This is a genomic window from Thermus brevis (genome assembly GCF_026427635.1).
Classification (GTDB): Bacteria; Deinococcota; Deinococci; order Deinococcales; family Thermaceae; genus Thermus; species Thermus antranikianii.
This window is the reverse complement of record NZ_CP102606.1, coordinates 1076086-1297173: the sequence shown is the minus strand read 5'-3', so window position 1 is coordinate 1297173 and position 221088 is coordinate 1076086. Positions and strand designations below refer to the sequence as shown.

Here is a 221088-nt window from a genome sequence, read left to right as displayed (position 1 = left end):
ACTGGGCTTTAAGACAAGGTTACCGGGATGCGGAGGAGATCTTAAAGGGCATGCCCCCACCCCCCGCCCCCACCCCAAAGGCCCGCAAGAACCCACCCCCTTTCCGTGCGGAAAAGGGGAGGTTTTGGATCGGGGAGAAGCCCTTCCAGGTGCGGGGGGTGAACCTGGGAGTAGCCCTGCCCGGCCGCTTTCCCGCAGGGTTTCCCGGGGAAGAAGCCCTCTACCGGGCCTGGCTGGAGCTCCTTTCCGCCATGGGGGCCAACGCGGTGCGCACCTATACCCTTTTGCCCCCAGCCTTCTACCGGGCCCTTTTGGGCCACAACCGGCTCCACTCAGACCGGCCCCTCTACCTGTTCCAGGGAATCTGGACCGAGCTTCCCGAAGAGGAAGGCTACGAGGATTGGGAAGGACCTTTCCTGGAGAAATTTCTTCTGGAAGGCCGGGAGGTCCTGGACGCCCTCCACGGAAACCTCAGCCGCTCCCCCCGCCCGGGCCACGCCCATGGGGACTACACCGCGGATGTTTCCCCCTGGGTCATGGGCCTTGTGGTGGGGCGGGAATTCGAGCCCTACTCGGTGGAAGCCTATAACCGGCGCCACCCGGGCCGCACCTACCGGGGCAGGTTCCTCGAGGCCTCCCCAAAGGCAAGCCCCTTCGAAGCCTACCTGGCCGAGGTCCTGGACCGCCTGGCCACCTACGAGCAGGAGGCCTACGACACCCTCCGGCCCATGGGCTTCGTCAACTGGCCCACCCTGGACCCCTTGCGCTGGGAAAGCGAGGCCTCCCACCCAGAGGAATACGTCATCCGCCGGGCCCGTGGGGAAAAGGTGGAACCTCCCCGCCCAGGGCCCCTCCACGAGGAGGATACCGTCACCCTGGACCCCACCCACTTAAGGCCCGCCCCCGGTAGCCCCGTAAGCCTTTTTGCCGCCTATCACGTCTACCCCTATTACCCAGATTTTCTGGTGAACGAACGGGACCTGGCCCCCAACCGCTACCGCAACTACCTGGCCCGCCTGAAAGCCCACCACGGGGAGATGCCCCTCCTCATCGCCGAGTTCGGCCTACCCAGCAGCCGGGGCATCGCCCACTTCCATCCTGAGGGCCTCCACCAGGGCGGGCATTCCGAATCCGAGCAGGCAGAAAAGGTTCTAGCCCTTTGGCAGGACATCGCCTCCTTGGACCTGGCAGGGGGAATGGTGTTTGCCCTCATGGACGAGTGGTTTAAGCGAAACTGGCTCTTCATGGAATGGGAAGTCCCGAGTCGCGACCCCTTCTGGCACAACATCCTGGACCCCGAGGAAAACTACGGCCTGCTGGCCGCCACCGCCAGGAGAGCCTTCCGACTGGATGGGAAAGCGGGGGAATGGGAGGGCATACCCTTTCTCCTCCAAGGGGATGGACGCTTCCTCAAAGCCCATGCGGACCCCGAGTACCTTTGGCTCCTCTACCGGGGGCCCCTACCCTTAAGGCTTTACCTGGACACCGTGCCCGGCGGGATGACGGTGACGGAGGGGTTTGGGGCGGAGTTCTTCCTGGAGGTGAACGCCGAGGGGGGAAGGCTCCTGGTGGAGAAGGGGTACTACCCCTTCCAAGAGCTGGACCACGGCCTGCCGGGGACGGAATACCTCCACTTTCGAGGGGCCACGCGACCCGGGTCCGGACCCTTTGTACCCTTCCTCCTCGAGCCCAACCGCCGGCGCACCGGCCGGGACGGCACCGACTACCCCCGCATCGTTTACGAGCTGGGCCAGCTAAAGCGGGGCTTGGACCCGGAAGGGGCCCGGGACCCCAGGGCGGATTTCGCCCTGGGAGAGGATGGGCTTTTGGAGATCCGGATCCCCTGGGGTATGCTCCTCATCGCCGACCCCAGCCAGCGCCTGGCCTGGTACGCCCCCGAGCCCCTTTCCATTGGGGGAATCAGCCTGTGGCTACCGGGTACCCCACCCCTCACCTTCACCTGGCCCACCTGGGAGGAACCGGCCTTCGCCCTCAGGCTTAAACCCCTTTATTTCCGCCTGCGGGAGTCCTGGCGACGAGGGCCCTAAGGGGCAGGCCAAGAAGCCAAGCGGCAAGCAGGAAAACCCCAAGCCCCAAACCCCCCCCAAGAAGGAGGGGCAACAGGGCTTCCCCCGCCTGGGCCACGGGGAAGACCCACCCCAGGACCCATCCGAGCAAGGCCACAGGAAGCCCTGCCAGTAAGGCTTTTAGAAGGAAGCCGGGTAGCTCTGGAATCCCCACTCCCTCCCGCTTAAGGAGATGAAGGTAAAGGAAAAGCCCCAAATACCCTGCCAGGGCGGTGGCCAGGTTCAGGGCGAAAAGCCCGGCATCCTTGAGAAGCCAATACCCCAGGGTGTTGGTGAGGAAGACCAAGGCGCTGGCGAAAACCGCCTCTCGTATCCGCCCCAGGGCATAGAGCCCCCTGAGAAGCAGGGTGTTCACCCCCCAGGGCAGAACGGCAAACCCCAAGGCGGCGAGGACCTGGGTACTGTACGCCCGGTTCTCCGGGGTAAGGGGGCCAAAGAGGCCGAAGAGCAAGACAACCACGAAGGGAGCCAGGGCCACCAGCATCCCCCCGAGAAGGGAAAGAAGGAGGGTAAGCCGCTTCAGGGGACCCATAAGGAAGCGGGCCAACTCCTCGCCCTTCAGAGCGCTCATCCGGGGAAAAAGGGCGATGGCGGGAGAGGTGGCGAAAAGCCCCAGGACCATCTGGAAGATCACCTCGGCGTTGTAGAACCCCGTGACCGCCGCCGGGGGGTAGCGGGTCAGGATGTGGGTGAGAACCAGGTTGAGAAACTGCCGCAAGGAGGTGGTGAAGGCAAAGGGCCCCATGCGCAGGAGGGCCGGAGCAATGGCCTGGTGCCAGCGCCACTCCAGGGCGTAGTTCCTCAGAAAGGGAAGCTGCACCAAGGCCTGGACCAGCCCCCCCAGGGCCACGGAAAGCCCCAAGAAGGTAGGGTCCCCCGGGAAAAGGGCCATGAGGCCGATGGCCACCAGGTTGAAGGCAATGGGTCCCAGGGCGTAGGGCAGGAAGCGCTCCTCCGCCTGAAGAAGAGCGGAGAAAAGAGCAGCCATGGAGATGCCCAGGAGAAAGGGCAAGAGGAGCCGGGTGAGGTAGACCACCTGCCCCAAGGCCTCCCCCTGCCGGAGGTGGCTTTCCTGGGCCACCAACAGGTTCACCACCCAGGGGGCCAAGAGATAACCCAGGCCCAGGACCAAGAAGTTCACCCCAAAGAGAAACGCCCCAAAGCGCCGGGCAAAGGACCGAGCCTCCTCCTCGGGCAGGTTCTTCAGGAGGGGGATGAGAGCGTTTTGCACCGCCCCCTCGGCCAAAAGCTCCCGGAGGAGGTTCGGCACCCGGTAGGCCACGTTGAAGGCATCCTTCAGGGCGTCGGGGTACAGGGCGTTGAAGACCGCCTGGCGCACCAGGCCCAAGACCCTCGAGGCCAGGGTGCCCCCCATGACCAGGAGGACCTTACGCAGCATTCCCCTCCAGCACCTCCTGGAAAATGTCCAAGAAATTCGCCTGGTTGACCACCGTGAGCCCATGGAGGGCGGAAAGCTCCTTGGCGCGGGCCTTGTCCATGCCTAAAAGCACCAGAAAGCTTTCCTTGGCGGAAAGCCCCAGGACCTTTTTCAGCCCCGCATACTTGGCGATATGGGCCTGGAAGTCCCCCGTCTTGGCCTCAAACCAGAAGAAGCGCTCCCCCACCCTGAGGAGCACGTCCAGCTCCATGGTGTCCCCGTTGGGCAGGGTAACCTGGTAGCCCACCGCCACCTCGTGGGCCAGGTTGCGGGAACGCAGGAACTTGCGAAGCCGCTCCGCCACGTACCGCTCCAGCCAACCCCCGGTGAGGAAGTTCTGCACCCACCCCTCCGTGCTGGCCTTGGCCCGGATGCGCCGCTCCTCGCTCTTGTAGTGGTAGGAGGTGAGGAGGGCATACTGCTTGAGCATGGTGCAGAACTGGGTAGAGTTGGCGATCTCCTCCTGGGTGGCCTCGGAAAGGGAAAGTTCGAACTGGCGCTTGGTGGAAAGGCTCTGCTTAAGGCGCTCGTAAAGCTTTTCCAGGCTGGGGTAGCGGTCCCCCAGGAACAGGGCCAGGCGGGTCAGGACCTTCTCCTTCTCCTCCTCTTCCTGGGGCTTCTTCACCACCTGGATGCCCAGGCCCTTCAACCATTCCTCCAGCGAAGGTGCCTTTTTCGCCCTCGAGGGTTCCTGTACCCGGCCGGGTGAGGCGGGAACCGCTCCCGCCTTCGCCCCCTCCACTTCCCCAGATTCCTTGAAAAGCCGCCAGATCTCCCGGGTCAGGGCCAGGAAACGGGTGCGCACGGGATCCTCCACCCCTTCCAGCCCCGGCGGGGTAAGGCCCGCACGCAGGGTATCCAAAAGCCAAGCCTCCAAAGCTTCCTGCAGGCTCTCCCGGGCGGCCTCGAGGTGAGGAGCTTCCACGCGCAGGCCCAGCTCGGGAAGCTCGGCCACAAAACGGCCAGGGCCCAGGAGGTCGTACCGGGCCTGGGCCATGGACTTTTCCAAATAGCGGGTGAGAACGCCCACGAACCTAAGCATATCAAGGCTGAAAGGTTAAGCCCCGGGAAACCCGGGGCCCCTCTGGTGCCGGGGACGGGACTCGAACCCGTACGGGGGTAACCCCCCAGCGGATTTTAAGTCCGCAGCGTCTACCGTTCCGCCACCCCGGCGGGCGCCTTCCATACTACAAAAAGGGAGCCTCGGCGCCAAGGCGCAGGGTGAGGTCGGCCCCTAAAACCGCCTCCCCGGAGATGCGGTAGGGCACCCCCAACGCCTCCCCCAAGGCCTCGGCCAGGAGACCAGGCCCGTTTTCCAACACCTCCGTGCGGGAAGGAGGCAGGTCCACCGGGTGGAGGATTACCCTCAGGCCCAGCTCCCTTAGCCTCGTGCGGGCTTTTTCCACCAGGGCCTCCTGCCCGGGTGCATAGACCAGGGCCACCAGCCGCCCCGTAAGCTCCCCCTTTTCCGCCGGCGCTTCCCCATCAAAGTAAACGGCCAAAAGCTGCCGCAGGGCCTCCTCGTCCACGTTCCAACCCCCTCCCCCGAAGTTCCCCGGCAAAAGGAGGCTTACCAGGTGGGGTTGCTTCATGGCGAAGCCCAGGATGGCTCCCTTTTCCTCGCGGGAAAGGTCGGTCTGGAAGTAGGGCTCCACCGCCGCCACCGCACGGGGCAGGCGGAGTAACCCGGAAGGGGAAAGCACCTGCTCCTTCAGGGCGTGAAAGAAGGCCTGCTGGCGCTGGATCCGCCCGATATCCCCCAGGGCATCCTTGCGGAAGCGCAAATACCCCTCCGCCTTCTTCCCATCCAGCACCTGGCAGCCCGGCTCGAGGTCGATCTCCAACCCCGCGGCGGTATCCCGGTAGCGCATGGGCTTCTCCACGCAGACCCTAACTCCCCCTAAGGCGTCCACCCCCCGGCGCAGGGCTTCCGTGCTCACCACCACGTACCGGTCCGCCTGCACCCCGGTGATGCGGGCCACGGCCTCCTTCATCAGGTCCGGTCCCCCCAGGGGGCTTGCGGCATTTACCTTATGCCAGCCGTAGCCGGGGAGGTTCACCCAAACATCCCGGGGAATGGAAAGGACCACCACCCGGTTGGCCCCAGGGTCCAGGCGCACCAGGAGGATGGTGTCCGCCAGGCCCCGGAAGCGCTCCGGGGCCCTTCGGTGGTAGCCGGAGTACTCGGGGCTGGAGCCGTAGACCAGCACCGTGAGGGGGGCCTTCAACCCTTCGGGGGCTGGCAGGGCCCCGTGCCGCACCACGGGGCCCAACAAGGGGTAGACCCATATCCCCACCGCCACCAACAAGGCCAAAAGCAGGAGGAGAAGCAACCGCCGCACGGGGGTTTAGCATACAACCTCTGAGGTGAGGCGGATTAGGGGAAGCAGTAAGTGGTGTCCGTCATCACCCGGTCCGCACGGACCAGGCCAAAACCGTATTCGTCGTCCCGACCTGAGGCACCAAGGTCCTCAGCCGTCCCAGTTAGGCATTGATAGACCTGATCCGGGGTGGGCCATGCCTTCCGCTCACTGGCGTACCCACTCATGTAAAGGGCCACCACCCCGGCCACTACCGGGCTGGAAAAGGAAGTTCCACTACCCAGGAGATAGTCCCCGCTTGGCCCAGCCACCAGTACGTTCACTCCAGGGGCCACAAGGTCAAGCTCGGGGCCATAGCTGGAAAAACTAGCCCGCTGCTTTGTGTTGTCCACTGCTCCCACCGCAATCACGCCTGCCAAGCTTGCCGGGAAGAATACCCCATAGGTTCCATCGTTTCCCGCAGCCGCCACCACCACAACACCACTAGCCCGGGCCTGAGAAATAGCACTCTCAAGAACAGGATCCGAGGTATTTTTCCCACCCAGAGAAAGATTAGCAACTCTGGCCCCAAGTATCCGCGCTAGGTCCATCCCCTTGGCAATATCTGCGGTGGTAGTTTCTGAGGCACCATCCTTAAATACCTTGATGGGAACCACGTATCTGCCCCAAGTCACCCCAGCCATTCCTCGACCGTTGTTGGTCTGAGCCCCAAGGATACTGGCTACCATAAGGCCGTGTCCGAAAGTATTCCCCGTCGTACGGTCGGTAGGGTCAGCATCATCGTCGGCTACATCTAGCTTCACCCCTTGGGGGAGATAAAAGCTAGCCTGCACATCGTCATGAGGAAGCATTCCAGTATCCAGAACTGCAACAAGGGGCGGGCAACCCCGGCCAGTGCTTATGTCCCAAGCAACCTCGAGGCCCACCAAACCGTTCAGATAAACCCTTTGATTGGGGAGATAAAGAGGATCGTTAGGCAACGTCAAAGGACGGTAAAGGTAGTTGGGTTGCACATACTGGGCACCAGCCCGAAGAAGGGCCTGGGCCCGGGCCTTTTCCTGACCAGGAGGCACCTTCACCCGCAGAAGCCCCCGGGGTAAGGCTCCTAAAGGCTCAACCCCTTCCGCCCTTAAAGCCTGGACGCTAAGGCCTGCCTTGGGCAAGACCAAAAGCTCCCCAGGCACATACTCTCCCTCAAACCTGCCAAGCCCCTGAAGGTTTAGAGGTTCCTCCGCCTGTACCGAAAGAGGCCCAACTGGGCACCCAGAAGGATTTACAGGCGGGGGCGGAGGAGGCGTTTGGGGGCACGCCGTGAGGAGAAGCGCCGTGGCCGCAAGGAGCGCCGGGAAAAGAACTCGCTTCATGGCCCCTACTCTACACGCTCCAAAGCCGGGTTTTCTTAACCTTGGCCTAAGGTTTCCGCCACCCGGTCCGCCAGCTTCTCCAGGAAGGCGAAGAACATGGGCCCGTAGTGGGCGAGCTCGTCCCCGTCCGTGGCCACCACGGGGAGGTCCCAGCCCCTTTCCCTGGCCAGGGTCCGGGCCTTCTCCAGGGGATTCCGGCCCCAGGGCTTGGGCTCGTAAAGGAAGAGGTCAGGCTTGCGGCGCTTTACCTCCTCGAGGTCCGGCGGGAAATACGCCTGGGGCACATCCAGGAAGATGGGCCTAAGCCCCAGGTGCAAAAGCGCCTGGGCGATATAGCTCCCCCGGCCCACGGTGATGGGCCCGCCCAGGTCCATCTCAAAGTAGACCTTCACGTCAAACCGCCCCCTGAGGCGGCCATACCGCTCGGCAAGCTGGTGGGCGAGCTCCGAAGCCCTCTCCTCCAGGTCCAGAAGATGCCCCAAGGTGGAGAGGTTTTCCAGGATGCCGTAGGGGCTCAAGGGCAGGGGAAGGGCGTAGACGGGAAAGCCCTCCTCCTTAAGCCGCAGGGCCTGATCCCGCTGCACCCCGGTGGAAAGGAGGACCACATCGGGTTTCAGGCTCCGGAGAAGCTCGGTGCGGGTCTTGGTGTAGGAGGCCAGGACCGGCAAGGAGAGGACCTCCGCCGGGCGGTGGCAGAAGGCGCTTCGGCCCAAAACCCTTTCCCCCACCCCCAGGGCGAAAAGGGCATCGGTCACATTGGGAGCCAGGCTGACGATGCGCTCCAACCGGTCGGGAAGCTCTACGGGGCCCAGGATCTCGTGAAAGAGCTTCATCGCCGCAGGTCCAGGGAACGGGCGTGGGCCTCGAGGCCCTCAGCCCGGGCAAGAAGCGCCCCCTTGTGGGCCAGGTCCTTCACCGCGTTCTCGCTTAGGCCCATCACGGGGATCACCTTCAAGAAGTCCCGCACCGCCAACCCCCCCTGGAAGCGGGCGGTGCCCGAGGTGGGCATCACGTGGCTGGGCCCGGCGATGTAGTCCCCCAGGGCCTCAGGGCTACCCTCCCCCAGGAAGACCCCCCCGGCGTTTTGCACCTTTCCCAGCCAGGGCAGGGGATCCGCCAGGGCCAGGCAAAGGTGCTCGGGGGCGTAGAGGTTGGCCAGCTCCAGGGCCTCCTCGAGGTCCTGGGTGTGCACCAGGCCTCCTCGCTCCAAAGCCCTCTTGGCGATCTCCGCCCGGGGCAGACCCTCCAGCTGGCGGGAAAGCTCCGCCTCCACCCTTTCCAGGAGGGCCCGGTCGGGAGAGAGGAGCCAGGGCTCGGAGTCGGGGCCATGCTCCGCCTGGGCCAAGAGGTCAGCGGCGAGAAGCCTAGGAGAGGCGGAACCGTCGGCGATGATAAGGGTTTCCGTGGGTCCCGCCAGACCATCCAACCCCACGGTGCCGAACACCTGCCGCTTGGCCGCCACCACGTAGGCGTTGCCCGGCCCCACGATCTTGTCCACCCGGGGAACCCGCTGGGTGCCGTAGGCCATGGCGGCGATGGCCTGGGCCCCACCCATGGCGAAAAGCCGGTCCGCCCCTGCCACCCAGGCGGCGGCCAGCACCCCGGGGTGGACCCTCGGGGGACTGGCCACGATCACCTCCGCCACCCCGGCCACCTTGGCAGGCACCACGCTCATGAGGAGGCTGGAAAGAAGGGGGGCGCTCCCCCCGGGGACGTACACCCCCACCCGGGAAAGGGGGCGGACCAGCTGGCCGAGAAGGCCGCTGGCATCCGCCTTCAAAAATCCTCCCTTGGCCTCTTCCCGATAGAAGGCCTCTATGCGCTCCTTGGCCGTCTCCAAGGCGTCCCTGAACTCCTCGTCCAGATCCTCGTAGGCCTGGCGCCAGGCCTTCTTGGGAATCTCCTCCACGGGGTGGCCGTCCAGATCCAGGCTAAAGCGGTCCAAGGCCGCATCCCCTTCCTCCCGTACCGCGGCCAGGATACCCCGCACGATTTCCTCCACCGTGGGGTCAAAGGAAAGGCCCCGACGGGCGAAGCGCTCCCTCACCTCCTCCGCGCGGTAGATCATGCCTCCACTATACCCAGCGGCGGCGCCTCTTCACCTCCTCCACCCCCTCGAGCACCGCCTCGAACACATGGTCCTGCACCTGCTGGGCCATCCTTGCGGGAAGCCCTTCCTCCAGCTCCACCAGGGTAAGCCCCGGGCGAAGGCGGTAATGCCAGCGCATGCGCCCATTCACCTCGAGGTCCGCAAGCCTTTCCACATACACCCGCCCCCCGGGCATGGGGAAGCGGGCCACCCCTCCCGGCTCCAGGGCCAGGCGGGGCAAGGCCAGGAGGAGGGAGAGGGGGTCGTGGTAGGGCGCCACGAAGGGCAGGGCCACGCTCTCCTTGCCCTGGGTGACCAGGACCACCCCTTCCTCCTCCAGCCTCTCCACGGTGAAGACCCGGCTCTCCCGCCCCTCCACCCGCTCGGCGAAGTACAGGGAGAAGCCCTCGGCGTCCGTTTCCGTCTGCCAGCGCTGGCGGGTCTTGGGCAGGGGCAGGTTCACCTCGGCGGTGAGGGTGGCCTTCACGCCCCCTTCCGGCTGAGGGCGAACCTCCAACCTTCCCTCCCCCGCCTCCTCCCCGGCGAAGAAGTAACGGTACACGTAAATGGCGGGGTGCTCGGTCATGGCCTTAGCGTACCTTGATGACCAAGGGCGGCCCCGGCACCTCCAGGAGGTAGTCCACGGGATCGCGGCCCGCCACCCGGATGCGCAAGCGGTATACCCCCTTCTGGTCAAACTCTGCCCGGCCTGGAGCGGTGAGGAGCAGCTGGCCGGGCGCCATCCTGGAACCCTCCGGCGCCTCGAGGAGAAACACCTCCGCCCGCTCCGTGGGAGGATCGGTGCGGAACTCCATCACGTAGCCCCCTCCGGAAGGGGAGGAGGGGCGAAGGAACAAAAGGGCCAGACCCAAAAGCACCACGGCGCCCAGAAGCCCCAAAAGCAAGGTCCGCCTTCTGGGCCGCGGAGGTTCCACCACGGTAAAGGAAGGCTCCTCGGGCTCCTCGATGCGGATGACCCGGGGCCGGCTTGGGGTCTTGCCCTCGGGGGGCGTGGTTTCCTTGGTCGGAGAAACCTCCTGGCCCTCCAGGGGTTCGGAAACAGGGTCCACGCTCAGCACCTTCCGCGAGGCGGAAGGGAGCCTGGGCTCCTCCTCGGGCTTGGAGGAGGCATCCTGGAGGGGCCGATCTTCCTGTCCAGGGGTCTCCAGGGTCAGGGCCTCGGCCTCCTGTGCACCATGGACGGGCTCGGAGAAAAGAACCTCCAGGGATTCCTCCTTGGCCTCGATCCTTTCCAAGGTTTCTCTTAACGGAAACTCGGGATAGCGCTCCCCGGCCAAGGCTCGAGCCAAAGCGGCGAGGGCCTTCTCCGGCTCCCCGGAAAGTTCCTTAAGCCCTGCCCCGGCCAGCCAAACCCGCTTGCCCTTCACCAGGCAAAGCTCGGGGATGGGGGCATGGGACACCCCCTGGGCCTTCAAGGACGCCAGAATACGGGCCATCTCCCTTACCCAATGCTCCAGGCGCTCCAGATCCGCCACCCCCAGGTACTGGCTTAAGGGAACCGCCCCGATGGGCCACTCCAGCACCCAGGCTTCCGGGGTCTCCTCCAAAAGGGGAAGTACCCCCTCCCCCAAAGCCGGTACCCCCTGAGCCCCCTTGAGCACCATCACCGGCATCCCGGTGTGGGTATCCTGGCCTTCGTAAACGACCACGGAAGCAATACGGGCAAGAATGCGCCGCAGCCAATAGTTACCCAAAACCTCCATCCCTACAAGTATAGCCACTTTAACCTACGCTGGCCCTCGAGGTCCCCAAGGAAGCACCAGGAATCCCCCGATAACCCGCCCGGCCCTGGGCCCTGACAAGGGTCGCCCTTTACCTGGCTTTGCCCTTCCTTCCGGCTATATAATCTCCCAAAGGTAGGGCCCTTAGGCCGGAAAGGAGCGGGGATGGAGTTCAAGATCACGCTGACCACGGAGGAGATCGTTCGGGGCTTGAAGCATTACCGCCGCATCGCCAAGCAGGACGTTCTCCGGGCGCCGGAAACACCGAATCCGGAGGTCTTCCGCCGCCATGCGGAAGCCCGGCGCGAGGTCTACGCCAAGCTGGCCGAGGTGGCGGAGGCTGAGGGGCCGGAGGCCGTGGTGCAGTACGCCCTGGAGCTCTACAAATCCCTGCCATTTGTCACCGGCACCCCGGAGGACCAGCACCCCGAGATCAAGGGCCAGGAAAACGCCCTGGAGAACTTCTTCCTCATGATCGGCCTGGACCCCAAGACCCGGCGGGAGGCCCGGAAGGCCCGGAAACCCCTGCAATGACCCTGGAACTGCTACAAGCCCAGGCCAAGGCCTGCACCGCCTGCCGCCTGGCGGAGGGCCGCACCCAGGTGGTCTTCGGGGAAGGGAACCCCGACGCCCAGCTGATGATCGTGGGGGAAGGGCCGGGCGAGGAAGAGGACCGGACGGGGCGCCCCTTCGTGGGGAAAGCGGGGCAGCTTCTCAACCGGATCCTCGAGGCCGCGGGCATCCCCCGGGAGGAGGTCTACATCACCAACATCGTCAAGTGCCGCCCCCCACAAAACCGCGCCCCCCTGCCCGACGAGGCCAAGATCTGCACGGACAAGTGGCTGGTGAAGCAGATTGAGCTTGTCGCCCCCCAGATCATCGTCCCCCTGGGGGCGGTGGCGGCCGAGTTCTTCCTGGGGGAGAAGGTCCCCATCACCAAGGTCCGGGGAAAGTGGCACGAGTGGCACGGCATCCGGGTCTTCCCCATGTTCCACCCCGCCTACCTCCTCAGAAACCCAAGCCGCGCCCCCGGAAGCCCCAAGCACCTCACCTGGCTGGACATCCAAGAGGTGAAGCGGGCCCTGGAAAGCCTCCCGCCCAAAGAAGGCCGCCCGGTGAAGGCGGTGAGCCAGGAGCCTCTTTTCTAAGCACCCCCAAAGCCCTCTCCTGGCCCCATTTCGGGTATCCTGTGTGGTGGTATTAGGCCCGTCCCCAGGGGGTGGCGAGGAGGGGAAGGGGGCTCACGAAGGGCTCGGCGTAGTCCACCCCCAGGTAGTTCCCAAAGTAGCGGCGCATGGCCTTGCGGGCCTCCACCCCCTTGGGCCCCACGGTCTCGCTCGCCGCTTCCCCCGTAAACTGGCTCCGGTAGGCCAGGACCGCGGCCTCCCACTGGTCTATGAAGGCGGAGATCTTCACCAGGAAACTCGGGGCGAAGGGGTGGTTCCCCGGGTAGAAGAAAAGCCTTTCCACCCGGAAGGGCTCCCCCTCCAGGGGCGCCTTCCTCAGGCCCGCCAGGTGGACCGCGGCCACGGCGAGGCGGCTTGCGGCGGTGTGGTCGGGGTGGCGGTCGGCCTCGAGGGGGGCGAGGACGATCCGGGGCCTAAGCCGCCTCAGGGCTCCCGCCAGAAGGAGCCTCTGCTCAGGGATGTCGGCAAGCCCCCCGTCGGGAAGCCCGAGGTTGCCCCTATAGTCCAGCCCCAGGATGCGGCTCGCCTCGGCCACCTCCTTCTCCCGCTCCTCCGGGGTGCCCTTGGTGCCCATCTCCCCCCGGGTGAGGTCCAGAATCCCCGTGGAAAGCCCCTCCGCCTTGGCCCGGGCGAGGGTTCCCCCACAGCCCAGCTCCCCGTCGTCGGGGTGGGGGGCGATGACCAAGAGGTCAAGCATCCCTCACCTCCACCCGCTCCCCCAAACGCCTTTCCGTCCCTTCCTGGAGGCGCTTGAGGTTCTCCCGGTGGGTCCAGAAGATGAGGAGGGCCATGAGGAGGACCGTGGCCACCTCCCACAGGGGCCTTCCCAGGGCCAGGGAGAGGACGAAGGCCGCCACCCCACCGGCCATGCTCCCCGCCGAGACGTAGCGGGTGAGGAGCATCACGCTTACCCCAATGGGAAAGGTCCAAAGGGCCAAGACGGGGTCCAGGAAGAGGAGGGTGCCGAAGCTGGTGGCCACCCCCTTCCCTCCTCTAAAGTGCAGGAAGAGGGAGTAGTTGTGGCCCAAAACCGCCATCAAAGCCACCCCGCCCAGCATCCAGTCGGAAAGCCCGAAGGCCCGGGCGATGAGGACGGCGATCCCGCCCTTGAAGACGTCAAAGAAGGCCACCACCAAAGCGGGCCCCCACCCGAGCGCCCGGAGGACGTTGGTGGCGCCGATGTTCCCCGAGCCCACCTGGCGCAGGTCCACCCCATACGTGCGGGCCACCAGGACCCCAGCGGGCACGGAGCCGAAGAGGTAGGCCAGGAGAAAAACCAGAAGTGCCGCCCACATGCCAGGCCATTCTACCCCCCCATTTGGGGGATGCGGGGAATGCTTGGTTAGGGGTACCCTCCCTATTAGGGAGGCGGGCATGCGCAAGGGGATGACCCTGATAGAGCTTTTGGTTGTGGTCGGGCTCCTCCTCGTTATCTTTGCCATAGCGGTCTTCAACAGTCGGAAGACCTTAAGAGGTCAGGAGCAAGCGGCTTTTCTCCGCTCCTTGCAGGGTTTTTTTTGGCAGGGGGCCACCGAGGCCGCTAGCCGGGGCGCACTTTTGGATGTGGTTTTTACGGGAAACCGACTGGAAATCAGGGATGGAGCCCGGACCTTGCGCATCCTAGAGGTACCGCAAGGAGTATCGCTGGACCTGCCGACAGGTGTAGTCGCACGGCTAACCCCCCCGGGCAAAGTGGTGGACGCAACCGGAAACAACCTCACCCAGCCCCTCCGCTTCAGGGTTAGCTCGGACTCCAGGAGCTACACATACGTGATCTCGCTTATCGGGGAAGTAAAGGTGGAGCCATGAGAACAAGATCCTTCTCAGCCAAAGGCCTTACCCTCGTGGAGGTTTTGGTAGCCCTCGCCATCCTGAGCCTGGTGCTGGTTGCACTCAACACCACGCTGATCACCAGTCTTCGGCAAACCTCCGTCTCCGGAGCCCGTACCCAGGCGGTGCAGATCCTCAACTACGTTGGGCGCAGAATTGTAGGCGGAGAAACAAGCCTACTTCCCCCTAGTTACCTCACCTATGACTACGGCACGTTAAGACAGGTTTTTCCAGACCTACCCAGGGAAGTCCATTTCGCTAACCCAGACCTTTATCGGGTAAGCATTGAAAACCTCGGCACCCCATCATGGGCAAGCAACCTCGGGGTTGCGGTAAACGAGTACCGCATCCAGGTGTGCTGGCGTCAAGCAGGCAAGGAGCACTGCACAGAGGCACTCACCTACGCTTCTTCGCCCCTTTCCGGGACCCCCAGCGCACCGCTTCTTCCCGGAATCAATTAAAGGAGGCTCGCATGCGCAAGGGTCGTGGTTTGACGCTTTTGGAGCTCCTGCTGGCCCTGGCTATCCTGAGCACGGTTTTGGCCTTGGCTTACGGGGGCGTGGTGCAGTTTATGCAGAGCCGATCGGACCTAGACGCTACCGTGAGCGCCCAGGCGAAGCTGAGGCGCATCGTGGAGGTCTTCAGTCAGGACCTTCGGAGCGCCGTTCTTGGCGGCATCGCCTCCACCCCCTACCCGAGCGGCAGGGGAAGCATCTCCTTCGCCCTCATTGAGGGCGGGGCAGGCTACCCGGTACTTCCCCACGACAGCGGGAGCAATAATAGCTTCAAGCAAGCCGCAGAGGCCAAGATCGTAGCCCTGACCCCCAACCTTACTCAACTTGGCATCGCCCGCGGGGACTTCGTCCTCATGGTCAACAACGCTGGTGATGGCGTGATTCTCCCGGTGACCGAGGTCAACCCTGTGGGGGGAGAGCCCAACCGCTGGCACGTGGTCCACGCCGGGTGCGGCAACACCATTGACTACACCCCGAACACCCTGCTTTTCCGGGTGCGCACCCTGGGCTTCCGCTACGATCCCCTAGGCCGACAACTGGTCTACAGGGAGGGGGGAGGTGGCGAGGTGCCCGTGGCTTTTGACCTTGACCGCTTTGAACTCCACTACGTTTACGAAGCGGCCTTCGGCGACACAGTGACAGACCCTTCTGGAGGCAATTACACCACGAGCTACGACTTCTCCAACCCCACCGGCGCTCCTCCTTACCAGGTGACCCAGGGCACCACGGGAAAGGTTTACAGCTTGAGGAGGCTTTCCATCGCCCTGGAAGCGAGCTTCCTCTCCCGCGGCCGGAGGTTCTCCCGCACCTACACGAGCCAGGTGGAGCTGAGCTCAAACGCCCAGTACCAAGCAAGGCGCATCCTGCCATGCCGCTAAGGATCAGGAGGAGGGATCATGAAGAGCAAGGGCATCGCCATCGTTCTCGCCTTGGCTACGCTTGTGGTAATCTCGGGCATCGGAACCCTGATCTTCCTGCGCGCCCTGGGGGAAATCCGCCACAGCGGCCAGGACCAGGCCATCGTCCAGACGCTCATGCTAGCCAGGGGCGCCGCCAACGTGGGGGGGAACTTCCTCAGCACCACGGGAAGGACGAAACTGGACGCCTTGGTGGAACAGACCGCAAGCTCTACCGACGCCTGGGCGTACGGGGGCAACACTCAGGGCCCCACACCAGACCCTGTACTGGTGGCTCAAGCCCTTTCGGGGCTTGCCCAGCAACTCCAAGGGCAGCTGGACCCACTTCTGTGCGGGGTCAACCTGGCTCCCACCAGCTCAACCGCCGTAGTGCGGCTCCGGGTCTACCTCACCCCCCAGGCCTGCGGCACTCCCCTGCCGGGTAACCTCCGCTTGCCCCCGGGCCGCTTCGTGGAGGGAAGCCCTAGAACGGGGGCGGGGACCGCCACCAGCCAAACCTACGCCCTGCCCTTCGTCATGGTGGCGGAGGCTTCCATGGGCCAGTACCGGCGCAACATCGTCCTACAGGGGGAGTACCGCTTCACCGTAGGCCGCTCCAGCTTCGCCCGCTTCGCCCTCTTCACCAACGTTCATACCCTGCCAAATGGCACCGATGTATGGTTCACCGACCGCACCCTCTTTGACGGGCCCGTGCACACCAACCAGCACTTCCGCTTTTACCGCAAGCCTTGGTTCGGGGGAGAGATGACCAGCGCAGGGTGCACCAACCCTGGCACAGCCTCTTGCCAGGGCCAGACCCGGCCGGGGGCCTACTTCTTTGGCCAAGGCTTCGTCCTCGCCGGGAACATGCAGCCCAACGCCAGCCAGCCCTCCTACACCAACCCCTACGGCACCCACGCCCCCGAGTTCACCGCCGGAGTAGACTGGAGCGCAAGCTTCATTCCCCTCCCCCAAAACAATCAGGACCAGGAGGCAGCCGCAAGGGCTAACGGCCTTTATTACCAGAATGACATCCAAAGTCTTCGACTCTCGCGTAGGTGCGTAAACGATACCACGGGGATGGAGGTACCCTGCACCCTTCCCCTACCTATTGGGGTCACCAAATACCAATACATAGAGGTAACCTACTGCAACAATCCCCAGTGCAATAGGACCTCCTCTGAAACCTACCGCTACGGGGAGGATGGCGTCCTTTACCAGAGAGGTTCCGGATCCTCTTGGCAACAAGTTCTAAGGAACGGCAACCCTGTGCGCTTCAACGGCGTCATTTTTACTGGAGGAAGGATCCAGAACCTACAGGGCCCCGACCGAGCCAACGCCACTGACCCCACTTCCGCCCCCCCGGCCTTGGCGGAGTTCGCCCAGATCACTGTGGCGGCCTCGGGCGATGTCAAGATCGGCAACGACCTCAAGTACGAATCCCCCCCCTGCTCCGGCGTGCCCACACGCAGACCCGATGGCACTGTGGCCCCGTCCACCTGCGACAACCTGAGTGTTCGGAACGTCCTTGGGGTCTACAGCCAAAATGGGAACATTTGGATCAGTCGCAATGCTCCCAGGGACCTTCACGTACACGCTACCCTTATGAGCGCCCGGGGAATCGTGGGCGTGGAGAACTACAATAGTATCCCCGAGAAAGGCTCCGTTTACCTCCTTGGGGGAATCATCCAGTACTACTACGGGGCCTTTGGAACCTTCAACGCTCAAACCGGGACCAATCAGACAGGCTACGGCCGCGCTTTTACCTACGATCGCCGCTTCCTCCGGGGTCTTGCCCCGCCCTTCTTTCCCACCACCGGGCAGGACCGGGTGATCAGCGTGAGTGTTTTCAGCTATGGGCAACGGGAGCAAGTCTACTAAGGGAGAAGCCAAATGCATTCTCCGGACCCAACCGACGCTAGGGTTCGCCTAAAAAGGGTTGTTCACCCAGAAGCGACCCAGGGAGTTCAGCTGCTCGCCGAGGTGTAGCTCCTAAGGGCCAGGCGGAAGAAGCCCCGGGCCAAGGCGAGGAGGAGGAAGGCGAGGAAGAGGGCGAAGAAGGAGGCTTCTCCCCTTCCTAAAGCCACCTCCGCGGGGACCGTGGTGAGGAAGGCCACGGGCACCACGAAGGTGAAGAAGACCCGGTAAAGGGCGGGGTAGCTCCCCACGGGAAACCGCCCCGCCTCGAGGAGCCCCCGCAGGACCTCGGTGACGTTGTAGATCTTCACGAACCAAATGCTGGTGGTGGCCAGAAGAAACCAGAGGCTGTAGAGCATGAGGCTTCCCAGGAGGAGGTAAAGGGCGAATAGGGCGTAGTCCAAGGCGCCTAAGCCCAGACGGGCCCCGGCGTAGAGGAGGAGGCCGAGGCCCAGGAGGAAGTCCCCCAGGCCCCAGGGGGAGAAAGCCCGCAAGGAGAGCCAAAACTGGGGGTCTATGGGCTTCAGGAGGACGAAGTCCAGGGTCCCCTGCTGCACGTGCTCCACGATCTTGTTGAGGTTGGGGGCGAGGAGGGTGCTGGCGAGGCCCTGAAGCAGGGTGAAGGCGGAGAGGACCAGAAGGGCCTCCTCCAGCCCCCATCCCCCCGGTCTATACCCTCCCTGGTAGAGGAGGAGAAGGCCGAAGAGGGCCCCGAGGAGGGTGAGGAAGGAGGAAAGGAGGCCCAGGTAGAAGTTCGCCCGGTACTCCATCTCCGCCGCCAAGGAGGTGAGGAGAAAGAGGCGCAAAACCCGAAGGTAGCGCACCCTCCCAGGGTAGACTTGGAGGCATGGCGGGCGCAAGCCCCATCGTGGTGGCGGAAGACCTCACCCGGCACTACCGGGTGGCCCGGAAGGAGGAGACCCTTCTCGGCACCCTGCGCCACTTCCTCTTGCGGCAGTACCAGGTGGTGCGGGCGGTGGAGGGGGTGTCCTTCAGGATCCATTCCGGGGAGGTGGTGGGGTTTTTGGGCCCCAACGGGGCGGGCAAGACCACCACCCTCAAGATGCTCACCGGCCTCGTCCACCCCACGAGGGGCAAGGCCCTGGTGGCGGGGCACGTGCCCTGGAGGAGGGGAAAGGCCTTCCTCAGGAAGATCACCCTGGTCATGGGCAACAAGCAGCAGCTCATCTGGGACCTCCCCGCCATGGACTCCCTCCGCCTAAACGCCGCCATCTACGAGATCCCCGAGCCCGAGTTCAAAAAGCGGGTCCTGGAGCTTGCCGAGATGCTTTCCCTCACGGAAAGGCTCCACCAGCCCGTGCGCAAGCTCTCCTTAGGGGAGAGGATGAAGGCGGAGCTCTTGGCCGCCCTCCTTCACCGCCCCCAAGTGCTCTTCCTGGACGAGCCCACCCTGGGCCTGGACGTGAACGCCCAGGTGGCGGTGCGGGAGTTCATCCGGGAGTACAACCGGCGCTACGGGGCCACGGTCCTCCTCACCAGCCATTACATGGCGGACATCGCCGCCCTGGCGGAACGGGTCTTGGTGATCCACCAGGGAAGGCTTCTCTACGATGGACCCCTGGCAGGGCTTCTGGAACGCTTCGCCCCCTACCGGGAGGTGGGGCTCACCCTGGCCTATCCCCTGCCCAGGGAAGCCTTCCTAGCCTTCGGGGAGGTCAGGGACCTCGAGGGCCTAAAGGCCCGGCTTCTGGTGCCCCGGGAGAGGCTTACGGAAAGGGTGGCGGAGATCCTTAAAAGCCTTCCCGTGGAGGACCTAGAGGTGCGGGAGCCCCCTTTGGAAGAGGTCATCGCCCGGGTGTACAAGATCGCCCCTTCGGGGCTGAGCGAAACCCCCGCCCTGGAGGAGGCATGAGGAAAGCCAAAACCCTCCTCGCCGTCTACCTGGCCTACATGCTGGAGTACCGGGCGGAGCTCTTCCTCTGGGCCCTGGCCGGGGCCTTGCCCCTGATCCTCCTCGGGGTCTGGACCGAGGCAGCCAGGGGCGGGGAGTTTGCCCTGTCCCCGGGGGAGTTTGCCCGTTACTTCCTCATGGTCTTCCTGGTGCGCCAGGCCACGGTGGTCTGGGTGGTGTGGGAGTTTGAGCGGGATGTGGTGGAAGGGCGGCTTTCCTTCCGGCTCTTAAGGCCCCTGGACCCCTTTTTTGACCACCTGGCGGCCCACGTGGCCGAGCGCCTGGCCCGGTTGCCCTTCGTGGTGCTCCTCACCCTCCTCTTCTTCTGGCTCTTCCCCGAGGCCCGCTTTGTGCCTGAACCTGGCCCCTTCCTCCTGGGGCTCCTTTTCACCCTTTTGGCCTTTTTGCTCCGCTACCTGATGCAGTACACCACCGCCATGCTCACCTTCTTCACGGAGCGGGCGGTTTCGGTGGAAGAGGTCTTCTTCCTCCTCTACCTCTTCCTCTCCGGCACCATCGCCCCCCTCGAGGTCTTCCCCGAGCCCCTAAGGACCCTAGCCCTCCTCACCCCCTTCCCCTACCTGGTCTACCTGCCCGCAGCCCTCCTGGCCGGGCAAAAGGTGGATCTGTTCCCGGGGGTTTGGGTGATGCTCTTCTGGGGCGTGGCCTTTCTTCTCCTCTGGCGGCTCTTGTGGCGCATGGGGCTAAGGCACTACTCGGGCCAAGGGGCATAATGGAGGCATGGCCACCCGCTACCGCTTCCGCGTGGAGGAATTTGAGCGGGCCTTCCGGGATGTCCCCCGGGTGGAGCTCCTAAGGGGAGAGGTCTACCAGATGAGCCCGATTGGACCCAAACATGCCTTTATGGTTGCTAGGCTGGACGATCTCTTGCACGAGGCCTTGCGGGGTAAGGCGGTGGTAATGGTACAGAACCCCTTGCGCCTTCCCCCGGACTCGGAGCCCGAGCCGGATCTCCTGGTCCTCAAGCCCCCGTTGGACCGGTACCAGGACCGGCATCCCGAACCTTCCGATGTCCTCCTCCTCGTAGAGGTGGCGGACACTTCCTTAGAGTTTGACCGGGAGATGAAGCTTCCCCTCTATGCGGAAGCGGGAATCCCCGAGGTATGGCTTGTGAACCTAAAGGAGAACCTCCTCGAGGTCTACCGGGAGCCCCGTGAGGGACGCTACCGGTCCATCCGCCTCCTCTCCCCTTCCGAGCCCGTAAGCCCCTTGGCCTTCCCCGAGATCAGCCTGCCTTGGGCACCGTCTCCTTGAGGCTCGGGTGAAGGAGGGCGTAGGCGTAGCCGTCGGTGAGGGCCTTCAAGGAGGCCTCGAGGATGTTCTCGCTGGCCCCCACGGTGGCGAAGCGCTCCTCCCCCCGCTTCATCTCGATCATCACCCGCACCCCGGAGTTGGTCCCCGACTCCTGGCCGGAGAGGATGCGCACCTTGTAGTCGGTAAGCTCCACATCGGAAAGCTCCGGGTAAAACTGCAACACCGCCTTGCGGAAAGCCCTGTCCAGGGCGGAAACCGGCCCCGAGGGGCTTTCCGCTGCGGTGTGCTGCAGGCTCTCCCCCACCTTGACCCGCACCGCGGCCTCGGCCCAGGCGGTGTCCAGGCCGCTCCCGTGGACGAAGACGGAAAATCCCTCCACGCTGAAGGGCAGGCTTCCCCCCTTCAGGCGGTGGGCCAGGAGGTAGAAGCTGGCCTCCGCCCCCTCGAAGGCGTAACCCTCGTACTCCAGGGCCTTGACCTCGTCCAGTAGGCGCTTGGCCTCCTCCTTGGAAAGATCCACCCCCAGCTCCTGCAGCTTGGCCAGGAGGTTGGAGCGCCCCGAGACATCGGACACCAGGAAGCGGCGGCTATTCCCCACCCACTCCGGAGGAATGTGCTCGTAGGTGCGGGGGTTCTTCAAGACGGCGGAGACGTGCACCCCCGCCTTGTGGGCAAAAGCCGACTCCCCCACGTAGGGAGCCCGGCGGTTGGGGGTCTGGTTGGCCCTCTCGTCCACGAAGTGGGAAAGCTCCTTAAGCCCCTTAAGCCTTTCCGGAGGAATGGCGGGGATGCCGTACTTGAAGACCAAGGTGGGGAGGAAGCTGGTCAGGTTCAGGTTGCCGCAGCGCTCCCCGTAGCCGTTGATGGTGCCCTGGGCGTGGGTGGCCCCTGCCCGCACCGCCGCCAGGGCGTTGGCCACCGCCAGCTCGGCGTCGTTGTGGGGGTGGATGCCGATCCGCAGGTGGGGAAAGCGCTCCACCACCGCCTTGGTGATGGCGTAGACCTCCTCGGGCAGGGTGCCCCCGTTGGTGTCGCAAAGGACCAGGGTGTCCGCTCCCCCTTCGGCCGCCGCCCCCAGGGTGGCCAGGGCGTAGCCGGGGTCCTCCTTGTACCCGTCAAAGAAGTGCTCAGCGTCGTAGACCACCCGCTTCCCCCGCCGGGCGAAGAAGGCCACGGTGTCCTGGATCATGCGGAGGTTTTCCTCCAAGGTGGTTTCCAGGGCCTCGAGGACATGCAGGGTCCAGCTCTTGCCGAAGAGGACCACCACCGGGGTTTCCGCCTCCAGCAGGGCCAGAACCGAGGGATCCTCCTCCGGCAAAAGCCCCTTCCTGCGGGTGGCCCCGAAGGCGGAAAGCTTGGCCTCCCCCAGGTCCACCCCCTTCATGCGCTGGAAAAACTCGGCGTCCTTGGGGTTGGACCCCGGCCAACCCCCCTCGATGAGGTGTACTCCAAAGGCCGCCAGGCGTTTGGCGATGGCCACCTTGTCGTCCACGGAAAGGCTGATGCCTTCCCCCTGTGTCCCGTCCCTGAGGGTGGTGTCTAGGATCTCCACCATCTCTTCATCCCCTTGGGCAGCCTTATGCCCTTCCTCGCTAAGCCGAACTCCCCTTCCTGGAACCCCCACCCTGGCTGCGCCAGGGTGGGGTGGGACTAGACTCCCCGCTGGACCTCCTCGATGGAGGGTGGATGGCGGGTGGCACGGCCGCTCGCCAGCTTGCCGGCGGCGTCCAGGAAGGCCAGGGCCGAGGCCTCAATGATGTCGGGGGATACCCCCACCCCCACCGCCTGGAGCTCCCCCAGGCGGAGCCTCACCGTCACCTGGCCCAGGGCCTCGGTGGAACCCGTGATGGCCTCCACCCGGTAGAGCTCCAGCTCGGGCCTGAGGCCAATGGCCTCCTGGATGGCCTTGTACACGGCATCCACCGGCCCATCCCCGGTGTGCGTGGCCACCCTTTCCCCATCCGGGGTCCTCACCTTCACCGTGGCCGTGGGCAGAAGTCCCGAGCCCGAGAAGAACTGCACGTGCTCCAGGGCGAAGAACTGGGAAGCGGGCTCCCGTTCGCTTTCCACCAGGGCCTGAAGTTCCTCGGCGGACAAAGGTCCCTTCTTCTCAGCGATCTCCTTGAAGCGGGAGAAGAGCACCTTAAGCTGCTCTTCCGTGAGGTCCTTATAGCCCAGGTCCTCGAGGGCCTTCTTGAAGGCCGCCCGCCCGGAGTGCTTGCCCAGCACGATCACGGCGGGGCGCCTGCCGATGAGCTCGGCGTCCATGATCTCGTAGGTGGAGCGGTGCTTCAGGACGCCATCCTGGTGGATCCCCGACTCGTGGGCGAAGGCGTTGTCCCCCACGATGGCCTTGTTGGGGGGCACGGGCATGCCGGTGTAGCGCTCCACCAGGCGGGAAACCCGGTAGATCTCCCGGGTGTTGATCTGGGTTTTGGCCTTGTACCAGTCCCGGCGCACGTAAAGGGCCATGACCACCTCCTCCAACGAGGTGTTGCCCGCCCGCTCCCCGATGCCATTGATGGTGCACTCCACCTGCCCCGCCCCGTTCTCGATGCCCGCCAGGGCGTTGGCGGTGGCCAGGCCCAGGTCGTCGTGGGTGTGGGTGGAGATGATCACATCCCTACCCCGCACCACCTCATCCCGGATGCGCCGGATCAAGGCCCCATACTCCCCGGGGGTGCCGTAGCCCGTGGTATCGGGGATGTTGATGGTGGTGGCCCCGGCCTCGATGGCCACCTCGTAGAGGCGCTTCACGAAGTCCCAGTCCGCCCGCATCACGTCCTGGGCGGAAAACTCCACGTCGTCCACGTACCTCCTGGCGTAGCGGACCATCCGGTCCGCCATCTCCAAGACCTCCTCCTCGGTTTTCTTCAGCATGTACTCGAGGTGGATCTTGGAAGCCGAGGTGAAGACGTGGATGCGGGGTTTTTTCGCCTTCTCCAGGGCCTTGGCCGCCTGGTCGATGTCCAGGGTGTGGGTGCGGGCCAAGGCGGCGATGATGGGGCCCCTTACCTCCTCAGCGATCCGCCTTACCGCCTCAAACTCCAAGGGCCCGGATACGGGGAAGCCCGCCTCGATGATGTCCACGTTGAGCCGGGCCAAGGCGTGGGCGATCTCCAGCTTCTGGTCCAGGGAAAGGGCCACCCCTGGGCTCTGCTCCCCATCCCTAAGCGTGGTGTCAAAGATACGGATGTGCCTTTCCATCTTCTCCCTCCCTAAAACGCACTAGGCCCCCCAGATTGGGGGGCCTTTGGTACCCACCTAACCTACCTCCTCCAATACCCTTGCCCGCAGGAAGGGCATCATGGCCCGAAGCCTCGCCCCCACCTCCTCGATGGGGTGCTCCTTCCAGCGCTTGCGGTTCGCCTCCAAGACCGGCTGGCCCACCTGGTTTTCCAGCATCCACTCCCGGGCAAACTCCCCGGACTGGATCTGCCGGAGGATCTCCCGCATGCGCTTCTTGGTTTCCTCCACCGGCACCGAGACCTCGCCCCGGGTGTAATCCCCGTACTCGGCGGTGTTGGAGATGGAGTAGCGCATCCCGGCGAAGCCCGCCTCGTAGATGAGGTCCACAATGAGCTTCACCTCGTGCACGGTTTCAAAGTAGGCCATCTCCGGAGGGTAGCCCGCCTCCACCAGGGTTTCAAACCCCGCCTGGATGAGCCGGGTAAGCCCCCCGCAAAGCACCGCCTGCTCCCCGAAGAGGTCGGTTTCCGTCTCGTCCTTGAAGGTGGTGGGGATGACCCCAGCCCGGGCCGCCCCTATGGCCTTGGCGTAGGCCAAGGCGGTGGGGAAGGCCGAACCCGAGGCATCCTGGTGCACGGCCACCAGAGCCGGCACCCCGCTTCCCTTCACGTACTCGCTCCGCACCAGGTGGCCAGGGCCCTTGGGGGCCACCATCCAGACGTCCAGGTCCCTCCTGGGCTTGATCTGACCGAAGTGGATGTTGAAGCCGTGGGCGAAGGCCAGGGCCGCCCCCTCCTTAAGGTTGGGCTCGATCTCCTCCCGGTAAACGCGGCCCTGGGTCTCATCGGGAAGGAGGACCATCACGATGTCCGTCTCCCGTACCGCCTCGGCCACGGAAAGAACCCTGAGGCCCATAGCCTCCGCCTTGGCGGCGCTTTTCGACCCCGGCCTAAGGCCCACCCGCACATCCACCCCCGAGTCCTTGAGGTTCAGAGCGTGGGCGTGCCCCTGGGAGCCGAAGCCCAGCACCGCCACCTTCTTGCCTTGGATGAAGCCTAGGTCCGCGTCGTGCTCGTAGTAGATCTTCATACCGCCTCCCGTTTTTCCCTGACCTTAAGGGTACGCTCCCCTCGGCTCATGGCCACCGCTCCGGTGCGCATGACCTCGAGGATCCCGTAAGGTCTCAGGGCCTCGATGAAGGAGTCTATCTTCTTGGAGTCCCCGGTGAGCTCCAGGATCAGGCTCTTCTGGGCCACATCCACCACCCGGGCCCGGAAGGCCTCCTGGATGTCCTTCACCGCCAATCTCTCCTCCACTCCGGCCACGTGGACCTTGACCAGGGCCAGCTCCCGCTCCACATGGGGCTCGGAGTGGTCCGTTACCTTCAAAACCTCGATCAGGCGGTTCAGCTGCTTTTCCACCTGCTCCAGGGTGTGGTCGTCCCCCGAAACCACCAGGCTGATGCGGGAAAGCCCCGGCACATGGGTGGTCCCCACCGCCAGGCTCTCCAGGTTGAAGCCCCGGCGGGCGAAAAGGCCCGTGATGCGGTTCAAGACCCGGGGGTGGTCCTGCACCAACACGGAGATTACATGCCTCACGCCTCCACCTCCTCCCGTTCCGCCGGGTGCTCGATAATCATGTCCTCCGCCGCACCCCCGGCGGGAATCATGGGGAAGACCCCTTCCTCGTGGTAGACCTTAAACTCGGCCACCACGGGCCCATCGGTGGAAAGCACGGCCTCCACCCCTTTCATCAGATCCTCCTTGCGCTCCACCCTGACCCCCTTGATGCCGTAGGCCTCCGCCAGGCGGGCGAAGTCGGGGTTGGAGTCCGCCAGGTACACCTCGGAGTAGCGCTTGGCGTGGAAGAGGTCCTGCCACTGCCGCACCATGCCCAAGTAGCCGTTGTTGAGGATCACCACCTTCACGTCCAGCTTGTACTTGACCACGGTGGCCAGCTCCTGGAGGGTCATCTGGAAGGAGCCATCCCCGTCGAAATCGATGACCAGTTCCTCCGGCCGGGCCACCTTGGCCCCGATGGCGAAGGGAAGGCCCACCCCCATGGTGCCCAGGCCCCCGGAGGTGATGAAGCTCCTCGGCCGGGTCACCGGGAAGAACTGGGCGGCGAACATCTGGTGCTGCCCCACCCCGGTGGTGACGATGGCGTGCCCCCCCGTGGCCTCGGCGAAGGCCTTGATGACCTCCTGGCTCTGCAGGTGGGGCCTGGGCCTCCAGCGCAACGGGTAGCGGGTGCGCCACTCCTCCAGTTGCCGCCACCAGGAGGCCAGCTTCAGGGGCTTAGCCCCTTTCAGCATCTCCCGAAGCACGGAGCGGGCATCCCCCACGATGGGAATGTGGGTGCGCACCAGCTTCCCGATCTCCGCCGGGTCGATGTCCACGTGGATGATGGTGTGAGCATGGGGGGCAAAGCGGGAAACCTTCCCCGTGACCCGGTCGTCAAAGCGGAGGCCGATGGCCAGGATGAGGTCCGCATGGTGGATGGCCCGGTTGGCGGCCACGGTGCCGTGCATTCCCGGCATCCCCAGCCAAAGGGGATGGTTCCCGGGGAAGGCCCCCAGGCCCATGAGGGTGGTGATCACGGGGATTCCCGTCCGCTCGGCAAAGGCCAGAAGCTCCCCGTGGGCGTGCTGGGCCCCACCCCCCACCATCAGGATCGGCCTCTCCGCCTTCTCCAGGGCATCCAGAGCCCGTTCGATCTGCTTGGGGTGGCCCTTGGTGGTGGGCTTGTACCCGGGAAGCTCCAGCTCCACGTCAAAGGTACCGGTGAATTCCGCCAGCTGCACATCCTTGGGCAGATCGATCAGCACCGGCCCCGGCCTCCCGCTGGAGGCGATGTGGAAGGCCTCCCTCACCACCCGGGGGATGTCGTTCACCTCCTGCACCAGGTAGTTGTGCTTGGTGATGGGCATGGTCACCCCGGTGACGTCCGCCTCCTGGAAGGCGTCGGTTCCGATGAGGGCCCGGGGGACGTTCCCGGTGATGGCCACCACCGGGGTGGAGTCCATGTAGGCATCCGCCAGGCCGGTCACCAGGTTCAAGGCCCCTGGACCGCTGGTGGCCATCACCACCCCCACCTTGCCCGAAGCCCGGGCGTAGGCGGTGGCGGCGTGGACTCCCCCTTGCTCGTGCCGCACCAGGATGTGGCGGATAGGGCTGTCATATAAGGCATCGTAGGTGGGCATGATGGCCCCACCCGGGTGGCCGAAGATGACCTCCACCCCTTCCCGCTCCAGCGCTTTCAAAAGTGCCTCCGCTCCCTTCATCTCCCCCTCCTAAACCAAAACCCCCCGGGTTCTCCGGGGGGTTTTGGATGCGCCCTAAAACGCTACACCCTACCCCCCGCTGGCCCTACGATTAGGACCAGGCCTAGGGATAGGACGAGGCCAAAGCGCATCTTGGGCTTTATCCTAGCCCCCTTTGTGAAGGGTGTCAAGAGCCCAGGCGACGGGCGATGGCGGCTATGGCCACCCGTGCGTGCTCCCGGCCGTTTTCGATAAACACCGTGCGGGTGTCCAGCCCAAAGGCACTGGAGCCGATGGCGAAAAGCCCCTTGCGGGAGGTTTCCCATTCCGGGGAAAGCCAGGGTTTCTCCCCCTCGTAGCGCACCCCGGCCTCCCTAAGGAGATGGTCTTCCGCCCGGTAGCCGATCTGGACCAGGACGAAGTCGGCCTCCAAGAACTCCTCCCCTTGGGGTCTTTCCAAGGCGAGGCCCTCCGGGGTAATGGCCTTTACCCTGGCCTCCATCACCGCCAGAATGTTTCCCTCCTTCACCCGGTTCTCAAAGTCGGGAAGAAGCCAGTACTTCACGCTGGGGCGCACCCACTTGCCCCGGTGGACCAAGGCCACCTGGGCCCCGCCCCGGTACAGGTCCAAGGCCACCTCCACCGCCGAGTTGCTTCCCCCCACCACCGCCACCTTGCGGCCGAAGAAGGGAGCTGCCTCCTCGTAACGGTACAGCACGTGGGGCAGGTCCTCCCCCGGCACCCCTAGGCGGTTAGGGTTCCCGAAGTAGCCCGTGGCCACCACCACGTACCGGGCAGGGAAGGCCTTCTCCCCAAACCGGTCCCGGGCCAAGACCTTAAAGGCTCCCTCCACCCCTTCCACACCCACCGCCTCCGTATAGGTGAGGACCCGAAGCCCCTCGCGTTCCACCACCTTCTGGTAGTAGAGGAGCGCCTCGAGGCGAGTGGGCTTGGACCCCTGGGAGACCAGGGGATGGCCCCCGATCTCGATGTTTTTGGACTCGGAGAAGAAGACCATCTGCCGGGGAAAGCGGTAGATGGTCTCCGCCACCGTGCCCCTTTCCAGGATCAGGTGGCTCAGGCCCTGGCGCTTGGCCTCGAGGGCCGCCGCCAGACCCACGGGCCCAGCCCCCACGATGAGCACGTCCACCATGCCCCCCAGTCTACGCCGTCATGTAGACTCCTTCCCATGGAGTGGCTCACGAGCCCCGAGGTGTGGATCGCCCTCATCACCCTAACCGTGCTGGAAGTGGTCCTCGGCGTGGACAACGTCATCTTTATCAGCATCCTGGCCTCCAAGCTGCCGAGGGAAGAGCAGGACAGGGCCCGCGTGGTGGGCATCTCCCTGGCGGCGGTTACCCGGGTCCTCTTCCTCCTCTCCATCGCCTGGATCATGGCGTTGAAGAAACCCCTCTTCGCCCTCTTGGGGCACGAGGTCACGGGCAAGGACCTGGTTCTGATCGCCGGAGGGCTTTTCCTCATCTACAAATCGGTGAAGGAAATCCACGAGAAGCTGGAGGGGGAGCCGGGCCATGCCATCAAGAGGGTGGCTCCCTCCTTCGCCTCGGTGATCGGGCAGGTGCTTCTTCTGGATATCGTCTTCTCCATAGACTCCGTCATCACCGCCGTGGGCCTCACCCGCTTCGTACCCGTCATGGTGGCGGCCATCCTCCTCTCGGTGGCCATCATGCTCCTGGCCTCCAAGGGCATCTACGCCTTCGTGAACCAGCACCCCACGGTGAAGATGCTGGCCCTTTCCTTCCTCCTTTTGGTGGGCTTCACCCTGGTGGCCGAGGGCACGGGGGTGCACATCCCCAAGGGGTACGTGTACTTCGCCATGGGCTTCGCCGTGCTGGTGGAGTGGCTAAACCTTCGTGCGGGGCTTAGGGGGAAACCCGTCAAGCTCCACGAGCCCTACGAGGAGGAGGCGTAAAATCGGGCTGGAGGTGCGGTATGGAATACCGGATCGAACGGGACACCATGGGCGAGGTCAAGGTACCGGCGGACCGCTACTGGGGTGCCCAGACCCAGCGCTCCCTCGAGCACTTCAAGATCGGCGCCTGGCGCTTCCGGATGCCCTTGGAGGTGATCCGCGCCTACGGCATGCTGAAGAAAGCGGCGGCCAGAGCCAACCTGGAGCTGGGTGAGCTTCCAGAGGAAATCGCCCGGGCCATCATCCAGGCGGCGGAGGAGGTCATCGCCGGGAAGCTGGACGACCACTTCCCCCTGGTGGTCTTCCAGACGGGAAGCGGCACCCAGACCAACATGAACGTGAACGAGGTCATCGCCAACCGGGCCTCGGAGCTTCTGGGGAAGCCCCTGGGCTCCAAGTACGTTCACCCCAACGACCACGTGAACCGGGGCCAGAGCAGCAACGACACCTTCCCCACCGCCATGTACGTGGCCGTGGCTTTGGCCCTCCACCAAAGGCTTTACCCGGCGGCGGAGGCCCTCATCGCCACCTTTGAGGAAAAGGCCAAGGCCTTTGACGGCATCGTGAAGGTGGGGCGCACCCACCTGATGGACGCCGTGCCCATCACCCTGGGGCAGGAGGTGGGAAGCTGGGCTGCTCAGCTTAAGAACACCTTGGCCATGGTCAAGGAGGCGGAAAAAGGGCTTTATAACCTGGCCATCGGGGGCACGGCGGTGGGGACGGGCCTGAACGCCCACCCCCGGTTCGGGGAACGGGTGGCCCACTACCTGGCCGAGGAAACCGGCCTGCCCTTTAAGGTGGCGGAAAACCGCTTCGCCGCCTTGGCCGCTCACGATGAGCTGGTGCAGGTGATGGGATCCTTGCGCACCCTGGCCGGGGCCCTGATGAAAATCGGCAACGACATCCGCTGGCTGGCCTCCGGGCCCTATGGGGGCATCGGGGAGATCTTCATCCCCGCCAACGAGCCCGGGTCCTCCATCATGCCCGGCAAGGTGAACCCCACCCAGGTGGAGGCCCTCACCATGGTGGTGGTGCGGGTCTTTGGCAACGACCACGCCGTGGCCTTTGCCGGGAGCCAGGGGAACTTCCAGCTCAACGTCTTCAAACCGGTGATGGTGGATGCGGCCCTCGAGTCCATCAAGCTCCTGGCCGACGCCATGGAGTCCTTCAACGAGAACCTGGCCAAGGGGATAGAGCCCAACCTGGAGCGGATAGAGGAACACCTCCAGAAAAACCCCATGCTGGCCACCGCCTTGAACAAGGCCATCGGCTACGACAAGGCGGCGGAGATCGTGAAGAAGGCCATCAAGGAAAAGAAGACCCTGAAGCAAGCCGCCTTGGAGCTGGGCTATCTCACGGAAGAGGAGTTTGACCGCACCGTGGTTCCCGTGAAGCTGGCCAAGCCCCATGAGGCTTGAGGCCATTTGTGAGAACGCCCACCCCGCTTGGGGGTGGGCACTACTATAGTGAGGTTTGGGAGGTGAGGTATGCCGTATCCGTTTAAGCTACCGGAACTGGGTTACCCGTACGAGGCCCTCGAGCCCCACATCGATGCCAAAACCATGGAGATCCACCACCAGAAGCACCACGGGGCCTACGTGAACAACCTGAACGCCGCCCTGGAGAAGTACCCCTACCTGCACGGGGTGGAGGTGGAGGTGCTCCTGCGCCACCTGGCCGCCCTGCCCGCGGACATCCAGACCGCGGTGCGCAACAACGGGGGTGGGCACCTGAACCATAGCCTCTTCTGGGAGCTCCTAACCCCCGGGGGAGCCAAGGAGCCGGTGGGGGAACTTAAGAAGGCCATCGACGAGCAGGTTGGGGGCTTCGCCGCCCTGAAGGAGAAGCTCACCCAGGCGGCCATGGCCCGCTTCGGCTCCGGCTGGGCCTGGCTGGTCAAGGATCCCTTCGGCAAGCTCCACGTCATCTCCACCCCCAACCAGGACAACCCCGTCATAGAGGGGTTCATCCCCATCGTGGGCATCGACGTGTGGGAGCACGCCTACTACCTCAAGTACCAAAACCGCCGGGCCGACTACCTCCAGGCTATCTGGAACGTACTGAACTGGGACAAGGCGGAAGCCTTCTTCCGGAAGGGCTAAGGGAAATATAGTCCCCCACCCGGACCCCCGGGTGGGGGTTTGTCTTCTCCCCCGGTTCCGCCGTCCGCCCAGGGCTACCTGGTGGGTGAGCACCCCGGAAAAGCTCCTCTTCAAGGCCAACCTTGCTTCCGGCCAGGGGACACCCCAGGCGAACAAGGGATTATCCTTGGAGCTCCTCCGGGAAGGCTCCCCCAAGGATGGGGGCCAGGGTTCCCTCCAAGGCCCTCACCGCCAAGGGAATTCTCCACGCTCCCTTGTCCCGCACCCCTGCCGGATTGGAAATAGCCCGCACCTCCACCCCCGGGATGCCCAGGGCCAGGCACGCTCGGGCGAAGGCGGCTCCCTCCATGCTCTCCAGCTGGGCCCCCCAGCGCGAGGCCAGGGCCTCCGCCTCCCCCGGGGTTTCCGAAACCCGGTCCCGGGTGAGCCCCGCCACCACCTGGAGGTTCAACACCTGGGCCAAGGCCCGGGTAAGGCCGGAATCCAGGGGAAATCGGTTGTAGTAGGCCTTTCCCTCCACCTCCAAGGCGGGAAAGCCCAAGGGCTTAAGGCCCTCTTGGGTACCCAGGTCCGCCTCCACCTCCTCCCCCACCAGGACCACATCCCCAGGGAGGAGGCCCGAGCCCGGGTAGGCCCCGGCGATGCCGAAAAGCAAGGCCTTCTCCACCGGGTTTCGGCTGGCCCAGGCAGCCAGGGTGAGGGCCACGTTCACCTTGCCGATCCCGGTTTCCAGCCAGACGAAGCCCTCTCCCCTAAGCCCCTTCCTCCCCAGGAAGGAGAAGGGGTCGCCCCGGAGGAAGGAGGCCTCGAGGGCCGTGGGGGAGAGGAGAAGCCACATCACTCCACCACCTTAAACCCCAAGGCCTCCGCCCGCTCCACGAAGAACTGGATGTTCTCCGCCTTCACCTCGCCCCCCAGGCTCTTGCGATCAAAGGCTTCCTCCGCCGCCAGGATCATGGTCTCCGCCAGGCAGGCGGGCACCTGGTCGGGAGCACCGAAGTGAAGGTCTAAGGTGGCCTTTGCCCTCCCGGGAAGCCGCACCACACCCCCGGGGATGACCCTAACCCCAGGTACCTCTTTAACCGAGGGATGCACGTCGGGGGGCACGCCCTCGTCGTAGATCCAGGCTCCCGGCTTCACGTGTTCGGGGTAGATCACCGGGTTCGGGTCGCTGGTGGCGGTGAAGACCAGGTCCGCCTCCCGGATGGCGGCCACCTCGGTGGTCACCTGGATCTCGGGCGCTTTCCCCTTTCGCTCCAGGTTTTTCCGAAGGCTTTCCGCCGACTTCTCTAGGCGCTCCCGGTCCCGGCCCACCAGGATAAGCCGCCCCACCAAGGGAGCGATCTGCCGGGCGATGCCGAAGGCCACCACCCCGTTCGCTCCCACCACCGCTGCCGTGGTGTTTCTCAGGTCCTTGCCGCTTTGGGCAAAGTGGGCCAGGATGCCGGGAATGGCCGCTTTGACGGTGCCTGCGGTGTAGGCCCCCCCGTTCGTCACCTCTATATCCGGCACCGCCTCCTGTACCCTCTTACCCTTCTCCCCCACCACGCTCCAAAAGGCCCCCAGGCCCACCACCGTGGCCCCAAGCTCCTTGGCGAGCCTAGCCCCTTGGATGGCCCGCCTTACCGCCAGCTCCGGCTTGGCCTTGATCTGGTGGGGCAGAAGGGGAGCGGAGATGAGGTGGCACAGGACCTCCCGGCCATCCGCCGTCCTCACCCCCCTCACCTCCCCCACCTTCATGGGACGGAAAAGCTCCGCCAAACGTTCTATCCAGGCCTGCTTCAGAAACCCCAGGCGCACCAGGGGCCGGGCCCAGCGGAAACGGGGGCTTTGCCAGAAATCCTCCACCGTGAGGGGATGGATGAGGAAGGCGCAAACCACCTGCCTTTCCGAGGGCAGGGGCAAGGGGCTACCCAGCCTGGGCTCGGTGCCTTCCAGAATACGGCCCAGGTTCTCCTTGTAACGCCAAAGGGCCAGGAGAAAAAGCAAGCCCCCAAGGACCTTGGCTCCAAGGGGAAACCCACCGAAAAGAAGGACGCCAAAGAGGCCCAGGGGAAGCCCCAGGGCCCCCAAGGAGGCATAGCCCGTGAGGGCGTAAAGGGCAAGGCCCAAGGCTACGGGGACCATGCCCCAGGCTGGCTCCAGGGGTAGCCCCGCCAGCACCCCCAAGAGAACCCCCGCCCCCTTGGCCCGAAGGGGCCAGGGATCCCGGAAGAAGAGGGGATAAAGGTGGCCCAGGTAGACCGCCACCCCCAGGGCCAAAAGCTCCTCCACGCCAAGCCCCAAGCCCCTCCCCAGGGCCAGGGGCAAGTACCCCTTGGCGAAGTCCAGGAGGAAGGCCAAAAGGGTCAGGCCCGGCCCGAGCCGCCTCAGGGCCGTTTCCAGACCCAGGGTGTAGGGGCTTGCCGTGCGCAGGTCCACCCCCCGCCGCCTGGCCAGCCAGTACCCCAAGGGCAAGGCGCCCAGGGCATAGGAAAGGGGCAAGAGGACGAACATCATCGCAGGTAGTTTAGCCCGGCCACCGCCCCACCCGTAAGGAGGAGGACGATAAGCCCAGCAGCCAGCACCCCCAGGGAGATGGCCAGGAGGGCATAGCGCCTTTTTAGGCCCAAGACCACCGCCAGCACCGCCCCGCTCCAGGCCCCGGTGCCCGGCAAGGGCACGGCCACGAAGAGGAAAAGGCCTAGGGCCCCCAGGCGCTGCACCTGCTCCTCCCCCTTGAGGCGCACCCGGGCCTCGAGGGCCGCCCAGAGCTTGGCCAGGAAGGGCACCCGGGTCAGAAGCGCCACCGCCCAAGGCAAAAGGAAGAGGGCCACCGGGGCCACCAGCAGGTTGCCCAAGAGGGCCAGCAGGAAAGCCTCTCCTGGGGAAAGCCCCAGGGCCACCCCCAGGGGAATGGCTCCCCTCAGCTCCACCACCGGCAGGGCGGCCACCAGGATCACGTAAAGTTCAGGAGGCATGCTCACAAAAGGAAACCCGCCGCCAGATCGGGACGGGATCCGGACGGCGGATCACGGGAAACAATGCTTTAGGCGCGGGCCGCCTTGGCCTTCTCCACCAGCTCGGCAAAGGCCTGGGGCTCCCGCACCGCCAAGTCGGCCAGCACCTTGCGGTCCAGCTCCACCCCCGCCTTCTTCAGGCCGTGGATAAAGCTGGAGTAGTTCAGGCCGTGCTGGCGGCAGGCGGCATTGATGCGCACGATCCAGAGCTTGCGGAAATCCCGCTTCTTGCGCTTGCGGTGGGCATAAGCGTAGTTGCCCGCAGCGAAAAGGGTCTCCCGGGCCTTGCGGACGCTCTTGGAGCGAAGGCCCCAGTAGCCCTTGGCCAGCTTGAGGATCTTCTTGTGCTTCCTGCGGCGAACGACACCGGTTTTGGCGCGCGGCATCCTCTACCTCCTCACTCGTAGGGCAGGAGAAGCTTTACCCGCTCCGCCTCCGCCTGGGCCAGGGCGAACTTCCGCCCCTTCTGACGGATGGTCTTCCCGGACTTGTGCCAGTTGAGGTGCCGCTTTCCGGTCTTCATGGCCATCACCTTGCCCGAAGCGGTCACCTTCACCCGCTTCTTGGCGCCCTTGTGGGTCTTCATCTTCGGCATATCCTTCCTCCAAGCCCTGGGAAGCGCCCCAAACGGGGTCTTGCGGGCTCCCCAAAGCCCTCACACTATACCAAAGGGGAACGAAAAGGTCTAGGCTTACGCCCTTTAGCCCCCATGGGGCTGACCTAGGCTTACGCCATCTAGCCCTTACAGGGCTGGCCTAGGCGGATACCTTGGCCGGGGCCAGGAGCATGTTCATATCCCGGCCCAAAAGCTCGGGCCTCATCTCCACCACGGCCAGGCCCTTCAGGTCCTCGGCCACCCGCTCGAGAAGCCTCTCCCCCAGCTCGGGATGGGACATCTCCCGTCCGCGGAACATGATGGTGACCTTGACCTTGTGGCCTTCGGCCAGAAAGCGCTTGATATGGTTCAGCTTGGTCTGATAGTCGTGGTCGTCGATCTTGACCCGGAACTTGATGGACTTTACCTCGGTGCGCTTGGCCTTCTTGCGGGCCTCCTTCTCCGCCACCTGCTGCTCGTAGCGCCACTTGGAGTAGTCCATAATGCGGGCCACGGGAGGATCGGCGGTGGGGCCCACCAGCACCAGGTCCAGGTCCTGCTCCTGGGCCAGGCGCAAGGCCTCCCGGGTGTCCATAATGCCCAGCTGCTGCCCATCGGCCCCGATCACCCGCACCTGCCGTGCGCGAATGCGTTCGTTAACCAGATACTCCTTTATCTACACCACCTCCTAGCCCGCGGGCTCTCCCAGCATGGCTTGCGGGCTAAGGGGAGTGTAGCAGGAAAACCCCAGCGCCTACAATGGGGGTATGGTTCAGGTGGAGAGAGGTCGGATCTATCGGGTTTTCCTCAACGATCCAGAGCGGCGTAACCCCCTTTCCCCCGAGATGGTGGAGGGGCTTTTGCAGGCCCTCGAGGAAGCGGAGAAGGATCCCGAGGCCCGGGTCTTGGTCCTTTCAGGCCGGGGAAGCGCCTTCAGCGCCGGGGCTGACCTGGCCTTCCTGGAGAAGGTGACGGAGCTTGGAGCCGAGGAGAACTACCGCCACTCCCTTTCCCTCATGCGCCTCTTCCACCGCCTCTACACCTTCCCCAAACCCACGGTGGCCGCGGTGAACGGGCCGGCAGTGGCGGGCGGGGCGGGTCTGGCCACCGCTTGCGACCTATTGGTCATGGACCAGGAGGCCAAGCTGGGCTACACCGAGGTGAAGATCGGCTTTGTGGCCGCTTTGGTTTCCGTGATCCTGGTGCGGGCCGTGGGAGAAAAGGTGGCCAAGGACCTCCTCCTCACGGGCCGCCTGGTGGGGGCAGAGGAGGCCAAGGCGTTGGGCCTGGCCAACCGCATCGCCAGGCCCGGTAAAGCCCTGGAGGAAGCCCTGGCTCTTGCGGAGGAGTTGGCCAAGAACGCCCCCACCTCCTTGCGCCTCACCAAGGAGCTTCTCCTGGCCTTGCCGGGGATGGGCCTCGAGGATGGCTTCCGCCTGGCGGCCTTGGCCAACGCCTGGGTCCGGGAAACCGGGGACCTTAAAGAGGGCATCCGGGCCTTTTTCGAAAAGCGCCCCCCCAGGTTCTGAAGAGGCCAAGCCACGCCCATACCAATAACCCCGAGCCCCGATTTGCCCAGCAAGGCTCGGAAACACCTGGCCTAGTCGAAGGACCACCCGGAAGGGCTGGAGCACTCCCCCTATGGCCGGTTTGGGCAAAAGCACGGTAATGTAAAGGAGAAGGCATAAAGGGGGAAACATGGGTAGCCCTATGGACTGGAAAAGCTTTGAGGCTTACGTATTCGAGAAGATGAGCAAAACCAAGCTTCCCGGGCTGAGCATCGCCGTGGTCAAGGAGGGTGAGGTGATCTACACCCGGGGTTTCGGCTTCAGGAACCTGGAGAGCGCTGCCCCGATGACACCCCAAACGAGGGTGGGTATCGGGTCCGTTACCAAATCCTTCACCGCCCTCGCCGTCATGATGCTGTCCGAGGAAGGCAAGCTCCGCCTCCAAGATCCCATTGAAGCGTTCCTCCCCCTTCGCCTGCAGCCGTTTGGCCAGCCGGTCCAAATCTGGCACCTTCTCACGCATTCCTCAGGCATCCCCGCAACCGCTTACGCCGAGGCTCTCATCTACCACACCGTGGGCGAGGAGGCAACCTGGGTTCCCATGGGTTCCTTCGGTGACCTGAAGGCTTTTCTCGAGGGTGCGGAACCCTGGGCGGTGGCCAGACCAGGAGAACGGTTCTTCTACCTTAACGAGGGTTATCGACTACTTGGCCACATCATCGAGGCTGTTTCCGGAAAAACCTACGAGGAATTTATTGAAGAGCGTATTCTAGAGCCCCTGGGTATGAAGCGGACCGCGCTTCGTCAGAGAGACGTTGCCAGCGACCCAGACTGGGCAACGCCCTACCTACTTGACGGGAATGGGAAGCACCTTCCCTCAGGGTTCCCTTTCGGGGTATCCGCCGATGGGGGCTTAATTAGCACCACCCTAGATCTATGCCGTTATCTACAGCTCTACCTTCACCGGGGCGAAAGCAACGGGGAGCGGTTGGTGTCATCCCAAAGCTTAGAACAGATGGAAACCTACCACATTTCCCGCCCCTCATCCCTCCTTGCCGACGAGGGCTATGGCTTCGGCTGGAGTATTCATCCGGACTTCCTCGGCCACAAGCTGGTTTCCCATGAAGGATCGGTTTTGGTGCACACGGCATTTTTGGGCTACATTCCCGATCTCGAGGTCGGCGTCGCCGTATTGGCCAACGCAAGCGGGCATCCCCTGGTGCAAATCGGTATGGTAGCGCTCGCAAGAGTCCTGGGTAAGAACCCGGAGGCCTTGCCCTTTGTCCAGAATCAAAAACTGTTTAACCAACTCGCCGGCCGCTACGAAACCTTCAAGGGCACCATGCAGCTACGGGCCAGCTTTCAAGGCGACGTCCTTTTTTTGGAATCGCACGGGCGACTGCTCAAAGGCAGCGTTCCCTTCCTGCCCGAGGAACTCACCGACCGCTACGCACGCTTTTCCACAGCTCAGCGCGGCCGTAAGGCCCGTGCGGAGTTCTTCATCGAAGGTGAAGACGTTACCCTGATCTACGAACCCTACAAGCTGGTCAGGACAGGGGCCTGAAGGCGGAAGGGAAACCCGAGCCCAGGCCTCCTCTAGGACAGCTTTCGAACCAGAGATTTATACTTTCCCTATGGCCCTCGTTCCCCCCTGCTTCATCACCGAGATCGTGGAGAAGGACCTGCGGGAAGGGAAGTACAAGAAGCTCCTTACCCGCTTTCCTCCGGAACCCAACGGCTATTTGCACATCGGCCATGCCCGGAGCATCGTGCTGAACTTCGGCCTGGCCCTGGACTATGGAGGCGAGTGCAACCTGCGCTACGACGACACCAACCCGGAAACGGAAAAGGAGGAGTACGCCCGGGCCATAGAGGAGGACGTGCGCTGGCTGGGCTTCACCCCCGATAGGGTCCTCTACGCCTCCGACTACTTTGAAACCATGTACCAGTGCGCCCTCGAGCTGATCCGGGAGGGCAAGGCCTACGTGGACGACCTCTCGGAAGAGGAGATGAGCGAGCTCAGGGCCCAGGGAAAGCCAAGCCCCTATCGGAACCGGAGCGTGGAGGAAAACCTGGAACTCTTTGAAAGGATGCGCCGGGGGGAGTTCCCCACGGGAAGCCGGGTCCTAAGGGCCAAGATCGACCCTGCCCACCCCAACTTCAAACTCCGGGACCCCGTGCTCTACCGCATCGTCCACGCCCCCCACTACCATGCGGGGGACCGCTGGGTGATCTATCCCCTCTACGACTACGCCCATCCCCTGGAGGACTTCATCGAAGGCGTCAGCCACTCCCTTTGCACCCTGGAGTTCGAGAACAACCGGGCCATCTACGACTGGGTGATCGAGAACCTGAAGGGGAAGTGCGGCCTGCCCCTTTCCCCCAGGCCCTACCAGTACGAGTTCGCCCGCCTGGACCTCACCCATACGGTGCTCTCCAAGCGGAAGCTCATCAAGCTGGTGGAAGGGGGTTTCGTCTCGGGCTGGGACGACCCCAGGCTTCCCACCCTAAGGGCCCTAAGGCGGCGGGGGGTGCGCCCCGAGGCCATCAGGGAGTTCGTGCGGCGCACCGGCATCTCCCGCAACGAGGCCCGCATCGAGATGGAGCTCTTTGAGGAGGTGGTGCGGGACGACTTGAACCCCATCGCCCCCAGGGTCTTGGGGGTTTTGGAACCCTTAAGGGTGGTCCTCACCAACTACCAGGGGGAGGAGTGGGTGGATGCCCCCTACTGGCCCCGGGACATCGGCAAGGAGGGGAATAGACCCCTACCCTTCTCCCAGGAGATTTACATAGAGCGGTCCGATTTCAGCCTCAACCCCCCCAAGGGCTGGAAGCGCCTCGCCCCGGGGCAAAGGGTGCGCCTGCGGCACGCCTACGTGATGGAGCTGGAAGACGTGGTGGAGGAAAACGGGGAGGTGAAGCTTCTGAAGGCCCGCATCGTTCCCGGCACCCTGGGGGCCAACCCTGAGGACGGCATCAAGCCCAAAGGGGTCATCCACTGGGTTTCCGCCCGGCACGCCCTGCCCGTGGAGTTCAGGCTTTACGACAGGCTATTCCTGACCGAGGACCCCGAGGAGGGTGGAGATTTCCTGAAGAACCTGAACCCAAGGGCCCTCGAGGTCAAGCAGGGCTTCATCGAACCCAGCGTGGCCCAGGATCCACCGGACACCCGCTACCAACTGGAGAGGCTGGGCTACTTCTGGCAGGACCCGGTGGACTCCCGCCCCGGGCGGCTGGTGATGAACCGCATCGTGCCCCTCAAGGAGGGCTACCGGCCTCAGTAGAGGAGGCTAAAGCCCCACGCTAACCCCCACCGCTCCCCCTACCCCGAAGCCCGTGTTCGGGACCAGGTAAAGGGTGGGGTGCACCTCCACGTACACCCCGAGAAGAGGCAGGGGCAGGTTCAGCCAGGTGCCCAAGACCGCCCGTAGGCCCGCATGGCCCCGGGCATCCTGGGGCAGGGTAAGGGCCGGCCCTGTGCCATAGAACCCCCCAAGGCCCAGGTAGAGGTCGGTGAGGGGAAGCTTAAGAAGCAGGTCCACCCCACCTCCCATAGCCTCGAGGCCCACGCCCCCATACACCCGCCCATCCAGCAGGAGGGGTACCAGGGGAAAGCGCAGACCCCCCTGCACTCCAAAGGGGCTTCCCCCGCTCACCTCAGCCCGCTGGGCCAGACCCAAGGCCAAAACCACCGAAACCGCCGCAAGCCACCTACGCATGCCGAACCTCCTCCAAAAGCGCCTCCACCCGGGCCATCCGGGCCCGGTGGGCCCCAGGTTCGTAATCCACCAGGACCCCATCCACCTTGAGCATCCTCAGGGCCCTGAGGAAGGCCTCCTTCAAGGCCCGGGTCTCTAGGGCGCTCACCCGCATCCCTAGCTCAGGATGCCGGGCCAGGAAGCCCTGGGCCAAGGCCTCGGAGGTCCAGATGCTGGAAAGCCTCTGCCCTAAGACCTCCAAAATAAGGTGTTCCCCAGGCTCCCCCTCCAGGATGTACCAGGGCCCCGAGAGATCCATCCCCCGGCATAATACCCCTCGTGAGGCTGGACCGCTACCTGGTGGAAAGGGGCCTGGCGGAAAGCCGGGAGAAGGCCCAGAGGCTCATCCAATCCGGCCAGGTCAGGGTGGCTGGGCAGGTGGTGACCAAGCCCGCCCACAGGGTGCCGGAAGGAGCCCAGGTGGAGGTCCTCTCCCCGGAACGGTACGTGAGCCGGGGGGCCTACAAGCTCCTGGGCGCCCTCGAGGCCTTCTCCCTAGAGGTGAGGGACAAGGTGGCCGCGGACATCGGGGCCAGCACCGGCGGCTTCACCCAGGTGCTCCTGGAAAGGGGTGCCAGGCGGGTCTATGCGGTGGACGTGGGCAGGAATCAGCTCCACCCCCGCCTAAGGGAGGATTCCCGGGTGGTGAGCCTCGAGGAGCAGGACGCCAGGAACCTCCTCCTTCCCGAGCCCGTGGACCTGGTGGTGATGGACGTGTCCTTCATCTCCTCCACCCTGCTTCTGCCCAAGGTAAAGGAGCTCCTTAAGCCGGGAGGCGAGGCCCTCATCCTGGTGAAGCCCCAGTTTGAGCTGGGCCCGGGAGCGCACAAGGGAGTGGTACGGGAGGAAGACCTCCGGCAAAAGGCCCTGGCCCGGGTGCGGGAGAAGGCCCGGGAGCTGGGCTTTCAGGTGCTGGGGGAAAGGGAAAGCCCCTTGCCGGGGAAGGAGGGAAACCGGGAGTTCTGGCTCTGGCTTAAGGTCCCTTAAGCCATTCCTCTGCGATCTGCACAGCGTTTAAGGCGGCTCCCTTTAAGAGCTGGTCCCCCACCACGAAAAAGTCCAGGCCGTTGTCAAAGGCCAGGCTCTGACGGATCCTCCCCACCTCCACATTCCACTTGCCGCTGGCCGTGAGGGGCATGGGGTAGCGCTTGGCCTGGGGTTCGTCCACCACCTCCACCCCGGGGGCCTGGGCCAGCACCTCCCGGGCCACCTCCGGGGAGACGGGCCTTTCAAACTCCACGCTCACCGCCTCGGCATGGGCCCTCAAGGTGGGCACCCGCACCGCAGTGGCGCTGATGCGGATGGAGCTATCCCCGAAAATCTTGTGGGTCTCCCACACCACCTTCATCTCCTCGCGGGTGTAGCCGTTTTCCTGGAAGGCATCTATGTGGGGGATGACGTTGAAGGGCAGGGGGTGGGCGAAGACCTCGGCCACCGGGGTTTCCCCATGCAGCTGGCGGTGGGTTTCCCTGAGGAGTTCCTCCATCCCCTTGGCCCCGGCCCCGCTGGCCGCCTGGTAGGTGGCCACGATGACCCGCTTCGCCCGAAAGGCCCGGTGCAGGGGCCAAAGGGCCATGGCCAGGATGGCCGTGGTGCAGTTGGGGTTGGCGATGATGCCCTGGTGCTGGAAGATTCGCTCCCGGTTCACCTCCGGCACCACCAGGGGCACATGGGGCTCGTAGCGCCAGGCGCTGGAGTTGTCGATCACCAAGGCTCCCCCTTGGGCCCAAACGGGGGCCAGGGCCTTGGAAAGGGACCCTCCGGCGCTGGCCAGCACCAGGTCCACGGGCAAAGGCCCCTCGGGAAGGGGCTCCACCGGAATGGCTTCCCCCCTGAAGGCCATGGTCTTGCCCGCAGAGCGGGGGGAAGCGTACAGCCTAAGTTCACTCAAGGGAAAGTTCCGGGCCTCGAGGACCTTCAGCATCTCCTGCCCCACGGCCCCCGTGGCCCCTACCACGGCTACCCTCACCTTCTTCCCTCCTTCCTTGCTACCCACAAGCCCACCATGCTTTCGCCTCCCAGACCTTCTACTACCACCTGAGCTTCTCCCGCAAAAACCCCTCCAGCTCGTCCACGTGAAGTCGGATCTGCTCCATGGTGTCCCGGTCCCGCACGGTAACCGTGTCCCTGAGCCGGGTGGTCCCATCCTTGCTCTGCCCAATGGTGTCGTAGTCCACGGTGATGGCGAAGGGGGTGCCCACCTCGTCGTGGCGGCGGTAGGCTTTGCCGATGTTGCCGGTGTCCTCATAGAGGATCCGGCCCAACCCCAGGGCCTGGAGCCGGGCCTTCAAGCGCTTGGCGTACTCGGTGATCTCCGGGCGGTTCTTGACCAGGGGGATGACCGCCACCTTGATGGGGGCGAGCTGGGGCTTAAGCTTTAGGACGATGCGCTCCTCCCCATTCGGGAGCTCCTCCCGGGTGAAGGCCTCCGACAAAAGGGCCAAGACCCCCCGGTCCACCCCGGCCGAGGGCTCGATCACGTAGGGGACAAACCACTTGCCGGTATCGGGGTCCCGGTAAGCCAGGCGGGCGGTGGAGTGCTCGTTTTTAAGCACCCGGGCGGTGATGCCAAGCTCCTCCTGGTCCTTGGTGTGGCTCCCCAGGTCAAAGTCCGTGCGGTTGGCGATCCCCTCCAGCTCCTCGAGGCCATGGGGAAAGCGGTAGAGGATGTCCACCGTGGCCTTGGCGTAGTGGGCCAGCTCCTCGGGGGGCTGCTCGTAGGGGACCAGGTTCTCCCGGCTCAGGCCCATCTCCTGCCACCACCGAAGCCTTTCCTCCACCCAGTAACGGTGCCAGTACTCGTCCTCCCCCGGGCGGACGAAGTACTCGATCTCCATCTGCTCGAACTCCCGCACCCGGAAGATGAAGTTCCTGGGGGTGATCTCGTTGCGGAAGGCCTTGCCAATCTGGGCGATGCCGAAGGGAAGCTTCCGGCTCGTGCTGTCCAGGACGTTCTTGAAGTTCACGAAGATGCCCTGGGCGGTCTCCGGACGCAAATAGGCCAGGGAAGCCTCGTCCTCCACCGGGCCCACGTAGGTCTTGAACATCATGTTGAAGTAACGGGGTGAGGTCCAGTCCCCGGGCTCAGCGGTGGCGGGATCCAGCACCCCGGCTGCGGTCATGGCCCCCCCAGCCCTTTCCGGGGCCTGCATCATGGCCTGGACCAGGGCATGAAGGTTACCCTCCTCCACCTCCATGGCCCGGTAGAGCCTCCCCAGCACCTCTTCTGGCTGCTCCTTGAGGAGGTGGTCCAGGCGGTAGCGCTTCTTGGTGATGCGGTTATCCACCATGGGATCGGCGAAGGTAGCCTCGTGGCCGGAATAGTACAGGACCAAGCGGTGGGTGAGGACGCTGGCATCCAACCCCTCCATGTCATCCCGCTCGTAGACGTTCCTTCGCCACCAGGCCTGCTTCAGGTTGTTCTTGAGCTCCACCCCCAAAGGACCGTAGTCGTAGGTCCCCTGGAGGCCCCCGTAGATCTCGGAGCCCTGAAAGATAAACCCCCTGCGTTTGCAAAGCGCCACCAGTTCGTCAAGGCTGCTCGCCGGCATCGTCCCTCCCGAAAGGGGGCTTGGCCCCCGGTTAGAGGGCATCTTACCGGATGCCGGGCCCTTTTTGCTCCGGGCAGCCCCGGTCAAGAGCCTTCCCCAAGGCCAAGGTAATCCCAGGCGCAAACCCCCGCCGTGGCCTCCTTTAGGCTAGAATGTGGGAAGAGGGGAGCATGAACAGGTACGACGATCGCGCCAGGCTGGTTTTCCACTACGCAAGGGAGGAGGGGAGCCGCTTAGGCCACTCCATGATCGGCCCAGAGCACCTCCTCCTGGGCCTGATGCGCGAGGGGGGTACAGCGGCCCGCATCCTCCAGGAGTACGGGGCAAGCCTCGAGGCCATGCGCCGCATGGTGGAGGAACTGGTGGGTCGCGGCGAGGGGAGCCGCACCGGAGAACCCCCTGCCATTACGCCCAGGGCCAGGCGGGTCATGGAGCTGGCCAGCGCCGAGGCCCGCAACATGGGGGCCCCGGTGATCGGCACCGAGCACATCCTCCTGGGCATCATCCGAGAGGGTGACGGGATCGCCTACCGCATCCTCTCCCACTTCGCCAAGGATGTGGACGCCATTCGCTGGCGCATCCTCTCCATGGCCGAGGGGCGGGAGCGGGAAAAGCCGGTGAACACGCCCTTCCTGGATGAGTATGGCCGCGACCTCACCAAGGAAGCCCGGGAGGGCAAGCTGGACCCCGTGATCGGCCGGCAGGAGGAGATCAACCGGGTGATCCAGATCCTGGCCCGGCGCACCAAGAACAACCCCGTCCTCATCGGGGACCCCGGGGTGGGCAAGACCGCCATCGTGGAGGGCCTGGCCCAGGCCATCGTGGAAGGCCGGGTGCCCCCCATCCTCAAGGGTGCCCGGGTGGTGGCCCTGGACCTGGCAGGGGTGGTGGCGGGCACCAAGTACCGGGGGGAGTTTGAGGAACGCCTCCGCCAGATCATCGAGGAGCTCAAAAATGCCAAGGTCATCGCCTTCATCGACGAGCTCCACACCCTAATCGGGGCCGGGGGGGCTGAGGGTACCCTGGACGCCGCCAACATCCTGAAGCCCGCCCTGGCCCGGGGGGAGATCCAGGTGATCGGGGCCACCACCACCGGGGAGTACCACCGCTACATCGAAAAGGACGCGGCCCTGGAGCGGCGCTTCCAGCCAGTGATCGTCCTGGAGCCCTCCCCGGACGAAACCCTGGAGATCTTGAAGGGCCTCCGTCCCCGCTACGAGGCCCACCACGGGGTTATCATCCCCGACGAGATCCTGGAGCTTGCGGTCAAGATCGGGATCCGTTCCCTTCCCGGGCGCAACTTCCCCGATAAGGCCATCGACCTCATCGACGAGGCGGCAAGCCGGGTTCGCCTGAACGCCTCCCTGGGCCTACCCGTGGCCGAGGAGGAGGACGGGACCCCCGTGGTGACCCGGGAGGACATCGAAGCGGTGGTGGACTCCTGGGGTGGGATCTACGTGGACGACAAGGACGACGAGAAGCTCATGCGCCTCGAGGAGGAGCTTAGAAAGCGGGTGGTGGGCCAGGAGGAGGCCATCCGCGCCCTGGCCAGCGCCCTTAGGCGGGCCCGGGTGGGTCTGGGAGGCCGGACCCGGGTGGCGGCCAGCTTCCTCTTCGTGGGCCAAAGCGGGGTGGGCAAGACCCAGCTGGCCAAGGCCCTGGCCGAGGTGCTCTTCGGCTCCGAGCGGGCCCTCATCCGCTTTGACATGTCCGAGTTCCAGGAGCCCCACTCCGTCTCCAAGCTGATCGGGGCCCCTCCGGGCTACGTGGGCTACGAGCAGGGGGGCCGGCTCACGGAGGCGGTGCGCCGCCAGCCCTTCAGCGTGGTGCTCCTGGACGAGATCGAGAAGGCCCACCCCGACGTGTACAACACCTTCCTGCAGGTACTGGACGAGGGTAGGCTCACGGACGGCATGGGGCGGACCGTGGACTTCCGCCGGGTCATCCTCATCATGACCTCCAACACCGGCTACAACGTGGGCCCGGCCATCGGCTTCACCAGCAAGGAAGTGGACACGGAATCCCCCCTCAAGTCCCTCTTTACCCCCGAGTTCCTGGACCGGCTGGACGAGGTGATCCGCTTCCGCCCCCTCACCGAGGAGGAGCTGGTGCAGGTGGCCCGGATGATGCTGGACGACATCCAGAAGGAGCTGCAATCCCGGGACATCACCGTGCGCTTTGCCCCCGAGGTGGCCCGGTTCGTGGTGGAGCAGGCCCCCAAGACGGGGAGCGCCAGGGCCATCCGGAGCATCATCCGGGAACGCATCGAAGATCCCCTCTCCCTGGCCCTCCTCAAAAAGCCCACCGGCCACCTCTACGTGAACGTGGAGGATGGGCACCTGGCCTTCCACGAGGTGGAGGGCGAGGAGCTTTTGGTCTAGATGTTCCCAGGAATCCCAAGGCCCTGCCTCCTCCTCCCGAGGGGGCCGCTTTTTCTTGGGCCCCTCGAGGCCTGAACCCATGGCCAAGACCTCCTACACCTGCGTGGAATGCGGTTACCGCACCCCCAAGCCCCTGGGGCGGTGCCCGGCCTGCGGTGCCTGGGAGAGCTTCCAGGAGGTAGCCCCCTCCCCCCGTGCCCCATCCCGCCAAGCCCACCTGGAAGCCCCCTCGCCGATTCCCCTTTCCCAGGTGAACGAGGCTGAGGAGAAGCGCTTCTCCTCGGGCCTTTCCGAGGTGGACCGGGTCTTGGGAGGGGGGTTCGTGCCAGGGGAGGTGGTCCTCCTCGGGGGAGAACCCGGGGTGGGCAAGAGCACCCTTCTTCTGGAGCTGGCCAAGCACCTCACCAGGAAGGTCTACTACCTGGCCGGAGAGGAATCCCCGGCCCAGATCAAGCTGAGGGCGAGGAGGCTTGGGGTAAGGGAGCTCCTTCTCCTAAAGGAAACCCGCCTGGAACCCCTTCTTTCCCTCCTGGAGCGGGACCCCCCTGAGGTGCTTTTCGTGGATTCCATACAGACGATTGAGGCGGGGGGAAACCCGGGCAGCCTGGTGGCGGTGCGGGAGGCCACCCATGCCTTCGTGCGCCTGGCCAAGGAGGAGGGCATCACCACCCTTTTGGTGGGCCACGTGACCAAGGAGGGGGTGGTCGCCGGGCCCAAGAGCATAGAGCATGCGGTGGACGCCACCCTCTACCTGGAAAGCGCCGGGGTCTACCGGGTCTTGCGAAGCGCCAAGAACCGCTTCGGCCCCGTGGGGGAGCTCGGGGTCTTCCGCATGGAGGAAGAGGGCCTGGTGGAGGTGGAAAATCCCTCGGAGGCCTTCCTTCTGGAAAGGCCCCTCGGGGTGCCGGGAAGCGCCATTGCCCTGGCCCTGGCGGGCGAAAGGGCCTTGGCCCTCGAGGTCCAGGCCCTGGCCGCCAAAACCCCCTTCCCCGCCCCCAGGCGGGTGGTGCAGGGCCTGGACGCCAGGCGGGTGGACATGGTCCTGGCGGTCCTGGAAAGGCGGCTTGGCCTTCCCCTAGGGAACCTGGACATCTACGTGAACCTGGCAGGAGGCCTTAAGGTCCAGGACCCGGGCCTGGATCTGGCGGTGGCCTTGGCGGTGTATTCTGCGGTGGTGGGCAAGGCCCTACCCCTGGACCTGGCGGTGGTGGGGGAGGTGGGGCTTCTAGGCGAGGTGAGGAGCGTCATGGGATTGGAAAGGCGGCTTAGGGAAGGGGAGCGGGCGGGGTTTTCCCGTTTTGTGCACCCGGGGAACACCCGCTCCTTGGGGAAAGCGGTGGAGCAGTACCTGGGATGAGCCCCCACCTCCTTTTCTACCTCCTTTTCGCCTTCCTGGGCTACCAGCTGGCGGCGGCCCTGGAGGGCCTGGGCCTTCTTCCCCACTCGGCTGGCCTCCTTTCCCTCAACCGCCTCTATCTGACCCTGGCAGGTTTCCTGGCAGGGGTTCTCCTGGCCCCCAGACTGGAAAGTTTCTGGGAAAAGCGGCTTGGGCGCCTCAGGGAGCTTCCCCCGGAAGTGCCGGTGGCCCTGACCCTGGGAGCCACCCTGGGGCTTCTCTTTACCGTGCTCCTCACCAGCCTCCTTTCCCAGATCCCAGGGTTTTCCCCTTACCATAGCCTCCTCTTGGCCCTGTTCCTGGTGGGGCTTTTCAGCTACCTGGCCTTGGGGTACAAGGACTACCTGCGCCTTCCCCAAAAACCCCCCCGCCCCATCGGAGGCAAGGTGTTGGACACCAGCGTCCTGGTGGACGGGCGCGTGGCCGAGGTGGCGGCCACGGGCTTCCTGGAAGGCCCCCTTTTCGTGCCCCACTTCGTGCTCAAAGAACTCCAGCACTTCGCCGATAGCCCCGATCCCCTCAAGCGGGCCAAGGGGAGGCGGGGGCTGGAAACCCTGGAAAGGCTTAAGGAGGTAACCCGCCTCGAGGTGCTGGAGGACATCCCCAAGGGGGAGAGCGTGGACGAGAAGCTTCTTTTCCTGGCCCGGGACCTAGGAGCCGCCCTGGTCAGCAACGACCTGGCCCTTTTGCAGATGGCCAGGATCTACGGAGTGAAGGCCCTTTCTGTGCAGGCTCTGGCCCAGGCCCTCCGCCCCCAGCTCAAGGTGGGGGACACCCTGAAGCTTCTCATCCTGAAGGAAGGCAAGGAGCCCCACCAGGGGGTGGGCTACCTGGAGGACGGCTCCATGGTGGTGGTGGATGGGGGGATCCGCTACCGGGGCCAGGAGGTGGAGGTGGTCATCACCCAGGCCATCCAGACCCAGGTGGGCCGCCTCTTCTTCGCCCAGCCTGCCGCCGAAGCGCAAAGCTAATGGCCGAAAGCCCGGTAGCTTATAATGCCTAACGGCCTTGGCCGGCCAAGGAGGTGGAAAGCTTGAACCTGCACGAGTATCAAGCCAAGGAGATCCTGGCCCGTTATGGGGTACCGGTGCCGCCCGGCAAAGTGGCCTACACCCCCGACGAGGCCAAAAGGATCGCGGAGGAGCTGGGCAAGCGGGTGGTGATCAAGGCCCAGGTGCACGTGGGCGGGAGAGGTAAGGCCGGGGGCGTGAAGCTGGCGGACACCCCGCAGGAAGCCTACGAGAAGGCCCAGGCCATCCTGGGGATGAACATCAAGGGCCTCACGGTGAAGAAGGTCCTGGTGGCCGAGGCGGTGGACATCGCCAAGGAGTACTACGCCGGCCTCATCCTGGACCGCGCCCAAAAACGGGTGGTCCTCATGCTCTCCAAGGAAGGGGGGGTGGACATCGAGGAGGTGGCGGCGGAGCGCCCCGAGGCCATCCACAAGTTCTGGATCGACCCCCACAAGGGCTTTCGGGCTTTTGAGGCCCGGGAGATGGTGAAACAAGGGGGCCTCGAGGGCAACCTCAACAAGCTGGCCCAGGTGCTGGTGGCCCTCTACCAGGCCTACGAGGGCGTGGATGCCTCCATCGCCGAGATCAACCCCCTGGTGGTCACCACCGACGGCCAGATCGTGGCCGCCGACGCCAAGATCGTCCTGGACGATAACGCCCTCTTCCGGCACCCCGACCTGATGGAGCTAAGGGAGATCGAGGCCGAGCATCCCCTGGAGGTGGAGGCCAGCAACTACGGCTTCGCCTACGTGAAGCTTCAGGGGAACATCGGCATCATCGGCAACGGGGCCGGCCTGGTCATGTACACCCTGGACCTGGTGAACCGGGTGGGCGGCAGACCCGCCAACTTCCTGGACATCGGGGGCGGGGCCAAGGCGGAGGTGGTCTACAACGCCCTCAAGGTGGTCCTTAAGGACCCCGACGTAAAGGGGGTGTTCATCAACATCTTCGGCGGCATCACCCGCGCGGACGAGGTGGCCAAGGGGGTGATCCGGGCCCTGGAGGAGGGGCTTCTCACCAAGCCCGTGGTCATGCGGGTGGCGGGAACCGCCGAGGAAGAGGCCAAAAGGCTCCTGGAGGGCAGGCCCATCTACATGTACCCCACGTCCATCGAGGCGGCCAAGGCCATCGTGGCCATGGTGGGAGGTGCGGCGTGATCCTGATCAACCGTGAAACCCGCGTCCTGGTCCAGGGCATCACCGGCCGGGAGGGGCAGTTCCACACCCGGCAGATGCTGGAATACGGCACCAAGGTGGTGGCCGGCGTGACCCCGGGCAAAGGGGGCAGCGAGGTCCTGGGTCTTCCCGTGTACGACACGGTAAAGGAAGCCGTAGCCCACCACGCTATCGACGCCTCCATCATCTTCGTACCGGCGCCTGCCGCAGCGGATGCGGCCCTCGAGGCGGCCCACGCCGGCATCCCCCTCATCGTCCTCATCACCGAGGGCATCCCCACCCTGGACATGGTGAAGGCGGTGGAGGAGATCAAGGCCCTGGGAAGCCGCCTCATCGGGGGCAACTGCCCGGGCATCATCAGCGCCGAGGAGAGCAAGATCGGCATCATGCCCGGCCACGTGTTCAAGCGGGGGAAGGTGGGGCTCATAAGCCGCTCCGGCACCCTCACCTACGAGGCCGCCGCCGCCCTTTCCCAGGCGGGCCTGGGCACCACCACCACGGTGGGGATTGGGGGCGACCCGGTGATCGGCACCACCTTTAAGGACCTCCTCCCCCTCTTCAACCAGGACCCCGAGACCGAGGCCGTGGTCCTCATCGGGGAGATCGGGGGATCCGACGAGGAGGAGGCCGCAGCCTGGATCAAGGAGAACATGAAAAAGCCCGTGGTGGGCTTCATCGGCGGCCGTAGCGCCCCGAAGGGCAAGCGCATGGGCCACGCCGGGGCCATCATCATGGGGAACGTGGGCACCCCGGAGTCCAAGCTGAAGGCCTTCGCGGAGGCAGGTATCCCCGTGGCCGACACCATCGACGAGATCGTGGAGCTGGTGAAAAAGGCCTTGGGCTAAAAGCCCTTAAGGCTCCCACCCTGGCTTGGCCAGGGTGGAGTGTTTTCATACCCTGCCCGTGGCCTCGGCCATCCAGCGAAGCCGTTCCCCGTGCTCGGCAAGGAGCTGGCCGGGCCTAAGCCGCCAAGCCCAGTTGCCCGAGGGGCGCCCGGGGTAGTTCATCCGGGCCTCGCTTCCCAACGCCAACACATCCTGCACGGGGTAGACGGCCAGCCTTGCCACCGACTTCATCCCCAGGTGCATGAGGGCCCAGGGGATCTCCTCTTCCCCATGGAACCCAATCCCCCACTCCGCCAGGTAGCGCCCAAGGAAAGCCCTCTCGTGGGGGGTAGCGGTGCGGTACCAGCCCAGGGTGGTGTCGTTGTCGTGGGTGCCGGTGTAGACCACCACCCGGCCGTGGGAGGGGTAGTTGTGGGGCAAGAAGGGGTTTTCCATCCCCCCGTCAAAGGCGAACTGCAGGACCTTCATCCCCGGAAGGCCAAACCGGTCCCTTAGGGCCTCCACCTCGGGAGTGATCACCCCCAGGTCCTCCGCTAGGATGGGCACCCGGCCAAAGGTTTCCTGAATCTTCTCAAAGAGCTTCTCCCCCGGGGCCTTCACCCAGCGTCCCTCCACCGCCGTGGGGCAGGAGGCAGGGATCTCCCAGTAGGCTTCAAAGCCCCGGAAGTGGTCGATGCGCACCAGGTGGAAAAGCTCCAAGGCCTTCCTTAGGCGCTCAATCCAGAAGCAGAAGTCTTCCCTTTCCAGCACCTCCCAGCGGTACAGGGGATTCCCCCAGCGCTGGCCCGTTTCCGAAAAGTAATCCGGCGGCACCCCCGCCACCACCGTGGGCCTTCCCTCCTCATCCAGGTGGAACCATTCGGGGTGGGCCCAGACCTCTGCGGAGTCCTCGGCCACGAAGATGGGCATGTCGCCGATCAAGGAGAGGCCTAAAGCCTCCGCCTCCTCCCTCAAGGCCTCCCACTGCCGGAAGAAAAGCCACTGGGTCCAGGCGTGGAACGCCACCTCTTGGGAGAGGGCCGACGACGCTTCCCTTAAAGCCCTTTCCTCCCTCAGGCATAGGGGCATGGGCCAGCGGTTCCAGGGAAGGCCCCCGTGGTGGGCTTTCAAGGCCATGAAGAGGGCGTAGTCATCCAACCAGTTCCTTTCCCGGTCCCAAAAGGCCTGGAAGGCCTCCTTTTCCTCACGGCAAGCCCGCTCCTGGAAACCCCGGAAGGCTTCCCTAAGCGCCGGCCACTTCCAGGCGTAGAGCCAGCCGTAATCCACCCGGCCCTCGGGAAAACCGGGGTCCTCGAGGCGGAGATACCCCGCCTCCGCCAGAGGGCGGAGGTCGATGAGGTAGGGGTTCCCGGCGAAGGCACTGAAGGACTGGTAGGGGGAGTCTCCGTATCCTGTGGGCCCTAAGGGCAGGACCTGCCAGTAGCGGGCCCCAAACTCCCCCAGGAATCGGAGGAAGGCGAAAGCCTCCCTGCCCAGAACACCAACCCCATAGGGTCCGGGAAGGCTGGTGGGGTGGAGAAGCAGGCCGTAGGCGCGCGGAAGCTCCATGGGCCCAGTTTACCCTAGGTTTGGAAACCCTTCCAGAGGCTGACAGGGCCTAAGGGGTTTGGGTCCACCAGGGAATCGGGCAAGCCCAAGCCTAGCCCACCTTGTTCCCCTTCTCGTCGTAGGTGTAAAACCCTCGGCCCGTCTTGCGGCCCAGAAGCCCCGCCTGCACCATGCGGCGGAGAAGGGGGGAAGGCCGGTACTTGTCGTCGCCAAAGCCCCGGTGCAGCACCTCCATGATGGCCAAGCAGGTGTCCAGGCCGATAAGGTCAGCCAGCTCCAGGGGACCCATAGGATGGTTCATTCCCAGGCGCATGACCCCGTCGATGGCCTCCTTGGTAGCCACCCCTTCCCTTAGGGCCTCGATAGCCTCGTTGATCATGGGCATGAGGAGGCGGTTGGAGACGAAGCCGGGGTAGTCCTGGACCTCGAGGGGGGTTTTCCCCATCCGCCTCGCCACCTCCACCACCACATCCCGGGTTTCCTCGGAGGTAAGCTCCCCCCGGATTACCTCCACCAGCTGCATGACGGGCACGGGGTTGAAGAAGTGCATGCCGATGAAGCGCTCGGGCCTGCCCGAGTAGCGGGCCAAGGCGGTGATGGGAATGGAAGAGGTGTTGCTGGCCAGAATCGCCTCGGGCTTCACCAGGCTTCCCAGGCGCTCAAAGAGGAGGCGTTTTTCACCCTCGTCCTCCACGATGGTCTCTACGATGAGGTCCGCCTCCGCCAGGTCCCCCAGGACCACGGTGGTGCGGATCCGCCCCAGGGTGGCCTCGAGGTCCTGCGGGGCAATCCGGCCCTTCTCCACAAACCTGCCTAGGGAACGCTGGATGGCCTTCAGACCCCTTTCCAGGAAGCTTTCGGCCACGTCCACCAGCACCACCTCAAAACCCGCCTGGGCCGCCACCTGGGCGATCCCGCTTCCCATCTGCCCTGCGCCCACCACGCCGATTTTCTTCACCTCCATACCGGCACCTCGGGGGCTATTTTACGCCCTTAAGGTTCACCAAAAGGACGCCCGCCAGGGCCAGGGTCCCGCCCCCCAGGGATAAGGGGGAGGGCACCTCACCCAGCCAAAGGTAGGCGATCAGGATGGCCAGGACCGGGGAAAGGTACAAAAAGCTAGACAAACGGGAGGCCAGGGTGCGGGAAAGGGCGTAGGTCCAGGTGAGGTAGGCCAAAGCACCAGGGAAAATCCCCAAATAGACGGTGCTGAGAAGGGCCGGGCGAGGGGCGGCGAGAAGGGCCTCCCCCAGGCCGGGAAGGAAGACGAGAAGGGGAACCGTACCTAGCACCATGGTGTAGACCGTCATCTCCCGGCTGCTGTAACGGGCAAAAAGAGGCTTCTGCCAGACGAAGTACAAGGAGGTGGAAAGGGCGGAAAGCAGGATCAAAAAAGCCCCCGGGCTCAAAGACACCCCACCCCCCTCGCCAAAGGCGATGAACAAGGAACCCATGAAGGCCAGGGCAAATCCCAGAAGCCCCAGGGGCTTAAGCCGTTCCCCCAGGAGGAAATAGGAGAGAAGTGCGGTAAACACCGGCCCTGTGGCGATGAGGAGGCTCGCCGCCCCGGCGCTCACCGTAAGCTCCCCGTAGACCAAGGCGGTATGGTACACGGTGATGCCCAAGAACCCCAGGAGGAAAAGCCGGGGAAGGTCCTCCCTCCTGGGGGGACGGAGGCCCTGAAACCGGGCATAGAGGAGGAGAAGGGCGCTGGCCACCAAAAAGCGCAGGAGGACCAGGTGGCCTGGACTCAGGCCCTGCAACCCCGCACGGATGCCCGCGAAGGCGCTGGCCCAGAAGAGGATGGTGAGGAAGGCGGCTGTCAGGGCCTTAGGTTCCATAAGGACCCACCAGATAGTAGAGGCCCTGGTGCAAAAAACCCCTCTCCAAAAGGGCGTTCACCTCCCTAGCCCCCACTTTGCTCACCCGCTCCTTGACCGCGGAAAGGGAAAGGTAGCGCCCCGTGTAAAGGTATTCCATCCCCAGGTGGAACAGCCTCCCCATGGGGGTTTCCCCCGCAAACACCAACGCCGTGGCCAGGGGCGTCTTGGCCCTCTCCACCTCCTCCTCCCGCACGCCCTCGCGGGCGACCCGGCCAAGCTCCTCTTGAAGAACGGCCAGCACCGCCTCCTTGTTCGTCGGGTCCGCCTGCACGTAGGCGTGGAAGAAGCCTGCCCGGTCCGCCTCCTCGTGGCCAAAGGAGGCCGCCTCGGCGAGGCCCGTATCCACCAGGGCGAAGTGGAGCCGCCCCGAGCCCTCCTCCCCCAGAAGATGGGCCAGCACCTGGGCGGCAAAGCGTTCCTCCTCCTGGTAGCCCACCCCGGGGAAAAGGCCCACCAAATAGAGGGCCCGGGCCTTCTCGTAGGGGTGCTCCTCCACCCCCTGGGCAGGGCTCAAGGGCGGGTAGGCCCTCCCCGCCTCCCCCAAAGGCCAATCCTCCGTAAGCCTTTCCGCCTCAGCCACCAGGGCCTCAAAGTCCACCTTTCCCGTGGCGGCCAGGACCATGTTCCCCGGAAGGTAGCGCCTTGCGTGGTACTGGGCCATCTGGTCCCGGGTGAGGGCCGTGATGCTTTCCACCGTCCCCAGCACGCTATTCCCCAAGGGGTGGCCGGCGAAAAACCGGGCCCGGGCCCAGTCGTAGGCCATGAAACCGGGGCGGTCCTGGTAGCGGGCGATCTCCTCCAGGATCACCTTCTTCTCGGTGTCAAAGTCCTCCTGGCGCAAAGCGGGGCGCATGAGCCTGGAAAAGAGTTCCAGAAGGGGAAAGGCGAACTCCGGCAACACGGCCCCGTAGAAGACCGTGGCCTCCTCGGAGGTGAAAGCGTTGTACTGGGCCCCCAGGCGGTCAAAGGCCAGGTTCACCGAAAGGGCGTCCATCCCCTCGGGGCCCTTGAAGACCATGTGCTCCAGGAAATGGCTTACCCCGCTCTCCCCGGGGGCCTCGTCCCGGGCCCCGGTCCTTACGAAATACCCCAAGGCCACGCTGCGGGCCCCAGGAACCACCTCAGCGATGACCCTCAGGCCATTCCTTAGTTCCGCTTCACGAAACATCGTCCACCTCGCCCAAAAGCCCCACCCAGGGGTTGCGGTAGGGGTGCGCCCGCAAGAAGGCGTTTACCGCCTCGAGGCCCGTCCCCTCTATGGCCCCCTCGATCTCGGAAAGGGGCCGGATCCGCCCCAGCATGTAGAGGTCCCGGGCCATGGAACCCGCCCGGCTACGGATGGATTCATCCGCCATCACCAAGGCGGTTTTCAAGCCCACCCTGGCCCGGGAAAGCTCCTCCTCCGTGACGCCTTCCGCCAGGCGCTCCATCTCGGCCAGCATGACCCTTAGGGTTTCCCTGGCCCGCTCCTTGGTGGTGCCCCCGTAGGCCATGAGGAGGCCCTGGCCCTTAACCCCGGCGGGGAAGGCGCTCACCGCATAGACCAGGCCCCTTTTCTCCCGCACCTCGGTGAAAAGGCGGCTGCTCATGCCTCCCGAAAGCACCTCCAAGGCCAGCCTGGCCGCGTAGAACCGGGGGTCCTCCGGCCCCACATCGGGGTAGGCCAGGCCGATCTGCACCTGGGCCGTGGGTCGCCTGAGGGTAAAGGAATGGGGCTCCGAAAGAAGGGGGGTTGGGTAGGAGGCCTCCTCCCCCTCCCAGGCCAAAAGGGGTTCCACCGCTCCAAGAAGCCTCTCCCAGGAAACCCCTCCCGCCACCGCCAGGATGGCCCCCTTAGGGGTGTAGCGGTGTCGATAGTCCTCCCGCACCGCCTCAGGGGTAGCCCGCTTCAAGCTGGCCTCCTCCCCCAAGGGGTCCCGGCCGTGGGGGGAGAGGAAGACCCGTTTCCGGAGCTCGGAAAAAAGCTTCCTGGCGGGCTGGTCCTCCTGGGAAAGAAGGGCCTGCAGGGCCACGCTTCTCACCGCTTCAAAGCCCTCCTCGGGAAGCCGGGGTTTCAGGAGAAGAAGGGCATAGAGCCGGAAAACCTCCTCCAGCACCTCCGGCAAAAAGGCGGCGGCAAAGAGGGTGTACTCCAGCCCCGCCCCGCTTTGCCGCCTAACCCCCAAGGCGTCCAGGGCCTGGGCCAGGCCCCGGGCGTCCAGCTCCCCAGCCCCCTTCCACAGCCAGCCCTCTATGAGGGTACTGGCCCCCAAAAGCCCCTCGGGCTCGTTCACCGCCCCGGCGGGCACCAGAAGCTGGAAGGCCACCCCGGGGTAGTCCCGCTCCTCGAGGGCCAGAACAAGCCCATTCGGTAGTCGCTCCACGCGGCTCACAGGCCTAAGGGTATCATGGAGGGCGTGAGGGAAGGGGAACTTCGGGAAAGGCTCCTCAGGCCCATCCTGCGGGAGCTAAAGGATGGAGCCAGGGACCAGGTGGTGGTGGGGGGCCTGGAAAACCTCATCCAGAACCTGGCCAAACCCTTCCCCAGGCTCCAGAGCCTCTTCCAAGGGTATGGAGAAAAGACCCCGGGGGAACGAAAGGAGATCCTGATGGAGGCCATCCGCTTCCTTAAAGACGGCCTGACGGCCCCTCCCCCCAGGGCACAGGCGGCCTCCATCCCTTCCCCATCCCGCCGCCTTACCCCCCAGGACCCCGCCCACCTCCTGGCTCCCCCGCAAAGCCGGAGGAAGCTTACGGAGCTTTCCCTCCACACGGTGCGGGACCTCCTCCACTACTATCCCCGCCGCTACGAGGACCGCAGGACCCTCCCCGGGGTGCGCTTCCTGGAGGACGGGCAGAAGGCCACCCTCTCCGTGAAGGTCCTGAGCAAGGAGCTGGTGAAAACCCCCAAGAAGGGAATGCAGCTGGTGCAGGTGCGGGTCCAGGACGCCTGGGGCTTCCGCATCACCCTGGTCTGGTTCAACCAGACCTGGGTCCTTTCCCAGATCCAGGAGGGGGAGACCCTCATCGTCACGGGAAGGGTACAGAGGCGAAACGGGGTGCAGCTTTACGTGGAGCACTTCGAGAACGAGGGCACCGAGTCCCTCTCCACGGGCCGGATCGTGCCCATCTACCCTGCTAAGGAGGGCATCGGACAAGCCTTTTTGCGCCGTACCGTCCACCGGGCCCTGGAGACGGCCCTCCCCCTCCCCGACCCCCTGGGGCCTTACCGGGAGGAGCACCGCCTTCTTCCCTACTCCGAGGCCCTTCGCCAGATCCACTTCCCCGAGGACGAGGAGGCTCTGAGGAAGGCCCTTCTCCGCCTTAAGTTTGACGAGTACGTGCTCTTGGAGCTAAAAGCCCTCCTGGACGCCGGGGGGCTGGTCCTGGGCCGAAGCTTTAAGGTGGAGGAAACCTGGACGGAAACCTTCAAGAAAACCCTTCCCTTCCCCCTGACCCGGGCCCAGGAAAGGGTTATGGCGGAAATCGCCCAGGACATGCAAAGCCCCAGGCAGATGGCCCGCCTCCTCCAGGGGGACGTGGGCTCGGGTAAAACCGTGGTGGCCGCCTACGCCCTCTACCTCGCCGCCCTGAACGGGGCCCAGGGAGCCCTTATGGCCCCCACGGAGATCCTGGCCAAGCAGCACTACCAGAACCTCACCCGCTACCTCTTCCCCCTAGGGGTGCGGGTGGAGCTCCTTCTGGGCTCCATGACCCCCAAGGAGCGGGAGGGGGCTATCGAGAGGCTTCTTTCCGGGGAGGCCCAGGTGGCGGTGGGCACCCACGCCCTCATCCAGGAGGGGGTAAGGTTCAAGGACCTGGGCCTGGCGGTGGTGGACGAGGAGCACCGCTTCGGCGTGTTGCAGCGGCGGGCCCTCCTGAAGCTGGCCAAGGTCCCCCCCGATGTGCTGGTGATGTCCGCCACCCCTATCCCCCGCTCCCTGGCCCTGACCCTTTACGGGGACCTCGAGGTCAGCATCCTGGACGAGATGCCCCCGGGGAGGAAGCTCGTTAAGACCAAGGTCCTCCCCCACCGCCTCCGCCTCCAGGCCTACGCCTTCGCCCGGGAGGAGGTGAGAAAGGGGCACCAGGTCTTCGTGGTGGCCCCGGCCATCGAGGAATCCGAGGAGCTGGACCTGAAGGCGGCCACCGCCCTCTACGAGGAGCTAAAGGGCCTTCTCCCCGAGGTGCGCATGGCCCTTCTCCACGGCAGGATGCCCGCACGGGAGAAGGATAGCGTCATGGAGGCCTTCCGAAAGGGGGAGTTCGACCTCCTGGTATCCACCACCGTGGTGGAGGTGGGGGTGGATATCCCCAGGGCCAGCCTCATCATCGTGGAAAACGCCGAGCGCTTCGGCCTGGCCCAGCTCCACCAGCTTAGGGGCCGGGTGGGGCGAGGAGGGCTTGAAGGCTACGCCATCCTCATCGCTGGGGAAGCCAGCCAGAAAACCTTAAAGCGCCTTAAGGTCCTGGAGGAATCGGGGGACGGCTTCTACATCGCCGAGATGGACCTGAAGCTAAGGGGCCCCGGGGAACTCAGGGGCACCCGGCAGTCCGGTTACCCGGAGCTGAAGCTCGGGGACCTCTCCCAGGACACCGAGGTCATCGAGCAAGCCCGGGCCCTGGCCAAGCGCATCCTGGAGATGGACCCCGACCTTTCCCTGCCCCAGCACCAGGCCCTTAAGGAGGAGCTCCGGGCCCAGGCGGAGCGCATCGGCTTCCGGGAGGTCATTTAAAGGGATGCCTGAGGAAGGGAACGGACTTTTGGGGACGGCCCAGGGGAGGTGGGAAGCACCGGGATGAGGGCCCTGCCCCATCCCCATATCCCCGCCTTCGCCTCCGAAGGAGGGGTTCTGCGGGCTGAAGGCCTCCGAAGCTACCTTCTCGAGCTGCGGGAGGCCTACACTGCCTACGCCCCGGTACCCCCCGTGACCCTTTACGTGCTCTCCGAAGGGGACTGGCGGGCCCTGGTGCCCTACCCCTACGGCCTGGCCTTCCAGCGAAGCGAGGGGGGAAGGCTTTCCCTCTTTGCTCCCCTCACCTACCCCGAAAGGCTCCTCCACCGTTTCCGGGAGGTCCTGCTTCCCCTAGGGCCTCCTCCCATGGAAATCCCCTCCTTCTTGGACCTGAACCTGGGCCACGAGTACGCCCACGCCCTGCAGGTGGCCTGGCGCCTGAGGACAGGGGCAAGGTGGCTGGACGAGTTCTTCGCCAACTACCTTTTCCTCCTGGGCCTGGCTAAGGCCAGGCCGGACCTGGCGGAGTCCCTCCTGGCCTTTAGCCGCTACCTGAGCCGCCTGGAACCGGAGAGGCGAAGCCTTTCCGCCTACGAGAGGAGGCGGGGGGACTTGAAAAGCGCCCTCTGGTTCCAGGCCCAGTTCACGCTGAAGTCCCGGGAAATCCTGGAAAGGAAGGGGGACGGCCTTCTCCTGGCCTTCCTCGAGGCCGCCCCCCTGGACCGGAAAAAGGGGCACGCGATCCTGCTGGAGCAGGACCCGGAGCTTAAGGCATGGTTCGCCGCCTTCGGCCTCAGGGGCGCACCCTAGGCGCCGCCTTCCCCTCCGCCAGGGCCCTAAGCCACTCCAGGAAGGAAACCTCCCCCACCTTCAAGGTGTAGAGCTCCGGCCGGGGCAGGATGCAGTGCTGGCCACCCGGGGCCAGGTAGAAGGTGTAGTTTTCCGCCTGGGCCGGGGCCAGGACTGCCCTCATGGCGCCTTCCGCCCACTCCCGGGCCGTGGCCTCGGAGGGAGTCCGCTCCCCCTTCATGAGCCCGTAGAAGAAGATCTGGGTGCCGTCCAGGAGGGTGGTGTACTGGGCGATTTGGGCCTTGGGGAAGGCCTTGGCCAGGGCCAGGTAGATCTCGGCCACCTGGGGATTCGGGGGCAAGCCGGGAAGCTCCGGCAGGCGCGGGTTCCACACGCCAAACCCGGGGAAGTCCGGGGTACGCACCCCCACCCCAGCGTCCCCGCAGACGGCCACCCGGGCGTTTTTGTAGGTGGAAAGCACCTTATCCGCCCAGAACACCGCCCCGTAGGCCCCGGCGGAGCAGCCAGTCACGAAGACCCTTTCCGGGTCCGGGTGGTTGCGGAAGACGTACCCCAAGGCCGCCAGGGCGTTCCTGGCCCCCTGGTGGTGGACCTTGAAGCCCCCGTAGTCCACCGTGGCCCGGCCCACGTGGAGATCCCCCGTGCAGTAGGGCACGAAGACATGGGTCCAGCCGTAGAAGGGGTTGGCCACGCTCAGGCGGTTGTAGATGCCCTGGGCCAGAAGAAGCTCCTGCACATCCACCCGCTTGCGGTAGGTCTGGCTTTGCGGGCCGCAGGTGGCGGCGTTCCAGCAGGCCCCACCCCCCTGGAAGTCGATGACCACCCTTCTGGGATCCCCCGGGCTCACGTAGAACCGGTAGGGGGAACCATCGGAGCATACGCCACCCGGAACCTCCACTGCCTTCCAAACGGCCTCGAGGCCCTGGGCCAAGGCCAAACCCAGGAGCAAAAGCAGGGCGAGGAACCGCCGCATTGTTCACCTCCGCCCGCAGTGTATAAGGAGTCTTGAACCAAGTCAAGAAAGGGCAGCCTTCCCGGCTGCCCCAAGGGCCAAACCTACTCTAGAACACCGCCTTGCGCAGGATATCCGTCACGGAAACGATGCCGATCACCTCGCCCTGGATCACGGGAGCCCGGCGGATGCCGGTGTTGGCGAAGAGCCGGGCCACGTACTCCACACCCAGGTCGGGGTTTACCGTGATCACCGGCTTGGTCATGATCTCGTGCACCTGCACCGTGACGGGGTCCTTTCCGTAGGCGATCACCTTGTACACGATGTCGGTTTCCGTGAGGATGCCGTAGGCATCCTCCTCGCTCCTACGGTCCACGATGAGGGCCCGGAGGCCAGTTTCCTTCATGAGGTTGATGGCCTCCTTCACCGTGGCCGAACCTTGGATCTTCACCACCTCGGTGGACATGATGTCCCTGGCCTTTTTCATGGCCCACCTCCACGCCCGGTTGGACGGGGCTTTAAGGGATCCGGGCACTTCGCACAATACCCCCTTGGGTATCTTCTTGACTAGGGACAAAAGACCCTTTCCGCTTATTTACCCAATTCCATTCATAAGCCCTAAGCCCACTCCACCCGGCTCCCGGAGGGATGTTTGCGCACCACGAGCTTGGCGGGAAGCCTTTCCGCCAGGGCCTCCACGTGGGTGACGATGCCCACCAGCCGCCCCCGGGTGGGAAGCGCCTCCAACACCCCCGCCACCACCTCCAGGGTTTCCGGGTCCAGGGTACCGAAGCCCTCGTCCAAAAACAAAGCCCCAAGCCGCCCCCGGGAAAGCTCCTCGGAGAGGGCCAGGGCTAAGGAGAGGCTTGCCAGGAAGCTTTCCCCCCCGGAAAGGGTCTTAACCGGGCGCACCGCCTCGGTCCAGAGGTCCAGGACCTGGTACTCGTCCTCCTTGGAGCGCAGGCGGTAACGCCCGGCAGAAAGGGTGGCCATGAGTTCATCCGCCCGCTCCACCAGGTTCCTCTGCCTAAGGCCCAGGAGGTAGGCGGGAAAGTTATTCTGCTGGAGGTCAAACGCCAGCTTCTCCCAGAGGTCCATCTCCCGCACCACCTCCGCCAGGCGGGCCAAAAGCTCCTGGCGGCGCTGTAGCCTTTCCCCCATCTCCTTAAGCCGCTCCTCCAAAACGGCCTTTTCTCCCATCCTGGCCTCGAGGCTTCCCTGCATCTCAGAAAGCCTTTCCTCTTCCCGCCGCAAGCGGGCCTCCACCTCCGCCAAAGGGGGAAGGGAACCGGGGAAGCGAGCCCTGGCCTCCCGCTCCACCTCCTCCAGGAGGGCTTCCACCTGGGCAAGCTCCTCCCGGTGGGCCCGGATCCTCTCCGCCAGGGCCTCCCGCTCCTTGGGGGGAAGGTAAAGGGCCCTGGCCTCCTCCTCGGGCATCAGGCCCACCACCCGGCCCTTGGCCTCCTCGAGGGCCTTTCGCTGCTCCTCCTCCTGGGCCAAAAGCCCCGCCAGTGTCCGGGAGGCTTCCTCCCAGGCCCGGGCGAGATCGCGGTCCAGTTTTTCCTTTTTCTCCAGCTCCTCCACCCTCCGGGAAAGGGTCCCGATGTACTCCGGCACCGACCTGCCCCCCGTCCTCTCCCAAAGCAGGCGGTAAAGCCCGGCCGCCAAGGCCTCCTTCTCCTGGCGCAGAGAGGCCAGGGCTTCCCGGGTCTTTCCCCAGGCCATTTCCGCCTCCCCCTCCAGGCGGGAAAACCCCTGGCGCAAACGCTCCTTCTCCTGGGATAGCCGCTTCACCTCCTCCTCGAGGGCCCGGGCCTCCCCCTGTTTTTCCCGGTACCTTTCCCTAAGCTCCTGAAGCCTCACCTGCGCTTCCTGCAGCTTCCCTTCCAGTTCCTTGGGATCCCCGGGGATGGGCTCCACGCCCAGGGTTTCCAGGGCCTCCCGCTTGGCCCTTTCCTCCTCCGCCACGGCCCCAAGCCGGGTCAGGAGCTCCCGTAAGGCCTTCTCCCCCACCTCCCGCCTTTTCCTGAGGTCAGAAGCCCCGGGCCCCTCCACTAGAGGGGGCAGGTGGTGAACCACGCCGCCGCACAGGGGGCAGGGCTCCCCCGGCTGCAAAAGATCGCGGTAGGCGAGAAGCCCCAGGCGCCTTTCCTCCTTGGCCAGCTGGGCAAGCTCCGCCTCCAGGCGCTTTTTTTCCTCCTCCAAAAACTCCCGCCTCCTCCTTAGCTCCTCCAGCTCCTGCCGAAGCCGGTGGGCTTCCGCACCCTTAAGAGCCTTCTCCAGGGCCTCCAACTGGGCCCGGGCCTGCCCTCCCTCCTCCACCAAGGCCTTCAGGGCCTCCTTGGCCCGGTTCAGGGCTTCTTCCTTCTCCCTTAGCCGCCCTTGCTCCTCCACCAGGCGGGATAGCTCCCGTTCCCTTTCCGCCAAAAGGGCTTCCTCCTGGAGGAGGGATTCCAGGGCCTCCGCGTAGGCCTCGGGAGCCAGGCCCAGCCTGGGAGCGGGGTGCTCCCTCACCCCCACCCGCCGCCAAAGGGCCTCGAGGGCCCTTAGCCCCTCCGCCTGCAGAAGAGCCCTTTGCGCCTCCTTTAGGGCCTCGGGGTCAAAGGCCAGGGTCCGGCGGTCCCCTTCCAGCTGGAAAAGCCGGGCGCGCACCCTTTGGAGCTCCTGCGCTGTGGCCGCCAGGGCTTCCTCCTTCCTTCTCAAGTCCTGCCACAAAGGCAGGGCCGCCTCCGCCTCCAATGCCTTCTTGAGCCTTTCCTCCACCTCCGCCATGCGGGAAGCCTCGGCCTTGAGGCGGCCCAGGCGGCCTTCCAGCTCCCCTTTGCGAAGGAGAAGCGCCTGAAGGCCTTTGAGCTCCAAAACCTCCCCCTCCAGGCGCCTTTTCTCGCTCTGAAGGCGGGCGATCTCCCGGGTTAGGTCCCCCAGGGCCCTTTCCAAGTCCTCCTTGGCCTCGAGGCTCACCCCAAGAAGCCCCGCAAGTTCCCCCTCCAGCCGGCCCTTCTCCTCCGTCAGGGCAGCCTTGCGGGAAGCCGCCTTTTCCCTGGCCCTCTCCAGCCGGGTAAGCTCAAAGAGATCCAGGAGAATCCTGCGCCTCTCCTTGGCCTCCCCCTTAAGGAAGCGGTCAAACTCCCCCTGGGGAAGGAGGAGGGCCCGGGTAAAGGCCTCGTAGGTGAGGCCCAAAAGCTCCTCCAAGGCCCGGTTCAAGGCGTCCAGGGTCTCCAAGGGTAGAAGCCGCTCCCCCACCGGACCCAGCTCGAAGAGCCGCCCCTCGCTCCGCTTTCCCCGCACCCGCTCCACCCTGTAGACCCTTCCCCCCACCTGGAAGGTGAGGCGGACCCGGGCCTCGCTGGCACCCGGGTGGACCAGGCTCCCCACGTTCCGCCCCACCCGGGGCACCACCCCATAGAGGGCAAAGGCCATGGCGTCCAGGAGGGTGCTCTTCCCGCTCCCCGTGGGCCCGGTGATGGCGAAAAGCTCCACATCGGAGAAGTCCACCCCCTGCCGCTCCCGGTAGGGGCCAAACCCCTCAAGCTCCAGGCGCAAGGGCCTCAAGCTCCACCTCCTTGAGCACCTGGTTAAACCGCTCCAGAAGCCCTCCCTCCTCCCGCCCCCGTTCCTTCAGATAGCGGTCGTAGGCCTCCACCAAACCCAGCTCCGGGGCCAAGGTCCCATTCCCCCCATCCTCAGACCCCCCCGCGGTCTCCACCGCCAGGAGATGGGGAAGCCCTTGAAAAAGCCTCTCCTTCACCGTCGGGGAAAGCCGGCCCTCCACCACCACCCTGAGGTACCCGGGAAAGTGCTCCAGCTCGGGAAGCCTGCCGTCCAGCTCCTCGGGCTTCAGGCGGAGGGTTTTAAGGGGCTTCCCCCAGCGCTCCCTTATGGGGTGGACCCGGACGGGCCCCCTGTCGGGCACCTCCACCAGCAAAGCCCCCCGCTCCGCCTCCTCCCCTTCGCCGAAGTCCAGCTGGATAAGGCTTCCCGCATACCAGGCCAGGGGGGCCTCGGAAACCTGTTGCTGGCGGTGGATGTGGCCCAAAGCCACGTAGCGGGCTCCCAGGGGCAGGGTGGAAGGGGGAACAGCGTAGCTTCCCGTGAGGTGGAAGACGAACTCCCCCGCCCCCGGGCGAACCCCCTCCAGGGCAAAGTGCCCCAGCATAAGGGGGCTTTCCAGGTTGGCGAGGATCCGCCGCATGGCCTCCGCATAGGTGCGGTGGCGCTCCTCGGCCTCCTGCAGGACCTTTTTCACCAGGATGCGCTCGGATACAAAGGGGAGAAGGGCCGCCCTGAGCCCTCCCACCTCCACCACCCCTCCTTCCTCCCGGAAAAGGGGCCTTCCCCGCACCGCTGCCCCCGCCAGGGCGAAGAGGGGGGCAAGGGCCTCGAGGCGCTCCTTGGGATCGTGGTTGCCGGCGATGACCAAGGCGGGAACCCCAAGCTCCCTAAGGCGCAGGAAAAACTCCACCGCCATGGCCTCGGCCTCGGCGGAAACCTGGGGGCGGTCAAAGAGATCCCCGGAAACCACCACCAGGTCCACCCCCTCCTTGGCCACCATCTCCAGAAGGGTTTTCAACACCTCCCCGATCTCGGGGGTGCGGTCCACGCCCTTTAATACCTTGCCCAGATGCCAGTCCGCGGTGTGCAATAGGCGCACGGCTCCCATTATGCCAGCCATTGGCTTCCCACCCTAATGGGCATGGCTATGGTCCTCAGGAGGCCCACCCCTTCCCCCCTGGAAGAACCAGGCCGCCATCAGGGTGGTGAGGGGCACCGCCAGAAGAAGCCCCAAGGAACCCAGCACCATGGAGGCGATCTCTGCGGCGAAGGGCTCGGTGTTCAGGAGGAAGCGCAAGGGGGTGGGATCCCGGGTGAGGAGAAGAAAAAGGGGCAAGGAGCCTGCGGCGTAGGCCAAGACCAGGGTGTTCACCAGGCTGCCGATGTGGTCGTACCCCACCTCCATCCCCCTTCGGTAGAGCTCTCCAAGGCCAAAGCGGGGGTTGGCGTGGGCCAGAGCCTGGACCACCGCCGCCTGGGTCACGCTCACGTCGGTCAAGGCCCCCAGGGTGCCCACCACCACCCCCGCCAGGAAGAGGGAGAGGAGGTCCACGCCTCCCCACTGCCTGAGGAGCAGGGCTTCCTCCGAGGCCAAGCCCGTAAACCCCATGCTTCGGGTGAAGAAGAGGGCCAGGAACAACACGAAGACCACCGAGGCCAGGGTGCCCAAAAGGGCGGCGGTGGTCTTGCGGTTCACCCCGTGGACCAGGTAGACGGTGAGAAGAAGCACCCCCACGCTTCCCAAAAAGGCGTAGAGAAGGGGATTCCCACCCGCCGCCACCTTGGGAACCACGAGGTAGACCACCACCAAAAGGCTCAGGAAGGTGCCTAGAAGCCCCCTAACCCCCTTCCCCCGGCCCAGGAGAGCAGCCAGGAAGGCGAAAAGGCCCAAAAGGCCAAAAAGCCAGGGGATGCGGTCGGGCTCGGTCACGTAGGTTTTACCGCCCTCCTGGTAGAGGACCACCCGCTGGCCCACCCGGTACCCGCCCCCGTCCACGGGCAGAAGGGCTTCCAGCCTCCCGCCCTCCACCTCCACCAGGGCCACGCCCCGTTGGGCCTCGAGGGCCAGGATCCTTCCCACCAGGTACCCTCCATCCCCTTTAGCCGAGGCAGGGGGCAACAGGGCAAGAAAAAGGAGAAACCAAAAGCGCATGGGCCTACTCTAACAAGAAAGCCCCGCCCGGCTGAGGCGGGGCCCACCGCTTAAAGCTCCTAAGGCCGACGCCACACCTTCTGGACCCAATCCCTAACCCTGGCCCGGTCCGAAGAGGTCCCAAAGCTGGAAACCATAAGCTCCAGGGCGAAATCCACCCCCCCTTTCGGAGGGATCACCCGGTAATCTCCCCGGTTATCCATGTACACCCCCAGGTAATCGCCTTCGTCCACGTCCTGGTTGCCATTGGCATCCTTCCACCCCACCACCACGTACTTTCCACCCTCCAAGTTGGGTATGGAGTAAGGGGCGCTGTTCCCATCCCGATCTATGCGCACGTACTTACTGCGGTCAGGATCTATATCCTCCTCGTCCGGGGTGAGGTACAGGGCAAACACATAGGCGCCGCGCACCGTGGGCCTGGAAGGCGGCGGGGCAGTGGAAACCGTCAGACCCAGGGTGGCCTCCTTCATCAAGCTTCCGCTCACTCCCCGGACCCTTAGCGAGTACGTACCCGGGGAAACCGTGCCCGCCACCGTGAGGGTTAGGGTGCTGGAGGAAGAGGTGGGATTGGGTACAAAGGCACCGCTAACCCCCGGAGGATTTCCCTCGAGGCTAAGGTTCACCGAGCCGTTAAACCCACCGGACCCAAGGATGTTTACCGTCACCTGCCCGCTTTGGCCGGGAGCCAGGGTCAAGGAGGCGGGGGAAAGCTGGATCTGGAAGTCAGGGCCAGGTCCTGGCCCACCTCCACCGCCTGCCACCATCTGCAACGCCCTATAGGCATCCACCAGACCCGCCCCGCAATCGCTTCCGCTAAGGTTTACCTCCACCCGGTCATGAGGCCATCCCGTGCAGGCCTGATCATTCAAAGGCCTAGCCGTTTGCTTTAAGATGGAAAGCACCTCACCAAGCCCCAGGTTGGGATTCCTGGCCTTCATCAAGGCCACGAGTCCCGCCACATGGGGGGAAGCCATGGAAGTGCCCTGCATGAAGTCCAAGGAGGGCTGGTCGGAATACTCGTCCCAAACCGTACTCAAGACGCCATCCGGAAGTTGATCGCCATTCTGGTCAACAGTGGTATCCCCACCGGGAGCCATGACGTCTATCCGGGGACCGTAGTTGGAGTAGTAAGCCCTATACCCACGGTACTCCGTGGCCCCCACCGTGATCACCCCAGCGCAGCTAGCGGGAGAAAAATTTCTAGCATCCTGCTGGTCGTTTCCCGCGGCCACCACGATGATGGGCTTCTGCGGTTGCTGATTGGCTCGGTCAATGACCTCCTGCACCAAGTCCGGGCACGGGACCGGACCTCCCAGGGACATATTCACCACTTGGGCGGGATTCGGGTTGCGAGGTACACCCGGCACATCCAGACCTACAGCCCAGAGCAACCCCTCGTAGATGTCAGCCAAGGAGCCGCCCCCAGCACCCAGGGCCCGCACGGGCAGGATCTTGGCCCCCCAGCTCACTCCTGCCACCCCAACCCCATCGTTGGTGCTGGCAGCAATGGTGCCCGAAACATGGGAGCCATGGTAGCTCGACCCGGTACCCAAAGGTTCCTCGGGATCCGGATCGCGTCCGTCCCCATCGCCGGACCTTTGCGGATCGGAAACGAAGTCGTAGCCCGAAAGCAATACCGGAGCGAGATCCGGATGCTGCTTCTTAATGCCGGAGTCGATAACCGCCACCACCACCTGGCGGCTACGTCCGTCCTCTATATCCCAGGCCTGAGGCAGGTTGATGGCGGGGTAGTGCCATTGGTAAGGGTAAAACGGGTCATTGGGCGTCTTTAGCACGTCCAAAACATAGTTCGGGTGCGCCTTCTCGACCTCAGGGACGCCCTCCAAGGTCTGGCTGAGGGCCTCGAGGTCCAGCGCCTCCAATCCAAGAGGAGCGATACCCTCAACTCGGTAGAGACCCCACCCGGGCAAGGCCAAGGGCCGAACAAACCCTAACACCTTGCCACCCACCTCCATGCGGCTTGGCAAGGCCTTCCCAGGGAGTGCCTTTACCAACACCTCCCCAGGTACCCAACGTGCCTCCCTCCTTGGCTGCGTGGGTTGCCCACTTGTAAGCGAAGTCCCTGCAAAACCGAATCCCTCCTGAAGGCTAGATGTTATACTCCTACCCAGAGAAACAGTCCCGGAAATCTCCCCTCCCCCACCTCCTTGGTTCTGGCAAGCCCACAATGAGAGAGCCAGGAGGAAGAAAAACGCTACTTTTTTCATCCTTGCCTCCCTGGATTGGGGGGTAGAAGCTTCTACCCCCCAATCCCCTCATCCACCTACGGGTAGACCCGCAAGCCTACCCCAAGGTTCACACCAAAAACAGCCTGGCCGGCAAACAGAAGGGTTGGTTTGGCCACGATCACCGCAGAGGCATTCTTGTTCAGGAAGTATTCCACTCCTCCAGAAGCCCCAAGACCAAACAAGGTTTGTCCGCCACCAAAGAAGACCCGGAAACCAAAGCCCGCCAAGGGTGCAACTCCCGCCTTGCCAAAGTGGAAGAGACCATCCAGACCCAGATTGAACGCTGCACCCCCACCCATCACGATTATTCCAAGATTCCCACCCACTCCAAACGGTCCTGCCAAATCCCGGACCCCACCGGAGAATTGGACATTCATGCCGAAAGCCGTCTGGTTAGCAAAGAAGAAGCCGAGATTCGCCCCAGTTCCTCCAGCAGGAAGCACTAAGTCGGTAACGCCTGTTTCCACGTAAAACCGTTGGGCCTGCCCCATGCCCAAAACCAAGGTCAACACCATCACCAACAAGACCTTACCCTTCATGACCACCCTCCTTCACCTTTCGCTAAGCCAATGGCGTTTGGTCACCACACCCCTAGTACCTTCTGCCTACCCTTTGGTCATCCCAACACCCTGCCTCTAGAACACCTCACTCCCCGGTCCCACCTCCTTCCTGAGACCAGGGTAGTAAGAACCCCCTTACAAACTTCTTAAACCCTTCAGCCGGATCCCTGTAACCCTGTATAACCCCTCTGGGTGTCGATGAAAACTTCTTCTCAACTTGCTATCCTAAGGCCATGGAGCGCTCCACCCGGCAACGGCGGGCCATCCGGGAAGCCTTTCTGGAAGCCGGCCGTCCCCTTTCCCCCCAGGAGGTCCTGGAGCTGGCCAGGAAGAAGGTGCCCTCCTTGGGCCTCGCCACCGTATACCGCACCCTGAAGGGTCTGGTGGAGGAGGGATTCCTCACCCCGGTGGCCCTTCCCGGTGAACCCTCCCGCTACGAACCCGCGGGAAGGGAGCACCACCACCACTTTCTCTGCCGCCTTTGCGGAAGGGTGTATGAGCTTTTGGGTTGCGATCTGGCCCTGGAAGGCCACCTGCCCCCGGGCTTCCTGGCCGAGGGGCACGAGGTCATGGTCTACGGCCGTTGCCCGGAGTGCGCCTAGTCCCATGCGGGGTAGGCCTCCTTCGGCCGGTTCCAGCGCACCTCCTCCAAAGCCCCATCGAAGCGCAGGATGGCCGCCAGCCGGGCCCGGGAGTACACCCGGTAGGGCTCCTTGGGGATGAAGGCGGTCACGATGTCCACGTGCCGCGGGGTGGCGTACTCCAGCACCACGTGCAGGGGAAGCTTCAACCGGGGAGGAAAGACCATGTAGCCCAGGACCAGCATCCGCTGGTCCTCAGGGTAGATGGCCAGTTCCCTGCCCCATTCTAAGGCCCTTAGCACGTCCAGCTCGGTGAAGCCCTCCTGAAGCATGTGCTTGGCCACATGGGGCCCCAGGCGGTAGCGGCCTTCCCGGAGGTGGGGGAGAAGGTCTTCCAAGCGGCGGAGCTTTTTCACAGGAACCCACCCCCTCTATCCTCCCAGTCTAGGGTCCCCGCGGGAAAAAGTGTGGGCTTTAGCGGTGAGGACCCAGGGCCCCAGGGTCCCGCACCGCTAAAAAGGCCCCGTAGACCCGGTTTGCCCCTGCCTTAAGGAGGGCTTCCTTGGCCCTTAAGAAGGTGGCCCCGCTGGTGAGCACATCGTCCACGAGAAGCCAGCTTCCCCCTACCCGAAGCACGGGAACAAAAAGGTCCTCGGGCAGGTACCGACGGGCCCGGCCCCGGGTGGGTTGGCTTGGGGTGTAGCGCACCCGCCGCAAAACCCTGAGGTAGGGAAGCCCAAGGTGGGCCGCCAGGATCCGTCCCAGGAGCTCAGGGGGATTGTAGCCCCTAACAACCAACCGGGGAAGCAGGGTGGGGACGGCGGTAACCCCGGAAAGCCTCCAGCCCCGGGCCAAGACCGCCTCCGCCAAGGGTTCGGCCAGGAGAGGGGCAAGGCCGAACCGTCTGCCGTACTTCAAGGCCCGTACCATCCCTCCCACCCGCCCGTAAAGGCCCAGGTAAACCATCTCCCCCGCAGCAAAGGCCCGCAGACCCTGACGGCAGGTGGAGCAAAGAAGGGGTGCATCCAACTTCCCACCACACCCCGGGCAGGCATGGCCCAATAGGCCCTCAAGAAATCCCCAAAGCATCCCGTAAGGCTTCGTCAAAGGGTGGATAGAGGATCCCCTTCTCCGTGATGATGCCTGTAAGGTAGCGGTGGGGGGTAATGTCAAAGGCAGGATGGTAGGCAGCTACCCCCAAGGGGGCAAGGCGCACCCCCCTTAGCTCCAAGACCTCCTCGGGGGAGCGTTCCTCTATGGGGATCCCCTGCCCACTTTCCAGGCTTGGGTCCACGGAGGAAAGGGGCAGGGCGGCATAGAAGGGAATCCCGTGGTGGTGGGCGAGAACCGCCAGGGTATAGGTGCCGATCTTGTTGGCAAAGTCCCCGTTCAGGGCCATGCGGTCCACTCCCACGATGACCGCATCCACCCGGCCCTGGGCCATGAGGAAGCCCGCCATGTTGTCCGCGATCAAGGTGGCGGGAACTCCAGCCTTCTTTAGCTCATAGGCGGTGAGCCTGGCCCCTTGTAGGTAGGGCCGGGTTTCATCCACCCAGACATGGGAAACCCGCCCCTGGCGGTGAGCCTCCACGATGGCCCCCAGGGCGGTGCCGTACCCCCCCGTGGCCAGGGGGCCGGTGTTGCAGTGGGTGAGGACCTGGCCCCTTAGCACCTTGGCCCCATGCAGGCTTATGGCCCTTTCCGTTTCCTCCACCTCCCGCCAGATGGCCTGGGCCTCCTTAAGGCTTCCCGCCAGGTTCCCCCAGTGCGGGCGCATGCGATCCAGGGCGTAGAAGAGGTTCACCGCCGTGGGCCGGCTCTGCCTTAGAAGGCGGTCTGCCCCCTCCAGGTCCTCCCCCCTCAGGTGGGCCAGCACCATGCCATAGGCGGCGGAAACCCCGATGGCCGGGGCCCCCCGCACCACCATGGCCCGGATGGCTTCCGCCATCTCCTTGGCGGTGCGCACGGGAACCCAAATCTCCTCGAGGGGAAGCTTCCTCTGGTCCAGAAGCCAGAAGACCCTTTCCTTCTCATCAAAGCGAAAGGGCAGGATCCTTTCCACCCCTAAAGCCTAACGCAGCCTTAACACCTTGTCGTCGTTGGGGCGCACCTGGCCCCGGCCATCGCGGTTGGAGGTGGTGACGTAAAGGGCTCCATCGGGACCGACCTGCACCTCCCTTAGGCGGCCAAAACCCGAAAGGGCCGTTTCCACCCGCGCCACCCGCCAGTTGCCCTTGTCCCCTTCCAGTACCAGCCGCAAAAGGGCCTGCCCCCTGAGGCCCGCCACGTACAGGTCCCCCCTCCAGAAGGCCAGGTTCCCGGGAGGGAAACCCTCAGGCCAGAAGTGAAGGGGGTTGCGGTAGCGGGGGTCGTTCCCCCATCCCACCACCCGGGGCCAGCCGTAGTTGCCCCCCGCCACGATCACATTCACCTCGTCGTGGCCGAAGCCCTGTTCCCCGCTGGGCCCGTGCTCGCTGGCAAAAAGCTCCCCGGTCCTCGGGTGCCAGGCCAGGCCCTGGGGGTTACGGTGGCCATAGCTATAGATCTCGGGCCTGGCTCCGGAACGGTTCAGGAAGGGGTTCCCCGGTGCCGGCTTGCCTTCCGGGGTGATCCTGAGAACCTTACCCCCCAAGGAGGACAGGTCCTGGGCCAGCTCCCGCTCGTACACCTCCCCTGTGGTCACGTAGAGCATCCCATCGGGACCGAAGGCGAGCCGCCCCCCGGAGTGCAGGCCGTGGGAGCGGGCGGGAATGCCGTCCAGAACCACCCGGTCCAGCACGCCCCTATTCCCTTGGTGCCTCAGGCGCACCACCTGGTTCCTGAGGCCTCCTTCCTCCACCGTGCGGTAGGCGTAGAGGTAGGGCTCCCGGGGAAACTGGGGATGGAGGGCGAGGCCAAGGAGCCCCGACTCCCCCCGGTGGTAAACGGGAAGCTCCGCGTAGAGCGACGCCCTTCCCCCCTGCACCCACTGGATCCGCCCCGGCCGTTCGGAAACCAGGAAGCTCCCGTCAGGTAAAAAGGCCAAGGCCCAGGGCACCTCGAGGCCTCCCACCACCTCCTCCACCCGAATTCCTTGCGCCCGAACCAAGGAAAGCCCCAAAAGGCCCAGGAGCACCCGCCTGCGGGAAACCATGCCCACCCCCTTGAGGGTGAGCCTAGCACACGGATCCAGCGCCCAAGGTGGGCTCCCCCACACCCTAGAGGGCGCCGGGACCTAGGCCTTGGGGTCCAGGATCACCTTCACCGCCTGCCCCGAGGCCAAGAGGCCAAAGGCCTCCCGGTACTGGCTCATGGGCAGGCGGTGGGTGATGAGGGGGGTAAGGTCCACCCGGCCCGAGTAGACCAAGGCGGTGCCCTGCATCCAGGTCTGCCAGAGCCTTCTTCCCGCGATGCCGTAGGCGGTGATCCCCCGCATGACCAGCTCCCCGGCCAGGTCAAAGCGAATGGGGTCCGAGGGAATGCCCAGGATCCTGGCCTCTCCCCCCGGGATCAAGGCCTTAAGCCCCTGGTGGATGGCCACCTCATTCCCGGAAAACTCCAGGAGGACCTCCACCCCGCTTCCCGTCACCTCCTCCACCACGGAAAGGAGATCCTCCTCCAGGGGGTTCACGAGCCGGTCGGCGTAGGGCCTGGCGAAGTTCAGGCGGTAGGGGTTGGGGTCGGATACCAGGATAGGCCCGGCCCCGCTGGCCCGGGCCACCATGGCCGCCATCAGGCCGATGGGCCCCGCCCCGGTGATGAGGACGCTTTTCCCGGAAACCCCGCTTCCCGCATACACCGTGTGCACCGCATTGCCGAAGGGCTCCAGGATGGCCCCCACCTCAAAGGGCAGGTCCTTGGGGTTCACCCAGGCGTTTTCCGCCGGCACCACCACGTACTCGGCAAACCCGCCGTCCCGGTCCACCCCCAGGATCTGGGTGTTGAGGCAGACATGGTAGTTGCCCGTGCGGCAGGCGGGGCAGGCATGGCAAACTATGTGGCTTTCCAGGCTCACGTGGTCCCCCACCTGGGGCCTTTTCACTCCGGGCCCCACCCGTTCCACCACCCCGCTGAACTCGTGGCCGGTGATGAGAGGAGGCTTGATCCGGCCCCTCGCCCAATGGTCCCACCGCCAGATGTGGAGGTCGGTGCCGCAGATGCTGGCAGCCTCCACCCGCACCAGGATCTCCCCCGGGCCCGGCTCGGGCACGGGGCGTTCCACCAGGGTTAGGCCCTCTTCCGGGGCCAGCTTGGCCAAAGCGCGCATACCTGGGCCATGCTACCACCGGTAAAGGGCACCCACGCCGAAGCGGGTGGTGTCCGCCGCCTCGAGGCTAAAGCTCAAGCCCAACGCCGGGGTAAGGTCGTACCCCAGGGTGAAGGTGATGCGGGCAAGCCTGCCATCCCCTGGCAGGAAGGTGGAGCCCAGGGAAAAGGTGAGGCCATCCCGGCGGTACTGGGCGCTCAGGGTCTGCTCCCCTCTGAGGTCCAGCTCGTAGCCCAAGAAGAGCTCGGGGCTCAGGTACTTGCCCACGGAAAAGCGGGTTTCCTCCAGATCTCCCCCTTGGAGAAGGGGAAGCTGCACCTGGAAGCGGTCAAGGCCCAAGGAGCGGGCGAGCTCCCGCTCCAGCTGGCCCAGCACCAGGTTCTCCAAAGCGGCCCCCAGGGCCACCTGGGGGAGGGTTTCCGCCAACCGGGTGACGTCGGGGGTACCCAGGGTGAGGAGAGCGTAGATCTCGGGCTCGGTGAGGGCGGGATCCGAGGTGAAGTGGGGCTCGAGGCGCACCTTCACCCGGCCGTTTTCCCGCAAAAACTCCCCAGTGGCCTCCAGGAAGACCTTGTGGCCCCGGGTTTCCGTCTGGGCCTTAAGGCGAAACTCGGGGAGGATGCCCCGGTCCGGGAAAAAGCGCAGGAAGCTTGCCGTGGAATCCAGGGTAAAGAGGGAATCCCAAAGGCGGAAGTTACCCCACAGGGCCTCCACCTGTCCCGACAGGTAGGGGTCGGCGTAGCTGCCCCCCAGAAACACCTCCCCCTTGAGCTCCCCCTGGGCCAGGCTTTCCTGCACCAGGACCCCCCTTTCCGCATACACCCGCACCCCCTCGAAGACCAGGGGCACGGGGGTGGGCTTTCCCGCCCCGCTTCCCCCCAGCTCCACCCCCCCCTGGGTCAGCTCCTTGGCCCTTGCCTCCGGCAGGGCCAGCCTGGCCCTCAGGACCTCGGCGTTGCCCGTGAGGTGGTAGGTGCCCTTCTCCTCGTAGAGGAAGAAGCTCTTCACGTCCAGAAGGCCCTCTTGCAGGTAGTACCGGGGGTAGTAAAGGGGAAGCCGGCCGTAGCCGGCAAGGCGCAAGGGGAAGAGGGTTCCCTGGGCCTGGGCCTCCCCCAGGTGGATCTCCACCCCGTAGCCCGGGTAGCGGAAGGCCACCTCCGCTGGGGTTTCCTCCTTGAGCCCGGGCAGGGTAACCACGCCCTTGGCGCTAACCTGAAATTCCTCCAATCTGCCCTCGAGGCCCAGCCTGGCCTTCCCGGGGAAGGGAGCCAAAAGGGTGAGCTCCCCCTCCGCCCGCGCCCCCCCGTTCAAGGAAAGAAGCCCCTGGGGAAGGTACCCTGCCACCGGCCCCAAGCGGAAGCGGAAGTCCTTGAACTCCACCTGGAAACCCTCCCCTTTAAGCCTCAGGAGGAGGCTTCCCGAACCCTCGGGCCGGTAGGGCTTTAAGGGGGGCACCACCTGGAGCACTGGGGTGAAGACCGTGTCCCTGAGGCTTAGGTAAAGGTCGCTCCCCTCCGGGCTCCAGTACCCCCCGCCCTCCCAGCTTCCCCGGCCCAGAAGGCGGAGCCGGTCCACCAGGACCCGGCCTTCCTCCAGGCGAAAGACCGCCTGGCCCTTAAGCTCATCCCCAGCCCCCACGAAGCGCAAGGCCTCCCCCACCAGGACTCCCTCGCCCCGCAAGGGGTGGGAAAGGGGAAGGCGGAGCCGCACCGCCCCCGTCCAGTAGGCCTCCCCCTCCAGGGGCCCCGCCACCGCCATGAGGAGGAGATGCAGGGGAAAGCCCCGGAGGGAAGCGGAAAGGTCCAGCCGATCCCCCTCGAGGGCCACTTGGAAGGGACTTTGCCCAAGCTGCCCCTTGCCCTGCACCAACCCAGGCCCCAAAGCTCCCGCGAAGAGGAAGGGGAGGGGGCTTCCCGCCACCTCCGCCTCCCCCTCCAGCCGGCCCTGGGCCCGGGTACCCTCCAGGGCCAGCTCCCCGGAAACCACCCCCTTTAGATAAGGAGCGTAGCGGCCCACGAGATCCTCCAAGGCCGCTCCCTCCAGGCGAAGCCTGCCGCTAAGGGGAAGAAGCCTTCCTTTGGCGGTGATCCGGCCCACCGCTCCCTCCAGGGCCCCCTCCACCTGGTACCCCTCTCCAAAAACCCGGCCCCGGAAGCGGCTTTCCAGGGGAGGAAGGGAAAGGTCCACCTGGAGTTCACCGGCAGGGGGATAGGCAAGCTCGCCGGCAAGGTAGGGACCCTCCGCCCGGAGCCTGGCTTCCAAAAGCCTCCCTGCCACCTCCAGGGCCTGTTCCCCCGCCCGGTAGAAAATCCGGTAGGTCCCTCCAAGATCCACCTCTCCCTGAAGCCTCCCCGCCCCCGCCACCCACCAGGAAAAGGCAGGATGCTCCCCCAAGAGGCGCACCCGGTCCTTCTCCCCTTCCAGGCGCAAGCGGAAGCCGGAAAGGTCGAAGGCCAAGGCCCCCTCCACCTTGCCCCCGGCATAGGCCAAGGCCCCTTCCCCTTGGGGGCTGGTCAGGATCAGGGACAGATCCTTCAGGTTCAAGCCTCCCTCCAGGGGCAGACCCACCCCGGGCATCCGGTAGTCCAGAAGAAGCCTTTCCCCCTGCCCCAAAACCCCAAGGCCCCCGGGCAACAGGGCCTTCAGGATCCTTCCCTCTCCTTCCGCCTGGCGGCCCGCCAGGTCCAGGCGCACTCCCCCCACCTCCAGACGAGGCCAGGCCAGGCGCACCCTTTCCCCCAAAACCTCCCCCTGGAGTTCGGGAACCTGTTTGCCGGAAAGCTCCAGGCTTCCCTCCTTAAAGGCCACCTTCCCCTTCCAGGCCTCCTGCCAGGCCACCTGCCCCTCGAGGTCCCCGTGGAACTCCAGGGTGAGCCCTTCCCTTCCGTACCGCCCTTCCACCTCAGCCCTCCGGCCCCAGGCCAGGAGGGCCAGGTTCAACCCCACTTCCCGCCAGGGACCCTCCACCCTGCCGGAAAGGGTCAAGGGACCATAGCGGAACCCCTCAAACTGGAAGGCCACGCCCTTAGGCCCCACCTCGCCGGAAACCCCCGCCCCGGAAACCCCCACCCGGAAGCCCTGAAGCCCCATCAGGGAAAGCGCCACCTCCCCGTAGCGGTACTGGCCCTTAAGCCACTCCCCGGGATAAACCCCTTCGGCCCAAAGCTCCCCCAGGCCCCGGGGCAGGGCCCCGGCGTAGCGGTAGGCCAGGCGGAAGGGGGAAAGATCCAGCCGCCCGGAAAGAGGAAGCCCCTCTCCCAAAAGATCCAGGCCCAGCCCCTCTCCCCGGGCCAGGACCACCCCATAGGGGGTGGAAAGCCTGCCCTCCCCTGTAACCCTTCCCCGGTACCCCTTTTCCGCCAGGTAGCGGTACTGGCCCTGGAAGGCCACACCCTGGTACGCCAGGCTCCCTGAAACCCAGGCCTCGAGGCCCAGGCACCTCCCCAAGGGCAACGGCAGGCAGAACCCTCCCTCCCATAGGCCCTGCCAGGCCCCCTCCCCCTGGAGCTGGAACAAGCCCGCCCCGAGATCCACCCTTCCGGCAAGCCCCCCCTGGGGCAGGGGGTAGCGGAGGGTGAGGAGGCCGGAAAGCCCCTTCCGGTAGCGGGCTTCCCCCATAAGCCCCGGCCCCTGGAAGCTCCCCACCACCTCCCCATCCCGGTACCTCACCTCCACCTTCCCCCCAAGCACCTCCCCCAGAAGCTCCGCCCGCAGAGGCCAGAGCCAGGCCTTCCCGGATAGCCGTCCCTCCGGACGCTCCAGGCTTACCTTAAGGGCCTCCTGCCAGGGCCCATCCGCCTCCGCCTTAACCCGCACGGGAAGGCCAAAGGGGGCGAGGTCCCGGTCCAAGTCCAGGACCAGATGCCCCTCCGCAAGCCTCAAGCGGAAACCCTCCGCCTCCCCCACCAGGGAAAGGGCCTCTACCCCAACCGGCCCACCCCGGTAGCGGTAGGCAAAGCGGAAGGGCAAAACCTCCCCGTTCCCCAAGAGGCTTCCCTGGCCCTCCAACTGGCCCAGGGGCTGACCCCGGGGAAGCCCAGGCCACCCCGCTTGAAAACTGCCCTGGGCTTCCAGCCGTACTTGGCCCAGCTCCAGGCGGTATTGGGCCCTCCCGGAAAGGAAAAGGTCCTCCAGGGTCGCTTCCGCCGCCACCTCCCCCGGAAGGTCCTTGCCCTTTAGGGTAAGGTGCAAAGGCCCTTCCCCCTCCCCCTTTAGGAGAAGCCCATGCCCCTCCGCCCAAAGCCTTCCCCGATACCCCTCCGGGCCCCAGGAAAGATCCATCCGAAGGGCCATTCCCTCCACCTTGCCCTCGCCCTGCGCCGAAAGGTGCCAGGCCCCGTCGTACCGGGCCAACAAGACCAAGGGCGCCTCCCAGGAAACCTCCGCCCGGGTTCCCTCCCCCTTCAGGCGCAAGGGGCCTTCCTGCAGCAGGTAGCGGAGGCTCCTAAACCTTCCCTCCCCCCGGTAGCGGCTCCCCTCAAAGGCCCACGCCACCTCCCCTTCCCCGTATGGGGAGGCATGGCGCAGGGTACCCTCCCCCCTCAAGGCCAAGAGGTTTACCCGGCCCGCAAGCTCCGTCCACCCAAGCCCCTCCCGCTGGTAGCGGGCTTCCAGGGCCAGGCCCTCCAAGGGACCCCTAAGCCCAAGCCTCAAGGGACCGTAACGGAAACTCCCCTCCACCTCCCCCTGAAGCCCGGGCCCCAGGCGGAGCCTGCCCTCCCCGGACACCCCCCCTAGCCCCCAGAGCCTCCCCTCCTTGGGAGCCCAGGCCAGGCCCGCATCCCGATCGGCGAGGAGGAGGCGGAGAATCCCTTCCTGGTAGTCCAGGGCCAGGGATTCCGTCCCATAGCGCACCCGCGCCCAGGCCTCCCCTTCGCCGGAAAGGGTCAGCCTCCCCCCCGCCCTTCCCGCAAGGGAAAGGCCCAGGGCCCGGGCCAAGGGGGCCACCTCCTCCAGGGAAAACCCCACCTCCTCCCCCGTTAGCGCCGCCTCGCCGCCCTCCCACCTTAGGGCCAGGAAGGGCTTACCCTGGTATCCCCCCTGGAAGGTGAAGGGCAGGCCGGCAAAGTTCCCCTCCCCCTTCCCCGCCACCTGAAGCCCCTGGCCCTGGAAACTCCCCGCAATCCTTCCCTCCTTTCCCAGGGCAGCAAAGGGCAAGGCCAGGCTACCCCTATAGCTAAGTCCCTCCCCCTCGAGGGACAAGGGACCTTGCAACCGGTAGCGAAGGCCTCCCCCCTCGGTCCACACCTGGCCCGAAAGGGGCACGGCGCCAAAGTAGGGAAGCCGAGCCTCCCCGGAAAGCCCCAGGCGGAAGGCCCGCCAGGGCCCTTCCCCTTCCGCCTCTAGGCGCACTCCCAGCCCGTTTTTCTCGTACTCTCCCCGCACCGCCAAGGAAAGCCCTTCCGGGGAAACCTGGCCCTCTCCCTGGAAGTAGGGCCCAGAAAGCCTTGCCCGGGCGGAAAGAAGCTCCTCCCCGGTGAAAAGGGCCTCCCCGTAGGGGCTTTCCAGCCTAAGCCTTCCACCCCGGGTACCCCAGGTGCCGCTGGCCCGTGCGGGAAGCCCCCAAGGGGAAAGGTCAAAGGCTTCCGCCCGGAGTAGAAGGCTTAGACCCCCCTCGTACCCTCCCAGGAGGCGAAGACCCGGAGCCTGGCCCTGGAAGCGGAAGACCGCCCCCCGCCCCACCAGGCTGAGCCTTAGGTCCAGCCTCTCCAGGTGGGCCTGGGCCTGGTAGGCAAGCCCCAGGAGGTCCAGCCTTCCTGCCATCCGCACCGGACCCGCATAGGGAACCTCCCCCTGCCCCCTTACCCTTAGGTCCCGCCAGCCTCCCTGAGCCTCCACGCGGCCATAGGGAGAGGAAAGGCTAAGATGGCCTTTTTCCAGGGTGCCCTCCGCCTGGAAGCGGCCGGAAACCCCTCGGTACCTCCAAGGAAGGGCCAGGTGGAAGGGATACCGCCCGGCGAACTCCAGCCTCCCCACCCCCAGCACTTCCAAACCTTTCCGGTCCAGACGGAAGGCCAAAGGAGGCACCTCGAGGCCCTCCGGCAGGGGAGGGAGGAACCTACCCGCAATCCGCAGCTCCGGGTAGACCTCCCCTTCCCCCTGGGCGTACCCCTTTAGCCCCGCCAGGACCAGCCTTCCACTCTCCCCCTGCAAAACCCCTGCCAGCCAAGGGGTTTCCACCCGGGCCCAGCCCTGGAAGCCCCCATCATAGAGGAGGTCGGCCCCAAGGACCAAGGGTCCCAGCCGCGCCCTTCCCCTCAGGCTTAAGCCCCCTTGATAGCGCAGGAGAAGGTCCTGGGCCTTCAAGGTGAGGCCCGGCTTTGGGCCGTAAGCCCCAGCAAAGGGGAGGCTTCCCCAGGGGGTCATGAACCTTCCCTGGATCTCCGCCCCCAGGCGGCGCAGGTTCCCTTCCGCCTCCAGATAACGGCCCTTCAGGGCAAGCCTTCCCGAAAGCTCGCCATCCCGGTACAGGGCTTGCCCGGAAAGACGGAACTCGTCCAGGGCGTGGATGGGCAGGTCCCGCAGGCGCAGGGCCAGGATCCCACCCCGGTACTCCCCCTCCCCATAGGGGCTTCGGAAGCGGAAGGCTCCCTTTTCCTGCCCCACCTGCAAGGGGAAGGCCGCATAGGGGGAGGTGTAGTGCAAGGAAGCCTCGAGCCTCCCCGAGATCAGCTTTCCCTCCCCCTCAAGGCTTCCCACCGCCAGGGGCGTGGGACTAAGGGCCAGAAGAAGGTGGCTCCAGGTTCCCCGGAGGGCCAAGGGTCCAAGCTGGCCCGCCACTTGCTCCCCATTCCCTGCCACCTCCCCCGAAAGATCCAGGGATCGGAAGAAGGAAAGGCGCACCCCGGGGCTTTGCACCCGGGCCTGCCAGCGGCTTCCCTCGCTTTCAAAGGCCACCTGGGCCCATCCCTCCAGGGGCCTGGGCCAGGCCACCTGGCCCCGGGCTTCCGTGCGGTTCCCCTGGCCCTCAAGGACGACCCTGCTTCCCAAGGAATCCTCCAGGCTCGCCTGGTAGTCCTGGCCCACCAGGCCAAAGCCCAGCCGGTAGGTGCGGTCAAAAAGCCTTCCCTCCGCCTCCGCCTTCAGGGAGAAGACCCGGTCGAAGGAAAGGGTTCCCCGGTGGCGGAAGGGCTCGGAGAGGAGCCGCCCCTCCCCCCAAAACCTCCCCTTGACCCGGATCCGGTCCCAGCCCTCCCCCTCAAGCCGAAGCTCCCCATCCCCCTCCACCGGCAGGGCAAGGCGGTAGTGCCGGGCCAGGGCGGGAAGCCGGGGCCGGCCCGTGAGGAAAAAGCGGTAGCGCTCCGCCTTCAAGTCCACCTGGATCCTGGCGGAAAGGGGCCCCTCGAGGCCCACCCCCCTTAGCTCCGCCTCCACCCGATCCTCCTCTAGGCGGATGGGCCCCTCCACCCGGGTGAGGAGGAAGCCCAAAAGCTCCACCACCCCTTCCTCCACATGGCTTTCCCCTTCCACACCCGTGGGCAGAAGGCGAAAAACCCCGGAAAGCCTTCCCCCCTTAAGCCCCGGGTAGAAGAAGGAAAGCCCTGCCACCTCACCCCTATAGCGCACCTCCCAGGCGGAAAGATCCCGGGCCAAGGCCCGCGCCTCCCCCTGGAAGCTTCCCCCGGGAAGCCGGGCGATAAAGGCATAGGGGTTTTCCCCGGCCAAGGTGAGGCGCAGGGGAGGCAGGAAAAGCCTCTTCCCCTTGGGAAGCTCCACCTGGACCTCCTCCAGGAGGAACTGCCGGTAGACCACCCGAACGCTGGGGGGCGGTCCGGGTTTTTCCGGGATCAAGGCCTCCCAGGTGGGCTTGAGCCTCGCACCCCGTAGGGCCACGGAAAGGGGAAGCTCCTTGCGCAAAAGCCCGAGAAGGTCATAGCCCAGACTCACCTCCCGGGCCTCGAGGGCCACGCCCTCCCCCCTCAGGGCCACCCCCTTCAGGCGGAGGCCAAAGAGAAGGTGGCCCCTCACCTCCCCCACCTGCCCCTGGAAGCCCGAAAGGGCAAGCCCCCGCTCCACGGCAAGCCGCAAAAGGGGAGGCCAGGCCAAAAGGAGAAGGGCCAGGGCGAACCCCAGGAGGAGGAGAAGCCCCCGCCGCATCCCTCTTAGCATAGGCACCGGAGATGAAAACCGCGTGGCAAGGAGGCTAAAATGCCACCATGCCGCGCCTGGTGGCCTTGGTCAAGGGAAGGGTACAGGGAGTGGGGTACCGGGCCTTCGCCCAGAAGAAGGCCCTGGAGCTCGGGCTTTCCGGCTATGCGGAGAACCTCCCCGACGGCCGGGTGGAGGTGGTGGCGGAAGGCCCTGAGGAAGACCTCCTCACCTTCCTCCACTACCTCAAGCAGGGACCCCGCCTGAGCCGGGTGGAGGAGGTGGAGGTCCAGTGGGCCGAGGAAACCGGCCTAAAGGGGTTTTACGTGTACTGAGGAGCCTGGGCCCACGGCTGGGGCCGCACCCCCACCCTTAGGAGGGCCTCCGCCAGGGCTTTCCTCAGCTCCGGCACCCCCGTACCCTTCAAGGCGGAAACCGGCACCCCACCCAGCCTCTCCTGAAGGTAGAAGAGGTCGTAGGGGGCCGCCCGGTCCACCTTGGAGAGGGCCAGGACCCGGGGGGCCTCCACCCCCAGCTCCGCCAGAAGCTCCTCCACCACCCGGTACCGCCCCATGGCCCCTTCCTCCGAGGCATCCAGGACGTGGATGAGAAGATCGGCCTCCCGCACCTCCTCGAGGGTGGCCCGGAAGGCGGTGAGGAGCTCCTTGGGCATCTGGCGGATGAAGCCCACGGTATCCGTGAAGAGCACCTCCCCTACCCCCGGCAGGAAGCCCCGGCGGGTGAGGGGCCTTAGGGTGGCGAAGAGCTTGTCCTCTCCCGGCTCCCCGCCCCGGGCCAGGGCCTGGAGGAGGGTGGTCTTGCCGGCGTTGGTGTAGCCCACCACGGCGATCAGGGGCACACCCCGGCGCTTCCTCTGCCGCCTCGCCTCCTCCCGGCGCCGGGTGAACTCCTGGAGCTTATGGCTTAGGTGGGCGATCCTTTCCTGAAGCCTTCTCCTGTCCACCTCCAGCTTGGTTTCCCCGGGCCCCCGGGTGCCGATCCCACCTCCCAGGCGGCTCAGCTCCTTCCCCTTCCCCACCAGGCGGGGGAGAAGGTACCTGAGCTGGGCCAGCTCCACCTGGGTCTGGGCCTCGGGGGTTTTGGCGTGCAGGGCGAAGATGTCCAGGATGAGCTGGGTACGGTCCAGGACCTTGAGGCCCGTGGCCTTCTCGATCTCCCGGGCCTGGGTGGGGGTGAGCTCCAGGCCGAAGATGAGGGTGGAGGCGTTTTCGTGGTAGGCCAGGCTCTTGAGCTCCTCCAGCTTGCCCAGCCCCACCAGGTACCGGGGGTCCAGGTGGGGGCGGAAGACCAGCACCTTTTTCACGGGCACCCCGCCGGCGGTGCGGGTGAGCTCGGCGAGCTCCGATAGGTAGGCCTCCGCTTCGGGGCCTTCCCCCCGGTCCACCCCCACCAGGATAGCCCGCTCCCCGCTGCCGTCTACCAGCTCCCGCACCCGGGCCTGGCGGGCCAGCTCCTCCTCCAGGGCCTCCACCTCCGCCTTGTGGTCAAAATCCAGGTACTGGAAGTAGGGCTTGGGGGGAAGGATACGCCAGTCCTCCTCCAGGGCCTTGGGCGGGGAGAGGAAGGCCAGGTGCAGGGTGGTGGGCCTGCCGTCCTCCACCTCCAAGGCTGCCAAACTGTCCAGCCGGTTCAGGAAAAGCACCGAGAGGTCGGGGCGGGAAAGCCCTCCCTTGGCCAGGTGGGTGTGGAGGAGCCGGTAGCCCGATAGCCTCCTCTCCCCCCTGGCCCCTTCGGGGATGGGCAGGTCCTTGGCATCCCCCACCCCCACCCGCACCACCCGGCCCTCCCGGTCCAAGAGCAGGCTTACAGGCCTCCCGATCTCCTGGGAGAGCCCGGCCAGGGCCTGGGCCAACTCGGGAGTGAGGACCCTCTCCGGGGGAATCCGCCTGCGGCACAGGTTGGAAAGCCTCTTTAGCTCGCTCTTCTTGAGCCCCTCGGTCTTGCCGAAGATCTTCTCCAATGCTCCTTCAGTATACCAAAAAACCGCCCCTGGCCCTAGATTGAAAAAGGTGCGCTGGCTTGCTCTGGTCCTTCTCTTGGCCCCGGCCATGGCCCAGCCAAGCTACGGCTGGATCGTGGTCCTGGGGGCGGCCCAGTACGGGGGCAGGCCCTCCCCCGCCCTGGAAAGGCGCCTCGAGGCAGCCTTGGCCCTGTACCAAAGGGGCCTCGCCCCCAGGGTGGCGGTGGCGGGGGGCAGGCTCCCCGGGGACCGTTACAGCGAGGGGGAGGTGGGCTGCCGCTACCTTAGGAGCAAAGGTATACCCCGGGAAGCCCTCCTTTGCGAAACCCAAAGCCAGACCACCTACGAGAACCTCCTCTTCCTCAAGCCCCTTCTTTCCGGGCGCATCCTCTTGGTCACCGATGCCCCCCACCTGCCCCGGGCCCTTTTCCTGGCCCGGCTTCTGGGCTTAAAGGCGGAGGGCCACCCGGTGGAGGGACCCTACCCCCTGGGGTACTGGCTGAAGGAAACCCTTTACCGCCTCTGGCTCTACCTGGGCCTGAAACCCCTCCCCGGAGGGCACAGCCTCAGGAACCCCCCTCCAGATGCCTCAAGGAGTCCAGGTACCCCTGCAAAAGGGCCTTGAGTTGCGCCACGAAAAGGGTTTTCTCCTGCTTAACCCGCTCCACCTCCCCCTTCAAGCGCTTAAGCTCCTCCGCCGCCTCCTTGAGCACCTGGTCCTTGGCCGCCAGGGCCTCCTTCCTGATCAGCTCTGCCTCCCGTTCCGCCTGGGCCTTGAGCTCGCGGGCGATGCGCTCCGCCGCCACCACCGCCCGCTTCAGCTCCCCTTCCGCCTCCTTCAGGCGGGCCACCTCCTCCTCCAGCGCCCTAAGCCTTTCCTTGAGCCCCTCGTTCTCCTGGATGAGGCCCTCCATGACCTCGGCCACCCGGGCCAAATAGCTCCTCACCGCCTCCTTCTGGTAGCCGCGAAGCCCCGTGGGAAACTCCTGGTAGCGCACGTCCAAGGGAGTTAGGTCCATGTGCACCTCAGTCTACAAAAAGCGCCCGGCCCACCCGCACCAGAGTGGCCCCCTCCTCGATGGCGATGGGGAAATCGTCGGACATTCCCATGGAGCGCTCGGGAAGGCTATAGCGGTCGGCGAGCTCCGAAAGCCTCCGGAAGATGGGGCGGACCACGGCCTCAGGGCCCATCGGGGGCACGGTCATGAGGCCCAGGACCTCCAGGTGCGCCATCTCCCGCACCCGGGCCAGGGCCTCGGGCAGCTCCTCCTCCAAAAACCCATGCTTCTGGGGCTCCCGGCCCAGGTTCACCTCCACCAGGACCCTAAGCCTTACCCCCTCCTTCTCCCCCACCCGGTCCAGGGCCTCCGCCAGGCGCAGGGAGTCCAGGGAGTGGATGAGGGCAAACCGGGGGGCGAACTTGGCCTTGTTGCGCTGCAAGGGGCCGATGAGGTGCCACTCCGCCTCCAGAAGCTCCATCTTCTTCAAGGCCTCCTGTACCCGGCTTTCCCCCAGGGGGAAGGAACCGTAGCGGAGGACCTTCTCCCTGATCTCCTCCACGCTCCTTCCCTTGGTCACCGCCACCAGGCGCACCCCCCTGGGATCCCGCCCCGCACGGCGGCAGGCGGCCTCCATGGCCTCGAGGACCTCGGGAAGCCCCATGGCCTAAAGCTCGGCCAGGATGCCCCGCACGAAGCGGCGGAAGATGGGCCCGGTCTTGGCCGCCACCGCCAGGACCTCCTCCTCCGTGGCGTGGCGCTCCCTTTCCGGCACCGCCATGTCCGTGATGGTGGAAAGGCCCAGGACCCTGGCCCCCAGGTGCCTTAAGGCGATGACCTCGGGAACCGTGGACATCCCGATAGCATCAGCCCCAAGATCCCTGAGCACCTTCAGCTCGGCCCGGCTGGCGAAGCTGGGCCCCATGAACCAGGCGTAGACCCCCTCAAAGAGGTGGAGGTCCTGCTTCCTGGCCACCTTGCGGGCCAGCTCGATGAGACCCGGGTCATAGGCCTCGAACATCACGGGGAAGCGGGGGCCCAGGCGCTCGTCGTTTTTCCCCCTAAGGGGGTTGGTCCCGGCGAAGTTGATGTAGTCCAGGTGGAGCATGATCCCCCCGGCCTGGAACCTGGGGTTAAGCCCTCCCGCCGCCGAGGTGAGGATGAAGGTTCTGGCCCCCAGGAAATACCCCACCCGCACGGGGAAGACCACCTCCTCGGCGCTGTAGCCCTCGTAGTAGTGGACCCGGCCTTGGTACACCAGAACCCGCTTGCCTTCCAGCTCCCCCAGGATCAGCCTCCCCGCATGCCCCGGGGCGGTGGAAAGGGGAAAGTGGGGGATCTCCCCGTAGGGGATCTCCGCCTCCTTGGCCACCTCCTCCGCCAGGGGGCCAAGCCCCGAGCCCAGGACGATCCCCACCTCTGGCACAAACCCGGTCTTGGAGCGAATGTAGGCCACGGCCTCCTGGATCTTGTCGTAGACTTCCATGGCGAACATTCTACTCTCACGCCCCCTTCACCCGCCTCTGGTAAGCTTTCCGCCATGAAACGGCTTTTTGCCCTGGTGTTCCTGGGCCTTCTGGCCCTGGCGGCCCCCATCCGCGAGGTGGCGGTGGAGGGAGGCGACCCCGTCCTCCAGGCCCTGGCCCGGGCGGCCTTGCCCTTCGGCGCAGGGGATGAGCCCGGGGACCTCGAGGAGGCCCGGAAGGCCATCCTGGCCACCGGCTACTTCCAGCAGGTGGAGGTCCGGCTGGAAGGGGATGTCCTCTGGGTCCGCCTCACCCCCTACCCCCCCATCGGCCAAGTGAGGGTGGAGGGCAAGGCCTTCCCCCAGGAGGCCCTCCTGCGCTTTCTGGAGCAGAACTTCGCCATCGGCCCGGAGGCCACCTATAACCCCATCCGGGCCGGGGAGGCCGCCAAGGCCCTGGCCGAGGCCTACCGGCAGAATGGCTTCCCCTTCTCCCCCAAGGTGGAGGTGGAGGCCAAGGAGCAGGCGGGCAAAATGGCCCTCACCTTCCGGGTGGAGGAAAGCCCGGAGGTGAAGGAGGTCCGCCTCACGGGGGCGAGCCTTCTACCCGAGGCCGAACTCCTAAAGGCCCTGGAGCCCCTCAAGGGCCCCTTTGACTTCGCCAAATACCAGGAGGCCTTAAGGGCCCTCGGCGCCCGCTACGAAAAAGCAGGCTACCGCTTTAGCGGCCCCGATCCCCAGGGAAGCCGCCTCGAGAACGGCCTCCTCACCGTGGCGGTGCGGGAGCTTAAGGTGGTGCGCATCCAAGGAGGTGGCCTGGACCTCACGGGCTTCCCCCTGAAGCCGGGGGACTACCTGCGCTACGACCTCCTTCTGGAAGGGGTGCAGGCGCTTTCCAAAAAGCTTTCCCGGGTGGTGAACTTCAACCTCACCCCCGAGGGGGAAGGGGTGGCAGTGGAGCTTCAGCTGGGCCCGGAAGGCGGGGTGATCGAGCGGGTGGAGATCAGCGGCAACACCGCCTTCCCCACGGAAGCCCTCCTGGCCCTCCTCCGCCTGAAGCCGGGAGAGGTCTACACCCCCGCCCTGGCCCAGGAGGACGCCCGGCGCCTCGCCAGCCACTACCAGGAAAACGGCTACGAGGTGGCCGACGTGCGCTTTGGCTTCCAGGAAGGGGTCTTCCGCCTGCAAGTGCTGGAGCTCAAGATCGGGGGCTACCGCCTGGAGTGGCAGGGCGAGCACCGCACCCAGGACGAGGTGATCCTGAGGGAGCTCCCCAGGCCGGGAAGCCTCTTCAGCGTTCCCGCCCTGCGCCAGGGCATCGCCCGCCTCATGGCCACGGGGCTTCTCTCCGAGCCCCCCGGGGTGCGCCTGGCCCCCGGGGAGAAGGAGGACCAGGTGGTGGTGGTCCTCTCCCTGAAGGAGGCCCGCACCGGGCTCTTCCAGCCCGCCCTGGGCTGGAGCTCCCTGGAGGGGTGGTCGGGAAGCGTGTCCTTCAAGGAAACCAACCTCTTCGGCCTGGCCCACCAGGTAGGGGTGGACCTGGCCTTTGTGCAAAACGACGCCAAGGACAACCTTTCCCTCTCGGTCAGCTACGCTATCCCCTGGCTCTACCTGGACTACTGGGACCTCAAGGAAGTGCGCACCAGCCTTTCCTTCAGCCTCTTTTCCACCCCCATCGGCAACAACAAGCTCCTGGACGGCAGCACGGACACCGGCTGGGAGTACACGGAAAGGCGCACCGGCGCTGGGTTCTCCCTCTCCCGTCCCTTCTCCCAGGAGTTGGAAAACCTGCGCCTATCCCTGGGGCTTTCCGCCAGGCGGTCGGCGTATGCCCTCGAGGTCTTTGATCCCAACGCCCCCTGCAACCCCGCCGTCACCGACACCAATGACCCCAAGTACTGCGACGGCACGGGCTATAAGAATGTTAGCAAGGCCCAAAGTCTCCTCCCCACCCCGGGCTGGACCCTGAGGCTGGACACCGGCGTCACCTACACGGACGTGGACAACCCCCGCTTCCGCACCCAGGGGTACGAGGCGGGCCTCAGCACCGGCCTTGGTCTTTCCTTCCCCGATACAGGGGGGCGGAGCTTCTTCGTGCCCCTGGTGGCCACGGGCAAGACCTACTACGGCCTGGACCAGGAAAAACGACAGGCCCTGGCCTTCCGTCTCTCCGCTGGCACCCTCTTGGGCTTCCCCCCGGAAAGCGAGCGCTTCTTCCTCTCCGGGGGTGGCTCCGAGGCCTTCCTCCTCAGGGGCTACGAGGACCGCAAGTACGGGGGGCTTTCCTTCGCCACGGCCAGCGTGGAGTACCGCTACAACTTCAACCTCTCCCCCCAAGGGGGCACGAACCTCTACGGGATCCTCTTCGCCGACCTGGGGCTTGCCGACAACACCGGCGGGGTGAAGTGGGGGGCGGGCCTGGGCTTCCAGCTGGACCTGGACCTCTTCGGGGCCCTTCTCCCCTCTTTGCGCCTGGACTACGCCTTCAGCCCGGAAAGCCCTACAGGAAGGCTCCACTTCCGCATCGGGCCCATGTTCTAGAATGGGGTTGTGGCCCAGGAAGTCTTAAGTCCTAGCCTCAAGGCCCTTGCCCAAGTGTGCCGCCGCTACGGCGTGCGGCGCCTTTGGGTGTTCGGTTCCTAAGCCACCTGGGGTCTAATGGCTTCCCCACCCGGAAGCAAAAGCGTTTGCAGCTCCCCCTTCCAGAAAAGAGCGTGTACCAAGGGCAGGTTTTCGGGATTGGGCGCCTGGGCCACAGCCAGGGCATAAGCGGCCACCCCGGGTTCGTCCAGGGGCAGGATCACCAAGCGATAGGACTCAGGGAGACGGCCCGCCAACTCTAGGTCCAGGAGAACCCCGTGGACCCTCCCGTAGAGTTCCTGCATGCGAAGCCGTGCCTCTTTCTCTTCCATGGCCGCATCCCCTTCCCTGTGCCCCCTAAGGCCAAGCCTCCTTTCCCTGAGCCTTGGCCAACCTATACGCTTCAATATACTCCTCCGACCTAACCAAAAGCTCGTCTTGCGCCACCTTCAGCGCCCTCCCCGGGTCCTTGGGAAGAGACACGGTTTCATGCTGTGCTAAACGGTTCCGGTCGCGATGAGGTCTTCCCCCGGCCATGTCATAACGAGCCACCCAAACCCAGCGACCCTCCTCCGCATCAAACCACTCCAACTGGACAGCCCAAGCCACAAGCTCACCCCGCTCCACCCGGAGGGTTAGCCGCAATCGCCGGTCCAAAGCGAAGGGGAACTCCCTCTGCTGGCTTCCCATAGCCTCTCGGAGCTGAATAACCCCTCTTTCGCCAGTCTACCGTAAACTGTCCTTGATGCCTTTAGGCGTCCTGCCATGAAAGCCTACCTCGGCCTCTACAGCGCCCGGCTGGAAACCCCGGCAAGGAGCCTTAAGGAAAAAAGGGCCCTGATCAAGCCCGCCCTGGAACGGGTCAAGGCCCGCTTTCCCGTTTCCGCCGCCAGGCTTTACGGCCTGGACGCCTGGGGCTTTGAGGTGGTGGGCCTGAGCCTCCTGGGAAACGATCCCGGCTGGGTGGAGGAAACCCTACGGGAAGCCGCCCGCTTCCTGGCCAGCCAGGGGGGCTTCAGCGTGGCCCTCGAGGCCTTTCACCTCGAGGCCATCGACCTAGACGGCCTGGTCTAGATCCCCAGGGCCTTTCTTGCGATCCGGCGCCCCTTGACTGCGCCAGCTTGGAACTTACCTCACCGGGCCCCCACCCTGGCGAAGCCAGGGTGGGGTGGTGCTAGACCAGCTCCACCGCCACCGCCGTGGACCCTCCCGTCCCATGGCAGATGGCGGCAAGGCCCCTTTCCTCCCCCTTGCTCCGCAAGGCGTTCAGCAGGGTGACCAGGATCCTGGCCCCGCTGGCCCCGATGGGGTGGCCCAGGGCCACGGCTCCCCCGAAGACGTTCAGGCGCTCGTAGGGCACCCCCAAAAGCCGGTGGAAGAGCACGTTGTTGAGGGCAAAGGCCTCGTTGTTCTCAAATAGGCCGAAGTCTTCAATCCGCATGCCAAGCCGGTCCAACAGGCGCTTCACCGCCGGGATGGGGGCCTCAGGGAACCGCCAGGCCTCCCCCGCCGCCCAAGCTCCTCCCAGAACCCGGGCCAGGGGCTTGAGGCCATACCGCTTCACCGCCTCCTCCGAGGCCAACAGAAGCGCCGCCGCCCCATCGGAGATCTGGCTGGCGTTCCCGGCGGTCAGGATCCCATCCTTCCGGAAGGCAGGCTTCAGGGCCGAAAGGGACTCGAGGGTGGTTTCGGGACGGATACCCTCATCCTTGTCCACCACCACCGGTCCTTTCTTCCCCGGAAGCTCCAGGGGGGCGATCTCCTGGGCGAAAAGCCCCTTTTCCGTGGCCTCCGCCGCCCGCTTGTGGGAAAGGTAGGCGGCCTCGTCCACCTCCTTCCGGCTCACCCCGTAGTCCTGGGCGAGCCTTTCCGCCTGCTCCCCCATGGCCTCGCCTGAAAAGGGATCCGAAAGACCATCCCTCAGGAGGATGTCCTGGAGGTTCTCCGGCGCCCCCATGAGGAACTTGTACCCCCACCTTGCCCGGTGGGAAAGGTAGAACCCCGCCTGGCTCATGGACTCCATCCCCCCGGCCAAGACCAGGTGGGTTTCCCCCGTGCGCAGGAACTGCACGGCGTTCATCACCGCCATCATCCCGGAGGCGCAGACCATGTCCACCTGGTAGCCGTCCACCTCCTTGGGGATCCCTGCCTTAAGGGCCGCCTGGCGGGGAAGTAGCTGCCCATGCCCGGCCCGGAGCACGTTTCCGAACACGTACAGGTCTAGCTCCTTCCCCTCCACTCCCGCCCGGGCCAAGGCCGCCCGCATGGCGTGGGCTCCAAGCTCCACCGGGCTTACCTCCTGAAATGCCCCCCCAAACTTGCCAATGGGGGTGCGCACCGCGGAAACGATATAGACCTCGTTCATGGGGTCATCATACTCCTTGGTCAAACGCACCTAGGGAAGAACACGACACCGCTAGACTGGTTGCAGGTCCATGCGCAGGGAGGCTTTTACCCTTCTTGAGCTTTTGATCGTCCTGGGAATTCTGGGAGTGCTCTTGGGCCTGGGCCTTCCTCTCCTTTCCCCGAACCGCTTGGCCCTGGATACCGCCGCCCGCTCCCTGGCCGCCCAAGTAACCCGGGCCAGGCTGGAGGCCATACGCCAGAATACCTTTGCTGGTCTTATGATCTTCACCGAAGGCACAGGAGGATACGCCATCTTCACGGACAAAAACGGGAACCGGGCTTATGACCCCGGCGAAGAAGTCCAGCTGGTCCGCTTCGGACAAGGCAACTGGGCCCGGGTGCAGCTGGACCGTGGCCAGAGCACCCTGGGCAACATGCCTATCCTCTTTGATTCCCGGGGGCTCCCCGCCAAGCCCATCACCGGCACCATCACCCTTACCTCCGGCGCAGCCACCCGCAAGGTAGTCGTCAGCCAGCAAGGCCGAGCCCGGGTGGAGTAGCTACCCCCATTTGGGGGATGTTCCCACCCTTAAAGGGGGCTACCCTGAGAAGCGTGAGGGGACACCAGGGCTTTTCCGTGTTAGAACTTATCGTTCTCCTGGCTGTACTGGGAGTGGTGTTATCCCTCAGTGCCGGCGTCCTCAACCCCGACCGGCAGGCGGTAAACCAGGCAGCCCAGTCCCTGGCCGCCCAGGTAACCCGGGCAAGGTTGGAGGCCATCCGGCGCAACGAGTTCGTGGGCATCCAGTTCAACGCCACAGGAGCAGGCAGATATGAAATCTTCGTGGACAGCAATAGGGACGGCATCCCGGATAATATCATCCAGGCGGTAACCTTTGGTCAAGGGAACTGGGCCCGGGTGAGGCTGGCCCAGGTCTTGGGTGGAACCTCCTTTGTGTTCGACACCCGGGGCATCCCCGTGAGTTTCGTTCAGATCCAGGTAACCCTCAGCAACCACCAGGGAACCTACAGCAAGACAGTGCAGATCTCACCCCAAGGGAGGGCGGCGATCCAGTGAAAAAAAGGCAAGGCCTAACTCTACTAGAAACTCTTATCGCCCTGGCTGTTCTGGGCATCGCCTTCGGGGCTTTGCTCATGAGCCAGCTATCCAACCTACGGGTTTCGGCGCAAAACCGCTACGCCACAGACGCTAAGGCCGCGGCAGTAAGGGTGCTGGAGCAAAAGTCCTCTGAGGTGTTAAAGAGTGATATACTGATGCCCCCGAGTGTTTACATAGACGATCCCAGTACCAATCGTAGCTTCTACTTCGTGGACTATTACTTTGGCTGCCCAAGCCGTGTGAACCCCCCACCCCCCTTAAGAAGCGGAAGTCAGGATAACTTACGCCAGGTGACGTGCTCTGGTCAAGAACGGCAGGGCAACTCTACTATCGACTGGCTTATATTCGGCGAGGGCGGGACCCTAGGTGAAGGAGTGCTAACGATTGTGGTGACTGCCACCCACGACCGGGGCCCAAAAGTAACCATGGGCCGGAGGGTAACATGTTATGACGTCTATCCTTCCCCTACTCAGGACAAACCCGCCCCATGTCCTCCCCCGGGAGGTGGTCGTCCGTGAAAGGAAGAGGGTTCTCCCTCGTAGAGGTCTTGCTGGCCATGGCCCTTCTGGTGGTGATTTTCGGGCTAGCAGTGCGTTATTTCACCCATAGCTCCGAGCTAGCCCGGGAAACCCAGATCAGAAGCGAACTCCAAGATCGGGTCCGTATGGTCATGCAGGTGGTTAGCGGCGATCTACAAATGGCCGGGGCGCGATACTGGAACAGCGGAGATCAAAACAAAGGCTTCTCCCTCCCCACAGGCAAAGTGCTTCGGGGTAACAATGATGGCGCCAAGGACAGCTTGAGCCTTTACTACGTCACCAGTCTGCGGAACAACACCGAGGCTTGTCGCCGCGTGGACTATGATTTTGTGGCTGACACCCTCCGACGCAGCGACGTAAATGCTACCCCATCCACTGGGAATGACTGTACTGAACCTGCCCCTTCCTATCAGCCTCTAGCTGAGGGCATACTCGCCTTAGATATAGTATATCTATGCAGCAATGGTGTCAAAGTTAACGAACCTGATTGCGGCGCCGACGCCTATCCTCGCTCCGCCATTGTTGAAGTGGTCGGCTACTCCTTAAACCCTATAAAAACAATGGGGCCTCAAAACTTGATCACTGTTTCCAATGAATCCCTTTCTTGCCCTGCTGGTCGGGGCTGTTATGCCCTCAGGCAAGAGGTTCTAATGCCGAACCTTAAGCCTCTGCCGCAGTAAGGAGGAAGTATGCGTGCGAAAGGCGTTGCTTTAGTAGCCACCCTTGCCCTCATGCTGATCATAGCTCTCTTGGTTTTTGGCACCTTCTTCCGAAGCCAGATTGAGCTTTGGGTTACCCGCAACGATACTACCTCGGTTCAAGCGTTTTACGCCGCCGAAGCAGGTTTGCAAAAGTATAAGGCGGTGCTCTTCCAACAGTACGTTTGGCGCGAGCAACAAATCAACAGGGGGGGTGGACCAGGGTGCTATACCTCTTTAGTAACAGGTATAGATCTGTACCGAAACGGTAACCTTCTCACCTTTCAGAACAATCAAATTATCCTAGCGCAAAACGAAAACGTGGTAGATGCAAATGGGAACCCCGTGGGCCAGTACACGGTCACCCTTATCAGAGATGCCCAGGATGGTCAGCTTTTCACCCTCGTGTCGAACGGTACTTCCAGCGGCGCCAAAGCTACGGTCCAGGCTACATTCCGCCTGAGCAACACTGGCTACCTTGAGCAAGCTATCTTCGCAGGAAGTGGTCAAGCCAACAAATGGCTCAACGGTGGAGCCACCATTCGGGGTGGCATTTACATCGTGGGTGACCCTTCTAATCCTGATCAGTATGTAATAGAGAGCAACGGCAATTTCAGTTTGTTTAACTCCTACAATCTCAACAACTACCCCGGCATCGCCAGCAGGGTAGAAAGCGCCTACCAGCAGGTTGGCGACCTCTGCGCTAGTGTGCGGGTTCAATACGGAAAGATCTCCGTGGGGGGAAGTACACAAATTGGGGAGCCAAGTAACAAAGTGAAAGGAGTCTTCGTAGGAAGGGGAAGCCAAGACATCACTGGCCAAAACGTCAATGTATGCCAAAACAACAAGGGGGTCTGCACAGAAGCTATGGGTCCCTTTGATCTATCCAATCCCCCCCCTTTTCCTACCCTGGATACCAAGCTGGATTCGGACACCTGCAGCAGCTACCCAACGTGGCGAGCCTGCCTGCAGGATAAGGCCACATTGCGCATCCAACGTTTAGGCAATCAGGTTTACGTACTCCAGCCCCCCAACACCACCCTCGATTCCTCCTGTTCCGCTGCCCTGAGGTCTGGTATCCTCAACCTGAACACCAGCAACGTGGACTGCACCTTCACCCGTTTAGACGGAACTCGGGGAGGGTTCAGGTACACATATTCGGGAGGCCAAGGGGTCCTGGAGCTTTATGGTGACGTAACGCTAGAGGGGGTGGATGTCATTTTTAACCAGCCCACAGCCTATAGGGCCATTTCTGGAGATGCCAAGAAAGCTACCCTTGTCGTTCTGAGTGAGAGCGGGCAGGGTGGGAACATTGACATCAATGGTAACCTGCTTCCTGATTCTTCCCACGGGCTCTTCCCCAATCACGTCCTGGGGCTGATTGCAGAAAAGGACGTGTACCAGAGAGGGAATAAGACGTACGTGATGGCTCCAGTATATGCGGGGGGCACCTTTCGGATAGAAAAGGACGGCGTCCTCTTTGGCTCGGTAATTAGCAATCAGTTCTGCACCACGAGCGCCGGCAACCGCAATAACTGCAATGCAGGGCAAACGGCTGAAGTAGTTTACATCCGCATCCCCTACCAAAACCGCCCTGTTCTCCTGCCCAGTTTAAAGGGGGGAAAGCCAACCTTCCAGGTTCTCTCCTATGAGAGGCGCTAGTTTTCATATCCTTTTCACACCCCTGCCCCACCCTAAGGCTGTACCCCCCCAAAAGGGGGGGTTGACAAGGCAGGGGATGGGCCCAGAGAATGCGGGGTGAAAGGAGGTGAGAGCGGGGTTAAAAAACAGGCGGCACATCCGGTAGGTAGGTCGGCAACAGGCACTCATGGCCGCGCAATACATGAAGGCGCGGGAATCTCTAAGGAGGTAAAAGAAGTATGCGCAACGCAAAAGGTTTCACCCTGATTGAGCTCCTGATCGTCATCGCCATCATCGGCATCCTGGCAGCGGTGCTGATCCCCAACCTGCTCAATGCCCGCACCACCGCCGTAAACCGGGCCGCCGAGGCCTATGCCCAAAATGTCTATAAGGCGGCTTTCGCATATGTGGCGGATGATCCTAACAACGTGCTCGCAAATTCTGTTGACTGCAAGTCAGGGTACTCGGCGGGCAGTTATAGCGTACCCAATCCAGGTGAAGGTGTTGTGAGTTCCTGCACGGTATCGAATGCTGGCGACAACACTCCGAAGGTCCAAGTAACAAGTGCTCGTGGGAAATCGATTACCGTACCCTAACCCTAAATCACGAGCAGAGGTATAGGCCGAGGGTCACCAAAGCACTAAAACTGTCCCCCTCCCTTAAGGGAGGGGGTTGCTCCTCTACTCATGGGGTAACCAGCTACTCTAGAATTCGCTCGTGCACCCCGCCCACTCGCTCTACTCCAAAACCCTTTTACACAAGTTTAAAGCCATCGTCATCCTCTTTTTTATCCTCTTACCCCTATGGCATCTATGGCATCGCCCCCATCACCTCTTTCAAGAACCTCCCCTCTGGGCCGGGGTAGGTAGCATAGGCCTCCTCCTACTCCTGATTATCGTGGGCAAAGGCCCCTCTCCCTGGGCCTGGGCCTGGTGGGGCCTTGGGCTTCTTTCCCTCCTCTGGAGCCTGGCCCCGGGGCATACCGTGGTGGCCTCCCTTTGGGAGGTCTGGCTTCTCCTAGCCCTGGCGGCGGGAAGGTGGCGGCTGGGGGTCCTGGTCCTGCTTTCCCTTCTCCTCCTGGATGGTCTCTATACCGCCCTGGCCCTCTGGCAAGCGGGGCTGGTCAGCTATGTTTCTGGCTCCCACCACTACCTGCTGGGGGCTTTGGCCCTCGGGGCCCTGCCTCTTTTCCTGGCCCAGGTAGCCCGGGGCGAAGGCTTTCGGGTGGCAGGCTTCCTCCTCCTGGTGCTTTCCCTCTACGCCGCCCTCATCTCCGGGGCCCGGGCGGTTTACCTGCCGCTATTGATCCTTCTGCCCCTCGCCTATTGGCGCCTGGCGCGGGAAGGTCGGGCAAAATCCGCAGCGTTCCTTCTTCTTTGGGCCTTTTTAGGGGTGGGATTGCTGGAAGTTCTGGTGCCGGGAAACGCCATCCTGAACGCTCTTGCCTTTAAAGCCACCCTCACCCAGCAGGAAGCCTTGGCCCCGCAAGAGGGAGCGGAAGAGGCCCCCCGCATCGGCAACGTGGAAGCCCGCCTTCTCATGGCCCGCCTAGCCTTCCGCATAGCCCTCGAGCACCCCCTGGGCACGGGAAACGGCAGCTACAGTCAGGTATTTGAGGCCTACATGGACTACTCCGGGCTCCCCGGGGTCTGGTCCCGCAGTCCCCATAACTACCTTTTGGAAACCCTGGCCACGGGGGGATGGATGCGCCTTGGCCTTCTTCTCATCCTCCTCTGGCCTGCCGTCAAAGGCTTTTTCGGTAGGGACTGGCCCTGGGCCCTCGGCACCTTCGGTCTTTGGGCTCCGATGCTCTTTGACGTGAGCGGCTACTATCCGGGCTATCTGGCCCTGGCCTTCCTGCTACTGGGAACCTTGTCCCCGGCTTCCTCCCCCCGCTGGCTTGGCCTTTTGGGAGTCCTCTTGGCAAGCCTTCTGGCCCTTGGGTGGTACTGGCCCTGCCAGGGAACGGCCTGCGCCCAAAGGCATCTTTTCTTTCCCTCCTACACCACCCAGGCCCTGGCCCAGGCGAGCCTTGAGGAAAGACACTGGCTCCTCCAGGAAGCCCAGCGGCATTATCCCCTTTCCCCCTGGCCCCTTACCGTGGCCTTGCCTCACGCTCCTACGCCAGAAGCCCGCCTCGAGCTGGCCCGTGAGCTCGCCCTCCGTTTCCCCTATGCCCGGGAAAGCTTCTATGTGCTCTGGGCCCACGCCGCTTTGGAAGCCAAGAAGGTGGAAGAAACCCGAAAAGCCCTGGACCTAGGCCTCCGCCATTTCCCCTCTTCCTCCCAGCTTCGGGAAATCAGGGACCACCTGGACCGCGGGCAAGGCCCCTTCCTTGAACCCCCCGGCCAGCGCCGCTCCCCAAAGGGCCCATAGCACCCCTTCCTCCTCGGGGATGGCGAACCAGAAGAGAAAAAAGAGGTGGAGGGCAAAAAGCCCCGTGGCCAGGGGGTTCAGGCGCAAAATACCCCTCAGTGCCAGGAAAAGAAGAATCAAGTACAGGGAAAGCCCTAAGAGCCCCCACTTCAGCCCAACTTCCAGGAACTGGTTGTGGGCACGAAAGCTGTAGATGCGAAGAGCGTGTAAATTTCCGTCGGGCCGTCGCAGGATAAAGATAGGATCAGCCCCAGGGGGGTTGACCACTTCCAGGAGTCGGGAGTCCGTCTTCCCAAACTCCTGCTCCAGGAAGGCCTCGAGGTCCCCCCGCTTCAAAAACCGGGGCCAGTGATGTTCAAACACCCCACCGCCCCAGCCGAAAAGGGGCCGGTGCATAATGCCACCTAGGGCAGCCCTCCAGTAATAAATACGGCTGAAGAAGGTACCGGGATCAGCCACCTCCCGAACCGTCCCGCCCCCAGCCCCTCCGGGGATGGCTCCCTGGGTGGAAAGCTTTACCACCCCCATACCCGCCACAACCCCCAGGACCAGCACAAACCCAGACAGGATACCGTACCGAGGAGCTCGCCAAACCGCCAAAAGGCCTAAAAGGCCCAGGGCCAGAAGCCCCGCCCGATTGAAGGCCAAGCCTACCCCCACGGCCCCGAGGAAAAGCCCCAAAGGGCTGCGCAAGCCCAGGGCTACCCCTGCAGTGAGAACGAAATAGCCAGCGAGATGGCCCTTTTGGGGAAACGTGACCAGGGGTAATACCGAGGGTGAGGCCCCTTTGTAAAAAACCGCTTGTCCCAGAAGCACCTCGCTCAGGGCCAGAAGAGCCAGAATACCCCCGCCCAGCACCCCGGCCCTAGCCAGCCACACTGTCATTGCCGGGTCCTCCCGGGTACGCAGGTAAAGAAGAAGAGCAATCCCCAGCATCATAAGGCTCCAGAAAAGCCCGTCTGTATAATCCGTCAGGGAACCTGTCAGAGCAGCAGCAGGCTCTGGGGACAGTAGGGCGGCTGTTACCATCACGAGGGCGAAAACCAGGAGAAAGGCCAAGGGAGGGTTTGCCCGCAAAAACCTTGGTAGAAGGGCTAAATGCCTAAAGTGGGTATCAGGGTGAGCCCGCATCTCCAGGAAAAACCCCACAAGCAAAAAGAAAACCACAAAAATGTGCTTAGCCAGGGTCACACCTGCATGACTTTGAGCCCAGGGCCACACCACAAAGGGGTAAAGAAGGGCAAAGGCAGACCAAAGGTATCTATGGACCTGTATCATGGTAACCAGTATATGGCTAGCCTACGTAAGGCTCGACGGGAGGTAGTTCCCCTCCCTTGGTTGACGGCTTTAGTACACCTTTTCTCCGACATTTTAGCCTTGGGCCTCTCCTGGATCCCGGCCTTGGCTCTCAGGGCCTCCACTGGAGGAGAGATAGATCCGGAGCTTTATCTCCGCTTGCTCCCGGCCCTTTCCGTTTTCCCCATCCTCTATTCAGCCTTTGGCCTTTACCCTGCTCTGGGCCTTCACCCCGCCCTGGAACTCAGGCAACTTTCGCTAGCCACCTCTTTAGGCTCCCTCCTGCTGGCGACGGGGGCCTTTCTTTCCAAGACCGGCCCCCTCTACTCTCGCTTCTCCTTCTTGGTAGCTTCCCTTCTTACCCTCGTTCTGGTTCCCTTACTCAGGGCTCTCGTCCGCCATCACTTATCCTCAAAGCCCTGGTGGGGAGGAGGGGTGGTGGTGGAAGGAAGCGGGGAAGACCTAGAGTTGTTCCTGGAGAAGGCAAAAAGCCTCGGGCTTAGGCCCGCCCCCTTAGGTCCGTGGACGTACGCTGTCGTGGTGGAAAAGCTAGACTCCGCCCTACCCGCTTTCCCCCGGGTGTTCGTCTTGAAGCCGACTTTTGACCAGGGAGTCCTTTGGGCCCAGGTACGGGACCTGGGAGGGGTGGGAGTTTTGGAGATCCGCCAGAATCTGCTCCTTCCGAGAAACCTCAAACTCAAAAGAGCTTTGGATCTTATAGGTGGCGTTATGCTACTCTTCCCTTTTCTCCTCGTGCTTCCCTTGGTGGCCTTCCTCCTATACCTGGAGGATAAGGGTTCCATCTTTTACCGGCACGAACGAGTAGGGCAGGGAGGCAAACGGTTTTTCCTCCTCAAGTTCCGCACCATGCGTCAGGATGGGGAAAGATTGCTCAGCGAACTCCTGGTCAAGGACCCGGCGGCCAGGGCGGAGTGGGAAACGACCCAGAAGCTTAAGGATGATCCCCGCATCCTCCGCATTGGGCGTTTTCTCAGGCGCTTTTCCCTGGATGAGCTTCCCCAGGCGCTGAACATCCTTCGGGGGGAGATGAGCCTGGTGGGTCCGAGGCCCGTCACCGAGGAGGAGCTAAAGCGGTACGGGAAGGAAGCGGAACTCTACCTCAAGGTAAGGCCCGGGCTTACCGGACTCTGGCAGGTTTCCGGGCGGAATCACCTGCCTTACGAAAAGAGGGTGGAACTGGACCGCTACTATGTGCAGAACTGGTCGGTATGGCTGGATCTGTACATCCTTGCCCGTACCGTGTGGTCGGTCGTGCGAAGGGACGGGGCCTGGTAGAGATTCTATGCGGCCTGTTCTTCAACACGCCTTGGTTCAGAATCTCGTGGCCCTGTACGGGGTCCACTTCGCCAACTATCTCTTCCCCCTTGTCACGGTTCCCTACCTGGCCCGGGTCCTGGGGCCGAAGGAATGGGGACTTTTGGCCTTCACCCAGGCCTTTGGTGGGTACCTCAACCTCTTGGTGGAGTACGGCTTCGGCCTTTCCGCTACCCGGGAGGTGGCCCAGTCCCGGGATGCCCTTAAGAGGAGGGCTGAGTTGCTGGCAGGGGTTTTGGGTGCCAAGGTGCTGCTTTCCTTTCTGGCCCTAGGCGTGGGCCTTCTGGTGGGGTGGCTGATCCCTGTTTTCCGTGACCATCCCCAGGTCCTGTGGGCAGGGGTCTTCTGGGCCCTGGCTACTGCTTTCAGCCCTACTTGGTACTTTCAAGGGTTAGAAAGGATGCGCCTGGTGGCTAGCCTGGAGGTGGGGGCAAAGGCTCTAGTGCTGATTTTCATCTTCCTTGGGGTGAAGGGACCTGGCGACGCCTGGAAGGTTCTCGCCCTGCAAGGGGGAGCAGCGCTATTGGCCACCTTGTTGGCCCTCTACCTTGCCTACCGTGAGGTGCCCTTTCTTCTGCCCAAGCCCAAGGGGGTTTGGGAGGCCCTCCGCTTTGGGTTGGGTATGTTCTTCTTCCGTAGCGCAGTAAGCCTCTATACTCTGGGCAACACCTTCATCCTGGGTCTTTTTGCCCCGCCCCAGTTGGTAGGGTACTACGCAGGAGCGGAGAAGATCAGCAAGGCGTTTTTGGGGCTTCTCTCTCCGGTGAGCCAGGCCCTGTACCCAAGGCTAAGCCACCTGGCCCGGAGTGCCCCTCTGGAGGCAGCCCGGCTGGCCCGGCTGGGGCTTTGGACCATGGGGCTTGGGGGGGTTGTCCTCGGGCTTGGGGTCTGGGCTTTGGCACCCCTTTTGGTGAGGCTCTTCCTTGGGGAGGGGTATGAGGCTACGGTTTTGCCTCTACGAATTCTTGCCCTCCTTGTGCCCCTCATCGCCCTGAGCAATGTGTTGGGAATCCAGTGGATGCTTCCGTTGGGTTTGGATCGTCCTTTCAACGCCATCATCGTGGGGGCAGGGCTCATTAACCTGGTTCTGGCGGTGTTCTTGGCTCCCCGTTTATTCCATGTGGGAATGGCCTTAGCGGTGGTGGTATCCGAGCTTCTGGTTACCTTAAGCATGTGGCTGTACCTGCGAAGGCAGGGGAAGGACCCCCTTGCCCTTGCCCGGACGGGAGGTGGGCGGTGAGGGTGGATTACCTCATCGTGGGCGCCGGTTTCACCGGGGCCACCCTGGCGGAGAGGATCGCCAGCCAGCTGGACAAGACGGTCCTGGTGGTGGACCGTAGGTTCCACATCGGGGGCAATGCCTACGACGAGTACGACGAGAACGGGGTCCTGGTCCACCGCTACGGCCCCCACATCTTCCACACCGGCAGCAAGAAGGTCTGGGACTACCTCTCCCGCTTCACGGAGTGGCGTCCCTACTACCACCGGGTGCGGGCGGTGGTGGAGGGCAAGGAGATCCCCCTCCCCTTCAGCCTGGCTTCCCTCAGGAAACTCTTCTCGGAAAGGCTTGCGGACAAGCTGGAGGAGAAGCTCCTCGCCCAGTTCGGTTACGGGGCCAGGGTGCCCATCCTCAGGCTCAAGGAGGTCCAGGACGAAGACCTCCGTTTCCTGGCCGACTACGTCTACCGGAACGTCTTCGAGGGGTACACCCTCAAGCAATGGGGGCTTAGGCCCGAGGACCTCTCCCCCTCGGTGACGGGACGGGTCCCCATCCTGGTGAGCTACGACGAGCGCTACTTCCAGGATCCCTACCAGGCCATGCCCAGGGAAGGGTACACGGTTCTCTTCCGCCGGATGCTCCAGCACCCCAACATCCGCCTTCTGCTGGGGGTGGACTGGAAGGAGGTGGAGGGGGAGGTGGGCTTCGACCGCCTCATCTTCACCGGGCCCATCGACGAGTTCTTCGGCTACCTCCACGGCCCCCTGCCCTACCGCTCCCTGCGCTTTCGCTTTGAACACCACCCCAGGCCCTGGTTCCAGGAGGTGGGCACGGTGAACTACCCTAACGAACACCCCTTCACCCGCATCACCGAGTTCAAGCACCTGACCGGGCAGGCCTACCTGCCCCACACGGCGGTGGTCTACGAGTACCCGGAGGCCTACGAGCCGGGGAGGAACGAGCCCTACTACCCGGTGCCCCGGGAGGAGAACGAGGAGCGGCTTAGGCTTTACCAAAAGGAGGCGGAGAAACTCAAGACCGTCCTCTTTGCCGGCAGGCTTGGGGATTACCGCTACTACAACATGGACCAGGCGGTGGCCAGAGCGTTGAAGATTTTTGAGGAGGTGGCCCGTGGATAGGGTGTGCGCGGTGATCGTGACCTACAACCGCAAGGAGCTTTTGCGGGAGTGTCTAACGGCGGTGCTCTTCCAGACCCGTCCCCCGGACCACGTGCTGGTGGTGGATAACGCTAGTACGGACGGTACCCGTGAGATGCTGAAGAAGGAGTTCCCTCAGGTGGAGGTTCTGGCCCTGCCGGAGAATCAAGGAGGTGCGGGGGGTTTCCACGAAGGGATGAAAAAAGCCTATGAGGACGGGTACGACTGGATATGGGTGATGGACGATGATGCTTTCCCCGATCGTAAAACCTTGGAAAGACTTCTCGTGCAGAGTTGTTACAGTCAGCAATACCAGGTGCTTGTTCCACTCCTTAGGAGTTCGGACGGCAGATGGCACGGGGTCGGGTATTGGAGGGAGGGAAGATACCGCCCAGCACAGGTATCTCTGTGGAGTACCCCTTTCCCAATCGATGTCTTTACCTTCAACGGCCCCCTCTTTCACCGCAGGGTTATCGAGAACGTAGGTTTGCCCCGGCGGGAGTTCTTCCTGTGGTTTGATGATACAGACTACGCTCTAAGGATAGGGTTTGCAGGTTTTCAGGTCCTGTGTGTACCAGATGCCCTCGTTCATACCGACATAGGGCGAATCAAAAGAATGCGCTTCTTATGTAGAGCCTGGGAGGAAGTTGCCGTTCCGCCGGAAAAGTTGTACTACGATGTACGAAACCGTGGATTCACACTATTGAATGGGGTCTATAGAGGATCCAGGTGGCGAAGCCTGGCTTTTTACATCGCCTGGAATCTACATGGCCTGATAAAAGACCTCTTCATCCACCGGCAGGATTGGAGTATGCGGGTTCGGTTTAGACTATTGGGGCTTAGAGACGCCTTTCTTGGGCGATTAGGTAAGGGCCCCTGATAAGGGGGGAAAGTCCATGCCTAAAAAAGTAGTTTTTCTAAGAGCGAAACCCATAGCACCCGAGCCTCGCGTGGAGAAGGCTGCTGAAACCTTGGCCCAGGTGGGGTATACGGTCACCGCTCTAGGTTGGGACCGGGAGGGCAACCATCCTCACGAGGAAAAGCGAAACGGGTATACGGTTCACCACATAGGCCCAAGGGGGCTTCACGGAGGGGGAATCTACAACCTCCTTCCCATGGTCCTGTGGCAAAAAGACCTCTTCCTGTGGTTGTGGCGCAAAAGGCATCAGTATACCCACATTCATGCTACCGACTTGGATACGATCCTACCTGCACTGCTCATCAAGCTCCTTTTAGGAAAACGTGTCGTTTATGACATCTTTGACGTCTTTGCCTTTAGCCGGGATCTTCCGGATTGGATGAAGGCCTTAGCCCACAGGTTGGAGCTTTGGGCCATTGGTAAAGCCGATGCAGTAATCCTCCCTGACCCCAGCCGGAGGGAACAGATTTTGGGGGCTAGGCCTAAACGCCTAGAAGTCATTATTAACACCCCGAAGCTCACAAACATAACCTTGGACATGGGCCACGAAGGATACGAAAGCACCCATTTCCGCATTGCCTTTGTGGGTTTTCTGGATGGTAGGCGTTGGCTTAAGGAAATGCTCAACCTGGTTGCGAAACACCCAGGCTGGTCCTTTGATCTAGCAGGCTTCGGCCCCTTGGCGGAAGAACTTCGGGAGCAAGCCTCTAGGCTTCCCAACGTTCGCTTCCACGGACGTGTAAGTTATACTAAGGCACTTGAAATAGAAGCTAAGGCTCACGTCCTGTTTGCCCTATATGATCCAAGCCTCCCAAATCACCGCTACTCTAGCCCCAACAAGCTATTTGAAGCAATGGCCTTGGGTAAACCCATCCTGGTGGCCAGGGGTACTGGAATGGACACCCTTGTGGAAGAAGAGGAGCTTGGATACGTGGTAGACTATGTTTCGCCTTCCGATGTGGAAAAGGCTCTGGAGGAAATCGCTTCCTGGGGACCGGAAAAAAGGAAGGCCTTTGCCCAGCGAACCCAATCCCTTTTCAAGGAACGTTACAGCTGGGAGGAGATGGCAAGAAGACTTCTCAAGCTTTACGGGGAGGTCTAACCTGAAGGTCTTACTTCTCCTGGAAGCGGCCGGAGGCGGGGCAGGGAGGCACGTGTTGGACCTCTCCCTGGGCCTTGTGAAGAGGGGCCTCGAGGTTCACCTGGCCTACTCTCCCTTGCGTATGGAAGACCTTTTCGCCAAGCACCTTCCCCGCTTGCAGGAAGCCGGAGTTCACCTTCTATCCCTTCCCATCCGAAGGGAACCTCATCCCAGCGATCTCACCGCACTGGGAAATCTTCTGTCCTATGCCAGAAAGCAGGGGCCTTTTGACATCGTTCACGGCCACAGCTCCAAGGGTGGGGCTCTGGCCCGCCTTCTTGGTCCCCTTATACGGGCGAAGGTAGTCTACACGCCTCATGGAGTAACTGCTCTCCGAGGGCCTTCCCTTTACGACCTAGCGGAAAAAAGCCTTGCACCTCTCACCCACCTGGCCATCGCCGTTTCCCCGTGGGAAGAGGAGGCTCTGCGAAAGCTCGGTTATAGAAGGGTAGAAGTGGTGCTTAACGGAATCGATCCTACAGGGTTTCCCTCTAGAAAGGAGGCCCGGGAGAGGCTTGGATTGAGGGAAGAAAAGGTTGTTGGTTTTGTGGGGCGCTTTGTTCCAGAAAAAAATCCCCTCCTGGCCCTAAGGGCCTTTGCACATCTGAGCGACCCCAACCTCAAGCTGGTTATGGTGGGGGATGGACCTTTAAGGCAGGAGGTGGAGAAGGAAACGGAAGCCCTGGGCTTAAAAGAAAGGGTAATCCTAACGGGAGCCTTAGAAGCCAGGAAGATTTTCCCGGCTTTCGATGTTCTCCTCCTCACCAGCGCTTACGAGGGTCTTCCATATGTGGTCCTCGAGGCTCTTACACTTTCCATACCTATTGTTTCTGCGCCCACGCCGGGGTTAGGGGAATGGCTCAGCCAACATGGAGCCTTTGTAGCAGATAAAGGAAACCCTGATGCACTAAAGGAAGTCCTTATAAAGGCATCGGAGCTTGGCAAAAAAGAGTTTCCCGTTTGGAAAAAAGAATGGTCTTTGGAAAGTATGGTGGAGAAAACCCTAGAATTGTACAAGGCAATCCTATAGTCATACAAGCCCCACAAGTCGTAGGTGACCCCCCTTTACTGCTTAACCCCGGTCACGCAACCCTAAGCGCTTTGCACTCCATAAAAGGCCGAAGGTCTGGGTGTAAGGCGTTCTCCATAACCAGGTCCACCCACCTACCAATAAAATCTCCCAAAGATAACTTGAGGCCCATGTAGCCCAGGAAGCCCGGAGCACGGGGAAAGCGCACCAGAAGGACCCCGTCGCTTCCCTCACCTGCCTGCCCCCGAGCATGGGAACCAAAAAGATTCAGGGCCTCCACCCCAAATCGCACCCTGCTCTCCTCCTAGTAGGGCAGAATCCTGGCTTTAACCTCTTCCGGGACCATTCCATACCCAAGGTAACACCCAGCCGCTGGTTAAACCCTGACGCTACCCAACTCGGAAAGCGCAGGCTCCTTTTGCCCTTCTTCCCCTTGGAACAGGGCCCCTTTCCCCTCCACCCTTTCCACCCAAAGGGGACCAAAGTTCTCCTCCTGCTCAAGCCGCACCCGCCCGAGGCGGAAGGCCTCCAAAAGGGCGGCGAAGCCCATGGCCTTCTCCTCCCAGGTTCTTAAGGGAAGAAGGTGGAAGGGAAGGCGTCCTTTCAAGAAGCCCTGAAGCCGAGCCCAGGCCTCGAGGAGGCCAAAGCGCTCCCGGCTCACGGCCAAGACCGCCTTCCTAAAGGGCCTCGCCGCCTCCACCAAGGCCCTAGGGGGAAGGCGTAAGGCCGGCTTGGGCAAGGGAGGAGGGGGAACGGGAATCAGGCGGGACCGCTTTCTAAGCCGCTCCTCCAGAAAGGCCACGGTATCCGAAAGGTCCAAAAGCACCCGCACCAAGGGAGCCTCCTCCCCTTCCTCCGTTGGGGAAAAGGCCCTTTCCGGGGAAAGCTTCAGGACCAGAAGCTCCGCCAGGATGGGGAGGAGCTCGCTTCTTGCCCTCAGGTCCTCGGGAACCTGGGAAAGAGCCTGCTCCACGATGGAAAGCACGGGCAAGGCCCTGGGGGAAATCCGCCCCCGCCTAAGGGCCTCCCTCAGCTCCTGGGGCGTGCCGGAAAACCCGGGGAACTCGAGGCGGATCACCGGTAAACGGGGCGCTTGCTGGGGAGAAGGAGCCCCACCTTCTCCCGCACCTCCTCCATGGTGGCCTGGGCCACGGCCCGGGCCCGTTTAGCTCCTTCCAGGAGGGCGTCCATCACGTAATCAGGGTCCTTTTTGAGCTCCTCGGCCCGCTCCCGGATGGGGCGGAGGACCTTCATCATCTCCTCAAAGAGGATCCTCTTCACCGTGAGGGTACCGATACCCGCCTTCCGGTACTCCTCCTTCAGGGCCTCCACCAGCTCCTTGGGGGCGAAGTAGGAGAGGTAGGTGAAGACGATGGTGCGCCCCGGCTCCCCGGGGTCGGAGAGGCGGATGCGCTGGGGATCGTCGGGAAGGTGGCGGATCTTCTCCCAGATGCTCCCCTCATCCTCCAAAAGACCGATGGTGTTCCCCAAGGACTTGCTCATCTTGGCCTTGCCGTCTATGCCCGGCACCCTTGGGGCCTCGGGGTTAAGAAGGGCCTCGGGCTCGGGAAAGGTTTCCCCGAAAAGGGCGTTGAAGCGGCGGGCGATCTCCCGGGTAAGTTCAATGTGCTGCACCTGGTCCTCCCCCACGGGGACGGTATCCGCCTTGTAGATGAGGATGTCCGCCGCCTGCAAAACGGGGTACATGAGAAGCCCGCTCCAGACCGCCTCCTGCTTGGCGGCCTTGTCCTTGAACTGGGTCATGCGGGTGAGGTCCCCTAGAGGGGTGATGGTGGTGAAGACCCAGGAAAGCTCCGTGTGCTCAGGCACATGGGATTGCACAAAGAGGGTGACCTTCTCCGGGTTAAGGCCCGCCGCCATGTTCACCAGGGCAGCCTCAAAGGTACGCTGGGCCAAGGTGGAGGGATCGTAGGCCAGGGGGTTGGTGAGGGCGTGGTAGTCCACGATGCAGAAGAAGGCCTCCCGGTCCAACCTCTCCCCCAGCTCCACCCACTGCTTGATGGCCCCCAGGTAGTTGCCGATGTGGATCTCCCCCGAGGGCTGGATGCCGGAAAGAACCCGCGTCATGCCCTTAAGAATAGCAAAAACCCCGCATAAGCGGGGCCTTCTGGTGCCGGGGGCGGGACTTGAACCCGCACGTCCTCGCGGACACACGACCCTGAATCGTGCGCGTCTACCAATTCCGCCACCCCGGCAGACGCAAGGGTCATTGTACGGAAGGGCGCTTTTCCCGTCAAGCCCTACCGCTAGAGGGCAAGTAAAGGCCGGCCCTTGACCCTAAGGCAAAGGCAGCGTAGGCTATAGGGCAATGCGGCGGGGCTTCCTGCTAGACCTAGGCCGGGCGGGCCCGGCTTAGGGAAGCCCCGTTGCCTTCCCCCGGGCCCAAAACCCGGGGGATTTTTGCAAGGAGAGGGAGCATGGGAAAGACACTTTACGAGAAAGTCTGGGAGGCGCACGAGGTCAGGAAGCTCCGAAGCGGGCAAAGCCAGCTTTTCATTGACCTGCACCTCCTGCACGAGGTCACCAGTCCTCAGGCCTTCGGGATGCTGAGGGACCTCGGCCTCAAGGTACGCTACCCCCACCGCACCTTCGCCACCGTGGACCACATCGTCCCCACCCACGACCGCACCGAGCCCTTCCAGGATCCTCTGGCCCAGAGCATGCTGGAGGCCCTCCGCCAGAACACCCGGGAGCACGGCATCACCTTCTTCGACCTGGGAAGCGGGAACCAGGGCATCGTGCACGTGATTGGCCCCCAGCTGGGCCTCACCCAGCCTGGCATGACCATCGCCTGCGGGGATTCCCACACCTCCACCCACGGGGCCTTCGGGGCCGTGGCCTTCGGCATCGGCACCAGCCAGGTGCGGGACGTCCTCGCCACCCAGACCCTGGCGGCCCAGAAACTGAAGGTGCGGCGCATCAACATCGAAGGGAAGCTTTCCCCCGGGGTCTACGCCAAGGACGTGATCCTCCACATCATCCGCCACCTGGGGGTGAAGGGAGGGTTGGGCTACGCCTACGAGTACGGGGGAAGCACCGTGGAGGCCATGGACATGGAAAGCCGCATGACCCTTTGCAACATGTCCATTGAAGGCGGGGCCCGCATCGGCTACGTGAACCCCGACGAGACCACCTTCGCCTATCTGGAAGGCCGCCCCTACAGCCCCAAGGGAGCGGAGTGGGAGGAGGCCAAGCGGCGCTGGAAAAGCTTCGCCTCCGATCCCGACGCCCATTATGACGACGTGGTCACCTTCCGGGCGGAGGAGATTCCCCCCACGGTCACCTGGGGCATCAACCCCGGCCAGGCCATACCCATAGATGGCCGCATCCCCCTTCTGGAGGAGCTTTCCCCCGAGGAAAGGCCCGTGGCGGAGGAGGCCTTGGCCTACATGGGCCTCAAGCCCGGGCAGCCCGTCAAAGGGGTGCCCATCCAGGTGGCCTTCATCGGAAGCTGCACCAACGCCCGCCTTTCCGACCTCCGCGAGGTGGCCCGCTACCTCAAGGGCCACAAGGTGAAGAAGGGGGTGCGGGCCCTGGTGGTGCCGGGCTCGGAGTGGGTAGCCAGGAAAGCGGAAGAAGAGGGCATCGCTGAGATTTTCCGGGAGGCAGGGTTTGAGTGGCGGAACCCAGGGTGCTCCATGTGCCTGGCCATGAACCCCGACCGCCTGGAGGGGGACGAGCTGGCCGCCAGCTCCTCCAACCGCAACTACAAGGGCAGGATGGGAAGCCCCAGGGGACGCACGGTGCTCATGAGCCCCCTCATGGTGGCGGCGGCGGCGGTGGCGGGCGAGATCGCTGACGCCCGGGAAGTGTTTGGGATCGGGAGGTAAGCCATGCTGGAAAAGTTCACCACCATCCGCGGTAGGGCGGTGCCCTTAAGGGGCGAGGACATCGACACGGACCGCATCATCCCCGCCCGCTTCATGAAGGTGCTCACCTTTGAGGGCCTGGGGAAATACCTCTTCTACGACGAGCGGTTTGACGAGAAGGGCGAGCCCAAGCCCCATCCCTTGAACGACCCCATGTACCAAGGGGCCAGCATCCTCCTGGTGGAGGCGGGCTTTGGCTCCGGTAGCAGCCGGGAACACGCCCCCCAGGCCATCAAGCGAGCGGGGTTTAGGGCCATCATCGGGGAGAGCTTCGCCGAGATCTTCTTCGGGAACGCCACCGCCATTGGCCTTCCCTGCGTGACCCTGGCCCCTGAGGACCTGGCGGTGCTCTTCCAGGCGGTGGAGGAGAACCCGGACCTCGAGGTGGAGGTGGACCTGGTGAACAAGGAGGTGCGCTTCGCTGGCCGCACCGCCCCCCTCTTCATCCCCGAGGAGGCCCGGGAGGCCCTGGTGGAAGGGCTTTGGGATCCCATCGGGGAGCTATTGCAGGCGGGAGAGCTTCTGGACGAGTTCGACCGCCGCCTTCCCTACCCCAGGAGGTCGGAATGAGGATTGCGGTCCTTCCGGGGGATGGGATCGGCCCCGAGGTGACCGAGGCTGCCTTGAAGGTTCTCAAGGCCCTGGACGAGGCCCACGGGCTTGGGCTGAGCTACGAAACCTACCCCTTTGGCGGGGCGGCCATAGACCAGTTCGGGGAACCCTTCCCCGAGGTAACCCGCCAGGGGGTGGAAAGGGCCCAGGCGGTGCTCCTGGGAAGCGTGGGGGGGCCCAAGTGGGATAACCTTCCCCGCAAGATCCGCCCGGAAACCGGGCTTCTCGCCTTAAGGAAAAGCCAGGACCTCTTCGCCAACCTGCGCCCCGCCAAGGTCTTCCCCGGGCTGGAACGGCTTTCCCCCCTCAAGGAGGAGATCGCCCGGGGGGTGGATGTCCTCATCGTGCGGGAACTCACCGGGGGAATCTACTTCGGGGAACCCCGGGGGATGTCCGAGGCGGAGGCCTGGAACACGGAGCGCTACAGCAAGCCCGAGGTGGAGCGGGTGGCCCAGGTGGCCTTCGAGGCGGCCAGGAAACGCAGGAAGCACGTCACCAGTGTGGACAAGGCCAACGTGCTGGAGGTGGGGGAGTTCTGGCGCAAGACGGTGGAGGAGGTGCACCAGAACTTCCCCGACGTTTCCCTGGAGCACCAGTACGTGGACGCCATGGCCATGCACCTGGTGAAAAACCCCGCCCGCTTCGACGTGGTGGTGACGGGAAACATCTTCGGGGACATCCTTTCCGACCTGGCCTCGGTGCTTCCCGGCTCCTTGGGGCTCCTTCCCTCCGCCTCCCTGGGCCGGGGTACCCCGGTCTTCGAACCCGTGCACGGCTCCGCCCCCGACATCGCCAGCAAGGGCATCGCCAACCCCACCGCCGCCATCCTCTCCGCCGCCATGATGCTGGAGCATGCCTTCGGCCTGGTGGAATTGGCAAGAAAGGTGGAGGATGCCGTGGCCAAGGCCCTCCTCGAGGCGCCCCCGCCGGACCTGGGAGGCCAGGCGGGGACGGAAACCTTCACCCAGGAGGTGCTCCGCCATCTAAAATAGGGAAAATGCTCCGCTACCGCTTCACCGCCGAGGAGTTCCACCGCATGGCCGAGGCGGGCATCCTCCCCGAGGACGCCCGGGTGGAGCTCGTGGAGGGGGAGATCGTCAGCATGAGCCCGATCGGTAAGAAGTACGCCTATGTGCTGAACACCCTGGTAGACCTTCTTTCCCCCCTCAGGGGGCAAGCAGTCCTCTCCATCCAAAACCCTCTGGTCCTGGGCCCAGTCACGGAGGTCTACCCTGACCTGGCTCTCCTCAAACCCCCCAGGACCCGTTATCGGGATCGCCTGCCCGAAGGGGAGGATGTTCTCTTGCTGGTGGAGGTGGCGGACACCTCCTTGGACTACGACCTCACCGTGAAACTCCCCCTCTACGCCAAGGCGGGGATCCCCGAGGTCTGGGTGGTGGACCTGGTGCGGGACCGGGTGCACGTCTTCCGCAAGCCCAGCGGGGAGGGCTACGGCCAGCGGGAAACCCTCGAGGAAGGCGAGCTGGAAGTCTTGGGGCTCAAAATCCCGGTGAAGGAGGTCCTGCCATGACCCGCCACCGGATCTCCCTGGAAGAATTCCACCGCATGGTGGAGGCCGGGGTTTTTCCCGAGGACCTAAGGCTGGAACTGGTGGAAGGAGAACTTCTGGAAATGAGCCCCATCGGCCCCAAGCATGCTTTCGTGGTGCGTAAGCTGACCACCCTTCTAGCCCCCCTAGCCCTGGAGAACAAGGCCCTTCTTTCCGTGCAAAATCCCCTGGTGGTGGGCGAATCCGAGCTCTACCCAGATGTGGTCCTTCTCCGTCCCCATAGCGACGGGCCGGACCGGCACCCCCAGGGCCAGGAGGCCCTCCTTGTGGTGGAGGTGGCGGACACCTCCCTCCGCCACGACCTGAGCGTCAAGGTCCCCCTTTACGCCCAAGAGGGCGTGCCCGAGGTCTGGGTGGTGGACCTGGAAGGCAGGCGGGTTCTGGTGCACAGGGAGCCCGGGAAGGGAGGCTATAAGGAGGTCAGGACCCTGGGACCCAGGGACACCCTGGCCTTTATGGGAGTGGAGATCCCCGTGGAGGAACTCCTATGAGGAAAACTCTGATCCTCACCGGGGCGAGCCGCGGGATCGGCCGGGCCTTGGCCCTCGAGCTGGCCCAGGCGGGTTACGACCTGGTGTTAAACGCCCGCTCGGAAGGGCCCTTAAAGGAGGTGGCCGAGGAGGTTCGCGCCCTAGGGGCCAGGGTGGAAGCGGTGGCGGGAAGCGCTGGACAAGCCCCAGTGGCCGAGGAGCTGGTGAAAAAGGCCGAGGGCCTAGGAGGGTTTTACGGCTACATCCATAACGCCGGGGTCCTTCACCCGGGGCCCTTCCTCTACGAGATCGCCGAGGGTCTCTTCCTGGAGGTCCTCGAGGCCAACCTCATCGCCGGGTATCAACTCGCCCGCTTCGCCTATCCCCTCCTCCGGCAAAAGGGGGAAGGGGTGGCGGTCTACGTGGGCTCCGGGGCGGCTGAGTCCAACCTTCCCGGCATCGGGGCCTATGCGGTGGCCAAGGCCGCGGAGGAGCACCTGGCCAGGCAGCTGGCCGCGGAGGTGCCCGAGGTCCCCTGCTTCATCTACCGGCCCGGGGTGGTGGAAACCGAGATGCAACGCCAGGCCCGCGAGGCCCAGGGGAGCGCCGCCCCCGTGCTGCATCAGGTTTTCCGCGGGTACAAGGAGGAAGGCCGCCTCCTAAGCCCCAAGGAGGCAGCCAAAGCCCTGGTGCGCCTCCTGCCGAGGGCGCGCCAGTTTCATGGAAAGATCGCATCCTGGAGGGACGCATGAGATCCGACCGCATCAAAAAGGGACTGCAGCAGGCCCCCGCCCGCTCCATGCTCCGGGCGGTGGGCGTGGGGGACGAGGACTTCGCCAGGCCCTTCGTGGGGGTGGTGAATACCTTCACCGACGGCATGCCCTGCAACTACCACCTCCGCCAGCTGGCCCTGGACGTGAAGGCCGGGCTTAGGGAGGCCGGGGTCTTCCCCTTTGAGTTCGGGGCCCCTGCCATCTCCGATGGCATCAGCATGGGCACCCCCGGGATGCGGGCGAGCCTCATAAGCCGGGAGGTGATCGCCGACAGCGTGGAACTGGTGGCCCAGGGCTACCTCTACGACGGGATGGTGGTCCTCTCCGCCTGCGACAAGACCATCCCCGGTGGAGCCATGGGGGTGATCCGGAGCGGGGTTCCGGGCATGGTCCTCTACGGGGGTACCATCGCCCCCGGGGAGTGGCAGGGGAGGAAACTCACCATCGTTTCCGTGTTCGAGGCCGTGGGACAGAGGGCCGCCGGGAGGATCACCGACGAGGAGCTTGCCGCCATCGAACGGCACGCCATCCCCGGCCCCGGGGCCTGCGGCGGCCAGTACACGGCCAACACCATGGCCATGGCCCTCGAGGCCCTCGGCCTCTCCCCCATCGGCTACAACGCCATCCCCGCCGTGCACCCGGAAAAGCCCAAGGCCACCCGGGAGGCGGGCCGTATCCTGGCCCGGGCCATAGAGCGAAACTGGAAACCCCAGGATTTCCTCACCCGCAGAAGCTTCCTCAACGCCATCGCCGCCGTGGCCGCCACCGGGGGAAGCACCAACGCCGTGCTGCACCTCCTGGCCATCGCCCGGGAGGTGGGGGTGGAGCTGAGCCTGGACGACTTTGACCAGGTTTCCCGGAAAACCCCGGTGATCGCCGACCTCCTCCCCTGGGGTACCTACACCGCCTGGGAGCTTTACGAGGCCGGGGGCACCGCCTTGGTCTTCAAAAAGCTCCTGGAGGCAGGGCTTCTTTACGGGGACGAGAAAACCCTCACCGGCCACACCTTGGCCGAGGAGGTGGAACGGGCCTACCGGGAAGCGGAGGGACAGAAGGTGGTCTTCCCCGTGGAACAGGCCCTGAAGTCCCAAGGGGGCCTGGTGGTCCTTAGAGGCAACCTGGCCCCGAGGGGAGCGGTCCTGAAGCTGGCCGGCACCGAGCGCACCTACTTCGAGGGCCCGGCCCGGGTCTTCGACTCCGAGGAAGCCGCCATGGAAAAGGTACTGGCCAAGGAGATCCGCCCCGGGGACGTGGTGGTGATCCGCTACGTGGGCCCCAGGGGCGCTCCCGGGATGCCCGAGATGCTTTCCGTCACCAGCGCCATCGTGGGGGAAGGCCTGGGTCCCGAGGTGGCCCTCCTCACCGACGGCCGCTTCTCCGGGGGCACCCGCGGCCTCATGATCGGCCACATCGCCCCCGAGGCCTTCGTGGGAGGGCCCATCGCCCTTCTGGAGGACGGGGACCGGGTGCGGATCGATGTGGAAAAGCGCCTTTTGGAGGTCCTCCTACCCGAAGAGGAGCTGAGGAGGCGGCAGGAGCGCTGGCAACCCAGGCCCCCCGCCTTCCGCCACGGCCTCTTCGCCCGCTACGCCGCCTTGGTGGAGCAGGCGGACCAGGGAGCGGTGCTGAAGGACCCCGAGGCCTAAGGTTTCCCCGGCCGCTTGACCGCATCGGGGGTGAGGTTCAAGCCTCGCCCCTTGCGTATCTCCTCCGGGGTGAAGGGATCGCCCTTGGCCTGGAGAAGGGCCTTCAGGTGGTTCAATAGAGCGGCAAGCTCCTCGTCCTTGAGCTGGGCAAAGCCGGGCATGAGCCCGGCCTCCCCCTTCTTGCCGTAGAGGACCACCAGGACCAGGTACCGCCGGCCTTCCGGGGTGGCGAAGAAGGGGCCTACCCCCTGGAGGCTGGGGTAGGGCCGCACCCCCTGGGCCTTCTCCCCGTGGCAGACGGCGCAGGTTTTGGTCCAAAGCCCCTCCGTCCCCTGGGCCAGGGCCGCTCCCAAGCCCAGAAGGAAGAGGAGGGGCAAAAGCCGCTTCATGAAACCAGTATAGGGGGCTCTACCCCGTATAGCCTTTAGCGGGCCTTTACCTCGGTCCAGACCTGGTCGTACAGGGCGATATCCGGCCCCAGGTCCTTGAGGTACTCAAGCTTGGCCCGCACCTCCTCCGGGGGAAAGACCGTGGGATCCTGGCGCATCTCCTCGGGAAGCAGGGGAAGGGCCCTGGCCACGGGGGTGGCGTAGCGGGTGTACTCCGCCAAGGCGGCGGCGTTTTCCGGTTCCAGCAAAAAATTGATGAAGCGATAGGCCAGATCCTGGCTGGGCCCCCGCTTCAGGACCACCATGGCGTCGGTCCAAAGGGTGCCGCCTTCCTTGGGAATGACATAGTGAAGCCTCTCATCCTCCTGCCTGGCCTGAAGCACATCCCCGGAGTAGGCCAGGGTGAGGGCGGCATCCCCCGCCAGGATGCGGTTCAAGGCCTCCACACCCCCGGCGAAGCCCACGGAGCGGCCCTTGGCCTCGAGGAGAAGTTCCTTGGCCTTCTCCAGGGCCTTGGGATCCGTGGTGTTCACCGAGTAGCCCAGGTACTTCAGGGCCGCCCCGATGGTCTCCCGCATCTCGTCCAGAAGGAGGAAGGGCCCCACCTGCCTGGCAGGGTCAAAGAAGACGGCGAAGGAATCCACCGGACCCTTCACCAAATCCTCCCGGTAGGCCAGGCCCGTGGTGCCCCAGAGGTAGGGGACGGAGTACTGGAGGCCAGGGTCATAGGGGGGGTCCAGGAAAAAGGGATCCAGGTTGGCCAGGTTCTTAAGTTTTCCCTTCTCCAGGGGAACGATGAGCCCCTCCCGGGCCATCTGGAGCACGTAGTAGTCGGGGGCCACCACCAGGGAGAACTCCCGGTCCGCCCCCGCCTTCAACTTGGCCAGCATGGCCTCGGGGGACTCAAAGGTGTCCAGGACCACCTTAGCCCCGGTTTCCGCTTCAAATTTCTTGAGGAGGTCCTCCGGGATGTACTCCGCCCAGTTCAGAAAGTACAGGGTCCCCCCAACCTGGGAAGCCGGCTTCGGCCGCAAAAGGAGGAACCCCACGACCACCAGGGCCAGAACCAAAACCAGAATTACCCAACGCTTCATACCCTCCTCCGGGTTAAAGCATACCCCAAGGCCAGGAAGAAGGCGCTAAGGCCGATGATCAGGGTGGAAAGGGCATGCACCTTGGGGCTTACCCCCAGCTTCACACTGGAATAGATGTAAAGGGGCAGGGTGGTGGCCCCGGGGCCGGCGGTGAAGAAGGTGACCACGAAGTCGTCCAGGGAGAGGGTGAGGGCGAGAAGTGCCCCCGCCGCCACCCCCGGCCAGGCCAGGGGCAGGGTCACGTGCCAGAAGGTCTGCCAGCCCCGGGCCCCCAGGTCGCGGGCAGCCTCCTCCAGGGCCGGGTCCAGGAGAAGAAGGCGGGAGCGCACCACCAGGGTCACGAAGGCCACCTGGAAGGTGATGTGTCCCAGGATCACCGTGAGGAGGGAAAGGCGGGGAAACCCCAAAACCTCCCGGGCCAGGGCGAAGAGGAGGAGAAGGGACACCCCCATGACCACATCGGGCACCACCACGGGGATGTAGAGGAGGTAGCGCAGCAAGCTTTTGCCGGGAAAGCGGTAGCGGACAAGGCCCACGGCCAAAAGCGTCCCCAATACCGTGGCCACCAGGGTGGAGACGAAGGCCACCAGGAGGGTGTTCAGGAAATACTCCAGCACCCTGGGGTCTTGGAAAAGGGCCCGGTACCAGTCCAGGGTGAAGCCGGTGAAACGCACCCCCCGGCGGCTTTCGTTGAAGGAGAGAGCCACGATCACCAGGATGGGCAGGTAGAGGAAGAGGTAGACCAAAAGGGCGTAAAGGGCAAGAAGCCTTCTCATACCAGGTCCTTTAGGCCCCTTTCCCCCTGCAAACGGGCGTAAAGGTAGAGGGAGAGGAGCACAAACCCCATCAGGAACACGCTGAGAGCAGCCCCAAAGGCCCAGTCCCGGGTGATGCCGAACTGCTGCTGGATGAGGTTCCCGATCAAAACCACCCGCCCCGCCCCCAGGAGGTCCGCCACCACGAAGGTGCCCATGGCGGGGATGAAGACCAAGACGCTTCCCGCAAAAAGCCCAGGGTAGGTCTGGGGCAAGACCGCATGCAAGAAAGCCTTAACGGGCCTGGCCCCCAGGTCGTAGGCCGCCTCCAAGAGCTGCCAGTCCAGGCGCTCCACGCTGGCGTACACCGGCAGGACGAAAAAGGGCAGGAAGGTGTACACCGTGGCCAAGAGCACGGCGAAGAAGGAGGGATATAGGACCAGGGGCCCCAGGCCGAAGGCCCCAAGAAGGGCGTTTACCAGGCCTTCCCGTTGCAACAGCACCAGCCAGGCGTAGACCCGGATCAGGAAGTTGGTGAGAAAGGGAAGGAGGAGAAGGAAAAGGAGGAGGTCCCGCTGGGGATGGCGGGCGATGTAAAAGGCCAGGGGATAGCCCAGCAAGGCAGAGATCAAGGTGGCCAGGACCCCCACGAGAAGGCTTTGGGCAAAGGCCTCGAGGTAAACGGGGTGGAGGAGCTTGGCGTAGTTGTGGAAGCCCCAGGGCCCGGCGAGTTCCCCATAAGGCCCCCGGGTGAGGAAGGAGGCCAGGAGGACCAGAAGGGTCGGAAGAAGGACGAAGACCAAAAGCCAAAGGCCCCCAGGGCCCACGGTAACCAGGACCCGGAAGGCGCGCTGCCAGGGAGTAGCCGCCTCATTCATGGACCACCACCAGGTTCTCCGGGGGAAGGTAGCAGAAAACCTCCTCCCCGTAGGCGAACTCCTCGGCCCCAGGCTCCTGCAGGTCCTGGTTCAGGGTATAGGCCAACAGCCGCACCTCCCCCGCCCGCAGATAGTACTGGTTCTCCGCTCCTGTGTAGACGATCTCCTCCACCTTGGCCCGCACCAGGTTTTCCCGGGCGGGAGCCCCGTTGCCCACCGGGTAAAGGCGGATCTTCTCCGGCCGGATCACCAGGTGGGCTTCCCGCGAAAGGGGCTCCTTCAGGCGCAAAACCCCAAGGGGGGTTTCCGCCCCTCCTGGGTGGGGCCTTGCGGGGAGGAAGTTGGAACGGCCGAGGAAATCCGCCACGAAGCGGTTTTTGGGCCGCTCGTAGACCTCGTCGGGAAGGCCCACCTGCTCAATCCTCCCCGAGCGCATCACCGCAATCCGGTCGGACATGACCAGGGCCTCCTCCTGGTCGTGGGTAACGAAGATGAAGGTGGTGCCAAGCCTCCGCTGAAGCTGCATGAGCTCCACCCTAAGCTCCTGGCGGAGCTTCAGGTCCAAGGCGGAAAGGGGCTCGTCCAATAGGAGCACCTCTGGCTCCAGCACCAGGGCCCGGGCCAAGGCCACCCGCTGCTTCTGCCCGCCGGAAAGCTCCCGGGGGTAGCGTTTCTCCAGGCCTAGAAGATCCACCAGCTCCAGGGCCCAGGCCACCTTTTTGCGAACCTCTCCTGCGGGAAGCCCCTTCATGCGGAGGCCAAAGGCCACGTTTCCCTCCACGGTCATGTGGGGAAAGAGGGCGTAGTTCTGAAAGACGGTGTTCACGGGGCGGGCATAGGGGGGAACCCCGGTCATGTCCTTCCCGGCGATCTCGATCCGCCCCGCATCCGGGGTGTCAAACCCGGCGAGAAGCCTGAGGAGGGTGGTCTTCCCGCACCCTGAAGGCCCCAAAAGGCTAAAGAACTCTCCCCGCTTGACCTCGAGGTCCACGCCATCCAGGGCCACCACCCCGCCAAAACCCTTCCGCACCCCCAAGAGGCGAACCAGCACTTCCCCGGTCACGGGGCCCAGTTTAGGGGGTGTGGCCCCCGGGCTCAAGCCTTTAGGGAGCCGCCCGGTCCCGGTGCACCAAGAGGACCAGACCCAAGGAGAGCAGGGTGGCCATGAGGCTGGAACCCCCGTAGGAAAAAAGGGGAAGGGTCAACCCAGTCACCGGCATCACCCCCAACGCCACCCCCAGGTTCACCAGCACCTGGAAGCCCAGCATCCCCCCTACCCCGGCCAGGAACAGGCGGTCGGAAAGGCGCGGGCACTCCAGGGCCATGCTAAGAAGGCGCACCAGAAGGAGGGCATAGAGCCCAAGGAGGGCCACGGAGCCCACAAACCCCCACTCCTCGGCAAAGACGGCGAAGACGAAGTCCGTGTGGCGGAAGGGGACGAAGCCCAGCTGGGTCTGGGTACCCTGGCCATACCCCTTGCCGAAGAGCCCTCCCGAGCCGATGGCGATGGTGGACTGGATCACCTGGAAGCCCTGGCCCAGGGGATCCCGGTAGGGATCCAAAACGATGAGGACCCGCTCCCGCTGGTAGGGCTTGAGGTTGGGCCAGACCACGGTGGGCGCCAGGACGGCCAGGGCGAGAAGGCCCACCAAGAGGTGCTTCCAGGGCAGGCCCCGCACGAACAAAACGCTAAAGACGCCGAAGAGCACCACCAGGCTCCCCCCCAGATCCGGCTGGAGGAGGAGGAGGAGGACCACGGGAGCCGTCAGGAGCCCGGGCAGAAAGTAATCCCACACCCGGCGCACCTCCCGACCCTCGAGGAGCCGGGCCAAGGCCAGGATCAAGCCCAGCTTGGCCAGCTCCAGGGGCTGGAACTGCAAGGGGCCCAGCACAAACCAGGCCTTGGCCCCGTTGATCTCCCGGCCGAAGGCCAAGACGGCCACCAGGAGGAGAAGGGAAAGGGCGTAAAGGGGGTAGGCCAGGGCGAAGACGGTGCGGCGGGAAAAGAACTGAACCCCCACGGCCAGGAGGAGGCCCAGGAGGAAGGCCACAAGTTGCCGGTTCAGGAGGCCTGGGTCAGGGGCGGCGCTTCGGAGGTTAAACAAACCCAAAACGGTTATGGCCAGGGTCAGGAGGATTAAACCCCAGTCGTAGGCCAGAAGGTTCGGACGCCTTAGAACCATGCGAGGCTACCGCAAGGGGATATCGGCGATCAACACCATCTTTTCTCCCCGCTCCTCCAGGGCCACATTGACCTCCTCCTGGGCGGGGAAGTAGCGGCGCAACACCTCCAGAAGGTCCCGCTTCAAGCTCTCCACCAGGCCCGGGGAAAGCTTGGCCCGGTCGTAGGCCAGGACCAGCTTGAGCCTTTCCTTGGCCTTCTCCTTGCTCCGTTTGCGCCACCACATCAGCGACCTCCGAAGAGCCTGCGGATCACCGACAAAAGCCCCTGGGCCTCCTCCATGTTGCGGAAGGGCACCTCCTCACCCTTAATGCGGCGGGCGGTGTCCATGTAGGCGATGGCGGCGGGGCTTGTACCCTTCAGCACCAGAGGCTCGCCCTGGTTGGTGGAGATGAGCACCTGCTCGTCCTCCGGGATGATGCCGATGGGCTTAAGCCCCAGGATCTCCACCACGTCCTCCACGGAGAGCATATCCCCCCGGGCCACCATCTTGGGCCGCAAGCGGTTGATGATGAGGAAGTTCTCCCGGATCTCCCGGGCCTCGAGGAGGCCGATGATGCGGTCGGCGTCGCGCACGCTGGAAACCTCCGGGTTCACCACCACCAAGGCCCCTTCCGCCGGGGTGGCGGCGGTCTGGAAGCCCTTCTCGATGCCGGCGGGGGAGTCTATGAGCACCCGGTCAAAGCCCTCCTCCGTCAAAAGCTGGTGGACCAGCTCCCGGAACTTTGCGGGGTCCAGGGCTTCCTTGTCCTTGGTCTGGGAAGCGGGGAGGAGGAAGAGGTTTTCTATGCGCTTATCCCGGATCAGGGCCTGGCGCACCTTGGCCCGCCCCTCCAGCACGTCGATCAAGTCGAAGACCACCCGCCCCTCGAGGCCCATGACCACATCCAGGTTCCTGAGGCCCACGTCCACGTCCACCACCGCCACCTTCTCCCCCAGTTTGGCCAAGGCCGCCCCCAGGTTGGCGGTGGTGGTGGTCTTCCCCACCCCACCCTTACCCGATGTCACCACGATGGCTTTCGCTTTCACCGCTTCCCCTCCTGCACCATATCCAATATCTCATCCAATTCGCTCAGGAAATCCAAAACCCGCTTGCCCCGCGGGGTCAAGAGGTATTCTACCCGGGGGGGAACCTCGGGGTAAGCCTGCCGCTGCACGAAGCCCAAGAGGTTAAGCTCCCGAAGCCGCTCCGCCAAGGTGCGGGGGGAAAGGCCCAGGAAGGACTCCAGGTCGGAGAAGCGGGAGGTTCCCCGGCTTAAGGCAAAGAGCACCTCCGGTGCCCCGCGCCGCGCCAGCACCTTGAGCACCTTGCGGGTGTTCTTGGACAGGGCCATGGCCCAATGCTAGCAAAAAACGGCATAGCTATGTACCGGTAAAGCCATGGATGCCGAAGCCAAGGGTAGCCCTGGACCTCGGGAAAGAATATCCTAGGGAAGGATGAAGGACGGCATCCAGCCCGACTGGAAGGACTTCCTGGCCCTCGTGCTGGCGGTCTACAGCCTCCTGTTGCCGCCCCTTTTCCTGGTGCTCGGGGCGCTCTTCCTCTTCCTCCTCCTGGTCCGCGTTTTCCTGTAAAACTAAGGCATGGAAGGTCTCTTCGAGTCCCTACCCGAAGGCTACCGGGAAAGGCTTGGCCGCCCTGGGGAGTACCCCTTTACTCGGGGCATCTACCCCCGGATGTACCTGGACAGGCTCTGGACCATGCGGCAGTATGCGGGCTTCTCCACCGCAGAGGAGTCCAACGCCCGCTACCGATACCTCCTGTCCCAGGGCCAGACGGGCCTGAGCGTGGCCTTCGACCTCCCCACCCAGCTGGGCCTGGATCCCGACCATCCCATGAGCGTGGGGGAGGTGGGCCGGGTGGGGGTGTCCATCGCCACCCTCGAGGACATGAAAAAGCTCTTCGACGGCATCCCCCTGGACCGGGTTTCCACCAGCATGACCATCAACGCCCCTGCCATGATGCTCCTGGCCCTCTACCTTCTGGTGGCGGAGGAGCAGGGGGTTTCCTGGGACCAGGTTTCGGGCACCGTGCAGAACGACATCCTCAAGGAGTACTTCGCCCGCGGCACCTACATCTACCCCCCGGCCCCTTCCATGCGCCTGGTGACCGATATCTTTGAGTTCTGCGCCCGGCATGTGCCCCGCTTCAACACCATCTCCATCTCCGGCTACCATATCCGCGAGGCGGGCTCCACCGCCGCCCAGGAGATCGCCTTCACCCTGGCGGATGGCAAGGCCTACGTGAAGGCGGCCCTGGAACGGGGCCTTAAGGTGGACGAGTTCGCCCCCAGGCTCTCCTTCTTCTTCGCCGCCCACGGGGACATCTTTGAGGAAGCCGCCAAGTTCCGGGCCGCCAGGAGGCTTTGGGCGCGCATCATGCGGGAGGAGTTCGGGGCCAAGGACCCGAGAAGCTGGATGCTCCGCTTCCACACGCAAACGGGAGGCTCCACCCTAACCGCCCAGGAACCCTTAAACAACGTGGTGCGCACCGCCTACCAGGCCCTGGCGGCGGTGCTGGGCGGCACCCAGAGCCTCCATACCAACGCCTACGATGAGGCCCTGGGCCTCCCCACGGAAAAAAGCGCCCTCCTCGCCTTGCGCACCCAGCAGATCCTGGCCTTTGAAAGCGGGGTCACCCGGGCCATAGACCCCCTGGGGGGAAGCTTCTACGTGGAGCACCTCACGGACCAGCTGGAGAAGGAAGCGGAAAGGCTTATCCGGGAGATCGACGCCCTAGGAGGAGCGGTGGCCGCGGTGGAGGCGGGGTACTTCAGCCGGGCCATAGAGGAGTCCGCTTGGCAGTTCCAGAAGGAAGTGGAGGAGGGCAAGCGGGTCATCGTGGGGGTGAACCGCTTCGCCGATCCCCATAGCCCCCTGAACGAGCCCACCCCCGTGCAGCGCATAGACCCCGAGTTGCACGAGAAGCGCAAGCGGGAACTGGCCGCCTTCAAGGCCCAGCGGGACGGGGAAAGCGTCCGGCTTGGCCTGGAAAACCTCCGCCAGGCGGCCCGGGGAAGCGAGAACCTTTTCCCCTACGTGCTGGAGGCCTTCCGCCGCCGCGCCACCCTGGGGGAGGTCTGTGGGGTGCTTAGGGAGGAGTGGGGGGAGTACCAGCCCGGGAGGTGAACGAAAGCCGGGTGGCGGTGCGCTTTTCCGAGGGCTGGAAGGTGGTGCACGTGCACAAAAGCCCAGCCGGGTAGCCTAGGTCCCCACCTGTCCCTCGCCAGGATGGGGTGATACAAGGGGCCGGGTTTCCCCGGCCCCTCCCCTTTTCCCAGGGTTAGGCCCCTTGTCTGAGGCGCTCCACCACCGAGCGGTCCTCGAGGGTGGAGGTATCCCCCTTGATCTCGTGCTCCCCGGCGGCGATCTGCCTCAGGAGGCGGCGCATGATCTTGCCGGAGCGGGTCTTGGGCAGGGCATCCGTGAAGCGCACCTCGTCCGGGCGGGCAATGGGCCCGATCACCTTGGCCACATGGGCCTTGAGCTCGTCCCGCAAGGTATCAGAAGGAGCATGCCCTTCCTTCAGGGTCACGAAGGCCACGATGGCCTCTCCCTTCAAGGGGTCGGGCCGGCCCACCACCGCCGCCTCGGCCACCGCGGGATGGGAAACCAAGGCGGACTCAATCTCCATGGTGCCGAGCCGGTGCCCGGCCACGTTCAGAACGTCGTCCACCCGGCCCAGGATCAGGTAGTAGCCATCCTTATCCCGACGGGCCCCATCCCCGGTGAAGTAGTTGCCGGGGTGCTGGCTGAAGTACTGCTGCAGGAAGCGGTTGGGATCCCCCCAGACGGTGCGGAGCATGCTGGGCCAGGGACGGGTGATGCAAAGGTGCCCGCCCTCGTCGGGATTCTCCACCGGCTTGTGCTCGGAGTCCAGGATCTCCGGCTTCACCCCGAAGAAGGGCTTCCCCGCATGCCCAGGCTTCATGGGATGCGCCCCGGGCAGGGTGGTGATCATGATGCCCCCGGTTTCCGTCTGCCACCAGGTGTCCACGATGGGACAACGGCCCTTCCCGATCACCTGGTAGTACCAGAGCCAGGCCTCGGGGTTGATGGGCTCCCCCACGGTGCCCAAAAGGCGCAAGGAGTCCAGCCGGTGCTTCAAGGGCCAACCCTCGCCCCACTTCATGAAGGCCCGGATGGCGGTGGGAGCGGTGTAGAGGATGTTCACCCCGTACTTGTCCACGATCTGCCAGAAGCGGTCAGGCTCGGGCCAGTTGGGGGCTCCCTCGTACATCACCGTGGTGGCCCCGTTCAGTAGGGGCCCGTAGACCACGTAGGAGTGGCCGGTGATCCAGCCCACGTCGGCGGTGCACCAGTAGACGTCCTCGTCCTTCAGGTCAAAGACCAGCTTGGTGGTGAGGTAGACGTAGGTCATGTAGCCGCCCAGGGTGTGCAGGACTCCCTTGGGCTTCCCGGTGGAACCCGAGGTGTAGAGGATGAAAAGGGGCTCCTCCGCCTCCATGGGCTCCGCCTCCGCCCGGTCGGAAACCGCCTCCATGAGCTCGTGCCACCAGTGGTCCCGGCCCGGGGTCCAGGGCACCTCCTCCCCGGTACGCCGCACCACCACCACGTGCTCCACGGTGGAAACCTCCTTAAGGGCCTCGTCGGCGTTCTGCTTGAGGGGTACCACCTGGCCCCGGCGGTAGCCCCCGTCGGCGGTGATGAGCACCTTGGCCTCGGCATCCCGGATGCGCTCGGCCAAGGCCCCGCTGGAGAAGCCGCCGAAGACCACGGAGTGGATGGCCCCGATGCGGGTGCAGGCCAGCATGGCGATGGCAGCCTCGGGAACCATGGGGAGGTAGATGGTGACCCGGTCCCCCTTCTTGACGCCCAGGCGCTTCAGGACGTTGGCGAACTTCTGCACCTCCCGCCAGAGGTCGTGGTAGGTCAAAACCCTTTCCTCCCCTGGCTCCCCCTCCCAGATGAGGGCTGCCTTGTTGCGCCGCCAGGTTTGGACGTGGCGGTCCAGGGCATTGTAGGACAGGTTGGTCTTGCCCCCCACGAACCACTTGGCATGGGGCAGGTCACCCTCCAGCACCTTCTGCCAGGGTTCGAACCAGTGGAGCTCGGAGGCCACCCGTCCCCAGAAGCCCTCGGGGTCCTTCAGGCTTTCCTCGTACAGGCGCTGGTACTCCTCCTCGCTCTTGATGTGGGCCTTGCTCCGGAACTCCTCGCTGGGGTAGAAGACCCGCTCCTCCTTGAGAACGCCTTCGATCCGGTCCATATACCCTCCCTTGGCCTCTAAGGATAGGCTGGCCCCCGGGCGGGGTCAAGAAAAAGGGGGGTTTTCACCATTTGCCAAACCTCCCTTTTCTTGACAGGTGGGGCCTAGCCTACGGAATATGGACGCAAATGGCCAGGAAGAGGAGCCTCTCCACGGTCCAGGCGGCCCTGCGCATCCTGGCCTACCTGGCCGAGCACCCGGAAGGGGTGGAGGTGAAGGAGGTGGCCCGCCTCCTGGGGAAGAGCCTCTCCACCGCCTATGCGCTTTTGAACAGCCTGGCGGAGGAGGGCTTCGCGGTGAAGACGGAGCGGGGGTACCGCCTGGGCCAGGCCAAGCCCCTCCGGCTGGAAACCACGCCCCTCGAGGAAGCCTTGGAGGAACTCTACCTCCGCACCCGGGAGCGGTGCTACCTGGCCCTTCTGACCCCGGAAGGAATCCGGCTCAAAACCCGGGGGCGCCAGGGCCAGCCCCATCCCCTGGGGGACACCCTGCCGGAGGAGGTCCACGCCCTGGCCCTGGGCAAGGTCCTCCTGGCCTACGGGGCCCTGTCCCTACCCCCCCTTGTCCCCAGAACCCCCTACACCCTGACGGATCCCTTGGCCCTCGAGGCGGAACTCACCCGGGTCCGGGAATCGGGCCTGGCGGCGGAGATGGAGGAGTACGCCCTGGGCCTTTCGGCCCTAGCGGCTCCCCTTTTCGGCCCGGGAGGGGAGCTTCTGGGGGCTTTGGGGGTGGTGGTGCCCACCCGGCGCTTTCCCTTCGCCTTCAGCCGCCTGGCCCGGGCCCTTTCCGAGGTGGCCCAGGTGTCCGCCCACCTGCGCCCTCCCGAGCCCCCCAGCCTGGCCTCTCCCCTGGAGCCAAGCCTCCAGGTGGAGGTGGTGGAACCCCCTTGCGCCCTTAAGGAAAGGGCCAACCTGCGGGACTACCCCGGGGCCTACCAGGCAAGCCTCGAGGATCCCGAAGGCTTTTTCGGCAGCTTCGCCCGGGAGTTCCACTGGGAAACCCCCTGGGAAAGGGTCTACGACCCCGCCACCCACACCTGGTTCGGTGGGGGGCGCACCAACGCCGCCTTAAACGCCTTAGACCGCCACCTGCCCGAAAAGGCCCAGCAGGTAGCCCTCATCACCCTGGATGGGGATGGGCACCTGGAGAAGTGGACCTACCGGGAACTTTTGGACCTCTCCAGCCGCCTCGCCGGGCTTTTCCAGGCCCTGGGGGTGAAGCGGGGGGACCGGGTGGCCCTCTACCTGCCCACGGGGCTGGAGGCTGCCTTGAGCCTCCTGGCCCTGGCGCGGATTGGGGCGGTGCACGTGGCCCTGCCCGTGGGCCTGGGCCCGGAAGCCTTGAGGGAGCGGCTTCTCCAAAGCCAGGCCCGCCTTCTGGTGGCCGCCGACGGCTACTTCCGCCGGGGCCAGCTCGTCCCCTTAAGGCCGGTGGTGGAGGCAGCCCTTTCGGGCCTGGATCTTCCCGTGCTCTGGCACACCCGGGGCACCACGGAGTTTCTGGAAAGGGCCTCGGAGGGAAAGCCCGCGGACGCCGTCCCCGTTCCCGCCCAGCATCCCCTCTTCATCCTCCACACCTCGGGCTCCACGGGCAGGCCCAAGGGAGTGGTCCACGGCCACGGCGGGTACATGGTGGGGGTAAGCTGGGCCCTCCGCTACCTCTTTGACCTGAAACCGGGAGAGGTCTTCCACACCACCGCCGACCTCTTCTGGGTGGTGGGGCATTCCTTCGGCCTGTACGCCCCGCTCTTCCTGGGGGGCACCAGCCTCCTGGTGGAGGACCGGCCGGACCACCCCAACCCCGCCGCCTTCTACGAAAGGCTTAAGCGGTTCGGAGTGGACGTGCTCCTCACCTCCCCCACGGTGCTCCGCACCCTTCGTCGCCACGGGGAGGCCCGGCCCACCTCCTTGCGCCTGGTGGGGAGCGTGGGGGAGGCCCTGGCCCCCGAGGTGTGGCGCTGGACCCGGGAGAACCTGGCCTGGCCCCTGGACAACTGGTGGCAGACCGAGCTGGGAGCCCCTGCCCTGGCCACACCCCTCACCCTGCCGGCCAAACCCGGCTTCGTGGGGGTGCCTTTGCCCGGGGTGGAAGCCCGGGTGGTGGACGCTGAAGGCCGCATCCTACCTCCTGGAGCCAAGGGCCACCTGGTCCTCCTTAGGGCAGGGCCCTCCCATATGGTGGACCTGCTCGGGGGGGAAAGCCCCTGGAAAGGGGGTCTCTACTGGACCGGTGACCTTGCCACCTGGGACGAGGAAGGCTACTTCCGCATCCTGGGCCGCTCCGAGGAGGTCATCAAGGTGGGGGAGGCCCGGCTCGGCACCGCCGAGGTGGAGGCGGCCGCCCTCACCCACCCCCAGGTGGCGGAGGCAGCCGCCATCGGGATCCCCGGGGAGGAAGGCGAGGAAATCGTGGTCTTTGCGGTCCCCAAGAAGGAGGTACCCGAGGAGCTCAAGGCCCTCCTGGCCGAGAAGATCAAGGCCCACCTCCTGCGGCATCTGGGGCCGGTTCCCCCGCCCCGGATCGTCTTCGTGGAACGCCTGCCCCGTACCCGAAGCGGCAAGATCCTAAGGCGGCTCCTAAAGGCAGAACTCCTGGGCGTAGACCCTGGGGACGTTTCGGCATTGGAGGAGGAGTATGGCGGTGCAAAAGCTTCTTAAGGCGGAAGAGCGGCTTTGGGCCCCGGAGGAGGTGCGCCTTAAGGCGAATCTCCAGAATTTTTCCGATGAGTACCGGCGAAGCCTCGAGGACCCCGAGGGCTTCTGGGGGGAATGGGCCCGGAGGTTCTACTGGGAGAAGCCCTTTGAAAAGGTCCTGGAGTGGAACCTTCCCGAGCACCGCTGGTTCTTGGGAGGCACCACCAACGCCGTCTACAACGCCCTGGAACGCAATGTGGAAAGGGGCCTGAGGAACAAGGTGGCCTTCCTCTACCTCTCCGAGGACGGCCGGGAGGAGAAGCTCACCTATGGGGAGCTCCTGGACCGGGTGCGCCGCCTGGCCACGGGGCTTAGGCGCCTGGGGGTAGAGAAGGGCGACCGGGTGGTCATCTACATGCCCTTAACCCTCGAGGGCATCCTCGCCATGCTGGCCACCGCCTACCTGGGGGCCATCCACAGCGTGGTCTACGCCGGGCTTGGGGTGAGCGCCCTGCGGGAACGCATCCTGGACGCCGGGGCCAAGCTCCTCATCGCCGGGGATGTGAGCTACCGGCGGGGCAAGGGAGTGGACCTCCGCTCCATCGTGGAGGAGGCCATCAAGGACCTGCCCCTCCAGGTGGTCTGGTTCCAGCGGGCCTTCCAAGCGGAGCTTCCCGAGGGGCATTACGACTTCCAGGAAATCCTCTGGGGAAGCCCCCCGGAGGCCCGGGCGGAGATGGTGGAGGCGGAGCACCCCCTCTTCATCCTCTACACCTCCGGCTCCACGGGAAAACCCAAAGGGGTGGTGCACGTCCACGGGGGGTATATGGTGGGCACCACCTACCACCTGCGCACCTTCTTCGACGTAAAGGACGACGACGTCTTCTGGGCCACCAGCGACATCGGCTGGATCGTGGGCCACTCCTACATCGTTTACGCCCCCCTCCTGGAGGGGGTCACCAGCCTCCTCCGGGAAGGAGCCCCCGACTACCCCGACCCCGGGACCTTCTGGCAGGTGGTGGAGCGCTACCGGGTGAACGTGATGTTCACCGCCCCCACCGCGGTGCGCCTTTTCATGAAGTTCGGCCCCGGGTGGCCCGCCCGATACGACCTTTCCTCCCTGCGCCTCGTCGCCGTGGCCGGGGAACCCTTAAACCCCGAGGCCCTGCGCTGGGCTTACCAGCACCTGGTGGATGGGGGTCGGCGGGGGTTTGTGGCCGACAACTGGTGGCAGACGGAGCTGGGCGGGCCCACCCTGGGCACCCCCTTGGTGCTCCCGGCCAAACCCGGCTTCGCCGGGGTGGCCCTGCCGGGGGTGGAGGTGGAGGTGGTGGACGAGGAGGGCAAGCCGGTCCCCCCGGGGCAAGGAGGGCTTCTCGTCCTGAAGCGCCCCTTCCCCCACATGATGCGCACCGTCTGGGGCAACCACGACCGCTACCTCCAGTACTGGCGGGAGGTGCCGGGGAACGTCTACGTGGCCGGCGATGTGGCCAGCAAGGACGAGGAGGGTTACTTCAGCGTTCTGGGCCGGGCGGACGACGTCCTGAACGTGGCGGGCCACCGCATCGGCACCGCGGATGTGGAAAGCGCCCTGGTTTCCCACCCTGCGGTGGCCGAGGCGGCGGTGATAGGGGTGCCCGACCCCTTGAAGGGGGAGGCCATCAAGGCCTTCGTGGTGCTCCGGCTAGGCCAGGCTCCCTCGGGGGAGCTTAGGGAAAGCCTCATCGCCCACGTGCGCCGGGAGCTGGGTCCCATCGCCACCCCTTCCGAGATCGTCTTCCTGGACAAGCTTCCCAAGACCCGCTCGGGCAAGATCCTGCGCCGCCTCCTCAAGGCCCAGGAGCTGGGCAAGGACCCCGGGGATCTCTCCACCCTCGAGGAGTAACCCCGCCTTCCTTTTGGGGCTGGGAACACCCCAGCCCCTTTTTCTCACCGAGAAAACCCCCCCTTTTGCGCATACCCGCAAAGTTAAGGTTTCTTGACACCCCCTTCATCCTTCCCTAAGATTGCCCCTAACCGCGAGGGAGGCAAAAAAGGAGCGCACAGGGCGCTTCCCTAGCGGGGGAGGGAGTTATGAGCAAGCTGGAAGGGTACTGGAAGGCCAACATATCCCTCATACGGAACCTGCTCACCGTCTGGGCCCTGGTTTCGTATGTCTTCGGCATCCTCCTGGTGGAGCCCTTAAACGGCATACGCCTAGGGGGACTTCCCTTGGGGTTCTGGTTCGCCCAGCAGGGAAGCATCTACGTCTTCGTCATCCTGATCTTCTACTACGCCTGGAAGATGGACCAGCTGGACCGCCAGTACGACGTGCACGAGTAGGAGGAAGCGCATGAGCGTTGAAGTCTGGACCTATCTCCTTGTGGGCCTCACCTTTGCCCTTTACATCTACATCGGCTACGCCAGCCGGGTTCGGGAAACCGCAGGGTTCTACGTGGCCGGCCGCGGCGTGCCGGCCATCGCCAACGGAGCCGCCACCGCCGCCGACTGGATGTCCGCCGCCAGCTTCATCTCCATGGCGGGCCTCATCTCCTTCATGGGGTATGACGGCGCCGTCTACCTCATGGGCTGGACGGGGGGCTATGTGCTCCTGGCCCTGCTTCTGGCTCCCTACCTGCGCAAGTACGGGAAGTACACGGTGCCCGACTTCATCGGCGACCGCTACTACTCCCACACCGCCCGCGCCGTGGCCGCCGTCGCCACCATCTTCATCTCCCTCACCTACGTGGCCGGGCAGATGCGGGGTGTGGGCATCGTGTTCAGCCGCTTCCTGCAGGTGGACATCGCCACCGGGGTCATCATCGGGGTGGCGGTGGTGGCCTTCTTTGCGGTGCTGGGGGGCATGAAGGGAATCACCTGGACCCAGGTGGCCCAGTACACGGTCCTGATCATCGCCTACCTGATCCCGGCCATCGCCATCGCCAACGTCCTCACCGGCAACCCCATTCCCCAGCTGGCCTTCACCTTCAGCGACCTGGTGAGCCGCCTGAACCAGATCCAGCTGGACCTGGGCTTCACCGAGTACACCAAGCCCTTCCAGGGCAAGCCCATGATCGACATCCTGGCCATCACCCTGGCCCTGATGGTGGGTACGGCCGGGCTTCCCCACGTGATCATCCGCTTCTACACCGTGCCCGACGTCCGCTCCGCCCGCTACTCCGCTGGCTGGGCCTTGCTCTTCATCGCCCTCCTCTACACCACGGCCCCGGCGCTTGCCGCCTTCGCCCGCTACAACCTCATCAGCACCCTGCACGGCAAGACCCTGGAGGAAGTGCGCCAGATCGACTGGGTGGCCAAGTAGGAGAAGACCAAGCTCCTGGCCTTCGTGGATAAGGATGGGAACGGGAAGGTTACCGTGGCCCCGGGCCGGGCCTTCGCCTTAAAGGGCGGTAAGCCGGACTTCAACACCCCCGACGAGAAGAGCAAGAACGAGGTTCACATCGATAACGACATCATCGTGCTCTCCACGCCGGAGGTGGCCAGGCTGGCCCCCTGGGTCATCGCCTTGGTGGCGGCGGGCGGTCTGGCAGCCGCCCTCTCCACGGCTGCGGGGCTGCTTTTGGCCATGTCCAGCGCCATCTCCCACGACATCTACTACCGCATCTTCCGTCCCAACGCCACCGAGGCCCAGCGCCTTCTGGCGGGCCGCATCGTGATCCTCCTGGCGGTGATCCTGGCCGGGTACTTCGGGGTGAACCCCCCGGGCTTCGTGGCCCAGGTGGTGGCCTTCGCCTTCGGTCTGGCGGCGGCGAGCCTCTTCCCTGCCATCCTGCTGGGCATCTTTGACAAGCGGATGAACCGGGAGGGGGCCATCGCCGGCATCCTGGTGGGCCTCATCTTCACCGCGGTCATGATCGGGATGATGCGGGCACCCCAGATCTTCGGGGCCCCGGCCCCGGTGATCCCGAACCTCTTCGGCATCAGCGCCGAAGGGGTGGGCGTCATCGGGATGATCCTGAACTTCGTGGTGGCCTACGTGGTTTCCCGGGCCACGCCCCCACCCCCTGAGCACATCCAGCACCTGGTGGAGGATATCCGCATCCCCAAAGGCGCAGGACAGGCTGCGGAGCACTAGACCTCGAGGGGGGCTTCTGCCCCCCTTAAACTATCCTCATGCTCCATTACCTGCGGTTTTACCTGGGAAGCCTGGTGGTGTTCTTCGGCTTCTACCTCACGGGCCACTACCTCCTGGGCCTTCCCTTCCCCACCCCGGTTACCCTGCTCCAGATCGCCCTGGGAGCTGGTGCCGGGGTGGGGCTTGGAATCCTTTACCACCGCATCTGGCCCTTACCCGAGCCCGGGATAGGCCGGGTGATCCGCCTGGTGGTGCTTCTCCCCCCGGCCTTCATGCTGGGCATTGGCCTTCTGATCCTCCTGCAGGCCCAGGTGGCCCTCCACCTCCTGGTTCCCCTCCTGGCCTGGCTGACCCCGGAGTATGGATCCCAGAACCCTTCCACCCCTAAACGCCCTTCCCGAGGCTGAACGGGAAGCCCTGCTGAAGGAAGCCCGGGCGGAAGAACATCCCCCTGGGACCTTTCTCCTGGAGCAGGGAGGCGAGCCCGCGCAGGCCCTGTACCTGCTCCTGGAGGGTACCGTGGCCCTGGTGGACGGGGAGGAGGAGGTGGGAACCCTCGAGGCGGGGGAGTTTTTCGGCTTCCCCTCCCTCCTCTCCGGGGAGCCTCCTTCCCTAAGCGTGGTGGCCAAAACGCCGGTTAAGGTCCTGGCCTTTCCCAAGGAAGCCTTCCAAAGGCTACTGGCCTACCCGGAGGTAGCCCGCTTTTTCGGCCAAGGCCTGGTGGAACGGGTCCGGCTCAGGCTGGCCCCGGCCCCCTCCCTCTTCTCGCCCGTCGGCCAGCTGGTGCGCCGCCCGCCCGCCTTCATCCCACCCTCCGCCACCGTGGAGGAAGCGGCCAGGAGGATGCGCCAGGAAGGCATCTCCAGCCTCCTGGTGGAAGGCGAACCCCCAGGCATCCTCACCGACCGCGACCTGAGGAACCGGGTCCTGGCCGAGGGCCGCCCCCCTTCCACCCCCGTGGGGGAGGTGATGACCGCCCCCCTCTTCTCCCTGCCAGCGGAAACCCCCGTCTACGAGGCCCTGGCCGCCATGGTGGAGCGGGGAATCCACCACCTGCCCCTCACGGAAGGGGAACGGGTGGTGGGGGTGGTCACCCACACCGACCTCCTCCTGAACCAGGCGCAAAGCCCCCTCCTCCTCCTGAGGCGCATCGAGAGGCTGGAGCTGGAGCGGTATAGCCTCGAGGTGGCCTCCTTGGTGGAAGGCCTCTTCCAGAGGGGCTTGGGCGGGGTGGAGATCGGCCGGGTGGTGGCCTCCCTCAACGACGCCCTCATCCGCCGCCTGGTGCGGGAGGCGGAAGCCGCCTTGGGCCCCCCTCCCGTGGCCTACGCCTTTTTGGTCTTCGGCTCGGAGGGAAGGCGGGAGCAGGCCCTCCTTACGGATCAGGACAACGCCTTGGTGCTGGAACAGGACGGCCATGAGGCCTACTTCCAGGCCCTGGCGGAGCACGTGGTGGGAGGGCTGATCCGGGCCGGGATCCCCGAGTGCAAGGGAGGGTACATGGCCACCCGCTGGCGCAAGACCCTACCGGAGTGGCAGGAAACCTTCCGCCGCTGGATGGAAGCTCCCGAGCCCCAGGCCCTCCTGGAAACCCAGATCTTCTTTGACCTGCGCAAGGCGGCGGGGAGCCTTTCCCTAAAGCCCCTGGAGGAAACCATCCTGGAGGGAAGCCGGAAGGGAGTCTTCCTTTACCACCTGGCCCAGGCCAGCCTGGAGTTCCGCCCTCCCTTGGGCCTTTTTGGAAGGGTGCGCACGGAGGAGGGCTTTGTGGATCTCAAGCGCCACGCCATCGCCCCCATCGTGGCCCTGGCCCGGCTTTACGCCCTCATGGCGGGGAGCCTGGCCAAGGGCACGGTGGAAAGGCTCAAGGCGGCGGCGGAAGGAGGCACCCTAAGCCAGGAGGGAGCGGAACGCCTCGAGGAGGCCTTCCGCTTCTTCTTCGCCCTGCGCCTGAGGCACCAGCTACGGGCCCTGGAGCGGGGTGGAGAGGTGAGCAACCGGGCGCTTTGGTCCAGCCTATCCCCCGGGGAACGGCGAAAGGCCCTCGAGGGCTTCCGGGCCATCGCCGAGATGCAGGAGAGCACCGCAAGCCGCTTCCAGCTGCGATGAAGGAGAGGTCCTTCGCCCTTTTCCTCCTGGCCCTTTTTCTTTTCCTCTTCCCCGTAAGCCTGGTCTTCCCCAGCCCCCTGGGGCCCTGGGGGCTTCCTCCCCTTTACCTCTACCTCTACGGCTCCTGGGGTTTGGTGGTGCTTTTGGCCTACCTCCTGTTCCGCCGGCCATGAACCCTCTCCTTCTTCTCCTGAGCCTTTTCCTCTACCTGGGCCTCCTCTTCCTGGTGGCCCTCCTGGGGGAGGGACGGGGCCGCTTTTTGGTCCAAAGCCCCTGGGCGTACACCCTTTCCCTGGCGGTCTACGCCACCGCCTGGACCTTCATGGGAAGCGTGGGCCGGGCGGCCATGGAGGGAGCCAGCTTCCTCCCCATCTACCTGGGGCCCACCTTGGTCCTCCTCCTTGGGCCGTTTCTTCACGGAAAGCTGCTCTCCCTGGCCCGCGCCCACCGCCTCACCTCCTGGGCCGACTTCCTCTACCTGCGCTTCGGCCACGGCTTCCTTGGTCCCCTGGCCGCCGCCTTTCTGGTGGTGGGCCTGCTTCCCTACCTGGCCCTGCAGCTCAAGGCCATCGCCCAGGCCTTCCTCTTCCTCAGGGGCGAGGAGGAACCCCTCACGGACATCGCCCTTCCCACCGCCTTGCTCCTGGCCCTCTTCGCCATCCTCTTCGGCACCCGCCGCCTGGATCCCTCGGAGCGGCACCAGGGCCTGGTATTGGCGGTGGCCTTTGAGTCCTTCGTGAAGCTCCTGGCCCTCCTCCTCGTGGGGGGAGTGGTCCTCTGGCAGCTGGGAAACCCGTTTCCCAGGATCCAGGGCCATCCCGAGCTCCTCCCCCTCCTCCTCCCCCAGGAGGGCCTTACCGGTTACCTGGAATGGGCGAGCCTGATGGTCCTTTCCGGCCTGGCCTTCCTCTTCCTGCCCCGGCAGTTCCACGTGAGCGTGGTGGAAAACACCGACCCCAAGCACCTCCGCCTGGCGGCCTGGGCCTTCCCCCTGTACCTTTTCCTCATCAACCTGCCCGTCCTTCCCCTGGCCCTTTGGGGCCGGCTTCTCCTCCCCGAGGAAAACCCGGACCTCTACGTGCTGGCCCTGCCCCTGGAGCTTGGGAGCGCTCCCTTGGCCCTTCTCGCTTTCCTGGGCGGGGTTTCGGCGGCCACAGCCATGGTGGTGGTGGAAAGCCTGGCCCTTTCCATCCTCATCTCCAACCACCTCCTCTCCCCCCTCCTCCTCCGCTTCCGCGCCCTGGGAAGCCTCCTCCTTTGGCGGAGGATCTCCATCCTAGCGGTGATGCTCCTGGCCTACCTCTACTTCCGCCTGGCGGGGGAGGCCTACGCCCTGGTGGCCATGGGCCTCATTTCCTTTGCGGCCGTGGCCCAGCTAGCCCCGGCGGGCCTCCTTGGGCTCTTCTGGAAGGGAGCCACCCCCCAAGGAGCCCTGGCGGGCCTCTTGGGAGGGATCGTCATCTGGGCCTATACCCTCTTTCTCCCAGCCCTGGCCCGCTCGGGCTGGCTCCCCCCCTTCTTTTTGGAAGGCCCCCACCCCCTCTTAAAGCCGGAAGGGCTTTTGGGAATCCGAGGGCTGGATCCCGTGACCCACGGGTTTTTGACAAGCCTTACCCTGAACCTGGCCCTGACCCTCGGGGTTTCCCTCTTCACCCGCCGGAAGGCCTTGCAGGAGGAGCGCACCGGGGAGGTGGAGGAGCTCGCCGCCCTCCTCAGGCGGGTCTTGGGGCCGGAGGCGGAGGAAAGCTTCCGCCGCCAGGCCCGGGCCCTCCCGGGCCGGGAAGCGGCGGGACTTGCGGAAACCCTGCTGGCGGGGTCCGTGGGGCCCGCCACCGCCAAGCTCCTCCTCCTCTCCGTCACCCGGGAGGTCCCCCCGGAAACCCTGCGGGAGGAGGTGGAGGAGGCAGCCCGGGAATCCCGGGAGCTTCGGGCCTACGCCCAGGCCCTCGAGGAGGCCAGGAAGGAGCTCGCCGAGGCCTACGAACGCCTGAAGGCCCTGGACCAGGCCAAGGACGAGCTTCTGGCTGCGGTTTCCCACGAGCTCAAAACCCCCCTCACCGCCGTGCGGGCCCTGGCGGAGATCCTCGAGGCCAACCCCGACCTTCCCGAGGAGGAGCGTGGGCGCTTCGTGTCCCTTCTGGCCAAGGAAACCGCCAGGCTCTCCCGCCTGGTGGAGGAGATCCTGGCCTACACCCGGCTCCAGGCGGGGGTGCCCCTCGCCCGCAGCCCCACGGACCTTCGTACCTTGGCCGAGGAAGCCCTGGCCCTGGTGGAACCCTTGGCCCGGGAAAGGGGGATTACAATGGAGTCCCATCTGGCGGGGGTGCAAGCCCTCACGGACCGGGACCGGGTCCTCCAGGTGCTTTTGAACCTCCTCCACAATGCCCTGCGCCACGCCCGAAGCCGGGTGCGCCTGGAGCTTACCCTCATCAACCGCGAGGCCCTCTTCCGGGTCTTTGACGATGGTCCCGGAGTGCCCCCCCAGGCCCGGGCCCTGGTATTCGAGCCCTTCCAGAGCTTCTCCGGAGGCACGGGCCTGGGCCTTTTCCTGGCGCGGAGGTTGGTGGAAAGCCTGGGGGGGCGGATCTGGTTGGAGGAGGGGGAGGGAGCCAGCTTCGCCTTCACCCTTCCCCTGGAGGTGGAGCATGAGGATTCTGGTGGTGGACGATGAGGAAAGCATCCTGGTGCCTTTGGAGTTCCTCCTGAAGAAGGCCGGGCACGAGGTGGTTCTGGCCCGCAGGGGGGAGGAGGCCCTCGAGGCCCTATCCCGAGGAGCCTTTGACCTCATGGTCTTGGACCTCATGCTTCCGGGCATGGATGGCTTCGCCGTCTTGGAGCGGGCCAAGGCCCTACCCCAAAGGCCCAAGGTCCTGGTCCTCACCGCCCGGGGGCGGGAAGCGGACCGGGCCAAGGCCCTGGCCCTGGGAGCCGAGGCCTTCATGGCCAAGCCCTTTGGCATCCAGGACCTCCTTTCCCAGGTGGAGGAGCTGGCGGGAGGAAGATGAGGGAAGCCTGGCGCTTTTTGGGAGCCCTTCTTCTGGGCCTCCTCCTGGTGGGGGGAGCCTTAGGCCTGGGCCTTTTCCTCCTTCTTCAGGGGGAGGAGGGCCTGAAAGAGGATCTTCTTCGCCTGGCTCAGGCGAAGCTACCTGTACTGCTTTTCGTGGGCTTCCTCTTCACCCTGGTGCTGGCCGCCCTCCTCTACCCGGTCTTCCTGGGCTATCTGGCCGCCACCCGGGCCCTGGGCCAGGAGGCGGAGATCCTCCTGGCCAACCCCGGCCACCGCCTGCGCCTCCGGGGGCCCTTTGAGCTCAGGGCCCTGGCGGACCTCATCAACCGCCTGGCCCAGGAAAAGGAGGCCTTGGAAAAGGAGGTGGCGGCGCGCATCACCGAGGCCAAATCCCTTCTGGAGGAGGAGAGGAAGAAGCTTGCCGCCCTCATCGGCCACCTTCCCCACGGGGTGGTGCTGGCCAACCCCAAGGGCCAGGTCCTCCTCTACAACCAAGGAGCCCGGGAGCTTCTGGGGGAGGGCCTGGGGGTGGGCAAAAGCCTCTTCGGCCTCCTGGACCGCGGGCTCATGGTCCACGCCCTGGGACTGCCGGAGGAGCGGTTTTTAACCCAGGGGCCCAGAGGGCCGCTTTGGCTCCAGGTGGTGCCCCTGGAGAGGGAGGAAGGGTTTTTGGTCCTCCTGGAGGAAGCCCGGGAAAAGGGCGGATGGGATGCCGCCCTCCTCCACCGCCTGAAGGACAAGCTGGCCGGGCTCAAGGCCCTGGCGGAAGCCCTGGAGCGGGAGGCCAGGGGAACCCCCCTCGAGCCCCTCCTCAAGACCGCCACGGCCACCGCCGAGGAGCTCGGCCAGCTGGTGGCCTCCTGGGAAGCCCCGGCCCAGGCGGCAGAGGTATTGGCGGAAGACCTTTTAGCCCTCCTGACCCAGGCCCTGGAGCGGGAAACGGGGGTTTCCCCAGGGCTCTCCCTGGAGGAAGAAGCCAGGAACCTCTTGGTCCAGGCGGACACCTACGCCTTGGCTCGAGGCCTGGCCGCCGCCTTAAGGGACGAGGAGGAAGCCTTCCTGGAGGGGAGGCGGGAGGGCAACCTGCTCCACCTCACCCTCACCCTGCCCAAGCCTCCTCTAAGCCCAGGGGACGCCCACCCCGACCTTCCCCCTCTTCTCAAGGAGGCGGTGGAGAGGTCCGGCGGGAGTGCCTGGTGGGCGGGATCCCGCCTTCAACTCCTCCTACCCGCCCGGGAAGCCCCCCGGCTTCCCGCCAAGGCGGGCCCTCCCCCCCGGGCCGAGGTCTTTGACCTCTCCCTGCTCCACGCCCCCGAGGAACTGGAGGAGGCTCCCCTGGAAGGCCTCCTGTACACTGCCTTCGACCTGGAAACCACCGGCCTGGATCCGGAAAAGGACGCCATCATCGCCCTAGGGGCGGTCCACATCCTCGGAAAAAAGGTGCTCCGCCACGAGGTCTTCGAGGCCCTGGTTAACCCTGGACGCCCCATTCCCAAGGCCTCCACCGAGGTCCACGGTCTTACCTGGGAGATGCTGAAGGAAAAGCCCAAGCTGGAGGAGGTGCTCCCCGGGTTTCGCCTGTTCCTGGAGGACACGGTGCTCCTGGCCCACAACGGGGCCTTTGACATGGCCTTCCTCAGGCGGGTGGGCATCGACCAGCCCCCTTTGGTGGATACCCTGCTCCTTTCCTACCTGCTCTTCCCCGACCTCCAGGACCACCGCCTGGAAACCCTGGCGGAGCGCTTCGGCGTGCCCGTGATCGGCCGGCACACCGCCTTGGGGGATGCCCTCATGACCGCGGAGGTCTTCGCCGGGATGGTCCCCCTCCTCAGGGCCAAGGGCTACCGCACCCTGGGGGAGGTGCTCAGGGCCTGCGCCAGGTTGCCCCTGGCCAGGCTCAGGTACTGACCGCCAAGCCCCCTAGCCCAGGCGGAGGGCCTTGTGGCCTATGTCCTTCCGGTACTGGGCCCCGGGGAAGCCCACCTGGGGAATAAAGCCATAGGCCCGGGAAAGGGCCTCCTCCAGGGTTTTCCCCAACCCCACCACGTTCAGAACCCGCCCCCCGGCGCTCACCAGGCTGTTCCCCTCCCACCGGGTCCCGGCGTGGAAGACCAGAACCCCTTCCGGCGGCTCAGGAACATGGAGGGGAATCCCCTTCCTCGGGCTTTCCGGGTAACCGGGGGCCGCCAGGACCACGCAGGCGGAGGCTCCCTCCCGCCAGGTCAGCTCCGTTCCCCTAAGCCGCCCCTCCGCCACCCTCAGGGCCAAGTCCACCAGGTCATTCTGCAAAAGGGGCAAGAGGGCCTGGGCCTCGGGGTCGCCAAAGCGGGCGTTGAACTCCAGCACCTTGGGACCTTCCCGGGTGAGCATCAAACCGGCATAGACCACCCCCCGGTAGACCACTCCTTCCGCCCTCAGGCCCTGGATCAAGGGTTTCAGGATCTCCTCCTCCACCCGCCTCAGGGTGGCGGCCTCCATGGGGTAAGGAGCCACCGCCCCCATGCCCCCGGTCATGGGACCCTGGTCCCCGTCCAGCAGGCGCTTGTGGTCCTGGGAGGGCAGGAGGGGCAGGATGGATTCGCCATCGGTCAGGGCCAGCACCGTGGCCTCATCCCCTTCCAGGTATTCCTCCACCACCACCTCCCCCCCCTCGGGGCCGGAGAGAAGGTTGAGGACAGCCTGCTTAGCGGTGTGCAGGTCGAAGGCCACGGTCACCCCCTTGCCCGCCGCCAGGCCCGAGTCCTTGATGACGATGGGCACCCCCACGCTTTCCACGTACTCCAGGGCCAGGAGGGCATCCTGGAACACGCGGTACCGGGCCGTGGGAATGCCGTAGCGCTCCATCAGCCTCTTGGCGAAGGCCTTGGAACCCTCGATCATGGCAGCCTTCTGGGTGGGACCAAAAATCAGAAGGCCCCGCTTCTGGAAGGCGTCGGCGATACCCTCCACCAAGGGGGCCTCAGGACCCACCAGGGTGAGGTCTATCCCCTCGGCCAAAGCCCAGTCCGCCAGGGCCTCCACGTCCCCATTCCAGGGAACCAGCTCCGCCAAAGCCGCCATCCCGGCATTGCCGGGAGCAGCGTAGAGCCGATCCACCAGGGGGCTTTGCGCCGCCTTCCAAAGGAGGGCGTGCTCCCGCCCCCCGGAACCCACCACCAGCACCTTCATAGGGGAGATTCTACCCGCCTCAAGGCCTCCTCGGCCCTCAGGCGGGCCTCTTCAGGAAGTTCGGCAAGCTCCCGGCGCAGGGCGGGATGGTCCTCCGCCAGGAGGTGGGCGGTGAGGAAGGCCCCCCGGCCCCAGTCCCCCCCTTGGCCCATAAGGGCGGCCGGCACCAGACCCCCCAGGCCCCAGGCGGAAAGCAGGGCCGCGGCCCGGAGATAAAGGGGCTTCTCCCTGGGAGTGAGCCCCTGGAAGCGGGGCCAAGCCTCCCCAAGAAGGGCCTTCAGGCCCTCCCCCGGGGGGAAGGCCAGTCCCGAAAGCACCAGGCGCACCGCCCTGGGGTAAAGGCGGTGCTCCAGGAAAAGCACCCGCCTTTCCAGGGTTTCCGGGGTATCCCCGGGCAGGACGGGCACCCGCTCCTGGAGGACGATGGGCCCGGTGTCCATCCCCTGGTCCACGAAGTGCACCGTGGAGCCCGTTTCCCTTTCCCCCGCCTCCAAGACCCTCCGGTGCACGTGAAGCCCTGGGTAGGCAGGGAGGAGGGAGGGGTGGATGTTCAAAAGGCGCCCGTACCAGGGTTCCACAAAACCCGGGGAGAGGAGGCGCATGAAGCCAGCCAGGAGCACCAGGTCCACACCCCTGGCCCGCAAAAGGTCCAGGGCCTCCCTTTCAAACGCCTTCCTCCCCCGCCAGGGGATGGCCACCGCCTCCACCCCCCGCCTCGAGGCCCGCTTCAAAGCGTAGGCCTCCGGGTTGTCGGAGAGGACCAGCACCACTTCCCCCCAGGGGTTTTGGGGGGGAAAGGCCTCCAGGAGGGCCTCCAGGTTGGTGCCCCGGCCCGAGGCCATAACCGCCATCCGCGCGGGACGGCCCAAGGGAAATGGGCTCAGCATAAGCCTATCCCAGGGCCTCCGGGTGGTGCTTCTGCCAGTAGCGCACCAGACCTTGCAGGTTCATGTAGGGGGGATCGGCGAGCTCGTAGAGGCGCATTCCCTCCTCCTCCACCCCGGCTCGCCTCAAGCCCTCCCGCCAGTAGGCCTCAAAGCGCTCGGTCATCTCCTCCAGGGAAAGCCCCTCCTTAAGCCGGTGCAGGACCCAACCCGCCCACTCCTCCAGGACCCCCCGCAAGGCCAGGAGGTGGGCTTCCACGTCCCGGTAAGGACCGAAGTGGGTGAGGTAGAGGACCTCGGGCCTGAGGGCCAGGATGCGGTCCAGGGAAGCGTACCAGCTTTCCAGGTGGATGTCGGGGGGTGGGGTAGGGGGCAGAACCGGCCCCGGGGCGATGCGCACCCCGGCGATGTCCCCGGCGAAGAGGAGGCCATCCACCAGGTAGGCATGGTGGTGGGAGGCGTGGCCCAGGGCTTCCAGGGCCTGGACCCTAAGCCCCCCGAGGTCCACCACCTCCCCGTCCTCCAGGGCCCGCACCCGCTCCTGGGGAATCCCTTTAAGCTCCCCCCAGAGGGGTTTCAGCATGGCCCCGTAGATGCGCTCGGCGGAGGCCAGAAGCCTCGAGGGATCCACCAGGTGCGGGGCCCCTCGGGGATGCACGTACACCGTGGCCCCAAGCTCCGCAAACCGCCAGGCAGCCCCGGCGTGGTCCAGGTGGATGTGGGTCACGAAGACATGGCGGACCTCCTTTGGGTGCACTCCCTCCTGCTTCAAGGCCGCCTCGAGGCGGGCATAGGTGCTCTCCGGCCCCGTTTCGATCAGGACCGGCCCCTCCTTGGACTGGAGGAGGAAGCTGGCGATGACCTTCTCCGCCCCTTGGAAGTAGAGGTCCAGGACCCTCACCATGGGCGCTCCTCCTTAGGGCCGATCCGGGTGTGCAGGGTGCCGATGCCCTCAATGGCCACCTCCAGCCTGTCCCCCGGCTGCAAGGCCCCCACGCCCTCCGGGGTGCCGGTGAGGACCACATCCAAGGGCTCCAGGGTCATGAAGCTGGAGATGTAGGAGAGGATCTCGGCCACGCTGAAGATCATGGCGGAGGTGTGCCCTTCCTGGCGGAGCTGGTCGTTCACGTAGGTGCGCACCCAGGTGTTCTGTGGGTCCAGATCGGTTTCAATCCAGGGACCTAGGGGCAAGAACTTGTCGGCGCTCTTGGCCCGCACCCACTGGAGGTCCTGTTTCTGGGCATCCCGGGCGGTGATGTCCACGGCGATGGTGTACCCCAGCACGTGGTCCAGGGTTTTTTCCGGGGACACATTCCGCATGCGGTCGCCGATGACCACCGCCAGCTCCCCCTCGTAGTGGAGTTCCTGGGTAAAGAAGGGATAGGGCACCGCATCCCCCGTGTTCCAGGGATCCCGCGGGTTTCCGGGGTGGGCCAGGGTGTTGGGGGCCTTCAGGAACAGGCCCGGCTCCTTGGGCAGGTCCTGGCCGAAATCGTGCCCCATCTCCCGGATGTGTTCCCGGTAGTTTCTCCCCACGCACACGATCTTGCTGGGCGTGGCCGGGGCCAGAAGGCGCACCGAGGCCAGGTCGTAGCGCTTTCCCGTGGGGTTTCCCCCTGGACCATCCGTTTCCAGAACCAGCTCCCCTTCCAGTATCCCCCAACGGCCTTCGTTAAAACGTAAGAGCTTCATGCCCTAAAGCTACCATCTTCCCGAGAGGATTTGCAGACCCCTTAGGGCCACCACCAGGGCCACCAGCAAGGCCGCGAGCCGCCCCTCCGCAGGGGCCAGGAGCAAAAGCGCCAGGTAGCCGAAGATGGCCCCGAAGGGTATGGGATAAATACCCTTACGCCGCCTCCTCCAGTAAAGGAGGTGGTAGACCCCCGCCACCCCTAGGCCCAAAAAAGCCGCCCCCAGGGTTTCCCCGGGAAGCCAGGCCAGGAAGTAGCCCAGGGAGGGGGCAATCCCACCCCCGCCCCGGAAGCGGAAGAAAAGGGGCCAGTTGTGGCCCGCCACCACCGCCCCCGCGGCCCACACCCGCCACTCCGGGGGAACCAGGAGAAGGGTCAAGGCTCCCTTGCCCAGGTCCCACAGCACCACCCCGAGAGCGGCCCAAGGACCCTTCCGGCGGAAAACCCCCGAGCCCCCCGGGAGGTCCCTGGCCCGCACCTCGGGAAAGAAGAGGAGCCCCCCCACCATGGAACCCAGGAAGTACGCCAGAAGCAGGTAGGCCATGCCCCCATTCTTGCAAAAACCTCCCCCTTGCCCTATCCTGGTTATGGAAGTTTCCATGAAGCGCTTCCACCAGGAACAGGGAACCAGGCTATGAGCAAGAAGAAACCCACCATCCTCGAGGTGGCCGCCCGGGCCGGGGTCGGCCTGGGCACGGTGAGCCGGGTGCTCAACAACCATAAGGCGGTGCGCCCGGAAACCCGAGCCCGGGTGCTGAAGGCCATGGAGGAACTGGGCTACACCCCGAACCCCCATGCCCGGCGCATCGCGGGAGGGCGAAGCTACACGGTCTCCGTCCTCCTTCCCTTCGTGGCCACGGAGTTCTACCGAAGGCTCGTGGAGGGCATCGAAGGCGTCCTCCTGGAAAAGCGCTACGACCTGGCCCTCTTCCCCATCCTCTCCCAGGCCCGGCTCAGGCGGTATTTGGAAAGCTCCACCCTGGCCTTCCTTACCGACGGCCTCATCCTCGCCTCCTACGACCTGAGCGAGCACTTTGAGGGGGGCCGTCTCCCCACCGACCGTCCCGTGGTGCTGGTGGACGCCAAGAACCCCCGATACGACTCCGTTTACCTGGACAACTTCCTGGGGGGCCACCTGGCCGGGGAGTACCTGGCACGCTTTCCCGGCCCCATCTTCGCCGTGAAGGTGGAGGAGGAACCCGACCGGGCCTTCCACCACACGGTCTTCGCCGAGCGCCTGGCCGGCTTCCGGGAAGCCCTCAAGGCGGCAGGCCGCCCCTTCCCCGAGGAGCACCTCTACACCACCCGGCTTTCCCAGGAAGGGGGGAGGCTCGCCCTCCGGTACTTCCTGGAAAAGGCTTCCCCGCCGGTCAACATCTTCGCCGGGGCCGACCAGGTGGCCCTGGGCGTCCTGGAGGAGGCGGAAAGGCTTGGGCTCACCGTGGGCAAGGAGGTGCGGGTTCTGGGCTTTGACGGCCATCCCTTCACCGAGGAGGTGGGGCTTTCCACCATCGCCCAGCCGGTGGAGGCCATGGGCGCCCGGGCGGCGCAGCTTCTCCTGGAGAGAATGCAGGGTTATGCGGGCCCTCCCCGGGCCGTGCGCTTTGAACCCCTCTTAATCGAACGGGCCTCCACCCGCACCTCTCCTGCGGTTCCCTACCTGCCTTAGAATCTCCCCATGCGCCCGGAAACCCTGGTTTACCCTTTGCGCTGGCTCATGCTCCTGCCCGTGGTGGGGATGCTCCTCGGGGCCCTGTACTTCGCCTGGCATGCCCTCGAGGAAACCCTCCTTGCGGTGCAAAAACCCTTGGATGAAGCCCTTCCCGTCCTGGTGGGCGCCGTGGACCTGGCCCTTTTGAGCGCCGTTTTCCTCATCTTCAGCCTGGGCCTTTTCGAACTTTTCATCCGCAAGCTGGAACTTCCCTTGGAAAACGTCCTCACGGTGGAAAGCCTGGCGGACCTCAAGGGCAAGCTGGGCCAGGTGATCGTCATGATCCTGGTGGTGAAGTTCTTTGAAAAGGCCTCGGCCTTCAAACCCCAAACCTCCTTGGACTTCCTCCTCTTCGCCGGCGGGGTGGCCCTTCTGGCCTCCGCCCTTTGGCTGGCTAAGGCCAAGGAATAGGATCTTGCTGGTCTACCTGGATCAAAACTACGCCAGCCGCATGGCCAAGCACCGCCTGGGCCAACGGGGACACGAGGCCTTCGGCGAGCTCTACCTGGCCCTGAAGGGCCGGGTCCTGGCCCCTCCAAGCCCCTTCCACGCCCTGGAAACCCTCTTCCCCATCCGGGGTCCCGAGGAAAAGGCAGGCTACCTGCTACCCGCCATGCAGGACCTCTTCTCCGAGCTTTCCCAGGGGTACTGGGTGCGCCCCTGGCAGGAGGTGGCCGTCCGCCAGGAGCGGGGGCTTTCCCCCGAGGATTTCCTCTGGCGGGGGGGAAGCTGGGAGACCCCCGCCGACCTCTCCCCCTTCCAGGGCCTGCCCGAGGCCCTGAGGGGCCTGCCCTACCGGGAGGCCCTCGAGGGTGCCCTTAAGGAGATAAAAGGGCGCACCGGGCTCAAGGAGGTGCCCTTCGTGCGCCTGTTGGCCGAGCTCCTCGCCCGCATGGCCTCGGACCTAAACCGCAAGCCCCGCCCTTCCGACCTTTTGGATGCGGTCATGGCCGCCACCGTCTACCCCTACGTGGACCTCCTCCTCACCGATCGCTACCTGCGAGGCCTTCTGCCGGGGAAAAGCGTGGGGGGGAGGCGAAGGGAAGTCATGGCCCTAGTCCAAAGGTTCCGGGAAGGGGTAGACTCCTCCTCGTGAAGGGCATCCGGGACCCCAAGCTCTGGCCCATCGCCGAAAAGGTGGAGGCTGGCGAACGCCTCACCTTTGCGGAAGGGCTCATTCTCTACCAAACCCGGGACCTGCCAGGCCTCATGCGCCTGGCCAACCGGGTGCGGGAGAAAAAGCACGGGCACAAGACCTACTTCGTCCACTCCATCCGCGTTTCCCAGACCAACATCTGCTACGTGGGCTGCACCTTCTGCGCCTTCCAGAGAAAGTTCGGGGAGGAGGGAGCCTGGGACTGGGATGTGGAGGAGGTGGTGGCCTGGGTGAGGGAGCGGTACCAGCCCGGCCTCACGGAGATCCACCTGACGGCGGGCCACCACCCCAAAAGGCCCTTTTCCTACTACCTGGACCTGGTGCGGGCCCTAAAAGCGAGCTTCCCCGGGGTCCAGGTGAAGGCCTGGACGGCGGCGGAGATCCACCACTTCTCCAAGATCGCCCGCCTCCCCTACAAGGAGGTGCTCCAGGCCCTTAAGGAGGCGGGGCTGGACGCCATGCCGGGGGGCGGGGCGGAGATCTTCGCCGAAAGGGTGCGCAAGGAGATCGCCCGGGCCAAGGTTTCCGCCGAGGGGTGGCTTTTGATCCACCGGACCGCCCACGAACTCGGCATCCCCACCAACGCCACCATGCTCTACGGGCACATAGAAACCCTCGAGGAGCGCCTGGACCATATGGACCGGCTCCGCCGGCTCCAGGACGAAACCGGGGGGTTCATGAGCTTCATCCCCTTGGCCTTCCAGCCGGACGGCAACCTGCTGGCAAAGCAGCTCGGCAAGCGGGAGTTCACCACCGGACTGGACGACCTCCGCAACCTGGCCGTGGCCCGGCTTTATCTGGACAACATCCCCCACATCAAGGGGTACTGGGCCACCCTGACCCCGGAGCTGGCCCAGGTTTCCCTGGACTGGGGGGTCACGGACATCGACGGCACCCTGATCGAGGAGCGCATCGTCCACATGGCGGGAAGCCCCACCCCCAAGGGGCTATCCAAGAGGGAGCTTGCGGAGATCATCCGCAAAGCGGGGCGGATCCCCGTGGAGCGGGACGCCCTTTACCGGGAGATCCGGGTCTGGGACAGCGTGGCGGCTCCTCTGGCCGAGGGAGGTACCCAAGGGGCCTGATGATCTACTCCTTAGGGGTTCCCCTCTACGCCAACACCGCTCCCCTTTACCATTTTCTGGAGGCCAACGGCTGGGCCCTCCGCTACGGGGTCCCCTCGGAGCTCAACCGCATGGTCCTCTCGGGGGAGGTGGGGCTTTCCCTGGTTTCCAGCTACTTCTACCTGGAGCACCAGGAGGAGCTCGGGCTCCTTCCCGACTTCTCCGTGGCCGTGCTGGGGCGGGTGTACTCGGTGAACCTGTTCCACAAGGGAGGGCTTGCGGACCTAAGGCGGATCGCCCTCACCACGGAGAGCGCCACCAGCGTGGAGCTCCTGAAGCTCCTCTTAAGGGAACGGGGGGTCTTCCCCCGGTACGAGAACCGGGAAGGAGGGCTTGAGCTCCTTGACGAGTACGACGGGGTCCTGCTGATCGGCGACAGGGCCATAAGGGCCTACGCCAGCCTTCTAGACCACCTCCCCGAAACCCCCCACGCCCTCCCCACCCGCTTCGGGGAGGTGGAGGTGGTAGACCTCTCCATGCTCTGGTTTGAGCGCACCCACCTTCCCTTCGTCTTCGCCGTCTGGGCCTACCGCAAGGAAACCCCTCCCCCCCAGGAGCTGGTGCGGGCCTTAAGGAGGGCCCGGCGCCAGGGGCTTGCCCGGCTGGGGGAGGTGGCCGAGGCCGAGGCCCGGCGGCTTGGCCTCCACCCCGCTTGGGTGGAGCACTACCTCTGGAACTTCCGCTACCACCTGGAGGAGCCCGACCGCCTGGGCCTACAGGCCTTCGCCCAGGGCCTGGGCCTTACCTTCTCCCCCAGCTACTATCCGGGATAATGCTTGACAGACTATAGCACTATGGATACTATACCCTTGGGCCTCGAGCCCAAGGAGGTTCGGAAATGCGTTGGAACCTAGACCCAGCCCACACCAGCATCGAGTTCGCCGTGCGCCACATGATGATCGCCACGGTTAAAGGCACCCTGAACCTTAAAGAGGGCTTTGTGGAAACCGACGAGGCGGGGAGGCCCCTCCGGGTGGAGGCACGGCTGGACGCCAAGAGCATCCATACCGGCGTGCCGGACCGGGACAACCACCTCCGCTCCCCTGACTTCCTGGATGCGGAGAACTTCCCGGAAATCCTGTTCAAAAGCGAGCGGATCACCCCCCTGGGAGAGGGACGGTACCGGGTGGAGGGGGAACTCACCATCCGGGGCGTCACCCAGCCCCTTTCCTTTGAGGTGGAAACCCATGGCCCCGCCAAGGACCCCTGGGGCAACGAGCGCGTGGCCGCCCACTTCGAGGGCAAGCTGAACCGCAAGGACTTCGGCCTCACCTGGAACGTGCCCCTGGAGCTGGGCGGGGTCCTGGTGGGCGAGGAGGTGCGCTTCAGCGTGGACACCGAGGCGGTGAAGGCCCAGGAGGCGGTGGCCCAGTAATGGCTTTCCCCAGGCGGCTTTCCTCCCTAAGCCTAAGGGTGCGGGACCTGGAGGCCGCCTTGGCCTTTTACCGGGACCTTTTGGGCCTAAAGGTGGAGGCGGACCCACCCCGCTACCGGCTGTTCCCCGAGGGGGAGGGGTTTCATCTGGAGATCCTCCACGACCCCCAGGCCCTCCCAAGGCCCTACCCCTCGGTGGGCCTCTACCATTTCGCCCTCCTCCTGCCCGACCGGAAGGCCCTGGCGCGGGTGGCCCGGAAGCTCCTAAGCGCCCCGGTTCACTTTGAGGGCGCGGCGGACCACGGCGTATCCGAAGCCCTGTACTTCCGCGATCCGGAGGGGAATGGCCTCGAGCTCTACCGGGACCGGCCCGAGGGGGAGTGGCCCAAAGGACCCTTGATGTTCACCGCTCCCTTGAACCTGGAAAGGCTTCTTTCCGAGGCTCCAAGCCCCGGCCCCCTTCCCCCCGAGACCCTCCTCGGCCACCTGCACCTCCACGTGGAAAGCCTCGAGGAAGCCGAGGCCTTCTTTGCGGGGGAACTGGGCATGGAGGTCACCCTGCGCACCTACCCCGGGGCCCTCTTCTTCGCCTGGGATGGCTACCACCACCACGTGGGGACCAACATCTGGGCGGGAAGGCGGAAAGCCCCCCCAGGGGCCACCGGGCTTCTGGGCTACACCCTCCTGGACCCCTGGGGCCGGGAGATGACCCTCAGGGATCCCACAGGGGCAGAGGTTCGCCTTTCAGCTCCAGGGACCAAGGCCCCTGCGCCCTCTTGACAGGGGTTTCCACCTTAACTAAGCTTAGGGGCAATATGCGGACCTCTGGGCGCTACTTCGGCTTTTATTATCCCGCCGGGGGCGCCCTGCGGTCCGCATAGGGTTTTTCCGCAAGAGGGCGCCCCCAAAAAGGGGGCGCCCAAGGCTTTTAGGAGGCCAAGATGCTGATCGTGATGAAGCGGGGACACACGGAAGCGGAGCTGGATGAGGTCATCCGGGAAATCGAGAAGGTGGGGTACCGGCCCCATGTTTCCCGGGGGGTGGAGACCACCCTGGTGGGGGCCATTGGCCGGGGGCCCACCCCGGAGCTGATGGAGCACTTCCGCGCCCTTCCCGGGGTGGCGGACGTCATCCCCATCTCCAAGCCCTACAAGCTGGCGAGCCTCGAGGTCCAGCCCTTCCCCACGGTGCTGGAGTTCCCCACGGGCAAAACCGGAGGCGACCACGTCCTCATCGCCGCCGGACCCTGCGGGGTGGAGTCCCGGGAGCAGACCCTCAAGGCCGCCCGCTACGTGAAGGCCCACGGGGCCGCCATGCTCCGGGGCGGGGCCTTCAAGCCCAGGACCAGCCCCTACGCCTTCCAGGGCCTGGGGGTGGAAGGCTTAAAAATCCTGGCGGAGGCCCGGCGGGAAACCGGGCTTCCCGTGGTCACCGAGGTTCTATCCCCAGACCAGGTGGAGCTGGTGGCGGAGTACGCCGACGTCCTGCAGATCGGAGCCCGCAACGCCCAGAACTTCCCCCTGCTTCAGGCGGTGGGCGAGGTGGGGAAACCCGCCCTCCTCAAGCGAGGCATGAGCATGACCCTGGAGGAGTTCCTGATGAGCGCGGAGTACATCCTCTCCCGGGGCAATATGCAGGTGATCCTGGTGGAACGGGGCATCCGCACCTTTGAGAAGGCCACCCGCTACACCCTGGACGTGGCGGCGGTTCCCGTGCTCAAGAGCTCCACCCACCTTCCCGTCTGGGTGGATCCCTCCCACCCCGCAGGCCGACGGGAATGGGTCATCCCCCTGGCCCTGGCGGGGTTGGCCGCCGGGGCGGATGGCCTCATCGTGGAAACCCACCCCGAGCCCGAAAAGGCCCTCTCCGATGCGGCCCAGCAGCTTCACGAGCTGGAGTTTGCCGAGCTCATGGCCAAGGCCCGGCGCCTGGTGGAGGCCCTGGGCAAAACCCTCTCCGCACCGGTTCTGGGATGAAGCCCCTTTTCGCCAAGGTGGGCATCTTCGGCGTGGGGCTTCTGGGCGGGAGCGTGGCCCTGGGGCTGAAGGAGCGCTTCCTGGCCGAGGAGATCCACGCCTACGACCAGGATCCCGAGGCCCTGGAAAAGGCCCTTTTCCTGGGGGTGGCGGATCGCGTGCACCCCACCTTGGGACCCTGGGTAGGGGAGCTCCAGCTCGGCGTCCTGGCCGCCCCTGTGGGGGCCCTGGTGGAGCTGGGGAAAGCCCTGGCCCCCTTCGCCAGCCCGGAAAGCCTCTGGACCGATGTGGGCAGCGTCAAGGCCAAGGTGGTGGGGGCCCTGGAGGGCCTTCTCCCCCACTTCCTGGGGGGCCACCCCATGGCGGGAAGCGAGCGGGCCGGGGTGGGGAATGCCCACGCCGGCCTTCTCCAAAACGCCATCTGGGTCCTAACCCCTACCTCACGAACCAGCCCCCGGGCCAAGGAGGGGATCCGGAAGCTGGTGGAGGCCCTGGGGGCCTACCCCTTGGAGATGACCCCGGAGCTTCACGACAACTTGGTGGCCCGCATCTCCCACCTGCCCTACCTCCTGGCGGTGGCCCTGAACCGCCTGGTGGCCCAAAGCCCCCACCGGGACCTCCTGATGTTCTTGGCGGCCGGGGGCTTCCGCGACCTCACCCGGGTGGCCTCGGGATCCCCCAGGATGAGCCGGGACATGGTGGTGGAGAACAAGGAAGCCCTCAAGGAAGCCATAGAGGAGCTAAGGGAGGTCCTCTGGGAACTGGAGGGACTTCTGGATGAACCCGAGGCCCTTCTGCAGGCGGCGGAGGAAGCCAAGCGCACCCGGGATAGCCTTCCCATCGTGCGCCGGAGCCTTCTTCCCGAGATGCACGATCTGGTGGTCCAGGTGCCGGACCGCCCCGGCCAGATCGCCAGGATCGCCACCGCCTTGGGGGAGGCCGGGGTCAACATCAAGGACATCGAGGTCCTCACCATCCGGGAGGAAGCCGGGGCCATCCGCCTGGGCTTCGGCAGCCGGGAGGAGCGGGAAAGGGCCCGGGAGGTGCTGGCTCAGGCAGGGTACCGCCTGCCCTAAAGACTCCGCTCCACCCGGTCCTTGCCCCCTTCCTTGGCCAGGTAGAGGGCCCGGTCCGCTTTTTGGAACAGATCCTTCAGGTCCCCCTCGTACACCGCCACCCCGAAGCTCCCCATTACCCCTAGGCGCTTGAGGCCCTGCCTGAGCCTCTCCGCCACCTGCACGGCCTCCTCTCCAGGGGTCTTGGGAAGGAGGAGGGCGAACTCCTCCCCGCCCCAGCGCCCCACCAGGTCCCCCTGGCGCACGTGGGCCACCAGGTACTGGGCCACCTCCTTGAGAAGGCGATCCCCTTCCTGGTGGCCGTAGGTGTCGTTCACCTGCTTGAAATCGTCCAGGTCCAATAGGACCAAGGCAAAGGGTGCCTCCCCCCGTTCCACCCGCGCCGCCTCCCGCTCCAGGGCCATCTCCAGGGCCCTCCGGTTGGGAAGGCCGGTGAGGGGACAGGTGAGGGCCTGCTCCCGCCAGAAGCGCATCTGACCGTGGAGCTCGCGGAAGCGCACCAGGAGGAAGGTGAGGCCCACGAGGATCATCTGGCTCACGGCAAAGTGGGGCCAGAAGTCCAGATCTCGGCCCAGCAGGAGCGGGGTCAGGACCAAGACCCCACCCCAAAAAGCGCCCAAGAGGTGCCCCAAGGACCAGGGAGGATAGGCAAGCCCGGCCAAAAGGTACAAAGCGGGGCTGAAAAAGCCAACCAGGGGCCAGCTATCCCCGACCCGCCACATTTCAAAAAGCAGATACGCCCCCAGGGGATGGAGGAGCAAGCGGGGGGCCAGCTTGGGACCCCGGCTCAGGGCCCAAAGGGCGGAGAGGATGAAAAGGCAGTAGAGGAGAACCTCCAGGCCCCGGGGTGGAAACATCCGCATTTGCAGCAAAAGGCCCAGGGCCATCCCCACCCAGCTGGCAAGGTAGAAGAACCGGCCCCGGCTATCCATGCTTCCAGAGTAGACCGGTTCCTGTTAAAACCCCGTGAAAGGAATCTGGGCTAGGGTAGGAGCTTCCCCGGGTTCAGGATGCCCTCGGGATCCAGGGTGGCCTTGACCGTGCGGAAGGCCTCGAGGGTAGCCTCGTCCACCGCTTCCCTCATGAACTCCCGCTTCATGAGGCCGATCCCGTGCTCCCCGGAAAGGACGCCGCCATGCCTGAGGGCCACCCGGGCAATCTCGTGGGCCAGCTCCCACACCCGCTCCTCGCTTTCCCTTCTCGGGTCAAAGAGGATGTTAGGGTGCAGGTTTCCATCCCCGATGTGGCCGAACTGGGCCACCACCAGGCCGTAGGCCTCCCCCAAGGCGGAAATCTCCTGCACCACCTGGGGAAGATGGCTTCTCGGCACGGCGATGTCCTCGTTGACCCGCTTGGGGCGGATGCGGCCCAAGGCCGGGCTCACGCTCCGCCTGGCCCGCCAAAGGGCCTCCGCCTCCCTTTCATTCCGGGCCCTTTGCACCCTGGCTCCAAGGCTGGCCGCGGTTTCCTCCACCAGGGAAAGCTCCTCCTGGACCACCTCGAGGTCATCCCCATCGGTTTCCGCCAGGAGGAGGGCGTGCCCCCGGGGAAGGCCCATGCCCAGGTAGTCCTCCACGGCGTTCACGCAGATGGGGTCCAAAAACTCCAGCCTGGCGGGCACCGCCCCCCGGGCGATGGCCTGGGAAACCGCCTGCGCCAGGGCACCCACCTCGGGGAAGGCCGCCATCAGGGTGGCCCGGTACCGGGGCAAGGGAAGGAGGCGCACCCGCACCCCCGTGATGAGGCCCAGGGTTCCTTCCGAACCGATGAGGAGGCCAGGCAGGTCGTAGGCCTGGCGGCCCAGGCGGTGAACCTCGCCCCAGGCATCCACGAACTCCAGCTCCAGCACATAATCCCCCGTGACCCCGTACTTGAAGCAAAGGGGTCCCCCGGCGTTCTCCCCCAGGTTTCCCCCCAGGGTGCTGGTGCGCCACGAGGCGGGATCGGGGGGGTAGAAAAGCCCGTAGGGCCTGGCCTCCTCCGAGATCCTGGCCGTGGTCACCCCGGGCTCGGCCCAGGCGGTGCGGCCCCTGGGGTCCAGCTCCAGGCGGGTCATGCGGGTGAAGGCCACCACGAGGGCTCCCTCCTCGGGCACCGCCCCGCCGCTCAAACCGCTTCCCGCACCCCGGGCCACCAGGGAAAGACCATGCTTGCGGGCCAGGCGCACCAGGGCCTGCACCTCCTCCCGGGATTCGGGCAGGACCACCGCCAGAGGCTCTGGCCCCACCAGGATGGCGTCATAGCGGTAAACCCCTTTTTCCGAACGGGAAAGAAGCACCCTGGGCCCAAAGAGGGTCCTGAGCTCGGAACGGACTGCCTCGGCCAGGGAGGGTAACTTCCGGACCCCCATGCCCTAAGGCTACCAGGCAGGGTCGCAGGAGGAAGAGGAGTCCGGGCGGACCCGGTTGGCCGCCCGCACGAAGGACCCCGCCAAACCCCCGGTATACCCCTTTAGCCAAAGCCTCCGGTCGGGCAGGGGCTCCACGATGATCCCCTGGGGCCTCAGGGAAAGGCTTCCAGGCGAGGTAAGGGATACCGCCAGCACCTCTCCCTCGGGGGTCACCTCCAACCAACCCTTTACCCATCCCGCACGGATGGGGCCAGAGAGGGCATACCGCTCCTCAGGGCGGGCCTGGTCCGGGGTCAATCCCTCAGGAATCCAGAAAAGCTCCACCTTGTCCAGCCTTCCCTCCAGGTCAAAGGCGAAGTCCACCCGGGTGTTGCCGGCGGTGCAGTAGGTGCCTTGCGTCCTCAAGCCCGTGATCCGGTGGCCCGGGTAAACCACCTCCAGGGTCAGGGTGCAGGCGGAAAGGAAAAGGGACACCAGCACAAGGCCCCGCATACCCTTATGCTTCCCCGACCCCTCAGAAAGGGGCTTTGTCCCCGCTAAAGGCCCCTTTAGACTTGGAGGCATGGCCTACTGGCTCTTGAAATCCGAACCCGAGGTGTACAGCATCCTCGACCTCCAACGGGAGGGAAGGGCCTTCTGGGACGGGGTGCGCAACTACCAGGCCCGGAACTACCTGATGCAAATGCAGGTGGGAGATCTTTGCTTCTTCTATCACTCCAACGCCAACCCGCCGGGCATCGCCGGGCTCTGCCGGGTGGTGGGCACCCTCCTCCCCGACCCCACCCAGTTCGACCCAGAAAGCCCCTACTTCGACCCCAGGGCCACCCGGGAAAAGCCCCGGTGGTACACGGTGGAGGTGGAGTTCCTCGAGGCTTGGCCCCTCATTCCCCTGGAGGAGCTCAGGGCCTGCTTCCCTAAGGACCACCCCCTGGTGCGAAAGGGGAACCGGCTTTCCGTGATGCCGGTTCCCCCGGAGGTGGCCGAACGGCTTATTGCGCGGAAAGGGTGCCGATGATCTTGAAGAGGGGCAGGAACATCCCCGCCACGATCATGCCCACGATCACGCCCAGGAAGATGATCATGAGGGGCTCGATGGCGGCGGTGAGGCTGGCCACCGCCTCGTCCACCTCCCGCTCGTAGAAGTCGGCGATTTTGGAAAGAAGGGTGTCCAGGGCTCCCGTCTCCTCCCCGATGGCCACCATGGAGCTCACCATGGGGGGGAAGACGAAGGGATGCTGGGCCAGGGTGAGGTTTAAAGGCTCCCCTTGCTGGACCTTGAGCTTGGCCGTGTCCACGATCTCCTCCACCACGCTGTTGCCCGCCGTCCCCTTGGTGATGTCCAGGGACTCCACGATGTTCACCCCGCTGGAAAGGAGGAGGGCCAGGGTCCGGGAGAAGCGGGCCACGGCGGTCTTGCGGTTGAGGTTGCCGAAGACGGGGACGCGGAGCTTGATCCGGTCCACCACCCTCCGCCCCTGGGGGGTACGGTAGTACCAGCGGTAGACGAAGAAGAGGACCACCGCCAAAAGCACGAGGGGCAACGTGGCTGCCCGCAGGAAGTTGGAAAGGGCGATGAGGAACCGGGTGAGGAGGGGGAGCTCCGAGCCGAGGTCCGTGAGGATCTGGGCGAACTGGGGCACGATGCCCGTGAGAAGAAAGTAGGCCACGCCCACGGCGAAGACGAAGACGATCACGGGATAGGTCATGGCGCTACGGATCTTGCCCCTGAGCTCCAGGTCCTTCTCCAGGAAGGTGGCCAGGCGGTCCAGGATCACGTCCAGCCCGCCCGAGGTCTCCCCGGCCCGCACCAGGTTCACGTAAAGCCGGGAGAAGAGCTTGTGCTTGGCCAGGGCATCGGAAAAGGCCATGCCCCCTTCGATGTCGGTGCGGACCTTCTTAATGATCTCCCGGAACTTCTTGTTCTCGGTCTGCCTTTCCAGGATGGAGAGGGACTGCAAAAGCGTGAGCCCCGCCCCCAGCATGGTGGCCAGCTGCCGGGAGAAGATGGCCAGGTCCTTCAGGCCAGGACCCCTCTCCAGGGCAGGAAGGCGCACCTCGGCCTGGAGGCCCCTCCCCGGCTCCTTGATCTCGGCCACGAAAAGCCCCCGGTCCCTCAGGAGCCTGGCGGCGGTGCGCAGGTCCTCCGCCTCGATGGTGGCCTCCACCAGGCGGCCCTGGCGGTCGCGGGCCTTATACTGGTAGACTGGCATGGTAGAAGTATACCAGAAGGAGCTACAGGAGGCGGCGGAAACCCTTCGGCGTGGGGGCCTGGTGGCCTTTCCCACGGACACCGTCTGGGGGGTGCTGGCTCGGATGGAGGACGAGGCCGCCTGCCGGCGCATCTACGAGCTTAAGGGACGTGAGGAGGGAAAGCCCCTCCAGGTGCTGGTGGCGGACCTGGAAAGCGCCCTTAAGCTTGCGGACCTCGGGAAGCTACGGGATAAGTTCCTGCGCCTGGCGGAGGCCTTCTGGCCCGGGGGCCTCACCGTGGTGGTACCGGGGCAAGGAATCCCCCCCTGGATCAGCCGGGATGGTTCCGTGGGGCTGAGGATGCCGGACCATGTCCTGCTTCGGGAGCTTCTCCGCCGGGTAGGCGGGTATGCCGCGGCCACCAGCCTCAACAGGAGCGGCGAGCCCCCGGTGCGCACGGAGGCCGAGGCCCGGGCCTTTGCCGTGGACTACGTCTTCCCGGGGGAGGCCATGGGCTTGGCCTCCAGCGTGGTGGACCTGCGCACGGGCCAGGTGCTGCGGGAAGGGGCCATCCCCAAGGAAGCCCTTCTGCCCCACCTCCAGGATGCCTAGCCTGAAGGCGGAGCTTCTTGCGGTGCTCTTCGCCGCCGGTAGGCCCGTGGCCCTGAAGGAGCTCAAGGCCCTGGGCCACCCCGAGGAAACCCTCCTCCGCACCCTCAAGGCCCTCGAGGCGGACCTAAGGGACGGGGAGCTGGGGGTAGCCCTGGAACGGGTGGCGGGAGGATGGCGGCTGGTGGTGCACGAAAGCGCCCTGGAGTCGGTGGAAAGGGTCCTCAAGCCCAGCCCTCCCCGCCTCTCCAAGGCGGCCCTGGAAGTCCTGGCCCTCATCGCCTACCACCAGCCCGTGGCCCGGGCGGAGCTGGAGGCCATGCGGGGGAAGAGCGTGGAGGGCGTGCTGGAAAGCCTACTGGAGCGGGGCCTGATCCGGGTGGTGGGGGAAAAGGATGCCCCGGGCCGGCCCAAGCTCTACGGCACCACGGAGCGCTTCCTGGAGGTGTTCGGCCTGGAAAGCCTAGAGGACCTCCCGCCCCTCGAGGACGGCCCACCCCTCCTCCTCCGGGGCTAAGGCCTCCCGGGCGGGGATGGGAAGGGGGCTATAGAGCTCGTTCTGCCGCACGAAGGCCAAAAGAAACCGGCCGAGAAGGCGCATCTGGCTTTTGTGGGCGCGGATGGCCTTTTCCTTTAGCCTAACCTCCTCCTCGGTGAGGGGAAAGCGCCGCCAGGGAAGCCCCCTACCCCGGGGGGGCGGGTAAAGGGGAAGCCGGGGATGGAGGCCTTTGGGCAAGGGGTACTGGTACCCTCCGTGGATGAGGTAGTACTCCAGCTTATCCTCCATGCCCAAGGAGGCCGCCGCCTGCATGCCGAAATAACCCGTGGCCTGGTGGTCCCGGTGGGCATCCAGGGGGCTTGGCAGGAGGATGCGGGTGGGCTTGAGGGAGGAGAGAAGCTCCACCAGGATAGCCTCCAAAGCCTTCCCCGTATAGGGAAGCCCCAGGCGGTAACACCCACGGTAGGCCACCGCCTTAAGCCCCGTGTAGGGGCTTTCGTAGGGCAGGTAGTAGTGGGTGGTAAAGAGGGCGAAAAGCCCCTGGTCGGGGAAACCGAGGAAATAGGCGCTTCCCCGGGGAAGGCCCAGGGCCTCGAGGCCCCGCCAAGCCTCCACCATGCGCCTTAAGGCCAGGCGGCGCATGGCCTCCTTGGAGGGCAGGGGGCTTCCCGCAGCCAGGTCAAAGGCATCCCCCGAGGTAAGGTAGACCACGCTCACCCGCCCCCCTGCCTCCAGGGTGCGGCGCATCAGGCCCGCCGCCGCCAGCACCTCGTCATCGGGATGGGGGGCCAGGACCAGAAGGTGCTCCCCTGGCCCCGGCCCCGGGGCCAAGGGTAGCCTTCGCACCCGCAAGGAAGTGGCGAGGGCGTGGTAGTAGGCGAAGATGAAGCGCCCGTTGACGAAGGCCCACACCCCCAGGGCCGCAAGGACAAGCCCCACCCGCTCCGCCCAGAGGAGGCCGAGCCAAAGCCTGAGGGCCTCCGCCAGAAACAGGTAGAGAGCCAGAAGGAGGAGAAGCCACTGCCAGGGAGCCAGGCGGCGCACGAGGGGCATTTTACGGGCTAGAGTGGTCCTGTGGTCCTGCGCCCCGCCGAGGAAAAGGACCTCTCCGCCATCACCCGGCTTTCCCACGGCACCCTCCTTCTGGGCCGGGCAGGGCCCTTCGTCTTTCCCAGCCGGGAGCTTTGGGGGGAACTCTTCGTAGCCCCCTACCTGCGGCGGGGGTGCTGCAACAGGGTGGCCGAGGAGAAAGGAGAGATCCTGGGCTACATCCTGGGCGCCTGCTCGGACCTTCCCCTTACTCTCTACCTCCTTCCCCGAGTGCCCTTCCTCCTCCTGAAACTCCTCCTCGGCCGCTATGGCCCGCCCTTACCCCACCTCCGGTACCTCCTCAGGCTCCTCCTGTACCGGGGCCCCAAGGCCCCGAAGAGGCTTTACCCCGCCCACCTGCACATCGCCGTGGACCCCAAAGCCCAGGGCAGGGGAATCGGCAAGGCCCTGCTGGCCGAATTCCTGGAATGCCTCAAAGAAAAAGGGGTAAGGGGCGTGCAGCTTTCCACCACCCGGGCCAACGCCGCCGCCAGGAAGCTTTACCAGAGCCTGGGCTTCCGCCTCTACGCCAAGCGGGCCAGCCCCTTCTGGGCTCCCTACCACGGCCACCCCGTGGTCCACGAGGTCTGGGTCAAGGAACTTTAGAGAAGGCCATAATGAAAGGGTGCTGCCCGAGGCCCTAAGGGGATGGGAAAGCTACCGGGACTGGCTGGAGGCCAACCCGGAGTTCCGGGGGCGGATCGTCTTCGCCCGCCTGCTTCCCCAAATCCCTCCCAAGACCGTTCCCTACCAGGGGGTCTTCGCCGGGGTCCTCGAGGCTTTGGGGCTAAAGCCCTTCGCCCACCAAAGGGAGGCCCTTCTTCTGGTGGAGGAAGGGAAGAACGTGGTCATGGCCTACTCCACCGCAGCAGGAAAAAGCCTGGTCTTCCAGGCGCCGGTGCTCAAGGCTGCCCTGGAAGGGGAAACAAGCCTTCTCCTTTTCCCCACCAAGGCCCTGGCCCATGACCAGCTGAGGCGGCTTAAGGCCATGGCGGAGGTCCTGGGGGTAAAGGGCATCTACCCCTACGACGGGGACACCCGGGGGGAGGTAAGGCGGAAGGCCAAGCAAGAGGGCCTCATCCTCCTCAGCAATCCCGACATGCTCCACTTTGGCCTTCTACCCCGGCACGGGGAGTTCGCCTCCTTCCTATCCCGGCTCCGCTACCTGGTCCTGGACGAGCTTCACGCCTACCGGGGGGTCTTCGGGACCCACGTGGCCCTGGTCCTCTTCCGCCTATTGCGCCTGGCCCGCCACTATGGGGCGAACCCCCAGGTGATCGCCGCCAGCGCCACCATCGGCAACGCCAAGGAGCATGCGGAAGGCCTCACCGGCCTTCCCTTTGTGGAGTTAAGGGAAGAGGTGGCCCGCTCGGAGCGGGAGCTTCTGGTGCTTCTTCCCAAGCCCTTAGACGCCAAGGGAGAAAGGCGGCGAAGCCCCCTCCTGGAGGCCGCCTACCTGGCCCGGACCTGGGCGGAAGGGGGCATAAGGGGGCTCATCTTCACCAACGCCAGGAAAAGCGCCGAGCTCATCGCCCGCTACGCCGTCCACCCCGGGGTGCGCCCGTATCGGGCGGGCTACACCGCCAAGGAAAGGCGCCGATTGGAAGAGGCCCTGAAGTCCGGGGAGGTGCGGGTCCTGGTTTCCACCAGCGCCCTGGAGCTAGGGGTGGACATCGGGGAGCTGGACGCTGTGGCCCTGGTGGGCTACCCGGGCTCCGTGTCCGCCTTCTGGCAGCGGGCAGGCCGGGCAGGCAGGGGAAGGCGAAGGGCCCTGGTGGTCTACATCCCCAGGGAGGATCCCTTGGACGAGTACTTCCTTCATCGGCCCGAGCTTCTCCTGAGGACTCCCCCGGAGGCGGCGGTGGCCGACCCCAAGAACCCCGTCCTCTGCCCTTTGCACCTGCATGCCGCCGCCTGGGAAAAACCCCTTTCGCGGGAGGAGGTGATCTGCCCGGAGGTCCTGGCCGAGCTCAAGGAAAAGGACGGCCGCTACTACACCCCGAAGCGCCGCCCCCACCGGGACCTAAGCCTCCGGGGCCTGGGGACCACCTTCACCCTGCGGGGGCCGGAGGGGGAGGTCCTGGGCTACCTGGACGAGCGCCAGGCCTACTGGGAGGCCCACCCCGGGGCGGTCTACCTGCACGGGGGGGAAAGCTACCTGGTGCGGAACATCGACCACGGAAAGCGCGAGATCTGGCTTCTTCCGGCCCTCGAGGACTACTACACCGAGCCTCGGGTGGAAACCGATCTGGAGGTTCTCTCGGGGGAGGCCATGGGCCACGGGGTTTGGGTGGGCAAGGTGGTGCTGAGGGAAAGGGTGGTGGCCTACGCCAAGAAGCGCTTCTACACCGGCAGCGTCCTCGAGGAAGTCCCCTTAGAGCTTCCCGAGATCTCCTTCCCCACCGAGGCCCTTTGGTTCCACCCTCCCCTGGTGGTCCCTCCCCACCAGATCCCCGGGGGCATCCATGCCCTGGAGCACGCCATGATTGGCCTCCTGCCCCTCTTCGTCCTGGCCGAAAGGCAGGACATCGGGGGCCTTTCCTACCCCTTCTACCCGAGGCCCCTGCCCTCGGGAAGCGGGCCCACCATCTTCATCTACGACGGCTACCCGGGGGGTGTGGGCTACGTCCGGCAGGCGGCCCGTCGCTTCCCCGAGTGGGTCCGGTCCGCCCTGGAACTCCTCAAGGGCTGCCCCTGCGAGGAGGGTTGCCCCCGTTGCGTCCTCTCCCCCAAGTGCGGGAACGGCAACCAGTACCTGGACAAAGGGGCGGCCCTTGTCCTGGCGGCGAACCTCACCCTCTCCCTTCCCCAAAGGACCCTGCATTAAACTCTTCCCATGGTCCCCCAGGACCCCCCGACTCCGGTGTCGCATTCCCTGGGCCAGCCAAAAGGCCCCGCCATTGAGGAAAGCCCCGAAAGCTTCTTCGCCCGCTTCCGGGCCTACGCCGTGGAGGCCCACCTCTTCCCGGAGCCTTGGGGAAGCCCGGTGCTGGAGGCCATGGTCCAGGGCCAGATCCTCTACGCCTTTGACCGCGGAGCCCCCCCGGCGCCCACAGGGGTGGTACCCGTGTTGCTGCACGGAGTGGTGCGCCGGGCCAAGCCCCTGGAGGGAGCGGCCTTCCTGGAGCGGGAAGGGGCCAGCTACCGCTTAGGAGGCAGAACCACCCCTTTGGGGGAAGGGTTTTACCTACTCCAGGCCCCCGTGCCCGTGGTGGTCTATGCGGAAATCCCCTTGCCCAAGGAGGCGGAGGTCCTCCTCTGGCCCCCCCTGATGCTCTTCCGGGAGTGAGATGCGCTGCGAGTGCGGGCAGAGAAACCCCCCTGAGGCTCGTTTCTGCATGGCCTGCGGCCGGGCCCTGGGGGCTCTTCTGCCCGAGGAGAAGCGTTACGTGAGCGTCCTCTTCTACGACCTGGTGGATTCCAGCCAGCACTTCCAGGCCGGCCTTCAAGCTGCCTACCACCATCTGCAGGAGGCCCTGGAGGAAGCCGCCCGGGTGGCCCGGGCCAAAGGGGGGTTCGTCCACCGCTTCCTGGGGGATGGGGTCCTGGTCCTCTTCGGAGCCCCAAGGGCTCGAGGCAAAGAGCCCTGGCGGGCCCTGGAGGCGGCCTTGGAGATGGTGCGCACCTCCCGCCTACCCGCCCGGGCAGGGGTGGCCAGCGGGGAGGTGCTCTGGGCTCCCCTGGGAAGCGGCCAGGCGGGGGAGCCCACCGCGGTGGGCCCTGCGGTGGTCCTGGCCGAAAGGCTCAGCAAGCTGGCCTCCCCGGGGGAGGTGCTCACCGAACCCCAGACCCTGGCCCTGGCCCCGGGGGTGGAGGCGGAAGGCCTGGGCCTTCGGGAGGCCAAGGGCCTGGGGGCGGTGGAGGTTTCCCGGGTGAAGGCGGTTCGGGTGGAACTGGACCCGGAGGGCCAGGCCCTCCTTCGCCTTCTCCGGGAAACCTTCCATCACCCCTCCGCCCGCCTAAACCTGGTGGGCCCACCGGGAAGCGGGAAGAGCCTTCTCCTGGAGAAGTTTCTGGAAAACCCTCCTTACCCCGCGGTGGTCCTGGAGCGCATGGGGCCGGAAACCCCCTTGCGCACCACCCTGCGCCAGGCGGTGGAACGAACCTTCGGCCAGGTGGAGGCTTTTCTGGCCCTGGCGGAGCTTTCCCCGGACCTATCCCTGGCCCTTCGGTACAGCCTGGGCCTCGAGGCCCGCCCCCCCTGGGACCGGGACACCCTGGAGAAGGCCGTCCTGGAAGCCTGGAAAGAAGTCCTCCACCGTCTGCCCCATCCCCTGCTCCTGGTGGCCAAAAACCTCCACGCCCCCGACCGCACCCTGCGGGAACTTCTAAAGCATCCCTTTCCCCACCTCATGCTCCTGGTGGAAAGCCGAAAGCCCCTCTTTTACCCCACCCTGGAGGCCAGGGGTTTGAAGGCACCCCCTCTCCTCGCCCTGCAACCCGCCTTGGACGCCCTCCCCCCGGGGGAACGGCAGGCCCTTTTGATCCTGGGGGTCATGGAGGAAGCCCTGGCCAGCCTCCCCGAGGAGGAACAGCGCGAGGAGCACCTTAGGGAACTCCTGGGGGAGCTGGCGGGGACCTTCTCCGCCAAGCGCCTGGAGGAGGAGGGCCTCACGCAAGGGGGTAGGCCCCTATCCGAGGTGGTCCAAGCGGCCCGGGCCCTGGTGCCTGAGGAGCAGGCCAAGGCCTGGCACCGGGCAGCTGCCCGGTTTTACCGGGAAAAGGGAGCCTTCTGGCCCATGGCCCTTCACCTAAGAGAGGCCATGCAGGAGCGGGAAGCTGCCCAGGCCTTCCGGCTTCTCGCCCAGGAAGCCTGGCGGCAAGGCCAGCCGGAACGGGCCGTACCCCTTTACCAAAAGGCCCTCGAGGTTGCCCCCCCACCCTGGCGGGAAGCCCTTGAAAAGGAGCTCCAGGACGCCCAAGCCTCCCTGGGCATGGCCGGGGACGCCCCTGGGGGCCCAAGGTCCCAAGACCCCATCCTGCAAGCCTTCCGGCAAGCCCAAAACCCCCTCGCCCTCCTCCCCCTGCTCCCGGGCCTCAAGCCCTACCCCCTGGAGGAAGCCCAGGCCCGCCTCCAGGTGGCGGGGGCCTTGTGGCGGGCCTTCCAGCCCCGGCAGGCCCTCGAGGTCCTCAGCGAGTTCCATCCCCTGGTGCCCGCCTCCTTGAGGCTCCACGGGCAAAGCCTGAGGGCGGGCCTTCTCATGGACCTGGGCCACTATCTAGAGGCGGAATCCCTCCTCCCGGGAGAACCCCATCCCCCGCCCGCCTACCGGGAAGCGGACCTGGAGGCCAAGACCCGCTACCACGCCACCCGCCTCCGCCTTCTCCTGGAAACCGGCCGCCTCAAGCAGGCCCTGGAGGAAGGGGAGCGGGCCTACCGGGAAACCCCGCACCCCTGGCTCGCAGCCGCCCTTCTTTCCGCCTGGACCCTCAAGGGGCGCTTCCGGGAGGACCTCTTCCAGGAAACCCTCCAGCATCCCGACGGCAAGGGCCTCGGCATCCTGGCCTTGGCCCACCACCGCTGGCAGAGGAACCTGGACCCCACCCCCCTCCTCAAGGAGGCCCTGCGAGAGGCTCGCCGGCTTTCCAACCCTTACGTCTACCATCTCGCCCTCACCTCCCTGGCCCTCTATCTCTGGCCCAAGGCCCCTAGGAAAGCCCAGGCCCTCTCCCAGTACCTCCTCTACCAGACCCACCGCACGGGGTTTGCGGTGCACCTGGAGGTGGCGAGGCTCCTCCGGGCCCAGCTCCTCCTGGAGGAGGGGGAAAGGGTGGACCACCTCCTAAGCTTCACCCCCTCCGTGCCCCTAACCCAGGTCTGGCAGGCCTTTCTGGCGGGGAGCGAGCCGAAAGACCCCCTCCGCGGTTACGGTATCCTGGGAAGGTGGGTCCGCGGGCTTTGGCGTAAGCGGGGGGCAGGATGGATGCGGCACAAGCGGTAGAGGCCATCAAGCGCCGCCTCTCCCTAAAGGAGGTGGTTTCTCGGTACGTGGCCTTAAAGCCTGCAGGCCGCGGCCGCTGGAAAGGCCTCTGCCCCTTCCACCAGGAGAAGACCCCCTCCTTTTACGTGGACGAGGAGAAGGGGCTTTTCCACTGCTTCGGTTGCAAGGCGGGAGGCGACCTTTTCGCCTTCGTGGAAAGGATCGAGGGCCTGGACTTCATGGGGGCCCTGGAGCGCCTGGCAGAGGAGGCGGGGGTGGAGATTCCCCAAGCGGGTGCCCCCGCCAAGCGCCGGGAGCTTTTGGATGTCCTCAAGCTCTCCCAGGAGTACTTCCTGGAGGGGCTCAAGGCTTCCCTCGAGGCCCAGGAGTACCTGCAAAGGCGGGGGCTTTCCCTGGAAAGCATCGCCCGCTTCGGCCTGGGCTACGCCCAGGCCAAGGGGGACGGCCTCCTCACCCACCTGAGCCGACACGGCATCAGCCCGGAGGAAGGCCTTAAAGCGGGGGTCCTGGCGGAAAAGGACGGGCGCTTCTATGACCGCTTCAGGAACCGCATCACCTTCCCCATCAAGGACCACCTGGGCAGGATCGTGGCCTTCACGGGAAGGGCCCTGGGGGAGGAAACCCCCAAGTACCTGAACTCCCCGGAAACCCCCCTCTTCCGCAAGCGGGAGGTGCTCTTCGCCTACCCTGAGGCCAAGGCCAAGCTGCGCCAGGGACGGGCCATCGTGGTGGAGGGGCTTTTTGACGCCATCGCCCTGCACCAGATGGGCTTCGCCGAGGCGGTGGCGGTCTTGGGCTCGGGGCTTTCCGAGGAGCAAGCCCGTCTTCTGGAGATGCAGGAGGTGCGGGAGGTCTACCTGGCCTTTGATGCCGACGAGGCCGGGCAGAGGGCCACCCTGCAAAGCCTGGACCTCTCCTTGGCCCGGAAGTTCCTCTTCTATGCGGTGCGCCTGCCCAGCAAGGACCCGGGCGACCTCCTCCTTCTGCCCGAGGGCCCGGCCCTATTCCAGAAAGCCTTAGAGGAAGCCCTTCCCGAGGTGGAGTTCCGCTTCCAGGAGGCCACCCGGGGCCTGGACCTGACCCGCCCCGAGCACAAACGGAAGGTCCTGGAAGCCCTCACCCCCAGGATGCTCTCCCCTGAGCCCTTCGACCCGGTGGCCGACCGCCTTAAGGCCCTGGTGGTGGAGCGGTTGGGCCTTTCCCTGCGCCAGCTGGAGGATTACCTGGCCAGCCTCAAGCGGGGCCGGCGTCCACCCCCCCAACCCCCCAAGGCCGAGCCCAAAAACCGGGTCCTCCTTCTGGAGCTGGACGTGATGGCCCTCCTCCTCTCCCTGCCGGAGGAACGCTTCGCCGAGTGGGTGCACCACACGGCCCTTCACGTCTGGCCCCCGGAAGGCTCCTTGCTTTCCGAGTTCCTGGAGCTGGCCAGCCGCGAACCCCGCCGGGACTACCTGCGCCAGGTGCTAAGCCGCAAGGAGGCGGGGGGTATCCTTCTGGAAAGGTTGATGTTGGTCCCCTCTGTGGACGAGCCCAGGTTCCCCGAGATCCTGGAGAAAACCCTGGCCCGCCTGCGGGAGGCCTACTACCTGGAGCGCCGGGCCAAACTGAAGGAGGAGCTAAGCCGCAACCCCAGCATGGAGATATTGCGGGAAATCCAGGAACTGGACCAGGCCATAGAGGCGGAACGGCGCATCTACCGGAAGCTTTAAGGTAAAATCCTCTCGGGCTTAGGCCCAAGGAGGTAAAGGATGAAAAGCCCCGTTCGTGTGGCGGTCACCGGCGCTGCCGGCCAGATCGGTTACAGCCTTCTTTTCCGCATCGCCGCAGGCGAGATGCTGGGAAAGGACCAGCCCGTGATCCTCCAGCTCCTGGAGATTCCCCAGGCCCTGAGAGCCCTGGAGGGCGTCATCATGGAGCTCGAGGACTGCGCCTTCCCCCTTCTGGCGGGGATCGTGGCCACGGACGACCCCAGGGTGGCCTTTAAGGACGCCGACTATGCCCTTCTGGTGGGGGCGGCCCCCAGGAAGGCGGGCATGGAGCGCCGCGACCTCCTGGAGATGAACGGCAGGATCTTCACCGAACAGGGCCGGGCCCTGGCCGAGGTGGCCAAGCGGGACGTCAAGGTCCTGGTGGTGGGCAACCCCGCCAACACCAACGCCCTCATCGCCTACAAAAACGCAGAGGGCCTTGACCCGAAAAACTTCACCGCCATGACCCGGCTGGACCACAACCGGGCCAAGGCCCAGCTTTCCAAGAAGACGGGGGTTCCCGTGGACCGGATCCGCCGCATTGCCGTGTGGGGCAACCACTCCTCCACCATGTTCCCCGACCTCTTCCATGCGGAGGTGGACGGGAAACCCGCCTTGGAGCTGGTGGACATGGAGTGGTACGAGAAGGAGTTCATCCCCACCGTGGCCCAAAGGGGAGCAGCCATCATCCAGGCCCGGGGCGCCTCCAGCGCCGCCAGCGCCGCCAACGCCGCCATCGAGCACATCCGCGACTGGGCCCTGGGCACCCCCGAGGGGGATTGGGTTTCCATGGCCATTCCTTCGGACGGTTCCTACGGGGTTCCCGAGGGCATCGTCTACTCCTTCCCCGTCACCGCCAGGGGCGGGAAGTACGAGATCGTCCAGGGCCTGGAGATCAACGAGTTCGCCAGGAAGCGGATGGAGATCACCGCAAAGGAGCTTCTGGACGAGATGGAACAGGTGAAGGCCCTAGGGCTTATCTAGGGCCTGGCTGGGCCCCCGCCCTCGCCTTTGGCCAGGGCGGGGTCAGGTTTTTAGCCAGACCTCCGGGGCCCAGGGGTAGACCACCCAGGCCTCCGTGGCCTCGGCGTACACGTCGGGTTCGTCCGGCACCTGGTTCCGGCCGGGCTTGAAGTGCAGGGTGGCCACCAGGGGAAACCCTCCCGCCTGGCGGACCCGGGCCTTCACCGCCAGGGCCGTCCGCCCCGAGTCCCACACGTCAGCCACCACCAAAACCCGCTTGCCGAAAAGCAGGGGGTCTGGGGGAAACTGCAAGAAGACGGGCTCGGGAAGGGTTTCCTCCCCCTCGTAGAACATCACCGCCGCCGTGAGGATGTCCCGCGCGCCCAGGGCCTGGGCCAGAAGGGCGGTGGGAATGAGTCCACCCCGGGCGATCCCCAGGATGAGGTCGAACTCCTCCCCCTGAAGCCGGCCGGCCAGGTGGCGCACCAGGCGAAGGAGCTCCTCCCAGGACAGGAAAAGCCTTTCCATCAGGGTTTATCCAGCTCAAAGGCCTGGTGCACTGCCCTTAAGGCGGCCTCTGCGTACTGGGCGGGGATGATGACGGAGATGCGCACCTCGCTGGTGGCGATCATCTCGATGTTGGCCCCGGTGGAGGCCACCGCCTGGAACATCCTGGCGGGGATCTCCGGGGCCGAGGCCAGCCCCACCCCCACGATGGATACCTTGGCGATATCGGGGCGGAGAAGGGCCTCTCCCCCGATCTCGGCCAAAACGGGCTCCAGGGCCTCGAGGGCCTCCTGGGCGAAATCCTTCTTCACGGTGAAGGCCATCTGCTGCCGGGAGGGATCGTGCCCGGGAACCCCCTGGATGATCATGTCCACGGCGATACCCCGCTCGGCCAGGGCCTGGAAGACCTTGGCGGCGATCCCCGGCTGATCGGGGATCCCGATAAGCCCGATCTGGGCGTGGTCCAGATCCAAGGCCGCACCCGTCACCACCTTGCCCATTTCCATGTTGACCTCCTTCACCAGGGTACCGGGGTTATAGGAAAAGCTGGAGCGCACGTGGAGCACCACCCCGTAACGCTTGGCATAGTACACCGCCCGGGGGTGGAGGACCCTGGCCCCCAGGGCGGCCATCTCCAGCATCTGGTCGTAGCCGATCACCTCAAGCTTCCGGGCTTCGGGAATCAGGTGGGGGTCCGTGGTGTAAACCCCTTCTGTGTCCGTGTAGATCTCGCACTCCTTGGCCCCCAGGGCGGCGGCGATGGCCACGGCGGTGGTGTCGGAACCCCCCCGGCCCAAGGTGGTGATCTCCCCCTCGGGGGTGGTGCCCATGAAGCCGGCGATCACCGCCACATACCCCTGGTCCAGGGCCTCCTGGATGCGGTTTGGGTTCACCTCGAGGATCCGGGCATCGCCAAAGCGCCCATCCGTGACGATGCCGATCTGGTGCTGCACGAAACCCCTGGCCGGGATGCCCATGGCCCAGAGTTGCATGGAAAGGAGGGCCACGGAAACCTGCTCCCCGGTGGTGGTGAGGAGGTCCAGCTCCCGGAAGGGAGGTCTCGGGTTCACCCGCTTGGCTAGGGCGATGAGCTCGTCAGTGGTGTGGCCCATGGCCGAAACCACCACCGCCAGCCTATGCCCCTTCTCCCGGTAGTGGGCGATGCGCTGGGCCACCTTGTGGATGCGCTCCAGGTCGCCCACGGAGGTGCCGCCATATTTTTGCACGACCAGGGACACGTTTGCCTCCTTTCCGCCCAAGGGGCGGCTTGAAAAGGAATATTATCACATTTGCCCCTTCACCCCAAGCCCCGTATCCTTGGCGTGTGGGCATGACCCTAGCGGAATACCACCGCCTCACCCCCCTGCCCCGGCCCGGGGGGGTACTTTACGTGAAGCCGGGGGCCCGGGGGTACCGGGACCCGGTTTACCAGGCCCTACAGGCTGCCGTGGCCCCCTTCGGCCAGAGGGCCCTGGACCTGAACCCCGGGGTGGGTCTGGCCAGCCTGCCCCTGGAGGGCCGGATGGAGGTGGAAAGGCTGGAAACCTCGAGGGCCGCCTTCCGCTGCCTCCAGGCCAGCGGCCTGAAGGCCCGCCTGGCCCCTCCTTGGGAAGCGGAGGAAAACGCCTACGACCTGGTGGTCCTGGCCCTGCCCGCAGGCCGGGGCTCCGCCTACGTAGAGGCCTCCTTGGTGGCCGCCGCCCGGGCCTTGAGGATGGGGGGGCGGGTCTACCTGGCCGGGGACAAGAACAAGGGCTTTGAGCGCTACTTCAAGGAAGCCCGGGCCCTTCTGGGCTACGGCACGGTCCTCAAGCGGGAAGGCCCGGTGCGGGTGGCCCTTCTGGAAAAGGAACGGGAAGCCCCACCCCTACCCTCCCTCTGGAACCGGTTCCAGGCAAGGCTTTTGGGGGAGGCCTTCACCTTCTTTCACCTGCCGGGGGTCTTTTCCGCGGGGAAGGTGGACAAGGCCTCGGTGCTTCTCCTGGAGGCCCTGGTGGGGGAGGTAGGCCGGGAAGGTATCCGCGGCAGGCGCATCCTGGACCTGGGGGCAGGCTACGGAGCCCTCACCCTGCCCCTGGCCCGCCTGGGGGGGGAGGTGACGGCCCTCGAGGACGACCTGGTGTCGGTCCTTTCCCTGGAAAGGAGCCTAAAGGAAAACCGCCTGGCCGCCCGGGTGCTTCACTCCGACGTGGACGAGGCCTTGGCCGAAGGCGGAGTAAGTTGGGGATCCAGACCGGCTCAGGACCAAGCCCCCGGCTTGACAGAGGAAGAAGCATTTGACATCATAGTTACGAATCCCCCCTTTCACGTGGGGGGAGCGGTCATCCTGGATGTGGCCCAGGCCTTCGTGGAAGCGGCGGCGGCCCGGCTGAAGCCGGGCGGTGGGTTTTTCCTGGTGGCAAACCCCTTTCTCAAGTACGAACCCCTACTGGAAGAGCGCTTTGGCGCTTTTAGGACGCTTTTGGTGAGGGAGTACAAGGTGCTTTTCGCTGAGAAGGCCAGACGGGGATAGCAACCCCAAGGAGGGAGGTCCGCGTTGAAGAAGACCAAGAACAAGGTGAAACCGGTTACCGCTGGGGAAGAGGAAAGGATGACTGTCCAAACCCAAGAATCCATAAACGCCATGGAGAAATCCCCTGAGGCCTCCTCGGCCAAAGCCGGCTCCGGAGGAGCCTCCTCGAAACACCGGAAGAAGGCCCCACCGACCCCCCTGGAGGTCAAAGAGGAAATCCCTCACGAGGAGGAAATGGCACCCGAGGCCAAGGATCCCCTCCAAGGAAGCTACCTGGAGGAGGCTCCGGAAGAACCCCACCTCGAGGTGGAGGAGCCCGAACTCGCCCCCGAGATCTTCCTGGACGAGCCCCTGGATCCCATGGCGGACGAGAGCTACCTGGAAGCCGATGACCTCCTTCTGCCCGAGGAAGGCCCCTCCCCGGAGTACCTGGGCGAGGAGCTCTTCGAGGAAGAGGAGGAGCTTGCCCTGCCCAAGGTTTCCACCTCCGATCCCGTGCGCCAGTACCTGCACGAGATCGGCCAGGTCCCCCTCCTCACCCTGGAGGAGGAGATCGAGCTGGCCAGGAAGGTGGAGGAGGGGATGGAGGCCATCAAAAAGCTCTCCGAGGCCACGGGGCTGGACCAGGACCTGATCCGGGAGGTGGTGCGGGCCAAGATCCTGGGCGCGGCCCGCATTAGCCAGATTCCTGGCCTCAGGGAAAAGCTGGATCCCAAGACGGTGGACGAGGTGGACGCCAAGCTGAAGAGCCTCCCCAAGGAGCTTAAGCGCTACCTGCACCTCGCCCGCGAGGGGGAGGCCGCCAGGCAGCACCTCATAGAGGCCAACCTGAGGCTGGTGGTGTCCATCGCCAAGAAGTACACCGGCCGCGGGCTCTCCTTCCTGGACCTGATCCAGGAGGGCAACCAGGGCCTCATCCGGGCCGTGGAGAAGTTCGAGTACAAGCGGCGCTTCAAGTTCTCCACCTACGCCACCTGGTGGATTCGCCAGGCCATCAACCGGGCCATCGCCGACCAGGCCCGCACCATCCGCATCCCCGTCCACATGGTGGAGACCATCAACAAGCTCTCCCGCACCGCCCGTTCCCTCCAGCAGGAACTGGGCCGCGAGCCCACCTACGAGGAGATCGCCGAGGCCATGGGCCCGGGCTGGGACGCCAAGCGGGTGGAGGAAACCCTCAAGATCGCCCAGGAACCGGTTTCCCTGGAAACCCCCATCGGGGACGAAAAGGACAGCTTCTACGGGGACTTCATCCCCGACGAGAACCTTCCCTCCCCCGTGGACGCCGCCGCCCAGAGCCTCCTGGCTGAGGAACTGGAAAAGGCCCTCTCCAAGCTTTCCGAGCGCGAGGCCATGGTGCTGAAACTCCGCAAAGGGCTGATTGACGGGCGGGAGCACACCCTCGAGGAGGTGGGGGCCTACTTCGGGGTCACCCGGGAGCGCATCCGCCAGATTGAGAACAAGGCCCTGAGGAAGCTCAAGTACCACGAGTCCCGCACCCGGAAGCTCAGGGACTTCCTGGATTAGCCAAGACCCCGCCCCACACCAAGGGGGAAACGGGCCACCTCCTGGAGGTGGCCCTCGTCTTCATCCCGCACCAAGGCCACTTCCTTCACCAAGAAGGAGCGCCTTTGGGGAGCGGGAAGCTCCTGCGCCAGCCTCCTTGCCTCCTCCTCAGATAGCCCCAGGGCCAGGGTGATGTGGGGCAGGTAGCTGGGCCCTTCGATCTCCTTCAGGGGCGGGGCCAAGGGTTCCAGGGCGTGGTAGAGGCGCCGGAAGGGAGTGCCCCCGTAGGCCCTCAGGTAGACCACCCCCTGGGGGAAATACCCCCACCTCCCGAGGCGCAGGCGAAAGGGCGCGTGCCCCCGAAGAATGCCCGCAAGGGCGATCCTCAAGGCCTCCTCCTCATAGGGCCAGTCAAAGGGCTGGCGCAGGTTAAGGTGCGGGGGGCCGAAGCCCCTGATCCCGTGAAGGGCCTGAAGCTCCTCCAGGAAACGCCTCAGGTCCTCCGGGGGCCACACCAACACCCCGTACACGCCGCCAGTATACCCGCTGGGCCTACCCAAGCCCTTTTCGGGCTGACTCGAGGAAACCCTCCGTCAACCCCGCTCCCCGGGACATATTACCCTTGACTTAGGTGTTAACAGGGGTGTGAGCTATCCTCGTAAGGAGGTGGCGTTTATGAAAAGAGCCCTACTGGCCCTGCTGGCCCTTGGCTTGATGGTGGCCCTGTCCAACAAGGAGGCCATCCAAAAGGAGTGGGAGCAGAGCGCCCACAACAACGGGCTGATGGGGGCCAAAACCCTGAGCGTGGCCACGGTGGAGGCCCGGGCCGAGGGCGCCGCCCACTGCGCCCGCTGCCACAGCGAGCAGGGCTTCATCGCCTGGCTGGACCAGCTCAAGAAGGGCAACCCCGGGAACCTGGTGGGCCCGGACGGCAAGCCGGCCACCGTGGACTACCTCAAGTCCTTGGGCCTGACCCGGGACCAGGTCAAGCCCGTCACCTGCAAGGCCTGCCACGACGAGGACGGGGATCTGCGCCTGGCCAACGACACCCCCATGCTTCCCTCGGGGTTTAAGGCCACGGCCGTGGGCAACGCTGCTTTGTGCATCGCCTGTCACAACACCCGAAACGGCCGCATCACCTGGAACGCCGAGGACCCGGGCCGCTACACCTATCCCCACGCCTCGAGCCAGGGGGACGTGATCCTGGGCAAGAACGCCTTCTTCGTGGACGACACCAAGGAGTGGCCCAACCCCCACGCCTTCTTCACGGGGAACGCCTGCTCCACCTGCCACATGAGCCTGGCGGGGACCGGGGAGTACTCCAGCCACACCCTCAAGACCCCGGAGAACCTCTGCGCCTCCTGCCACGGCACCAAGTACACCAAGGAAATGGTCCAGGAAAACACCGCCCACCTCCTCTCCCTGCTGCGCAGCAAGGTGAACGCCCGGGTGCTGGCGGTAAGGGACCGCATCAAGACCGTGCGGGCCTACAACCCCGAAACCGGCCAGTTCACCCCCAACACCCCCGTCAAGGCTCCGGTTTACCGGGTGGACATCACCTCCATCGCCGGGCAGATCGCCTTCAAGATGACGCTCACCGACGGCACCGTGCTCTACAGCCAGCTTGGGGACATCCGGGACGAGAAGGGCCAGCCGGTCTTCGCCACCAAGGACCCCATCGTCCGGGCCAGCTGGAACTACCTCCTCCTGGAAAACGACGGCTCCAAGGGCGTGCATAACCCCACCTACACCCGCGCCGTCCTCCTGGCCACCCTGAACGCCCTTCAGTAATCCCCGTGTGGTGGCCCCGGGGGGTTTCCCCCGGGGCTTTTGGCCTTAACATGGGGACGTGAGTCGCACCTACCTCTACCGGGGCCGCATCCTGAGCCTGGCCCTGGAAGGCCGTTACGAGATCGTGGAGCACAAGCCCGCGGTGGCCATTGTGGCCGTGCGGGATGGAAGGATGCTCTTCGTGCGCCAGCACCGTCCGGCGGTGGGCCTGGCTCCCTTGGAGATCCCCGCGGGGCTTATAGAACCCGGGGAGGACCCCCTGGAGGCTGCCCGTCGGGAGCTGGCCGAGGAAACTGGGCTTGCGGGGGACCTTGCGCCCCTTTTCAGCTACTACGTGTCCCCGGGCTTCACCGACGAAAAGACCCACGTCTTTTTGGCCAGCAACCTGCGGGAAACCCAGGCCGCGCCGGACGAAGACGAGGAGATCGAGGTGGTCTGGCTGGAGCCGGAAAGGGCCTTAGCGATGCACCAAAAGGGCGAGGTGGAGTTTTCCGCCACCGGCCTGGTGGGCGTGCTTTACTACCATGCTTTTCTCCGAGGTCGCTGACGTTCCCAAGGGGGCCAAGGTGGTGGCGGTGGGCTCCTTCGACGGGGTACACCTGGGCCACCAGCATCTCCTCCACCAGGCCCTGGCCGAGGCCAAGAGCCTCCACCAGCCCCTTCTGGTCTACACCTTTGACCCCCCCACCAAGGTCTTCACCCGGGGAGAGGGGTTCCTGATGGACCTCACGGAGAAGGTGGAGGCCCTCAGGGCCCTCGGGGTGGAGCTGATCCTGGCGGTGGCCTTTAACGAAGCCTTCGCCCAAAGGGAGGCGGGGGAGTTTTTGGAGGACCTCAGAAGGCTTGGAGCCAGCCGCATCTACGTGGGGGAGGATTTCCGCTTCGGCAAGGGCCGGGGCGGGGGCCCCGGGGACCTGGCCCAGGTGGCCCCAGTGCGCATCGTTCCCCTTTTAACCCTGGGAGGGGAGCCGGTGAAGAGCAGCCGCATCCGCGCCCTTCTGCAAGAGGGCCGGGTGGAGGAGGCCCGTCACCTCCTGGGCCGGCCCTACGGGGCCTACGGGGTGGTGGTGGAAGGGGACAAGCTTGGGAGGAAGCTGGGCTTTCCCACCGCCAACCTGGCCGTTCACCCCCAGAAGATCCTCCCCCCAGGGGTGTTCGCCGTGGAGGCCCAGGGATCCTTTGGCCGCTACAAGGGGGTGGCCAACGTGGGCACGAGGCCCACGGTAAACGGTATGGAAAGAAGGCTCGAGGTGCACCTTCTGGGCTTTGCCGGGGAGCTTTACGGGGAGGAGATGCGCCTGTCCTTCCTCAAGCGCCTGCGGGAGGAGAAACGCTTCGATAGCCTCGAGGAGCTCAAGGCCCAGATCGCCAAGGACGTGGCCTCGGCCCGCGCTTACTTTGGCCTCTAGGTAGCCCATAAAACCCGTTTCGGGGACATCCTTCCCGGTGGGGCCCGGATAGGCTGGAGTTGTGGACTGCAGAGGCTTGGCCGAGGCCTTGGTGAGCGCCCGGGGGAGGCAGGAGGTCTTTCGCCGCGCCCTGGCGGCCCTGGAGGAGGTGGGGATCATCCGCTGCGGCGAGGCCTACTGGGTGGGCGAGGGCCTCTCCCTTTTCCAGATGCAGGCCTGCCGGACCACCTGTCCCCTGGTGGCCCGCTCCCGTCCCCTGGCCGAGGAAGCCCTGAGGCGGGGAGAGGCGGTGAAGGAGGGATCCTTCGTGGCCATTCCGGTGAAGCAGGGGGAAAAGACCCTGGCGGTGGTGGTGTTGAGCCTCCACGAAGGCCGAGAAGCCCCCGAGGCCCTTCCTTCCCTCCTCCTCCTGGCCCTGAAGCGCCCGGGGCTGGAGCTGGCGGGGAGGCTCCTGGCCACCCAGGAGGAGGAAAGGCGCCGGGTGGGCCGGGAGCTTCACGACGGGGTAGGAAGCCTCCTCACCGCCGCCCTCCTCACCCTGAAGGTGGCGGAAAAGCACCCCGAGAAGCTCCCCGAGGCCCGCAAACGGGTGGCGGAGGCCCTCGAGGAGGTCCGGCGGCTTTCCCGGGAACTCCGCATGCCCCTTCTGGACGATCTGGGGCTTAAGGAAGCCCTGTCCCGCTACCTGGAGGAATACCGCCAACATGGCCTTCAGGTGGAGGCTGAGCTGGACCTACCCCGCCTGCCCAAGGAGAAGGAAGTGGCCCTCTTCCGCGTGGTGCAGGAGGCCCTGACCAATGTCCTGCGCCATGCCCAAGCCCGGCGGGTATCCGTGCGCCTCTGGCAAGAGGGGGATCGCCTCTTCGGCGTGGTGAGGGATGACGGCCGGGGGTTTGACCCCGAAATAACCCCCCCCTCCGTGGGGCTTTTGGGCATGCAGGAACGCATCCAAAGCCTGGGGGGAAGCTTCGCCCTCTACAGCAAGCCCGGCCAGGGCACGGAGGTGGAGTTCGGGGTGCCCCTATGAGGGTGGTTTTGGTGGAGGACCACCACCTGGTGCGCAAGGGCCTTCGCCTTCTCCTGGAGGAAGACGGCCACCAGGTGGTGGCGGAGTTCGCCCGGGCGGAGGAAGCCCTGGCCGCACCCTGGGAGGCCGAGCTGGTCCTTTTGGACCTGAACCTGCCGGGCATGGGGGGCCTCGAGGCCCTCCCCCACCTGGCCAAAAGGGCCAAGGTCCTGGTGGTTTCCATGCACGACGAGCCCGCCTACGTGGCCCGGGCCTTCGCCCTGGGGGCCAAGGGATACCTGCCCAAACATGCTTTGGACCAGGATCTTCTGGAGGCTCTGGAGCGCCTGGGAAGGGGCCTCCGCTACCTCCACCCCAGCCTGACCGAGGCGCTTCTGGAGGGGCAGGCGGAACCGGGACCCGAGGTTCTTTCGGACAGGGAGCGGGCGGTGGTGGCCCTTCTGACCCAGGGCTACACCCTCTCCCAGGTGGCCGAGCGCCTGGGGATTTCCGTGAAGACCGCCTCCACCTACAAGGGGCGGGCCCTGAACAAGCTGGGGCTCATGGACACCCCCGACCTGGTGCGCTGGGCCCGGGAACAGGGCCTGGCCTAGGGCAGCCCCAAGCCCCTGACCCTGTTTGGAACATCCTTCCCAAGGACATTTGCCCTAGGAAATCTTCCGACAGACACGGGTAAAACCCTCTGTCTTGTGAAAGAGAAGGCAAGCCCTATCTTAAGCCCAGGAGGTGAGGCATGGAACTCTTGGGCTGGGTCACGGCGAGCTTCTTCTCCCCGCCGGGAGAGGCCCTCTTCCGGGAGCTCTATGCGGGCACCCTGGAGGAAGCCCTGGAGGAACTTACCGGCCACCCCGTGGCCCTGCCCAAGGTGGCGCCCAGGGAACTCCAGGCCGCCTACACCGCCCTCTTCGTCACCCACCCCGAGGGGCTTCCCGCCCCGCCCTATGCGGGCTATGCCCTGGATGGGGAGCTCTTCGGCCCCTCCTTCCACCGCCTCCAGGAGCTCTACCGGGAAGGAGGCCTCGAGGTGCAGGCCACCTGGCGGGACCTGCCCGACCACATCGCCGCCATCGGGGAGGCCATCGCCCTCTTGGCGGGAAAAAACCCCCATCTGGCAAAGAGGCTTGCCCGGGAGTTCCTCAAGCCCTGGCTGGACCGCTTTGGCCCCCAGGTGAGAACCCACGACCCCACGGGGTTTTACGCCACCCTGGTGGACCTTTTGCAGGAGGCCATCCATGCAAAGACGGGAGTTTCTTAAGCTTAGCACCCTGGCCGCAGGTGCCCTGGCCCTTAAGGGAAGTGGCCCCGCCAAGGCCCTCAAGGCCCCTTGGTACCGGCAGGAGGTTAAAAGCGTCTACCAGATCTGCGAGGGATGCTTCTGGCGGTGCGGCATCGTGGCCCATGCGGTGGGGAACCGGGTGTACAAGGTGGAGGGCTACGAGGCCAATCCCAAAAGCCGGGGTCGGCTCTGCCCCCGGGGCCAGGGCATGCCCCAGACCACCTACGACCCCGACCGGCTCAAGCGCCCCCTGATCCGGGTGGAGGGAAGCCAGCGGGGCGAGGGCAAGTACCGGGTGGCCACCTGGGAGGAAGCCCTGGACTATGTGGCCGAGAAAATGCTGAAGATCAAGGAGGAATACGGCCCCGAGGCCATCGCCTTCTTCGGCCACGGCACGGGGGATTCCTGGTTCGTGGACTTCCTCCCCGCCGCCTGGGGTAGCCCCAACGCCGCCAAGCCCTCCGTGGCCATCTGCACCGCCCCCAGGGAAACGGCCGCCCAATGGGTCTTCGGCCGGCCCATCGGCGGGCATGAACCCATCGACTGGGAAAACGCCCGCTACATCGTCCTCATCGGCCACCACATCGGGGAGGATACCCACAACACCCAGCTTCAGGACTTCGCCCTGGCCCTGAAGCGGGGAGCCAAGGTGGTGGTGGTGGACCCCCGCTTCTCCACCGCCGCCGCCAAGGCCCACCTGTGGCTTCCCATCAAGCCGGGCACCGACACCGCCTTGCTCCTGGCCTGGATCCACGTCCTCATCTACGAGGACCTCTACGACAAGGAGTACGTGGCCAAGTACACCACGGGCTTTGAGGAACTCAAGGCCCACGTGAAGGACTTCACCCCCGAATGGGCGGAGAAGCACACGGAGATCCCCGCCGAAACCATCCGCCAGGTGGCCCGGGAGATGGCGGCCCACAAGCCCCAGGCGGTCGTCCCCCCCACCCGGCACACCGTCTGGTACGGGGACGACACCTACCGGATGATGGCCCTGTACTACGTGAACGTCCTCCTGGGCAACTACGGCCGCAAGGGCGGGTTCTACATCGCCCAAAGCCCCTACCTGGAGAAGTACCCCACCCCACCCCTACCCCTGGAACCCGCCGCAGGAGGGTGTGCTGGCCCTGCTGGCGGGGACCGCGAACCCGAAGGGTTTAAACCCCGGGCCGACAAGGGTAAGTTCTTCGCCCGCACCACCGCCATCCAGGAGCTCCTCGAGCCCATGATCACCGGGGAGCCCTACCCCATCAAGGGGCTCCTCGCCTACGGGATCAACCTGTTCCACTCCATCCCCAACGTGCCCCGCACCAAGGAGGCCCTCAAGAAGCTGGATCTCTACGTGGCCATAGATGTCCTTCCCCAGGAGCACGTGATGTGGGCCGACGTGATCCTGCCCGAGGCCACCTACCTGGAGCGCTACGACGACCTGGTGGCCGTGGCCCATAAGACCCCCTTCATCCAGCTTCGGGTTCCCGCCCACGAACCCCTCTTTGACACCAAGCCCGGCTGGTGGATCGCCCGGGAGCTGGGGATCCGCCTGGGCCTGGGCGAGTTCTTCCCCTGGAAGACCATTGAGGAATACCTGGACACCCGCCTCCAGAGCATCGGCTTTGACCTGGAAACCCTGAAGGGCATGGGCACCCTGGTGCAAAAGGGCAAGCCCTGGCTGGAGGATTGGGAGAAGGAAGGCCGGCTTCCCTTCGGCACCCCCTCGGGGAAGATCGAACTCTACTGCCAGGCTTTCAAGAAGGCGGGCCACCAACCCCTTCCCGTCTTCACCCCGCCCGAGGAGCCACCCCCTGGCTTCTACCGCCTCCTCTACGGCCGAAGCCCCGTGCACACCTTCGCCCGCACCCAGAACAACTGGGTCCTCATGGAAATGGACCCGGAAAACGAGGTCTGGATCCATCGAGAAGAGGCCAGAAGGATGGGCCTGAAGGATGGGGATTACGTGATCCTGGAGAACCAGGACGGCGTGAGGGAAGGCCCGGTGCGGGTCAAGGCCACGGAAAGGATCCGGAAGGACTGCGTTTACCTGGTCCACGGCTTCGGCCACAAGGCCCCCCTCATGAGGGTGGCCCACGCCCGGGGAGCCTCCGACACCTACCTGCAAACCCGGTACAAGCTGGACCCCATCTCCGGAGGGGCGGGGCTTCGGGTCAACTTCGTCAAGCTGGAGAAGGCGGAAAAGCCCCGGTTGCCCAGCCTCTCCGCCCTGGCCAAGCGCCCCTTTGACGAAAGGAGGATGTGATGCCCCGCTACGCCATGGCCATAGACCTTAGCCTCTGCGTGGGCTGCGCCGCCTGCGCCGTGGCCTGCAAGATGGAGAACGAGGTTCCCCCAGGGGTCTTTAACCTCTGGATCCGGGAGCGGGAGATAGGTACCTATCCCGATTTGGTGGTGGAGTTCCGCCCCGAACAGTGCCTGCACTGCGAAAACCCACCCTGCGTACCCGTGTGCCCCACGGGGGCCAGCTACCAAACCCAAGAGGGCCTGGTCCTGGTGGACCCGAAAAAGTGCATCGCCTGCGGGGCCTGCATCGCCGCCTGCCCCTACGATGCCCGCTACCTGCACCCGGCCGGCTACGTGAGCAAGTGCACCTTCTGTGCTCACCGGATAGAGCAGGGCCGGCTTCCCGCCTGCGTGGAAACGTGCCCCACCTTCTGCCGCACCTTTGGAGACCTGGACGACCCGGAAAGCCCGGTGTCCAGGGCCCTGAGGGAGGCCGGGCGGGTGGATGTGTTGAGGCCCGAGCTGGGTACCAAGCCCAAGCTCTTCTACCTGAACGCCCCTTCCAAGAAGGGGCTCACCCAGGAGAGGGAGGTGCACCATGACTGAGTTCTACGGCCTTCCCAACGCCGGGGAGTTTTGGCACTGGACCAATCTTCTCCACTTCATCCTGGTGGGGCTGGCGGGAGGTATGGCCTTCCTGACAGCCCTGCTGCACCTTAAGGGCCATCCGGAAGCCCGCCGCTATACCCTTTGGGCCCTGGGCCTGATCGCCCTGGACCTCTTCGTGCTCTGGGCGGAATCCCCCGCCCGCTTCCGCTTCACCCACGTCTGGCTTTTCCTCTCCTTCCACCCCACAAGCCCCATCTGGTGGGGGTCCTGGGGCCTGGCCCTCTCCTTCGTGTCTGCCGGGCTCCTGTACCTGGGGAAAGGACCCAGCAAGCCTTTGGCCTGGGGCCTTTTGGCCTTCAGCCTGGTGGCCCTGGCCTACCCCGGCATGGCCCTGGCGGTGAACCTGAACCGACCCCTCTGGAACGCCTTGCTGGCGGGGCTGTTTCCCCTCACCGCCCTGGTCTTGGGGCTTGGGGTGGCCGTCCTTATGAAAAGCCCCTGGGCTTTATACCCCTTGCGCATCCTCCTGGGGGCCTCCCTCTTGCTGGCCTTCCTTTACCCCTTCACCCTGACCCTCGAGGCCCGGGGACACCTATGGGAGGAAGGGGGGGTTCTTTATGGGCTATTCCTGGCCCTGGGGCTTGGGGCCTTCGGGAAGGAAAGCCTGGCCCCTTGGGCTGCTTTCTTGGCTGCCGCTGGCCTTAGGGCCCTTCTGGTGGCCGTGGGCCAGTGGCAGGGGCTTGGCCTTTAGGGGGAAACCCCCTGGGGAATCAAGGAGGTGCACCATGAAAGGCATGAGGAAATTGGCTTGGTTCGGGCTTCTTTTGGTCCTTCCGGTCTTGGCGCAGGCGACCACCACCACCTTCTCCGCCCTCACGGTGCGGGAGGTGGGGAACTTCCTCGCCACCCTGCCCGCCGACTTCTACGGCATCCAGCCCGCCGCCGCCAAGCAGATGATGGACACCCTCGATGTCTTCATCCTGGACGTGCGGGAGCCTGCGGAGTTCAAGGATGGCCGGATCCCCGGAGCCGTCAACATCCCCATCCGCGACCTGCCCAAGCGGATCGGCGAGATCCCCAAGGGCAAGCCCATCATCGTCTACTGCGGCATCGGGCACCGGGGCGCCATGGCCCTCGTTTTCCTCCGCGGCCAGGGGTACAACGTGAAGAGCATCCTGGGAGGCTATAAGGCCTGGACCGGGGCCAACCTGCCCGTGGAGAAGTAAACGGTGGCCAAAAGACCGGGGAGGGGCTTTGCCCCTCCCCCTTTGGTCCTTATTCCCGGTCAAAATAGGTGAGCTTGGGGTACTTGTTGGCCCGCACCTCGTCCAGCCGCCGCACCGGGGTGGTGTAGGGAGCTCCCTCCAGCCACTCCCTGGGCTTTTGCAAAAGCTCCCCCAGGGCCTCGGCGAAGGCCTCGAGGGTCTCCTTGCTCTCCGTTTCCGTGGGCTCGATCATCAGGGCTTCCTTGACGATCAAGGGGAAGTAGACGGTGGGGGGATGGAAGCCCATCTCCAAAAGCCCCTTGGCCAGGTCCAGGGTGCGGAAGCCCTGGGGGGGCTGGGCCACGAACTCGTGCATGCAAGGGCCGTCGTAGGGCACCTTGTACCCCTTTTCCTTGAGGAGTTCCTTGAGGTAACGGGCGTTGAGCACGGAAAGGGCGGCCGCCTTCTTGAGGCCCTTTAGCCCCAGGGTGCGGATGTAGGCCCAGGCCCGCACCAAGGCCAGGAAATTCCCGTAAAAGCTCCGCACCCGGCCGATGCTCTTGGGAAGGTCAAAGTTCAGGTAGAAGCCCTCCTCGCCCCTCTCCACCGTGGGCACGGGGAGGTAGGGAGCCAGGTGGGCTTTCACCCCCACGGGCCCCGAGCCCGGCCCACCCCCCCCGTGCGGCACGGTGAAGGTCTTGTGCAGGTTCAGGTGGACCACGTCGAAGCCCATGTCCCCCGGCCGGGCCCAGCCCATGATGGCGTTCAGGTTGGCCCCGTCGTAGTAAAGCTGCACCCCGGCCTCCTTGCTGACGCGGGAGATCTCCAGGATGCGCCGCTCAAAAAGGCCCAGGGTATTGGGGTTGGTGAGCATGATGGCGGCCACGTGGGGACCAAGCTCCCGTTTCAGGGCCTCGAGGTCCACCTCCCCATCCGGCCCCGAGGGTACCTCCTTCACCTGGTACCCCGCCATGCTGGCGGTGGCGGGGTTGGAGCCGTGGGCGGAATCCGGCACCAGAACCAGCCGCCTCTCTTTCCCCTCCCCCCGGTCCTCGTGGTAGGCGCGGATGATGAGGATCCCGGTAAGCTCCCCGTGGGCTCCGGCGGCGGGCTCAAGGGTGATGGCGTCCATGCCCGTGAGGGCCTTCAAGTACTCCGAAAGCTGCCACATGAGCTCCAGGGCCCCCTGGACGGTCCTGGGATCCTGGTAGGGATGCAGGTCGGCGAAAAGCCGCACCGCCTCCTCGTGGAGCTTGGGGTTGTACTTCATGGTGCAGCTACCCAGAGGGTAGAAGGTGGTGTCCACCCCCACCTGGCGGCGGGAAAGCCCCGTGTAATGGCGCACCAGGGTGAGCTCGTCCACCTCGGGAAGCCGGGGTGGGGCCTTGCGCAAGAACTTCTCCGGGATGTAGCGGGTGGCCTCAGGCGTTTCCTCCACCAGCCTCAGGCCCCGCCTTCCCGGGCGGCTTCGCTCAAAGATCAAGGGGTAGCTCATGCCAACACCTCCCGCATGGCCGCTTGTAGGGCCAAAAGGTCCTCCTCCCGGTGGAGCTCCGTGGCGGCGAAGAGGGCGAGGTTCTCCCCGTACTCCTTCGGCACCGGGGTGGCGGCGTGGAAGCCCCTTGCCGCCAAGGCCTCCCGCACCGCCTGGGGTTCCTTGGGAAGCCTGAGAACAAACTCGTTGAAGAAGGGCTTTGGGGTGAAGGGCTCCACCCCCGGGATCTCCAAAAGAATCTCCCAGAGGCGGTGGGCCATGGCCACGCTTTGCAGGGCCACCTCCTTAAGCCCCAAAGGCCCCAAGGCCGCCAGGTACATGGCCCCCATGAGGGCGGTGAGCTGGGCGTTGGTGGTGATGTTGCTCTTGGCCTTGGCCCGGCGGATGTACTGCTCCCGGGCCTGGAGGGTGAGGATGTAGCCCCGCTTCCCCTCGGCGTCCACGGTTTCCGAAACCAACCGTCCGGGCATCTGGCGCACGAAGGCCTTCCGGGTAGCCAGGTACCCGAAGTGGGGCCCACCAAAGCCCATGGGCAGGCCCAGGGTCTGGCCATCCCCCACGGCGATATCCGCCCCATAGGCCCCCGGGGGCTCCAGAACCCCCAGGGAAAGGGGATCGGCCACCGCCACGAAAAGCGCTCCCACCCCATGGGCCCTCTCCGCCAAGGGGGCGAGATCCTCCAGGGCCCCCAGGTAGTTGGGGTTTTGCGCCACCACCGCCCCCGTGCCCTCGGGCACCTCCCCCAAGGGGGTGCGGCCCTCTTCCAGGGGCAGGGTGATGAGCTCCGCCCCCACCGCCTCCAAATAGCTCCTGAGCACCTCCCGGTACTCCGGGTGCACTCCCTGGGAAACCAGGACCCGCATCCTTCCCGTTTCCCTCAAGGCCAGAAGGACCCCCTCCGCCAGGGCAGTGGCCCCGTCGTACATGGAGGCGTTGGCCACCTCGAGGCCCGCAAGCTCCGCCACCATGGTCTGGTACTCAAAGGCGGCCTGCAAAACCCCCTGGCTTACCTCCGGCTGGTAGGGGGTGTAGGCGGTCAAAAACTCCCCCCGGCTCGCCAGGGCCTGGACCACGGGCGGGGTGTGGTGGCTACGAACCCCACCCCCCAAAAAGGCCTTAAAGGCCGGCTTGTTTTTCCCCGCAAGCCGCTTGAGCTCCTCCAGCACCGCCCACTCCGGCAAGGGCTCGGGCAGGGAAATCTCGGGGTTTAAAACCTCCTTTGGCAGGTGCCGGTAGAGGTCCTCGAGGTTTCCGGCCCCCACCCGTTCCAGCATGGCCTGGATCTCTTCCTCGGTATGGGGCGTGTAGTCCATAGGATCATCCTTAAACAAAACCCCCGGGCCATTTGACCCGGGGCCACAGAAGGGCTCTGCCGCCCGGCTAAGGACATCCGGGCACCCCAAAGCCCCGAGCTCGCCATACCGGCCGCCTTACCCTTCGCTCTCCAAGACCTCCTGGTAGCCGGCGGCATCCAGCAGGTCATCCAGGTGCCCCATGTCCAAGGGACGGATGCGGAAGATCCAGCCCTCCCCGTAGGGGTCCTGGTTGATGAGCTCCGGGGTCTTCTCCAAAGCGGTGTTCACCTCCACCACCTCACCCGATACCGGGGCGTAGATGTCGGAGGCGGTCTTCACGCTCTCCACCACGGCCACCGCCTCGCCCTTCTCCACCTTGCGCCCCACCTCGGGTAACTCCACGTACACCACGTCCCCGAGCGCATCCTGGGCGTAGTCGGTGATGCCCACCAAAACCGTGTCCCCTTCGGGCAGGGCCCACTCGTGGGTCTTGGTGTAAAAGCGGTCCTTGGGTATGTCCATAGCGCCTCCTAACCCCCGCTATTTTAGCGGCACAAAGGGCAATGGGCTAAGGGAAGCCCCCGCCTTGCGCCCCCGAACCTCCACAAAGAAGGGCTCCTGCGCCTCCTTCTCCACGTAGGCCAGGGCGATGCCCTTTTCCAAGAGGGGAGAATAACCCCCGCTGGTCACCCGGCCCACCGCCCGGTCGCCGGAGTATACCCTATACCCCTCCCGGGGAATCCCCGCCTCCAGCACCAGGCCGATGAGTTTCTCAGCGCACGGCGTGGACAGCATCGCCTCCTTGCCGTGGAAATCCTTCTCCTTCTTCACCACCCAGGCCCAGGGGGTGCACAGGGGGTTGGTGTCGTCGGTAAGCTCGTGGCCGTAAAGGGGAAACCCCGCCTCCAGCCTCAGGGTGTCCCGGGCTCCCAGGCCCGCAGGGGTCGCCCCCGCCTCCAGAAGGGCTTCAAAAACACCTTCCACATCCCCCGGGGCCAGGAACAGCTCAAAGCCATCCTCCCCCGTGTACCCGGTGCGGGCCAGGCGGGCAGGCCGGCCCGCCACCCGGGCGCTGAACACGTCGTTCTTTTTCCTTTGGGAAAGGTCGGCGTCGGCCAAGCCCTGGAGGAGGGAAGCCGCCTTGGGACCCTGCAGGGCCAGGAGGGCGGTTTCCTCGGAGAGGTCGGTGAGCTCCACGGCAAAGCCCCGGGAGAGCTCCTTCAGGTGGGCGAAGTCCTTGGCGATGTTGGCGGCGTTCACCACCATGAGGTACTCCTCCTCGGCGAGCCGGTACAGGTAGATGTCGTCCACCACCCCCCCTCGGGCGTTGGGGAGCATGGAGTACTGGGCCCGGCCCACTTTTAGCTTGGCGGCATCGTTGGCCGTGGCCCACTGGAGGAAGGCCAGGGCCTCCCTGCCCTGGATGAGGAACTCCCCCATGTGGCTCACGTCGAAAAGCCCAGCCCCCCGGCGCACCGCCAGGTGCTCCTCCACGATGGAGGTGTACTGCAGGGGCAAAGCGTAGCCGGCAAACTCCACCATGCGCCCCCCGTGGCGCAGGTGGGCTTGGTAAAGCGGGGTCTTCTTCATGGCAAGCCCCATCCTACTAAAAGAACTCCCTCCTCAAGGCCTCGGCGGAGTTGTCCTCCAGGACCTCCTCCCGCTTGGTGGCCCAGGCCGGGAAGGGAAAGCGCACCAATAGGGGCACGGGGATCTCCGGCTGGTGCAGGATCACCATCCCCTGGGGCAGGATCAGAGCCCGCTGGCGGAAGGAGGTGGGAAGGTAGCGGTACTCGGGCCGCTCGGCCTCGGCGGCATCCAGCCTTCCCACCACCCGGATGGCGGCGTTGCCCACCACCCTCCGCTCCACCTCGCTGGCGGTCTGCTGGGCCCCGATGAGGATCACCCCTAAGGAGCGGCCCCGTTCGGCGATGTCCAGGAGCACGTCCTTGATGGGGCTTTCCTCGTCCCGGGGAGCGTACTTGTTGAGCTCGTCCAGCACCACGAAAACCCGGCCCCGGTACTGGCCCCGCTCCTTTTTGGCGAAGAGGTCGGAAAGAAGGCTCCCCACCACGAACATCTGGCCCTGGGGGGAGAGCTTGGCCAGGTCCACCACGTGGACCTGTTCCCCTCCTTCCAGGGGGTCCGGGGGATTGCCCTTGCGGTCTCCCCGAACCAGGTGGCCCACGTTCTCCACGCTTGAACGGAGGCGCCGGACAAAGGCCTCGAGGGTCCCCCGGGCCTGGCGGGCGACCCAGGTCCGGTCCCCCTCCCCTTCCCCCGTCTCGGGGCCCAAAAGCTTGTACTCCAGGTAGCGCACCAGGTCGGCGAAACTTTTCAACCGCACCCTGCCCAGGTCGTCAAAGGTGATGTCCTCGGGAAGCTCCCCTCCGGGCCAGTCCGCCACCAGGAGGTGGGGCCCCTTCTGCCCCTCCGCAAGCCGCCTCAGCTTCTCCGTCACGTGGGCCACCAGGAAGCCCAGGTTGGTGAGGGCCCCCTTATCGGTGAAGAGGAAGGGGAGAAGCCCCTTCTGGGCAAACTGCACCAGGTCCCAATGGTAGGCCTTCACCCCCTCCAGACGGGTTTCCACATCGGGGAGAATCCCCTCCTCTCCCTTCTTGGGCGGGGCCAGGAAGCGCACGCTCCCAAAGGGGGTGGGGGGAAGGCCCAGGCGGCGGTACTCCTCCTTGGCCTCCTCGGAAAGCCTTAGGTTCGGCTTGTCCAGGAAGAGGAGGTCCTCCCCCTTCACGTTGAAGAGGAGCACCCGGGCCTGGTGGGCCTCCTCGAGGACCCCGCTTTCCAAAAGGCTTTTCAGGAGGAAGGTGGCGTAGCTGGTCTTGGCCGCCACCCCGCTGATGCCCGAGATGTTCACGTGCCCCCCCTTCACCCCGTTCAGGAACTCCAGGTTCAGGTAGGCCACCTCCCCGCTTTTTAAAAACCCCGCAGGAAGCTTGGTGCTTCCCCTTTGGTTTTTCATGGCGTCGTAGTAAAGGGCAAGCTCCAGGTCCTCCCCCCGGGCCAGGTACACAGCGGAGCCGGGATCGGGGGGGAAAAACTCCTCGGGCACGATGCGGGTCACGCTCACGTGGGCCACGTAGGCCAGGCTCACGGGGATCTTCCCCTGCACCGCCAAGAAGACATCGGTGTCAAAGCTTTCCCCCTCGTGGGCCTTGGCCACCAGGTCCACCATGCCGAAGTAGCGCACCTTGCCCACCTTGGGGTGGAACCCCTCCACCACCACCAGGTCGTCCAGGCGCAGAAGGCCCTCCCCCTCCACCCCCACCCAGAACTCCAGGGGGGTGGCCTCCCGCCTGCCCAACACCACCCCGATGCGCTCCATCAACCACCTCCCTGATCCGCCGACAGGCTATCCTGGTGCCGGGCAAGGATGCGGGCCACCACCTCGCGGCTCCCCATCCTGCGGGCCAGCTCCCGCTCAAGCCCGCCAACGGGCAGAAGGTTCTGCGGGGCCCTGGGGTCCTTCACCGGGTGGGAGGCTAGGGCGGGAAAGAGGCTTAAGGACAGGTCCGCCAGGGCGCCGAAATCCCCCTGTAGCGGGGTTTCCACCCGCAGAAGCCCGCTTTCCGGCGGGCGCACCCCCTCCGGGGGCAGGGGCAGGCGCAGGTACCAGCTGGCCAGTTCCTGTCCCTTCCGGCGCACCCTAAACATGGGGGTGCGCTCCCCGGGCTTCAGGGTGGAGAGGAGGGCTTCCCTGTCCTCGGGGAGGTAACGGGCCCAGTGGGTCTTGATGTACCCCAAAACCGGGCCCTGCCGCCTTAAGCGCACGGGACCGTCCACCACGAGAAGGCCTCCCGTGAGGGCTCCGGCCAGCTTTTCCTCCAAGAGGGTCCTGGCCTTCCGCAAACCCTCCTGAAGGGCCGTGAGGACGTCCCCCGGGCTTGGAGGGCCCTCGAGGGGCAGGGGTTCGTACACCAGCTCCCCCAGGCGCAAGGCCTCCTCCAACCCCACCCCCACCCGGCGCACCCTGGTTTCCAGCAGGCGCATATTCCCTTGCTGATAAACCACGGCGCCGGCGGCCACGCATCCCAAGAGGGCAAGCCTCCTCCCGTCGGAAAGCACCGCCTCCCCCCGCTCCCGGCCGTCCACGAAGTAAAGGGGCTCGGGCCAGGGCACCGGATCAGCCCTTCTGGCCTCCCATGGCTCCTCCAGGGGCTGGAAGCTGGCAGGGTAGCCCTCCTCAGCGCCTTCCGGGGCCCCAGGAAGAACTTCCCCTGCCGTGCCCTCGAGGCGGGAAAGATCCAGGGCGTAAAGCCGCCAGGCCATGCCCTTAGATTACCGGGGCCGGGCGGTAGGGGAGGTACTTGGGCTCCCAGAAGCGGCTACGCACGAACTCCATAAGCCCCTTGAAGGAAAGGCCCTTCACCCGTTCCTCCTCCGCCACGCCCTCCTCGAGGGCCTTCTGCATCACCCGGGCCGCCACGTAAGGGGAAACCTCCCTCAGCCGGGAAACCGGGGGGTAAAGGAGCTCGGAGAAATGGCCTTGCGTGTAGTCGTAAAGGGCGTAGGCCGCCTCCAACACCATCCCGTCCGTCACCTCCCGGGCCCGGGCCAACACCGCCCCCAGGCCGAGGCCCGGGAAGATGAAGGCGTTGTTCCCCTGGCCGATGGGGATGGTCCGCCCCATGTAGCCCACCGGGGGAAAGGGACTTCCCGCCGCCACCAGGGCCCTTCCCTCGGTCCAGTAGATGAGGTCGTCGGGAAGGGCCTCGGAGGCCGAGGTGGGGTTGGAAAGGGGAAAGATCACCGGGCGAGGGGTGTTTTCCATCATGGCCCGCGCCACCGGCTCGGTAAAGCTTCCCCCCTGGCCGGAAAGCCCAAGAAGCACGGTGGCCCGGGCGTTGCGGATGGTTTCCAAGAGGTTGGGGTAGGAACCCGCAAACTCCCACCCGGCGATGCGCTCCCGCCGTTGCGCGTAGGGTCGCTTGTAAGCCTCCATGCTCCGGCCTTCCACCAGGAGGCCCTTGGAATCCAGCACCAGAACCCGGGCCCGGGCCTCCTCCTCGGAAAGGCCTTCCCGCTTCATGCCCTCCCGCAAGGCCCAGGCCACCCCGATGCCCCCGGCGCCCGCCCCATAGATCACGACCACCTGGTCGGAAAGCTTCTCCCCCTTCAGACGGCAGGCGGAGAGCACCCCTGCCAAGGCCACCGCCCCTGTGCCCTGGATGTCGTCGTTGAAGGAGGGCACCACCTTGCGGTAGCGCTCCAGCACATTAAAAGCCGCCTCCTTGGCAAAGTCCTCCCACTGGATCAGGGCCTTGGGGTAGCGCCTGCGCACCGCTTCCACGAACCGGTCCAGGAAGCGGTAGTACTCCTCGCCCCTCAGGCGCTTGTGCCGCACGCCCAGGTACAGGGGATCCGTGAGGAGGTCCTCCCGGTCCGTGCCCACGTCCAGCTCCACGGGAAGGGTCTTGTCAGGTCCCACACCCCCTGCGGCGGTGTAAATGGTTAGCTTCCCGATGGAGATGGCCATGCCCCCATACCCCTGGTCCCCGATCCCCAGGATGGCGGAGGAATCCGTGGCCACGATCAGGCGGACCTCCTCCAGGGGAACATTGGCCAGGGCCTCCTCGAGGCGGTCGATGTTTTTGGTGCTGGCGGTGAAGCCCCGGGGGTACCGGTAGATGTGGGAAAACTCCCGCACCGCCTCCCCCACCGTGGGGGTGTAGAGGATGGGCAGCATCTCCTCCAGGTGATCCACCAAAAGGGCGTAAAAGAGCACCTCGTTGCGGTCCTGGAGGTGGCGTAGGTAGATGTGTTTTTCCAAAGAGCTCTGGATAAGACGGTAGCGGCGGTAGACCCTCTCCTTCTGCTCCTCGAGGGTGTTCACATGGGGGGGAAGAAGGCCCTCGAGGCCCAGGGCTCTCCGCTCCTCCTCGGTGAAGGCCGTGCCCTTGTTGAGGAGGGGAAGCCTCAGCAGAAGGAAACCGGAAACATAGGGCTCCAGGTAGCGCTCGCCTCGCTCATCCCGCTTGACATCGTAATAGCGGCTAACCGGCATAGCCCTATTCTTCCACTCCCCAGGCCGTAAGGCTAGGGTAGGAACGTCCTGGTCGGGCCAAGTCCACACGAAAGGATAGGACGGGCACATGGCTCTCGGCGACAGAAAACCCTCAAGGGGTTTGCCAGAGGCCAAGGATGGAAACTCACTCACAGCCGGAAAACCTTGGGCGGAAGCAGGGCTTTAAGCACCATCCCCCCGGGCACAGGGTTCCCCTCCAGCCAGGCCACACCTCCCTTCTTCAAGGGGAAGCGGGCCCCCAGGGGCTCCCGGGCCGAGGCCCCCATGAAGTCCCCCAGGAGAAGCCAAGCCAGGAGGGTGGAAAGGTAAGGCTCGTGTCCCACCAGGGCCACCCGGCCCTGATGGGGTATCTCGGCCAGGAGGGCTTCCGAGGGAGGGGCCGCCAGGAGGGGAGTTACCCGGGTTTCCCCCTGCAGGAGGTCCGCCAGGAGCTCGGCGGTTTCCAGGGCCCGTCGCTTGGGACTGGTGAGGATCAGATCCAGCTTGACCCCAAGCCCCCGAAGGCCCCGCACCACCTTGCGGAACCGCCGAACCCCCCGGGGTGCCAAGGGACGAAGGTGGTCCGCCTTCTCCCCCTCTCCCTCGGGAGGCAGGGCCAGGGCATGCCGTACCAGGAGGAGCTCCATTGGGACATTATCTTCCCCACACCACCTCGAGGGGAAGCCCGAAGGCCTCCTGGAAAAGCCCCCCTTGCTTCTCCGCCTCCAGGCGCTCCACCCACGGGTCCTCCTCCGCCTCCAGGGTCAGGCGCACCCTCTCTCCCAGCTCCACCCGCACCCCCTTCACCCGGCCGGAACGGGTACGCTCCAGCATCTCCGCCAGGCGAAGCAGGGCAGCCAGGCGCCAAAGCCTCTTGCCATCCCCCCGGGCCATGAGGTTGCGGTAGCCTCCCAAAGAAGGCTCCCCGCGCCGGTGGTAGCGCACCAGGAGGGCCAGGAGAACCTGCTCCCGGTGGGGTGTTCCCAAGAGGGGCTCGGAGAGGACCAGGTAGGCCCCGTGCTTGTGGTGCTCGTGGTAGCCCAGGTGCATGCCGATGTCGTGAAGGTGGGCGGCCTCCAGGAGAAGGCGCTCCTCCTCCGGGCCGTAGCCGTGCAGGGGGGAAAGGCCACGGTACAGGGCCAAAGCTAAGGCCTTCACCCGCTCCCGGTGGTCCGCCCGAAAGGGATAGCGGCGGAAGAGGTTCTCCACGGCAAAGGCCCGGGGGTCGGGGAGAAGGTGGGGCGAGGGCAGGAGGTGCTGGAAAAGGGCACCCTCCCGGATCCCCATCCCGCTCAGCCAGAGGCCCGGGGCCCGGGTATGGCGCAGCAGGGTGCGGAGCAGCACCAAGGTGGCGGGAAGGGTCCGGGCCCGGTCCTGCTGGAGGCCAGGAAGCTCCGAACGGGCCTTCAAGCTCAAGCTCAGCACGTCCTCGTAAAGCTCCTCCACTCCCTCCCGGGGCAGGTAGTAGCCGTGCACGAAATCCAGGGGATAGCCCCGCCTTTTCTGGTGCAGGCGGGCCACCGCCCGGACATTTCCCCCCAGGCCCACCACGGGCAGGCCGGGCTCCAGGGGCAGGGCCTCGAGGTGGGCCATCACCGCCTGGACCAGGGCCCTCACCTCGGCCCTGGCGGGCGGGTCGGAAGCCAAAAACCCCTCCGTGAGGCGCAAAGCCCCCAAGGGAAGGGCCCTGCCCCACAGGAACCGACGCCCCTGCATGCGGGAAACCTGGGCACTCCCCCCACCCTGGTCCACCACCAAGGCCTCCTCTAGGGTCAGGGCGTTGGCCACCGCCAACACCCCAAGCCGGGCCTCCTCCTCCCCGGAAAGGAGCTTGGGGGAAAGCCCCAGGGCCAGGGCCTCCTCCAGGATCTCCCGGCCGTTTTCGCTGTCCCGGATGGCGCTGGTGGCCAGGATGCGCACCTCGTCCGGGGCCACCGCCCTGAGAAAGTCGGCAAAGGCCCTCAGGGCCTTCTTTCCCCGCTCCAGAGCCTGGGGGCTAATCCGCCCCCGGCTAAGGCCCTCCCCCAAAGCCACGGGCTCCCGCAACTCGTCCGCCAGGTGAAAGGAAAGGCCAGGCTCGTATTCGTACACCACCAGGCGGAAGGTGCCCGAGCCCAGGTCCATGATGGCCAGGGAACGGGGCTTGACCTTGTTCTGACTTTCGCCGGGCGTAATCTTTAACAAATGCACCTCCTACCCGAGGCCAGCTGGCTACAGTTTAACCGCCGGGTCCTCCTGCAAACGGAGCGGCCCGATTTCCCTCTTCTGGAGAGGATGCGTTTTCTGGCCATCTGGAACCGAAACCTGGACGAGTTCTTTGCTGCCCGCATCGCCAAGCCCTTCTGGGAAAAGCGGGGGAGCCCAGCCCACCGGGCCTTGCTGGAGGAAGCCTACGCCCAGGCCAGGCTGGCCTGCCAGCGCTATCAGGCTTTGCTAAGGGAGGCCCGTCCCCGCCTCGAGGTCCTGGAGCCCCCGGATCTGGACGAGGAGGACTGGCTTTACTTCCGGGTTTACCTGGCGGAGGTGGTGGCCCCCCGCACCGACCTCATCCCCTGGGAGGCTGCCTCCGACCTTTCCCACGGAGCCCTCTACTTCGCCTCGGAGGACTACCTGGTGCGCCTGCCCCAGGATCTTCCCCGCCTGCTCCCCGTCCCCGGGCGGGACGGAACCTACGTGCGCCTGGGAGCCCTGATGCGGGCCCGAAGCGACCTCTTCCTGCCGGAGCCTTCTCCCCTTTACGAGCTCAGGGTGCTTCGGCTTCTGGAAAGCGAGCGGGCCCGGGCGGACTGGGACGAGCTGGCCCAGTCCCTGGAGGGGCGTCAGGAGGGGATGGCCACTTTGCTGGTGGTGGAGGAGGGTTTCCCCGAGGCCTGGCTGGAAGCGCTCCGGGGAACCCTGGAACTTACCCCGGAGGAGGTCTTCCTCCTGCCCCCACCCCTGAACCTCACCCTGGTGGAAAGGCTGGTGGCCGAGGGCCCTAGGGAATGGCTCTTCCCGCCCCTGAAGCCCGAGCGGCCCCGGGGCTTCCTGAAAAAGCCCCTGGCCCACCTGGACCGCAAGGACCTCCTCCTCTACCACCCCTTTGCCGATTACGCCGCCGTGGAGCGCTTCGCCCAGGAAGCCCTCTCTCTCGAGGTGGCTGAGGTCTGGGCCACCCTCTACCGCATCGGGGAGGAGAACCCCCTGGCCGAGGCCCTCATCCAGGCGGCGCGGGCCGGAAAAAAGGTGCACGTGCTCCTGGAGGGTCGGGCCCGCTTCGACGAGCTTTTGAACCTCCACTGGTACCTGCGCTTCCTCCGGGCCGGGGTGGAGGTGCTCCCCCTACCCGAGCGCAAGGTGCACGCCAAGGCCCTTCTCCTCCTCACCCACCAGGGAAAGGGATACGTCCACCTGGGCACGGGCAACTACAACCCGCAAAACGGGCGCCTTTACACCGACTTCTCGCTTTTCACGGGGCGCCTCGAGGTGGTGCGGGAGGTGCACAGCTTCTTCCAGGCCATGCGGGCCAGCCTTCCCGGGGAAGGGCTGGGCGGGCTGGCCGCAAAGCAGGCCTCGGAGGTAGTAAGCCCGGGTGAAACTGGCCTCGAGGCTTCTTTGGCCCTCTCCCTCCTCAGGACCGGGGAGGCCATCCGCAACCTCCTGGTGGAGGAAATCGCCAAGGAGGCCCACCCCAAGGGCCGGGTAATCCTGAAGTTCAACCACCTCACGGATCCTGCGGTCCTCCAGGCCCTGGTCCAGGCCGCCGAGGCAGGGGCCCGGGTAGACCTCCTGGTGCGGAGCACCCTCACCCTCCTCCACCCCGCGTTCCGGGCCAAAAGCCTGGTGGGGCGCTTCCTGGAACACGCCCGGGTGGCCGCCTTCCGGGCCGGAGGAGCCTGGAGGGTTTACCTCACCAGCGCGGATGCCATGCCCCGGAACTTCCAAAGCCGCTTTGAACTCCTCTTCCCCGTCCTGGACAAGGAAGCCAAAAAGCAGGTCCTCCGGGTGCTCAAGCGCCAGATCCGGGATAATCGGAATAGCTTCCTCCTAACCCCTAAAGGCGAGGAACCCCTTTGGGGAGGCAACCAGGATGCGCATCGTTGGTAGGGCGTTTGTGGGCGAGGTGTTGGGGACGTTGTTTCTCGTCCTCCTCACCGTGGGAAGCGCCGCCAATGCGGTCCTACAGCCCCGGCTTTCCCCGGGGGCCTACGGCTACGACTCCCTGGCCCTGGGCTCGGGCCTGGCGGTGCTGGTGGGGGTGCTGGCCAGCCGTTCCCTTTCGGGGGCCCATCTCAACCCCGCGGTCACCCTGGCCCTGGCTGCGGGCCGCCTTTTCCCCTGGCGTCTCGTGCCCCTCTACCTGGTGGCCCAGTTCCTGGGCGGATTCCTGGGCGCTCTCGGAGCCTTTCTCGCCTACCGGGAAGGCCTTCTGGCCCAGGGGATGCCCAACGTGTTCAGCACGGGACCCGGCTTTTTGCGCACGGAACCGGAAGCCCTCTACGCCTGGACTGGCCCGGCGGTGGCGGAAACCCTGGGCACCTTCGCCCTCATGAGCGTGATCCTGGCGGCGGGCAAGGACGGGCGCATGGTGGCCCTCTGGCTGGCCCTCACCGTGGCAGCCGTGGGGTACGGCCTGGGAGGACCTGGAGGCTTCGCCTTGAATCCTGCCCGGGACCTTGCCCCCAGGTTTCTGGCCTGGATCCTTGGGGTAGAGGGCGCAGCCAGCCCCTACCTATTGGTCCCCGCCTTCTTCCCCATCCTGGGAGCCCTGGGGGCGGTGGCCATGTACCGGGCGCTGGATAGGTAGAAAGCATCTTCCCCCCTCGCTACCGAGGGGGGAAGTTTTGTGTTCTCTTCGTGGTGGGCGGCGTAGGACTTGAACCTACGACCTCTCGCGTGTGAGGCAGTCGCGATACGCTTTACCGTGTGATGGGACATACAGGAACGGTTGTCTTCATCATTACTTCCGTTTTGAATAGCATCGGAAGATGAAATCTTGCCCAGATTCATTAGCCCTCAAATGAGCCCTCAAGTACTTAGAAATTTTTGAGATATTCTCAGGTTTGCTACTTTGCCTCTTGTCCACCGATGGGGAAAAGAGTGGGCTAAAGGCTGACCGTAAGCACCCCCTTTACCATGTGAACGCAAAACCCCTCCTGGAGCTATCTGCATCATCCTAGATATACGATGCCCACAAGTTACGGGGATCGCCCCTGACCAGGACACGCGACCTCCAGACTATACGACCACGATCTGTTAGCATCGGCGCCAAAGAGGAAAAGGTGAAAAAGGCCAAATCCCTACCACCCCAGGTGAAGTTCCAGATAGCCCTGGAAGTGCTCAAGGGCGAGAGGAGCGCAGTGGAAATTGCTCGGGCGTATGGCCTTCATCCCAACACCGTCTACAAGTACCGGGATGAGCTTTTGAGCAAGGGCCCCTCCCTCTTTTCCGACGACACCCAGGAGAAGGAGTACGAGAGGAAGATCCGGGGGCTGGAGCAGCTCATCGGCAAAAAAGAGGTGGAGATCGCCCTCCTAAAAGAGCCGAACTTACGATTCGCGTGACCCTAGGGCAGGGGAGGTAGCGAAGATGCCTCTGGGAGAGCGCATCGCCTTGCCCAGGCGTCAGCCGCCAGGCTAGGTTGTAGCCCTGGCCCAAGGACTGGCTCCCCTACCCAGGATCCTAAGTGCTCTGGACATCCCCCGGCCCACCTGGTACTACTACCAGCGGCAGAAGGTGGGTCAGCCGTAAGGTCTAGGTTCCAGCAGACCGGCGGCGGCGGGAGGCGGACCAGAAGGCCGTGGCCCTGATGCAGGAGGTTCTCGGGGAGCACCCCCGTACGGATACCCCCGGCTGGCGCAGGAACTCCGGCGCTGGGAAGTGGTCATCAACGAGAAACGCATCCACCGGTTACTCAACGAGTTCCACCTGGCCTTGGGGCGTAGGGTTCGCGTCACGCGAAGCGTACCTTGTCCCCCAAGCCCAATCCCCTGCTGGAGATCGTTCTGTTGGCTGGGGAACGGGCCGACCTGCGGGCCTTCCGCTTTGGGGCCCCTACCCCAAATGAACCCCCTGCGGGAGCGGGAGCCAGAGCCCTTTGGGCTCTAGAACCTACGCTTCGCGTGATGTACAGCGACTTTACCCTTCTTCCCTACCGGGAAGTCTGGTTCCTGCCCATCCTGGGTCAGCCGCAGGCTATCGTGCTCATACCACGAGGGTGGTTCTGGCCTAGGGGGTGTTTCCTTTTCCCACAGCGGAGGCAGCCCCGGAGGTGTGAGAGGAGGCCAAGACCTTTCTCCAGAGGGGGGTGGGAAAGTACCCCGGGTCATCGTCCACCACGACCAGGGGCGAGCTTTTTTAGCCACGAGTGGGTGGGGTAGTTGCTTCTTGGGGATGACCAAAGGGTTCCAGAACATGTTCCCTTTGGAAAGCAGACAGCCTGATGGAGCCGCGGGGAAACCCGGTGGTGGAGTCGTTTTTCTCCCGCTTCAAGGGGGAGAACCGGGATTTTATCTTGGAAGGGAATGACCTGACGGAGCTGAAGGGGGTGATAGGGGAAAGGTTGCGATACTACCACGAGGAACGGCTTCACTCGGGGCTCGGATACAGGACACCCAGGGAAGCCTTAGCGGAGGCTCGTAGAACCTCACAGGGAGGAGGCTAGAGAGTACAAGATTGGGGGCGCAAGCCCCTGGTGCAGGTGGACACCTTGATGGTGACCCTGGGGCCTGGGGAGGTGGTGCGGCACTTTTCGGCGGTGGACCTGTTTACCCGGTATGCCCTGGGGGAGGTGCATAGCCGGGCGACGGCGAGGCTAGCTGGGGAGTTCCTATCCCGACTGGTGGCCCAGGCTCCTTTTCCCATCCGGGCGGTACAGGTGGATGGGGGTAGCGAGTTCATGGCGGAGTTTGGTCACGGGCGAAGCCCGTACATTTGCAGAGGCGTGCCAGGGCCTGGGAATCCGGCTCTTTGTGCTGCCCCCACGGAGCCCGAAGCTCAACGGGCACGTGGAGCGGATGCAGCGCACCTTCCGCGACGAGTTTTATACCCTGCCCTTGCCAAGGGGGCTTGTGCGCCTGCAGGCCGAGCTGGACGCTTATCTGGCGTACTACAACCACCGCAGGCCCCACATGGCCCTGGGGGGGCTGGCGCCCCTGGAGTTCTTGGCTAAAATGCAAGCGGAGTCGGTCCCCCAGTCTCAGATGTATTGACCGATTACAAACTCTTGACACGACCTCAGACCAGGATATATAATGATAGAAAGGAGCGTGAAAAAACCATGAGCGCACCGACCAGGGATATTGGAATTGTTGTTAGTAAGGTTGGCGAGCTGGCGGTGACGGGGCTCCCATGCTTCATGTACCATGACCCCTATCACGAGCGCTTTGTCAACTATATCCGCTTACTGGTGGCCCAGAACCTGCCTGTTCTGGTCCGTCTGCATCCGGGGTGGAACTACCCTATGGAGGAGGACATCCTCCGGAAGGAAGTCGACCGCACTGGGCACGCGGTGCTGGTGGTGGGCTATGACGACGCCGCCGAGGAATTCATCCTTCTCGACCCGTGGGATCAAAGCCACTGGGGGGGAAGCAGGGGCGGAGAGTGGCGTATCGGCTACCGTGAACTTGGCCTCCTTGCCGTGGACTGCACTAGAGACGCTGTGATTACCGGTGTCTTGCCGAATGTGGAAATCCAGTTCGACGGCGTGGATGCACTCCAATGCAACGTCACGTATTCTTGTCCCGAGCCTCTCTTCCGGACCTTTATTGCAGAGGAGGCATTCCTGACGCTGACCGTGCCAAAAGGCTTGCAGCTGGACACGGACGGGGACCAGATAAGCCTTGGCCAGCTGCAGCCGGGGGAAACACGCTCCGTGGTTATTCCCGTGATCTTGGAAGACCCTGTAAACGGCGAGATTACGGCAGAGATTGATCTTGTCATCCGCTCCCTCTGGTTGCGAGACTGGAAGGAGACCATCCGGGTCGTCTCCCGTCATCGTATCACTGCTATTGAGCGGGCCATGGTCTAGCCAGGTAGCGCATAGCCTTACCGTATCCCCTATTCCGTCATCTCACGGAGGCCATGCTTCCTCAAACACTAGCCTCTGCGGGGGCGTTTTATGCATAAAGCCATCGCCACCTTGAAGGCCTTGAAGGCTAGGTTAGGGCTAGTACTTCTCACCCGAGAACTCCCATTCTCGTACTTTTTCATCAGCAGGACCCTGTCCCGCATTGGCGAGAATGTATTCTCCATCGCCGTCCCGTGGCTGGTGTTTCAGCTGACGGGCAGCACCCTACAACTCGGACTGGCCTTTGCCCTCCAGGTTGTCCCTTCACTGCTGCTAGCTCCCTTTGCTGGCGTTTACGTGGACGCCGCTTCCAGAAAAAGAGCGATGCTCGTTTCGGAGGGTTGCCGGGCACTGCTCGGTCTGGCTGTGACTGGGCTGTCCCTCCTGGGTAGCCTCCAGGTGTGGCACCTGTATCTCGCGGTGGTGGCCCATGCGGTCACCGCCAGTTTTCTTACCGTGGCAGCCGGGGCTGCTATTCCGGCCCTCGTGGACCAGGTTGACTTAACGCGCGCCAACGCGCTCATCAGGTTGAGCCGCAACCTGTGCGACATCTTGGGCAAGGTCATGGCCGGCCTACTCTTGGCCTGGCTGGGCCCGGCGTACACGTTCCTGGCGAATGCCGCCTTGACTTTCGCGTCCGCGGCTCTGTTGTTGCCGCTCCGGGGCATAGACGGGGGATCCCCAGTGGTGCGGGGCTGGCGGCCAAGGGTACTACAGGACTTTGTGAGTGGAGTGGGTATCCTGCGCCGCCACAGCGCGGCTGTGCTTGCCATGGCGGATCTGGTGGTGATCAACGTCGGTATTCCGGTCCTGGCAATAGCCCTTCCCGTCATTTCTGAAGAGGTCCTGCGCCAGGGTGCCGCTGGCTATGGGCTCCTCACCGGAGCGATGGCGCTCGGGGCCATCGTTGCCACCCTGATAGCCGCTCTGCTGGTCGGACGCATGGACGAGGGCCGATTGTCTGGGCTTGCCACGGTCCTGTTCGGCCTCCTGGTTGTTTCCCTGGGCTTCGTGAGGGCACTGGAGTGGGGGCTGCTGGCGATGACGCTTATCGGTCTGACGGCCGAATTGGTTTCGGTCTACACCTCCAGCATTCTGCAGCGGACCCTTCCTTCGGATGTCCTGGGCCGGGCCTTTGCTGCCCAGTTTACGGCCCTACGGATCGTCCCCGCGGTCGTGTTCCTGAGTGCCGGTTCTGTTCTCCAAACGTTCGGCGTGCAAACGTTCTTGATCGTGGGGGGTTCTATAACTGTTCTCATCGCGGCGCTCTTGCTCCAGCTCAGGGTGCGGGGTGCGCGAGAGAAAAACCGATGAGGTGGGGTTCCAATAGGGCCATCCGGGTTGGGGAGAGACTGCGAGGAGAAGCTACAAAGAGGAGGTGATACAAAGATGAAGCTGCGGTGGATCCAGTACATCCAAGGAGTCCCACGGTATCCTGTTCTGGCTGGCGACAAAGTCATGATCGTGGCATATAACCGGACGGTACACCAGTACGAGGTGATGGCCTGCCGCTCCCACGACGGGGAGCTCAGGTGGAAGTTAGCTCTCCCTGCCGGCGGCTACGGACGTCCAGCAACGGACGGATCGAGGCTTTACATGCTCTGGGGCCAGTCCGGGTTGGCTGCCCTAAACGTCGAGAACGGAGACCTGCAGTGGGCATGGAAAACACCGTGGCGGATCAGGAGCGGCCCGGTTCTTTTTAAAGACATGGTCTACCTATGTGCTGGAGACTCTATCATCGCCGTCAACAAAGAAGATGGGCGGGAAACACGAAGGTTCCAGGTGGGGCGAACATTTCTGTTCGGCAACCCCTGCGTCTCCCTTATTGACTCCCATCCTTTGTTGTTTGTCTTGGGTGCGGAACCGTCAAACAATTACCTGTACTGCGTCTCCCTAGACGACACGGGAGCACCCGTCAGTCTTGAGTGGAAACGGCCAATTGGTAAGACCGGAGTTGTGTCGTCGGAAACGGCCGGACCTGCCGTGGGCGCCGACCGTATCGTGATCGGATCGCTCGACGGCACAGTTACCTGCTTCGCATGCGCCACGGGGCAGGTATTGTGGACAGATCACGTGGGGGAGGTCACGATTCGCAGCGCTGCCTTTACGGATGGGGAACGTGTCTACGTCACCACACTCGGGGGCTCCATTCTCGCTTACAGCCTGCACACGGGGGCCCGGTTGTGGGAGCGGCAATTGTACGCGGAGGGGATCTGGGCCCCTCCAGCCCTGGCGGCTGGACTTCTGATCGTCCTGGGTGGTGGTGTCCTCGAGGCCATCGACCCGTCCAACGGGTCGTCCGTGGCACAAGTTGCGGTGGGTCATGGCCCCTACTCCGCCCCCGTTCCCTCCGGAACTCATGTATTCGTGGGCGGTGGGGATCCCCCGTTCACGGGCTATCTCTTCGCGGTGGACCTGGCGGTGGCCGATCCCACCAGCATGGCGGACCAAAACCTCGCCGATCTTGAAATCCAAGCTAACGATTGGGAAATTCAGATTTCCTTCCGGGTTCCACCTTTGGTTACAGACCTCTGGCTCGATGGACGGCCCCTGGGGGCGGATGCGGTGATTCGTCCTGTTCGTCGGGCAGATCGGGCTTACTTTCGCATTGCGCTCGCCCCCGGCAAGCGCATCGGAAAGTACGCCCTCCCTGTGGCACTGTGGCGCCAGGATAAGCTCATCTGGAACACGATTCTCGTCGATCTCGGAATGAACCGTGGGCCTACATTGGGGTTACCTCAGCAAGCGCGGGTCTCACATCTCATCTTTGAGCCCCAGGCCGAGCCAACTGCCAGCGGTGCTGCCGCGTTGTCGATGCTGCTTGGGCATTTTGGGCTGAAGGTGTCCCAGCAGCACGTCAAGGAGATGGCGGACTATCTGGTGGAAACGTGGCAGGTGGACCCACACCACAAGTGGTCTGGCGTGGCAATGCGAATTTCCCACGCAGGCGCCCGCGATGTGCGAGCTAAGAAGCCGTCGTAAAGGTCAACGGGAAAACTCGCCTCGATTTTACATGGCCCCTAGGATCCGCTTTTACCTCCCCCGCCCTCAGCCAGGCCCTTAGCCCCTGCAGTAAGCCCATCACCCGGGTGTCCACCAGAAGGCTCAGGCCCAGGGCGTGCAGGTAGATAGGGAGGCGGTAGATGGGGTAGAGAGAGACTTCCTTCCCCAGCGCCTCCGCCACCCAGCGTTGCAGCTTGAGCCCCGTCCACAAGCCGCCTTCAGGCGGGAGGCCTTGGCGGTAGATGAGGGCCTGCAGAACCCTCTCCCGTTCTTCTGGGGTCAGCTTTGGCGGTTGTCGTGCCTCCTATCCGGGAGGGCCTCGAGGCCCTCCCGGTTGTAGCGGGCCACGGTGGCGCAAACCCAGCGGGAGGTATGGAGGGCGATGGCGGCCACCTCCTGGGCGGTGAGGCCCTGCTTGGCGTGGTACGCCGCCAGAGCCTTCTTGATCCGTTGCTGGAGCTGGGGGAGGGTCAGGTGATCAACGACGGTCATGGGGGTAAAAAGGGTATCACCTACCACGCCACCCAGGCCTGGGCCCAGGATCTCTTTCCCGAGCCCCCGCCTTCCCACCAGTCCCTGGTCTGGTTTGCCCACCGCTACCTGGACGAGGCCATGCTGGAGGCCCTACTGCAAAAGCTCCGGGCGAGACCTGAGGAAAGGCTTTCCCGGGAGGATGAGGCGGGCCCTTTCGCCTAAGGGACACCACGGGGCTTCCCTACCGAAGCAAGGACCGCCTCCCCCGGTGGCGCAGGGGACAGGAGGCGCGGCGGGTGCGAGGGCATGGGAGGCTCTGGGCCCTTGCCCGATGGTGGAGGGGGCTAAGGCTTCTGGTTCTGGAGGGGGTTTGGGTGGGGCCAGGGTATGCCTCGGACCCCCGGCTTGGGCCGAGGGTTGCGGCGGTTTGGTCGGGAGGGTGGGGTGCTTTTGGGGGACGCGGGATTTGACGGGGAGGAGGTTTGGCGGGTGGTGAAGGGGCTTGGGGTGCGGCCCCTGATCCGGTTGCGGGAGAAGGGGGAGGTCCGGGATGCAGTGCGGCGTTGGGCGGCTTTCCACTGGGAGGATGCGCTGTATCGGTTTCGTGGAGTGGTGGAGGGGGTGTTTGGGGGGATGAAGAGCCGGTGGGCCGGGGGCTACTTGATGGAGCGCAAGCCCTCTTCGGCGATGAAGCGGATCTTCCTGGAGGCCATCGCCTATGACCTCCGGATCCTCCTTACCCTCACCCCTGTTCCCAAGGGGTTCAAGCCAATTTACTAGGCAAGCCCAGGGGGCCTGAGCCCGGACAGAAACATGTGAGACTCAACATGTGAGACTCTAGAGACCCGGGATGGGATAAAAAGGAGGGGGACCGACTCCGAAAGGAGGTCCCCCAAGCGCAGCTTGCCACAGTTAGCAAAGAGGTCATAAGAGGGGCCAAGCTCGCCTTCCAGCTCGCCGAGGCTCAAGCCGGCGACCCCAAAGTCAAGGAACGCCTGCGCAAGCTCAAGCAGGTGGAGACCCTACGCCGCCACGGGGTGGACTGGGAAGAGGTCCAGGACCTGGTGGGCCTCAGCCGGGCCACCTACCACCGTTGGAAGAGGAGGCTCAAGGAAGAGGGGCTCAAGGGTTTGGTCCCCAGGTCCAGGCGCCCCAAACGCTTGCGGCGGAAGCGACACTGGACTCCTGAGCTTCTCCTGAAGGTGGAGGCTTTGAGGAAGGAGGGCTTTGGGGTGACTCAAAACTTGCACTTATCCATCCCTCTCAACCCTATGCAACCGGGGCACTTGAAAAGGGCTGCGGGTTTCCCGTCTGATGACGGGTGCCATGCCCACAGCCCAGTACCTACTCTCGGCCATCCTAGCCCTTCTGCCAAGCCCCCACCTCCAGGAGTCCCTCGAAGCCCTCCTCCTCCTGCTCTTGCAGGGCCACGGCAAAGCCAGACCCCAGCACAGCCAGACCAAGTCCCCCGCAAGGTGTTTCCCTCACGGGAAAGCAGCCGCCCTCTCCCGCTTCTTCAACCGGTATGCCTGGCCCACCCGCACCCTCATCCGCCTCGCCCGAAGGGAGGCGGAAAGGGCCCTGGACCGCGCCAGGCCCAGACGGGGTCCCAAGCCCAGGCTCCTGGTGGTCCTGGACCTGGTCACCCTGGAGAAGCGGGGCCTCCTCAGGGCCCTGCCTCTCTCCTTCTTCCACGGCAAGTGGGGCCTCCACCTGGGGGTGGTCTACCTGGTCCACGGCGAGCTCCGCATCCCCTGGAGCTACCGCGTATGGCGGGGCAAGGGGGAAAAGAGCCTCTCCCTCCTGGCCCTCAGGCTCTTAGCCTCCCTGCCCCCTTGGATGCGGAAGGCCTTCCGGGTGCGGGTGGTGGCCGATACCGCATTCGGCACCATCCGGTTTTTGCGGGGGGTCAGGGAGCTGGGATTGGAGGCGGTGGTAGGGATGCGGCGGTTTAGCATCGAGCACTTCTTCAAGGCCATGAAAAGCGAGTTCTCCCTGGGTCAGTTTGGGCAGCGGACAGCTTTGGGGGTGCACCGTTTTCTGGTGCTTTCCCCCCTGGCCTACCTGCTGGCCCACTGGGTAAAGCTGGCCTCTGAGGAGAAAGGGTGTACCTGGTGGGAGGCGGCGAGACGGCTCTTTCCTGAGCCGGTGGCCCTGATCCTTTCGCGCGAGCTCTCGCTCCTGGGGCTCTGGCCTCCACCTCCAGGGAAAGGGGTAGAAGATGCGTGTTTATGCAGGATATGCGGGAGGTGCAAGTTTTGAGTTACATGACCAGCGTTTTGGCCAAGAGTTCGCGTGCCAGGTTTAAGGCCTTATTCCTAGCTTTCAAACTTCAATCGTGGCCCGTGTCCGAAACTTTGAAAAAACAGAGCTTAAAGGCCTCATCTTGTCAAAACTGTTTTCGCCAGCTTCCTCTTGGAGGTGCTATAACGTCGACGGGGTGATGGGCAGTGATGAAGCCTGACGAGCTCGCCAAACGGCTGGGTATAGGTCGGACCCTGGCCTACCGGATCGCCCGGGTCTATGGCATCCGTATTGACCGGAAATTGTTTGTACCTGACTGGGTAGCAGAAGCCCTGGAAAAGGGGATATCCCCTGAGGAGGCCCGCCAGGAGGTACTGGTCGCCTTCCGAAAGAACAAGTAGGACACCCTCAGTTTTTGGAGCCCAGAGCCCTTTGGCCCTAGGCTCCCTTTAGTTTCCCTCACTAGTCCCAAAGCAGGAGTTCCCGAATCCAAGTGCGCCGCACCAGGCGGTAGCCTTCCCGTTTGCCCAGGGTCCAGAAGCTCGCCCGGCGGTATGGGGTTTCGCATGAGGCCAGATACTGCCCTGTAGAAGCATCCAGGGCCACGGTGGGGGCTCCGTAGCGGTCCCAGCCGTCGGCGATACGCTCGGCCAGGGTGTCGGCAATCCACTCCCGCAGTTTCAACACGGCATCGGTTCCTCCGTGTTCCACCGCCGTTAGGACCTCGTCGGGGAGGAGTCGGGTGAGCATCTGGGCCTTTCCCGAGGCGATATAGGCGAAAAGACCTTGGGCCAGAACGTCCAAAATCATAATCCTCCCCTCTTCATCTCCAGCCACTCCCCCACGGTCCGGGGGGGTTCGTCCCGCCACACGCGAACGCTGATGCGGAGGGGGCTCCTGGGCCAGTCCTCCAGGGCTCTCCGCCAGGGGGGTTCCTTCCACTGGCCGCTGGGGTCCCGCAGGTGGCGATCTCCCCATAGGCGTTGCACCCGGCGGCGGATCTCGTGGATCTGCTCCCACACCCCGTGAAAGAGGGGTAGGGTCCCCAGCATGCGCAGGTGCCCCACCAGCCGGGGCCAATCGCCCCGTTGGGTCCAGTGGAGGGCCTCCTCCAAAAGCTCCTGGAAAAAGGCCTCCTCCACATACCAGGTCCAGCGCTGGCGGTCTGGGTCCCGCTTCAGGACATAGGTGGGCCGCCACGCCTCTCGCCTCCAGGCCACCCAGGTGAGCGGGTGGCGGGGGTCGTTCACCCGGTGCATGTTCTCCCCAGGAAGTTTCTGGTTTCCCAGAAGGACCAGGGGCCACCGCCCACCCCGGGGTTCAGGTCCCAGGACCAGGTAGGCCACGGGAAGGCCGGCCTCCCTCCGGGCGTGCCGGCCCATAGCGTTGATGAGGACCCTGTGCCGCTCATGCAGCTTGGCTATGGCCACCAGGATCCGCTCCTCGGGGGCGGTCTGGACGGAGTGCCAGGAATAGCCGCCCCGGGACACCTCCCGGAGGATGAGGCTCAGAACTGCAGTTTGGGACCGCGGGAGGAGATACGCCCTGGGAATCTTGTATTTGTCCGATGCTTACATTGTGTTTCAAAGAATTTGACCTCTTCATATGAGGTTCCTGTAGCGCGCATTTTGTCCTTTCCTTCGGGGGCTGACTATAACAGACGTGACCTCAACCCGGGTGGAGCCGGGGCCGGACAAGTACCCATTCCCCTGTGGCAGCAGGGGGGTGGGGAACGCCGGGGAAGCCGCATGCCGGGGGAAATCCTGGCTGGTGCGGCACTCAACGCGGCGCGGGGCGGGAACCGCCCTTCGACCGCAATCCATAACCCCTAGGGATAGGGGCGCACTGATGTTGGGCGACGCGGAAAGGGTCGTAGAGGGGGAAGGGGAAACCCGGAAACCTCTGCGGCTGGTCCAGGGAAAGAGGGCGCGAGTCCCCCCCACGGGGTAGCCCGAACCCATAGGGCTACGACGTGTGCAGGGCGCGGCGGTGTTGAGGGTGTCGTGAGGCACCAGGCCCCTGAGGGAGACTGGAGGGGGCGCTACCTCCCGGACAATGGGAGGGGCACACGATAGCTAGCCGCGAAAGGGGTGGGTGAAACTCCCACTCTTCCCTGAACCTGGCCGCCTGGGGACCTGGGTCCGCTTATCCTGTCCGGAGTAGGCCGAGCTTCGGAACCTCGTAGGCTGAAAGGACGCTATATGGGGTGAGCGGATCCGTGAAGGCGGGAACCAGGATGTACCTGGACCTAACGCGGGAACCTCCTGGACCCCTGGGGCACAGGGCTGCCACCCTGCCAGGGGTTTAGGGTGTGGGGAGTACCCGGACGCGTACGGAGGCGAAGACCTCCCGAGGCGCTGGCGAAAACCCACCCGTGCAGGAGGGGGAGACCGGGCACGTACGACGGGGAATGGCTGCATGGGGGGCCCCGTACCCCATGCGGTGCACGAACCCGCCTGGGCAACCAGGCTAGGAAAGCCCGGACCGGCTTACCCTGCCTTTTCCAGAGGTGGGGGGCCTCGGCTCCACTAGGGGGTGGGGGTTGTTCCCCACCCCGACAACCGGCTAGAGGATCCGCAGGGGGCCGTGGAAGTGCCCTCGGTGGATGCGGAAAACCACAGGATGCCTGGGGAGGCCTGACGGTCCTAGGGGTGAAACCAGATGGGCTAGCAGGTGAACCAGGTGGCCACCTAGGGGGCCATGGCCCTAGGGGGATGGTCCAGCCCTACTGGACCAGCCACGGTGCCCACGGCCACACAGTGGGAAACCCGCAGTGGGCAGTTAGCTGCAAAGGAGGAAAAGGTCTTGGAGGAAAAGGCCTTGAGTGTAAATGCTAGGGCGGATGTAAGTGCCTGTGCCCACGGCTGGGATACGCTAGCCGGACAATAGACAGAGGGAAAGGGAAATGAATGAATAGGCCCCCACTTTTAGTGGGGGGCTTCCCTTTTCGAGTCCCCATGGGGGTTTGTGAACCAGGGTCACGGTATACTCGAGAGCATGTCCAGATACCAAGGCGGGAAGGAGGTAAAAGATGCGGCGTAGAGGCAAGGGAGGGGGATCCACCTACTACGACCCCCACGGGGACCGGTGGGTGGCAGAGTTGAAGTGGGTGGACGAGCTCACCGGGAAGGTGGTCAAGGTCAGGCGGTATGCCCCCACCCGCAAGGAGGCTGAGGCCTTGCTGGGAGAGTTAGCCAGTCAGAAGGCCAGGGGGCTTCTCCTCTCCCCCACCCGTCTCACCCTGCGGGAGTTTGCCCTGGAGTATCTGCGGCGCAAGGAGCGGGAGGGGGTACGGCCCAACACCCTGCGCCTCTTGCGGTTGGAGTTGGGGCTGGCCCTGCCCTCCTTGCGGGATCCCGGTCTGCCGGATCCCCTGGGTCGTATGCCCCTGCAGCGGGTGGGTCCCGCCCAGATCCGGGGGGTGGTGGATGGTTTGGTGGGGCGGTATGCCCCCAGGACGGTGCGCAAGGTGCTAGGCCATCTGAAGGCCCTCTTTCGGGAGGCGGTGCATCTGGAGCTGGTCCCCAGGAACCCCGCGGAAGGGGTGCGGTTGCGTTTGAGGGAGGAGGAGAAGGTGGCCCGGGCCCTGGAACCGGAGGAGGTGATCCGTCTCCTGGAGGAGGCGGAGCGGGGGCGGAGTCGGGAGATGGCTTTGCTCCTTTGGCTTCTCCTCTCCACGGGTCTGAGGCGGGGGGAAGCCTTAGCCCTTCAGTGGAGGGACCTCGACCTGGACCGGGGGGAGGTGCGGGTCTGGCGTGCCTGGACCAAGGTGGACGGCAGGGGGGCCTTCACCACCCCAAAGACCTCCACCGCCCGGCGGGTGGTGCCCCTTCCCCGGGATCTCCTCCTGCGGTTGCGGGCATACAAGGAGGAGTTCCTGGCGAAGCTGGCCCCGGAGGAGGTGGAGGAGCTTTTCCTCTTTGGCGGAGACCGGCCTTTTGATCCCGATGCCTTCAACCACTACCTGCGTCGGCTGGCGGAGCGGGCGGGGTTGGGGCGGGTGAGGGTGCATGACCTGCGGCACACCTGGGCCACCCTGGCCCTCTCCCGGGGGGTGCCCCTGGAGGTGGTGAGCGAGCGGCTGGGCCATGCCTCCCCTACCATCACCCTGAACGTGTACCGGCACCTGCTGGAGGAGGAGCGGCGGGGGTATGTCTTGGAGCTCGGGGAGCTTTTGGGGGGTCCGAGGCCCAGGCCGCAAGCCTGACCTCATAAGCCCTCAAATGAGCCCTCAAAGCATCTTCCCCCCTCGCTACCGAGGGGGGAAGTTTTGTGTTCTCTTCGTGGTGGGCGGCGTAGGACTTGAACCTACGACCTCTCGCGTGTGAGGCGAGCGCTCTTCCGCTGAGCTAGCCGCCCCCAGGCCTTTTGCAGGGTAGCATGGGCCAAGGAGGCCTGTCAAGCAAAGGTCCTGACCTTCCTCTGACAAGGCTCGGGCTAGACTAAGGTCGTGGCCACGGTCCTTGTGGTGGAGGACGAGCCAGCGGTGCGGCTTGGGGTGCGGCTGGCCCTGGAAAAAGCCGGGCACAGGGTGCTGGAAGCCGCCACCTCCCAGGAAGCCTGGCCAAGGTTGCGGGAGGCGGAAGCCGTGGTCCTGGACTGGATGCTCCCCGACGAACCCGGCACCCGGCTCCTGGAGCGTATGCGTCAAGGAGCCTACCCCGAGCTTCCCGTCCTCATGCTCACCGCCCGGGCCGAGGTGCGGGATCGGGTGGAGGGGCTTTCCCGCGGGGCCGACGACTACCTGGTAAAACCCTTCGCCACCGAGGAGCTCTTGGCCCGCCTCGAGGCCCTCCTGCGGCGCGCGGGCAGGCGGAAGGTGCTCCGGCGCGGCCCCCTTCTCTTGGACCTGGAGCGCAAGGAGGCCAGCCTGGACGGCAAGCCCCTACCCTTAACCCGGCGGGAGTTTGAACTGCTGGCCTTCCTGGCCCAGCGCCCGGGCCGGGTCTACTCCCGGGAGGAACTTCTGGAAGCGGTCTGGGGCCAGGACTACCTGGGCACCCCAAGGACGGTGGACCAGCACGTGCTCCAGCTCCGGGAGAAGCTGGGCGAAGACCCCAAGGCCCCTCGCTTTCTGGAAACCGTGCGGGGCATGGGGTACCGCTTCAAGGTGGCCCCGCAAGAAACGAACCACGGTCCCAGCCAGACCAAGGGGGAAGGGTGAACGAACTTCTGGCCGAGGCCTGGGAGAAAGCCCTGGAGGGCCTGGTCCTTCACCGGGACAGGCAGGTCCTCTACCTGAACCCCAGGGCAGAGGAGCTTTTGGAGGTGAGCCGGGCAAAGGTGGTGGGCCGCCCCCTCCTCCTCGCCCTCCGGGACCACCGCCTCGAGGCCCTGGCCCTCCACGGGGGCGAGCGCACCCTGGAGGTGCGAAGCCGCACCCTGAGGGTGAGGGCCCTTCCCGGCAGGCTCTACCTCCTGGACGAAACGGAGCTAAACCGGCGCCTGGAGGCCCTGGAGGAAGCCACCCAGGCCCTGGCCCACGAGCTCCGCACCCCCCTGGCGGGGATGGGACCCCTCCTCGAGGCCCTCACCCCCAGGACCCCCCAGGAGAAGGAGGTGCTGGACCTCCTCAAGGGGGAGGTGGCCCGCCTATCCCGCTTGGTGCGGGACCTCTCCCTCACCCAACCGGGCCCCAAGCGCACCTTTCCCCTGGAGGAGCTCTGGCCCCGCCTGGAAAGGCTTCTTAGGGAGAAAATCCAGGAAAGGCAGGTGGAGGTCCACCTGCCCCACACCGCCCACACCGACCCCGAGGCCCTCTTCCAGATCCTCCTTAACCTTCTGGACAACGCCCTCAAGTACGGCCAAGATCCCATCCGCCTCCTCTCCCGGGAAGAGGGGGGGCGCCTTTTGCTGGAGGTGCGGGACCAAGGACCGGAACTTCCGGATTACGAACTCCTCTTCCTGCCCCGCCACCGGGGGTTCCAGGGAGGAGCCGGGCAGGGCCTGGGCCTCTACCTGGTGCGCCGGATCGCCCAGGGCCTGGGTGGGGAGGCCTACGCCCTGAGGGACGGAGCCGAGAACGTTTTTGGCGTGGCTCTTCCTCTAAACTGAGGCAAGGAGGCAGCATGCGCGAGGTACTGGACAAAGCCCTAAACGAACTGGTGGGGGAAACCCTGAGGATGCTCTCCCTGGTCCGGGAGATGACCCAAAAGGCCACGGAGGCCCTGGTGGAGGGGAACCGGGCCAAGGCGGAAGAGGTCATCGCCAAGGACCAGGAGGTGGATGCCCTGGAGCTGAAGATCGAGAACCAGGCCGTAGCCGTCATCGCCCGGCACCAGCCCGTGGCCTCGGACCTTCGGCTTATCTTCACCATCATCAAGGCCCTCACCGACCTGGAACGGGCCGGGGACTACGCCATGCACGTGGCCGAGGACGCCCTCCTTTTGGCGCAGGAACCCCCCCTTAAGCGCTACGTCACCCTCCCCGAGATGGGCAAGAGGCTTCTGGAGATGATGGACACCCTGGGCAAGGCGGTGGCCGAGCGGGACCCCGGGCTTGCCCGCAAGGTGGTGGAGATGGACGATCAGGTGGATGGCCTCTACGAGGAGGTGACCCGGGAGCTCATCACCTACATGCTGGAAGACCCCCGCACCATCACCAAGGCCCTCACCCTCATGCGGGTGGCCCGCAGCTACGAGCGCCTGGGGGACCACCTGGAAAACGTGGGGGAAAGGGTGATCTACTGGCTTACCGGCGAGGTCTACAAGACCCCTGAGGACGTCTACTAAGAGGGGCCGTGGCGCGCGAGACGCCCGGGTTAACCCCCAAGGAGCGGGCGGCCCTCACCGAGGCCGAGGTCCTGCGAACCCTAGAGGCCTTCCCGGAACCCGACCGCACCCTGGCCCTGAGGCTCCACACCCTCATCGAACGCTGGGCCCCGGGGCTTTCCCCAAGGTTGTGGTACGGCATGCCCGCCTACGCCTGGAAGGGCAAGGTCCTCTGCTTCTTCCAGCCCGCCCACAAGTTCAAGACCCACTACGCCACCCTGGGCTTCACCGATCTTGCCCAGCTGGACGAGGGTACCTTCTGGCCCGTGGCCTTTGCCGTGAAGGCCCTGGGCCAGGAAGAGGAGGAAAAGGTTCGGGAACTCCTGTGCAAGGCCCTGGGAGAGGGCCTCGAGGAAGCCTAGTCGGCCTCCACCTCCTCCACCGCCTGGCGGCGGCCTGCCTTCCACTCCAACCCCGCCCAGATGAAGTCCAGGAGGTCCCCGTCCAGGACGTTCTGGGGGTCAAAGCGCATGAGGCCCGTGCGGTGGTCCTTCACGTACTGCTTGTCCAGGACGTAGCTACGGATCTGGCTCCCCCACTCGATGGGCCGCACCTCGCCCCGAAGCTTCCTGAGTTCCTCCTGCTTCTTCTTCCACTCCAGCTCGTAAAGCCGGGAGCGGAGAACCTTCATGGCCAGCTCCTTGTTCTTGATCTGGCTCCGGGTGGTCTGGCAGGTGACGGTGATCCCCGTGGGCAGGTGCACGATGCGCACGGCGCTATCGGTGGTGTTCACCCCCTGGCCCCCGTGCCCCTGGGAGCGGAACACGTCGATGCGCAGGTCCTCGGGCCGGATGACCACCTCCACGGCGTCGTCCACCTCGGGCATCACCTCCACCCCGGCGAAGGAGGTGTGGCGGCGCCCCGAGGCGTCAAAGGGGGAGGGACGGACCAGGCGGTGAACCCCCGCCTCGGGGGCGAGGAGGCCATAGGCGTTCTCCCCCCGGACGATGATCTGGGCGTAGTCGATGCCCGCCTCCGCCCCGGGGGTCACGTCCACCACCTCCACCTGGAACCCCTGGCGCTCGGCGAAACGGGTGTACATCCGCAAAAGCATCTCCGCCCAGTCGCAGGCCTCCGTGCCCCCAGCCCCGGGCTGGATGGTGAGGATGGCGTTCTTCTCCGCATGGGGGAAGGAAAGAAGCGTCTCGTGGTAAAGGCTTTCCAGCTTCTTGGCCGCCTCCAGAAGCTCAGGCCTAAGGGCCTCCCGCTCCTCTGCGGGAAACTCCTGCCACAGCTCCAGGAGGCCCTCGAGGTCGCTCTCCAGGGAGCGGAAGGTATCCACCGTGCGCCGCAGGCGGGCGGCCTCCTGGCTTATCCGCCTAGCCTCCTCCGGGTTCTGCCAGAGGGCCGGGTCTTCCAGGCGTTTCTCCAGCTCCTTTAAACGGGCTTCCTTACCGGGGATGTCAAAGATACCCCCGGAGGCTTTCCAAGCGGCTGGCAAGAAGGTCCAGGTCCATACCCTTCCCAGTATACAGGCCTCAACTGGGGAGTACAAGAACCCTTCACATTCTGCTGCTCATATTTTATGCTAATCACGGAGGTGGGCTATGGCACCCAACGGGTTGGCGAGAGAAGTCCACATGCCCTTCCCCCAGGGCCATGCCCAACGCCTTCCCGGGCTAAGGCGCCCCCCAACCCTCCCCTTCCCATCCCCGGACCTCCGCACCCTCATGCGAACCCTGGCCCAGGAATACCGGGAGTTCGTGGGGAAAGGGGATGAGGAAGAGGAGGCCTGGAGCTTCCTCGCCGTCAAGCTCGGGGGAGACCGGGCGGTGGCCCGGGAGGTGTGGGAAGCCCTCCACCGAGCAGGCCTGGGGGGCAAGGGATATAGCCCCGAGGAACACCGGAACCAACTTTTCCTCCGCTTCCTCGAGGCCCTGCGCCTTTTCCCCTAGGGCCTATTCCCTTGACCCACTCAAAGCTCTTCCTATCCCGCTAAACCCCTAGGCCACTCAGTCGGCGGCCAGCGGGGCCAAGGGAACCTCGGCCAGGTTCACCCTGGCCCCTAAGGCCTTCAGGCGCTCCTCCAGGTGCTCATACCCCCGTTCGAGAAAGTAGACCCCTTCGATCTCGGAAACCCCCTCGGCGCTCAGGGCGGCCACCACCAGCCCTCCACCGGCGCGGATATCCAGGGCCTTCACCTGGGCCCCGTGCAACCGCTTCCCGTTCACCAGGAGGGTGCGGTCCCGCAGGTAAAGCTCGGCACCCATCCGGGCCAGCTCCCCCACATGGGTGAAGCGGTCCGGGTAAACCCGGTCGGTGATGGTGCTCTGCCCGGGAACCGTGGCCAGATAGGCGGTAACGATGGGCTGAAGATCCGTGGGGAAGCCGGGGTACTCCCGGGCCTCCACGAAGAAGGGCTTGGGATCCGGTACGGCCCAGAACCGCACCCAGTCCTTCCCCACCTCCACCCGGTGCCCGGACTGCTGAAGCTTATCCAAAAGGGCATCCAGGTGGTCGGGGCGCACCTCCCTTAGGGTGATGGACCCCCGGGTGGCCGCCGCCGCCAGGAGGTAGGTGCCAGCCTCTATGCGATCGGGGATAATGCGGTAAGTACCCCCGCCAAGCTGCCTGGCACCCCGGATGTGCAGGATGGGGCTACCCAGGCCGTGGACCTCCACCCCCAGCATCCGCAAGAAATGGCCCAGGTCCTCCACCTCCGGTTCCATGGCTGCCTGCACCACGGTGGCCTCGCCCCCAAGGGCCACCGCCAGCATGGCCTGCTCGGTTCCGCCCACCGTGGGCAGGTCGAAGACCACCCTCCCCGCCAGGGGACGGGTCCTTCGGGCGTAGAAGGTGTTCTCCTCCTCCACCACCTCGGCCCCCAGGGCCCGCAAGGCCTTCACGTGCTGGTCCACGGGCCTGGCCCCGAAGGCGCACCCCCCAGGCAGGGAGATCCGCCCCTTCCCCACCCGGGCAAGAAGGGCCCCCCAGACGATGAAGCTGGCCCGCATCTGCCCCACCAGCTCATAGGGGGCATGGGTGTTCCGGATCTCCGGGGTGTGCAGGTGGAGGGTGCGTCCTTCCCACTGGTAACGGGTGCCGAGGTGGGAAAGAAGCTCCAGCATCACCTCCACATCCCTCAGCCTGGGCACCTCCAGGAGGGTGATGGGCTCGGGGGTGAGAAGGCTTGCCGCCAGGATGGGCAAGGCGGCGTTTTTAGCCGGATAAACGCGCAACTCGCCGGAAAGGGGCTGGCCTCCCTCAATCCGCAAGATCCTGCTGCCCCGCCGCGAGTCCTTGAGCATCATACACACCTTACTCAAGGTGAGGATAAAAGGGACCATCCACATTGTCAAGGGCATGCGCTCTTTGCTACACTCTTCCAAGGGAAGGTATGCCCAAGAAGGAGAAGAAGCGGCTGCAGGTGGTTATCTCCGAGGAACAGGACGCCCTCCTCACCCGGGCAGCCTACGCCCTTTCCAGCCCCGAAAGGTTGGTTTCCAAGTCGGAGGTGGTGCGCCTGGCCATCGCCAAGATCGTGCAGGAGCTGGAGGGCAACAAGGAGGAGCTGGCCGAACTCCTGAAGCAGCTGGAGCCCGAGGAATAAAATGACGGGCATGGTCCTGGGCGGGCGGTACCGCCTCGAGGCCTCCTTGGGTTCCGGGGGCATGGCCGAGGTGTGGCGGGCGGTGGACGAGCGCCTGGGCCGCAAGGTGGCGGTGAAGCTCCTCCACCCCCGGGCCCTGCCCCCCGAGAGGGAGCGGTTTCTCCTGGAGGTGCGGGCTCTTTCCCGTCTCTTCCACCCCGGCATCGTCCAGGTGCTGGACCTGGGGGAGGTGGAGGGGCGCCCCTACTTCGTGATGGAGCTGGTGGAGGGGGGTACCTTTGACCGCCTCGGCCCCTTTGAGGAGGGCCCGGAAGGGGAGAGGATCCTCGAGGCGGCCATCCAGGTGATGGAAGCCCTGGCCCACCTTCACGCCCAGGGCATCCTTCACCGGGACCTCACCCCCAAAAACATCCTCCTCACCAAGGAGGGGCATCCCAAGGTCATGGACTTTGGCCTGGCCTACCTCTTACAGGAAAGCCGCCACCTGACCCGCACCGGGTACACCCTGGGCACCCCCACCTACATGGCCCCGGAACAGGCCAAGGGCCTGCCCCTTACCCCCCGGGCTGACCTCTACAGCTTGGGGGCGGTCCTCTACCGCACCCTCACCGGCAAACCCCCCTTCGAGGGAGAAAACGATCAGGCGATCCTCTTCCAGCACGTCTACGAGCCCCCTAAGCCTCCCCAGGCTTTGAACCCCACCATCCCTTCTGGGGTGGCGGAGGCAGTGCTTTCCCTTTTGGCCAAGCACCCGGAGGAAAGACCCTCCCACCCCAGCCTCTTCAAGAGCCCCCTGCAGGAGTTCCAGGCCCTTCGCCTTGCCACCCCCCGGGCCGGGTCCAGCCGCTCGGGCCACTACCCCCTGGCTCCCGACCCCCGCAGGCTTTCCCTGAAGGGGAAGGTGGACCTGGGAGGGGAGGCCGCCTGGCCCGGGGAGATGGTCTACGCCCACGGCCGGGTCTACCTGGGGGCGGGGCGGGGCCTGGTGGAGGTGGACCTCCTCTCGGGAACGGTACGCCGGGAAAACCTTCCCGAGGAGGTCACCGCTCCCCCGGTGGTGCGGGGTGGGGTATACGTGGCCGCCTGGGACGGCCGGGTACGCCGCCTCAAGGCCCATGCCCTGGAGTGGAGCGCCGACACGGGGGCAGAGATCACCGCCGCTCCCCTGGTCTTGGGGGAGCGGGTCTTCGTGGCCAGCCGGGACGGAAGCCTCTATGCCTTTGAGCGGGACCGCCTCCTCTACCGCTTCCAGGCGGGAGGCCATCTCTCCGCCAGCCCCACCTTCCACCGAGGCCTCCTTTTTCTGGCCTCGGAGGACGGGTTCCTCTACGCCCTGGACCCGGACACGGGCGCCTTGCGCTACAAGGTGAAAACCAGCCCCGTGCACGCTCCCGTGGCCGCTTACCGGGGGGTGCTCTTCATCCCCACCTGGGAGGGGGAGGTCTACGCCTTTGACCCCTTGAGCCGGGAAACCCTCTGGAACACCGCCGTGGAGGGCGAGATCTGGGGCGGGCTGGCCCTGGACGAGGAACGGGTCTATGTGGCCGCCTGGGACGGGGTTTTAAGGGCCCTGGACCAGGCCACGGGGGAGGAGGTGTGGAGCCTCGAGGTGGGCAAGGTGACGGCTGGCCTTTCCTATGCTGCCGGGCACGTGTACGTGGCCACGGAGGAGGGGCGTTTCCTGGCGGTGGACCAAAGGGGCCAGGTGGTCTTTGAAGCCACGGGCCTGGGGGCGGTGCAGGTACCGCCTCTGCCCCTGGCCCAGGAGATCCTGGTGGCTAACCTGGCGGGGAAGCTCTTCCGCTTTGGCGTAGGATAGGAGCATGGAAGCGGTGAGCACGGACAAAGCCCCCCAGGCCATCGGCCCCTACTCCCAGGCGGTGCGGGCCGGGGGGCTGGTCTTCGTTTCCGGTCAGATTCCCCTGAAGCCCGACGGTACCCTGGTGGAGGGGGATATCCGCGCCCAGACGGAGCAGGTCATGGAGAACCTGCAGGCCATCCTGGAGGCCGCAGGCTCCAGCCTTTCCCGGGTGGTTCAAACCACCTGCTTCCTTTTGGACATGGAGGACTTTCCCCTTTTTAACGAGGTTTACGCCCGCTATTTCTCGCCCCCCTACCCGGCCCGGGCCACGGTGGCGGTGAAGGTCTTGCCCAGGGGGGTCCGGGTGGAGGTGGCCTGCATCGCCCTGGCGGATTAAGGCATGAGGGCAAAAAAGCGTAAAATATCGGCATGACGGTCCAGGAAAGCCAAGCGGAAGAACTTCTCCACCGCTTTCGCCAAGGGGATGTGCGGGCCCTGGCCCGGGCCCTCACCCTGGTGGAATCGGGACACCCTGTGGGGCAGGAGCTCCTTAAGCGCCTGCGGGGACAGGCCCGGGCCAAGGTGGTGGGCATCACGGGAAGCCCGGGAGCCGGCAAGAGCACCCTCACCGACCGCTTGATCCTGGAGGCCAGGAAGCGGGGGGAGCGGGTAGGGGTCTTGGCGGTGGACCCCTCCAGCCCCTTCACCGGGGGGGCCATCCTGGGGGACCGGATCCGCATGATGCGCCACCACCAGGACCCGGGGGTCTACATCCGCTCCCTGGCTTCCAGAGGAGCCCTGGGGGGCCTGGCGGGGGCCACGGTGGCCGCCTTGGCCCTTCTGGAGGCCTTCGGCTTTGACCGCATCTTCGTGGAAACCGTGGGGGTGGGGCAAAGCGAGGTGGACATCGCCCGGGTGGCGGACACCACCCTTCTCGTCCTCACCCCAGCGGCGGGGGATGCGGTGCAGGCCTTCAAGGCCGGGGTCATGGAGATCGCCGACCTCTTCGCCGTGAACAAGTTTGACCTACCCGGCGGCGAGAGGATCATCCAGGAGCTGAAAAGCGCTCTGGAGCTGGCGCCTCCCCGGCCCGGGGGATGGCACCCTCCCATCTACCCCACGGTGGCGGCCACCGGGGAAGGGGTGGAGGCCCTCTTTGAGGGGCTGGAGGCCCATTACCAGCACCTCGTGGCCCACGGGCTCCTCGAGGCTCACCGCCTGGAACGGGCCCGTTTTGAGGTGGAAAGCGTCATCCAGGAATGGGGGCGGAAGAGGACCCAAGGCGCAGGCGACCTGGTAGCCCGGGTAGCCCGGGGGGAGCTTTCCCCGGAGGAAGCTGCCTTGGCCCTCCTGGACCCCAAGACCCACCCCTAGGCCCCAGGCTCCGGGGAGGAATCCTGCCGGGAGGGACGCCAGCGGGCCAGGGCCTTTAAGAGCATCTCCCGCTCGTTGGGATAGGAAAGGCGCTCCAGGGCCTCCGAGGCAGGCAGGAAAAAGGCCTCCTCCACCTCGGTGAGCTGGGGCCTGGGTTCGCCCCCGCGGTAGGCCATGAGAAAGTAGTGCACCTCCTTGCTCACCGTGACCGGTTCTCCTCCGTTCCGCACGGTGAAGTAGTAGCGCACCTTGCCCAAGGGGGAAACCACCGCTGCCTCCACCCCGGTTTCCTCCCGCACCTCCCGCACCGCCGTCTCCGGGTAACGCTCCCCGGGTTCCACCTGCCCCTTGGGAAGGGTCACCACCCGTCCGCCCTTCAGGGACACTACCAATACCTCGGGAACCCTTCCCCGAAGGACCACGCCCCCGGCGGACACCACCCGCCTCCTGGCCACCCGGACCTGACGCTTCCTCCGCACGCTGTTCCGCCTCCTGGCAACAAAAAAGGGCGCCCGAAGGCGCCCCCAAAGGACCTCAAAAAGGGGAGAGCAAGAGGCTTGAAGGCTCCTTAGAAAGGAGGTGATCCAGCCGCACCTTCCGGTACAGCTACCTTGTTACGACTTCGCCCCAGTCACGAGCCCTACCCTCGGCGCCTGCCCTAAGGCTCCCGGCGACTTCGGGTAGAACCCGCTCCCATGGCGTGACGGGCGGTGTGTACAAGGCCCGGGAACGTATTCACCGCGGCATGGCTGATCCGCGATTACTAGCGATTCCGGCTTCATGGGGTCGGGTTGCAGACCCCAATCCGAACTACGCCCACCTTTTTGCGATTCGCTCCCCATCACTGGGTCGCCTCGCTCTGTAGTGGGCATTGTAGCACGTGTGTCGCCCAGGCCGTAAGGGCCATGATGACCAGACGTCGTCCCCGCCTTCCTCCCGCTTTCGCAGGCAGTCCCCTTAGAGTGCCCGGCTCAACCCGCTGGCAACTAAGGGCAGGGGTTGCGCTCGTTGCGGGACTTAACCCAACATCTCACGACACGAGCTGACGACGGCCATGCAGCACCTGTGCTAGGGCTCCCTCGCGGGCACCCCAGGCTTTCACCTAGGTCCCCTAGCATGTCAAGGCCTGGTAAGGTTCTTCGCGTTGCTTCGAATTAAACCACATGCTCCACCGCTTGTGCGGGCCCCCGTCAATTCCTTTGAGTTTCAGCCTTGCGGCCGTACTCCCCAGGCGGCGCGCTTATCGCGTTGGCTTCGGCCCCCAGGTAAACCCCAAAGACCTAGCGCGCATCGTTTAGGGCGTGGACTACCCGGGTATCTAATCCGGTTTGCTCCCCACGCTCTCGCGCCTCAGCGTCAGAAATGAGCCAGGTGGCTGCCTTCGCCATCGGCGTTCCTCCCGGTATCTGCGCATTTCACCGCTACTCCGGGAATTCCACCACCCTCTCCCACCCTCTAGCCTGAGCGTATCCCACGCTCCTCCACGGTTGAGCCGTGGCCTTTCACATGGGACGCCCCAGGCCGCCTACACGCCCTTTACGCCCAGTAAATCCGGGTAACGCTCGCGCCCTCCGTATTACCGCGGCTGCTGGCACGGAGTTGGCCGGCGCTATTACCTGGGTACCGTCATCCCCCTATCCGGGGCTTTCGTCCCCAGTTCAGGAGTTTACACCCCGAAGGGCTTCCTCCTCCAAGCGGCGTCGCTCCGTCAGACTTCCGTCCATTGCGGAAGATTCCTAACTGCTGCCTCCCGTAGGAGTGGGGCCCGTGTCTCAGTGCCCCTGTGGCCGGCCATCCTCTCAGACCGGCTACCCGTCGTCGCCTTGGTGGGCTCTTACCCCACCAACTAGCTGATGGGACGCGGGCCCATCCGGAAGCGGGCTATCCACCCTTTAGTCCTGCCCCACAGGACAGGACCACATGGCGGATTAGCCTGGGTTTCCCCAGGTTGTCCGCCTCTTCCAGGTAGGTCACCCACGCGTTACTCACCCGTCCGCCGCTGGGCAGGTATAAACCCGCCCCGCTCGACTTGCATGTCTTAGGCACGCCGCCAGCGTTCACCCTGAGCCAGGATCAAACTCTCCAATAAAATTAACGCCCGAAGGCGTTATTGGCTTCTTGGTGTTAGCCTCTGCTCTCCCCTTTTCAAGATCCCCCTGCTTGGGCTTTCGCCCGCGCAGCAAAAGCTATGCTATCAAGCCCCCTCCTTCTTGTCAACACCCCCCAGGCGCCGGATCTCTTCGATGAAGCGCTCCACGGAATCAAACTCCCGGTATACGGAGGCGAAGCGGATGTAGGCCACGTGGTCCAGATCCCGTAAAAAGGCCATGGCCTTCAGGCCGATCTCTTCGGAGGTGATCTCCGGGCCCGTCACCTGGTCCTCAAAGGTGTAGGCGAAGCGGCGGAGAACCTCCGGGTCCACGGGGCGTTTTTCGCACGCCAGGAGAAGCCCCCTCAGGAGCTTATCGGGGTTGAAGGGTTCCCTTCGACCGTCCCGCTTCACCACCATCAAAGGCTCCAGCTGGGTGCGCTCGTAGGTGGTGAAGCGGCGGCCGCAGGCTGGGCACTCCCGGCGGCGGCGGATGGCCGCCCCCTCGTCGGAGGGGCGGGAGTCCACCACCCGGGTGTCAGGATGACCGCAGTAAGGGCACTTCATGGCACTTCCCTAAGGAGCTCGTAGATCTCGGGGGACGGGGGAGGCTCGGGAAGCTCCACCTCCAGCACCACTCCGCGGACCCCTTCGGAAACCATGGAACCCAGGCCCAGGGCCGCCCGGACCAAGGCTTGGTCGTAGGCTTCGGAAACCGGGTCCCGGGAGGGCACCACCCCGTTCACCCGCACCCCGGGAAAGGTCCGGGTGACCCCCTCGATGAGCCCTTCCACCGCCCGGCGCACGGAAAGGGTATGGGGCTCTATGCGCACCGCCGGCGGCAGCACCAAGGTGACGAATCCACCCCCTGCCAGGTGGCGCAGACCCTGCTGGAGCACATACAGGCTGGACTTCACATCCTGGCTCATGAGGTCGTACCACTCCCCTTCCAGAAGCTCCACGAAGGGGGTCTTGCTCTCAGCGGTGGTCACGTGGACGATGCCGTCCAATAGCCCAAAAAGCTCTTCCACCTTTTCAAAGGTGCTGGTCACATCCAAAACCACGCTCATATCACCCCGGATGGGGATGGCCGTGGCCCCCAAGGCCTCCACTTCCGAGGCCACGCTGGTGGCCAGCTCCACGTCGGGATCCACGGCGATAACCGTGGCCCCGTTGCGCCCGTAGCCGTGGGCGATGGCCCGGCCGAAGCCCCTGCCGGCCCCGGTTACCATAACGATCCGCCCCTCGAGGCCCAAGATATCCCGTGACATCAGGCCCATTGTACGGGAAAATGAGGACATGGCCCGCATCCGCGTGGAAGAAGGGGACATCACCGAGTTCCGGGGGGATGCCATCGTCAACGCCGCCAACAACTACCTGAAGCTGGGCGCCGGGGTGGCGGGGGCCATCCTCAGGAAAGGAGGCCCCTCCATCCAGGAGGAATGCGATCGGATCGGGAAGATCCGGGTGGGGGAAGCTGCGGTCACGGGGGCGGGGAACCTGGGGGTGCGCTACGTGATCCACGCCGCCGTCCTGGGGGATGAGCCCGCCAGCTTGGAAAGCGTGCGCCAGGCCACCCGAAGCGCCCTGGAAAAGGCCGTGGAGCTAGGCCTAAGGACCGTGGCCTTTCCCCTTCTGGGCACCGGGGTGGGAGGGCTTCCCGTGGACCAGGTGGCCCAGGTGATGCTGGAGGAGATCAAGAAGGCCCCGGATACCCTCGAGGTCACCCTCTACGGCTACCGCAAGGAGGACGCCGAGGCCATCCGGAAAGCCCTTTGAGGCTACGCCTTAAACATGCGAGGGCGCTAGGGGGAACCTTCCTCCTGGGGTGGCGGGGGAGCCTCCTCCCGCCCAGAGGGAGGGGTGCTTCCGGGAGCGGCTGGGGCGGTTACCTTGGGGAAGTAATCCTTGGCCAGGGCCTCGAGGTCCTGGGCATCCACCTTGCCATCCCCATTGCCATCCCCTTTTAGGTCCTTCCCCTCCTTGCCCCAGTTCTGGGCCAGTTGCAGGAGGTCGGCAAAGGGCCTGCCCCGCTTCAAGGCCTCCCCCAGGAGCTTCCCTTCCTTGTCGTAGAAAACCACCCGGGGGGAAAACCTGGGGGTAAGGGCCTTCTGTGGGGTGAGGAGGAGGCGGAAGACCTCCTGGTCCTTTAGGGGTTTGGCGAAGGCCACATCCAGGCGCAAAAGCCCTGCCTCCGCATCGTAATCCAGGAGGTAGACGGGGCTCGCCACCTTCAGGCTGGCAAGATCCGGGCTCAGATCCTTTAGGGGAAGCTCCAGCTGGAAGCCCAGGGCCTCCCGCACCTCCACCCGGCCCAAGAGCAAAAAGGGACCCTCCACCTGGGCCGGCGGGGCCACCAGGGTAAGCCTGGGCGGGGGTGGGTCGGACACCGCGAGGGTAAGCCGCTGGACCCGGCTGTTCTTGGCCCCGTCCTCCACGGTGAGGGTAAGGGGGAACTGGCCCTTCTCCCTGGGTACCCCGGTGATCCGCCCGCCCTGGAAGGCAAGGCCCTGGGGGAGTTTGC

At 65.0% G+C, this 221088-nt stretch carries 209 protein-coding genes, 3 tRNA genes, 1 rRNA gene and 5 pseudogenes (2 of these 218 cut by a window edge); 117 read left to right on the top strand and 101 right to left on the bottom strand.

All coding sequences use genetic code 11. The features are described 5' to 3' along the window. Positions 1-2048: the 3' portion of a tetratricopeptide repeat protein gene (locus KQ693_RS07205; RefSeq protein WP_267260752.1), read on the top strand. Its footprint begins 316 nt before the window's first position; only the last 2048 of its 2364 coding nucleotides appear in the window; its start codon lies off the left edge, out of view; the stop codon is at positions 2046-2048. Here KQ693_RS07205 and murJ read toward each other — a convergent pair. From murJ to KQ693_RS07160, 9 genes are all read right to left on the bottom strand, one after another. Beyond that, positions 1999-3486, bottom strand: a complete 1488-nt coding sequence (gene murJ / locus KQ693_RS07200) for a murein biosynthesis integral membrane protein MurJ (protein ID WP_219759944.1) — start codon at positions 3484-3486, stop codon at positions 1999-2001. The two genes, KQ693_RS07205 and murJ, sit on opposite strands and share 50 nt — an antisense overlap. Further along, positions 3476-4567, bottom strand: a complete 1092-nt coding sequence (locus KQ693_RS07195; RefSeq protein ID WP_267260751.1) for a PDDEXK family nuclease — start codon at positions 4565-4567, stop codon at positions 3476-3478. The genes murJ and KQ693_RS07195 overlap by 11 nt, the downstream gene beginning before the upstream one ends. 43 nt (positions 4568-4610) lie before the next feature. Continuing rightward, positions 4611-4698, bottom strand: a tRNA-Leu gene (locus KQ693_RS07190). A gap of 14 nt (positions 4699-4712) precedes the next feature. Then, on the bottom strand, positions 4713-5867 hold the full coding sequence (locus tag KQ693_RS07185; RefSeq protein ID WP_267260750.1) for an LCP family protein: 1155 nt from the start codon (positions 5865-5867) through the stop codon (positions 4713-4715). A gap of 35 nt (positions 5868-5902) precedes the next feature. Further along, positions 5903-7210 (bottom strand): S8 family peptidase, encoded by a 1308-nt coding sequence (locus KQ693_RS07180; RefSeq protein ID WP_267260749.1) that lies wholly within the window; start codon positions 7208-7210, stop codon positions 5903-5905. 35 nt (positions 7211-7245) lie between these two features. Continuing rightward, on the bottom strand, positions 7246-8043 hold the full coding sequence (locus tag KQ693_RS07175) for an ABC transporter substrate-binding protein (RefSeq protein WP_267260748.1): 798 nt from the start codon (positions 8041-8043) through the stop codon (positions 7246-7248). After that, positions 8040-9278 carry a histidinol dehydrogenase gene (hisD, locus tag KQ693_RS07170; RefSeq protein ID WP_267260747.1) on the bottom strand — a complete coding sequence of 413 codons (1239 nt, stop codon included), beginning with the start codon at positions 9276-9278 and terminating at the stop codon, positions 8040-8042. The genes KQ693_RS07175 and hisD overlap by 4 nt, the downstream gene beginning before the upstream one ends. Positions 9279-9285: 7 nt before the next feature. Next, complete coding sequence (locus KQ693_RS07165) at positions 9286-9885, bottom strand: hypothetical protein (RefSeq protein ID WP_219759938.1); 600 nt, start codon at positions 9883-9885, stop codon at positions 9286-9288. Between the two features lie 4 nt (positions 9886-9889). Continuing rightward, complete coding sequence (locus tag KQ693_RS07160) at positions 9890-11023, bottom strand: hypothetical protein (protein ID WP_267260746.1); 1134 nt, start codon at positions 11021-11023, stop codon at positions 9890-9892. A 183-nt stretch (positions 11024-11206) separates the two neighbouring features. On the opposite strand from KQ693_RS07160, the gene KQ693_RS07155 reads away from it, so the two are divergent. Further along, the gene (locus KQ693_RS07155; protein ID WP_014515903.1) at positions 11207-11575 is read left to right on the top strand and encodes a hypothetical protein; all 369 of its coding nucleotides are present in this window, start codon (positions 11207-11209) and stop codon (positions 11573-11575) included. Further along, entirely contained in the window at positions 11572-12189 is a 618-nt protein-coding gene (locus KQ693_RS07150) for a uracil-DNA glycosylase (RefSeq protein ID WP_267260745.1), read from the top strand. The genes KQ693_RS07155 and KQ693_RS07150 overlap by 4 nt, the downstream gene beginning before the upstream one ends. A 52-nt stretch (positions 12190-12241) precedes the next feature. On the opposite strand, the gene bshB1 is transcribed toward KQ693_RS07150, so the two are convergent. Both bshB1 and plsY read right to left on the bottom strand, forming a co-directional pair. After that, positions 12242-12925, bottom strand: coding sequence for a bacillithiol biosynthesis deacetylase BshB1 (gene bshB1, locus KQ693_RS07145; RefSeq protein WP_267260744.1), 684 nt, complete (start codon positions 12923-12925; stop codon positions 12242-12244). After that, on the bottom strand, positions 12918-13523 hold the full coding sequence (gene plsY / locus KQ693_RS07140; RefSeq protein ID WP_267260743.1) for a glycerol-3-phosphate 1-O-acyltransferase PlsY: 606 nt from the start codon (positions 13521-13523) through the stop codon (positions 12918-12920). Before plsY ends, bshB1 begins: the two co-directional genes overlap by 8 nt. 79 nt (positions 13524-13602) lie before the next feature. Between plsY and KQ693_RS07135 the strand changes: the two genes are divergently transcribed. Genes KQ693_RS07135 through KQ693_RS07120 form a run of 4 tightly spaced genes read left to right on the top strand, consistent with a single transcriptional unit; the run spans position 13603 to position 17350 of the window. Next, entirely contained in the window at positions 13603-14037 is a 435-nt protein-coding gene (locus KQ693_RS07135) for a prepilin-type N-terminal cleavage/methylation domain-containing protein (protein WP_267260742.1), read from the top strand. A 35-nt stretch (positions 14038-14072) separates the two neighbouring features. Then, entirely contained in the window at positions 14073-14519 is a 447-nt protein-coding gene (locus KQ693_RS07130; protein ID WP_267262359.1) for a type IV pilus modification PilV family protein, read from the top strand. A gap of 11 nt (positions 14520-14530) precedes the next feature. Further along, positions 14531-15451, top strand: coding sequence for a prepilin-type N-terminal cleavage/methylation domain-containing protein (locus KQ693_RS07125; RefSeq protein WP_267260741.1), 921 nt, complete (start codon positions 14531-14533; stop codon positions 15449-15451). 18 nt (positions 15452-15469) lie between these two features. Further along, a complete protein-coding gene (locus KQ693_RS07120; RefSeq protein WP_267260740.1) occupies positions 15470-17350 on the top strand; it encodes a DUF4900 domain-containing protein in 1881 nt (626 codons plus the stop codon). An 86-nt stretch (positions 17351-17436) separates the two neighbouring features. Here the strand turns inward: KQ693_RS07120 and KQ693_RS07115 are convergent, their stop codons facing one another. Then, positions 17437-18210, bottom strand: a complete 774-nt coding sequence (locus tag KQ693_RS07115; RefSeq protein ID WP_267260739.1) for an ABC transporter permease — start codon at positions 18208-18210, stop codon at positions 17437-17439. 23 nt (positions 18211-18233) lie between these two features. Between KQ693_RS07115 and KQ693_RS07110 the strand changes: the two genes are divergently transcribed. From KQ693_RS07110 to KQ693_RS07100, 3 genes are read left to right on the top strand one after another with little or no spacing between them, the layout of a single operon-like run. After that, positions 18234-19259, top strand: a complete 1026-nt coding sequence (locus tag KQ693_RS07110) for an ABC transporter ATP-binding protein (protein ID WP_267260738.1) — start codon at positions 18234-18236, stop codon at positions 19257-19259. Further along, entirely contained in the window at positions 19256-20032 is a 777-nt protein-coding gene (locus KQ693_RS07105; RefSeq protein ID WP_015716749.1) for an ABC transporter permease, read from the top strand. Before KQ693_RS07110 ends, KQ693_RS07105 begins: the two co-directional genes overlap by 4 nt. A gap of 7 nt (positions 20033-20039) precedes the next feature. Next, positions 20040-20573: a Uma2 family endonuclease gene (locus KQ693_RS07100; protein ID WP_267260737.1), complete on the top strand. Its 534-nt coding sequence runs from the start codon at positions 20040-20042 to the stop codon at positions 20571-20573. Here the strand turns inward: KQ693_RS07100 and cimA are convergent. The 6 genes from cimA to KQ693_RS07070 form a co-directional block, all read right to left on the bottom strand. After that, a complete protein-coding gene (gene cimA / locus KQ693_RS07095) occupies positions 20545-22128 on the bottom strand; it encodes a citramalate synthase (RefSeq protein WP_267260736.1) in 1584 nt (527 codons plus the stop codon). The genes KQ693_RS07100 and cimA overlap by 29 nt on opposite strands. Before the next feature lie 95 nt (positions 22129-22223). After that, the gene (locus tag KQ693_RS07090; protein WP_267260735.1) at positions 22224-23780 is read right to left on the bottom strand and encodes a 2-isopropylmalate synthase; all 1557 of its coding nucleotides are present in this window, start codon (positions 23778-23780) and stop codon (positions 22224-22226) included. Positions 23781-23837: 57 nt separating this feature from the next. Next, positions 23838-24851: a ketol-acid reductoisomerase gene (ilvC, locus tag KQ693_RS07085; protein ID WP_267260734.1), complete on the bottom strand. Its 1014-nt coding sequence runs from the start codon at positions 24849-24851 to the stop codon at positions 23838-23840. Then, positions 24848-25360 (bottom strand): acetolactate synthase small subunit, encoded by a 513-nt coding sequence (gene ilvN, locus KQ693_RS07080; protein WP_015716745.1) that lies wholly within the window; start codon positions 25358-25360, stop codon positions 24848-24850. The genes ilvC and ilvN overlap by 4 nt, the downstream gene beginning before the upstream one ends. Then, positions 25357-27045, bottom strand: a complete 1689-nt coding sequence (gene ilvB / locus KQ693_RS07075) for a biosynthetic-type acetolactate synthase large subunit (RefSeq protein ID WP_267260733.1) — start codon at positions 27043-27045, stop codon at positions 25357-25359. The genes ilvN and ilvB overlap by 4 nt, the downstream gene beginning before the upstream one ends. 166 nt (positions 27046-27211) lie before the next feature. Beyond that, on the bottom strand, positions 27212-28177 hold the full coding sequence (locus KQ693_RS07070) for a YpdA family putative bacillithiol disulfide reductase (RefSeq protein WP_267260732.1): 966 nt from the start codon (positions 28175-28177) through the stop codon (positions 27212-27214). A 36-nt stretch (positions 28178-28213) separates the two neighbouring features. Between KQ693_RS07070 and KQ693_RS07065 the strand changes: the two genes are divergently transcribed. The 3 genes from KQ693_RS07065 (at position 28214) to KQ693_RS07055 (ending at position 31059) form a co-directional block, all read left to right on the top strand. Continuing rightward, entirely contained in the window at positions 28214-28957 is a 744-nt protein-coding gene (locus tag KQ693_RS07065) for a TerC family protein (RefSeq protein ID WP_267260731.1), read from the top strand. A gap of 20 nt (positions 28958-28977) precedes the next feature. Beyond that, on the top strand, positions 28978-30375 hold the full coding sequence (gene fumC / locus KQ693_RS07060; protein WP_267260730.1) for a class II fumarate hydratase: 1398 nt from the start codon (positions 28978-28980) through the stop codon (positions 30373-30375). Positions 30376-30444: 69 nt separating this feature from the next. Then, on the top strand, positions 30445-31059 hold the full coding sequence (locus KQ693_RS07055; protein WP_267260729.1) for a superoxide dismutase: 615 nt from the start codon (positions 30445-30447) through the stop codon (positions 31057-31059). A 160-nt stretch (positions 31060-31219) separates the two neighbouring features. Here the strand turns inward: KQ693_RS07055 and mqnB are convergent, their stop codons facing one another. From mqnB to infC, 6 genes are all read right to left on the bottom strand, one after another. Further along, positions 31220-31897 (bottom strand): futalosine hydrolase, encoded by a 678-nt coding sequence (gene mqnB / locus KQ693_RS07050; protein WP_267262358.1) that lies wholly within the window; start codon positions 31895-31897, stop codon positions 31220-31222. Then, positions 31897-33558, bottom strand: a complete 1662-nt coding sequence (locus KQ693_RS07045; protein WP_267260728.1) for a glycerol-3-phosphate acyltransferase — start codon at positions 33556-33558, stop codon at positions 31897-31899. The genes mqnB and KQ693_RS07045 overlap by 1 nt, the downstream gene beginning before the upstream one ends. Then, the gene (locus KQ693_RS07040; protein ID WP_038029553.1) at positions 33555-34019 is read right to left on the bottom strand and encodes a COG2426 family protein; all 465 of its coding nucleotides are present in this window, start codon (positions 34017-34019) and stop codon (positions 33555-33557) included. Before KQ693_RS07040 ends, KQ693_RS07045 begins: the two co-directional genes overlap by 4 nt. 68 nt (positions 34020-34087) lie before the next feature. Then, positions 34088-34444: a 50S ribosomal protein L20 gene (gene rplT, locus KQ693_RS07035; protein WP_015716736.1), complete on the bottom strand. Its 357-nt coding sequence runs from the start codon at positions 34442-34444 to the stop codon at positions 34088-34090. A gap of 11 nt (positions 34445-34455) precedes the next feature. After that, complete coding sequence (rpmI, locus tag KQ693_RS07030) at positions 34456-34653, bottom strand: 50S ribosomal protein L35 (RefSeq protein ID WP_028493146.1); 198 nt, start codon at positions 34651-34653, stop codon at positions 34456-34458. A 160-nt stretch (positions 34654-34813) separates the two neighbouring features. After that, a complete protein-coding gene (gene infC, locus KQ693_RS07025; protein WP_105316640.1) occupies positions 34814-35329 on the bottom strand; it encodes a translation initiation factor IF-3 in 516 nt (171 codons plus the stop codon). A 91-nt stretch (positions 35330-35420) separates the two neighbouring features. Here infC and KQ693_RS07020 point away from each other — a divergent pair, with 91 nt between their 5' ends. The 3 genes from KQ693_RS07020 (at position 35421) to KQ693_RS07010 (ending at position 39445) form a co-directional block, all read left to right on the top strand. Further along, complete coding sequence (locus tag KQ693_RS07020) at positions 35421-36182, top strand: enoyl-CoA hydratase/isomerase family protein (protein ID WP_028493144.1); 762 nt, start codon at positions 35421-35423, stop codon at positions 36180-36182. Positions 36183-36363: 181 nt separating this feature from the next. Further along, entirely contained in the window at positions 36364-37725 is a 1362-nt protein-coding gene (locus KQ693_RS07015; protein WP_267260727.1) for a serine hydrolase domain-containing protein, read from the top strand. A 70-nt stretch (positions 37726-37795) separates the two neighbouring features. Continuing rightward, the gene (locus KQ693_RS07010) at positions 37796-39445 is read left to right on the top strand and encodes a glutamine--tRNA ligase/YqeY domain fusion protein (RefSeq protein ID WP_219759914.1); all 1650 of its coding nucleotides are present in this window, start codon (positions 37796-37798) and stop codon (positions 39443-39445) included. Between the two features lie 6 nt (positions 39446-39451). On the opposite strand, the gene KQ693_RS07005 is transcribed toward KQ693_RS07010, so the two are convergent. Next, positions 39452-39880 (bottom strand): hypothetical protein, encoded by a 429-nt coding sequence (locus tag KQ693_RS07005; protein WP_267260726.1) that lies wholly within the window; start codon positions 39878-39880, stop codon positions 39452-39454. Beyond that, on the bottom strand, positions 39873-40178 hold the full coding sequence (locus KQ693_RS07000) for a DUF3234 domain-containing protein (RefSeq protein WP_267260725.1): 306 nt from the start codon (positions 40176-40178) through the stop codon (positions 39873-39875). The genes KQ693_RS07005 and KQ693_RS07000 overlap by 8 nt, the downstream gene beginning before the upstream one ends. 20 nt (positions 40179-40198) lie before the next feature. On the opposite strand from KQ693_RS07000, the gene KQ693_RS06995 reads away from it, so the two are divergent. Next, positions 40199-40906 (top strand): TlyA family RNA methyltransferase, encoded by a 708-nt coding sequence (locus KQ693_RS06995; protein ID WP_267260724.1) that lies wholly within the window; start codon positions 40199-40201, stop codon positions 40904-40906. On the opposite strand, the gene KQ693_RS06990 is transcribed toward KQ693_RS06995, so the two are convergent. Both KQ693_RS06990 and KQ693_RS06985 read right to left on the bottom strand, forming a co-directional pair. Then, positions 40893-41888, bottom strand: a complete 996-nt coding sequence (locus KQ693_RS06990; protein ID WP_267260723.1) for an aspartate-semialdehyde dehydrogenase — start codon at positions 41886-41888, stop codon at positions 40893-40895. The genes KQ693_RS06995 and KQ693_RS06990 overlap by 14 nt on opposite strands. Positions 41889-41949: 61 nt before the next feature. Continuing rightward, positions 41950-43470: a glycine--tRNA ligase gene (locus tag KQ693_RS06985; protein ID WP_267260722.1), complete on the bottom strand. Its 1521-nt coding sequence runs from the start codon at positions 43468-43470 to the stop codon at positions 41950-41952. A gap of 170 nt (positions 43471-43640) precedes the next feature. On the opposite strand from KQ693_RS06985, the gene KQ693_RS06980 reads away from it, so the two are divergent. From KQ693_RS06980 to sucD, 5 genes are all read left to right on the top strand, one after another. Next, positions 43641-45851 carry an ATP-dependent Clp protease ATP-binding subunit gene (locus tag KQ693_RS06980; RefSeq protein ID WP_219759910.1) on the top strand — a complete coding sequence of 737 codons (2211 nt, stop codon included), beginning with the start codon at positions 43641-43643 and terminating at the stop codon, positions 45849-45851. Positions 45852-45930: 79 nt separating this feature from the next. Then, complete coding sequence (radA, locus tag KQ693_RS06975; RefSeq protein WP_267260721.1) at positions 45931-47208, top strand: DNA repair protein RadA; 1278 nt, start codon at positions 45931-45933, stop codon at positions 47206-47208. Further along, a complete protein-coding gene (locus KQ693_RS06970; protein ID WP_267260720.1) occupies positions 47205-48218 on the top strand; it encodes a PIN/TRAM domain-containing protein in 1014 nt (337 codons plus the stop codon). Before radA ends, KQ693_RS06970 begins: the two co-directional genes overlap by 4 nt. A 62-nt stretch (positions 48219-48280) precedes the next feature. Further along, positions 48281-49417 carry an ADP-forming succinate--CoA ligase subunit beta gene (gene sucC, locus KQ693_RS06965; protein ID WP_267260719.1) on the top strand — a complete coding sequence of 379 codons (1137 nt, stop codon included), beginning with the start codon at positions 48281-48283 and terminating at the stop codon, positions 49415-49417. Beyond that, positions 49414-50280: a succinate--CoA ligase subunit alpha gene (gene sucD / locus KQ693_RS06960; RefSeq protein ID WP_015716712.1), complete on the top strand. Its 867-nt coding sequence runs from the start codon at positions 49414-49416 to the stop codon at positions 50278-50280. Before sucC ends, sucD begins: the two co-directional genes overlap by 4 nt. A 45-nt stretch (positions 50281-50325) precedes the next feature. On the opposite strand, the gene malQ is transcribed toward sucD, so the two are convergent. The 5 genes from malQ to KQ693_RS06935 all read right to left on the bottom strand — a co-directional run bounded on the left by malQ (position 50326) and on the right by KQ693_RS06935 (position 56083). Beyond that, the gene (gene malQ / locus KQ693_RS06955; protein ID WP_267260718.1) at positions 50326-51828 is read right to left on the bottom strand and encodes a 4-alpha-glucanotransferase; all 1503 of its coding nucleotides are present in this window, start codon (positions 51826-51828) and stop codon (positions 50326-50328) included. Between the two features lie 91 nt (positions 51829-51919). Continuing rightward, on the bottom strand, positions 51920-52792 hold the full coding sequence (locus KQ693_RS06950) for a 3-hydroxybutyryl-CoA dehydrogenase (RefSeq protein WP_267260717.1): 873 nt from the start codon (positions 52790-52792) through the stop codon (positions 51920-51922). 16 nt (positions 52793-52808) lie between these two features. Further along, complete coding sequence (locus tag KQ693_RS06945; RefSeq protein WP_219759904.1) at positions 52809-53669, bottom strand: DMT family transporter; 861 nt, start codon at positions 53667-53669, stop codon at positions 52809-52811. Beyond that, on the bottom strand, positions 53659-54879 hold the full coding sequence (locus KQ693_RS06940; RefSeq protein ID WP_267260716.1) for a M16 family metallopeptidase: 1221 nt from the start codon (positions 54877-54879) through the stop codon (positions 53659-53661). The genes KQ693_RS06945 and KQ693_RS06940 overlap by 11 nt, the downstream gene beginning before the upstream one ends. Next, positions 54869-56083: a M16 family metallopeptidase gene (locus KQ693_RS06935; protein WP_219759902.1), complete on the bottom strand. Its 1215-nt coding sequence runs from the start codon at positions 56081-56083 to the stop codon at positions 54869-54871. The genes KQ693_RS06940 and KQ693_RS06935 overlap by 11 nt, the downstream gene beginning before the upstream one ends. Before the next feature lie 15 nt (positions 56084-56098). Between KQ693_RS06935 and recG the strand changes: the two genes are divergently transcribed. Together recG and KQ693_RS06925 are read left to right on the top strand one after the other, a co-directional pair. Continuing rightward, positions 56099-58426: an ATP-dependent DNA helicase RecG gene (gene recG / locus KQ693_RS06930; protein ID WP_267260715.1), complete on the top strand. Its 2328-nt coding sequence runs from the start codon at positions 56099-56101 to the stop codon at positions 58424-58426. A 63-nt stretch (positions 58427-58489) separates the two neighbouring features. Then, on the top strand, positions 58490-59236 hold the full coding sequence (locus KQ693_RS06925) for a hypothetical protein (protein WP_219759900.1): 747 nt from the start codon (positions 58490-58492) through the stop codon (positions 59234-59236). Here KQ693_RS06925 and KQ693_RS06920 read toward each other — a convergent pair. The 7 genes from KQ693_RS06920 to KQ693_RS06890 all read right to left on the bottom strand — a co-directional run bounded on the left by KQ693_RS06920 (position 59220) and on the right by KQ693_RS06890 (position 68683). After that, a complete protein-coding gene (locus tag KQ693_RS06920) occupies positions 59220-60209 on the bottom strand; it encodes a pectin acetylesterase-family hydrolase (RefSeq protein ID WP_267260714.1) in 990 nt (329 codons plus the stop codon). The two genes, KQ693_RS06925 and KQ693_RS06920, sit on opposite strands and share 17 nt — an antisense overlap. Before the next feature lie 88 nt (positions 60210-60297). Then, complete coding sequence (locus KQ693_RS06915) at positions 60298-60675, bottom strand: CBS domain-containing protein (RefSeq protein ID WP_267260713.1); 378 nt, start codon at positions 60673-60675, stop codon at positions 60298-60300. Positions 60676-60806: 131 nt separating this feature from the next. After that, a complete protein-coding gene (locus KQ693_RS06910; RefSeq protein WP_267260712.1) occupies positions 60807-63740 on the bottom strand; it encodes an AAA family ATPase in 2934 nt (977 codons plus the stop codon). Beyond that, the gene (locus KQ693_RS06905) at positions 63715-64839 is read right to left on the bottom strand and encodes a metallophosphoesterase family protein (RefSeq protein ID WP_267260711.1); all 1125 of its coding nucleotides are present in this window, start codon (positions 64837-64839) and stop codon (positions 63715-63717) included. Before KQ693_RS06905 ends, KQ693_RS06910 begins: the two co-directional genes overlap by 26 nt. Positions 64840-64872: 33 nt before the next feature. Further along, positions 64873-65892: a YibE/F family protein gene (locus KQ693_RS06900; RefSeq protein ID WP_267260710.1), complete on the bottom strand. Its 1020-nt coding sequence runs from the start codon at positions 65890-65892 to the stop codon at positions 64873-64875. A 59-nt stretch (positions 65893-65951) separates the two neighbouring features. Beyond that, positions 65952-67778, bottom strand: coding sequence for a S8 family peptidase (locus tag KQ693_RS06895; protein ID WP_267260709.1), 1827 nt, complete (start codon positions 67776-67778; stop codon positions 65952-65954). A gap of 401 nt (positions 67779-68179) precedes the next feature. Beyond that, positions 68180-68683, bottom strand: a complete 504-nt coding sequence (locus KQ693_RS06890) for a hypothetical protein (protein ID WP_267260708.1) — start codon at positions 68681-68683, stop codon at positions 68180-68182. Positions 68684-68937: 254 nt separating this feature from the next. Between KQ693_RS06890 and KQ693_RS06885 the strand changes: the two genes are divergently transcribed. Continuing rightward, positions 68938-69306, top strand: coding sequence for a zinc uptake transcriptional regulator (locus KQ693_RS06885; protein WP_219759893.1), 369 nt, complete (start codon positions 68938-68940; stop codon positions 69304-69306). On the opposite strand, the gene KQ693_RS06880 is transcribed toward KQ693_RS06885, so the two are convergent. From KQ693_RS06880 to KQ693_RS06855, 6 genes are all read right to left on the bottom strand, one after another. After that, on the bottom strand, positions 69303-69701 hold the full coding sequence (locus KQ693_RS06880; protein ID WP_219759892.1) for a DUF4258 domain-containing protein: 399 nt from the start codon (positions 69699-69701) through the stop codon (positions 69303-69305). The two genes, KQ693_RS06885 and KQ693_RS06880, sit on opposite strands and share 4 nt — an antisense overlap. A 58-nt stretch (positions 69702-69759) precedes the next feature. Beyond that, the gene (locus KQ693_RS06875) at positions 69760-70374 is read right to left on the bottom strand and encodes a ComF family protein (protein WP_267260707.1); all 615 of its coding nucleotides are present in this window, start codon (positions 70372-70374) and stop codon (positions 69760-69762) included. Then, positions 70355-71347 (bottom strand): S-methyl-5-thioribose-1-phosphate isomerase, encoded by a 993-nt coding sequence (mtnA, locus tag KQ693_RS06870; RefSeq protein WP_267260706.1) that lies wholly within the window; start codon positions 71345-71347, stop codon positions 70355-70357. The genes KQ693_RS06875 and mtnA overlap by 20 nt, the downstream gene beginning before the upstream one ends. Before the next feature lie 9 nt (positions 71348-71356). Then, positions 71357-72418: a PQQ-dependent sugar dehydrogenase gene (locus tag KQ693_RS06865; RefSeq protein WP_267260705.1), complete on the bottom strand. Its 1062-nt coding sequence runs from the start codon at positions 72416-72418 to the stop codon at positions 71357-71359. An 81-nt stretch (positions 72419-72499) separates the two neighbouring features. Further along, a complete protein-coding gene (gene tdh / locus KQ693_RS06860; protein WP_267260704.1) occupies positions 72500-73531 on the bottom strand; it encodes an L-threonine 3-dehydrogenase in 1032 nt (343 codons plus the stop codon). 12 nt (positions 73532-73543) lie between these two features. After that, entirely contained in the window at positions 73544-81628 is an 8085-nt protein-coding gene (locus tag KQ693_RS06855) for a translocation/assembly module TamB domain-containing protein (RefSeq protein ID WP_267260703.1), read from the bottom strand. A 59-nt stretch (positions 81629-81687) separates the two neighbouring features. On the opposite strand from KQ693_RS06855, the gene KQ693_RS06850 reads away from it, so the two are divergent. Beyond that, a complete protein-coding gene (locus KQ693_RS06850) occupies positions 81688-81954 on the top strand; it encodes an acylphosphatase (protein ID WP_028493109.1) in 267 nt (88 codons plus the stop codon). Here the strand turns inward: KQ693_RS06850 and hflX are convergent. Continuing rightward, the gene (hflX, locus tag KQ693_RS06845; protein WP_267260702.1) at positions 81942-83600 is read right to left on the bottom strand and encodes a GTPase HflX; all 1659 of its coding nucleotides are present in this window, start codon (positions 83598-83600) and stop codon (positions 81942-81944) included. The two genes, KQ693_RS06850 and hflX, sit on opposite strands and share 13 nt — an antisense overlap. 88 nt (positions 83601-83688) lie before the next feature. On the opposite strand from hflX, the gene KQ693_RS06840 reads away from it, so the two are divergent. Further along, positions 83689-84225 carry a YdcF family protein gene (locus KQ693_RS06840; protein ID WP_267262357.1) on the top strand — a complete coding sequence of 179 codons (537 nt, stop codon included), beginning with the start codon at positions 83689-83691 and terminating at the stop codon, positions 84223-84225. Here KQ693_RS06840 and KQ693_RS06835 read toward each other — a convergent pair. From KQ693_RS06835 to KQ693_RS06825, 3 genes are read right to left on the bottom strand one after another with little or no spacing between them, the layout of a single operon-like run. After that, entirely contained in the window at positions 84167-84619 is a 453-nt protein-coding gene (locus tag KQ693_RS06835) for a DivIVA domain-containing protein (RefSeq protein ID WP_267260701.1), read from the bottom strand. The two genes, KQ693_RS06840 and KQ693_RS06835, sit on opposite strands and share 59 nt — an antisense overlap. 7 nt (positions 84620-84626) lie before the next feature. Next, positions 84627-85262 (bottom strand): YggS family pyridoxal phosphate-dependent enzyme, encoded by a 636-nt coding sequence (locus tag KQ693_RS06830; RefSeq protein ID WP_267260700.1) that lies wholly within the window; start codon positions 85260-85262, stop codon positions 84627-84629. A gap of 3 nt (positions 85263-85265) precedes the next feature. Next, on the bottom strand, positions 85266-86093 hold the full coding sequence (locus tag KQ693_RS06825; protein ID WP_267260699.1) for a purine-nucleoside phosphorylase: 828 nt from the start codon (positions 86091-86093) through the stop codon (positions 85266-85268). A 45-nt stretch (positions 86094-86138) separates the two neighbouring features. Here KQ693_RS06825 and KQ693_RS06820 point away from each other — a divergent pair, with 45 nt between their 5' ends. Beyond that, entirely contained in the window at positions 86139-88604 is a 2466-nt protein-coding gene (locus KQ693_RS06820) for a BamA/OMP85 family outer membrane protein (RefSeq protein WP_267260698.1), read from the top strand. A 98-nt stretch (positions 88605-88702) separates the two neighbouring features. On the opposite strand, the gene KQ693_RS06815 is transcribed toward KQ693_RS06820, so the two are convergent. Further along, positions 88703-88975 carry a DUF5647 family protein gene (locus KQ693_RS06815; protein ID WP_246584361.1) on the bottom strand — a complete coding sequence of 91 codons (273 nt, stop codon included), beginning with the start codon at positions 88973-88975 and terminating at the stop codon, positions 88703-88705. A gap of 25 nt (positions 88976-89000) precedes the next feature. Then, entirely contained in the window at positions 89001-89333 is a 333-nt protein-coding gene (locus KQ693_RS13015) for a DUF7718 family protein (protein ID WP_475353405.1), read from the bottom strand. Between the two features lie 75 nt (positions 89334-89408). On the opposite strand from KQ693_RS13015, the gene KQ693_RS06810 reads away from it, so the two are divergent. Further along, positions 89409-89717 carry a DUF503 domain-containing protein gene (locus KQ693_RS06810; protein ID WP_019551627.1) on the top strand — a complete coding sequence of 103 codons (309 nt, stop codon included), beginning with the start codon at positions 89409-89411 and terminating at the stop codon, positions 89715-89717. 100 nt (positions 89718-89817) lie between these two features. On the opposite strand, the gene KQ693_RS06805 is transcribed toward KQ693_RS06810, so the two are convergent. After that, positions 89818-91008, bottom strand: coding sequence for a thiolase family protein (locus tag KQ693_RS06805; protein ID WP_219759882.1), 1191 nt, complete (start codon positions 91006-91008; stop codon positions 89818-89820). A gap of 70 nt (positions 91009-91078) precedes the next feature. On the opposite strand from KQ693_RS06805, the gene KQ693_RS06800 reads away from it, so the two are divergent. The 7 genes from KQ693_RS06800 to KQ693_RS06770 all read left to right on the top strand — a co-directional run bounded on the left by KQ693_RS06800 (position 91079) and on the right by KQ693_RS06770 (position 97363). Then, a complete protein-coding gene (locus tag KQ693_RS06800) occupies positions 91079-91549 on the top strand; it encodes a GspH/FimT family protein (RefSeq protein WP_267260696.1) in 471 nt (156 codons plus the stop codon). A 53-nt stretch (positions 91550-91602) separates the two neighbouring features. Continuing rightward, positions 91603-92067 carry a GspH/FimT family protein gene (locus KQ693_RS06795; protein ID WP_267260695.1) on the top strand — a complete coding sequence of 155 codons (465 nt, stop codon included), beginning with the start codon at positions 91603-91605 and terminating at the stop codon, positions 92065-92067. Next, positions 92064-92627, top strand: a complete 564-nt coding sequence (locus KQ693_RS06790; protein ID WP_219759879.1) for a type II secretion system protein — start codon at positions 92064-92066, stop codon at positions 92625-92627. The genes KQ693_RS06795 and KQ693_RS06790 overlap by 4 nt, the downstream gene beginning before the upstream one ends. Then, entirely contained in the window at positions 92597-93328 is a 732-nt protein-coding gene (locus tag KQ693_RS06785; protein WP_267260694.1) for a PilW family protein, read from the top strand. Before KQ693_RS06790 ends, KQ693_RS06785 begins: the two co-directional genes overlap by 31 nt. A 9-nt stretch (positions 93329-93337) precedes the next feature. Beyond that, on the top strand, positions 93338-95008 hold the full coding sequence (locus tag KQ693_RS06780) for a competence protein ComZ (RefSeq protein ID WP_219759877.1): 1671 nt from the start codon (positions 93338-93340) through the stop codon (positions 95006-95008). A gap of 218 nt (positions 95009-95226) precedes the next feature. Continuing rightward, positions 95227-95583: a type II secretion system protein gene (locus tag KQ693_RS06775; protein WP_219759876.1), complete on the top strand. Its 357-nt coding sequence runs from the start codon at positions 95227-95229 to the stop codon at positions 95581-95583. A 301-nt stretch (positions 95584-95884) separates the two neighbouring features. After that, complete coding sequence (locus KQ693_RS06770; RefSeq protein ID WP_267260693.1) at positions 95885-97363, top strand: O-antigen ligase family protein; 1479 nt, start codon at positions 95885-95887, stop codon at positions 97361-97363. On the opposite strand, the gene KQ693_RS06765 is transcribed toward KQ693_RS06770, so the two are convergent. Further along, on the bottom strand, positions 97244-98299 hold the full coding sequence (locus KQ693_RS06765) for an O-antigen ligase family protein (protein WP_267260692.1): 1056 nt from the start codon (positions 98297-98299) through the stop codon (positions 97244-97246). The genes KQ693_RS06770 and KQ693_RS06765 overlap by 120 nt on opposite strands. A gap of 798 nt (positions 98300-99097) precedes the next feature. Between KQ693_RS06765 and KQ693_RS06760 the strand changes: the two genes are divergently transcribed. From KQ693_RS06760 to KQ693_RS06735, 6 genes are read left to right on the top strand one after another with little or no spacing between them, the layout of a single operon-like run. Then, the gene (locus KQ693_RS06760) at positions 99098-99955 is read left to right on the top strand and encodes a sugar transferase (RefSeq protein ID WP_267260691.1); all 858 of its coding nucleotides are present in this window, start codon (positions 99098-99100) and stop codon (positions 99953-99955) included. A 7-nt stretch (positions 99956-99962) separates the two neighbouring features. After that, entirely contained in the window at positions 99963-101234 is a 1272-nt protein-coding gene (locus KQ693_RS06755) for a flippase (protein ID WP_267260690.1), read from the top strand. Continuing rightward, the gene (gene glf, locus KQ693_RS06750; RefSeq protein WP_267260689.1) at positions 101231-102352 is read left to right on the top strand and encodes a UDP-galactopyranose mutase; all 1122 of its coding nucleotides are present in this window, start codon (positions 101231-101233) and stop codon (positions 102350-102352) included. The genes KQ693_RS06755 and glf overlap by 4 nt, the downstream gene beginning before the upstream one ends. A gap of 10 nt (positions 102353-102362) precedes the next feature. Next, entirely contained in the window at positions 102363-103250 is an 888-nt protein-coding gene (locus KQ693_RS06745; protein ID WP_267260688.1) for a glycosyltransferase family 2 protein, read from the top strand. A 16-nt stretch (positions 103251-103266) separates the two neighbouring features. Beyond that, positions 103267-104391: a glycosyltransferase family 4 protein gene (locus KQ693_RS06740; protein WP_267260687.1), complete on the top strand. Its 1125-nt coding sequence runs from the start codon at positions 103267-103269 to the stop codon at positions 104389-104391. Between the two features lie 52 nt (positions 104392-104443). Then, a complete protein-coding gene (locus KQ693_RS06735; RefSeq protein ID WP_267260686.1) occupies positions 104444-105460 on the top strand; it encodes a glycosyltransferase family 4 protein in 1017 nt (338 codons plus the stop codon). Between the two features lie 52 nt (positions 105461-105512). Here the strand turns inward: KQ693_RS06735 and KQ693_RS12925 are convergent, their stop codons facing one another. The 4 genes from KQ693_RS12925 to KQ693_RS06720 form a co-directional block, all read right to left on the bottom strand. Continuing rightward, entirely contained in the window at positions 105513-105740 is a 228-nt protein-coding gene (locus KQ693_RS12925; RefSeq protein ID WP_323808520.1) for a nucleotidyltransferase family protein, read from the bottom strand. A 96-nt stretch (positions 105741-105836) separates the two neighbouring features. After that, positions 105837-106538 (bottom strand): chromosome segregation protein ScpA, encoded by a 702-nt coding sequence (locus KQ693_RS06730; RefSeq protein ID WP_267260685.1) that lies wholly within the window; start codon positions 106536-106538, stop codon positions 105837-105839. Continuing rightward, positions 106535-107548: a tryptophan--tRNA ligase gene (trpS, locus tag KQ693_RS06725; protein ID WP_267260684.1), complete on the bottom strand. Its 1014-nt coding sequence runs from the start codon at positions 107546-107548 to the stop codon at positions 106535-106537. Before trpS ends, KQ693_RS06730 begins: the two co-directional genes overlap by 4 nt. A gap of 41 nt (positions 107549-107589) precedes the next feature. Beyond that, positions 107590-107676, bottom strand: a tRNA-Leu gene (locus KQ693_RS06720). A 222-nt stretch (positions 107677-107898) separates the two neighbouring features. Here KQ693_RS06720 and leuC point away from each other — a divergent pair. From leuC to ilvD, 7 genes are read left to right on the top strand one after another with little or no spacing between them, the layout of a single operon-like run. Next, complete coding sequence (gene leuC / locus KQ693_RS06715; RefSeq protein ID WP_267260683.1) at positions 107899-109311, top strand: 3-isopropylmalate dehydratase large subunit; 1413 nt, start codon at positions 107899-107901, stop codon at positions 109309-109311. A gap of 3 nt (positions 109312-109314) precedes the next feature. Continuing rightward, entirely contained in the window at positions 109315-109920 is a 606-nt protein-coding gene (leuD, locus tag KQ693_RS06710; RefSeq protein ID WP_267262343.1) for a 3-isopropylmalate dehydratase small subunit, read from the top strand. Next, positions 109917-110954, top strand: a complete 1038-nt coding sequence (gene leuB, locus KQ693_RS06705) for a 3-isopropylmalate dehydrogenase (protein WP_267262342.1) — start codon at positions 109917-109919, stop codon at positions 110952-110954. The genes leuD and leuB overlap by 4 nt, the downstream gene beginning before the upstream one ends. 5 nt (positions 110955-110959) lie before the next feature. Beyond that, on the top strand, positions 110960-111493 hold the full coding sequence (locus KQ693_RS06700; protein ID WP_219759456.1) for a Uma2 family endonuclease: 534 nt from the start codon (positions 110960-110962) through the stop codon (positions 111491-111493). Beyond that, positions 111490-112023 (top strand): Uma2 family endonuclease, encoded by a 534-nt coding sequence (locus KQ693_RS06695; protein WP_267262341.1) that lies wholly within the window; start codon positions 111490-111492, stop codon positions 112021-112023. The genes KQ693_RS06700 and KQ693_RS06695 overlap by 4 nt, the downstream gene beginning before the upstream one ends. Further along, complete coding sequence (locus tag KQ693_RS06690) at positions 112020-112754, top strand: SDR family NAD(P)-dependent oxidoreductase (RefSeq protein ID WP_219759454.1); 735 nt, start codon at positions 112020-112022, stop codon at positions 112752-112754. Before KQ693_RS06695 ends, KQ693_RS06690 begins: the two co-directional genes overlap by 4 nt. After that, on the top strand, positions 112751-114421 hold the full coding sequence (ilvD, locus tag KQ693_RS06685) for a dihydroxy-acid dehydratase (protein ID WP_267262340.1): 1671 nt from the start codon (positions 112751-112753) through the stop codon (positions 114419-114421). The genes KQ693_RS06690 and ilvD overlap by 4 nt, the downstream gene beginning before the upstream one ends. On the opposite strand, the gene KQ693_RS06680 is transcribed toward ilvD, so the two are convergent. From KQ693_RS06680 to KQ693_RS06640, 9 genes are read right to left on the bottom strand one after another with little or no spacing between them, the layout of a single operon-like run. Further along, the gene (locus KQ693_RS06680) at positions 114418-114810 is read right to left on the bottom strand and encodes a c-type cytochrome (protein WP_267262339.1); all 393 of its coding nucleotides are present in this window, start codon (positions 114808-114810) and stop codon (positions 114418-114420) included. The two genes, ilvD and KQ693_RS06680, sit on opposite strands and share 4 nt — an antisense overlap. A 35-nt stretch (positions 114811-114845) precedes the next feature. Next, complete coding sequence (locus KQ693_RS06675; RefSeq protein WP_267262337.1) at positions 114846-115904, bottom strand: polyamine ABC transporter substrate-binding protein; 1059 nt, start codon at positions 115902-115904, stop codon at positions 114846-114848. After that, positions 115901-116680 (bottom strand): ABC transporter permease, encoded by a 780-nt coding sequence (locus KQ693_RS06670; RefSeq protein ID WP_267262336.1) that lies wholly within the window; start codon positions 116678-116680, stop codon positions 115901-115903. Before KQ693_RS06670 ends, KQ693_RS06675 begins: the two co-directional genes overlap by 4 nt. Next, positions 116677-117537 (bottom strand): ABC transporter permease, encoded by an 861-nt coding sequence (locus tag KQ693_RS06665; protein ID WP_267262335.1) that lies wholly within the window; start codon positions 117535-117537, stop codon positions 116677-116679. Before KQ693_RS06665 ends, KQ693_RS06670 begins: the two co-directional genes overlap by 4 nt. Next, a complete protein-coding gene (locus tag KQ693_RS06660) occupies positions 117530-118600 on the bottom strand; it encodes an ABC transporter ATP-binding protein (RefSeq protein WP_267262334.1) in 1071 nt (356 codons plus the stop codon). Before KQ693_RS06660 ends, KQ693_RS06665 begins: the two co-directional genes overlap by 8 nt. 40 nt (positions 118601-118640) lie before the next feature. After that, a complete protein-coding gene (gene rodA, locus KQ693_RS06655; protein WP_267262333.1) occupies positions 118641-119720 on the bottom strand; it encodes a rod shape-determining protein RodA in 1080 nt (359 codons plus the stop codon). Between the two features lie 6 nt (positions 119721-119726). Beyond that, entirely contained in the window at positions 119727-119945 is a 219-nt protein-coding gene (gene minE, locus KQ693_RS06650; protein WP_015716659.1) for a cell division topological specificity factor MinE, read from the bottom strand. Further along, positions 119945-120748: a septum site-determining protein MinD gene (gene minD / locus KQ693_RS06645; protein WP_015716658.1), complete on the bottom strand. Its 804-nt coding sequence runs from the start codon at positions 120746-120748 to the stop codon at positions 119945-119947. The genes minE and minD overlap by 1 nt, the downstream gene beginning before the upstream one ends. Next, on the bottom strand, positions 120745-121053 hold the full coding sequence (locus tag KQ693_RS06640; RefSeq protein WP_015716657.1) for a winged helix-turn-helix transcriptional regulator: 309 nt from the start codon (positions 121051-121053) through the stop codon (positions 120745-120747). Before KQ693_RS06640 ends, minD begins: the two co-directional genes overlap by 4 nt. Positions 121054-121156: 103 nt before the next feature. Here KQ693_RS06640 and KQ693_RS06635 point away from each other — a divergent pair, with 103 nt between their 5' ends. The 3 genes and pseudogenes from KQ693_RS06635 to KQ693_RS06625 all read left to right on the top strand — a co-directional run. Then, entirely contained in the window at positions 121157-121294 is a 138-nt protein-coding gene (locus KQ693_RS06635; protein ID WP_219759445.1) for a hypothetical protein, read from the top strand. Between the two features lie 9 nt (positions 121295-121303). After that, positions 121304-122848: an acyl-CoA mutase large subunit family protein gene (locus KQ693_RS06630; RefSeq protein WP_267262332.1), complete on the top strand. Its 1545-nt coding sequence runs from the start codon at positions 121304-121306 to the stop codon at positions 122846-122848. Next, positions 122827-122922, top strand: a pseudogene (locus KQ693_RS06625) (nuclear transport factor 2 family protein); the annotation flags it as partial. The gene KQ693_RS06630 and the pseudogene KQ693_RS06625, both read left to right, overlap by 22 nt. Positions 122923-123002: 80 nt before the next feature. Here the strand turns inward: KQ693_RS06625 and acs are convergent. Beyond that, positions 123003-124949, bottom strand: a complete 1947-nt coding sequence (acs, locus tag KQ693_RS06620; RefSeq protein ID WP_267262330.1) for an acetate--CoA ligase — start codon at positions 124947-124949, stop codon at positions 123003-123005. A gap of 128 nt (positions 124950-125077) precedes the next feature. Between acs and KQ693_RS06615 the strand changes: the two genes are divergently transcribed. From KQ693_RS06615 to KQ693_RS06570, 10 genes and pseudogenes are all read left to right on the top strand, one after another. After that, on the top strand, positions 125078-127609 hold the full coding sequence (locus KQ693_RS06615) for an AMP-binding protein (protein ID WP_267262329.1): 2532 nt from the start codon (positions 125078-125080) through the stop codon (positions 127607-127609). Next, positions 127587-129470: an acetate--CoA ligase gene (locus KQ693_RS06610; protein WP_267262328.1), complete on the top strand. Its 1884-nt coding sequence runs from the start codon at positions 127587-127589 to the stop codon at positions 129468-129470. The genes KQ693_RS06615 and KQ693_RS06610 overlap by 23 nt, the downstream gene beginning before the upstream one ends. Before the next feature lie 188 nt (positions 129471-129658). Continuing rightward, positions 129659-129907: a DUF4212 domain-containing protein gene (locus tag KQ693_RS06605; protein ID WP_267262327.1), complete on the top strand. Its 249-nt coding sequence runs from the start codon at positions 129659-129661 to the stop codon at positions 129905-129907. Positions 129908-129917: 10 nt separating this feature from the next. Continuing rightward, positions 129918-131660 (top strand): annotated as a pseudogene (locus KQ693_RS06600) (sodium:solute symporter family protein). A 38-nt stretch (positions 131661-131698) separates the two neighbouring features. Then, positions 131699-132067, top strand: coding sequence for a hypothetical protein (locus tag KQ693_RS06595; protein WP_267262326.1), 369 nt, complete (start codon positions 131699-131701; stop codon positions 132065-132067). Continuing rightward, complete coding sequence (locus KQ693_RS06590) at positions 132021-133769, top strand: DUF294 nucleotidyltransferase-like domain-containing protein (RefSeq protein WP_267262325.1); 1749 nt, start codon at positions 132021-132023, stop codon at positions 133767-133769. The genes KQ693_RS06595 and KQ693_RS06590 overlap by 47 nt, the downstream gene beginning before the upstream one ends. Then, on the top strand, positions 133766-133942 hold the full coding sequence (locus tag KQ693_RS06585) for a hypothetical protein (RefSeq protein ID WP_169378066.1): 177 nt from the start codon (positions 133766-133768) through the stop codon (positions 133940-133942). Before KQ693_RS06590 ends, KQ693_RS06585 begins: the two co-directional genes overlap by 4 nt. Next, positions 133939-136440, top strand: a complete 2502-nt coding sequence (locus KQ693_RS06580) for a sensor histidine kinase (protein WP_267262324.1) — start codon at positions 133939-133941, stop codon at positions 136438-136440. The genes KQ693_RS06585 and KQ693_RS06580 overlap by 4 nt, the downstream gene beginning before the upstream one ends. Then, positions 136415-136774, top strand: a complete 360-nt coding sequence (locus KQ693_RS06575; protein WP_267262323.1) for a response regulator transcription factor — start codon at positions 136415-136417, stop codon at positions 136772-136774. Before KQ693_RS06580 ends, KQ693_RS06575 begins: the two co-directional genes overlap by 26 nt. Continuing rightward, complete coding sequence (locus KQ693_RS06570; RefSeq protein WP_267262322.1) at positions 136771-138684, top strand: 3'-5' exonuclease; 1914 nt, start codon at positions 136771-136773, stop codon at positions 138682-138684. Before KQ693_RS06575 ends, KQ693_RS06570 begins: the two co-directional genes overlap by 4 nt. 12 nt (positions 138685-138696) lie before the next feature. On the opposite strand, the gene purD is transcribed toward KQ693_RS06570, so the two are convergent. The 5 genes from purD to KQ693_RS06545 are packed head-to-tail and all read right to left on the bottom strand — an operon-like array spanning position 138697 to position 143063. Continuing rightward, the gene (gene purD / locus KQ693_RS06565) at positions 138697-139944 is read right to left on the bottom strand and encodes a phosphoribosylamine--glycine ligase (RefSeq protein ID WP_267262321.1); all 1248 of its coding nucleotides are present in this window, start codon (positions 139942-139944) and stop codon (positions 138697-138699) included. Further along, the gene (purN, locus tag KQ693_RS06560) at positions 139941-140831 is read right to left on the bottom strand and encodes a phosphoribosylglycinamide formyltransferase (protein ID WP_267262320.1); all 891 of its coding nucleotides are present in this window, start codon (positions 140829-140831) and stop codon (positions 139941-139943) included. The genes purD and purN overlap by 4 nt, the downstream gene beginning before the upstream one ends. A gap of 4 nt (positions 140832-140835) precedes the next feature. After that, positions 140836-141732, bottom strand: coding sequence for an MBL fold metallo-hydrolase (locus KQ693_RS06555; protein ID WP_267262319.1), 897 nt, complete (start codon positions 141730-141732; stop codon positions 140836-140838). Beyond that, complete coding sequence (locus KQ693_RS06550) at positions 141726-142520, bottom strand: fumarylacetoacetate hydrolase family protein (RefSeq protein ID WP_267262318.1); 795 nt, start codon at positions 142518-142520, stop codon at positions 141726-141728. The genes KQ693_RS06555 and KQ693_RS06550 overlap by 7 nt, the downstream gene beginning before the upstream one ends. A gap of 9 nt (positions 142521-142529) precedes the next feature. Further along, positions 142530-143063, bottom strand: coding sequence for a glycerol-3-phosphate acyltransferase (locus KQ693_RS06545; RefSeq protein ID WP_267262317.1), 534 nt, complete (start codon positions 143061-143063; stop codon positions 142530-142532). Positions 143064-143153: 90 nt separating this feature from the next. Here KQ693_RS06545 and KQ693_RS06540 point away from each other — a divergent pair, with 90 nt between their 5' ends. The 9 genes from KQ693_RS06540 (at position 143154) to KQ693_RS06500 (ending at position 150936) form a co-directional block, all read left to right on the top strand. After that, positions 143154-144188, top strand: a complete 1035-nt coding sequence (locus KQ693_RS06540; protein WP_267262316.1) for a substrate-binding domain-containing protein — start codon at positions 143154-143156, stop codon at positions 144186-144188. Positions 144189-144197: 9 nt separating this feature from the next. Further along, positions 144198-144641 (top strand): YqhA family protein, encoded by a 444-nt coding sequence (locus KQ693_RS06535; RefSeq protein WP_219759429.1) that lies wholly within the window; start codon positions 144198-144200, stop codon positions 144639-144641. 4 nt (positions 144642-144645) lie between these two features. Beyond that, complete coding sequence (locus tag KQ693_RS06530; protein WP_219759428.1) at positions 144646-145326, top strand: hypothetical protein; 681 nt, start codon at positions 144646-144648, stop codon at positions 145324-145326. Then, positions 145323-146471 carry an aminofutalosine synthase MqnE gene (gene mqnE / locus KQ693_RS06525; protein WP_219759427.1) on the top strand — a complete coding sequence of 383 codons (1149 nt, stop codon included), beginning with the start codon at positions 145323-145325 and terminating at the stop codon, positions 146469-146471. Before KQ693_RS06530 ends, mqnE begins: the two co-directional genes overlap by 4 nt. Next, the gene (locus tag KQ693_RS06520; protein WP_267262315.1) at positions 146471-147283 is read left to right on the top strand and encodes a menaquinone biosynthetic enzyme MqnA/MqnD family protein; all 813 of its coding nucleotides are present in this window, start codon (positions 146471-146473) and stop codon (positions 147281-147283) included. Before mqnE ends, KQ693_RS06520 begins: the two co-directional genes overlap by 1 nt. Before the next feature lie 65 nt (positions 147284-147348). Continuing rightward, positions 147349-147885 carry a YceI family protein gene (locus tag KQ693_RS06515; protein ID WP_219759425.1) on the top strand — a complete coding sequence of 179 codons (537 nt, stop codon included), beginning with the start codon at positions 147349-147351 and terminating at the stop codon, positions 147883-147885. Further along, on the top strand, positions 147885-148664 hold the full coding sequence (locus KQ693_RS06510; RefSeq protein ID WP_267262314.1) for a VOC family protein: 780 nt from the start codon (positions 147885-147887) through the stop codon (positions 148662-148664). Before KQ693_RS06515 ends, KQ693_RS06510 begins: the two co-directional genes overlap by 1 nt. A gap of 161 nt (positions 148665-148825) precedes the next feature. Further along, positions 148826-149860 (top strand): 3-deoxy-7-phosphoheptulonate synthase, encoded by a 1035-nt coding sequence (aroF, locus tag KQ693_RS06505; protein WP_267262313.1) that lies wholly within the window; start codon positions 148826-148828, stop codon positions 149858-149860. Then, the gene (locus tag KQ693_RS06500; protein ID WP_267262312.1) at positions 149857-150936 is read left to right on the top strand and encodes a prephenate dehydrogenase/arogenate dehydrogenase family protein; all 1080 of its coding nucleotides are present in this window, start codon (positions 149857-149859) and stop codon (positions 150934-150936) included. Before aroF ends, KQ693_RS06500 begins: the two co-directional genes overlap by 4 nt. Here the strand turns inward: KQ693_RS06500 and KQ693_RS06495 are convergent. Genes KQ693_RS06495 through KQ693_RS06485 form a run of 3 tightly spaced genes read right to left on the bottom strand, consistent with a single transcriptional unit; the run spans position 150933 to position 153778 of the window. Next, positions 150933-151868, bottom strand: coding sequence for a GGDEF domain-containing protein (locus KQ693_RS06495; RefSeq protein WP_267262311.1), 936 nt, complete (start codon positions 151866-151868; stop codon positions 150933-150935). The two genes, KQ693_RS06500 and KQ693_RS06495, sit on opposite strands and share 4 nt — an antisense overlap. Before the next feature lie 50 nt (positions 151869-151918). Beyond that, positions 151919-153286 carry an FAD-binding oxidoreductase gene (locus tag KQ693_RS06490; RefSeq protein WP_267262310.1) on the bottom strand — a complete coding sequence of 456 codons (1368 nt, stop codon included), beginning with the start codon at positions 153284-153286 and terminating at the stop codon, positions 151919-151921. Between the two features lie 9 nt (positions 153287-153295). Then, complete coding sequence (locus KQ693_RS06485) at positions 153296-153778, bottom strand: hypothetical protein (protein ID WP_267262309.1); 483 nt, start codon at positions 153776-153778, stop codon at positions 153296-153298. Between the two features lie 70 nt (positions 153779-153848). Here KQ693_RS06485 and KQ693_RS06480 point away from each other — a divergent pair, with 70 nt between their 5' ends. Further along, positions 153849-154301 (top strand): EVE domain-containing protein, encoded by a 453-nt coding sequence (locus KQ693_RS06480; protein ID WP_267262308.1) that lies wholly within the window; start codon positions 153849-153851, stop codon positions 154299-154301. Here KQ693_RS06480 and pilC read toward each other — a convergent pair. Beyond that, positions 154276-155496, bottom strand: a complete 1221-nt coding sequence (gene pilC, locus KQ693_RS06475) for a type IV pilus assembly protein PilC (RefSeq protein WP_219759417.1) — start codon at positions 155494-155496, stop codon at positions 154276-154278. The genes KQ693_RS06480 and pilC overlap by 26 nt on opposite strands. Between pilC and KQ693_RS06470 the strand changes: the two genes are divergently transcribed. Together KQ693_RS06470 and scpB are read left to right on the top strand one after the other, a co-directional pair. Continuing rightward, positions 155495-156088 carry an L-threonylcarbamoyladenylate synthase gene (locus KQ693_RS06470; RefSeq protein ID WP_267262307.1) on the top strand — a complete coding sequence of 198 codons (594 nt, stop codon included), beginning with the start codon at positions 155495-155497 and terminating at the stop codon, positions 156086-156088. The genes pilC and KQ693_RS06470 overlap by 2 nt on opposite strands. After that, entirely contained in the window at positions 156081-156602 is a 522-nt protein-coding gene (gene scpB, locus KQ693_RS06465; RefSeq protein WP_219759415.1) for an SMC-Scp complex subunit ScpB, read from the top strand. Before KQ693_RS06470 ends, scpB begins: the two co-directional genes overlap by 8 nt. Here the strand turns inward: scpB and KQ693_RS06460 are convergent. Further along, on the bottom strand, positions 156549-157628 hold the full coding sequence (locus KQ693_RS06460; RefSeq protein WP_267262306.1) for a PIG-L deacetylase family protein: 1080 nt from the start codon (positions 157626-157628) through the stop codon (positions 156549-156551). The genes scpB and KQ693_RS06460 overlap by 54 nt on opposite strands. A 36-nt stretch (positions 157629-157664) precedes the next feature. On the opposite strand from KQ693_RS06460, the gene KQ693_RS06455 reads away from it, so the two are divergent. Genes KQ693_RS06455 through KQ693_RS06430 form a run of 6 tightly spaced genes read left to right on the top strand, consistent with a single transcriptional unit; the run spans position 157665 to position 166347 of the window. Beyond that, positions 157665-158279 (top strand): GNAT family N-acetyltransferase, encoded by a 615-nt coding sequence (locus KQ693_RS06455; protein ID WP_219759463.1) that lies wholly within the window; start codon positions 157665-157667, stop codon positions 158277-158279. 19 nt (positions 158280-158298) lie between these two features. After that, on the top strand, positions 158299-160500 hold the full coding sequence (locus KQ693_RS06450; RefSeq protein WP_219759413.1) for a DEAD/DEAH box helicase: 2202 nt from the start codon (positions 158299-158301) through the stop codon (positions 160498-160500). Positions 160501-160509: 9 nt separating this feature from the next. Beyond that, the gene (locus KQ693_RS06445) at positions 160510-160962 is read left to right on the top strand and encodes a hypothetical protein (protein WP_219759412.1); all 453 of its coding nucleotides are present in this window, start codon (positions 160510-160512) and stop codon (positions 160960-160962) included. 1 nt (position 160963) lies between these two features. Beyond that, the gene (locus KQ693_RS06440; protein WP_267262305.1) at positions 160964-163615 is read left to right on the top strand and encodes an AAA family ATPase; all 2652 of its coding nucleotides are present in this window, start codon (positions 160964-160966) and stop codon (positions 163613-163615) included. Next, positions 163594-165324, top strand: a complete 1731-nt coding sequence (gene dnaG, locus KQ693_RS06435) for a DNA primase (protein ID WP_267262304.1) — start codon at positions 163594-163596, stop codon at positions 165322-165324. The genes KQ693_RS06440 and dnaG overlap by 22 nt, the downstream gene beginning before the upstream one ends. Before the next feature lie 39 nt (positions 165325-165363). Next, complete coding sequence (locus KQ693_RS06430) at positions 165364-166347, top strand: malate dehydrogenase (RefSeq protein WP_267262303.1); 984 nt, start codon at positions 165364-165366, stop codon at positions 166345-166347. Positions 166348-166389: 42 nt separating this feature from the next. On the opposite strand, the gene KQ693_RS06425 is transcribed toward KQ693_RS06430, so the two are convergent. Beyond that, entirely contained in the window at positions 166390-166854 is a 465-nt protein-coding gene (locus KQ693_RS06425; protein WP_267262302.1) for a phosphoribosyltransferase, read from the bottom strand. Beyond that, positions 166854-168071 (bottom strand): aspartate kinase, encoded by a 1218-nt coding sequence (locus KQ693_RS06420; RefSeq protein WP_015716613.1) that lies wholly within the window; start codon positions 168069-168071, stop codon positions 166854-166856. Before KQ693_RS06420 ends, KQ693_RS06425 begins: the two co-directional genes overlap by 1 nt. Positions 168072-168163: 92 nt before the next feature. Between KQ693_RS06420 and KQ693_RS06415 the strand changes: the two genes are divergently transcribed. Next, on the top strand, positions 168164-169345 hold the full coding sequence (locus KQ693_RS06415) for a class I SAM-dependent methyltransferase (protein WP_267262301.1): 1182 nt from the start codon (positions 168164-168166) through the stop codon (positions 169343-169345). A 234-nt stretch (positions 169346-169579) separates the two neighbouring features. Beyond that, entirely contained in the window at positions 169580-170872 is a 1293-nt protein-coding gene (gene rpoD / locus KQ693_RS06410) for an RNA polymerase sigma factor RpoD (RefSeq protein WP_267262300.1), read from the top strand. Here rpoD and KQ693_RS06405 read toward each other — a convergent pair. Then, the gene (locus KQ693_RS06405) at positions 170869-171381 is read right to left on the bottom strand and encodes a 2'-5' RNA ligase family protein (protein WP_267262299.1); all 513 of its coding nucleotides are present in this window, start codon (positions 171379-171381) and stop codon (positions 170869-170871) included. The two genes, rpoD and KQ693_RS06405, sit on opposite strands and share 4 nt — an antisense overlap. 145 nt (positions 171382-171526) lie before the next feature. Between KQ693_RS06405 and KQ693_RS06400 the strand changes: the two genes are divergently transcribed. From KQ693_RS06400 to KQ693_RS06355, 10 genes are all read left to right on the top strand, one after another. Continuing rightward, complete coding sequence (locus tag KQ693_RS06400) at positions 171527-172642, top strand: hypothetical protein (RefSeq protein WP_267262298.1); 1116 nt, start codon at positions 171527-171529, stop codon at positions 172640-172642. A 58-nt stretch (positions 172643-172700) separates the two neighbouring features. Next, positions 172701-173189 (top strand): NUDIX domain-containing protein, encoded by a 489-nt coding sequence (locus KQ693_RS06395; protein ID WP_267262297.1) that lies wholly within the window; start codon positions 172701-172703, stop codon positions 173187-173189. Beyond that, positions 173167-174051: a riboflavin biosynthesis protein RibF gene (gene ribF, locus KQ693_RS06390; protein ID WP_267262295.1), complete on the top strand. Its 885-nt coding sequence runs from the start codon at positions 173167-173169 to the stop codon at positions 174049-174051. The genes KQ693_RS06395 and ribF overlap by 23 nt, the downstream gene beginning before the upstream one ends. Before the next feature lie 61 nt (positions 174052-174112). Next, entirely contained in the window at positions 174113-175078 is a 966-nt protein-coding gene (locus KQ693_RS06385) for a sensor histidine kinase (protein WP_267262294.1), read from the top strand. Beyond that, positions 175075-175671, top strand: a complete 597-nt coding sequence (locus KQ693_RS06380) for a response regulator (protein WP_267262293.1) — start codon at positions 175075-175077, stop codon at positions 175669-175671. The genes KQ693_RS06385 and KQ693_RS06380 overlap by 4 nt, the downstream gene beginning before the upstream one ends. Positions 175672-175811: 140 nt before the next feature. After that, a complete protein-coding gene (locus tag KQ693_RS06375; protein WP_267262292.1) occupies positions 175812-176333 on the top strand; it encodes a TorD/DmsD family molecular chaperone in 522 nt (173 codons plus the stop codon). Further along, positions 176311-178608, top strand: coding sequence for a molybdopterin-dependent oxidoreductase (locus KQ693_RS06370; protein WP_267262291.1), 2298 nt, complete (start codon positions 176311-176313; stop codon positions 178606-178608). Before KQ693_RS06375 ends, KQ693_RS06370 begins: the two co-directional genes overlap by 23 nt. Further along, on the top strand, positions 178608-179195 hold the full coding sequence (locus tag KQ693_RS06365) for a 4Fe-4S dicluster domain-containing protein (RefSeq protein WP_267262290.1): 588 nt from the start codon (positions 178608-178610) through the stop codon (positions 179193-179195). Before KQ693_RS06370 ends, KQ693_RS06365 begins: the two co-directional genes overlap by 1 nt. Then, on the top strand, positions 179188-179949 hold the full coding sequence (locus tag KQ693_RS06360; protein WP_267262289.1) for a polysulfide reductase NrfD family protein: 762 nt from the start codon (positions 179188-179190) through the stop codon (positions 179947-179949). The genes KQ693_RS06365 and KQ693_RS06360 overlap by 8 nt, the downstream gene beginning before the upstream one ends. 43 nt (positions 179950-179992) lie before the next feature. Beyond that, positions 179993-180424, top strand: a complete 432-nt coding sequence (locus KQ693_RS06355; protein WP_234944443.1) for a rhodanese-like domain-containing protein — start codon at positions 179993-179995, stop codon at positions 180422-180424. Positions 180425-180473: 49 nt separating this feature from the next. On the opposite strand, the gene gcvPB is transcribed toward KQ693_RS06355, so the two are convergent. The 9 genes from gcvPB to KQ693_RS06310 all read right to left on the bottom strand — a co-directional run bounded on the left by gcvPB (position 180474) and on the right by KQ693_RS06310 (position 191396). Beyond that, positions 180474-181898 carry an aminomethyl-transferring glycine dehydrogenase subunit GcvPB gene (gene gcvPB / locus KQ693_RS06350; RefSeq protein WP_267262288.1) on the bottom strand — a complete coding sequence of 475 codons (1425 nt, stop codon included), beginning with the start codon at positions 181896-181898 and terminating at the stop codon, positions 180474-180476. Continuing rightward, positions 181895-183211 (bottom strand): aminomethyl-transferring glycine dehydrogenase subunit GcvPA, encoded by a 1317-nt coding sequence (gene gcvPA, locus KQ693_RS06345; RefSeq protein ID WP_267262287.1) that lies wholly within the window; start codon positions 183209-183211, stop codon positions 181895-181897. The genes gcvPB and gcvPA overlap by 4 nt, the downstream gene beginning before the upstream one ends. Positions 183212-183328: 117 nt before the next feature. Next, positions 183329-183715 carry a glycine cleavage system protein GcvH gene (gene gcvH, locus KQ693_RS06340; protein WP_015716597.1) on the bottom strand — a complete coding sequence of 129 codons (387 nt, stop codon included), beginning with the start codon at positions 183713-183715 and terminating at the stop codon, positions 183329-183331. Positions 183716-183733: 18 nt separating this feature from the next. Then, positions 183734-184783, bottom strand: a complete 1050-nt coding sequence (gene gcvT, locus KQ693_RS06335) for a glycine cleavage system aminomethyltransferase GcvT (RefSeq protein WP_267262286.1) — start codon at positions 184781-184783, stop codon at positions 183734-183736. 16 nt (positions 184784-184799) lie between these two features. Further along, positions 184800-186533 (bottom strand): ATP-binding protein, encoded by a 1734-nt coding sequence (locus tag KQ693_RS06330; RefSeq protein WP_015716595.1) that lies wholly within the window; start codon positions 186531-186533, stop codon positions 184800-184802. Further along, entirely contained in the window at positions 186533-187477 is a 945-nt protein-coding gene (locus KQ693_RS06325; RefSeq protein WP_267262285.1) for a DNA double-strand break repair nuclease NurA, read from the bottom strand. Before KQ693_RS06325 ends, KQ693_RS06330 begins: the two co-directional genes overlap by 1 nt. 4 nt (positions 187478-187481) lie before the next feature. Next, complete coding sequence (locus tag KQ693_RS06320) at positions 187482-189212, bottom strand: NAD-dependent malic enzyme (protein WP_267262284.1); 1731 nt, start codon at positions 189210-189212, stop codon at positions 187482-187484. Between the two features lie 149 nt (positions 189213-189361). After that, positions 189362-189859, bottom strand: a complete 498-nt coding sequence (locus tag KQ693_RS06315; protein WP_267262283.1) for a SixA phosphatase family protein — start codon at positions 189857-189859, stop codon at positions 189362-189364. Between the two features lie 7 nt (positions 189860-189866). After that, positions 189867-191396, bottom strand: a complete 1530-nt coding sequence (locus tag KQ693_RS06310) for a Ppx/GppA phosphatase family protein (protein WP_267262282.1) — start codon at positions 191394-191396, stop codon at positions 189867-189869. Here KQ693_RS06310 and KQ693_RS06305 point away from each other — a divergent pair, their 5' ends adjacent. From KQ693_RS06305 to KQ693_RS06275, 9 genes and pseudogenes are all read left to right on the top strand, one after another. After that, complete coding sequence (locus tag KQ693_RS06305) at positions 191397-193298, top strand: polyphosphate kinase (protein ID WP_267262281.1); 1902 nt, start codon at positions 191397-191399, stop codon at positions 193296-193298. After that, positions 193282-193998 (top strand): MIP/aquaporin family protein, encoded by a 717-nt coding sequence (locus tag KQ693_RS06300; RefSeq protein ID WP_267262280.1) that lies wholly within the window; start codon positions 193282-193284, stop codon positions 193996-193998. The genes KQ693_RS06305 and KQ693_RS06300 overlap by 17 nt, the downstream gene beginning before the upstream one ends. Positions 193999-194473: 475 nt before the next feature. Next, positions 194474-194755 (top strand): transposase, encoded by a 282-nt coding sequence (locus KQ693_RS06295; RefSeq protein ID WP_267262279.1) that lies wholly within the window; start codon positions 194474-194476, stop codon positions 194753-194755. Positions 194756-195071: 316 nt separating this feature from the next. Next, entirely contained in the window at positions 195072-195299 is a 228-nt protein-coding gene (locus KQ693_RS12975) for a hypothetical protein (RefSeq protein ID WP_416376371.1), read from the top strand. Between the two features lie 334 nt (positions 195300-195633). Then, positions 195634-195855: an integrase core domain-containing protein gene (locus tag KQ693_RS12970; RefSeq protein ID WP_416376370.1), complete on the top strand. Its 222-nt coding sequence runs from the start codon at positions 195634-195636 to the stop codon at positions 195853-195855. A 27-nt stretch (positions 195856-195882) separates the two neighbouring features. Beyond that, positions 195883-196422: pseudogene (locus KQ693_RS06290) on the top strand (integrase core domain-containing protein); the annotation flags it as partial. Between the two features lie 48 nt (positions 196423-196470). After that, positions 196471-197220 (top strand): C1 family peptidase, encoded by a 750-nt coding sequence (locus KQ693_RS06285; protein ID WP_028493938.1) that lies wholly within the window; start codon positions 196471-196473, stop codon positions 197218-197220. A gap of 90 nt (positions 197221-197310) precedes the next feature. Next, on the top strand, positions 197311-198573 hold the full coding sequence (locus tag KQ693_RS06280; RefSeq protein WP_028493939.1) for an MFS transporter: 1263 nt from the start codon (positions 197311-197313) through the stop codon (positions 198571-198573). A 75-nt stretch (positions 198574-198648) separates the two neighbouring features. Then, positions 198649-200241, top strand: coding sequence for an outer membrane protein assembly factor BamB family protein (locus tag KQ693_RS06275; protein ID WP_038032562.1), 1593 nt, complete (start codon positions 198649-198651; stop codon positions 200239-200241). Between the two features lie 300 nt (positions 200242-200541). Here the strand turns inward: KQ693_RS06275 and KQ693_RS06270 are convergent, their stop codons facing one another. Further along, positions 200542-200754 (bottom strand): helix-turn-helix domain-containing protein, encoded by a 213-nt coding sequence (locus tag KQ693_RS06270; RefSeq protein WP_015717267.1) that lies wholly within the window; start codon positions 200752-200754, stop codon positions 200542-200544. On the opposite strand from KQ693_RS06270, the gene KQ693_RS06265 reads away from it, so the two are divergent. The 5 genes and pseudogenes from KQ693_RS06265 to KQ693_RS06245 all read left to right on the top strand — a co-directional run bounded on the left by KQ693_RS06265 (position 200737) and on the right by KQ693_RS06245 (position 203381). Beyond that, positions 200737-200958, top strand: a complete 222-nt coding sequence (locus tag KQ693_RS06265) for a hypothetical protein (protein ID WP_015717266.1) — start codon at positions 200737-200739, stop codon at positions 200956-200958. The genes KQ693_RS06270 and KQ693_RS06265 overlap by 18 nt on opposite strands. Further along, positions 200946-201516 (top strand): annotated as a pseudogene (locus KQ693_RS12965) (transposase); the annotation flags it as partial. The gene KQ693_RS06265 and the pseudogene KQ693_RS12965, both read left to right, overlap by 13 nt. A gap of 146 nt (positions 201517-201662) precedes the next feature. Continuing rightward, a pseudogene (locus tag KQ693_RS12960) lies at positions 201663-201959 on the top strand (helix-turn-helix domain-containing protein); the annotation flags it as partial. Between the two features lie 103 nt (positions 201960-202062). Beyond that, positions 202063-202998: a transposase gene (locus KQ693_RS06250; protein ID WP_416376369.1), complete on the top strand. Its 936-nt coding sequence runs from the start codon at positions 202063-202065 to the stop codon at positions 202996-202998. Between the two features lie 191 nt (positions 202999-203189). After that, a complete protein-coding gene (locus tag KQ693_RS06245) occupies positions 203190-203381 on the top strand; it encodes a hypothetical protein (protein WP_267262277.1) in 192 nt (63 codons plus the stop codon). A gap of 61 nt (positions 203382-203442) precedes the next feature. On the opposite strand, the gene KQ693_RS06240 is transcribed toward KQ693_RS06245, so the two are convergent. Beyond that, entirely contained in the window at positions 203443-203790 is a 348-nt protein-coding gene (locus KQ693_RS06240) for a hypothetical protein (protein WP_267262276.1), read from the bottom strand. Beyond that, positions 203787-204470: a hypothetical protein gene (locus tag KQ693_RS06235; RefSeq protein WP_267262275.1), complete on the bottom strand. Its 684-nt coding sequence runs from the start codon at positions 204468-204470 to the stop codon at positions 203787-203789. Before KQ693_RS06235 ends, KQ693_RS06240 begins: the two co-directional genes overlap by 4 nt. Positions 204471-206011: 1541 nt before the next feature. On the opposite strand from KQ693_RS06235, the gene KQ693_RS06230 reads away from it, so the two are divergent. Beyond that, positions 206012-207187 carry a tyrosine-type recombinase/integrase gene (locus KQ693_RS06230; RefSeq protein WP_015716383.1) on the top strand — a complete coding sequence of 392 codons (1176 nt, stop codon included), beginning with the start codon at positions 206012-206014 and terminating at the stop codon, positions 207185-207187. A 77-nt stretch (positions 207188-207264) separates the two neighbouring features. On the opposite strand, the gene KQ693_RS06225 is transcribed toward KQ693_RS06230, so the two are convergent. Continuing rightward, positions 207265-207339: transfer RNA gene (locus KQ693_RS06225), tRNA-Val, on the bottom strand. Between the two features lie 91 nt (positions 207340-207430). On the opposite strand from KQ693_RS06225, the gene KQ693_RS06220 reads away from it, so the two are divergent. The 4 genes from KQ693_RS06220 to KQ693_RS06205 are packed head-to-tail and all read left to right on the top strand — an operon-like array spanning position 207431 to position 210112. After that, positions 207431-208144: a response regulator transcription factor gene (locus tag KQ693_RS06220; RefSeq protein ID WP_267262274.1), complete on the top strand. Its 714-nt coding sequence runs from the start codon at positions 207431-207433 to the stop codon at positions 208142-208144. Continuing rightward, positions 208141-209034: a sensor histidine kinase gene (locus tag KQ693_RS06215; RefSeq protein ID WP_267262273.1), complete on the top strand. Its 894-nt coding sequence runs from the start codon at positions 208141-208143 to the stop codon at positions 209032-209034. Before KQ693_RS06220 ends, KQ693_RS06215 begins: the two co-directional genes overlap by 4 nt. A 14-nt stretch (positions 209035-209048) precedes the next feature. Next, positions 209049-209711 carry a phosphate signaling complex protein PhoU gene (gene phoU / locus KQ693_RS06210; protein ID WP_015716570.1) on the top strand — a complete coding sequence of 221 codons (663 nt, stop codon included), beginning with the start codon at positions 209049-209051 and terminating at the stop codon, positions 209709-209711. Between the two features lie 8 nt (positions 209712-209719). Further along, the gene (locus KQ693_RS06205; RefSeq protein ID WP_267262272.1) at positions 209720-210112 is read left to right on the top strand and encodes a DUF1801 domain-containing protein; all 393 of its coding nucleotides are present in this window, start codon (positions 209720-209722) and stop codon (positions 210110-210112) included. Here KQ693_RS06205 and prfB read toward each other — a convergent pair. Beyond that, a protein-coding gene (prfB, locus tag KQ693_RS06200; protein WP_267262271.1) for a peptide chain release factor 2 occupies positions 210109-211207 on the bottom strand; the annotation gives its coding sequence in 2 pieces (ribosomal slippage) (positions 210109-211155 and positions 211157-211207; 1098 coding nt in all). The two genes, KQ693_RS06205 and prfB, sit on opposite strands and share 4 nt — an antisense overlap. Positions 211208-211297: 90 nt before the next feature. On the opposite strand from prfB, the gene KQ693_RS06195 reads away from it, so the two are divergent. Next, on the top strand, positions 211298-211645 hold the full coding sequence (locus KQ693_RS06195) for a hypothetical protein (RefSeq protein WP_267262270.1): 348 nt from the start codon (positions 211298-211300) through the stop codon (positions 211643-211645). 57 nt (positions 211646-211702) lie between these two features. Here the strand turns inward: KQ693_RS06195 and murA are convergent, their stop codons facing one another. Further along, positions 211703-213001 (bottom strand): UDP-N-acetylglucosamine 1-carboxyvinyltransferase, encoded by a 1299-nt coding sequence (gene murA / locus KQ693_RS06190; RefSeq protein WP_267262269.1) that lies wholly within the window; start codon positions 212999-213001, stop codon positions 211703-211705. Positions 213002-213087: 86 nt separating this feature from the next. Here murA and KQ693_RS06185 point away from each other — a divergent pair, with 86 nt between their 5' ends. The 4 genes from KQ693_RS06185 to meaB are packed head-to-tail and all read left to right on the top strand — an operon-like array spanning position 213088 to position 216475. Next, positions 213088-213300 carry a hypothetical protein gene (locus KQ693_RS06185; RefSeq protein ID WP_015716565.1) on the top strand — a complete coding sequence of 71 codons (213 nt, stop codon included), beginning with the start codon at positions 213088-213090 and terminating at the stop codon, positions 213298-213300. A gap of 1 nt (position 213301) precedes the next feature. Next, positions 213302-215119, top strand: coding sequence for a protein kinase domain-containing protein (locus KQ693_RS06180; protein ID WP_267262268.1), 1818 nt, complete (start codon positions 213302-213304; stop codon positions 215117-215119). Between the two features lie 4 nt (positions 215120-215123). Continuing rightward, the gene (locus KQ693_RS06175) at positions 215124-215498 is read left to right on the top strand and encodes a RidA family protein (RefSeq protein ID WP_267262267.1); all 375 of its coding nucleotides are present in this window, start codon (positions 215124-215126) and stop codon (positions 215496-215498) included. 32 nt (positions 215499-215530) lie between these two features. After that, on the top strand, positions 215531-216475 hold the full coding sequence (gene meaB / locus KQ693_RS06170) for a methylmalonyl Co-A mutase-associated GTPase MeaB (protein ID WP_267262266.1): 945 nt from the start codon (positions 215531-215533) through the stop codon (positions 216473-216475). On the opposite strand, the gene KQ693_RS06165 is transcribed toward meaB, so the two are convergent. From KQ693_RS06165 to KQ693_RS06150, 4 genes are all read right to left on the bottom strand, one after another. Further along, a complete protein-coding gene (locus tag KQ693_RS06165) occupies positions 216472-216954 on the bottom strand; it encodes an NUDIX hydrolase (RefSeq protein WP_267262265.1) in 483 nt (160 codons plus the stop codon). The genes meaB and KQ693_RS06165 overlap by 4 nt on opposite strands. Before the next feature lie 93 nt (positions 216955-217047). Further along, a 16S ribosomal RNA gene (locus KQ693_RS06160) occupies positions 217048-218564 on the bottom strand. Positions 218565-218669: 105 nt separating this feature from the next. Then, complete coding sequence (gene nrdR / locus KQ693_RS06155; protein WP_028494308.1) at positions 218670-219131, bottom strand: transcriptional regulator NrdR; 462 nt, start codon at positions 219129-219131, stop codon at positions 218670-218672. Further along, positions 219128-219835: an SDR family NAD(P)-dependent oxidoreductase gene (locus KQ693_RS06150; protein WP_026329073.1), complete on the bottom strand. Its 708-nt coding sequence runs from the start codon at positions 219833-219835 to the stop codon at positions 219128-219130. Before KQ693_RS06150 ends, nrdR begins: the two co-directional genes overlap by 4 nt. Positions 219836-219863: 28 nt before the next feature. Between KQ693_RS06150 and KQ693_RS06145 the strand changes: the two genes are divergently transcribed. Further along, complete coding sequence (locus tag KQ693_RS06145; RefSeq protein WP_015716558.1) at positions 219864-220343, top strand: macro domain-containing protein; 480 nt, start codon at positions 219864-219866, stop codon at positions 220341-220343. A 26-nt stretch (positions 220344-220369) separates the two neighbouring features. On the opposite strand, the gene KQ693_RS06140 is transcribed toward KQ693_RS06145, so the two are convergent. Continuing rightward, positions 220370-221088, bottom strand: the 3' portion of a protein-coding gene (locus tag KQ693_RS06140) for a putative Ig domain-containing protein (protein ID WP_267262264.1). The gene runs 184 nt beyond the window's last position; only the last 719 of its 903 coding nucleotides appear in the window; its start codon lies off the right edge, out of view; it ends in the stop codon at positions 220370-220372.

What these genes read in the sequence shown, in the direction of transcription:
- KQ693_RS06380 (WP_267262293.1), top strand. Translation starts at nt 175,075, where the DNA reads ATGAGGGTGGTTTTGGTGGAGGACCACCACCTGGTGCGCAAGGGCCTT.
- KQ693_RS07015 (WP_267260727.1), top strand. Translation starts at nt 36,364, where the DNA reads ATGGACTGGAAAAGCTTTGAGGCTTACGTATTCGAGAAGATGAGCAAA.
- rodA (WP_267262333.1), bottom strand. Translation starts at nt 119,720, where the DNA reads ATGGTTCTAAGGCGTCCGAACCTTCTGGCCTACGACTGGGGTTTAATC.
- gcvPA (WP_267262287.1), bottom strand. Translation starts at nt 183,211, where the DNA reads ATGGACTACACGCCCCATACCGAGGAAGAGATCCAGGCCATGCTGGAA.
- KQ693_RS06680 (WP_267262339.1), bottom strand. Translation starts at nt 114,810, where the DNA reads ATGAAGCGGCTTTTGCCCCTCCTCTTCCTTCTGGGCTTGGGAGCGGCC.
- KQ693_RS06520 (WP_267262315.1), top strand. Translation starts at nt 146,471, where the DNA reads ATGATCTACTCCTTAGGGGTTCCCCTCTACGCCAACACCGCTCCCCTT.
- KQ693_RS06820 (WP_267260698.1), top strand. Translation starts at nt 86,139, where the DNA reads ATGAAACGGCTTTTTGCCCTGGTGTTCCTGGGCCTTCTGGCCCTGGCG.
- KQ693_RS06740 (WP_267260687.1), top strand. Translation starts at nt 103,267, where the DNA reads ATGCCTAAAAAAGTAGTTTTTCTAAGAGCGAAACCCATAGCACCCGAG.
- KQ693_RS06330 (WP_015716595.1), bottom strand. Translation starts at nt 186,533, where the DNA reads ATGGAGCGCATCGGGGTGGTGTTGGGCAGGCGGGAGGCCACCCCCCTG.
- KQ693_RS07155 (WP_014515903.1), top strand. Translation starts at nt 11,207, where the DNA reads ATGGAGTTCAAGATCACGCTGACCACGGAGGAGATCGTTCGGGGCTTG.
- KQ693_RS06370 (WP_267262291.1), top strand. Translation starts at nt 176,311, where the DNA reads ATGCAAAGACGGGAGTTTCTTAAGCTTAGCACCCTGGCCGCAGGTGCC.
- KQ693_RS06485 (WP_267262309.1), bottom strand. Translation starts at nt 153,778, where the DNA reads ATGCGGGGCCTTGTGCTGGTGTCCCTTTTCCTTTCCGCCTGCACCCTG.
- KQ693_RS07160 (WP_267260746.1), bottom strand. Translation starts at nt 11,023, where the DNA reads ATGGAGGTTTTGGGTAACTATTGGCTGCGGCGCATTCTTGCCCGTATT.
- KQ693_RS07090 (WP_267260735.1), bottom strand. Translation starts at nt 23,780, where the DNA reads ATGGAAAGGCACATCCGTATCTTTGACACCACGCTTAGGGATGGGGAG.
- KQ693_RS07010 (WP_219759914.1), top strand. Translation starts at nt 37,796, where the DNA reads ATGGCCCTCGTTCCCCCCTGCTTCATCACCGAGATCGTGGAGAAGGAC.
- KQ693_RS06495 (WP_267262311.1), bottom strand. Translation starts at nt 151,868, where the DNA reads ATGGATAGCCGGGGCCGGTTCTTCTACCTTGCCAGCTGGGTGGGGATG.
- rpmI (WP_028493146.1), bottom strand. Translation starts at nt 34,653, where the DNA reads ATGCCGAAGATGAAGACCCACAAGGGCGCCAAGAAGCGGGTGAAGGTG.
- plsY (WP_267260743.1), bottom strand. Translation starts at nt 13,523, where the DNA reads ATGTGGGCGGCACTTCTGGTTTTTCTCCTGGCCTACCTCTTCGGCTCC.
- purD (WP_267262321.1), bottom strand. Translation starts at nt 139,944, where the DNA reads ATGAAGGTGCTGGTGGTGGGTTCCGGGGGGCGGGAGCACGCCCTCCTT.
- KQ693_RS07135 (WP_267260742.1), top strand. Translation starts at nt 13,603, where the DNA reads ATGCGCAAGGGGATGACCCTGATAGAGCTTTTGGTTGTGGTCGGGCTC.
- KQ693_RS06665 (WP_267262335.1), bottom strand. Translation starts at nt 117,537, where the DNA reads ATGAATGAGGCGGCTACTCCCTGGCAGCGCGCCTTCCGGGTCCTGGTT.
- KQ693_RS06635 (WP_219759445.1), top strand. Translation starts at nt 121,157, where the DNA reads ATGAAGGACGGCATCCAGCCCGACTGGAAGGACTTCCTGGCCCTCGTG.
- gcvH (WP_015716597.1), bottom strand. Translation starts at nt 183,715, where the DNA reads ATGGACATACCCAAGGACCGCTTTTACACCAAGACCCACGAGTGGGCC.
- KQ693_RS06270 (WP_015717267.1), bottom strand. Translation starts at nt 200,754, where the DNA reads ATGACCGTCGTTGATCACCTGACCCTCCCCCAGCTCCAGCAACGGATC.
- KQ693_RS06580 (WP_267262324.1), top strand. Translation starts at nt 133,939, where the DNA reads ATGAACCCTCTCCTTCTTCTCCTGAGCCTTTTCCTCTACCTGGGCCTC.
- ribF (WP_267262295.1), top strand. Translation starts at nt 173,167, where the DNA reads ATGCTTTTCTCCGAGGTCGCTGACGTTCCCAAGGGGGCCAAGGTGGTG.
- KQ693_RS06490 (WP_267262310.1), bottom strand. Translation starts at nt 153,286, where the DNA reads ATGGGGGTCCGGAAGTTACCCTCCCTGGCCGAGGCAGTCCGTTCCGAG.
- KQ693_RS06875 (WP_267260707.1), bottom strand. Translation starts at nt 70,374, where the DNA reads ATGCTTTGGGGATTTCTTGAGGGCCTATTGGGCCATGCCTGCCCGGGG.
- KQ693_RS06670 (WP_267262336.1), bottom strand. Translation starts at nt 116,680, where the DNA reads ATGAGAAGGCTTCTTGCCCTTTACGCCCTTTTGGTCTACCTCTTCCTC.
- ilvD (WP_267262340.1), top strand. Translation starts at nt 112,751, where the DNA reads ATGAGATCCGACCGCATCAAAAAGGGACTGCAGCAGGCCCCCGCCCGC.
- KQ693_RS07195 (WP_267260751.1), bottom strand. Translation starts at nt 4,567, where the DNA reads ATGCTTAGGTTCGTGGGCGTTCTCACCCGCTATTTGGAAAAGTCCATG.
- murJ (WP_219759944.1), bottom strand. Translation starts at nt 3,486, where the DNA reads ATGCTGCGTAAGGTCCTCCTGGTCATGGGGGGCACCCTGGCCTCGAGG.
- KQ693_RS06300 (WP_267262280.1), top strand. Translation starts at nt 193,282, where the DNA reads ATGCGCATCGTTGGTAGGGCGTTTGTGGGCGAGGTGTTGGGGACGTTG.
- leuC (WP_267260683.1), top strand. Translation starts at nt 107,899, where the DNA reads ATGGGAAAGACACTTTACGAGAAAGTCTGGGAGGCGCACGAGGTCAGG.
- KQ693_RS06355 (WP_234944443.1), top strand. Translation starts at nt 179,993, where the DNA reads ATGAGGAAATTGGCTTGGTTCGGGCTTCTTTTGGTCCTTCCGGTCTTG.
- KQ693_RS07125 (WP_267260741.1), top strand. Translation starts at nt 14,531, where the DNA reads ATGCGCAAGGGTCGTGGTTTGACGCTTTTGGAGCTCCTGCTGGCCCTG.
- KQ693_RS06855 (WP_267260703.1), bottom strand. Translation starts at nt 81,628, where the DNA reads ATGCGGCGGGGGCTTCTCCTCCTCCTGGGGTTCGCCCTGGCCCTTCTC.
- KQ693_RS06145 (WP_015716558.1), top strand. Translation starts at nt 219,864, where the DNA reads ATGGCCCGCATCCGCGTGGAAGAAGGGGACATCACCGAGTTCCGGGGG.
- KQ693_RS06805 (WP_219759882.1), bottom strand. Translation starts at nt 91,008, where the DNA reads ATGAACGAGGTCTATATCGTTTCCGCGGTGCGCACCCCCATTGGCAAG.
- KQ693_RS06985 (WP_267260722.1), bottom strand. Translation starts at nt 43,470, where the DNA reads ATGCCGGCGAGCAGCCTTGACGAACTGGTGGCGCTTTGCAAACGCAGG.
- KQ693_RS06920 (WP_267260714.1), bottom strand. Translation starts at nt 60,209, where the DNA reads ATGCGGCGGTTCCTCGCCCTGCTTTTGCTCCTGGGTTTGGCCTTGGCC.
- KQ693_RS06590 (WP_267262325.1), top strand. Translation starts at nt 132,021, where the DNA reads ATGGATCCCAGAACCCTTCCACCCCTAAACGCCCTTCCCGAGGCTGAA.
- radA (WP_267260721.1), top strand. Translation starts at nt 45,931, where the DNA reads ATGGCCAAGACCTCCTACACCTGCGTGGAATGCGGTTACCGCACCCCC.
- acs (WP_267262330.1), bottom strand. Translation starts at nt 124,949, where the DNA reads ATGGACCGGATCGAAGGCGTTCTCAAGGAGGAGCGGGTCTTCTACCCC.
- KQ693_RS13015 (WP_475353405.1), bottom strand. Translation starts at nt 89,333, where the DNA reads ATGGGAAGCCAGCAGAGGGAGTTCCCCTTCGCTTTGGACCGGCGATTG.
- leuB (WP_267262342.1), top strand. Translation starts at nt 109,917, where the DNA reads ATGAGGATTGCGGTCCTTCCGGGGGATGGGATCGGCCCCGAGGTGACC.
- KQ693_RS07165 (WP_219759938.1), bottom strand. Translation starts at nt 9,885, where the DNA reads ATGACCGAGCACCCCGCCATTTACGTGTACCGTTACTTCTTCGCCGGG.
- KQ693_RS06185 (WP_015716565.1), top strand. Translation starts at nt 213,088, where the DNA reads ATGCCCAAGAAGGAGAAGAAGCGGCTGCAGGTGGTTATCTCCGAGGAA.
- KQ693_RS06775 (WP_219759876.1), top strand. Translation starts at nt 95,227, where the DNA reads ATGCGCAACGCAAAAGGTTTCACCCTGATTGAGCTCCTGATCGTCATC.
- meaB (WP_267262266.1), top strand. Translation starts at nt 215,531, where the DNA reads ATGACGGTCCAGGAAAGCCAAGCGGAAGAACTTCTCCACCGCTTTCGC.
- KQ693_RS07105 (WP_015716749.1), top strand. Translation starts at nt 19,256, where the DNA reads ATGAGGAAAGCCAAAACCCTCCTCGCCGTCTACCTGGCCTACATGCTG.
- KQ693_RS06610 (WP_267262328.1), top strand. Translation starts at nt 127,587, where the DNA reads ATGGCGGTGCAAAAGCTTCTTAAGGCGGAAGAGCGGCTTTGGGCCCCG.
- KQ693_RS07040 (WP_038029553.1), bottom strand. Translation starts at nt 34,019, where the DNA reads ATGCCTCCTGAACTTTACGTGATCCTGGTGGCCGCCCTGCCGGTGGTG.
- KQ693_RS06510 (WP_267262314.1), top strand. Translation starts at nt 147,885, where the DNA reads ATGGCTTTCCCCAGGCGGCTTTCCTCCCTAAGCCTAAGGGTGCGGGAC.
- KQ693_RS06305 (WP_267262281.1), top strand. Translation starts at nt 191,397, where the DNA reads ATGCACCTCCTACCCGAGGCCAGCTGGCTACAGTTTAACCGCCGGGTC.
- rpoD (WP_267262300.1), top strand. Translation starts at nt 169,580, where the DNA reads ATGGCACCCGAGGCCAAGGATCCCCTCCAAGGAAGCTACCTGGAGGAG.
- fumC (WP_267260730.1), top strand. Translation starts at nt 28,978, where the DNA reads ATGGAATACCGGATCGAACGGGACACCATGGGCGAGGTCAAGGTACCG.
- KQ693_RS06950 (WP_267260717.1), bottom strand. Translation starts at nt 52,792, where the DNA reads ATGGAGGTGAAGAAAATCGGCGTGGTGGGCGCAGGGCAGATGGGAAGC.
- ilvB (WP_267260733.1), bottom strand. Translation starts at nt 27,045, where the DNA reads ATGAAGGGAGCGGAGGCACTTTTGAAAGCGCTGGAGCGGGAAGGGGTG.
- cimA (WP_267260736.1), bottom strand. Translation starts at nt 22,128, where the DNA reads ATGGTGGAGATCCTAGACACCACCCTCAGGGACGGGACACAGGGGGAA.
- KQ693_RS06480 (WP_267262308.1), top strand. Translation starts at nt 153,849, where the DNA reads ATGGCCTACTGGCTCTTGAAATCCGAACCCGAGGTGTACAGCATCCTC.
- KQ693_RS07000 (WP_267260725.1), bottom strand. Translation starts at nt 40,178, where the DNA reads ATGGATCTCTCGGGGCCCTGGTACATCCTGGAGGGGGAGCCTGGGGAA.
- KQ693_RS06980 (WP_219759910.1), top strand. Translation starts at nt 43,641, where the DNA reads ATGAACAGGTACGACGATCGCGCCAGGCTGGTTTTCCACTACGCAAGG.
- KQ693_RS07070 (WP_267260732.1), bottom strand. Translation starts at nt 28,177, where the DNA reads ATGGTGGACGTGCTCATCGTGGGGGCTGGGCCCGTGGGTCTGGCGGCG.
- leuD (WP_267262343.1), top strand. Translation starts at nt 109,315, where the DNA reads ATGCTGGAAAAGTTCACCACCATCCGCGGTAGGGCGGTGCCCTTAAGG.
- KQ693_RS06500 (WP_267262312.1), top strand. Translation starts at nt 149,857, where the DNA reads ATGAAGCCCCTTTTCGCCAAGGTGGGCATCTTCGGCGTGGGGCTTCTG.
- KQ693_RS06925 (WP_219759900.1), top strand. Translation starts at nt 58,490, where the DNA reads ATGAGGGCCCTGCCCCATCCCCATATCCCCGCCTTCGCCTCCGAAGGA.
- bshB1 (WP_267260744.1), bottom strand. Translation starts at nt 12,925, where the DNA reads ATGCTTGACCTCTTGGTCATCGCCCCCCACCCCGACGACGGGGAGCTG.
- KQ693_RS06695 (WP_267262341.1), top strand. Translation starts at nt 111,490, where the DNA reads ATGACCCGCCACCGGATCTCCCTGGAAGAATTCCACCGCATGGTGGAG.
- KQ693_RS06585 (WP_169378066.1), top strand. Translation starts at nt 133,766, where the DNA reads ATGAAGGAGAGGTCCTTCGCCCTTTTCCTCCTGGCCCTTTTTCTTTTC.
- KQ693_RS06940 (WP_267260716.1), bottom strand. Translation starts at nt 54,879, where the DNA reads ATGTTTCGTGAAGCGGAACTAAGGAATGGCCTGAGGGTCATCGCTGAG.
- KQ693_RS06230 (WP_015716383.1), top strand. Translation starts at nt 206,012, where the DNA reads ATGCGGCGTAGAGGCAAGGGAGGGGGATCCACCTACTACGACCCCCAC.
- KQ693_RS06280 (WP_028493939.1), top strand. Translation starts at nt 197,311, where the DNA reads ATGCATAAAGCCATCGCCACCTTGAAGGCCTTGAAGGCTAGGTTAGGG.
- malQ (WP_267260718.1), bottom strand. Translation starts at nt 51,828, where the DNA reads ATGGAGCTTCCGCGCGCCTACGGCCTGCTTCTCCACCCCACCAGCCTT.
- KQ693_RS06425 (WP_267262302.1), bottom strand. Translation starts at nt 166,854, where the DNA reads ATGGAAAGGCTTTTCCTGTCCTGGGAGGAGCTCCTTCGCCTGGTGCGC.
- KQ693_RS06440 (WP_267262305.1), top strand. Translation starts at nt 160,964, where the DNA reads ATGCGCTGCGAGTGCGGGCAGAGAAACCCCCCTGAGGCTCGTTTCTGC.
- KQ693_RS07110 (WP_267260738.1), top strand. Translation starts at nt 18,234, where the DNA reads ATGGCGGGCGCAAGCCCCATCGTGGTGGCGGAAGACCTCACCCGGCAC.
- KQ693_RS06550 (WP_267262318.1), bottom strand. Translation starts at nt 142,520, where the DNA reads ATGAAGCTCTTACGTTTTAACGAAGGCCGTTGGGGGATACTGGAAGGG.
- KQ693_RS06810 (WP_019551627.1), top strand. Translation starts at nt 89,409, where the DNA reads ATGAAAGCCTACCTCGGCCTCTACAGCGCCCGGCTGGAAACCCCGGCA.
- KQ693_RS06780 (WP_219759877.1), top strand. Translation starts at nt 93,338, where the DNA reads ATGCGTGCGAAAGGCGTTGCTTTAGTAGCCACCCTTGCCCTCATGCTG.
- murA (WP_267262269.1), bottom strand. Translation starts at nt 213,001, where the DNA reads ATGATGCTCAAGGACTCGCGGCGGGGCAGCAGGATCTTGCGGATTGAG.
- KQ693_RS06240 (WP_267262276.1), bottom strand. Translation starts at nt 203,790, where the DNA reads ATGATTTTGGACGTTCTGGCCCAAGGTCTTTTCGCCTATATCGCCTCG.
- rplT (WP_015716736.1), bottom strand. Translation starts at nt 34,444, where the DNA reads ATGCCGCGCGCCAAAACCGGTGTCGTTCGCCGCAGGAAGCACAAGAAG.
- KQ693_RS06915 (WP_267260713.1), bottom strand. Translation starts at nt 60,675, where the DNA reads ATGAAAAAGGCCAGGGACATCATGTCCACCGAGGTGGTGAAGATCCAA.
- KQ693_RS06835 (WP_267260701.1), bottom strand. Translation starts at nt 84,619, where the DNA reads ATGGACCTAACTCCCTTGGACGTGCGCTACCAGGAGTTTCCCACGGGG.
- KQ693_RS06850 (WP_028493109.1), top strand. Translation starts at nt 81,688, where the DNA reads ATGCCGCGCCTGGTGGCCTTGGTCAAGGGAAGGGTACAGGGAGTGGGG.
- KQ693_RS06595 (WP_267262326.1), top strand. Translation starts at nt 131,699, where the DNA reads ATGCTCCATTACCTGCGGTTTTACCTGGGAAGCCTGGTGGTGTTCTTC.
- KQ693_RS06150 (WP_026329073.1), bottom strand. Translation starts at nt 219,835, where the DNA reads ATGTCACGGGATATCTTGGGCCTCGAGGGGCGGATCGTTATGGTAACC.
- KQ693_RS06320 (WP_267262284.1), bottom strand. Translation starts at nt 189,212, where the DNA reads ATGCCGGTTAGCCGCTATTACGATGTCAAGCGGGATGAGCGAGGCGAG.
- recG (WP_267260715.1), top strand. Translation starts at nt 56,099, where the DNA reads ATGGAGGGCGTGAGGGAAGGGGAACTTCGGGAAAGGCTCCTCAGGCCC.
- KQ693_RS06970 (WP_267260720.1), top strand. Translation starts at nt 47,205, where the DNA reads ATGAGCCCCCACCTCCTTTTCTACCTCCTTTTCGCCTTCCTGGGCTAC.
- KQ693_RS07055 (WP_267260729.1), top strand. Translation starts at nt 30,445, where the DNA reads ATGCCGTATCCGTTTAAGCTACCGGAACTGGGTTACCCGTACGAGGCC.
- ilvC (WP_267260734.1), bottom strand. Translation starts at nt 24,851, where the DNA reads ATGAAGATCTACTACGAGCACGACGCGGACCTAGGCTTCATCCAAGGC.
- KQ693_RS06315 (WP_267262283.1), bottom strand. Translation starts at nt 189,859, where the DNA reads ATGGAGCTCCTCCTGGTACGGCATGCCCTGGCCCTGCCTCCCGAGGGA.
- KQ693_RS06570 (WP_267262322.1), top strand. Translation starts at nt 136,771, where the DNA reads ATGAGGGAAGCCTGGCGCTTTTTGGGAGCCCTTCTTCTGGGCCTCCTC.
- KQ693_RS06785 (WP_267260694.1), top strand. Translation starts at nt 92,597, where the DNA reads ATGTCCTCCCCCGGGAGGTGGTCGTCCGTGAAAGGAAGAGGGTTCTCC.
- phoU (WP_015716570.1), top strand. Translation starts at nt 209,049, where the DNA reads ATGCGCGAGGTACTGGACAAAGCCCTAAACGAACTGGTGGGGGAAACC.
- gcvPB (WP_267262288.1), bottom strand. Translation starts at nt 181,898, where the DNA reads ATGAGCTACCCCTTGATCTTTGAGCGAAGCCGCCCGGGAAGGCGGGGC.
- KQ693_RS12970 (WP_416376370.1), top strand. Translation starts at nt 195,634, where the DNA reads ATGGAGCCGCGGGGAAACCCGGTGGTGGAGTCGTTTTTCTCCCGCTTC.
- minE (WP_015716659.1), bottom strand. Translation starts at nt 119,945, where the DNA reads ATGTGGTGGCGCAAACGGAGCAAGGAGAAGGCCAAGGAAAGGCTCAAG.
- KQ693_RS06540 (WP_267262316.1), top strand. Translation starts at nt 143,154, where the DNA reads ATGAGCAAGAAGAAACCCACCATCCTCGAGGTGGCCGCCCGGGCCGGG.
- tdh (WP_267260704.1), bottom strand. Translation starts at nt 73,531, where the DNA reads ATGCGCGCTTTGGCCAAGCTGGCCCCGGAAGAGGGCCTAACCCTGGTG.
- KQ693_RS06615 (WP_267262329.1), top strand. Translation starts at nt 125,078, where the DNA reads ATGGCCAGGAAGAGGAGCCTCTCCACGGTCCAGGCGGCCCTGCGCATC.
- KQ693_RS06640 (WP_015716657.1), bottom strand. Translation starts at nt 121,053, where the DNA reads ATGGCCCTGTCCAAGAACACCCGCAAGGTGCTCAAGGTGCTGGCGCGG.
- KQ693_RS06285 (WP_028493938.1), top strand. Translation starts at nt 196,471, where the DNA reads ATGAGCGCACCGACCAGGGATATTGGAATTGTTGTTAGTAAGGTTGGC.
- KQ693_RS06575 (WP_267262323.1), top strand. Translation starts at nt 136,415, where the DNA reads ATGAGGATTCTGGTGGTGGACGATGAGGAAAGCATCCTGGTGCCTTTG.
- KQ693_RS06535 (WP_219759429.1), top strand. Translation starts at nt 144,198, where the DNA reads ATGCGCCCGGAAACCCTGGTTTACCCTTTGCGCTGGCTCATGCTCCTG.
- KQ693_RS07100 (WP_267260737.1), top strand. Translation starts at nt 20,040, where the DNA reads ATGGCCACCCGCTACCGCTTCCGCGTGGAGGAATTTGAGCGGGCCTTC.
- pilC (WP_219759417.1), bottom strand. Translation starts at nt 155,496, where the DNA reads ATGCCAGTCTACCAGTATAAGGCCCGCGACCGCCAGGGCCGCCTGGTG.
- KQ693_RS06275 (WP_038032562.1), top strand. Translation starts at nt 198,649, where the DNA reads ATGAAGCTGCGGTGGATCCAGTACATCCAAGGAGTCCCACGGTATCCT.
- KQ693_RS06765 (WP_267260692.1), bottom strand. Translation starts at nt 98,299, where the DNA reads ATGCTGGGGATTGCTCTTCTTCTTTACCTGCGTACCCGGGAGGACCCG.
- KQ693_RS06830 (WP_267260700.1), bottom strand. Translation starts at nt 85,262, where the DNA reads ATGGGGCTTCCCGAGGTCCTCGAGGCCATGGAGGCCGCCTGCCGCCGT.
- KQ693_RS06555 (WP_267262319.1), bottom strand. Translation starts at nt 141,732, where the DNA reads ATGGTGAGGGTCCTGGACCTCTACTTCCAAGGGGCGGAGAAGGTCATC.
- KQ693_RS06195 (WP_267262270.1), top strand. Translation starts at nt 211,298, where the DNA reads ATGGCACCCAACGGGTTGGCGAGAGAAGTCCACATGCCCTTCCCCCAG.
- KQ693_RS06470 (WP_267262307.1), top strand. Translation starts at nt 155,495, where the DNA reads ATGGTAGAAGTATACCAGAAGGAGCTACAGGAGGCGGCGGAAACCCTT.
- hisD (WP_267260747.1), bottom strand. Translation starts at nt 9,278, where the DNA reads ATGATCTACCGCGCGGAGGAGGTGAGGGAGCGCTTCGCCCGTCGGGGC.
- nrdR (WP_028494308.1), bottom strand. Translation starts at nt 219,131, where the DNA reads ATGAAGTGCCCTTACTGCGGTCATCCTGACACCCGGGTGGTGGACTCC.
- KQ693_RS06445 (WP_219759412.1), top strand. Translation starts at nt 160,510, where the DNA reads ATGGTCCCCCAGGACCCCCCGACTCCGGTGTCGCATTCCCTGGGCCAG.
- trpS (WP_267260684.1), bottom strand. Translation starts at nt 107,548, where the DNA reads ATGACGCGGGTTCTTTCCGGCATCCAGCCCTCGGGGGAGATCCACATC.
- KQ693_RS07120 (WP_267260740.1), top strand. Translation starts at nt 15,470, where the DNA reads ATGAAGAGCAAGGGCATCGCCATCGTTCTCGCCTTGGCTACGCTTGTG.
- KQ693_RS06325 (WP_267262285.1), bottom strand. Translation starts at nt 187,477, where the DNA reads ATGGCCTGGCGGCTTTACGCCCTGGATCTTTCCCGCCTCGAGGGCACG.
- KQ693_RS06250 (WP_416376369.1), top strand. Translation starts at nt 202,063, where the DNA reads ATGCCCACAGCCCAGTACCTACTCTCGGCCATCCTAGCCCTTCTGCCA.
- KQ693_RS06175 (WP_267262267.1), top strand. Translation starts at nt 215,124, where the DNA reads ATGGAAGCGGTGAGCACGGACAAAGCCCCCCAGGCCATCGGCCCCTAC.
- KQ693_RS06375 (WP_267262292.1), top strand. Translation starts at nt 175,812, where the DNA reads ATGGAACTCTTGGGCTGGGTCACGGCGAGCTTCTTCTCCCCGCCGGGA.
- gcvT (WP_267262286.1), bottom strand. Translation starts at nt 184,783, where the DNA reads ATGAAGAAGACCCCGCTTTACCAAGCCCACCTGCGCCACGGGGGGCGC.
- KQ693_RS06800 (WP_267260696.1), top strand. Translation starts at nt 91,079, where the DNA reads ATGCGCAGGGAGGCTTTTACCCTTCTTGAGCTTTTGATCGTCCTGGGA.
- KQ693_RS06690 (WP_219759454.1), top strand. Translation starts at nt 112,020, where the DNA reads ATGAGGAAAACTCTGATCCTCACCGGGGCGAGCCGCGGGATCGGCCGG.
- KQ693_RS06700 (WP_219759456.1), top strand. Translation starts at nt 110,960, where the DNA reads ATGCTCCGCTACCGCTTCACCGCCGAGGAGTTCCACCGCATGGCCGAG.
- KQ693_RS06885 (WP_219759893.1), top strand. Translation starts at nt 68,938, where the DNA reads ATGGAGCGCTCCACCCGGCAACGGCGGGCCATCCGGGAAGCCTTTCTG.
- dnaG (WP_267262304.1), top strand. Translation starts at nt 163,594, where the DNA reads ATGGATGCGGCACAAGCGGTAGAGGCCATCAAGCGCCGCCTCTCCCTA.
- aroF (WP_267262313.1), top strand. Translation starts at nt 148,826, where the DNA reads ATGCTGATCGTGATGAAGCGGGGACACACGGAAGCGGAGCTGGATGAG.
- KQ693_RS07180 (WP_267260749.1), bottom strand. Translation starts at nt 7,210, where the DNA reads ATGAAGCGAGTTCTTTTCCCGGCGCTCCTTGCGGCCACGGCGCTTCTC.
- KQ693_RS07045 (WP_267260728.1), bottom strand. Translation starts at nt 33,558, where the DNA reads ATGATGTTCGTCCTCTTGCCCCTTTCCTATGCCCTGGGCGCCTTGCCC.
- KQ693_RS06430 (WP_267262303.1), top strand. Translation starts at nt 165,364, where the DNA reads ATGAAAAGCCCCGTTCGTGTGGCGGTCACCGGCGCTGCCGGCCAGATC.
- KQ693_RS07005 (WP_267260726.1), bottom strand. Translation starts at nt 39,880, where the DNA reads ATGCGTAGGTGGCTTGCGGCGGTTTCGGTGGTTTTGGCCTTGGGTCTG.
- KQ693_RS06945 (WP_219759904.1), bottom strand. Translation starts at nt 53,669, where the DNA reads ATGGAACCTAAGGCCCTGACAGCCGCCTTCCTCACCATCCTCTTCTGG.
- KQ693_RS07065 (WP_267260731.1), top strand. Translation starts at nt 28,214, where the DNA reads ATGGAGTGGCTCACGAGCCCCGAGGTGTGGATCGCCCTCATCACCCTA.
- KQ693_RS06545 (WP_267262317.1), bottom strand. Translation starts at nt 143,063, where the DNA reads ATGGCCTACCTGCTTCTGGCGTACTTCCTGGGTTCCATGGTGGGGGGG.
- KQ693_RS06755 (WP_267260690.1), top strand. Translation starts at nt 99,963, where the DNA reads ATGCGGCCTGTTCTTCAACACGCCTTGGTTCAGAATCTCGTGGCCCTG.
- KQ693_RS06605 (WP_267262327.1), top strand. Translation starts at nt 129,659, where the DNA reads ATGAGCAAGCTGGAAGGGTACTGGAAGGCCAACATATCCCTCATACGG.
- KQ693_RS07175 (WP_267260748.1), bottom strand. Translation starts at nt 8,043, where the DNA reads ATGAAGCTCTTTCACGAGATCCTGGGCCCCGTAGAGCTTCCCGACCGG.
- KQ693_RS06825 (WP_267260699.1), bottom strand. Translation starts at nt 86,093, where the DNA reads ATGTTCGCCATGGAAGTCTACGACAAGATCCAGGAGGCCGTGGCCTAC.
- KQ693_RS06365 (WP_267262290.1), top strand. Translation starts at nt 178,608, where the DNA reads ATGCCCCGCTACGCCATGGCCATAGACCTTAGCCTCTGCGTGGGCTGC.
- mqnB (WP_267262358.1), bottom strand. Translation starts at nt 31,897, where the DNA reads ATGTGGCTTCTCCTCTCCCCCACGGCCCTCGAGGCCTCCTTCCTCCGG.
- KQ693_RS07150 (WP_267260745.1), top strand. Translation starts at nt 11,572, where the DNA reads ATGACCCTGGAACTGCTACAAGCCCAGGCCAAGGCCTGCACCGCCTGC.
- KQ693_RS06245 (WP_267262277.1), top strand. Translation starts at nt 203,190, where the DNA reads ATGAAGCCTGACGAGCTCGCCAAACGGCTGGGTATAGGTCGGACCCTG.
- KQ693_RS06180 (WP_267262268.1), top strand. Translation starts at nt 213,302, where the DNA reads ATGACGGGCATGGTCCTGGGCGGGCGGTACCGCCTCGAGGCCTCCTTG.
- KQ693_RS06865 (WP_267260705.1), bottom strand. Translation starts at nt 72,418, where the DNA reads ATGGTTTCCCGCAGGCGGGTGCTCCTGGGCCTTTTGGGGCTTTCCTTG.
- KQ693_RS06840 (WP_267262357.1), top strand. Translation starts at nt 83,689, where the DNA reads ATGGCCCAGCCAAGCTACGGCTGGATCGTGGTCCTGGGGGCGGCCCAG.
- KQ693_RS06400 (WP_267262298.1), top strand. Translation starts at nt 171,527, where the DNA reads ATGAAAAGAGCCCTACTGGCCCTGCTGGCCCTTGGCTTGATGGTGGCC.
- KQ693_RS06675 (WP_267262337.1), bottom strand. Translation starts at nt 115,904, where the DNA reads ATGAAGCGTTGGGTAATTCTGGTTTTGGTTCTGGCCCTGGTGGTCGTG.
- KQ693_RS06360 (WP_267262289.1), top strand. Translation starts at nt 179,188, where the DNA reads ATGACTGAGTTCTACGGCCTTCCCAACGCCGGGGAGTTTTGGCACTGG.
- KQ693_RS06630 (WP_267262332.1), top strand. Translation starts at nt 121,304, where the DNA reads ATGGAAGGTCTCTTCGAGTCCCTACCCGAAGGCTACCGGGAAAGGCTT.
- KQ693_RS06415 (WP_267262301.1), top strand. Translation starts at nt 168,164, where the DNA reads ATGACCCTAGCGGAATACCACCGCCTCACCCCCCTGCCCCGGCCCGGG.
- KQ693_RS06515 (WP_219759425.1), top strand. Translation starts at nt 147,349, where the DNA reads ATGCGTTGGAACCTAGACCCAGCCCACACCAGCATCGAGTTCGCCGTG.
- KQ693_RS07020 (WP_028493144.1), top strand. Translation starts at nt 35,421, where the DNA reads ATGGTTCAGGTGGAGAGAGGTCGGATCTATCGGGTTTTCCTCAACGAT.
- scpB (WP_219759415.1), top strand. Translation starts at nt 156,081, where the DNA reads ATGCCTAGCCTGAAGGCGGAGCTTCTTGCGGTGCTCTTCGCCGCCGGT.
- KQ693_RS06900 (WP_267260710.1), bottom strand. Translation starts at nt 65,892, where the DNA reads ATGCGCTTTTGGTTTCTCCTTTTTCTTGCCCTGTTGCCCCCTGCCTCG.
- KQ693_RS06815 (WP_246584361.1), bottom strand. Translation starts at nt 88,975, where the DNA reads ATGGAAGAGAAAGAGGCACGGCTTCGCATGCAGGAACTCTACGGGAGG.
- KQ693_RS06890 (WP_267260708.1), bottom strand. Translation starts at nt 68,683, where the DNA reads ATGAAGGGTAAGGTCTTGTTGGTGATGGTGTTGACCTTGGTTTTGGGC.
- purN (WP_267262320.1), bottom strand. Translation starts at nt 140,831, where the DNA reads ATGCTGAGCCCATTTCCCTTGGGCCGTCCCGCGCGGATGGCGGTTATG.